Raw genomic sequence first — 222,186 nt, forward strand, 5'->3', positions numbered from 1 at the left:
GGACCACCGACCGGACCACCGACCAGCCCGCCAACGGGTCCCATCCGCATCCTCATGCCGGCCACCTTGGCCCAGCGAGCGACCGCGAACCGGTCCACCCCGACCTGCCGAGCCACCTGCAGCCCCGACATGCCCGCCTCGAGCAACCCCAACGCCTGCTCCCGCTGCCCCACCGAATACCGCCTCAGCCCTGCAGCCATCGTCCCGCCTCACACGACATCCGTGTTGCGCAGACGATCTGAGACCGCCGTGGTTGCGCGCTCACTCGACGGCGCGGCGTGGGGAGTCGCGACGCGCGGAGGGCCGGGTCCTTGCGGACCCGGCCCTGCGGCATACGTGCGCTGGCGCGTCAGGCGGACGGCGTCAGCTCGTGGGGTCCGACGGGCAGCTTCTCGACGCGGGGGTCACCGGCCTCGGCGAAGTAGTCGGCCGGGATCGTCGCGTCCTTGCCCTCCGGCGCCTTGGCGGCCCGGAGCACCAGCGTGAGGATCGCGGCGACGACGACGTTGATCGCGAAGGCGGTCACCGCGATGTAGCCGAGCTGGCCGATGAGCGGCATGTTCGCGACCGAGCCCGCGAACGGTGCACCGGTGGCCTTGTTCGTCACGTTGTACGCGGCCACCGTGCCGTAGACCATCCCCACCGCCCAGCCGGCGAGCAGTGCCCACCGGTGGAACCACCGCGTGTAGAGGTAGAACACGAGGGCGGGGAACGTCTGGAGGATCCAGATGCCGCCGAGGAGCTGGAAGTTGATCGCGTTGCTCTTGTCGAGGGTGAGCACGAAGATCAGCGCGAACGCCTTGACGACGAGCGAGGTGAGCTTGCTGACCTTGGCTTCCTGCTGCACGGTCGCGTCGGGCTTGATCCACGCCTTGTAGATGTTGCGCGTGAAGGTGTTGGCCGCCGCGATCGACATGATCGCCGCCGGGACGAGCGCGCCGATGGCGATCGCCGCGAACGCCACGCCCGCGAACCACGACGGGAACATGTCCTCGAAGAGCTGGGGGATGACCAGCTGCCCGTTGACCTTGCCATCGAGGCCGACGGGCTTCGTGCCGGCTGCGATGGCCACCCAGCCGAGCAGGGCCAGCAGGCCGAGCAGGAAGGAGTAGGCCGGCAGGATCGAGGCGTTCTTGCGGATCGTGTTGCGGCTCTTGGCCGACAGCGTCGCCGTGATCGAGTGGGGATACATGAACAGCGCCAGTGCCGAGCCGAGGGCGAGCGTGCCGTAGGCCCAGTAGGCCTTGGGGCCCGGGATGAAGACGTTGGGGTTGCCCGTCGCCGGGTTGGTGGTCGTCGTCATCTTCTCCTTGGCGGAGTCGAACACGTGGCCCCAGCCGCCGACCTTCGAGGGAAGGTAGATGACCGCGACGATGATGACGAGGTAGATGAGGATGTCCTTGACGAACGCGATGATCGCCGGTGCGCGCAGCCCCGAGGTGTAGGTGTAGAGCGCGAGGACGAGGAACGCGATGAAGAGCGGCAGGTCCTTGGCGACCCAGTTGTTGCCGCCGCCGACGCCCGCGACCTCGAGGACGGCCTGGATGCCGACGAGCTGGAGGGCGATGTAGGGCATCGTCGCGAGGAACCCGGTGACGGCGACCGCGAGGGACAGGACCCTGGAGCCGGAGCGGCCCTCGACGAAGTCGGCGGGCGTCACGTAGCCGTGACGGTGCGACACCGACCAGAGGCGCGACATGAAGACGAAGATGATGGGGTAGAGGATGATCGTGTACGGCACGGCGAAGAACCCGTTGACGGCGCCGAAGGCCCACATCGCGGCCGGGACGGCGACGAACGTGTAGGCCGTGTAGAGGTCGCCGCCGAGCAGGAACCACGTGATCCAGGTGCCGAACGAGCGACCGCCCAGGCCCCACTCCTCGAGGCTCTCCATGCTCTCCGGGCGACGCCAGCGGGCGGCCCAGAAGCCGGCCCCGGCGACGATGACGAAGAAGAAGATGAGGACGGTGAGGGCGACGCCGTTGACACCACCGGTGTCAGCCGCGGGCGCGACGGCCGGGGCGAGGGAGGGTGCGATGGCGGTCATCGGAGGCCGTCCTCTCGGGTGATGTCGTCGTCGAAGGAGTCGCCCTCGCGGCTCATCGGCACGTGCGGGCGTGCCTTGAGCACGATGCGGTAGGCGGTGTAGGTCAGCGCCGAGCAGAGGACCACCCAGACGAACTGGTACCAGATGAAGAAGGGGAACCCGAACACGCGCGGCTCGTCCTTGGCGTAGGTGCCGACGAGGAGCAGGGCGACGATGGGGATGGCGAGGAGCACGCCGGCGAGGGCCAGCAGACCCTTGTTCGCCGGTGGCGCCTCGTGACGGTGCGGAGTGGTGCTCACGCGGGTGACCTCCGTTGGTCGGGCCGGACGAGTGCGGCCGTGCGTCGCGGAAACTTACTCTCGCCACGGCGGCCCATGTGCTCTGCGACACAGTGAATTGCGCAGTTCTGTGCAGATCGTGATGTGCGGGCGGACGCCGTCTCGTTGCGCTCTCGCTCACGGATAGGCTGTGGCCATGGCTGATTTCGATGTCGTTGTGCTCGGTGCCGGTCCTGGTGGCTACGTCGCGGCGATCCGCGCGTCCCAGCTCGGCAAGAAGGTCGCCGTCGTGGAGAAGCAGTACTGGGGCGGCGTCTGCCTCAACGTCGGCTGCATCCCGAGCAAGGCCCTGCTCAAGAACGCCGAGCTCGCGCACACGCTGACCCATGACAAGGCGAAGTACGGCATCGAGGGCGACGCCACGATGAGCTTCGGCCCGACGCACGCCCGCAGCCGCAAGGTCTCGGAGGGCATCGTCAGGGGCGTCCACTTCCTCATGAAGAAGAACAAGATCGAGGAGATCGACGGGTGGGGCACCCTGACGTCGGCGTCCTCGATGGACGTCGCCCTCAACTCCGGCGAGAAGCGCTCGATCACGTTCGACAACCTCGTCCTCGCGACCGGATCGGTCACTCGCATGATCCCCGGCGTCGAGGTCAGCAAGAACGTCGTCACCTACGAGGAGCAGATCCTCGACCCCGAGCTGCCCGGCTCGATCATCATCGCCGGGTCCGGCGCCATCGGCGTCGAGTTCGCCTACGTCATGAAGAACTTCGGCGTCGACGTGACGATCGTCGAGTTCCTCGACCGCATGGTCCCCACCGAGGACGCCGACGTGTCCAAGGAGCTGCTCAAGCACTACAAGAAGCTCGGCGTGAAGGTCATGCTCGGCACCAAGGTCGAGTCCGTCGAGGACACCGGCTCCGGCGTCAGGGTCACGGTCAGCCCGGCGGCCGGCGGCGACCAGCAGGTCCTCGAGGCCGACCGCCTGCTGTCGGCCATCGGCTTCGCGCCGCGCACCGAGGGCTTCGGCCTCGAGGCCACGGGCGTGGAGCTCACCGAGCGCGGCGCCATCGCCATCGACGAGTACGGTCGCACCAACGTCCCCAACGTCTACGCGATCGGTGACGTGACGGCCAAGCTCATGCTCGCCCACGTCGCCGAGGCCATGGGCATCGTCGCCGCCGAGACGATCGCCGGCGTCGAGACCATGGCCATCGACTTCGCCTTCATCCCGCGCGCGACCTTCTGCCAGCCGCAGATCGGCTCGATGGGTCTGTCGGAGGCGCAGGCCAAGGAGGCCGGCCACGACGTCAAGACGGCGACGTTCCCCTTCTCGGCCAACGGCAAGGCGATGGGCCTCGGTGAGCCCGTCGGCTTCGTCAAGGTCATCGCCGACGCGGAGCACAACGAGATCCTCGGCGCGGCGATGATCGGTCCCGACGTCACCGAGCTGCTCCCGGTCCTCAACCTCGCGCAGACGTGGGACCTCACCGCCGACGAGGTGTCGCGCACGGTCTTCGCGCACCCGACGCTCGGCGAGGCCGTCAAGGAGGCCGTCCACGGCATCGCCGGACACATGATCAACTTCTGAGCATCGTCCGGACAGGCGTGCGTATGCCGTCCGGCCGGCTCGCGAGGGCACTCCCGTTCGTGGGGGGTGCCCTCGCGCTCTGTCTCGGGACGACCGCCTGCACGACGGATCCGACACAGGCGCAACGCGGCCCGACCGGCGCGTGGTTCGGCACCCCACCGGGGGTCCAGCAGGGCGACCCTGCGGTGGGAACACCGACGCTCGGCGACGACATGACCGCCGTCCCGGAGGACTCGGCCTGCGCTGCCGGGACCGACCGCGGCGCCAGCCTGGCGGTGCGGGCCGCCGACCTGTGGCCGGGAGCCTCCGTGACGGGCGGGCGAGCGACCGAGGTGCGGGCTCGCCCCGGCGAGCCCTGCCCCGCGGTGCCTGCGCCGGAACCCGACTGCGGCCTGCCGGTCTTCGCGTGGTCGAGCTCGACGAACGAGGAGCTGCTCGGGTGGACCGGTGCCGACCGCGTGCTGTCGGGTTTCGCCGGTGCCCGGGTGGCTGCATCCTCCGACGCCGGCAAGGGCTCGCTCTCGGTCGGCTACGTCAGTCTGCGCTTCCGCCAGGGTGACTCACGCCTCGCCGTGACCCGGGCGCACCTCGAGGACGCAATGCGCCGGTGCGGTGGCGGCAGGTCCGGCACGCTCGGCGGCGTCACCGGTTTCGTCGCGAGCCAGGAGAGCCTCGTCGGCGCCGATCCCGTGCGCACCCTGCTCGTCTCGGAGCCGGACCGGCTCGTCTGGGTGGCTCTCGACGGGGGTGCGTGGTCGGCCACGAGCACCGAGCGGGCGGTCCGCGTCACCCTCGGGCGGCTGCGGACGTCCTGAACGCCCGCCGGACGGGTGGGTCGTGGGGCGCGGCCGGGGCGGACGGCATACGACCGTGGCCGCAGGGCACGCGACCCGGGCTGCACGGCATACGCCCGGTGCCGGCCGGGGATGCAAGACGCCCCCGCGGAAGTCCGCGGGGGCGTCTGGTTCCAGCTGGTGGTGCGACCGATCAGTACCAGTGCTTCCGGCCACCGATGGCGCGACCCGACGCGCCGAGGATGAAGAGCACCGCGCCCACGACGACAAGAATGATGCCGATCGTGGTCAGGATGCTGATCTTGGCGAAGATGCCAATGAGCAGCAGGATGAGTCCGAGAACGATCATGGTGTCGCTTGTCTCCTTCAAGAGGTTTTCCCCGAGCAATCTCTGTCGTACCCGCGGGCCGGGCCCACCCAACACGGGGACGGTCACGAAACGGTCACGCGCTCCGGAGGGTCGTGCGGCCCGCTCTCCGAGGCTCGATTAGGGCGGTAGGTACCCCGCTGTTACGCTTGGAGACGCCGTCGAACGGCCGCGGATTCGATAGCGCCCAGGTGGATATGCCCTGGAGCACCGCGCAACGAGATGAGAAGGAGTCGGTTCATCCATGCCTTTGGACGCTGACGTGAAGAAGCAGATCATGACCGAGTACGCCACGGTCGAGGGCGACACCGGCTCTCCCGAGGTCCAGATCGCGATGCTGACGCAGCGCATCAAGGACCTGACCGAGCACGCTCGGGCCCACAAGCACGACCACCACAGCCGTCGTGGTCTCCTCCTGCTGGTCGGCCGCCGCAAGCGCATGCTGCGCTACCTCGAGGCGACCGACATCGAGCGCTACCGTTCGCTGATCAAGCGACTCGGCCTGCGTCGATGAGTTCGTGACGAAAGGCGGTCACCGCGTCCTGCGGAGACCGCCTTTCGTCGTAGGTGCAGGCGGGCGACGCCCGTCGTCCGCCGCACCAGGGCCAGCCGGCCCGAAGAAGGAAACCACGCACACAACGACGATGTGCGCGGGCACATGAGAAAAAGAAAGCGAGGGCCCACATGGAGGGTCCAGACATCACCTTCGCCGAGGCCGTCATCGACAACGGCAGCTTCGGCACCCGCACGGTCCGGTTCGAGACCGGCCGCCTGGCCCGTCAGGCCGGCGGCGCCGTCACGGCCTACCTCGACGACGACACGATGCTCCTGTCGACGACGTCGGCCGGCAAGCAGCCGAAGGACCAGTTCGACTTCTTCCCGCTGACCGTCGACGTCGAAGAGCGCATGTACGCCATCGGCAAGATCCCGGGCAGCTTCTTCCGTCGTGAGGGCCGTCCCTCGACCGAGGCCATCCTCACCTGCCGCCTCATCGACCGCCCGCTGCGCCCGACCTTCAAGAAGGGTCTGCGCAACGAGGTCCAGGTCGTCATCTCGGTGTTCTCGCTGAACCCCGACCACCAGTACGACGTGCTCGCCATCAACGCGGCCAGCGCCTCGACGCAGATCTCCGGCCTCCCGTTCTCGGGTCCGATCGGTGGCGTGCGCGTCTCGCTCATCGACGGCCAGTGGGTCGCCTTCCCGAACTTCTCCGACATCGAGCGCTCGGTCTTCGACATGGTCGTCGCCGGTCGTGTCGTCGGTGACGACGTCGCTATCATGATGGTCGAGGCCGAGTCCACCGAGTCGACGTGGGACCTCGTCAAGAACCAGGGCAAGCAGGCGCCGACCGAGGAGGTCGTGGCCGAGGGCCTCGAGGCCTCCAAGAAGTTCATCAAGGTCCTGTGCGACGCCCAGGCCGAGCTCGCTGCCGCGGCCGCCAAGCCGGTCCAGGACTTCCCGATCTTCCTCGACTACGAGGACGACGTGTACGCCGCCGTCGAGTCCGCCATCGAGGCCGACACGACCGCTGCCCTCACCATCGCGGGCAAGCAGGAGCGCGAGGAGCGCCTCGACGAGATCAAGGCCGCCGTCAAGGCGCAGCTCGCCGAGCAGTTCGAGGGGCGTGACAAGGAGGTCTCGGCCGCCTTCCGCTCCGTGCAGAAGAAGCTCATCCGCCAGCGCATCCTGCGCGACAAGGTCCGCATCGACGGCCGTGGCCTCGCCGACATCCGCGCCCTGGGCGCCGAGGTCGAGGTCCTGCCGCGCGTGCACGGCTCGGCGATCTTCGAGCGTGGCGAGACCCAGATCATGGGTGTCACGACGCTCAACATGCTCAAGATGGAGCAGATGGTCGACACCCTGTCGCCCGTCACGCGCCGTCGCTACATGCACAACTACAACTTCCCGCCCTACAGCACCGGTGAGACCGGCCGCGTCGGTTCGCCGAAGCGCCGCGAGATCGGTCACGGCGCCCTCGCCGAGCGTGCGCTCATGCCGGTCCTGCCGACCCGCGAGGAGTTCCCGTACGCCATCCGCCAGGTCTCCGAGGCGCTGAGCTCCAACGGCTCGACCTCGATGGGCTCGGTCTGTGCCTCGACCCTGTCGCTGCTCAACGCCGGTGTGCCGCTGCGCGCCCCGGTCGCCGGCATCGCGATGGGCCTCGTGTCCGACACCGTCGACGGTGAGACGCAGTACGCCGCGCTCACCGACATCCTCGGTGCCGAGGACGCCTTCGGCGACATGGACTTCAAGGTCGCCGGCACCAAGGAGTTCGTCACGGCCATCCAGCTCGACACGAAGCTCGACGGCATCCCCGCGTCGGTCCTCGCCGGCGCGCTGACCCAGGCCCGCGACGCGCGTCTGCACATCCTCGACGTCATGGCCGAGGCCATCGACGTGCCCGACGAGATGAGCCCGTACGCCCCGCGCATCATCACGGTGAAGGTCCCCGTCGACAAGATCGGTGAGGTCATCGGCCCGAAGGGCAAGATGATCAACCAGATCCAGGACGACACGGGCGCCGACATCTCGATCGAGGACGACGGCACCGTGTTCATCGGTGCGGTCGACGGCCCCTCGGCCGAGGCGGCTCGCGCGGCGATCAACGCCATCGCGAACCCGCAGATGCCCGAGGTCGGCGAGCGCTTCCTCGGCACCGTCGTCAAGACGACGACGTTCGGCGCGTTCGTCTCGCTGCTGCCCGGCAAGGACGGTCTGCTGCACATCTCCGAGGTGCGCAAGCTCGTCGGCGGCAAGCGGATCGACAGCGTCGACGACGTCGTCAAGGTCGGCCAGAAGGTCCAGGTCGAGCTCAAGGAGATCGACCCGCGCGGCAAGCTCAGCCTCGCTGCGGTCCTCGCCGAGGGCGACAACGGTGACTCGGCCGCCGAGGCCGACGCGCCGGCCACGGAGTCCGCTGACGCCTGACCGAACCGGTCGACCGTTCCTGGTCACGAAGCGGCCCGTCACCCCTCAGGGGGTGGCGGGCCGCTCCGTCGTCTCGGCGACGGGTCGAGCAACAGGATGCAGGCGCCGGTCGGGGTCAAGAGCCCCGGTCCGGAGCGCAGCGTCCTGTCGGTTGACCCGTCGGGTCAGAAGATCGCGTTGACGATGTTCCAGCCGGTGCTGACGAGCACACGCGGGCTCCAGCCACCCGCGGCGGTCCGCGGGTAGAGCCACAGCCGCCCGCTCGTGTCGCGGGCCAGCACGTCAGGCACACGGTCGCCGTTCAGGTCGCCGGGGCTCATGATCGCCGTCATGCCGTTCCAGCCCGTGCCGACCCGCACGCGGGTGCCCAGCGTGCCGGCGCCGGCCCCGGGCATGAGCCAGAGGATGCCGGTCGACGGCTCCCGGGCCAGGAGGTCGGGTCGGCCGTCTCCGGTGAGGTCACCCGGACCGACGAGGACGTTGTAGCGGTTCCAGCCGGTGCCGAGGCTCGACCGGGCCTTCCAGCCGCTGCTACCGGTGCCGGGGTAGAGGTAGAGCTCGCCGGTCGTGGCCCGCCGGGCCACGATGTCCATCCGGCCGTCGCCGGTGAGGTCACCGACCCCGACGATGGCGTTCATCACCTGCCAGCCGGTCCCGACGCGCACGCGGGGGAGACGCCAACCGCCCGACCCGTTGCCCTTGTACGTCCAGAGGTCGCCGGTCGACGTCTCCCGGGCGAGCACGTCCTGCGCGCCGTCCCCGCTGAGGTCGCCCGGGGTCTCCAGCGCGGACATGCCACCCCAGCCGGTGCCGACCTGGGCGCCGAGGCCCAGGCTCCCCGTGCCCGTGCCGGCGTAGAGCTTGAGAGCCGCGGTCGCGGTCCAGCGCGCCAGCACGTCGTTGTTCCAGTCGCCGTTGAAGTCACCGGTGCCACCCGACAGCGACGCCGGCGCCACGGGAAGGCGCGTGAAGGCATACGGATCGCACGTGCGGTCGTAGTCCCACGTGGCGTCCCACCACTGGGCGAGGTAGACCTTGCCGCCCGAGAAGCTCGGCTGGGTGCACCGCTCGAGCGCCTCGGTCGGGTGGTCGAGGGTGCCGGCCGTCGCCCACACGGGGACGCCGGGCAGCCACCACGAGCCAGTGATCGACTGCCACCCCGAGGCGTTGGAGTAGACGCCGTAGGAGAAGCCCGCGGCCCGCAGACCACGCATGATGCCCTCGACGACGTAGCGGTTCTCGAGGCGCTGCACGGTGGTCGACGTGGGCCAGGGCTGGGCGGCCCTCGGCTCGACGTCGACCCAGACCATCCGCGGTGCCCAGCCGGGCACGTCGCGCACGGTCGCGACGGCATACGTCGCCTCGGCGTAGCCGACGTTGCTGAGGCGCCCGGCGCGCGTCGAGGACGACCACGGGCCGCTGCCGCCGTAGGTCGTCAGCTGCGCGGCCGTCGGGAAGCCCGCCATGGTGTATGCGTGGGTCGGCTTCGCGTGGTCCCTTGCCCAGGCGGCTTGCGTTGCGACGCAAGGGTTCTCCGTGAACGGCAGGCCGTTCGTCAGGCCGATGACGAGGAACTGCGTGGACGTCGGCGGGAACGTCGAGGGGCACTGCGGCCACGAGATGTCGTGCCCGAGGAGGACCGCTGCCTGGGCGCTGGGCGCGACGAGAAGACCGATGATGAGCCCGATGGCCGCGAGAGGGGCCAGGGCCAGGCGACGGAGCCGGCCCACGACGGTGCTGCTGCGCGGACGGACGGACATGCGACCACTTCCTCGATCCCTTCCAGTGTGCGCCGCACAGCCGACTCCCAGCACGGCTTCGTGACGCACGAGTCCGTATGCCGTGTGCCGCGTCGCGCGCCTCCGTGGGCTCGTTAGGCTGGCCGCGTGAGCGACACGACAGGCCAGCCGTCCCGCGACACCAAGGTCGCCGTCATCGGTGCGAGCGGCCGGATGGGGTCGGAGGCGGTGCGTGCCGTCGAGGGCGCCGCCGGTCTGACCCTCGTCGGTGCCTACGGCTCGGGCGACGACCTCGGTGACCTCGGTGGGGCCGAGGTCGCCATCGAGCTGACCGTCCCCGCGGCCTCACCCGCCAACGTCGCCCACTGCGTCGAGCGCGGGGTCCACGTCGTCGTCGGCACGACCGGCTGGGACGACGCACGCCTCGAGGCGCTCCGCGGCCAGCTCGCCGACGCACCCCCGGCCTCGTCGGGTGCCGGGGTCGGCGTCCTCATCGCGCCGAACTTCGCCATCGGCGCGCTGCTCATGATGTCGTTCTCCGCCAAGGCTGCTCCCTTCTTCGAGTCCGTCGAGGTCATCGAGCTGCACCACCCGGCGAAGGTCGATGCGCCGTCCGGCACCGCCGCGCGCACCGCGGTGATGATCGGTCGGGCGCGGTCCGATGCCGACTGCTCGCCGGTGCCCGACGCGACGACCCACGACCCCGACGGTGCCCGCGGCGCCCGGGTGGACGGCATACCCGTGCACTCCGTGCGGCTGCGCGGTCTCACGGCGCACCAGGAGGTGCTGCTCGGCAATGCGGGGGAGATGCTGACGCTGCGACACGACTCCTTCGACCGCGGCAGCTTCATGCCGGGTGTCATCGCAGCGGTGCGCGCGGTCGCCGACCACCCCGGCCTGACGGTCGGGCTCGAGCACTACCTCGGTCTCGACTGAGCCGCCGCGCAGCCGACGAGACCGACATGGCCATCCCCAAGGTCGTCCTCTTCTACGCGTTCCGGCCGCTCGCCGACCCCGACGCGGTCCGCCTCTGGCAGCGTGACCTCTGCGAGGGACTCGGCCTGCGCGGGCGGATCCTGCTCTCGCGCCACGGGATCAACGCGACGGTGGGTGGCGACGTCTCCGTGCTCAAGACGTACGTCCGCAAGACGAGGGAGTATGCGCCCTTCCATGACGTCGACGTCCGGTGGAGCGACGGCACCGGGCTCGACGCCGAGGGCCGCAGCCTCGACTTCCCGCGGCTCGTCGTCAAGGCGCGCGAGGAGATCGTGGCGTTCGGCGTGCCCGACGAGGTCGTCGTCGACGAGCAGGGCGTCGTCGGCGGAGGCACGCGACTGCGCCCGGCCGAGCTCGACGCCCTCGTGGCCGAGCGCGGCGACGACGTCGTGCTCTTCGACGGGCGCAACGCCGTGGAGGCAGAGGTGGGGCGCTTCCGTGGAGCCGTCGTGCCCGGCATCCGCCACACGAGCGACTTCGTGCGCGAGCTCGACGCCGGCCGGTGGGACGAGCTCAAGGGCCGCCCCGTCGTCACCTACTGCACGGGCGGCATCCGCTGCGAGGTGCTGACCAGCCTCATGCGCTCGCGGGGCTTCGAGGAGGTCTACCAGCTCGACGGCGGGATCGTGCGCTACGGCGAGGAGCGGGGTGACCGCGGCCTCTGGGAGGGCCACCTCTACGTCTTCGACGAGCGGATGAGCGTCGGGTTCAGCGACGAGGCCGTCCACCTCGCCGCGTGCCACGTCTGCGGGACGCCGACGAGCCGGATGCACAACCGCGAGGACCTGCCGGGTCGTCCGCTCCAGCCGGTCTGCGACGCCCACGCCTGAGCGTCCTGCGGGACATGGCAACCCGGCCGGTCCCGGCACCGCCGTGCGGGGGTGCTGCGCCCGGCCTCGGATCAGGCGTTCTGATGGCCCGTGCCGTCATTGCCGAGGTCGGCCTCGGCGACCAGGTCCGAGGGTGCTCGCATGCGCCACGCGTCCGTCACGAGCTCGTCGAGCCGGTCGGTGTCCACGCGCTCGAGCCGGACCATGACGAGCGGAGAGCCGTCGTAGGCGGGCGTCGTGAAGAAGAGGTCCGGCTCGCCGAGGACCAGGGCCTGCTTCTCGGCCTCGTCGCCGACGTAGAGCACGGCGACGTCGGTGCGGATGACGCGCCGCTGTCCGGGGACGCGCTCGGGATAGGACCAGACGAAGCCGTGGCCGCCCACCCGGAAGTCGAAGCCCGCGCTGGCGATCTCCTCGACGCCGGGCAGCGCGAGGGCCAGTCGTCGCACGTCGTCCGCGTCGGCCACGGGTCAGGCCCAGCCGACGGCGCGCAGGAGGGCGGCGGTGGCAGCGCCGAGCACGACGACGACGATGAACGGCGCGCGCAGCAGGAGCGCGACGACGGCGACCCCGACGGCAGCGGCCCTGGCGTCGAGGACGAACGACCCGTCGGAACGGGTGAACGCCTGCGTCGCGACGAGGGCGGCGAGCAGCGCGATCGGCAGGGCGGCCGTGATGCGGCGGACCCGTGGCGCGTCGAGCAGGTGCGCGGGCACGAGGTGCCCGGCGAGCTTGAGCCCGAAGGCGATCGCGGCCGAGACGAGGACGGCGGTCCAGAGGCTCACTCCTGCTCCCTCCTCGGGGTGCGCCACGCGAGCAGTGAGGCCGCGGCTGCCGCCACGACGGGTATGCCGGGTGGCATGGTCGGCGACAGCAGCACCGCAACGACGGCGCCGACGACGGCGACGGCCACCGCGTCGCGGTCCCGCAGCCGCGGCCAGAGCAGGGCGGTGAACGCGGCGCACGCCGCGGCGTCGAGGCCGTACGTGCGCGGGTCGCCGACGTGACCGCCGACGAGGGCCCCGGCGAGGGTGCTGAGGTTCCAGAGGGCGAAGACCGTGAGGCCGGTGAGCCAGAAGCCCAGCCGCGACGTGCGCTCGTCGTCCTGCGCCACGGCGACCGCGGTCGACTCGTCGATGGTCAGGTGGGCGGCCGCGACCCGGCGGGTGCCACGGACACCGAGCACGTGCGTCAGCTCGAGGGCGTAGAGGCCGTTGCGGACGCCGAGCATCGACGAGGCAGCAATCGCCGCGGGTGCGGCGTGGAGACCGTTCGCGATGATGCCGACGAAGGCGAACTGTGAGCCGCCGGTGAACATCAGCAGGGAGAGCGCCATCGCCTGCCACGTGTCGAGGCCGGCCGCGACGGCGAGGGCGCCGAAGCTGATGCCGTAGGCGCCGGTGGCGACCCCGACCGACAGGCTCTGGCGCACGACGTCCCGTCGTGGGCCCGGGTCGGCCGTCGCGGTCACGGGCCCTCCGGGGCCCTGACGTCGTCGGCGGCCGGTGCTCTGTCGTCGGCGGAGGTTGCTGCGGAGTCCTCGGCGGGCGCGGGCGCGGGGGCGGCGTCGGCGGCGTCGGCCGCGTCGGCCGCGTCGGCCGCGTCGGCGGCGTCGGAGTCGTCGGCGAGGAGCGCGGACAGGCGGACCTCACCCGCCGTGTCGCCGTCCGGTGAGACGACGCGCTGGCGGTGCGCCCCGTCGGCCACCATCCCGGCAGCCGTGAGGAACCCGCGGGTCGCGTCGTCCGAGGCGAGCAGCCACGCGGCGAGCGCGGAGCGGCCACGTGCCCGGGCCGTGTCGACGACCGCGTGCAGCAGGCGCGAGCCGTGCCCCTGACGACGTGCGTCGGGGTGGACCCCGAGCACGATCAGCTCGGCGGTGCCGGCATCGGTGTCGGCGTCGTCGGACGCGCCGACGGCGGCGAAGCCGACGACCTGCTCGCCCGCACACGCCACGAGCAGCACGCCGTCCCCGGACCGCTCGCCCTCGAGCGTGGCACGCCAGGCGTTCGCGAACGCCCGGGGCTCGAACGTGGCGAGCACCTCGGGAGCGAGCGCGGCGGCATACGCCTCCCGGAACACGACGTCCTGCACGAGGCCCACCGCGGGGGCGTCGGAGCCGCGAGCGACCCGGACCGACGCGTCGGCGACGGGTCCGCGGTCGTGCGCGTGGTCGTGTCCGTCGTCGGGTCCGTGGTCGTGCCCGTGCTGATGTGCGTTCGCGTCCTCGTGTGCCACCCCGGCATCCTCTCAGGCGTGGACGCGCCCGATGTCCACCCCGGTGCACCCCGGCTTTGGACGCCCTCGGCTGCATCTCGCATACTGGACTCATGTATGGCAATGACGTCATCGACCCGAACGAACCGCTGAACGCGGCCGAGACCGGCGCCTACGACGCGGCGGCCGAGCACGAGGACCAGCGGGGCGGGCGGGACACCGTCGGTGGCGACTTCGACGCGCTGCTCGCGGCCGACCAGCGCATCGAGCCCCGCGACGCGATGCCGGACGAGTACCGCGAGACGCTGATCCGCCAGATCGCCCAGCACGCGCACTCCGAGATCATCGGCATGCAGCCCGAGGGCAACTGGATCACGCGCGCCCCGTCGCTGCGCCGCAAGGCCATCCTCATCGCCAAGGTGCAGGACGAGGCCGGCCACGGGCTCTACCTCTACTCCGCGGCCGAGACGCTCGGCATCGACCGGCAGGAGCTGCTCGAGCGGCTCCACGACGGCAAGCAGAAGTACTCCTCGATCTTCAACTACCCGACGCTGACGTGGGCCGACTGCGGCGCCATCGGCTGGCTCGTCGACGGTGCGGCGATCATGAACCAGGTGCCGCTGTGCCGGTGCTCCTACGGCCCGTACGCCCGCGCCATGATCCGCGTGTGCAAGGAGGAGTCCTTCCACCAGCGGCAGGGCTTCGAGATCCTCTGGAACCTCATGCGCGGCACCGAGTCCCAGAAGGCGATGGCCCAGGACGCCGCCGACCGCTGGTGGTGGCCGGCGCTCGCGATGTTCGGTCCGCCCGACACCGGTGACGCTGCCAAGGGTGGCCACACCGAGCAGTCGATGGCCTGGGGCATCAAGCGGTTCAGCAACGACGACCTCCGCCAGAAGTTCGTCGACATGACCGTCCCGCAGGCCCAGAAGCTCGGCCTCACCCTGCCCGACCCCGACCTGCGCTGGAACGAGGAGCGCGGCCACTGGGACTTCGGCCAGATCGACTGGGACGAGTTCTGGCAGGTGCTGCGCGGCGACGGCCCGTGCAACGCCGAGCGCATCGAGCACCGCCGCCGGGCCCACGACGAAGGTGCCTGGGTGCGCGAGGCCGCCAACGCGTACGCCACCAAGCAGGCCGCCCGCGAGCGGGAGCAGCAGCAGAAGGAGAGTGCCGCGTGAGCGGAGCCACCACCCCGACCACCGGTGCCGGGGCCCCGTCGGAGCCTGCCCAGGGGGAGCGCAGCTGGCCCCTCTGGGAGGTGTTCGTTCGCGGCAAGCGCGGACTGTCGCACGTGCACGTCGGCTCGCTCCACGCGCCCGACGCCGAGCTCGCGCTGCGCAACGCCCGCGACGTCTACACCCGCCGCCAGGAGGGTGTCTCGATCTGGGTCGTCAAGGCCGACGACGTCACCGCGAGCAGCCCGTCCGAGAAGGACTCCTTCTTCGACCCGGCCGGCGACAAGATCTACCGGCACCCGACCTTCTACGACGTGCCCGAGGATGTCGAGTACCTGTGAGCACCTCAGCCAGCTCGCCCTCGACCGACACCGGCACCACGCCGGTCACCGAGCCGGTCACCGGCGCCGTGAGCTCTGCCTCGGAGTCCGCGCACCGTGAGTCCCTGCCCGGCGCCGCCGAGAACACCGGCGCCGCCCCCGGGGCCAAGCCGTACGCCGCCTACCTCCTCGGGCTCGCCGACGACGCCATGGTCTACGCCCAGCGCCTCGGCGAGTGGATGACGAACGCGCCGCAGATCGAGGAGGACATGGCGCTCGGGAACATCGCGCTCGATCTCCTCGGTCAGGCGCGTGGGCTCTACCCCTACATCGGCTCCATCGACGGCACCGGTCGCGGCGAGGACGACTATGCCATGCAGCGCGACGAGCGGGAGTGGCACAACGTCCACCTCGTCGAGCAGGAGTGTGGTGACTTCGCCGACGAGATGGCCCGGCTGCTCTGGTTCTCCGCCTACCAGGTCGAGCTGCACACGGCCCTGACCGGCTCGGGCGACGACGTCGTGGCGGGCGTCGCGGGCAAGGCCCTCAAGGAGGTCCGCTACCACCTCGACCACGCCTCGCTCTGGGTCGTGCGCCTCGGCGACGGCACCGCAGAGTCCCACCGACGCATGCAGACGGCGCTCGAGCGCGTGCTGCCGCATCTCGCCGAGCTCTTCGACGACGACGAGGCCTCGGTGCTCGCGGCCGACCTCGAGGTCGGCGTGCTGCCCTCGACCCTCCATGACGCCGTCGTGGCCCGGGTCGCGCACGTCGTCGAGCAGGGGACCCTGACGCTGCCCGACGGCTCGCGGTGGCGCTCGCGCGGAGGTCGTGCCGGCATCCACTCGCGTCCCATGGGCTCGCTCCTGGCCGAGATGCAACACATCGCACGGTCGCATCCCGGCGCGACGTGGTGAACGCCGTGGCCGTGGAGTCCGCTGTCGCAGAGGCGATCTCGCGCATCCCGGACCCCGAGGTGCCCGTCATCAGCATCGCCGACCTCGGCATCCTGCGAGACGTGGACGTCGACGAGCAGGCGCACACGGTCGCCGTGACGATCACCCCGACCTACAGCGGGTGCCCCGCCATGGAGGCGATCGCGTCACGCATCGTCTTCGAGGCCGCACGTCAGGGGTATGCCGCCGACGTCCGCACGCAGCTGTCGCCGGCGTGGACGACCGACTGGATGAGCGACGCCGGGCGAGCGGCACTGCTGCGCTTCGGGATCGCGCCCCCCGGCGCGGTGCCGGTGGGGGAGCCGCACGGTCCCGTGGCCGTGACCCTGAGCCGCCACGTCGTCGCCTGCCCCCGCTGCGGCTCCGCCGACACGACCGAGATCGCCCACTTCGGCTCGACCGCGTGCAAGGCCCTGCGCCGCTGCAACGCGTGCCTCGAGCCCTTCGACGAGTTCAAGGCCATCTGAATGACCGACGTCTCCACCCCGACCGCAGCCGATCCCGCCGCGGACACGGCCCCTGCCCAGGCCACGAGCGCCCGACACCGCGCGCGTTTCCACCCGCTGACCGTCTCGTCGGTCGAGCGCCTCACCGACGAGGCCGTCGCCGTCACCTTCGCCGTGCCCGAGGACCTCGTCGACGAGTTCGTCTTCGATGCCGGCCAGCACCTGACGCTCCGCGCCGAGATCCGCGGTGAGGACGTGCGCCAGTCCTACTCGATCTGCCAGTCACGTCGGACCGACCCGGCCGGGCGCAGCCTGCGGGTCGCGGCCGCGCGCGTGCCCGAGGGTCGTATGTCGAACTGGCTCAACGACGGCGTCTCGCCCGGCGCCGTCGTCGAGGTCATGACCCCGCAGGGGTCCTTCACGTGCCCGACCCGGCCGGACGGCATACGCCATCACGTCGCGATCGCGGCCGGCTCGGGCATCACGCCCGTCATCTCGCTGCTGACCACGGCGCTGGAGGAGGAGCCCGGGTCGCGCGCGACGCTGCTCTTCGGCAACCGGCGCACCAGCTCGATCATGTTCCTCGAGGAGCTCGAGGACCTCAAGAACAGCTTCCCGGGGCGCTTCCACCTCGTCAACGTCCTGTCCCGGGAGGCCCAGGACGTCGAGCTCTTCCACGGGCGGCTCGACAGCGAGCGGCTCGAGGCGATCTTCGGCACGCTGCTGCCGGTCGGATCCGTCGACGAGTGGTATCTCTGCGGGCCGTTCGGCATGGTCACCGGCGCCGAGGCGCTGCTCACCGGGCGCGGCGTCGACCCGCGGCACATCCACCACGAGATCTTCCACGTCGACGACGGCACGGAGCCGAGGCGCAAGGTCGTCGTCGACGCCGGCGCACCGCCCGAGGCCACGGTCACGGTGAACCTCGACGGACGCACGACGGTCATCCCGATGCCGAGCCGCGAGGAGACGATCCTCGACGCGACCCTGCGCGCCCGGCCCGACGCGCCCTACTCGTGCACGGGCGGCGTGTGCGGCACCTGTCGTGCCCGGCTCGTCTCGGGCGAGGTCCGGATGGACCGCAACTACGCGCTCGAACCCGAGGAGGTGGCGGCCGGCATCGTGCTCGCCTGCCAGAGCCACCCGGTCACCGACGAGGTCAGCCTCGACTACGACGCCTGACCGCGGCGGGGTCGCCTGCCAGCGCAGGTCCGTGTGCATTCGCTGCCCTTCTGAGGGCTGCATCTGCACACGGAGTCGGGTTGACGACCGTCATCCGAGCCTTTGCCGGGTGACGAGGCACGCTGGGAGGTGGCAGGGCTCGGCCCTGCCGGCCCACCCGCGGTCCCTGAAGATCGCGTCGAGGTCGGCCGCGAGCCCGCACGGTGCATGAGCGACCTCGAGCCATGTGGGGCGGACGGTCAGCCAGCCCGCGACCGCGCCGTCGAGGTCTCGCCGCCGGTCGACGGACTGGGCGGCCCAGCCCTCGTGCCCGAGTCGACCGTCCACCTCCACGACGACCTTCACCTCGTCGTAGGCGCTGTCCCGGTGTCGTTGTCCGGCAGCGGGTGCCTGCCGCCGTCCGACGAGGAGCCGGTGCGCACGCTCGACGTCGCGAACGTAGCGATACTCCGCTGCACTCTCGACGCCGTCTCGGACCTTACCCAGGGCCTCGAGCAACATCCTCCGCCGCGGCTGCCGCGGCCGTGCTGCGAGGGCACGGAGGAGCTGCTCCGGTGTGCAGAGGCGCAGCTGCTGCGCCTTGGCCATCACGGCCACCGAACGATCGAGGGTCTGGCCGGCGCAGAGGTCGAAGACGGTGTGCGCGGCCGCGACCCGATGCGGCCACGCAGCGGGGTCCAGGCGTTCGTCGAAGTGCCGGCTCCGCACCATCGTGATCCCGTCGCGCGCGCGTCCCGACCGCCCGAGCGGAACGACGACCTCGATCGGGTCATCCGGGCGGTTGAGCAGCGTCCAGGCGTGGCCTGCGCTGACGCCGTGCAGCGCCGCCGGCCGACCCACGTGCAGCAGGGCGGCGATGGCCCTCAGGTCCCAACCAGACCGGCCCGGCTCGGTGAGGAACACGCGCGGGTGCACCACGGTCCACCGACCTGAGTGAACCCTCCAGCGGATCGCCTTCTCGGTCAGTCCCGCCGCCAGAGCCTGTTCGCGCGTCACGAGGCCCGACTGTCCCCGGATGCGGGCCGCGAGCAGAGGATCCATGACATGAGCCTGTCGGCGCAGGAGCCTCCGGTGCGTAGCCCATCCACAGCCTCAGCCGACGCCCTGCAGGCAAGGGCTTCGTGTGCGCCGGCGGCCCTGCGCGGGGCGCCTCCTGCACACGAACGCGCTCGACATGGCGCGGCGGCACGGCGTCCGGCCGCTGCAGGGCCTGCGGGTTAGGCTGCGGATCGTGCGGCAGTACCTCGATCTCCTCGACCACGTCCTGACCCACGGTCAGGAGAAGTCCGACCGGACGGGCACGGGCACGCTCAGCGTGTTCGGCCACCAGATGCGCTTCGACCTCGCCGACGGCTTCCCGGCCGTGACGACCAAGAAGCTGCACCTGCGCTCGATCATCGGCGAGCTGCTGTGGTTCCTGCGCGGCGACACCAACGTGCGCTGGCTCCAGGAGCGGGGGATCTCGATCTGGGACGAGTGGGCCGACCCCGCCACAGGCGACCTCGGCCCGATCTACGGCTACCAGTGGCGATCGTGGCCCACGCCCGACGGCCGACGCGTCGACCAGATCGCCAAGGTCATCGAGCAGATCCGCACCAACCCCGACAGCCGCCGCCTCATCGTCTCGGCCTGGAACGTCGCCGACGTCGACGACATGGCCCTGCCGCCGTGCCACACGATGTTCCAGTTCTACGTCTCGCCGCCCGGACCCGACGGCCGCCGGCGCCTCTCGTGCCAGCTCTACCAGCGCAGCGCCGACATCTTCCTCGGCGTGCCGTTCAACATCGCGAGCTACGCCCTGCTGACGCAGATGGTCGCCCAGCTGACCGACCTCGAGCCGGGGGAGTTCGTGCACACGCTCGGCGACGCGCACCTCTACCTCAACCACCTCGACCAGGCCCGCCTGCAGCTGACCCGCACCCCGCACGCGCTCCCGACGATGCGCATCACGCCGGGCAAGACGAACATCGACGACTTCGACCTCGACGACTTCGAGCTCGTCGACTACGTCGCCGATCCGGGCATCAGGGCCCCCATCGCCGTCTGAGCGGCCCGAGTCTGGGAGCCTTGGCGCCATGACCACCGCGCTGCCGAACGTGACGATGATCGCCGCCGTCGGACGCAACGGCGTCATCGGTGACGGGCTGACGATGCCGTGGCACCTGTCCGAGGACCTCAAGTTCTTCAAGCGCACGACGATGGGCCACCCGATGGTCATGGGCCGCCGCACGTTCGACTCGATGGGCGCGCTCCCCGGCCGGCGCAGCGTCGTCGTCACCCGCCAGCGCGACTGGAGCGCTCCCGGCGTCGAGGTCGCGCACTCCCTCCCCGAGGCGCTCGCGCTCGTGGCCGAGGCCGAGCAGGTCTTCGTCGTCGGCGGGGGAGAGATCTACCGACAGGCGATGGCGTATGCCGTCCGCCTCCTCGTGACGGACGTCGACCAGTCCCCGGAGGGCTCGGTCACCTTCCCGGCCATCGACCCGGACATCTGGACCGAGACCGCCCGCGACGAGCAGCCCGGCTTCGCCTGGGTCACCTACGAGCGGCGCGGCTGACACGGCATACGCGATCACGCGAAAGAAAGCCCGGATCGGGCTGTAACGCCCGGGCGAACCCGCCGATATAGGAGGTGGCGAGGCACTACTCGGACCCCCGAGCGAGTAGTGCCTCGCCTCTTTCGTGCCCCCGGCGAACCGGCCCGGGTCTCCGGCGTGGGCGTGGCGTCGTGAGCGAGGGCCCGGGCGCTAACCTTGGCCTCATGGCTGACGCACCCGCCCTCGGACGTGTTCTCTCGGCGATGGTCACGCCCATGCGGCCCGATGGCTCGATCGACCTCGACGCCGCGCAGCGGGTCGCGGCCCACCTCGTCGACGCTGGTCACGACGGCCTCGTCGTCTCGGGCACGACCGGCGAGTCGCCCACCACCTCGTCCGACGAGAAGGACGAGCTGCTCCGCGCCGTCATCGAGGCCGTCGGCGACCGCTGCGTCGTCATCGCGGGCGCCGGCAGCAACGACACCGCCAAGAGCGTCGAGGCGGTGCGCCACGCGCAGAAGGCCGGCGCCGACGCGGTGCTCGCCGTGACGCCGTACTACAACAAGCCACCGCAGGCCGGCCTCGTCGCCCACTTCACGGCCCTCGCCGACGCGAGCGACCTGCCCGTCATGGTCTACGACATCCCCGGCCGCTCGGGCATCGCCATCGCGCGCGAGACCTACCTGCGCATCGCCGAGCACGACCGCATCGCCGCCGTGAAGGACGCCCGCGGCGACCTCTGGTTCGCGAGCGAGATGATGCAGGAGACGGGCCTCGACTGGTATTCCGGCGACGACGCCATGAACCTCGGCCACTTCCTCAACGGGGCCGTCGGCTTCGTCGGCGTCACGTCCCAGGTGGCCCCGGCGGCCTACCGGGAGATGGCCGACGCCGTCGTCGACGGGCGCTGGGACGACGCCCGAGCCGTGCACCGACGCCTCACCCCGATCGTCAACGCCGTCATGAACGTCACCCAGGGCGCCATCATGGCCAAGGCCGGCCTCGCCGAGCAGGGCATCATCGAGTCGACGGCCGTGCGGCTGCCGCTCGTGCCCGCCGACGAGGAGCAGACCGCCCTCGTCCGGGCCGCTCTCGCCGCTCTCGCCGCTCTCGCCGCCACCGCGGCCCACCCGGCGGTCGGATGACCGCCCCGCTGACCTCTGACCGGAGCCCTCGACGGCCCGGCAGCACCACCGAATGACAGGACACCTGTGAGCCACCCCCACCCCGAGCTGACCACGCCGCCAGCCCTCCCCGACAACGGCCTGAGGGTCGTCGCGCTCGGAGGGCTCGGCGAGGTCGGCCGCAACATGGCCGTGCTGGAGACGAAGGGCAAGCTGCTCGTCATCGACTGCGGCGTGCTCTTCCCCGAGGACCACCACCCCGGAGTCGACCTCATCCTGCCGGACTTCACCTACATCGCCGACCGGCTCGACGACATCGAGGCCATCGTCCTCACCCACGGCCACGAGGACCACATCGGCGCCGTGCCCTACCTGCTCAAGCTCAAGGGCGACATCCCGATCATCGGCTCGACCCTGACCCTGGCGCTCGTCGAGGCCAAGCTCAAGGAGCACCGGATCCGTCCGTACTCCATGGCCGTCAAGGAGGGCCAGCGCGAGAAGCTCGGCGTCTTCGACCTCGAGTTCGTCGCGGTCAACCACTCGATCCCCGATGCGCTCGCCGTCTTCGTGCGCACCGAGGCCGGCACGCTGCTGCACACCGGCGACTTCAAGATGGACCAGCTGCCGCTCGACGGTCGCCTCACCGACCTGCGTGCTTTCGCCCGGCTCGGCGAGGAGGGCGTCGACCTCTTCCTCACCGACTCGACGAACGCCGACGTCCCCGGCTTCACGACGCCCGAGCTCGAGATCGCTCCGGCCATCGACAAGGTCTTCCGTCACGCCCAGCGCCGCGTCATCGTCGCCTGCTTCAGCAGCCACGTGCACCGCGTGCAGCAGGTGCTCGACGCCGCGGAGAAGGCCGGCCGCAAGGTCGCCATGGTCGGGCGCTCGATGGTGCGCAACATGGGCATCGCCGCCGAGCTCGGCTACCTCCGCGTGCCCGACGGCATCCTCATCGACATCAAGAAGATCGACAGCCTGCGTGACGACGAGCTCGTCCTCATCTGCACCGGCTCCCAGGGCGAGCCGATGGCGGCCCTCTCGCGGATGGCGAACCGCGAGCACCGCATCGACGTCGGCCCCGGCGACACGGTGCTGCTCGCGAGCAGCCTCATCCCCGGCAACGAGAACGCCGTCTACCGCATCATCAACGGCCTCATGCGCCTCGGCGCCAACGTCGTGCACAAGGGCAATGCCAAGGTGCACGTCTCGGGCCACGCCAGCGCGGGCGAGCTGCTCTACTGCTACAACATCGTCAAGCCGCGCAACGTCCTTCCCGTGCACGGCGAGTGGCGGCACATGTATGCCAACGCCCAGCTCGCCATCGCCTCCGGCGTCCACGAGGACAACGTCGTGCTCGCCGAGGACGGCGTCGTCGTCGACCTCGTCAACGGGGTCGCCGAGGTGACCGGTGTCGTCGAGTGCGGCTACGTCTACGTCGACGGCAGCAGCGTGGGCGGCGCCGACGAGGCGCTGCTCAAGGACCGTCGGATCCTGCGCGACGAGGGTTTCATCACCTGCGTCGTCGTGCTCGACGCGGCCACCGGCAAGATCGCGAGCGGCCCGGAGATCACGGCCCGCGGGTTCGTCGAGGACGACGAGATCTTCCAGCAGGTCATCCCCAAGGTCGAGCGGGCCATCGAGGAGGCCGTCGCCAAGGGTGTCCGCGACGACCAGCAGCTCCAGCAGGTCATCCGGCGCGCCGTCGGCTCGTGGGTCGGTGGCAAGATCCGCCGCCGGCCGATGATCATCCCGGTCGTGCTGCAGGCCTGACGTGACGGTGCAGGAGGCCGACCGGGGGCACCTCGACAGCGACGACGGCCACGACGGGCCCTCCGGTCGTCCGGGGGAGCCCGCCGAGTCGTCGACGCGGGAGCCGGCCGGGCGTCGTCCCCGCCGGCGCTGGGTCGACGTCGTCATCGGCGTCGTCCTGCTCGGGCTCGTCGCCGTCGGGGCGCTGCGCTGGTACGACTCGACGGCATACGTCGTCGTCGTGCTCCAGACGGCTGGGCCCTTCGTCGTCATCGGCCTGGGCCTGCTCGCCGTGGCGACGCTCGTGCTACGGCGGTGGTGGATGCTCGTCCCCGTCGTCGTCGCGCTCGTCGTGGCGGCGACGGTCGCGGCGCCGGCCTTCCGGGCCACCTCCTCGCCGAAGGCCGACCGCGACCTCACGGTCATGTCGGCCAACGTCTGGATCGGGTCGGCCAACGCCGGCCAGCTCATGGACGCCGTGCGCTTTCACTCCGTCGACGTCCTCGTGCTCACCGAGGCGACGCCCGCGATCCTGCGGCGGCTCGACGCCGAAGGGGCGGCCGACTACTTCAGCCAGCGGGAGGGCGTCGCCCGGGCCAGCACCTACACGGGGACGATGGTCCTGTCGCGCTACCCGCTCTCGGTGCGCAGCCTCGGCACCGACCCGGCGCTCGAGGGCACCCGGAGCGTCCAGCCCGAGGTCGACGTGACCGTGCCCAACGGCACGGTGCGTCTCAAGGTCGCCCATCCCACGGCGCCCTTGCGCGGTGACACCGTCGAGTGGCGCGCGGGCCTGCGGGCGCTCCAGTCGTGGAAGCAGCGTCTCGACGGCGACGAGCTCCTCGTCATGGCCGGCGACTTCAACGCCGGCTTCGGCCACCCCGGCTTCCGCGACCTCGCCGCGGGCCTCGACGACGCGCAGCGCACCGACGGGCAGGGGTGGGTGCGCACCTGGCCCTTCGCGGGCAACCGGCTTCCGGCCTTCGTCCAGCTCGACCACCTGTTGAGCCGCGGCCTCACGGTCGTCGAGGCCGGGCAGGTGGCTCTCAATCGCGCCGACCACGCCGCGGTCTGGGCGAGCTACGCCCTGCCGGCGCGCTGACCCGACCCTGAGCGTTCGAGCGCACCGACCGCGCGCCCGCGCTCGGGCACGGACCCGCTCAGCGGCGTACGTCCGCGGTCACCAGGGTCGCTCGACCTCGACGTCGCGCGGGTCGGTGCCCTCGAGCGCCCATCCGGTCTCCGTGAGCGACCACTCCGCGTCGGTGCCCTGCTCGACGAGCCGCGCGACGGCGGCGAGGAGCCGCTCGACGCCCTCGAGCGTGCTGCCGAGGCCGATGCTGGCGCGGACCGCGGTGGCGGAACGCTCGCCCCACGGGTCCTCGAGGAGCTCGTCGACGAGCAGGTGGGCGCAGAACTTGCCGTCCCGCACGCCGATGCCGTGCTCGACGGAGAGGACCTGCGACACGAGCGAGGAGTCCCAGCCGTCGATGGTGAAGGCGACGACGCCGACCCGGTCGCTGTCGTCACCGAAGATCGACAGGACCTCGACGCCCGCGACGTCGTCGAGTCCGGCGCGGAGCCGCTCGAGGAGGCGGGTCTCGTGCTCCTCGATGGCGTCGCGGTGCCGGCTGATCGTCGAGCAGGCCGCGGCGAGGGCGATGGCTCCGATGACGTTGGGGCTGCCGCCCTCGTGGCGCGCCGGCCCGGTCGCCCACGTGGTGCCGTCCTCGGTCACCGAGCGCGTCGCGCCGCCACCGAGCAGGTAGGGGTTGCCGGCGTCGAGCCAGTCGGAGCGCCCGGCGAGGACGCCCGCGCCGTAGGGGGCGTACGTCTTGTGCCCCGAGAACGCGACGTAGTCGGCGTCCCACGCGGCGAGGTCGATGGTGCGGTGCGCCGAGAGCTGGGCCGCGTCGACGGCGATCCGGGCGCCGTGCTCGTGCGCCAGGGTGGCGAAGCGCTCGACCGGCCAGACCTCTCCCGTCACGTTCGAGGCGGCCGCGACGACGACGAGGCGGTGGCGCGACGGGTGGTCGGTCAGCGCCTCCTCGAGCAGGGCGTGCGCGTCCTCGACGGTCTGCGGGACGGGGAGGCGCACGGTGCGGAAGCGGCCCCAGGGCAGCAGGGTCGAGTGGTGCTCGGTGCCGAAGACGAAGACCGTCGTGCGGCTCGGCAGCGCCTTGCTCAGCAGGGCCCACGAGTCGGTCGTCGTCCGGGTGAAGATGACGGAGTCGCCCTCACGCGCGCCGACGAAGGCGGCGACCTCGGCGCGGGCCTGCTCGTACCACGCGCTCGTCAGCCGCGAGGCGAACCCGGCGCCGCGGTGCACGGAGGAATAGGTCTCGAGGGCGCGGTCGACGGCCGCCTGGACCGTCTCGAGCGCCGGCGTCGAGGCCGCGTGGTCGAGGTTGGCGTATGCCGTGTCGCCGTGGAGCGTGGGCACGCGCAGTCCCGCGCCGACGACGGTGGGCAGGGTGCGCGCCTCGGGCACGACGTGCAGGGCGCGGGTGCGCACGACGGGTGCGGGGGAGCCGCCACAGAGGGAGGCCGCTGGGTGCGTCGAGGGAAGGACCGACATGGGAGTGCTCCTGGGTCATGGGACCCACCCGGTGCAGGTCCGCGCTTGCCGACCTCGATCACACGTTCAGACCGAGGGTGGCCTGGTCGTCACCCGGAGCACCCCACCGCGGAGGAGGGTTGCTGGCCAGCGAGCCGGGGCTTGTCACTGGCACTCATGACCTGCGCACGACGATAAAGGGGTCGGTCACCGGCTGTCCACCGGTCGGTCCCCGGGTGTCGCGATCTGAGACGCCGACCCCGCCGGGGACCTCGCGGGACGGTGGCGGGCGCGCCCACGGCATACGGCAGCCGCGTCCGACTGGTCAGCCCTGTTGCGCGTGTGACGCGTGAGTTCAGCGGTGCGTTGACGTACGGTGCGAGCATGGCGTCACGTCCGTCCACCAGCCAGCGCTCGAGCTCCGCCGCGGCCACCCGCGCCAAGGGGTCCGCGGGCAGCGCCTCGTCACGCCCTCCCGCAGCCCGGGGCGGCCGGCCCGCGCAGCGCAAGCCCGCGGCCCGCAAGCCCGCCGCCAAGACCGCGTCCAAGACGCGGGGCGGAGGCCTCCCCTTCCCGTTCGGCGCGATGCGCAACACCTGGATGGGCGTCTCGCACATGGCCGGGGGAGCGGTGCGCCGCGTCGGGCACAGCGCCGCCGACCTCGAGCCGGAGCACCGCCGCGACGGCATCGGCTTCGCGCTCATCGCGCTCGCCGTGGTCGTCGCCGCGCGTGAGTGGTGGGGCGTCTCCGGCACCTTCGGCCAGGTGGTGCACGCCGTCTTCGCCGGCACCTTCGGCCGCGTCGCCTACGCCGTCCCGCTCGTGCTGCTCGCCCTCGGCCTGCGCATGCTTCGCGCTCCCCAGGACGACGCGGCGACCAACCGCGTCGTCGTCGGCACCATCGCCCTGACCTTCGCCGCGTGCGGTCTGTCGCACCTTGCCGACGGCATCCCCAACCCGCCCGACGGCGCCGACGGCATGCGTGCCGCCGGCGGCATCCTCGGCTTCCTCGCCTCGAGCCCGCTCGCGGCGGCCGTCTCGACCTACGGGGCGCTCGTCCTGCTCGTCCTGCTCGGGCTCTTCGGCCTGCTCGTCATCACGGCGACGCCGGTCAACATGATCCCGACCCGCCTGCGCCAGCTGCGCGCCCTCGTCATCGACCGCGACCACGTCGACGAGCAGCCCGACGAGGCGCTCGACGCCCCTGCCGCAGCGGTGAAGCGCGCGCGCCGCAAGGCCGTCGACCTCGCCGACCGCGACGGCGACGAGGCGTTCCGCCAGGCCGCGCAGAAGGCCCTCGAGGACGAGGCGACGACGCAGCTGCGACCGGGCGAGAAGCGCCCCACGCCTCCCGGGCTGCTGGCTCCCCGTCCCGGCGGCGAGAAGGGCGGCGAGAAGGTCATCGACGCCACCGACCCCAAGACCCTCGGGGCTCCCGACACGAGCAAGGTCGGCCCCAAGGCCGAGCTCATCCCGCCGCCCATGTCCGACCTGCCGGCTCGCGTCGAGCAGCTCAGCCTCGGCGGCGACATCACCTACCAGCTGCCCGACCACGCGATGCTGACGCCGGGGCCGCCGCACAAGACGCGCAGCGAGACCAACGACCGCGTCGTCGAGTCGCTGACCAACGTCTTCGACCAGTTCGACATCGACGCCGCCGTCACGGGGTTCACCCGCGGCCCGACGGTCACGCGCTACGAGGTCGAGCTCGGCTCGGGCACCAAGGTCGAGCGCGTCACCGCGCTCTCCAAGAACATCGCGTATGCCGTCGCCTCGGCCGACGTGCGCATCCTCAGCCCCATCCCGGGCAAGTCCGCCATCGGCATCGAGATCCCGAACCTCGACCGCGAGAACGTGTCCCTCGGCGACGTGCTGCGCAGCAACACGGCCCGCACCAACGAGCACCCGATGGTCATGGGTGTCGGCAAGGACGTCGAGGGCGCCTACGTCATCGCCAACCTCGCGAAGATGCCGCACCTGCTCGTCGCGGGCGCCACCGGATCGGGCAAGTCGAGCTTCGTCAACTCGATGATCACCTCGATCCTCATGCGCTCGACGCCCGAGGAGGTCCGGATGATCCTGGTCGACCCGAAGCGCGTCGAGCTGACGGCCTACGAAGGCATCCCGCACCTCATCACGCCGATCATCACCAACCCCAAGAAGGCCGCCGAGGCCCTCGCGTGGGTCGTCAAGGAGATGGACCAGCGCTACGACGACCTCGCGGCGTTCGGCTTCAAGCACGTCGACGACTTCAACAAGGCGGTCCGCGCCGGCAAGGTCAAGCCGCTGCCGGGCTCGGAGCGCCAGATCACGACCTACCCGTACCTCCTCGTCGTCGTCGACGAGCTCGCCGACCTCATGATGGTCGCCCCGCGCGACGTCGAGGAGTCGGTGGTGCGCATCACCCAGCTCGCCCGTGCCGCCGGCATCCACCTCGTCCTCGCGACGCAGCGTCCGTCGGTCGACGTCGTCACGGGCCTCATCAAGGCCAACGTCCCCTCGCGCATGGCGTTCGCGACGTCCTCGCTCGCGGACTCCCGCGTCGTGCTCGACCAGCCCGGCGCCGAGAAGCTCATCGGCCAGGGTGACGCGCTCTTCCTGCCGATGGGCGCGAGCAAGCCGATGCGTGTCCAGGGCGCGTGGGTCAACGAGTCCGAGATCCACGAGGTCGTCAAGTTCGTCACGACCCAGCTCAAGCCCAACTACGTCGAGAACGTCACCGTCGCGGCGCCCAAGAAGCAGATCGACGACGACATCGGCGACGACCTCGACGTGCTGCTCCAGGCCACCGAGCTCGTCGTCACGACCCAGTTCGGCTCGACGTCGATGCTCCAGCGCAAGCTGCGCGTCGGCTTCGCCAAGGCCGGACGGCTCATGGACCTGCTCGAGTCGCGCGGCGTCGTCGGCCCGAGCGAGGGCTCCAAGGCCCGCGACGTGCTCGTGCGCCCGGACGACCTCGAGCAGACGCTCGCGCTGCTGCGCGGCGAGGACGTGCCGCACCCCAACGAGCCCGTCGACGCCGATGACCTCGCCGAGATCATCGAGCCCGCCGAGCCGTATGCCGCCCCGCCCGTCGACGTGGAGCCTGCCGAAGCGTCGGCCGGCTACGCCGAGGAGCCCGACGAGGAGGTCGCGCCGCAGCGCACGGCCTCGCTCGTCGCCGAGCGCGGTGAGCAGCGTGCCCACGAGGACGAGACCACCGCGGTCCCGATGGCGCGGTGGACGCCCGGCGACATGACGCGCACGGTCGACGAGGACGACGAGGAGTCCGAGGACGCCTGGAACCTCACCGACCGCGGCGGCCGAGAGCGCTACTGACCCCCGAGGGCCCGACACCCGACAGCCGCGAGTCCCGCCCGCCCCCGCGGTTCAGGGGTTGAAGCGGTAGCCGAGACCGGGCTCGGTGACGAGGTGGCGCGGGTTCGCCGGGTCGGGCTCGAGCTTGCGGCGCAGCTGGTTGGCGTAGACGCGCAGGTAGTTCGACTCGCGCCCGTACGAAGGGCCCCAGACGGCTCGGAGCAGGTCCTGCTGCTGGACGAGGTGACCGGGCTCGCGGCACAACGCCTCGAGCACCCGCCACTCGGTCGGCGTGAGACGGACGTCCTCGCCCTCGACGGTCGCCCTCCGCTCGGCGAAGTCGAGGACGAAGTGGTCGGTCACGACCGGCCCGAGGTGCCGGCCGAGGTCGCCGCCGCGGCGCACGGCCGCGCGCACCCGAGCGAGGAGCTCCTCGACGCCGAAGGGCTTCGTGACGTAGTCGTCGGCACCGAGGTCGAGCGCCTCGATCTTGTCGTCGGACTCGTGACGTGCCGACAGGACGATGACCGGGACGACCGAGGCGGCGCGGATGCGGCGGAGCACCTCGGTGCCGTCGAGGTCGGGCAGTCCGAGGTCGAGGATGACGACGTCGGGTGCGTCCTCGAGCACCGACTGAACCGCGGTGCGACCGTCGGCGGCTGTGACGACCTCGTTGCCGTGGGCCCGCAGCGCGATCGTCAGGGTGCGCTGCAGCCGCGGGTCGTCGTCGACGACGAGCACTCGGGTCACGCGTCCTCCTTCGTCTCGGCAGGCTCGGCAGGCTCGGCAGGCTCGGCAGGCTCGGCAGGCTCGGCAGGCTCGGCAGGCCCGGCCGGCTCGGTCGAGGTGATGCGGTCAGCCACGTCGGTGCCGTCATCACCTCGAACCGAGGGGACCGTCGGGGTGAGGGGCAGCTCGACGACCATCGTGAGGCCACCGCCGGGGGTGTCCTCCGGGACGAGCGAGCCGCCCAGCACGGTCATCAGTCCCCGGGCGACGGCCAGGCCGAGGCCGAGGCCGTCGCCCTGCGGGGCGTCTCCTGCCCGCTGGAACGCAGCGAAGATGCGCTCCTTGTCGGCATCGGACACGCCCGGTCCGCGGTCGATGACCCTCAGCTGCACGGTGTCTCCGATCCGGCCTGCCGTGAGGCGCACCTCTGCGTCGCCGCTGTGCCTCAGGGCGTTCTCGACGACGTTGGCGAGCACGCGGTCGAGCAGTCCCAGGTCGGTCCGCACGAGGGGGAGGTCCGGCTCGAGGTCGACCTCGACGCGCTGGGGGGCGGAGGTGGTGCGCACCGTCGACACGACGGCGTCGAGCAGGTCGATCGAGTGGTGGTGCGCGCGCACGGCACCGGTCTCGAGCCGGGACAGGTCGAGGAGGTTGCCGATGAGGGCGTCGAGGCGGTCCGCGCTCTCCTCGATCGACTCGAGCAGCTCTGCCTCGTCGTCGGCCGTCAGGTCGAGACCGGACTGGCGCAGCGTGGAGACCCCCGCCTTGATGCTCGCGAGGGGCGTGCGCAGATCGTGCGAGACGGCGGCGAGCAGGGTCGTGCGCGCGGCGTTGTCGCGGGCGAGCCCGGCGGCCTCGCGCGCGGCCCGGACGAGCTGCTCGCGTCCGTGCAGGATCGCGGCGTGGGTGGCGTACGCGTTGACGACGCGCTGGTCCTCTGCCGCCACGGGCGGTCCGTCGAGCAGCAGGTGGACACCGTCGTCGACGGTGATGTCCAGAGCCCACACGGCGCCGGCCGGGAGCACGGTGCCCGCGGGCAGCTGGGGGTCGGTCGAGGCGACGACGGTCGATGGCTGGTCCGGGTGCGACTCGGTGAGCACGGCAGCGCGCATGCCGAGGTCGTCGCGCGCACGGTCGAGCAGGGCCGGCAGGGGTCGCGGCTCGGCGAGCAGGTCGCGACTCATCGCGGCGAGCGCCGACGACTCGCGCTCGGCCGAGACCGCCTGCTCGGTGCGCCGGGCTGCGACGTTGACGACCGACGAGACCGCCATGGCCACGAGCACGAAGACGGCGAGAGCCAGGGCGTTGGGTGGGTCACTGATGGTGAGCGTGCCCCGTGGCTCGGTGAAGAACCAGTTGACGACGAGCGAGCCGACGACGGCGCAGAAGAGCGCCGGCCAGATGCCACCCACGAGGGCGCACACGACGGTCAGCGCGAGGTAGAGGAGCAGGTCGAGCGAGAGCGTGTGCCCCTCCCGGGTGGCGACGAGCACGGCGGTCAGCCCGACGAGGGCGACGACGGCGAACAGCATCCCGCCGACGACCCGGCGGGCGGGCAGGCCAGTGGCGTTCCGGCGACGGCTGGCGACCTTCGACCCCTCGTGAGGGACCAGGTGGACGTCGATGTCGCCCGAGCCGTCGGCCACCTCGGAGGCGATGCTCGGACGCAGGATCTGCTGCCACCGGCCTCGCCGGCTGACGCCGACGACGATCTGCGTCGCGTTGACGCCGCGGGCGTGGTCGAGGATCGCCTCTGCGACGTCCTGGCCGGAGACGTCCTGGAACTCCGCCCCGAGGTCGCGAGCCAGTTGCCGCAGCCGAACCAGCACGGCAGGGTCGGTCGACGTGAGGCCCTCGGACGACCGGACGTGACAGGCGATGAGGTCACCGCCGGCCGCGCGGGTGGCGATGCGGGCACCTCGCCGGAGCAGCGTCTCGCTGCCGGCGCCGCCGGTCAGGGCCACGACGACGCGCTCGCGAGTGGGCCACTGCTCGCTGATGCCCTGGTCGGCCCGGTAACGTTCGAGCGCCTCGTCGACCCGGTCCGCGAGCCACAGCAGCGCGATCTCGCGCAACGCGGAGAGGTTCCCCGTCCGGAAGTAGTTGGCGAGGGCGGCATCGACCTTGTCGGGTCCGTAGATGTTTCCGTGCGCCATCCGACGGCGCAGCGCCTCGGGTGACATGTCCACGAGCTCCACCTGGTCGGCCCGGCGTACGACCTCGTCGGGGACGGTCTCCTGCTGTCGGATGCCCGTGATCGACTCGACGACGTCGTTGAGCGACTCGAGGTGCTGGATGTTGACGGTCGAGATGACGTCGATGCCGGCCTCGAGGATCTCCTCGACGTCCTGCCAGCGCTTCTCGTGCCCGCCACGCGACGCGTCCCCGGCCCCGCCGCCCGACGGGGCGCCCGAGCCGGGGACGTTGGTGTGGGCGAGCTCGTCGACGAGGACCACGTGAGGGTGTCGGGCGAGGACCGCGGCGACGTCGAGCTCGGTGAGCCGGTTGCCGCGGTACTCGACCGTGCGACGAGGGAGGACCTCGAGGCCCTCGAGCATGGCCGCCGTGTGGGACCGCCCGTGCGTCTCGACGTAGCCGACGACGACGTCCGTGCCCCGCGAGAGGCGCCGGTGCGCCTCGTCGAGCATCGCGACCGTCTTGCCGACTCCGGGCGCGGCCCCGAGGTAGATCCGAAGCGACCCTCGACCCATGCGCTGATCCTCTCAGGTCACCCGGCGCTCGGCGCCGAGAGACGCGCAAGGGCGAGGTTGAGCTCGAGGACGTCGACCCGCGGCTGGCCCAGGAAGCCGGCGATGCGGTCCTGTGAATGCTCCTCGACGAGGGCCCGGACCCGGGTGACGTCGAGGCCGCGGGCTGCGGCGACGCGCTCGACCTGGGCGACGGCATACGCCGGCGTGATGTGGGGGTCCAGCCCGCTGCCCGATGCGGTGAGCGCGTCGGCGGGAGCGGTCGAAGGGTCGAGACCCGCTGCCCCCACGCGCTTGGCGACCTCGGCCTCGAGGTCAGCACCGGGCCCGAGGTTGGTTCCACCGCTCGTGTCGCCGGCGTAGTCGCTGGCCGAGGGGCGACCGTGGAACCACTCGTCGCCCTGCCACTGCTGGCCGATGAGGCTCGAGCCGACGACCCTGGTTCCGGACCAGACGAGCGAGCCGGCCGCCTGGTCGCGTCCGGCAACCTGGCCGACGCCCCACACTGCGGCGGGGTAGAGCACGCCGAACAGCACGGTGAGGACGAGCATGGCCCGAAGGCCCGCGAGGGACTGCTTGATGACGTTGTCCACGTGTCTCACATCATTCCTGGGAGGTGGCTCACGACGAGGTCGATCAGCTTGATGCCGATGAACGGGGCGATGACGCCGCCGACTCCGTAGATGAGGATGTTGCGCCGCAGCAGGGCAGTGCTTCCGGAGGGCCGGTAGCGAACCCCCCTCAGCGACAAGGGGATCAGCGCGACGATGACGAGGGCGTTGAAGATCACGGCCGAGAGCATTGCCGACTTCGGGGTCGAGAGGCCCATGATGTTGAGGGCCTCGAGGCCGGGGAAGAGCACGACGAACATCGCCGGGATGATCGCGAAGTACTTCGCGATGTCGTTGGCGATCGAGAAGGTCGTCAACGCCCCGCGGGTGATGAGCAGCTGCTTGCCGATGGAGACGATGTCGATGAGCTTCGTCGGGTCGGAGTCGAGGTCGACCATGTTGGCCGCCTCCTTGGCCGCCGAGGTTCCGGTGTTCATCGCCACGCCGACGTCCGACTGGGCCAGTGCGGGGGCGTCGTTCGTGCCGTCGCCGGTCATCGCCACGAGACGGCCGCCCTGCTGCTCCTTCCGGATCAGGGCCATCTTGTCCTCGGGTGTGGCCTCGGCGAGGAAGTCGTCGACCCCGGCCTCCTCCGCGATGGACTTCGCCGTGAGCGGGTTGTCGCCCGTGATCATGACGGTGCGGATGCCCATCGCGCGCAGCTGGGCGAAGCGCTCCTTCATGCCGGGCTTGACGACGTCCTTGAGGTGGATGACGCCGAGCACCCGGGCCGGCCCGCCCGGCTGCTTCGACGCGACGACCAGAGGGGTCCCGCCGGAGCTGGCGATCCCGGCGACCTCGGTGAGCACCCCGGACGGAACGCCACCTCCGTGGTCGGAAGCCCAGCGGCACACGGCATCGGACGCGCCCTTGCGCACGGCCGTGCCGTCGGGCAGGTCGATCCCCGACATGCGGGTCTGCGCGGTGAACTCCACGAACGTGGCACCCTCGCGCCGGACTCCGTCGAAGCGCGTACGCGTCTCGTCGGCGAGGCCCCGCGCGGACAGCTCGACGATCGAGCGCCCCTCGGGCGTCTCGTCGGCCAGTGAGGAGAGGTATGCCGCCTCGGTGACCTCCACGTCCGGAAGGCCGGGGGCCGCGAGCAGCTCGGTTGCACGGCGGTTGCCGAACGTGATGGTGCCGGTCTTGTCGAGCAGCAGCGTCGACACGTCGCCCGCTGCCTCGACGGCACGGCCCGACATCGCGAGGACGTTGTGCTGCACGAGCCGGTCCATGCCGGCGATGCCGATCGCGGAGAGCAGCGCCCCGATCGTCGTGGGGATGAGGCAGACGAGCAGGGCCACGAGCACGACCACAGACTGCTCCTGGCCGGAGTAGACGGCGAGCGGCTGGATCGCCATGACGGCGAGGACGAAGATGATCGTCAGCGTCGTGAGCAGGATGGTCAGCGCGATCTCGTTGGGCGTCTTCTGCCGTGCCGCGCCCTCGACGAGGGCGATCATCCGGTCGATGAAGGTCTCACCGGGCTTGGTCGTGATGCGCACCGTGATGCCGTCGGAGAGCACGGTCGTGCCGCCCGTGACGGCGCACCGGTCACCACCGGACTCACGGATGACGGGAGCGGACTCGCCGGTGATCGCCGACTCGTCCACGGTGGCCATGCCCTCGACGACGTCCCCGTCACCGGGGATGACCTGGCCGGGACGCACGACGACGACGTCGCCGATCGTGAGGTCGGAGGCAGCCACGGTCTCGACGGAGCCGTCGGTGCTCCGGCGCTGCGCCGTCGTCGTGGTCCGGGTGGCGCGCAGCGTGGCCGCCTGCGCCTTGCCGCGGCCCTCGGCGACGGCCTCGGCCATGTTGGCGAAGAGGACGGTGGCCCACAGCCACAGGGTGATGCTCCACGCGAACCACGAGGGGTCGACGACGGCGACGACGGTGGTCAGGAGCGAGCCGATCCACACGACGAAGACGACGGGACTGTGCCACACGTGACGCGGGTCGAGCTTGCGCACGGCCTCGGGGAAGGTCGCGACCAGCTGGCGCGCGAGCGTGCCGAGCGACAGTGGGGCCTTCCCCGCCCTGATGAGAGGCATCTCGCTGCCGGAGCCGCCGCGCCGGTGGGCCGAGCCGCCGTGGGCGCCGGGGCCGCGCGGGTCGGTGGTGTCGGGGGACGACGGGGTCGTCGTCGGGGACGGGGTCATGACAGTGCCTCCGCGAGGGGACCGAGGGCCAGGGCAGGGAAGAACGTGAGTCCGGTGACGATGATCGCCACCCCGACGAAGAGGCCCGCGAACGTGGGTGTGTGGGTGGGAAGGGTGCCAGCGTTGGCTGGCCGACGTCGTTGCGCCACCAGGGAACCGGCAAGAGCCAGCACGAGGACGATCGGCACGAAGCGGCCGAGGAACATGCACAGGGCGAGGGTGAGGTTCGTGTACGGCGTGTCGGCCGAGAAGCCGGCGAACGCGCTGCCGTTGTTATTGGCGGCCGAGGCGTAGGCGTACATCACCTCAGTGAGCCCGTGCGGGCCGCTCGCGAGCATCTGCGACGACACCAGGGGCGCCACCATGCCGATCCCCGTGAAGACGAGCACGAGGGCCGGCATGACGAGCAGGGCCAGCGCGACCAGCGTGATCTCGCGCCGACCGATCTGCTTGCCGAGCAGCTCGGGCGTGCGCCCGACCATGAGCCCGGCGATGAACACGGTCAGCATCGCGAGGAGCAAGGCGCCGTAGAGTCCCGACCCGACACCGCCGGGGGAGACCTCGCCGAGGAGCATGTGGACGAGCGCACCGCCTCCACCGAGGGGGCTGTAGCTCTCGTGCATCGAGTTGACGGCGCCGGTCGAGGTGCCGGTGGTGCTCGCCGCGAAGAGGGCGGACGGCCAGACGCCGAAACGCACCTCCTTGCCCTCGAGGCCGCCGAGCGGGCCGCTCGCCGCGCTCACCTCGGCCCACGTCACGGCCGCGACCATGAGGCCCCAGAGCGTCGCCATGAAGCCGAGCACTGCCCAGCCCTGCCGCCGGTCGCCGACGAGGATGCCGTAGGTCCGCGGCAGGGAGAACGGGATGACGAGCAGCAGGAAGATCTCCAGGAGGTTGGTGACGGCGTTCGGGTTCTCGAAGGGGTGGGCGGAGTTGGCGTTGAAGTAGCCGCCGCCGTTCGTGCCGAGCTCCTTGATCGCCTCCTGCGACGCGACGAGGCCGCCCTGGACGACCTGCGACCCGCCGGAGAGCGTCGTGACCTCCGTCGGCGCCGTGAGGTTCTGGATGACGCCGCCGAGCAGCAGGACGACGGCCCCGACGACGGCGAGGGGCAGCAGGACACGCAGCGACCCACGCACGAGGTCGACCCAGAAGTTGCCGATCTCGGCCCCGCTCGAACGGGCGAGGCCGCGCACGAGCGCCACGGCGACCGCCAGCCCCACCGCCGGCGAGACGAAGTTCTGGACGGTCAGCCCGAGCGTCTGGACGAGCGGCGACGTGCCCGACTCCCCGGCATACGACTGCCAGTTGGTGTTCGTCACGAACGAGACGGCCGTGTTGAGAGCGGTGTCGAGGTTCATCGACGCACCGCGGGCGAACGGCAGGACGCCCTGCAGGGCGATGAGCGCGAAGAGCAGGACGACGCCGACGACGGAGAAGCCGAGGACGGCGACGGCATACGTGCTCCAGCGCTGCTCGGACGCGGGGTCGACGCGGCACAGGCGGTAGACGAGGCGCTCCACGCGCCAGTCCCGGGTGTCGGTGAAGACGCGTGCCATCCACGACCCGAGCGGCACGTGGACGGCGGCGAGCGCGGCGACGAGGACGGCGATCGTGAGCAGCCCGCTGACGGTGTCGCTCATCAGAACCGGTCCGCGTGGAGCAGGACGTGGACGAGGTACACCAGCACGGCGACGCCGACCACGAGGAGGAGGATGGAGGTGAACATGACTCCTTCCTAGGGTCGCCCGCCGGACGCCCTGCAGCCGTTGACCGCGCGCTGACGGCTCTTGACGCGTTCTTGACGGGCCCGCCACTAGAGTCCGAGTCGTGAGTGCGTCGCTGGAGCTCTGGCCGTCATCGCCCCGTCGCGCCGGGCCGCCTTCACGGCTCGACCAGCTGCGGCGCAAGGTCAACGAGCTGCCGTGCGCCCTGCTCCTCTTCGTCCAGCTGGGTGCGCTGTTGGCCTACCCCTTCGTCGAGACCGCGACCCTCGGTGACTACCGCGAGGCGGGACGCGCGGTCTTCGGCCTCATCGGCCTGCTCGTGCTCTTCCTCGCCGTGCGCGCGGTGCGGGCGACCCCGGCGCTGACGTGGGTCGCCGTCGTGCTGGGCGGGCCGGTGGTCCTGCTCACCGTGGCCGAGGCCGTGTGGCCCGACAACAGCCCGATCGCCTTCTGGAGCGCCCTGCTGCACGCGCTCTTCTACTTCTACACGGGCTACGGCCTGCTGCGGTACATGTTCGCCGACAACTGGGTGACCCGTGACGAGCTCTACGCCACGGGCGCGACGTTCACCGTCGTCGCCTGGGGCTTCGCCTACCTCTACGTCGCCGTGCAGTTCATCTGGCCGAACTCGTTCACCATCTACGGCGAAACCCTGCCGGGGGTGCGCACCTGGTACGAGCTGCTCTACCTCTCGATCACGACGATGACCTCGACCGGCCTCTCCGACATCTACGCCGTGACCCCGCACGCCCGCTCGTTCGTGCTGCTCCAGCAGATCGCCGGCATGCTCTACGTCGCGCTCGTCGTCGCCCGCCTCGTCGGGCTCACCATCGCCCGTTTCCGTCAGTAGCGGGCTGCGCCCACCGAGGGCGTATGCCGTGTGCCCGGGTCGGGTCAGCTGCTCAGCGGGTGCCGTCGAGCTCGGCGAACGTCCTGAGGCTCGGGGTGCGTGTTGTCTGGAGGTCGCGGGCCACGGCCTCGACGTCGCGCATGACGCGCAGCGTGTTGCCGCGGACGAGCTGCGCGACCTCGGCCTCGGACCACGACCGTGCGAGCAGGGCCGCGACGAGCCGCGGGTAGCCGCTGACGTCCTCGAGCCCGACCGGGAAGGTGTCGGTGCCGTCGTAGTCTCCGCCGATGCCGATGTGGTCGATGCCGGCAACCTCGCGGACGTGCTCGAGGTGGGCGACGACCTGCTCGACCGTCGCGTCGGGCTTGGGGTGCTCACGCTGCCACCCGGCGGTGAACCGGCCGAACGCCTCCCAGTCACGCGCCTCGACGCCGACCTCCGCCGCGGCGGCGGCGGCCTCGACGCGCCAGGCGGCGGTCGCGGGCGAGACGAACTCGGGGACGAAGGTCACCATGCACACGCCGCCGTTGGCGGGCAGCGCGCCGAGCACGTCGTCAGGCACGTTGCGGGGGGTGTCGCACAGGGCCAGCGCCGAGGAGTGGCTGAAGATGACCGGTGCGTCGGTGGTCTCGAGCGCGTCCCGCATCGTCGTCGCGGCGACGTGGCTGAGGTCGACCATCATCCCGAGGCGGTTCATCTCGCGCACGACCTCGCGGCCGAACTCGCTGAGGCCGCCGACGACGGGCACGTCAGTGGCCGAGTCGGCCCACGGCGTGTTGTCGTTGTGCGTCAGCGTCAGGTAGCGCACGCCGAGGACGTGGAGCATCCGCAGGGTCCCGAGCGAGCAGCCGATGGAGTGTCCGCCCTCGGCGCCGAGGAGCGACGCGACGCGGCCCGTCGCGGTGGCAGCCTCCACCTCGTCCGCGGTGCGGGCGAGCGCCAGCCGGTCGGCATACGACCCGATCATCCGGTGCACGCCGTCGACCTGCTCGAGCGTCGCCGTGACGGCCGAGTCGCCCTGGAGGGTGCTCGGCACGAAGACCGACCAGAACTGCGCGCCGACCCCGCCCTCGGTGAGGCGGGGCAGGTCGGTCTGCGTCGTCGTGAGGCGGCCGGAGATGTCGAGGGCCTCGAAGTCGTAGCCGGTCTGCTCGCGCGCCTCCCAGGGGAGGTCGTTGTGGCCGTCGACGAGGGGGTGCGCCCGCAGCAGGTCGCGTGCCCTCGCGAGCAGGTCGTCGTGGCCGTGGGGGGCGGTTCCGAGCATGTCGGCCATTGAACACCCCGGCATCTAGAGTGGACGCATGACCCCTCCCCACCCGAGCGCCGACAAGAGCGTCGCACTCGTCACCCTCGGGTGCACGCGCAACGAGGTCGACTCCGAGGAGCTGGCCGGTCGGCTGCTCGCGGAGGGATGGCGTCTCGTCGACGACGCGTCCGAGGCCGATGTCGCCGTCGTCAACACGTGCGGCTTCGTCGAGCAGGCCAAGAAGGACTCCATCGACGCGCTGCTCGAGGCGTCCGACCTCAAGGGCGAGGGCAGCCGCACGCAGAAGGTCGTCGCCGTCGGCTGCCTCGCCGAGCGCTACGGCAAGGAGCTCGCCGACCAGCTGCCCGAGGCCGACGCCGTGCTCGGCTTCGACTCCTACCGCGACATGAGCGCACACCTGCAGACGATCCTCGCGGGCGGCCACGTCGAGAGCCACACGCCGGGCGACCGTCGCACGCTGCTCCCGCTCACCCCGGTCGAGCGCCAGCAGGGCTCCGCGTCCGTCGCGCTGCCGGGCCACGGTGACCCCCGCCCCGACCTCGCCGACGACGACGTGCCGACCCCCGCCTCCGGTCCCCGGGTCATCCGCGCGCGCCTCGACGGCCGTCCGTGGGCGCCGCTCAAGATCGCCTCGGGCTGTGACCGTCGCTGCTCGTTCTGCGCCATCCCGATGTTCCGTGGCGCGTTCCTGTCGCGCCGTCCCGCCGACATCGTCGCCGAGGGCCGCTGGCTCGCCGAGCAGGGCGTCAAGGAGCTCTTCCTCGTCTCCGAGAACTCCACGAGCTACGGCAAGGATCTCGGCGACCTCGCCCTGCTCGAGAAGCTGCTGCCCGAGCTGACCGCGATCGAGGGCATCGAGCGCGTCCGCGTCTCCTACCTCCAGCCGGCCGAGATCCGCCCCGGCCTGCTGCGCGCCATGGCCGACACCCCCGGCGTCGTGCCCTACTACGACATCTCGTTCCAGCATGCGTCCGAGCCGCTCCTGCGCTCGATGCGCCGGTTCGGCTCGCGCGAGGCCTTCCTCGAGCTCCTCGGACGGGTGCGTGCCGACGCTCCCGAGGCCGGCATCCGCTGCAATGTCATCGTCGGCTTCCCGGGCGAGACCGAGGCCGACCTCGACGAGCTCGAGGCCTTCCTCACGGAGGCCCGTCTCGACGTCGTCGGCGTCTTCGGCTACTCCGACGAGGACGGCACCGAGGCCGAGGGGTATGCAGGCAAGCTGGCTCCCGAGGTCGTCGCCGAGCGTCTCGACCGCTTCACCCGCCTCGTCGAGGAGCTCAACGCCCAGCGGGCCGAGGAGCGCGTCGGCGAGCGGGTCCTCGTCCTCGTCGAGGAGATCGACGACGAGGAGGGCACCGTCGTCGGGCGCGCCGACTTCCAGGGCCCCGACGTCGACGGCGTCACCATCGTGCACGTCCCCGAGGGTGCCCCGGCCCCTCAGGTCGGCGACCTCGTGCCGGCTGTCGTCGTCGGCACCGAGGGGATCGACCTCGTCGCGGAGCCGCGATGACGCCACAGACCTTCCACCGGGGGGAGGGGCCGGCGCCCCGACCCACCGACTGGAACCTGCCCAACGCCCTGACGGTCCTGCGCTTCCTGCTCGTCCCGGTCTACGCCGTGCTGCTCTTCCAGGACGGCGGCAACGAGCCGTGGTGGCGCTTCTGGGCCTGGGTGGTCTTCGCGCTCGCCGCCGTCACCGACGGCGTCGACGGCAAGATCGCCCGGCGACGCGGGGAGATCACCAACTTCGGCAAGGTCGCCGACCCGATCGCCGACAAGGCGCTGACCGGCACGGCCTTCATCGGGCTGTCGCTGCTCGGGGTCGTCTGGTGGTGGGTGACCGTCGTCATCCTCGTCCGGGAGATCGGCATCACCGTGCTGCGCTTCGTCGTCATCCGGCACGGCGTCATGCCGGCCGGCCGTGGCGGCAAGCTCAAGACGATGCTCCAGACGCTGTCGCTCGGGGCCCTGACCTTCCCGCTCTGGGTGCTCCCGTTCGGCAGCGCGTGGTTGCTCGTGGCCTACGTCGTGCTCGGCGCGGCGCTCGTCATGACCGTGGTCAGCGGCATCGACTACGTCTTCAAGGCGGCACGGCTGCGCGAGACGAGTGAGCGCACGCTGGCTCGGCGGGCCGCCCGCGCCGCCGCCCGGGAGGCGAGGTCCGAGACGCCGGACGGCTCCACCGGCGACCCGGCGCCACCCCGGACGGCGAAGCGGGACTGACGGGGACGACGTGTCCGAGGCGCCGGGGGCACGTCTCGTGGCCCGGCTGACCGAGGCACGCGAGACCGTGGCCTGTGCCGAGTCGCTGACCGCGGGGCTCGTCGCCGCCACCGTGGCCGACACCCCCGGCGCGTCCGTGGTGCTGCTCGGTGGGGTCGTCGCGTATGCCGCCGCGGTGAAGACGGCGCTGCTCGACGTGCCTGCCGAGCTCATCGCACGGGTGGGCACCGTCGACCCCGAGGTGGCCGCCCTCATGGCCGAGGGCGTACGCCGTCGGCTCGGCTCCACGTGGGGCCTCGCGACGACCGGTGTGGCCGGCCCGGGACCGTCGGAGGGCAAGCCCGCGGGCACCGTCCACGTGGCAGTCTCCGGCCCGTCGGGAACAGTGACGCGTGCCCTGGAGTTGAACGGGACCAGGGCCCAGATCCGGTCGGCCACCGTCGACGCGGTGCTCCGGCTCGCGGTGGAGGAGACGGGCGCCACGCGCCAAACACCTGCGCCGCCGTGGGGCCCTCGGGGTACGGTAGGGCTGTCGGGTCACCCCGACGACGGCACGGCACCCGAACGCACGACACCAGCGACCTGAAGGAGGACGACATGACGACACTGCTGCGGCGCGAGCTCGGCGACGTCCTCCGTGAGCGCCGACGCGCCCAGGGCCGCACCCTCCGTGAGGTCTCCGCGACGGCCTCCGTCTCCCTCGGCTACCTCAGCGAGGTCGAGCGCGGCGAGAAGGAAGCCTCGTCCGAGCTGCTCGCCTCGATCTGCGGGGCGCTGGCCCTGCCGTTGTCGCAGGTCCTCATCGACGTGTCCAACCGGATGGCCGAGAGCGAGGGCCTCGCCCCGACGGTCTCGCTGCCCGTCCCGTCGGGCGACGTGGTGTCCGCCTCCGCTGCCTGATCGTCTACCGTGCTGGGGTGCCCAGCCCCTTCTCGGACCTCGACTCACGACTGGACCGGGCCGTCTCGGCCTCGGACCCCTCGGAAGCCACGAACCCCTCGGACCCCTCGGACCCTGACGCGACGGTGTCGGTGTGGCTGGGAGACCTCGACGGACGGCCCCGCTACGAGCACGACGCGTTCGCGCCGCACTACGCCGCGTCCACGATGAAGCTCCCGCTCGTCATCGCGGCCTTCCGCCGCGTCGTGCGCGGCGAGCTCGACCTCGAGGCGCCGGTCGCGGTGACCGGCACCTTCGCCTCGGTGCTCGACGGCTCCCCGTTCGACCTCGACGAGGCCGAGGACCAGGACCCGCAGACCTGGGCGGCGCTCGGCGGCACCCGCACGCTGGGAGAGCTGGCGGAGCAGGCCATCACCCACTCGAGCAACATCGCGACCAACCTGCTCGTCGACGTCGTCGGTCTCGACGAGGTCGCCGAGGTGCTGCGCATCGTCGGCTGCTCGCCGGCCACCGTGGTCGGGCGCGGCATCGAGGACGCCGTGGCCCGTCGAGCCGGCATCACCAACACCGTGACCGCCGCCGACCTCGGGCTCGTCATGGCCGCGGTCGGGCGCCGCGAGCCCGCGCTCGGTGGCGACGAGGTGCTGGCGCCCGTCGAGGCGATGCTGGCCCGGCAGGAGCACGTCGACCAGGTGCCGGCGGGCCTGCCGCCGGGCACCCCGACTGCGAGCAAGTCAGGCTGGATCCCGGGCGTCTCCCACGACGTCGCGCTCGTGCGGCCGGTGGGCGAGGAGCCGTTCGTCATCGCCGTCTGCACGACGATCGACCTCGACGAGACGGAGGCCGCCGTCTTCGTTGCCGGCATCGCCCGGGACGTCTGGCGTGCCGAGCACCAGACCGACGACCCGACCGACGTCCCGACCGAGCCCGTGACCGAGTCCGTGACCGAGTCCGTGACCGACCTCGCGGCGCAGCCGGGGTCCGAGGGGGAGCAGGCATGACGACCGTCGCGCGGGTCACGACGACGACCTCGTCCGTGCGGCTCCACACGCCGTTCGTCACGGCCCTGCGCCGCACCGAGACCACCGACACCGTCGTCGTGACGGTCACCGACAGCGACGGCCGCACGGGTTGGGGCGAGGCGCCCCAGGTGTGGCAGGTGACGGGGGAGTCGCTCGCGAGCGCCACGGCGTGCATCGAGCAGATGCTCGCGCCTGCCGTCACGGGTCACCGGCTCGACGACCGCAGCGACCTCGCCGCTGCCGCTGCCGTCGTCCAGCGGGCCGTCGCCCGCAACTTCGGTGCCAAGGCCGCGGTCGACGCGGCCCTGCACGACCTCGTCGCCCAGGCGGAGGGCACGTCGGTGGCGGCGCTGCTCGCGACCCGGCCCGACGGCATACGCGAGGTGCTGACGACCGACGTCACCCTGTCGGCAGGTGCGGCTGACGCCCTCGCCGACACGGCGCGCGCGCGCGTCTCCGACGGCTTCCGCACCCTGAAGATGAAGGTGGGCACCGACGCGAGCACCGATGTGCAGCGCGTCGCAGCGGTGCGCGACGCCGTCGGACCCGACGTCGGCATCCGGCTCGACGCCAACCAGGGGTGGACGCGCGAGGAGGCCGTCCAGGTCATCCGCGCACTCGAGGTCGCCGACCTCGGGGTCGAGTTCGTCGAGCAGCCGGTCGTGGCCGACGACGTCGAGGGCCTGGCCTGGGTGCGGGAGCGGGTCGGGCTGCCGGTCATGGCCGACGAGTCGTGCTACGGACCCTACGACCTCGAACGGATCATCCGGCTCGGCGCGGCTGACCTCGTCAACGTCAAGCTCGCCAAGTGCGGATCGCTCACCGTGGGCCGCGACATGCTGCGCCGCGCCCACGACGTCGGCCTGCGCACCATCGTGGGCTCGATGATGGAGAGCCACGTCGGGGTCGGGGCCGCGGCAGCGCTCGTGGCTGCCGAACCGACGACCGAGGTGAGTGACCTCGACGCCGCATGGTGGTCGGTCACGTCACCCGTCGTGGGTGGAATCGCCTACTCGGGCAACCAGATCCGTGTGCCGATGACCGGCGGTCTCGGGATCAGCGGGTTCGTCCACCACGACTGACCCACCGCACACCGCACGCACGAAGGGCCCCGCCGGAGCGGGGCCCTTCGCGCGTTGCAGGTGGTTTCAGTCGCCCAGGACGCGCAACGTGAACGAGCCTTCACCGTTGCCGGTGTTGGTGGCGGTGAAGCCCACGGCACGCAGCGACTCGAGGAAGGACTTGGCCTCGCCGTGGACGTCGCCCTTGACGATGGCGTCGACCTTGTCGAGGTCGACGAAGAGCGTCGCCGTCGCGTTGCTGACGTCACCGACCGCGACCTTGAAGGTGTCGCTGTCGCCGAGCTTGCCGCCCGACTTGAGGTCGTCGGCGTAGTCGGGCGTCGTCGCCACGAAGACCTTGTCTCCCTCGACCTTGTGGGTCAGCACGTCGCCGCCGACGCCGACCGACTCCATGAGTCGGCCGACGAGCTCGTCGGCGCGCTTGGCGTCGCTCGAGACGACCTTGGCCCCGAGGACCGGAACGTCGCTCTTGAGGTCCTGCTCGGGCATGGCCAGGGTGAAGGAGCGGCCGAGCAGCACCTTGAGGTCGTCGGGCAGCTTGATGCCGAGCTGCTGCTCGACCATGCCGATCGGGTCGGACTCACCGTCGGCGGCGGCGAGGCTCTCGATCTGCTTCTTCAGCTGGGGCCACGCCGAGTCGAGCATCTGGTCGGCGCCGGAGACGTTGAAGGCAGCCATCGTGTTGGCCGGCAGCGAGGCCACCTCGCTGCCGTCGCCCTTGACGGACTTCGTCGCGTCGGCGCCGCGCACGACGCCGGCCATCTCGACGTAGTCGGCGTCGAAGCGCACCGCCGTCGCGAAGCGTCCCTTGGCCGAGGCCAGGGCCGTCGCGTCCATGCCGGTCGTGCCGCTGAACTTCTGGATCTCCTTCAGCCCCGTGCCCATGTCGAACCAGGCCGACAGGATGCCCTGCTCGCCGAGGGCCGCCATGTCGGCGGTGAAGTCGGCGTTCTGCGCGAGCGTGCCCTTGGCGGCAGCCGCGAGGGTGGCGTCGCCCACGCCGGGCGGCGTGACGATGGCGTAGCCGTCCTTCATCCGCAGCTCGGTGTCGGACCCGCCCTTGTCGCAGGCGAACAGCTTGGTCAGGGTGTCCTTGGCCGCGGACTCGTCCTTGACCTGGATCGCGATGGCGACGTTGGGCGCGTCCGCGGTGCCACCGGGACGGATCGCGGCGCCGACCCGGTCACCGAGCCAGGGCGCGATGTCCGTGTCGTAGCTGAACTTGGCGACGCAGTCGTTGCTCGCGTCCTTCGAGGCGAGCTGCCACAGCTGCTTGCGGGGGTCGTCGGCACCGAGCGTATCCTTGACCTGGGGCAGCTTGCCCAGGAAGCGCACGGCGGCGATCTTCTGGCCGGCGGACGGGTCGATGTCGAGACGGACGTAGGCGTAGGCGTCGCCGGGCAGCACGTCAGCGGGCTGCGAACCGCCGCCGCTCAGCGTCTGGAAGGCGAAGGCGCCGGCGCCACCGAGGACGAGGGCGGTGACGACGCCACCGACGAGCAGACCCGTGCGCTTGCGGCCCCCGGACGTCGGCGGCTGCGGGTCGTCGGAGAGGGTGACCTCGCCGGGAACGGTCTGGGCCGCTCCGGCGGGCGTCGGGTAGGTGTAGGGCTGGCTCGCCCCGTGCGTGGGCTCGGTGGGCTCGGTGGGCTCGGTGGGCTCGGTCATGGTGTGCTCCCCTGAAGAGTTCGGTGCGTCCTGCGGTTGCGCGCGGGACGAGAGGACGATACCGGCAGCGCCGGACGTCCGCGGCCGGTTGCGATAACGCTCCGACGACGGATTCGCGCGGAACGGTTCCGGTGCTCCGGGTGGCACACTGCAGTGGTGCGGATCAGCCACTTCTGGACCTTGATGGACGACGAGTTCGGCGCGGCGTATGCCGGGTCGCTCGCCCGTGACCACGTGCTGGGTGCGCTCGGCAACCGCACCGTCGTGCAGGCCCTCGCCGATGGCGAGGCGCCGCGTGCGGTGTGGGAAGCGCTGTGCGTCGACATGGACGTGCCACCGGAGCGACGTCTCGGACGTGACACCCGTGTCGCCCGGGGAGCCCAGGGCGGTCAGGCCGGTCGCTGATGCCGGCGTCGCTCGACCCCGGTCTGTCGCGGATCACGCTGCGGCACGGCGACATCACGAGCGACGCCTCGGCCGACGCCATCGTCAATGCCGCGAACCGGTCCCTGCTGGGCGGCGGCGGTGTCGACGGGGCGATCCACCGGGCAGCGGGGCCGGCTCTGCTCGCCGAGTGCCGGCTGCTCGGCGGGTGCGACACCGGCGACGCGAAGATCACCGGCGCCGGTCGGCTGCCCGTGCGGCACGTCATCCACACGGTCGGCCCGGTCTGGCGCGGGGGAGGTGACGGTGAGCCGGAGCTCCTGGCGAGCTGCTACGTGCGGTCGGTCGAGGTCGCCGACGCCGCCGGCTGCGCGGTGCTCGCCTTCCCCGCCGTGTCGTGCGGGGTCTACGGCTACCCGCTCGACGCGGCGGCGGTGGTGTCGCTCGAGGCGCTGGCGGGAGCGCTCACGGTGCACGGCGGGGTGCGCGAGGCGCGGTTCTGGCTCTTCTCCGACACGGCCTACGCCGCGTTCGACCGGGCGCTGACGCGGCTGAGAGCGACACGCTGACCCGGGATCGGCGTGTCGTACGGACTTCGAACACCTGTTCGGTAGTGTTCTCCACAGGTCCTGCGCCACCACCCGCATCGTCCACAGGCCGTCTCGTGGATCCTCCCGATGTCGGCGCCGGCACCTAGCGTCTGACCCGACAGCGGACCTCGCAGCACGAGGCCGTGGCCCGGGTCGAAGGTAGACGACCGCAACGCAGACGGCAGATAGGTGACCGACATGGCTTCGGTGCAGGAAAAGGACAAGGACAAGGCCCTCTCCTCGGTGATGGGCCAGATCGAGAAGAGCTACGGCAAGGGTGCGGTGATGCGCCTCGGCGACGACATCCGTCCGCCCATCGAGGTGATCCCCACCGGATCGATCGCCCTCGACGTCGCTCTCGGCATCGGCGGTCTGCCGCGCGGACGCGTCGTCGAGATCTACGGCCCGGAGTCCTCGGGCAAGACGACCGTCGCGCTCCACGCGGTCGCCAACGCGCAGAAGGCCGGTGGCATCGCGGCGTTCATCGACGCCGAGCACGCGCTCGACCCGGACTACGCGAAGAAGCTCGGTGTCGACACCGACGCCCTGCTCGTGTCGCAGCCCGACACGGGCGAGCAGGCGCTCGAGATCGCCGACATGCTGATCCGCTCGGGTGCCATCGACATCATCGTCATCGACTCCGTGGCGGCCCTCGTGCCGCGCGCCGAGATCGAGGGTGAGATGGGCGACAGCCACGTGGGCCTGCAGGCGCGACTCATGAGCCAGGCGCTGCGCAAGCTCACCGGCGCCCTCAACAACACCGGCACCACGGCGATCTTCATCAACCAGCTCCGCGAGAAGATCGGCGTCATGTTCGGCTCGCCCGAGACGACGACCGGTGGCAAGGCGCTGAAGTTCTACGCCTCGGTCCGCCTCGACGTGCGTCGCATCGAGACCCTCAAGGACGGCACCGAGCCGGTCGGCAACCGCACCCGCGTCAAGGTCGTCAAGAACAAGGTCTCCCCGCCGTTCAAGCAGGCCGAGTTCGACATCCTCTACGGCCACGGCATCTCGCGTGAGGGCGGCCTCATCGACATGGGCGTCGAGCACGGCTTCGTCCGCAAGGCCGGTGCCTGGTACACCTATGACGGCGACCAGCTCGGCCAGGGCAAGGAGAACGCCCGCAACTTCCTCAAGGACAACCCCGACCTCGCCGACGAGATCGAGAAGAAGGTCAAGGAGAAGCTCGGCGTCGGGCCGCGCGTCGACCAGCCCGCCGAGGTCTCGGACGTGCCTGTCGACTTCTGATCATGGGTCTCTCCGAACAGGAGACCGCACGGGACCGTCTGGCTCGCGCCGCGGCCGCCCTGGCTGAGGCCGAGGGGGTGGCCGGGGTGCGAGCCGGCGGTGCGTCGGCGGAAGGCTCGGATGCAGGTTCGGGGGAGTCGGCGGCCGAGGCCGGTGCGAGCCGGTCCGTACTTCCGTGGTCCGTGCCCGTCCGCGCCGAGCCGACCGGGCATGAGAGCGGGCGGCCCGCGAGCACACGCATGGCCCGATCCGACGGGTCGAGCCCGTCGGGAGGGTCCCGCGGCGGCGGGCGTTCGGGCCGGTCGGGCGGTGCCAGCGGCTCCGGCCGTCAGGGGCGCCGGTCTGCCAAGCCGCGCTCCGGCTGGGGTTCCGCTGACGTGGGGGAGCGACCCGACTGGGCGCCCCCGCCGGAGGACGTCGAGACGGCCGTGCCCGAGGCCGATGCCGAGTCGGTGGCACGCGCGATCGTCCTGCGACAGCTGAGCATGGCGCCGCGCAGCCGTGCCCAGCTCGAGAAGAAGCTGCGCCAGCGCGGCTGCGAGGACGACGTGGCGGCAAAGGTCCTCGACCGGATGGCCGAGGTCGGTCTCATCGACGACGAGGCGTACGCCCAGATGCTCGTCCGCTCGAAGCAGTCGGACAAGGGCCTGGCCCGGCGCGCGCTCGCGCACGAGCTGCGCAAGCAGGGCATCGACCAGGAGATCGCCGACGAGGCGCTCGGTCAGGTGGGTGCCGGGGACGAGAGGCTTCGGGCCGAGCAGCTCGTGGCCAAGAAGCTGCGCTCGATGCGCGGGTTGGCTCCCGAGGTCCAGACCCGACGTCTGGCCGGGCTGCTCGCTCGCAAGGGCTACTCGGGGGAGGTCGCGTGGCCGATCATCCGCGACGCGGTCGACGGGCTGCCCGAGCACCGTCGTGACTGAGGAGCGTCGCGGTGCTCACGGCATGCCCTCCGGACACCACGAGGGGGTGAGGACCGTGTGGTCCTCACCCCCTTGGGTGTGCTGTGGTGCGGTGCTGCTCAGACCTCGGCGGGCACGTTGGCGATCGCGGAGACGTCGAACTCGAGCTTGACCTTCTCGCTGACGAGAACGCCACCGGTCTCGAGGGCCGCGTTGAAGGAGAGGTTCCACTCGGTGCGGTCGATGGTGACGTCACCCTCGAAGCCGACGCGCGTGTTGCCGAACGGGTCCTTGGCCGAGCCGGTCTCCTCGAAGGGGATCGTCACGGACTTGGTGACACCGTTGATGGTCAGGTCGCCGGTGATGTCCCACTCGGCGCCGTCGCGCTCGACGTTCGTCGAGACGAACGTGATCTGCGGGTAGGTGGCGATGTCGAAGAAGTCGGGGGTCTTGAGGTGACCGTCGCGCTGCTCGTTGCCCGTGGTGACGCTGGCGGCCTGGATCGTCACCGTGACCGAGGAGTTCGCCGGCGTCACGGTGTCGACGTGGGCCGAGCCCTCGAACTCGTCGAAGTGGCCGCGGACCTTCGTGACCATCGCGTGGCGTGCGGAGAAGCCGATGCGCGTGTGGCTCGGGTCGATGGTGTAGTCGCCGGAGATGTTCTCGACAGCGACCGAGGGGGTCTCGGAGACGGTCTCGTCCTTGGTGCGGTTGAACAGGCCCATGATTTGTCCTTCGGAGTAGGTTATTGAATCTTCAACAACTATGATGCACCCAAGTTGTTGAACTGTCAAGCAATGGGGTCAACAGGTCCACCGTCGCCCCTATTCCTTCGTCTCGCGCGCTGGGATCGAGGCCGGACCAGAGCGTCGACGGCGCCCGGCCGTGGGAGCGCGCTGCACGACGTACCCTTGTCGGTGCCATGACAATGCAGAACTTCGCGCCCACGCCCGAGGCCGCCACGACCGCGCCCGCCGGCTCGCCCCGCACCTACGACGTCCGCACCCACGGGTGCCAGATGAACGTCCACGACAGCGAGCGACTCGCGGGGCTGCTCGAGACGGCGGGCTACGTCGACCTCGCGAGCCTGCCGACGGGGGAGCGGCCGGAGGTCGCCGACGTCGTCGTCTTCAACACGTGCGCCGTGCGCGAGAACGCCGACAACAAGCTGTACGGCAACCTCGGTCAGCTGCGCCCGGCAAAGCAGAAGAACCCCGACATGCAGATCGCGGTCGGCGGCTGCATGGCCCAGAAGGACCGCAGCACCATCGTCCAGCGCGCACCGTGGGTCGACGTCGTCTTCGGCACCCACAACATCGGCTCGTTGCCCGCCCTGCTCGACCGGGCGGCCCACAACAAGCGCGCCGAGGTCGAGATCCTCGAGAGCCTCGAGGTCTTCCCCTCGACCCTGCCGACCCGTCGGGACTCGGCCTACAGCGCCTGGGTCTCCATCTCGGTCGGCTGCAACAACACGTGCACCTTCTGCATCGTGCCGAGCCTGCGCGGCAAGGAGCAGGACCGTCGCCCCGGCGAGATCCTCGCCGAGATCGAGGCGCTGGTGGCCCAGGGCGTCGTCGAGGTGACCCTGCTCGGCCAGAACGTCAACACCTACGGCGTGGAGTTCGGCGACCGCCTCGCCTTCGGCAAGCTGCTGCGCGCCTGCGGCGAGATCGAGGGCCTCGAGCGCGTCCGCTTCACGAGCCCGCACCCGGCTGCTTTCACCGAGGACGTCATCCTCGCGATGGCCGAGACGCCCAACGTGATGCCCAGCCTGCACATGCCGCTCCAGTCCGGCTCGGACAAGGTGCTCAAGGACATGCGCCGCTCCTACCGGAGCACGAAGTTCCTCGGGATCATCGAGACCGTCCGCCAGCACATCCCGGACGCGGCGATCACGACCGACATCATCGTCGGCTTCCCCGGCGAGAGCGAGGAGGACTTCCAGGGCACGCTCGACGTCGTCCGCGAGTCACGCTTCTCCAGCGCCTTCACCTTCCAGTACTCCATCCGGCCCGGCACCCCCGCTGCGACGATGGATGACCAGGTCCCCAAGGCCGTCGTGCAGGAGCGCTTCGAGCGACTCATCGCCCTGCAGGAGGAGGTCAGCTGGGCCGGCAACCGCGCCGTCGAGGGCCGTGAGGTCGAGGTGCTCGTCGCGCCGTCGGAGGGTCGCAAGGACGTCGAGACGAAGCGGCTGTCAGGGCGGGCCCGCGACAACCGGCTCGTCCACTTCGCCGTTCCCGAGGGCGCTGAGGTGCCCCGCCCCGGCGACATGGTCACCGTGAAGGTCACGTACGGCGCGCCGCACCACCTCGTGGCCGACTCGGGCCTCGAGGGCGGGACGTATGCCGTCCGGCGCACCCCCGGGGGTGACGCCTGGGCGGCGCTCCAGGACGCGCCGCAAGGCACGGGCAAGCCGGCCGTGAGCCTCGGCATGCCGTCCATCGGTCGACCGGCCGTCACCCCGGTGGCGTCGGGCTGCTCTGTCGTCTGAGCCGATTCGGGTCAGCGCGTCCCCACGTGCTTGACTTGGTGCATGAGTGTGCGCCCCATCGTCATCACCGGTGAGCCCGTCCTGCACCGGGCCGCCGCCCTCGTCACGGACTTCGACGACGAGCTGCGCACCCTCGTCGAGGACATGTACGAGACGAACGTCGCGGCCAACGGCGTCGGGCTCGCGGCCCCCCAGATCGGCGTCGGGCTGCGGGTGTTCATCTGGAAGATGGCCAACGAGGACGGCGTCCCGGAGCAGGGACACGTCATCAACCCGACGGTGACCACCTCGAAGATCCCGCAGGAGCGCCCGAACCCCGACGAGGAGACCGAGGGCTGCCTCTCCGTGCCCGGTGAGGCCTTCCCGCTCAAGCGCGCCGACCGCGCCCACGTCATCGGTTACGACATCGACGGCAACCGCGTCGAGTTCGACGCCTCCGGCTGGTTCGCCCGGTGCATGCAGCACGAGTACGACCACCTCAACGGCACGCTCTACGTCGACCGTCTCGACGACCGCCAGTCCAAGAAGGCCCGCAAGGCCGTCAAGCGCAACGGGTGGGGCAAGCCCGGCAGCTCGTGGCACCCGGGCGTCGACAAGGACCCCTTCGGTCACGACGAGGACGAGGTCGACGAGTACGCCGACGACCTCATCGGCTGAGCGCGCGCCCCTCGTGACGGACCCGCCCGGCCTCCGGTCCCGTACGCCGTGACGCCCGAGAACGCGCCGACGCTCGGTGCGCCCGTGGTCGCGGTCGTCGGGCCGACGGCGACGGGCAAGTCCGACCTGGCCCTCGACCTCGCCGCGCGGCTCGGTGGTGAGATCGTCAACGCCGACGCCATGCAGTTCTACCGCGGCATGGACATCGGCACGGCCAAGCTCCCCGCCGCCGAGCGGCGCGGCATCGCCCACCACCAGCTCGACGTCCTCGACGTGACCGAGGAGGCCAGCGTCGCCGGCTACCAGGCGGCGGCCCGCGTCGACATCGCCGCGATCCGCGGGCGGGGCCACCGGCCGCTCCTCGTCGGCGGTTCGGGGCTCTACGTCCGAGCCGCCCTCGACCGGCTCGAGATCCCGCCCACCGACGCCGCCGTGCGCGGGCGCCTCGAGGCCGAGGCCGAGGTGGTCGGTGGTGACGCGATGCACGCGCGGCTGCTAGCTCTCGACCCACGGGCCGCCGCCGCGATCCTGCCCGGCAACCGCCGACGGGTCATCCGGGCCCTCGAGGTCATCGAGCTCACCGGCCGCCCGTTCAGTGCGTCGATGCCCACGCGTGAGTTCGTCTCTCCGGCAGTGGTCCTGGGCCTCCGCGTCGACCGTGACGTCCTCGTGGAACGCATCGAGCGGCGTGTCGAGCGCATGTGGGAGGCGGGGCTGCGTGATGAGACCGAGGCCCTGCTCGCCGTGGGTCTGCGCGACGGCGTCACCGCGAGTCGGGCCATCGGCTACAGCCAGGCCATCGCCGTCGTCGACGGCGCCCTCGACGAGGCCACGGCGCGCAGCGACACGGCCCAGGCGACGCGCCGCTACGCCCGCCGGCAGGAGTCGTGGTTCCGGCCCGACCCCCGAATCGTGTGGCTCGATGCCACCGACCCGGACCTGCTCGACCGGGCCCTCGCGGCGGTTCGTGAGGCGGATGCGCGGGTGCGCGACGGCATACCGGAGAATGACTGACATGACGCGCTTCACCAAGGGCCACGGCACCGAGAACGACTTCGTCCTCGTCCCCGACCTCGAGGGCTCGCTCGAGCTCACCCCCGCCCAGGTGCAGCGTATCGCCGACCGGCACGCCGGCCTCGGGGCCGACGGCGTCATCAGGGTCGTGCGCACGGCGCTGTCGACCGACGAGGCCGTCCGCGCCCAGTCGCGCGAGGCCGAGTGGTTCATGGACTACCGCAACGCCGACGGTTCGCTGGCGGAGATGTGCGGCAACGGCACGCGCGTCTTCGCCGAGTACCTCCGCCGGGAGGGGCTCGCCTTCGGCTCGACGTTCAGCATCGCCACGCGTGCCGGTGTCAAGACGGTGCGCGTCGTCGAGCAGGGGTATGCCGTCGACCTTGGTCCGTGGCGTCTCGGCGACGAGGAGGGTGCCCGCCGCGACGGCTTCGACGTCATGGTGAAGCCGCGCCACGGCAAGCCCGTGCCGGCGCTGACCCTCGACCTCGGCAACCCGCACGCGGTCGTCATGCTGCCCGAGGGCATCGCCCTCGAGAACCTCGACCTCGGTGAGGCGCCCGAGCTGCATCCGGAGCCGGCCGACGGGTCCAACGTCGAGTTCGTCCGGGCCGTCGGACCCGGTCACATCGCCATGCGCGTCCACGAGCGTGGGGTCGGCGAGACCCGGTCGTGCGGCACGGGCGCTGCTGCGGCCGCCCTTGCGACGCGCTTCTGGTCCGGGGTGGAGGACCTGAGCCCGTGGACGGTCGACGTGCCGGGTGGGCGCCTCACCGTCACGCCCCTGGCCGGCCAGCGGGTCGAGCTCGCAGGACCCGCGGTGCTCGTCGCCGACGGGGACTTCCCGCTCTGACGACCGTCGGCTCCCGTTCGGGTGGTGGCGGCAGCCACCCGGGGCTCGGGATCAGGTCGAACCGGGAGCCGGTGGCGCAGCAGGGTCGGTGCCGGAGAGCCTGAAGCCCTCGAACAGGGGACCGCCATGGCGGGCCAGCACGTCGTCGGCGAAGGCGAGCAGCAGCGACACGTCGCCGGCAGCCGCCGTGACGAGCGCCTTCTCGTGCCTCTCCCGCCAAGAGGTGTTCTCGCGCTCGTCCAGGTCGGCCAGCTCGCGCGCCACCCACTTGCCGCGGCCCCACCAGTGAGCCGATCCGTGCAGGAGCAGGTGGGCGGCCTCGTCGGCGAGCAGCACGGCGCAGACGAGTCGCTCGTGGGCGTCGTGCGCGTGGGTCACGTCGTCGAGCAGGTCGGTGACGGCATACCTCATCGTGGCGAGGTCGTCGCCGGTGAGTCGGGGAGGTCCCGCGGCGAGCAGCTGCTGCGCCGTCCGCTGCCACTGGGCACCGGACCCGTCGCTGTCGAGGAGGACGACCGAGCGTCCGAGCAGCCGCACCATGGTGGGCCGCCCGCCGGCGACGTCGCGCCGCACGTAGTGGCCGAGCGACGTCTCGGTGTGCACGAAGAGCTCGACCGGCCAGTCGCGGAAGTGCCGCGCATCGCGGTACGGCGCTGGTGGCCCGGGCAGGAGCACGGTCACGTCGAGGTCGGAGCCCGGGGTGGCGGAGCCGAGGACGACGCTCCCGCCGAGCCACGCAGCCCGCGCCTCGGGGAACCAGTGCGCCACGAGGGCACGCGCGTCGTCGACGGCCCCGTCCATGTCAGGAACGGCGCACCTCGAGGATCCGGAACGCCTTGGCGGACGACAGGCGGGTGCACCTGAGGCCCCAGTCCTGCTCGGTGATCCACCGCTGGAGCGAGTCGGAGCCGAGGTGCTTCTGGACGACGAGGTGCGCGACGCCGTCGTCGGCCAGGCGTGGGAGCCACCGCTCGAGCAGGGCGTGGAGGGCGGCCTTGCCGACGTGGATCGGCGGGTTGGACCAGATCGTCGTGAAGCGCACGTCGTCGGGCACGTCGTCCGGCTCGCAGAAGGTCGTGTTGTCGACCCCCACCGCCGCGGCGTTGGTCCGCGCCAGGTCGAGCGACCGGCGGTTGACGTCGACACCCCAGACCCTGGAGCCGGGGGAGCGGAGCGCGAGGGTCAGGGAGATCGGGCCCCAGCCGCAGCCGACGTCGAGCAGGTCGCCGGTCGGGCTCGGGTCGGGAGCGCCCTGGAGCAGCACGGCCGTGCCCGGGTCGAGGCGGTCGGGGGAGTAGACGCCGCGGGCCGTCGTCAGCGTGTACCGGTGCCCGTCGAGGGTGACCTCGATGGTGCGACGCTCCTCCGGGGTGGCCGGCTCGGCGGTGAAGTAGTGGTCGGTCGGCTCGCTCATCACGGTCACCGTATCGGCCCCGGCCCGTCGTCCGCGGCACCCAACCCGCCGTGCCCTGCACGCCGGTTCGGGCACAAACGAGTGGCTCGTGGCGTTCTAGGGGTGGGACCATAGGGAGAACATGACGAGCAACCACACGAACCACCCCAGCGACACCGACCGCGCCGTGCAGCGGGAGCGCACCCTCTTCGCCACCCGCGCCGACGCGCTGGCCGAGGAGCTCCACGAGACCGACGAGACGGCATACCCGCTCTACGACGGCGACCAGCTCGACCGTGAGGAGCGCGCCGCGCTCCGCCGCGTCCAGGGCCTCTCGACCGAGCTCGAGGACATCACCGAGGTCGAGTACCGCCAGCTGCGCCTCGAGCGGGTCGTGCTGGCCGGTGTCTGGACCGAGGGCACCGCCGACGACGCCGAGAACTCCATCCGTGAGCTCGCGGCGCTCGCCGAGACCGCCGGCTCCACCGTGCTCGAGGGCGTCGTCCAGCGTCGTCAGAAGCCCGACCCGGCGACCTGGCTCGGCAAGGGCAAGGCGATCGAGCTGCGCGACATCGTCGTCGAGGAGGGCGCCGACACGGTCATCTGCGACGGCGAGCTGGCGCCCAGCCAGCGGCGCGCCCTCGAGGACGTCGTCAAGGTCAAGGTCATCGACCGCACGGCGCTCATCCTCGACATCTTCGCCCAGCACGCCAAGAGCCGTGAGGGCCGCGCCCAGGTCGAGCTGGCCCAGCTCCAGTACCTCCTGCCGCGCCTGCGTGGCTGGGGCGAGTCGATGTCCCGTCAGGCCGGTGGCCGGGTCGCCGGCGGTGAGGGCATCGGCTCACGTGGACCCGGTGAGACGAAGATCGAGCTCGACCGCCGTCGCATCAACACGAAGATCGCCAAGCTGCGCCGCGACATCAAGGGCATGAAGACGAGCCGAGACACCCGTCGCCACTCGCGCCGCGCCGGCGGCGTCCCGTCCGTCGCGATCGCCGGCTACACCAACGCCGGCAAGAGCTCGCTGCTCAACCGCCTCACCGGCGCCGGCGTCCTCGTCGAGAACCAGCTCTTCGCGACCCTCGACCCGACGGTGCGCCGCACCGAGACCGAGGACGGTCGCGTCTACACGCTCGCCGACACGGTCGGCTTCGTGCGCAGCCTGCCCCACCAGCTCGTCGAGGCGTTCCGCTCGACGCTCGAGGAGGTCGGCGACTCCGACCTGCTCCTGCACGTCGTCGACGGCTCGCACCCCGACCCCGAGGGCCAGATCTCGGCCGTGCGCGAGGTGCTCGCGGACGTCGGAGGCGACCAGATCAAGGAGATCATCGTCGTCAACAAGGCCGACATCGCCGACCCGGAGGTGCTCGACCGGCTGCGCCGCCACGAGAAGCACTGCATCACGGTGTCGGCGCGCACCGGCGCCGGGCTCGACGAGCTGCGCGCGCTCATCGACCACGAGCTGCCCAAGCCCGACATCGAGGTCGAGGTGCTCGTGCCCTACGAGCGCGGCGACCTCATCTCGCGCCTCCACGAGGAGGGCGAGATCCTCGAGAGCGAGCACGTGGCCGAAGGGACCCGGCTGCGCGCGAAGGTCACGCCCAGCATGGAGCCCGACCTCGCGGCCTACGCCGTCGTCGCCAGCTGACGGACACCGCCGAAGGGCCCCTCACCGGGCCCTTCGGCATGTCGGTGCCCGGCCGTCGGGGGTGTCGGGGAGGATGAGGAGCATGGCCCTCGAGATCCCGTGCCCCTACTGCGGCACCCAGATGTATGCCGAGCAGGCGCACAACCGCTGCCCGAAGTGCCTCTACATCGAGCCCTGCTGCGACGGCGCGCCTCTGGCCGCCTGCGAGACGCGCGCGCCCGAGCGACAGGCGCCGTGACCGCTGCTGCCGACGACGGGGGAGCTTGGCTGACGACCGAGCGGCTCGTCCTGCGCCGTCCGCGGGCCGACGACCTCGACGACTACGTCCGCCTCCACAGCGACCCGCGCACGTATGCCCACTCGCCCTCGAGCATGCCGAGCCCCGAGCGGTGCCGTGAGCGTCTCGCGGACGACGTCGCCGACTGGGAGCGGGACGAGCTGGGGTATGCCGCCGTCGTCGACCGCGCGACCGGCGAGGTCATCGGGTGGGCAGGCTTGCGGCACAAGGACTCCGACGCCTCGAGCCTCAACCTCTACTACCGACTCGCGCACGACCGCCTGGGTGCAGGTCTCGGGCGGGAGATCTCGCGCGCGGTCGTCGCGTGGGGCGTCGAGCACCGCCCGGACGCGCTCGTGACGGCGATGGTCGACGCCGTCAATGCGGCGTCGATGCGCACGGCGGTGTCGGCGGGACTCGTCCAGGTCGGCACCCGGCGGATGAAGGGCGAGCCGGACAGCGAGCCGATGCCCTACTTCGAGGCGCCGAAGGTCGCGTCCGTGCCTCGAGAGGCGGTCGGCGCCGAGTTCCGGGAGGCCGTCGTGGACCTCTGGGTGCGCGTCAACGACGCCGGTGGCTCCGTCGGCTTCCTGCCCGGCGCGACCCGGCACGACGTGGCGGCCGCGCTCGACGGGCACCTCGACGACGTCCGGGCGCGGCGCTCGCTGCTCTGTGTGCTCAGGGAGCCCGGCGGTTCCTTGCTCGGCATCGGCTTCTGGGAGCACTCGAGAGGCTTCCCCTACGACCACGTCGCCGGGCTGAAGCGGCTCATGGTCGACCCGGCCGCCCAGGGGCGCAACCTCGGCCGCATCCTCCTCGGCGGCATGGTCGGCATCGCCCGACGCGAGCTGCCGTGGGTCGAGCTGCTGCGCCTCGACTACCGCGACGGCCTCGGTCTGGGGGAGTTCTACGAGCGGTCGGGCTGGACCGAGGTGGGCCGGGTGCCACGCGGGCTCCGCCTCACCGCCACCGACTACCGCGACGACGTCGCGATGGCCCGTCGCGTCGACGGCCTGCCCCTGGACTGACCGGTGACGAGCTCGGCCGAGCTCCGACGAGACGGTGCCGTGGCGGTCTGAGCGGTCGTGAGGAGGCCTACCGGGGTCAGGACAGGCCGGTGACGGAACCGTTCTCGTCGATGTCGATGCGTTCGGCGTTGGGGGAGGTCGGCAGGCCCGGCATGGTCCGCATGTCTCCGCAGATCGCGTAGACGTAGCCCGCCCCGACCGCCGCCCGGACCTCGCGCACCGGCATCCGCCAGCCGCGTGGGGCTCCGCGCAGCGAGGGGTCGGACGAGATCGACAGGTGCGTCTTGGCGATGACCACGGGCAGGCCGCCGTAGCCGAGCCGTTCGTAGTCCTTGAGCGCCTTGGCCGCCGCCGGGCTGACGTCGATCCCGTCGGCGCCGTAGATCTGTGTGGCGATGGCCTCGATCTTCTGCTCGAGCGGCAGGTCGAGGGGATAGAGGAACTCGAAGCTCGTCGGCTCGTGCGCGGCCTCGATGACGACCTGGGCGAGCTCCAGCGCTCCCGCCCCGCCCTCGGCGACGTGACGGGTCACCGCTGAGCGGACCCCGAGGCTGTTGCAGAAGCGGCGGATGACGGCGTGCTCGGAGTCGTGGTCGTCGGGGAACGCGTTGATCGCGATGACGGGCTGCACGCCGAAGCGACGCACGATCTCGACGTGCTTGCGAAGGTTGGCCAACCCGGCCTCGACGTCCTTGGGACTCTCCTTGAGCAGGCCCGCGGGCAGGGGCTTTCCGGCCTTGACGGCATACCTCCCCGAATGGGTCTTGAGCGCGCGGACCGTCGCCACGATCACGGCGACGTCGGGCCTGAGCCCGCTGACCCGGCACTTGACGTCGAAGAAGCGCTCGGCTCCCATGTCGGCCCCGAAGCCGGCCTCGGTGATGGCGTAGTCGCTGCCGCGCATGGCGATGAGGTCGGCCGTGACGGACGACGTGCCCGTCGCGATGTTGCCGAACGGCCCGCAGTGGATGATGGCCGGCCCGCCCTCGAGCGTCTGGAGCAGGTTGGGCTTGAGGGCGTCCGCGAGGATCGCCGTCATCGCTCCGGCGGCGTGCAGGTCCTCGGCGCTGACGCCCTTCCCCTCGGTCGTGTAGCCGACGACGATCCGGCCGAGGCGCTCGCGCAGGTCGCGCAGCGAGGTCGCGAGGGTGAGCAGCACCATGACCTCGCTCGCGGCCGTGATGTCGAACCCCGTCTCGCGGGCCACGCCGTCCTGACGTGCACCGAGCCCGATGACGACGTTGCGCAGGGCCCGGTCGTTGACGTCGAGCACCCGGCGCCACGTGATGTTGCGGACGTCGAGGCCGAGCGCGTTGCCGTGGTGCAGGTGGTTGTCGATCATCGCGGCGAGCAGGTTGTGGGCCGACGTGACGGCGTGGAAGTCACCCGTCAGGTGCAGGTTGAGCCGCTCCATGGGGACGACCTGGCTGTAGCCGCCGCCGGCCGCACCGCCCTTGATCCCGAACGTCGGACCCATCGAGGGCTGGCGCAGCGCGACGACGGCACGCTTGTCGAGCCGCTGCAGCGCCTGGGCGAGCCCGACGGAGGTCGTCGTCTTGCCCTCGCCGAGCGGCGTCGGCGTGATCGCGGTGACGACGACGTACTTCGCGTCGGGCTGGTGGGTTGGCTCGTCGAGGACGGCGAGGTCGATCTTCGCGACGTCACGCCCCCACGGCTCGAGGTGGTCGGACGTGACGCCGAGGTCGGTGGCGACGTCGGCGAGCGGACGCAGGGTCGCCGCGTTCGCGATGTCGAGGTCGGTGGGCAGGGGTGCGCTCATACCTCGATACAACCCCCGGACCTGCCTCGGCACAACGAGATCGGCGCAGTCGGTGGCGTGACGTCCGTCCCAGGCCGGCACGTCCGGGCGGACGGTCGGAGACGGACGGGTGCGGCTCAGCGCGTCGGGGACCAGCTGGGGTCTCGTCCGAGGTAGCGCAGCAGCCGGTCGACGGCATCACCCTGGACGCCGGGCAGTGCTGCGGCATAGGCGAATCCGCGCAGGGGCTCGACGATCTCGATAGCCACGGCGTTCAGCTGCGCGGCGAGCCCGGCGTCCATGGGGGACGGCTGGCCGGTCGCGACCGCGATGTCCCAGGCGTGCACCGCTGCGTCCAGCGCCGCCGCGCCCACGGCGACCGGAGCGACCAGCCGTGCCTGCGGGAGCGGCACGGCGACCGCGGGGTCGTCCGCGCCGACGCGCGAGAAGGCAAGGCGGGATGCCGTGAGCGGCGGGTCGAGCAGCTCGAGCGCGCTCGTCTCCAGCGTGCCCGTGGGGGAGAAGGGGTCGTATGCCGGGAAGTCGCCCTCGCCGAGCATCGCGGCGTAGGCCTGCTGGTCGCCGGCTGCGTGCTGGAGCACCTGCGCCACGGTCCAGTCGGAGCACGGCGTGGGGCCGTCCCACTCGTCGGTGCGCACCGCGGTCACGGTGTCGCGCAGGGCCGCGTGCGCCGCGTCGAGGATCGTCCAGGCGGTCTGCGTCGTGTCCATCGGGGTGCCTCTCTATCGGAATGGTTCGTTCCGTATAGACATTAACGGAATGGTGCGTTCCGTTCAAGTGGTACGGTCGGTCCATGCCGAGCCGCACGCCAGGGGAGCCCGACGCCGACGCCGCACGGGACCGCCCGCGACGCGGTCGCCAGGCGGAGGCGGCGCGCAACGACGCTGCGATCGTCGAGGCGGCGCGGGAGGTGCTGCTGCGCGACCCCGAGGCCTCGATGGCCGCGGTCGCGCAGGCGGCCGGAGTCGGTGTCGGTGGTCTCTACCGTCGCTATGCCGGCCGGGACGAGCTGCTGCAGCGGGTGTGCGGCGACGGGCTACGCCGTTTCGTCGAGCTGGCCGAGCGGGCGCTCGCCGACGACCGTGACGCGTGGTCAGCCTTCGAGGCCTTCCTCGCCGACGTGGTCGAGGCCGACGTCCACGCCCTGACCGTCCGGCTGGCCGGCACGTTCCGGTCGACGGTCGAGCTGCGCGACCTCGCCGTCCGCGGCGGCGACCTCGTCGACACTCTCGTGCAGCGGGCGCAGGCCACCGGTCGCCTGCGCCGCGACGTCGAGGCAGCTGACGTCCCCATGCTGCTCGAGCAGCTGACCGCCGTACGCGTCGACGACCCCGAGCGGACCGTCGCCCTCCGGCGCCGCTACCTCGGCCTGCAGCTCGACGCCTTGTGCACGCCAGAGCCCTCGATCCTCGACGCCACCGCGCCGACGGGCACCGAGCTCGGCGAACGCTGGGCACGGAGTCACTGAGCCTCCGAGCCTCCGAGCCCCGAGCCTCCGAGCCTCCGCGCCACAGCCCCTGCGCGCGGACCGGACCGCGGGTCACGCGACGCGGGGGACGGGTGGCACGGCGAGTCGGCCCTGCGGCATACGCTGATCCAATGCCTCAGCGACCCGCGCTCGACGACCTCCTCCACGCAGCGGTGTCGGGGGTCGGCGGTGCCGAGCGCCCCGGGCAGGTCGAGATGGCCAAGGCCGTCGCTCACGCCATCGACGGCGGCGAGCACCTGCTCGTGCAGGCCGGGACCGGCACCGGCAAGTCGCTCGCCTACCTCGTGCCCGCCGTCGCGCACGCCTTCGAGGCGGGCAAGCCGGCAGTCGTCGCGACCGCGACCCTGGCGCTGCAGGCACAGATCGTCGACCGCGACATGCCGCGGGTCGCCGATGCGCTCGCGCCCGTGCTCGGGCGACGACCGACCTACGCCCTCGTCAAGGGGCGGCGCAACTACGTGTGCCTCAACAAGCTCGAGGGTGGCTTCCCCGACGACGAGGACGGACTGCTGTCGGTCGGGCAGGTCGACGCCGCCGTCGGCCGTCTCGGCCAGGAGGTCGTCCGGCTGCGCGAGTGGGCGAGCACGACCGACTCCGGTGACCGCGACGAGCTCGTGCCCGGCGTCTCGGAGCGCGCGTGGCGGCAGGTCTCGGTGTCGGCGCACGAGTGCATGGGTGGCAAGTGCCCGCTCGTCGCCGAGTGCTTCGTCGAGCGCGCCCGCGAGGCCGCCAAGGACGTCGACGTCATCGTCACCAACCACTCCTTCATGGCCATCGACTCCTTCGAGGGCCGGCAGATGCTGCCCGAGCACGACGTGCTCGTCGTCGACGAGGCCCACGAGCTCGTCGACCGCGTCACGGCGACGATCACCGACGAGCTGACCGGCACCATGGTCATGACGGCTGCGAAGAAGGCCGGTCGCATGTCCGAGAACACCGCCGCCATGGACGAGGCGGGGGAGATGCTCGCCCAGGCGCTCGAGCCGCTCGAGGAGGGGCGGATGCTCGGCATCCCCGACTCCGTCGGCCTCGCGCTCGCCCGGGTGCGTGACACGGCCCGCACCGTCCAGAGCGACCTCAAGCCACCGCCCGGCCAGGAGGCCGACGGCGCCCGCCAGGTGGCCCGTGCCGCCGTGGACGAGATCCACGAGAACGCCGAGCGGATCCTCGAGGAGCGCGAGCTCGACGTCGTCTGGCTCAATCGCGACCAGCGCCGCGGGCCGGTCCTGCGCGTCGCGCCGATGAGCGTCGCGATGCTCGTGCGCGACAAGGTCTTCGAGGCGCGCACCGTCGTCCTCACGTCCGCGACGCTCGAGCTCGGCGGCACGTTCGACGCGGTGGCCGGCACGATCGGGCTGCGCGGCGAGGGCGCTCCCACGTGGCAGGGCCTCGACGTCGGTAGCCCCTTCGACTACCCGAAGCAGGCCATCGCCTACGTCGCCGCCCACCTGCCGCCGCCCGGCCGTGACGGCGCCGGCGACGACACGCTGGACGAGATCGAGGAGCTCGTGCGTGCTGCCGGAGGCCGCACCCTCGGTCTCTTCTCGTCGATGCGGGCGGCCCAGACGGCCGCCGAGGTCATGCGCGCGCGGTTCGGCGACGACATCCCGGTCCTCTGCCAGGGCGAGGACCAGATCACGACCCTCGTGCGCCAGTTCGCGCGCGACCCTCGCACCTGTCTCTTCGGCACGCTCACCCTGTGGCAGGGCGTCGACGTGCCGGGCTCGTCGTGCCAGCTCGTCATCATCGACCGCATCCCGTTCCCGCGACCCGACGACCCGCTCGCCTCCGCCCGGTCGCAGGCGATCGCGCGGATGGGCGGCAACGGCTTCATGGCCGTCTCGGCGACCCACGCCGCGCTGCGCCTGGCCCAGGGCGCCGGACGTCTCGTGCGCCGTGCCGACGACCGCGGCGTCGTGGCCTTCCTCGACTCCCGGATGATGACGGCGAGGTATGCCGGCTTCCTCCAGCGTTCGCTGCCCCCCTTCTACCCGACGACCGACAGGAAGATGGTGCTCTCCGCGCTGGCCCGGCTCGACGCCATGGCGCCGCCGCCCGTCGCCGTCGAGGAGCCGGCCCTGCGGTCGCTCACCGGGGCCCGGTCCGACGCCGACGGCACGGAGCACCCGAGGCCGGTCGCGGTGGCCCCGCCGGCTCCGGTCTCCTCGCGCAGTGCGGTGACGTCCGGGCACGCGTGGACCGACGAGCAGGACGAGGAGCTGCGCGACGCAGCAGAGACCGGCATGCAGCTCGACGAGCTCGTCGACCACTTCGAGCTGCCCGAGGAGACGATCGCCGCTCGCGTCGAGCAGCTCGGGCTGACCATCGCGTCGGGCGCCCTCTTCGACTGACACGCGTCAGCGGGCTTGCCGGGATCCCGGGCGTCCCGCGGTGTCGCCGTCGCATGGCAGAGTTGCGGCCATGACCGACCCGGCCATCCTTCCCTTCGTGCTCGTGACCGGCCCCGAGGGCGTCCTCGTCGAGCGGGCCGTCGCCGGGGTCCTCGCCGGCGCCAAGGAGGCCGACGTCGAGGTCATCCGCATCGAGGCCGCGACCTACGAGTCCGGCGCCCTCCAGATGCACGCCAGCCCCTCGCTCTTCGGCGGCGCCAAGACGATCGTCGTGCGCGACCTCCATGAGTCGCCCGACGAGCTCCAGCTCGACCTGCTCGCGCTCCTCGCGGCGCCCGACCCCGACGTCGGCCTCGTCGTCGCGCACGGGGGAGGGATGAAGGGCAAGAAGGTCCTCGACACGATGAAGAAGGCCGGGGCCCGCGTCATCGAGTGCCCGGCCATCAAGACCGACCGGGACAAGACCGACTTCGTCATGAAGGAGTTCTCGGCGGCCCGGCGCAAGATCACGAGCGAGGGCGTGCGGGCCCTCATCGAGGCCGTGGGCAAGGACGTCCGCGAGCTCGCCGCGGCCTGCTCCCAGCTCGTCTCCGACACCGAGGGCACGATCGACGACGCCGTCGTCGACACCTACCACGGGGGCAAGGTCGAGGCCACGGGCTTCCGGGTCGCCGACGCGACGATCGCCGGGCACTCCGGGGAGGCGCTGCGCCTGCTCCGACACGCCATCGCCACCGGGGTCGACCCGGTCCCGATCGTCGCCGTCATCGCCTCGCAGCTGCGTCAGCTCATCAAGGTCGGCGCGGCCGGCCGGGGCAGCTCGGCCCAGCTCGCCAAGAGCCTCGGCATGGCCCCGTGGCAGATCGACAAGGCCCGCCGCGCCGTCGGCCACTGGACCGCGGACGGGCTCGCCGTCGCCGTGCAGGCGGTGGCAGCCGCGGACTTCGAGGTCAAGGGCGGCGGCCGCGACCCCGTGTACGCCGTCGAGCGGGCGATCCTGACCATCTCCCGGGCGCGAGCGGCCCGCTGAGGTCGAGCTCACCGGACGACCGCGCGGACAGCGCCGGACGGCATACCTCCGGTTTGGTCGAGCGCCCCGCCCGCTGGTAACTTTGACCCTTGCGTGCGCGCTCAGGTCGTGCGCGCATGCATGCACCATCCAGAGCCGCTCACGCAGGGTGTCCCCACGCCCGGTCCCGAGCAGCTTTGCCGCCCTCTAACGGCAACCATCCGACCGAACGAAAGAAACCATCAACGTGGCAAACATCAAGTCGCAGCTCAAGCGCATCAAGACGAACGCGACGCGCACCGAGCGCAACAAGGCCGTCAAGAGCGAGCTTCGCACGTGGGTCCGCAAGGTCCGCGAGGCCACGGCCTCCGGCGACAAGGACGCTGCTGCCGAGGCCCTCAAGACCGCCTCGAAGAAGCTCGACAAGGCTGTCAGCAAGGGTGTCATCCACCAGAACCAGGCTGCCAACAAGAAGTCGGCGCTGGCGAAGAAGGTCGCGTCGCTCTGACGCACCACCCTCTCGTCTGAACGGGCCCGTCACCTCGTGGTGACGGGCCCGATCTGCGTCTCAGCCGTGGTGGGCGCGCGCAGCGGCCACCACCTCGTCGTAGCGGTCGCGGGGGAGCACGGCACCCTCGCGGCGCACGCCGTCGGGATCGACCCGGACGAGCCGGTTGACCCGGACCTCGCTCGGGCGCCCTCGGCCGTCCCACGCGCCGGTGCCGACGTCGACCCACTCGCGGCCCGAGCGCCGTTCCTGCTGCTCGTCGCGGTCGTGGTCCTTGCTCGTCAGGGGCAGTGCGACGAGCCAGTCGCCCTCGCGCCCGATGACGAGCACCGGCCGGTCCTTGCCCTGCCTGTGGTCCTCCTCGTAGGGCACCCAGGTCCAGACGATCTCGCCGGGATCGGGGCGGCCGTCCGGTCGCGGCGCATACGTGGTGTCCGGCAAGGTCGTCGCGTCGCCGGGGTAGGGCCTCGCGGTGGCGGACGGAGTCGAGGTGGCAGCCGGACGCTGCGGCGCGCTGGGCGCGGACGAACGGGTGCGCGTCGTTGAGGGCGAGGCTCGCACGAGGCCGCGCAGGCGACCGACCAGGCGTTCGAAGGTGCTGGGCATGGGAATCACCGTAGCCGCGGCACCGTTACCGTTGGGGTCCGAGACCGGGTCGACGGCGATCCGCACCACTCATGCCCGCCGCCACCATCGTGGATGCCGACGAACGACCGAACCCGGAGAGCCCTGTGAGTCCCGCAGCACGCCGCACGACCCTCGCCATCCTCGCCATCGCCGTCGGTGGGTTCGCCATCGGCACGACGGAGTTCGTGACGATGGGCCTGCTGCCGCAGATCGCCGACGGGACGGGGGTCGGCATCGCCACCGCCGGGCACTACGTCTCCGCCTACGCCCTCGGCGTCGTGGTCGGTGCGCCGCTCATCGCCATCGCGTTCGCCAAGGCACCGCGCAAGGGTCTGCTCATGGGGCTCATGGCCTTCTTCGCCGTCGCGCACCTCGCCGTCCTCGCGGCGAACACGTACCCGACCGTCATGGCTGCCCGCTTCCTCGCGGGTATGCCGCACGGTGCCTTCTTCGGCATCGGCTCGGTCGTCGCCGCGTCCCTCGTGTCGCACCGGCGCCGCACGGCGGCCGTAGCCGCCATCCTCGGTGGCCTCGGTGTCGCCAACGTCGTCGGCGTGCCGCTCGCGACCCTGCTCGGGCAGCGCTTCTCGTGGCACCTGCCCTACGTCCTCGTCGGCGTCATCGCCGCCCTGACCGTCGCGGCCATCGCGGTCTTCCTGCCGCACCAGCCGCCGAGCGGTGAGGAGTCGATGCGGGCCGAGATGCAGGCGCTGCGCCGGCCCCAGGTCTGGCTCGCGCTCCTCATCGGCGTCGTCGGCTTCGGCGGCATGTTCGCGATGTACTCCTTCATCACCCCGACCATGACCGAGCTCGCCGGGCTCGACGAGCGCTACATCGCGTGGGTCCTCGCGGCCTACGGCGTCGGCATGGTCGTCGGCATGGTGCTCAGCGGCCGGGTCGCCAACCGGGTCGGCGTGCTCAAGGGGATCATCGGGGCGCTCGCGGCCATCGCCGTGCTCCTCGCCCTCTTCGGGTGGGCCGCCCAGATCCTCTGGCTCGCGGTCGTCATGGTCTTCGTCCTGGGTCTGCTGCCCTCGATCGTCGTGCCGCTGCTCCAGACGCGCCTCATGGACGTCGCGCACGAGGGGCAGTCGCTCGCGGCCGCGCTCAACCACTCGACGCTCAACACCGCGAACGCCCTCGGCGCCTGGCTCGGCTCGATCGTGCTCGCGGCGGGCTGGGGCTACGGCGCGCCGAGCCTCGTCGGTGCCGGTCTCGCCGTGCTCGGTGTCGGCGTGGCGGTGCTGTCAGCGGTGCTCGAGCGCCGCGCGAGTGCTGCTGCCACCGGCTCCGGGCGTCAGGTCGAGCACGCTGCCGCCGTCTCGGCCACGACGAACGCCTGACGGCGGGACGGGGCGCTCACTCGACTGGGACGGTGCGCTCACTCGACTGGGGCGAAGCGCCCAGCTCGACTGCGGCGGGGCGCTCGCCCGACGGGTCAGGGGCGCCAGCGGTCGTCACGGACCGGCTCCGGCTGGCCGGTCGGGTCGCGACGAGGTTCCGGGGCCGCGTCCGCGCCCTCAGTCACCACGGCGGGCACGGCATACGGCACGGCGCTGGACAGGGCCCCCGACGCGGTGTTGGCCACGGCGTCGACGGGGACGCGATCGGCAACCTGCCGGGTGGACAGCACCTCGGGCTGCGGCGTCGGCGAGAAGCCGACCATGGCGGGCAGGGCGTAGGCGCCGGGCGCCGCGGGAGTGCCCCACAGCCACGGCTCCCTCGGGCGCCAGAGCAGCCGCCCCGGACGGCGTCGGTCGCGCAGGGCGTGCATGCGCCACAGCAGCACCGGGTGGCTCGCAGCGGCGTTGGTCACCCACACGAAGAAGCCGGGCTCGGTGACGGCGCGGTCGGCCATCGCGTCGACGTCGACCGACCGGCCGAGGTACTTGCCTCCGGCGAGCGTCGCCATCGCCGACCGGGCACCCTGCGGTGCGAGAGCGTGGCCGTAGTTGTCCGCGGTGTACTCCTGGGCCCGGCTCAGCGTCGACCCGACGAGCGGGATCCACTGGGAGGCGAACGTGCCGAGGATGCGCCAGTAGCTGACGTGACCCGCGGCGATGTGCCCGACCTCGTGGGCGATGACGAACCGGAGCGCGTCGGGCTCGCGTGCTGCTCCACCGACCTCGAGGAGGTCGCTGTTGACGAACACGAACCGTCGGAAGCCGTGGCCGGACGCCGCCGCGTTGATGACACCGTTGCCGAGCACGACGTACGCGTCGGGTACGTAGGAGAGGCCAGAGCGGCTCGCGGCGTCGACGAGCATCGCGTACGCCTCGGGGAACTGCTCGGGGGTCAGCTTGATGCCGGTGAGCCGCTGCTGCGCCCACAGCTGCCCGCGCGCGAACCAGACGAGCAGCGGGGCGAACACGAGCGCCAGCGCGTAGACGTCCGGCGTGCGCTGCTCGTCGATGGCGGCCGACACCTCTGCGAAGGCGGCCAGGAGCAGGAGCAGCGAGGCGATGATCGCGACGACGAGCGTCAGGATCTCCCGCGGGTGCCGCACGTGACGGCGCAGCGGCACGTGCGACCCGGGGGCCACGGGCAGGACCTGCATGGGTTGGGCGCGCATGGCCGCCATTGTGCGTCACGTCTCGGGTCGGTGGTCGGCGCGGGCCACGAGGGCGTGAGCGGCAGATCCCCAAAGCATGGGAGACTGTGGGGGCTGCGGGGGCACTCCGAGCGGCTCGATTGACTCGAGCGCCGCCCGCCCACCGACCAGCACCATCCCCGTCACCCTGACTCTGCGAGGTTCGTCCCACGTGTCGCCCATGGCCCGATCCGCGTTGGCACCCAACGCAACGCCGCCGGACCTGATCCGCAACTTCTGCATCATCGCGCACATCGACCACGGCAAGTCCACGCTGGCCGACCGCATGCTGCAGCTGACCGGCGTCGTCGACGCGCGCGCGATGCGCGCGCAGTACCTCGACCGGATGGACATCGAGCGCGAGCGCGGCATCACGATCAAGAGTCAGGCCGTGCGCATGCCGTGGGAGCTCGACGGCACGACGTACGCCCTCAACATGATCGACACCCCGGGGCACGTCGACTTCACCTACGAGGTGTCACGGTCGCTGGCCGCCTGCGAGGGTGCGGTGCTCCTCGTGGACGCCGCCCAGGGCATCGAGGCACAGACCCTCGCGAACCTCTACCTCGCGATGGAGAACGACCTCTCGATCATCCCGGTCCTCAACAAGATCGACCTGCCGGCGGCCCAGCCAGAGAAGTACGCCGAGGAGCTGGCCAAGCTCATCGGCTGTGAGCCCGAGGACTGCCTCAGGGTCTCGGGCAAGACCGGCGAGGGCGTCGAGCCACTCCTCGACAAGATCGTCCGCACGCTTCCTGCCCCCGTCGGCGACCCCGACGCCCCGGCGCGCGCCATGATCTTCGACTCGGTCTACGACACCTACCGCGGTGTCGTGACCTACGTCCGCGTCGTCGACGGCAACCTCAGCCCGCGCGAGAAGATCGTCATGATGTCGACCCGGGCGACCCACGAGCTGCTCGAGATCGGCGTCATCAGCCCCGAGCCGGTGCCCGGCAAGGGTCTCGGCGTCGGCGAGGTCGGCTACCTCATCACCGGCGTCAAGGACGTGCGACAGTCGCGCGTCGGCGACACGGTGACCAACGCGAGCAAGCCGGCCTCCAAGGACCTCGGCGGCTACCGCGACCCGAAGCCGATGGTCTTCTCCGGCCTCTATCCCATCGACGGCTCGGACTATCCCGACCTGCGCGACGCCCTCGACAAGCTGAAGCTCAACGACGCCGCGCTCGTCTACGAGCCCGAGACGTCCGCGGCTCTCGGGTTCGGCTTCCGCGTCGGCTTCCTCGGGCTGCTGCACCTCGAGATCGTCCGCGAGCGGCTCGAGCGCGAGTTCGACCTCGACCTCATCTCGACCCAGCCCAACGTCGTCTACGACGTCACGATGGACGACGGCAAGGCCGTGCACGTGACCAACCCGAGCGAGTACCCCGACGGCAAGATCCGCGAGGTGAGCGAGCCGGTCGTGCGCGCCACGATCCTCGCGCCGTCGGAGTTCGTCGGCGCGATCATGGAGCTGTGCCAGCAGAAGCGCGGCAACCTGCGCGGCATGGACTACCTCTCCGAGGACCGCGTCGAGATGCGCTACACGCTGCCGCTCGCCGAGATCGTCTTCGACTTCTTCGACCAGCTGAAGTCGCGCACCCGCGGCTACGCCTCGCTCGACTACGAGCCCGACGGCGAGCAGGTCGCCGACCTCGTCAAGGTCGAGATCCTGCTCCAGGGCGAGACCGTCGACGCCTTCTCGGCCATCGTCCACAAGGACAAGGCCTACGCGTACGGCGTCATGATGGCGAGCAAGCTCAAGGACCTCATTCCCCGCCAGCAGTTCGAGGTCCCGATCCAGGCCGCCATCGGCTCGCGGATCATCGCCCGCGAGAACATCCGCGCCATCCGCAAGGACGTGCTCGCCAAGTGCTACGGCGGCGACATCAGCCGCAAGCGCAAGCTCCTCGAGAAGCAGAAGGAGGGCAAGAAGCGCATGAAGATGGTCGGACGGGTCGAGGTGCCGCAGGAGGCCTTCGTCGCTGCGCTGTCGAGCGACGGCGACAAGGGCGACAAGAAGAAGTAGCCACAGCCGCAGCCTCTGTGGTGCCGTCGGGCTGTCGCCCCAACGCCATGGGCCGTGGCGGCTCAGGCCTCGAGGAGCTTGCGGCGCAGGCGCTCCGTGTCGGCCGCCGTCCAGCCCTGGGAGTCGAGCCAGCCCAGCGGGCCGCCGTAGCGCTCGTCGAGCGTGGCGAGCAGCAGGCGCATCGTGTCGGTGGTCGGCGACTGCTGCGCCACCGTCTTGTCCTTGAGGTTCGCGGCGTACGCCTCCTTGGCGCGCAGCCGGTCCATGATCGCGGCGACGCGCTCGGCCGACGCCGCGTAGTCGGCCACGACGAGGTCGTCGGGCACGCCCACGACCTTGAGCGCGAGTCCCACGACCGTGCCGGTGCGGTCCTTGCCGGCGGCGCAGTGCACGATGGCCGCGCCCTGGCTGGAGGCGATGGCATGCAGCGCCGCGACCACCGAGTCGGGGCGGCTCGCGAGGTAGCTGAGGTAGTGCTCCGACCAGAACTGGTCGTGGCTCGGGCGGTGGCCGCCGTTGCGCTCGGCGGCGTCGGCCGCCGCGGCGTCGCGGCGCTCGTCGGTCTCCCAGGGGAGAGCGCGCTCCGCGGCCGGGATGCCCGACTCGGTCGTGTCCTCGCGGTAGAGCGTGTGGTGGTGGTGTCGTATGCCGTCCAGCGCGCGGAGCGGGCCGTCGCCCTCCTTGGCGACCTCGACGTCGGTGCGCAGGTCCACGACGTCACTGACGCCGTAGCGGTTGACGAGGGCGTCGACGGAGCCGGGGGTGAGGTCCTGGAGGTTGTCGGAGCGCAGCAGCCGGCGTGGTCGGACGGTGTCGCCACCGGCTGTCACCATGCCTCCCAGGTCACGCATGTTGACGACGCCGTCGAGCTCGATCCAGTTGGGGCTGTACACCCCAGCACCATATGCGACGGTCGATAACGACTTGCACCGATGTGCCCACCGCCAGATATCTTGACGTCGAGAGAAATGTGGGACGAGGAGAGTGTCATGACGTCGACGACGACCCAACCGCTGACCCGGCGGGGCATCCCGGTGGACCGCGACCTGCGCATCCTCGCGCTGGGGTCGTTCGCCAACCGGTTCGGCGCCGGCGCCGTCCTCACGACGAGCGCCCTCTACTTCACCCGCCAGGTCGGCTTCAGCGCCACCGAGGTGGCGCTCGCGATGTCGGTGTCGGCGGTGGTCGGCATCGTCGTCCAGGTGCCGGCCGGGCACCTCGGCGACACGCGCGGCCCGCGCCGGGTGCTCACGGCGTTCATGGTCGGCGCGGCCGTCTTCAGCGCGCCGCCGGTCCTGGCCACGACCCCGTGGATGCTGGCGCTCCTGCTCGGCGTCCTCGCGTTCTTCGAACGGGGTGCGGGCGCGGTCAACCAGGGCGTCATCGCCCAGCTCGCCACCGGTGGTCGGGGAGTGCTCTTCAAGGCCTACCTCCGGGCCGTCACGAACACGGCGCTCGGCCTAGGGTCGGTCTTCGGTGGTGCGGCGCTCATCATCGACGAGCGGTGGGCCTACGTCACCGTCTTCGTCCTCAACGCCGTCTTCACGGCGTTCGCCGCCTGGAACTCGACGCGGCTGCCCGACATCGCCCCGCACGCGCGTGCCGTCGGCGAGCCGCGGCTCGCGGTCATCCGCGACTGGCCCTACGTCGTCATCACCGTCATCACCGGGCTCTTCTCCCTCCACTTCTTCGTCATGGAGCTCAGCCTCGCGCTCTACGTCTCGGCCCACACGGCCGCGCCCACGGTCATGGTGGCCGTCCTGCTTGTCATCAACACCGCAGCCGTCGCGCTCTTCCAGGTCCGGCTGTCACGTCGCGCCGACTCCGTCGTGGCCGGCGCCCGGGCGCTCGTGCGTGGGGCGTGGTGGATCGCCGGAGGCTTCGCGATCGTCGCCCTCGCCGACAGGGGGTCGACGTGGCTCGCCGTCGCCGCCCTGGTCGCCGGCTCCCTCGTGCACGTCGTCGGCGAGATGATCGGCTCGGGTGGGCAGTGGGGACTGCAGATGGGCCTCGCGCCGCACGAGCGGCAGGGTCAGTACCAAGGCTTCGCCGGCCTCGGGTTCAGCGTCCTCGCGGTCGTTGCTCCGCCGGTCGTCACCTACCTCTGTGTCGACCTCGGCGAGACCGGCTGGCTGGTCCTCGCGGCCTTCATGGTCGTCATCGCGCTCGTGTCGGTGCCCGCGGCCCGCTGGGCGCTGGCCTCCCGGGGCCGCTACGGCGTCACGACGCACTCGGGCTGAGCGCGGCCTGTGAGCTCTCCGGCAACCGTCCCGTCCTGACGCTCCCGGTGGCGAGGGCGTGCTTGGATGTCCCCTGTGCCAGCCACGCGACCCACGGACGGTGATGCCGCAGACCCCGCCGTGGGGGAGCCGGCGGTGCACCCGGCGAGCGAGCTGGTCCGGCGCGCCGACCAGCAGCGGTGGGCCGACGTGCGGCCGCACCTCGCCGCCATGGAGGTCGTCGTCGACGCCCTGCAGGGGCGCACGGACGGCGCCGTGCTCGTCGTGGGCGGCCCTGACGCCGCACCGTGGTCGACCATCCTCGCGGGCCAGTGGCCGGGCCTGCGCGTGTCGACGGTGCAGCTGCCCGACGACGCCTCGACGACGCATGCGCGGCTCACCGTCGAAGGACCCTTCGACCTCGTCGTCGACGCGTCCGACGAGGACGGCAACGACCAGGCACTGCTCTTCCAGCGGGTCTTCATGCACCTGCGCCGGGGCGGCGAGTACGTCGCCCGCCGGCTCGTCCCGCACCCGGTCGAGGACTCCGCCGCCACCCCGGGCCCGGAGGCTCTGCTCCTGCAGCGTCTCTCCGCGTCGCTGACGGCATCGGACGGCGGCACCCGGATCGCGGTCGACGATGCCCTGCCCAACGAGAACCTGCCGCCCGAGGCTGCCTATGCCGGCGACCTGTGGGGCCTCGTGGCCGCAGCGCTGGAGGCACGCACCCGCGACTTCCACGACGACCGGGCCGAGGCGCCTTCCTACCGGGACGTCGAGGGGCTCGGGCGCTCGCTCGAGCAGGTCCACGTCCACAGCAAGGTGCTCCGGGTCGTCAACGGCGTGCGCGTCGCCCCGAAGCTGCGCGAGGAGGAGGTCGACGCCGTCCTCGCAGGGCGGCCGGAGCTCGGGGAGCGGCTCGATGCCCTGCCGCCGGTGACGTGGACCGCGACGTGCGCCTACGACGTCAACCGGGAGGCCGACCCCTACGTCCAGTCCCGCCTCGCCGTACCCGAGATGGTCCTGCGGCGCTACGACGCGCCGACGTGCTCACGCGGGCAGATCGTGACGCGAGACGACATCCTCTTTCCCGAGACGTTCCGCCAGAGCTGGATGGAACGGATCGCCAACGTCTACGTCGTCGAGCGCGCGCCCCGGTTCGGGACGGTGCGGCGAGACATCAGCGCCCCCGACGAGCTGCCCGGTGCCTGGTTCCACCTCGACTCCGAGTGGCCGGGGCACTTCGGTCACCTCATGACCGAGCAGCTGAGCCGGATGTGGGCCTGGGCGCGGGTCCGCGAGCTCGAACCCGACGTCAAGGTGCTCCTGACGCTCCAGCACGACCGGGAGCCGGCCGTCCTCGCGCCCTTCGAGATCGACATCCTCGGTGCGTTCGGGATCACGCCCGACGACATCCACGTCTTCACGGCCCCCTGCCGACCCGAGCGGCTCTACACCTCGACGGGCATGTTCTCGCTGCCGCGCTTCGTCCACCCCTCCATGGCGGCCATCTGGGACCGCGTCGGGGACCACGTCGTCGCCTCGGCCGAAAAGCGCGAGCGCCCTCGCCGGATCTTCGTCTCCCGTCGGCCCTCCCTCAAGCGCTCGTGCCACAACGTCGCCGAGGTGGAGGCGTTCTTCGTCGATCGAGGCTTCGAGGTCGTCCACCCCGAGGACCACCCGCTCGCCGAGCAGGTGGCCCTCTTCCGCGCCGCCGGGACGATCGCAGGCTTCGCCGGCAGCGGCCTCTTCTCGCTGGCCTTCTGCCGGACGCCCAAGCGCGTCTTCGCGCTCGGACCCGATGCCTACACGGCCCGCAACGAGTACCTCATCTCGGCCCTGCGCGGTCACGACCTCACGGCGGTGCGCAGCCGGTCGGCCCTCGAGCACCCCGAGGGCTCATGGACCCAGCAGGCGTTCGCGTCGAGCTTCACCTTCGACCTCGACGACGAGGGTCGCTTCCTCGCCGAGCGGCTCGACCGCGCAGACTCCCTCGGGCCGCTGTCCCGACGGCGCGGCTGAGGGCGTTCAACCGGCGTGCACTCCGACGGAGAGCACGCTGATCGAGGTGAAGGGGGGCCCGTCCGACCGGAAGTCCTCGCCGCCGAGCCCCGCGATGTGCTGCACGACCTCCTGCCCCGACGTCACCCTGCCGATGAGGGAGTAGACCGGTGCCCCGGCCGGCACCGTGAAGTCGCGGTGGACGACGAAGAACTCACCGGCGGTCCCGGGGAAGCCGTCCCCCCGGGCCAGCCCGACGTCGCCGACCCGGTAGGTCCGATCCGCGGGCACGTTCTCGAGAGGCAGGTCGTAGCCGGGCTCGGCCGTGCTGCGTCCTGACGGGTCACCGCACTGGAGAAAGGCGGTCGGCGCCGGGTCCGTGGTGAGCCGGTGGCAGACGCTGTCGGTCCAGTAGCCCGCCCGGGCCAGCGTGACGAACGATGCGACGCTCCTGGGGGCGCGCCTCCCGTCGAGGCGGAACGTCAGGTCGCCACACGTCGAGCGGACGTCGGCGACCCAGCTCGAGCCCGCTGCCACGGACGCGTCCGGAGCTGCCGTGAAGGTCGGGAACGCCGAGGGCGGTAGCGGGGGAGCCGTGCACGAGACGCCGTCCGCGGCGGGCGCGGATGCCGGCTCCCCGCCGCGCAGTGCGACGACGGCGACGTACAGCGCGACCGCCAGTGCGGCGACGACCAGCGCGACCGTCGCGAGGAACCGCACGTTCCTGCGTCGCGACGACGGCGCCTCGGGCATGGGGGCAGCGTACGACCGGCGGAGTGGACGGGACATGCCTTCCGGGCTGGGACAATGGACGTATGCCGCCCTCAGCCCTCCCCGACGGCGACCCCGCTCCCAGCACGGGTGAGCTGCCCGCCGCGGCCCTGGCCGACCTCCCGGGCACCGACCTCGGCATCTACGTGCACGTGCCGTTCTGCACCGTCCGCTGCGGCTACTGCGACTTCAACACCTACACGCTGACCGAGCTCGGCGGCCCGGGCGCGAGCATCGGCATCGACACGTACGCCGACGCGGCCCTGCACGAGCTCGACCTCGCCCGTTCGGTCCTGGGCGACGAAGCGCCCGCGGTGTCAACGGTGTTCGTCGGTGGTGGCACTCCCACGATGCTGAGGTCCGCCGACCTCGTGACGGTGCTGGACGGCATACGCACGCGGTTCGGACTGGCCCCCGACGCGGAGGTCACGACCGAGGCCAACCCCGACTCCGTGACGCCCGACTCGCTCCGGGAGCTCGCCGAGGGCGGCTTCACGCGCGTCTCCGTCGGGATGCAGTCGGCGGTGCCCCACGTGCTCCGCACGCTCGAGCGCACCCATGACCCCGACAACGTCGCGCGAGCCGTCGCCGCCACGAAGGCGGCCGGGATGCAGGTCAGCGTCGATCTCATCTACGGTACGCCGGGGGAGTCGCTCGAGGACTGGCGACGCAGCCTCGAGACCGCCGTCGCCCTCGAGCCCGACCACATCTCGGCCTACGCGCTCGTCGTCGAGGACGGCACCAAGCTCGCGGCCCAGGTGCGCCGCGGGCTCGTGCCCGCGCCGGAGGACGACGACGAGGCCGACAAGTACGAGCTCGCCGACGAGCTGCTCTCCGCCGCCGGGTTCGGGTGGTACGAGGTGAGCAACTGGGCGCGCTCGGAGCGGACCCGGTGCCGCCACAACGTCGCCTACTGGTCGGGGACGAACTGGTGGGGCGTCGGGCCGGGCGCCCACAGCCACGTCGGCGGCCTCCGCTGGTGGAACGTCAAGCACCCCAGTGCGTATGCCGCCCGGCTGGGTGCGGGGGAGTCGCCCGCCCAAGCGCGCGAGATGCTCACCGACGACCAGCGCTACGACGAGCGTGTGCTGCTCGGCACACGCCTCGTCGAGGGACTGCCGGTCTCCGATCTGCGAGGATCGGGTCGCACCGCCGTGGCCGGCCTCATCGCCGACGGACTGCTCGACGGCACGGCCGTCCTGCGGGACTCGCGTCTCGTCCTGACCCGGCGCGGGCGCCTGCTCGCGGACACGGTGGTGCACCGGCTCCTCGCCTCCTGAGGAGCCCTCGACGAGGAAGGCCCCCGATGAGCGAGACCCTGTCGACGACCACCGGTGACGCGGCGGACTCCCACGCGAGCCGCGGAGCGGTGTCCCACGCCGCGGAGGTCGTCGCCGCGGCCCGACGCGCCTTCGACGACGGGGTCACCAAGCCCCGGGAGTGGCGCGTCGCCCAGCTGCGGGCCCTGCGCTCGCTGCTCGTCGACCACGAGGACGAGCTCGCCGAGGCGCTGCACGCCGACCTCGGCAAGAGCGCCACCGAGGCCTGGGTCACCGAGACCGGCTTCGTCGTGCGCGAGATCGACCACACGCTGCGCCACCTTCGGTCGTGGACCGCCCCGCGCCGCGTGCCGGTGCCGCTCTCGCTCGCACCCGGCCGGGCCAAGGTCGTGCGGGAGCCGCTCGGTGTCGTCCTCGTCATCGCGCCGTGGAACTACCCGGTCCAGCTGTGCCTCGCCCCGCTCGTGGGCGCGCTCGCCGCCGGCAACGCCGTCGTCCTCAAGCCGAGCGAGGTCGCCCCCGCCACCTCGCGGGTGCTCGCACGCCTGTTGCCCCTGAAGCTCGACGCCGCGGCAGTCCACGTCGTCGAGGGTGCGGTCCCGGAGACGACCGCGCTGCTCGCCGAGCGTTTCGACCACATCTTCTACACCGGCAACGGAGTCGTCGGCCGGGTCGTCCTCGAGGCAGCCGCCCGTCACCTGACGCCGGTGACGCTCGAGCTCGGGGGCAAGTCCCCGGCCTACGTGGCCGACGATGCCGACCTCGAGGTGACCGCCCGGCGGCTCGTCTGGGGCAAGTTCACCAATGCTGGCCAGACGTGCGTGGCGCCCGACTACGTGCTCGCGAGCCGCTCGACGCTCGATGCCCTCAAACCCCTTCTCAGGCAAGCGATCCGAGAGGCGTTCGGTGACGACCCGTCGGCATCGGCCGACTACGGCCGGATCGTCAACGCGCGCCACTTCGAGCGGCTCACCGCTCTCGTCGACCCGGCCAGGGTCGTTGCCGGCGGTCGGTCCGACGTGTCCACGCGCTACCTCGAGCCGACTCTGGTCGAGGTCGACGACGCGGACGACCCGCGTGAGCTCGTCATGCGTGAGGAGATCTTCGGGCCCGTCCTGCCTCTCGTCGCCGTCGACGGGCTCGACGCGGCGATCGACGTCGTCAACCGACGTGACAAGCCGCTGGCGCTCTACGTCTTCACGAGCTCCGACGAGGTGCGTCAGCGCTTCGTGCGCGACACCTCGTCCGGCGCGCTCGGCTTCAACATCCCCCTCGCGCACCTCGCCGTCCCCGGCCTGCCCTTCGGTGGGGTGGGGCCCAGCGGCATGGGCGCGTACCACGGCGAGCGGTCCGTCGCGCTCTTCTCGCACGACAAGGCCGTGCTCACGCTGCCCACCAGGCCCGACACCACGGTCTGGGTGCGACCGCCCTTCACCTCGCTCAAGGAGCAGGTCATCGCCCGCCTCGCCGTCCCCGGCCGCCGGCGACGCGAGGACCGCTCGGAGCCGCAGCAGCACAAATGACAGCCGTGTCACTAACACAGGAGTGGTCCGAGGTCACGTAGATCTCTCGCGTGTCGCATGGGATTTCTGGGAAACCAGTGATCGTGTGGCCCGATTGTCCTAGATTGCCGAGAGCACCCACGGCGACCACGGGAGACACCGATGCCACTCGAGCGCGACCCCATGGCCGAGCCACGTCTCTCCGGGCCCGGCACCGCCGCCGCTCGGGGGCGCCGTCCCGCACGGACGCGCACCGGCGCCGTGCTCCTCGCGCTGGTCGCGCTCCTGCTCGGCGCCGTCGGGACGGTCGGTCGGGCGGGACCGGCCCGCTCCGCCGAGTGGATCGTGCTGTGCACCGGCTACGACCCGTGCCAGGCGGCCGGCTACCCGAACTCGGGCTACAAGGACAACAGCGCCACGAGCTACTGGCGCCAGTCGACGGGGCACAACTGCACGAACTACGTCGCCTACCGCCTTGTCAAGAACGGCCTGCCCAACACCAAGCCCGCCACCTTGTCCGGCAACGCCTACAACTGGGGTCCGGCCTTCCCGAGCCAGACCAACGACGACCCTGCCGTCGGCTCGGTCGCCTGGTGGAACACCTCCTTCTCCTCGACGGGACACGTCGCCTACGTCGAGAAGGTGGTGTCGGCCGACGAGATCCTCGTGTCCGAGGACAACTGGGGTGGCGACTTCAAGTGGCGCAAGGTCACCCGGGCCGGCGGCAAGTGGCCCAACGGCTTCATCCACCTCAAGGACCAGGGCGCGACGGTCGTCGACACCGATGTCTACCGCCCCGTGACCCCCACCCGGCTGCTCGACACCCGCACCGGCCTCGGGGCTCCGGCCGCCAAGGTCGCGGCCGGCACGTCGATCGGCCTGCAGGTCAGCGGCCGAGGCGGCGTCCCGAGCGGCGGGGTCGGCACCGCGTTCCTCAACGTGACGGTCACCGCGCCCGCCGCGGCCGGCTACCTCACGAGCTACCCGTCCGGTGTGACCCGGCCCGGCTCCCGCAGCGTCACCTACCCGGCCGCCGGCACGATCAGCGAGCTCGTCCCGGCCCGGCTCGGCACCGACGGCAAGGTCCGGCTCTACACCTCGGCGGCGGCGCACCTCGTCGCGGAGGTCGTCGGGTGGTACCCCACGACGGGGCACCTCGTCTCCGTCACGCCGGCCCGTGTCCTCGACACGCGCACCGGTCTCGGCACCGCCCAGGTGCGCGTGCCCGCGAACGGCAGCGTCGACCTGCCGGTGGCCGGCGCCGGCATCGTCCCGAGCACGGGGGCGTCGGCCGTCGTCCTCGCCGTCTCGGCGGCCGCGCCCAGCGCGGGCGGCTGGCTGACGGCATACCCGACGGGGACGACCCGGCCGACGACCGCGCACGTGCGCTACGACGCGGACGCCGCCATGACGGGCGTCGTCGTGTCGCGGATCGGCACCGGCGGCAAGGTGACCATCCAGTCCACGGCCGAGACCGACCTGCTCGTCGACGTGGTCGGCTGGTTCAGGACGGGCGGTGACCACGTCGCGCTCGCCCCGTCACGAGTGCTCGACACGCGCATCGGGCTCGGTGCCCCGACGGGGCGCGTCGCGGCGGGCTCGACCGTCTCGGTGCCCGTCCTCGGCCGGGCCGGGGTGCCCACCGTCGGGGTGGCGGCCGTGTCGATCACCCTGACGCCCATCGCGCCGACGGCGACGACCGCCGTGACGGCGTACGCCTCGGGCACGACCCGACCGACCCCCGCGAACGTCACCGTGGCCTCGGGCCGCGCCCGGGTCAACGCCGTCGTCGTCCCCGTCGGCGCCGACGGGGCGATCACGGTGCACACGAGCGCGGCGTCCTACCTCGTCGTCGACGTCCAGGGCTACCTCAAGAAGTGACCTGGGGGACCTGGGCGACCTGGGCGACCTGGGCGCCCTGCCCGCCACGGCGTCCCGGGCGCCCGTCGCCGCTCAGGCGCCGGGCTCGGTGACGAAGTCGATGAGCTCCTCGACGCTCGCGAGCAGCGTCGGCTCGAGGTCGGCGTAGGTGCGCACCGTGCCGAGGATCCGCTTCCACGCGTTGGCGATGTCGGCCTGGCTCGCGTGGGCCCAGCCGAGCTCGGCGCAGATGCCGTGCTTCCACGACGTCCCGCGCGGGATGACCGGCCACTGCTGCCAGCCGAGCCGTTCCGGGCGCACGGACTGCCAGACGTCGACGTAGGGGTGGCCGAGGATGCGCACGTGCTGGGACAGGCCCGGGAGCGCCTGGGCCTGCGCGACGATGCGGGCCTCCTTGGTGCCGGGGACGAGGTGGTCGACGAGCACGCCGAGGCGCCGACCGGGTCCCGGCTGGAACTCGGAGATGATGCCGGCGAGGTCGTCGACGCCGTCCATGAGTTCGACGACGACGCCCTCGACGCGCAGGTCGTCGCCCCAGACCTTCTCCACGAGCTCGGCGTCGTGACGACCCTCGACGTAGATCCGCGACCCGCTCGCGACGCGCGCTCGCGCTCCCTCGACGGCGACCGAGCCGCTCGCGGTCCGGGACGCGGCCCGGCGGGCGTCGGCGAGGGCAGCGCCGGCGGCGGCCTGCGGGGGAGTGAGTGTCACCGGGGCGCCGTCGACGAGGAAGCCCGGGCCGAGGGGGAAGGCCTTGGTGCGCCCGCGGCGGTCCTCGAGGTGGACGACGTGCATGCCGCCGGCCTTCTCGACCCGCACGACGGCGCCGACCCAGCCGGTCTCGACCTCCTCGACGACGAGGTCGGGCTCGGCCGGGGTCGGGGTCGACCGGCCGCGGCGCGGGGCACGCCAGTCGCCGCTGAGCACGTCGGATCCGTAGCGATCGTTGGGGGACACGACTAGGGAGGGTATGCCGCTTGGTGGACCCGGACGCAGCCGCCACGCGGGCGGGGTCGGAGCTGCCCCGACGGCATACGGTTGGATGAAATCGGAGATCCGCGAGGCACGACGTAGACTTGGCACTCGTCGATCGAGAGTGCCAGACCCGTGAAGGAGGGGACGCGATGAGCGAGGACCGCAGGCTGATGGTGCTGCGCGCGATCGTGCAGGACTACGTCCAGACCTCCGAGCCCGTGGGGAGCCGGGCCCTCGTCGAGCGCCACCACCTCGGCGTCAGCGCCGCGACCGTGCGCAACGACATGGCCCTGCTCGAGGAGGAGGGCCTCATCCACGCGCCGCACACGTCGGCCGGGCGCGTGCCCACCGATGCCGGCTACCGCGTCTTCGTCGACCGGCTGAGCGCCGTCAAGCCCCTCGGGTCGGGCGAGCGCCGGGCCATCGGCCAGTTCCTCGAGGGCGCCGTCGACCTCGACGACGTCGTCGACCGCACCGTGCGCCTGCTCGCGAGCCTGACCCGTCAGGTCGCCGTCGTGCAGTACCCCTCGCTCACGCGGTCGACGGTGCGCCACATCGAGCTCGTGCCGATGGGGTCCTCGCACCTGATGATCGTGCTCATCGTCAACACCGGGCGCGTCGAGCAGCGCGTCGTCGACACGGGCCGCGTGCTCTCCGACGGCACGGGCGAGGCGCTGGTCGCCTCGATCCGCGCGCGCATCAACGAGGTGGCGGCCGGCGTGCCGTTCACCGTGGCCGCGACCCGCCTTCGGCGCCTCGTCGACGAGGCCGACGAGGCCGACCGTGCCGCCATGGAGGCCGTGGTGTCCGCCCTCGGCGACGCCCTCGTCGAGGAGCGTGAGGAGCGCGTCGTCCTCGCCGGTCAGGCCAACCTCGCACGCGCCGGCACCGACTTCCCCCGCACCATCGGCCCGATCCTCGAGGCCCTCGAGGAGCACGTGACGCTGCTGCGCCTGCTCGGCCAGCTCGGCGACGACCCCGACCTCGTCTCCGTGCGCATCGGGTCCGAGAACCCCGTGACCGGGCTCCAGTCGACGTCCCTCGTGTCGATGGGCTACGGCTCCGGTGCCGAGCGCGTCGCGAGCCTCGGAGTGCTGGGCCCGACCCGCATGGACTACCCCACGACGATGGCCTCGGTCCGCGCCGTCGCGCGCTACGTCTCCGAGATCCTCGACGAGAACCAGGCCACCTGACCCACCTGCAGCACAGCGGCCAGTCCGCCGGCGCAGCGCCGCGCCGGAACCGAAAGCACCACGTACCAAAAGGAATCTCAGCTTGAACGACTACTACGCCGTCCTCGGGGTCTCGCGCGACGCGAGCCAGGAGGAGATCAAGAAGGCCTACCGTCGGCTCGCCCGCAAGCTGCACCCGGACGTGAATCCCGGCGCCGAGGCCGAGGAGGAGTTCAAGCGGGTCTCGCAGGCCTACGACGTGCTCTCCGACCCGCAGAAGCGCCAGTCCTTCGACATGGGCGCCGACCCCTTCGCCTCGGGCGGTGGCGCCGGTTTCGGTGCGGGACAGGGTTTCTCGTTCAGCGACGTCATGGACGCCTTCTTCGGCGCGGGCGCCCAGGCCGGCACGCGCGGACCCCGGGCCCGCGTGCAGCGCGGCCAGGACGCCCTCGTGCGCCTCGACATCGACCTGTCGAAGGCCGTCTTCGGCTCCGAGGAGGAGCTGACGCTCGACACCGCGGTCGGCTGCAAGCGCTGCGACGGCGACGGAGCCGAGCCCGGGACCGGTCGCCAGACCTGCCAGATCTGCAAGGGCGCCGGTGAGGTGCAGCAGATCCAGCGGAGCTTCCTCGGCCAGGTCATGACCTCGCGCCCGTGCGTCAACTGCCAGGGCTACGGCTCGACCCTCACCGACCCGTGCCACGACTGCTCGGGTGACGGCCGCGTGCGCACCCGTCGCTCGCTCAAGCTCAAGGTGCCCGCGGGCGTCGACACCGGCACCCGCATCCAGCTGACCGGAGAGGGCGAGGTCGGCCCCGGCAACGGGCCCAAGGCCGACCTCTACGTCGAGATCCGCGTCGTCAACCACGACACCTACACCCGTCGCGGTGACGACCTGCACTGCAACGTCGAGCTGCCCATGGCCGCGGCCGCGCTCGGCACGAGCTTCAAGCTGTCCACCTTCGACGGCATGCAGGACCTCGAGATCAAGCCCGGCACGCAGAGCGGCGACGTGCTGACCCTGCGCGGCCTCGGCGTCACCCACCTGCGCCACGGGGGTCGCGGCGACCTGCTCGTGCACGCCACGGTGCAGACGCCGACCCGCCTGACCGAGGAGCAGCGGGAGCTGCTGCACCAGTTCGCGACCCTGCGCGGCGAGGAGCGGCACGAGGGTCGCCTCACCCCCGCCAACAAGGGGCTGTTCGGCAAGCTGCGCGACGCCTTCAAGGAGAAGTGACCCCCACGTGAGCGCCCGGTGACCCACCAGCTCTTCCTCGGCGAGCCGTCCGAGGTCGCCGGCGCCGTGGTCGGGGCGTCCCTGCTCCTCGACGGTGCCGAGGGGCGCCACGCCGCGACGGTCGTGCGCATCCGACCGGGTGAGCGCTACTTCGTCGCCGACGGTGCGGGCCGGCGCGCCCTGCTCGAGGCCACCGACGTCGACCGGGCGTGGGTGCGGGGCCGCGTGATCGAGGTCAGCGACGAGGCCGAGCCGGCCCCACGCCTCGTCCTCGTCCAGGCCCTCGCCAAGGGCGACCGCGACGAGCAGGCCGTCGAGGCCGCCACCGAGCTCGGTGTCGACGAGGTCGTGCCGTGGCAGGCGGAGCGCTCCGTCGTCGTCTGGCGCGGAGACCGCGCCGCCAAGTCACTGGCCAAGTGGGCCGCGGTGGTGGCCCGGGCGACCAAGCAGTCACGCCGGTCGCGTGTGCCGGTGACGTCCCCCGCGATCGGGCTCGCTCCGCTCGTGGCCCGTGTCGGGGAGGCCGCCCTCACGCTCGTGCTCCACGAGGACGCCACCGAGCCGCTCGCGTCCGTCGAGCTGCCCGCATCGGGCGACGTGCTCGTGGTCGTCGGTCCGGAGGGTGGCATCACCGACCGCGAGATCGAGGCCCTCAGCGCCGCGGGAGCGCGACCGGTCCGGCTCGGGTCGACGATCCTGCGGGCGTCGTCCGCCGGTCCCGCCGCCCTCGCCGTCCTCAGCGCACGCACCCGCTGGACCTGACGGCATACGCCCTCTGGTTCGAGGTGATCCCGTCAGGGGTCTGGGTGCCGCGATCACCTCGAACGGGGCGGAGCGGGTCCGGTCAGCGAGCGGTCACGGGGACGAGCTGCTCCGCGATCGGCGACCCGTCCTTCGCGCTGCTGGCGAAGACGCGGACGACGTAGGCGCCGGGCGCCAGCGACGTCTTCGTGGTGAACCGGTACGTGCCGCGGTCCGGGGCACCCACCGAAGCCGTCGTGAAGCCGTGGTCGACGCGCTGGCCGTCGCGGAGGAGCTCCCACTCGACGGTGGCCTCGAACGTGCTGGCGACGCCCTTGACGGTGAGCCGTGCGCCGGCCTTGACGGCGGAGCCCCGGGCCGGCTCGTCGACCCAGACGGGTGCGACCTGGTCGAGGACCGTCATCGGGTCGGTGGGCCGCGTGAAGGACGCCGAGACCGGGTGGCCCGGTGAGACCTCGTTGCCGCCGTCGGCGAGCTCGAAGCGGACGGGCCGTGCCGTGCCCGCCGCGGCCTGTGCGGTCCAGCCGAGCTGCTCCGCGGCGAGGGAGTCCGTGCTGGTCGTGCCCGACGAGAGGCGGACGGTGATCGCGCCCGGACCGATCGTCACCGACTGCACGGTCACCCCCGACCACGCGAACGCGTAGGAGGAGCCCTTCGGCGGGGTGCCCGTCGCGAGGCGGAGCGCGGCCAGGGCCCTGGCCTCACCGGTCACGGGCGTCGTGACACCGGTCGACACGAACTCGCGGAAGAGACGGAGCTGGTCGCTGCCGGCCACGACCGGGCCGAGGTAGTAGACCGGCACGCTCGCGGTCATCGTGGCCGGAGGCGGGAGCGCGGTCGTCGCCGGGGAGGTCGGCCGCTGCGCGGTCCGGGTCGGGGTCGACGCCCGCGCGGTCGAGGTCGGGGTCGACGCCCGCGCGGTCGAGGTGGCCACGGCGGTCGGAGTCCCGGCGACCGGCGGTGTCGGCGCGGACGGCCGGTTCACGGCCCAGACGGTGCCGGCGACGAGGACGGCGGCGGCCGCCGCCACCGCAGGCACGAGCCACCGGTTGCGCCGGGACCGGGGGCCAGCGCCGGCCCCCCAGGACGACTCGTCCGACGCATGGGCGTCGGCGAGGATCGCGCCGAGTCGGTCGGTCGGGGTGATCGACCGCGCCTCGGCATCGAGGGCGCGGCGCACCCGGTCCTCGACGGGGCGCAGGCCGGCACCGATGAGGGTCGGCTCCTCGCCGGGCGTCTCGCCCGGTCGCGTCGGCTCGGTGTTCATGACAGCTCCAGGGGGTCGATGGTGCGGCGCAGGGCCGTCAGGCCGCGGTGGGCGTGGGTCTTCACGGCGCCGGGGGAGATCTCGAGGGTGTGGGCGATCTGGGCCTCGGAGAGGTCGGAGTAGTAGCGCAGCACGAGCACCTCCCGCTGCCGGGAGGGCAGGGTGCGCAGCGCGTCCAGGACGGCGTCGCGGTCGGCCGTGTGGAGCACCTGGGTCTCGGCGCTGCCGTGGGTGCCTCGACCCGGGGCGTCGGCGGCGCCCGCGTCGCGGACGTTCTGGCGGTCGACGACGACGGTGTGCCGCTGCACCGACCGGCACCCGTTGACGACGGCGGTCTGGAGGTAGCCGACGACGCGGCCGCCGTCCCGGATGGCCGACCAGCTGCGGTGCGTCGCGACGAACGCGTCCTGCACGACGTCCTCCGCTGCCAGCTGGTCGCGCAGCAGCAACCAGGCCAGGCGGACGAGCCGGTGCCAGTGCGCGTGGTAGAGCTCGGTGATGGCGACGTCGGGGTCGGTCGGCAGCTCGGACCCGCCGGGGGTGACCACTCCCGCGGCGTCCGGGGCGGGAGCCCCACCACCGCCCGTGGCGGGACGACCAGCGGCCCCGGAGGCCGCGGGGTCGCTGAGCTGGCCGGCCGGCATACCCAACGTTCTCACGGACAGATGACGCGCAACGGGAGCACAGGGTTGACACGTCGGAGGCGTGAGGGTCCGGAATGCGCCGCAGGTCCACGGCTGCCCGGGGGCTGCCGTGGACCTGCGGTTCGAGCGACCGGTCGGGTCAGCCGGCCGCCTTGGCCAGGACCTCGACCTCGCTGACGGTCATGTAGCTCGCCGCCGTCATGACGACCCGCACTGCCGAGGTACGTGTGGGGGTGATCGGCACCGTCACCACCGGTGCGGCTGGTCCGCTCGCAGCCACCGTCACCTCGCTCGACACGGGGGTCCAGGTGCTGCCGACGAGCGCCTCGACGTGGAGCGTCCGGGCGTAGCTGACGTTCCCGCCGTCCTGGTAGAAGCGGGTCGTCACCCGGGTGACGTCCCGAGCGCCGGGCAGTGTGACCGTCAGGGTGTCGCCGGGACGCTGGGTGCCCGAGCGCCAGTTCGACCAGGCCTTGTCGGTCAGCACGCCGTTGACGATGCCCTGCACGGAGTAGCCCGGCTCCGTGAAGGTGGCCGAGGCCGTCGTGCCCGGGGCGAGGGCCGCATTGGCCTCGACCGGCTCGGTCACCGTGACGACCGCCGTGGCCGGTGCGGTGGACCCGTCGGGCAGGGTGGCTCGGCCGGGCAGCGTGACCGTGCCGAGCGAGTCGTACGCCGCGCCGGTCGTGTCCCACGCCACCGGCAGGGTGACCATTACGTCGTAGCGGTCCGACGTCGCCGTGACGGTTGCCGGCAGGTCCGGCGTGCCGCCGACGTACGTGCGTGCCGCGGCCGGCGTGGTCGACGAGATGGCGTCAACGGTGACGACGGCCCGCGCCGCGTACTCCCGCCCGGTGGCGGGGTCGGTGGCCGTGCCGAAGACGAAGACCTGGCCCGGGCGGGCCCACCGCACCGCGGGCACGGGGCGCCACGTCACGGGCAGGGCGGCCGTCGCGGCGCCGACGCGGTCGGGCGTCACCGCCGTGGGAAGGGTCGGAGCAACTCCGGGCATCGTGAAGACCGCGACGTCGGCGACGCCGCGCACGGTCTCGTCGACGAGTCGCCACCGCTGGTTCGCGGCGGCGTTCGGCTGCCAGACCCCCACGGACGAGCCGTCGGCCGTGGCCTGTCCGCCCACCTCGACGTTGCCGGGACCGGTCGCGCTCGAGATCGTCCACGTGCCGTCGCCCGTGGTCGAGAGGTACCACTGTGCCGTTGCGTCCGGCGTGGTCTGCGCCGCCTCGAGGACGAGAGCGCCGGATCGCAGGGCGACCTGACGACCGTCGAGTGCTCGCAGCTGGTAGCGCTCACGGTTCGTGTCGCCGCCCGTGACCTTCGTCGCGGTCCAGCGCTGGTCGGCGCTCGCGGTGTCCGTCGTGCGGATCGCGATACCGGTCTGCTCGGCATCGAGGGAGCGCCCGCTCTGGACGCCGACGAAGCGGTACACGTGGCCCTCCTGGAAGGTCGGCGCGTCCGTGGCGACGCCACGGACGTCGGAGACGACGAGGGTCGTGACGGACTGGGCCGGCACCCGCACCGTGGCCGAGGTGCCGTCGACCGCCACCGGGGTCTGCGACCGGAGTGCGCCGTCGGCGTCGGTGACGACGGCGGTCACGCTGGCCTTGGGGCCGATCTTGCCGAACTTCGAGAGGTCGATCGCGAGGTCCTGCGCTGTCGTCGAGCCGTTCGTGTGCACGAGGGTCGCGGTGCGCGCGTCCGGACGGATCGCGGCGATCGTGCTCGTGTCGTCGACCTTGACGACGTGGTCGCCGGGACGGATGTAGTGCGTGAAGTTGCGCACGGTGTTGAACTTCTGGTTCGTGTAGATGGGGCAGGTGGCCAGCGTGTCCTTGGCCGTGCAGTCGAAGCGCATCTGGATGCTGCCCCAGTTGGCGCCCGCCGCGCTCTCCCCGCCGGGCTTCATGTTGTCGTAGTCCTCGACGGGCTGCCAGAAGACCCACGCCGACGGCTCGAGCTCGCGCAGGTCGTCGGTCATCCGCTGCGCCATGCCGATACCGGGCTCCATGGAGGTGAAGCTCTGGCCGTTGCCCCAGCTGCCCTCGACCTCGGACATCCACAGAGGCTTGTCGTCGGACTTGCTGAGGTCACGCACGGCCGTCCGCTGGGCGGTGCCGTAGGTGTGGACGTTCATCCGCGACACGGCGGCCTTGACGTCGGCCGGGTAGCTCATCCAGTTGGTGACGAAGGTCCCGGGGTTGGTCTCGTCCATCGCCGCGATCTTCGCGTCTGTCCCTGAGCCCGCGAGGCGCTGGTCGAGCGAGCGCACGACGTCCTGCTGCAGCAGTGGTCCGATGTGGGCGCCCTCCTGGCGGCCGCCCGTGGGCCGGCCGTCGGCGCCGAGCTGGGTGCCCCAGTAGCTCGTGTTCGGCTCGTTGAAGGGGTCGATGGTGTCGACCTTGATGCCGTGCGCCGCCTCCAGGTGCTCGGTCACCTTGACGAGGTATGCCGTGAAGTCGCCGATGCTCGTGCGCTTGAGCTGGTCCTGGCCGGCGTTGTAGTTCCCCGAGACGTAGCCGCTCTCGGTCATGAACCATGGCGGGGAGTTGCTGAAGGTCTCCCACTTCGTGATGCCGCCCTTGATGCGGTCGACCCACCAGCGCTGGGTCTGGTCGGCATCCCAGTTCCAGTCGGCCGCGTCGTCCGGCGACCACCAGTCGACGTCGGTCCGCGTCGTGCCCTCCGGTGCCTTCCACCAGCCCTGCACGGCGCCGCCGGGACGCAGGTAGTCCTCGACGTCCGGCGCGTTGCCGCCGCCGATGTTGTAGCGCGCGATGTTGAGCGCGAGCCCGTCCTTGCCGAAGACGAGGTCGGCGAGCTTGTTGCGGACGGCGTCGGGGTAGTCGCCTGTCGCGTTGGCGAACCACACGAGGCTCGTGCCCCAGCCCTCGAAGGCGGGCTGCTGGTAGGACGGGTCGGGGGTGAGGCGCACGACAGTGACACCGTCGCCGCTGGGGGAGGCGGCCGTGGCGGAGGTCGTGGAAGCAGCGGCCGGTGCGGGCGCCGCAACGGCGACGGAACCGGCGAGCAGCGAGCCGACGGCGACCGTGACGGTCGCCAGGGCGCCCGAGGCGACGCGGGTGGGACGGGTCTCATGGGTTGGTGCCTTCCTGGAGCGACGGCGGTGGCGGTCCGGGGTGAAGGCGCACCCCACGCCCGGAATGAGCGTATGTTTGCGCAAACATCGGCCGCCGACACGGTCCCAGCCGGGCTGTACGGGTGTCAAGGGGCCGTCTCGCGGCGGCTGGCAGGATGGCGTCGGAAGCGGACGGCATACGCGAGCAGGACGAATGGGACGAGCAGGAGGAACGGTGGGGGAGCGACGAGCGGTGTCGATGGCCGACGTGGCGCGCCTCGCCAACGTCTCGTCTCAGACGGTGTCCCGCGTGGCGAACGGCGAGACGAGCGTCGTCGAGAGCACGCGCCAGACGGTGCTCCGCGCCATGGAGGAGCTCGGCTACCGTCCCAACAGCGCGGCGCGAGCCCTCAAGCGTGGGGCGTTCCGCGCCATCGGGGTCATGACGTTCACCCTGTCGACGACCGGAAACGTGCGCACGCTGGAGGGCATCGTCGCGGCGGCCGCCGTGCACGACTACGCGGTGACCCTCATCCCGGTCAACGCCCCCTCCCAGGACGCCGTCCGCGGAGCCTTCACGCGGGCCGGTGAGCTCGCCGTCGACGCCGTGGTCGCCATCATGGAGACCCACCTCGCGAGCGACGCCCCCGCGCCCTACCCGCCCGGTTTCAAGGTCGTCGTCGCCGACTCCGACGACGCCGGCGACCGTCACCCCGTCGTCGACACCGACCAGGCGGCGGGCGCCGCCTCGGCGACCGACCACCTGCTCGACCTGGGGCACCGCACCGTGTGGCACGTGGCCGGCCCCGAGAGCTCGTATGCCGCCCAGCGGCGTCGCGATGCCTGGCGGGCGCGGCTCGTGGCCAGGGGGCTCGAGGTGCCTCGGGTGCTGCACGGTGACTGGACGCCCGAGTCCGGCTATGAGATCGGTCTTCGGCTGGCCGACGAGCCTTCCTGCACAGCGGTTTTCGCCGCCAATGACCAGATGGCACTCGGGCTCCTCCGAGCCCTCCACGACCGCGGCCTGCGGGTCCCTGAGCAGGTGAGCGTCGTCGGGTTCGACGACGTGCCCGAGGCGGCGTCATACATCCCCCCGCTCACCACGGTGCGCCAGGACTTCGAGCAGATCGGCCGGCTCTGCGTCGAGCAGGTGCTCGGCCAGGTGCGGGGCACGGGGCCGACCACCGGCACGACCCTCGTGCCGACGCAGCTCGTCGTGCGGGCGAGCAGCGCCGCGCCGGGCCGCACGGGTGCGCGCCGACCACGTCGTGCCTAGGGTGCAGTCATGACCTCGCAGACCCCCAGTGACTGCCTCTTCTGCAAGATCGTCGCCGGTGAGATCCCGTCCGACCGGGTCGCCGAGAGCGAGCGGTCGATCGCCTTCCGCGACATCAGCCCCGCCGCGCCGATCCACGTCCTCGTCGTGCCGAGGCGCCACGAGCCGACGGTGGGTGCCCTGGCGGCGGCGTCCGGTGACGACCTCACCGACGTCTTCCGGCTCGCGGCCCGCGTCGCGGAGCAGGAGGGCGTGACCGACGCCCACCGGATGATCGTCAACACCGGCAGCGGCGCCGGCCAGACCGTCTTCCACGCACACGTCCACCTGCTCGCCGGCGCGGCCTTCACCGAGGGGAGGATGGTGTGAGCGACGAGACCTCCGCCATCGACGAGAAGCCCGACGCGACAACGGGATCGGCGGCCGAGAAGCCCAAGACCGATGCCGCCGAGGCGAAGCCGGTCGACCCCGTCGACGACCTCGTGACGACCCACCACACGCTCAAGATCGGCCGGCGTCGGCTGCGCTACACCGCGACGACAGGGCGGGTCGTGCTCCGCGAGGAGGAGCACAAGGACGGCACCTTCGGCGGCCACAAGGCGCGCGCGGAGCTGTCGATGACGAGCTACGTCCTCGACGACGCCGATGCGCGCACGCGTCCGGTCACCTTCGCCTTCAACGGTGGTCCCGGCAGCTCGAGCGTCTGGCTGCACCTCGGCCTGCTCGGTCCGCGCCGCGTCGTCAGCGGCGACGTGGGCGCCCTCCAGCCGCCCCCGTACGACCTCGTCGACAACCCCGAGTCGCTCCTCGCGGTCAGCGACCTCGTCTTCATCGACCCCATGTCGACCGGCTACTCACGCGCGGTCGAGGGCGGCAAGCCGGGGGACTACCACGGCTACCAGAAGGACATCGAGTCCGTCGGCGAGCTGATCCGGCTCTGGACCTCGCGCAACGGCCGCTGGATGTCGCCCAAGTTCGTCGCGGGGGAGTCCTACGGCACCCTCCGCGGCGCGGCGCTCGCCGAGCACCTCCAGTCCCGCTACGGCATGTACCTCAACGGGCTCGTCCTCATCAGCAGCGTCCTCGACCTCAGCTCGGTCGACTTCGAGAACCAGCGCAACGACCGCGCGCACGCGCTCTACCTGCCGACGTATGCCGCCGTGGCCCACTTCCACGGCAAGCACGGCCGCCGCTCGCTGCGGTCCGTCCTCGAGGAGGCGGAGGCGTATGCCGCCCGCGACTACCCGTGGGTGCTCTCTCGTGGCCACCGGCTGACGAAGGCCGAGCGCGCCGAGGCGGTCTCGACCCTGGCCCGGCTCTCGGGGCTGACCGAGGACTACGTCGACCGCGCCGACCTGCGCATCGAGCACTGGCGCTACTTCACCGAGCTGCTGCGCGACGAGCGCCTCTCCGTGGGTCGGCTCGACGCCCGGTTCACGGGACCGGCCGCCGCCGCCATCGCCGAGAACATGGACGCCGACCCGTCTCACGACGCCATCGCCGGCCCCTACGCCGCGGCCTGGAACCACTACGTCCGCGACGAGCTCGGCTACGTCAGCGACCTGCACTACGAGCAGATCTCGCGTCTCGTGCACCCGTGGTCGTTCAAGGACTTCGAGGGGCGGCCCATCGACGTGTCCCCGAAGCTCGAGCGCGCGATGCGCCAGAACCCGCACCTCAAGGTCCACATCGCCTACGGCTACTACGACGGCGCCACGCCGCACTTCGCCGCGGAGGACGTGGTGGCCCACCTGCATCTTCCTGCCGACCGGCTCGCGAACGTCGAGCACGCCTACTACGAGGCCGGCCACATGATGTACGTCCACGAGCCGTCACGCGTGCAGCAGAGCAAGGACCTTGCGGAATTCGTGGTGAGGAGCTCGGGCCGCGACACGTAGACTCGTGACCACGATGAATGACGCGCAACCTCGACCATCCGACAGCGACGGCCCTGACGCCCCTGACGGCACGCAGCTCCCCGTGGGAGCCGAGAGCGGCAGTGACACGCCGGTGCTGACCCGGCAGATCCCGCCGCCGATCGACATGGTGACTCTTCTCGGTCCCCGCGACGAGCTGCTGCGCACCATGGAGCGCCAGTTCCCGCTCGTCGACACCCACGTGCGCGGCAACGAGATGACCTTCGCGGGACCCGCCGGTGAGCTCGAGATCATCGACACCCTCGTCGACGAGCTGCTGACGATCGTCTCGACCGGCCAGCCGCTCAACCGCGACGCCGTCGAGCGGTCGATCTCGATGCTGCGCGGGCAGACGGCCGAGCGCCCGGCCGACGTGCTGACGATGAACATCGTCAGCAGCCGCGGTCGCACGATCCGTCCGAAGACGCTGAACCAGAAGCGCTACGTCGACGCGATCGACGAGCACACCGTCGTCTTCGGCATCGGCCCCGCCGGCACCGGCAAGACCTACCTCGCGATGGCCAAGGCGGTCGCGGCGCTGCAGGCCAAGCAGGTCAACCGCATCATCCTGACCCGCCCCGCCGTCGAGGCCGGCGAGCGTCTCGGCTTCCTGCCCGGCACGCTCAACGACAAGATCGACCCCTACCTGCGCCCGCTCTACGACGCGCTGCACGACATGGTCTCGCCCGAGACGATCCCGCGGCTGATGGCGTCCGGCACGATCGAGGTGGCCCCGCTCGCGTACATGCGCGGTCGCACGCTCAACGACGCGTTCATCATCCTCGACGAGGCCCAGAACACCTCGAGCGAGCAGATGAAGATGTTCCTCACGCGTCTCGGCTTCGGCTCGAAGATGGTCGTGACGGGCGACATCACCCAGGTCGACCTCCCGGGTGGCACCCGGTCGGGTCTGCGGGTCGTGCGCGACATCCTCGAGGGCGTCGAGGACGTCCATTTCGCCGAGCTGACCTCGCACGACGTCGTGCGCCACCGCCTCGTCAGCGCCATCGTCGACGCCTACGAGCGCGACGAGGTGCGTGCCGAGCGTCGGGCCCGGTCCCGGGCCGCATCGGGCGACCACCGTGACCACCGTGGGTCGCGGCGGAACTCCGACCGTTCCCCGGACCGGGGAGCCGAGCGCGACGACCACGGGCGCGACCACCGCGACGACCGCGACGACCACGGCGGACGCCGTGACGCCACGGAGGCCGGCGCGTGAGCATCGACGTCCTCAACGAGACCGACCACGATGTCGACGAGCTCGAGCTGCTGGCCTGCGCCGCCTACGTCATGGAGCAGATGCGGGTCCACGCGCAGGCCGACCTCTGCATCAAGCTCGTCGACGAGGACGCCATGGAGGTCCTCCACGTGCAGTGGATGGACCTGCCCGGGCCCACCGATGTCATGAGCTTCCCGATGGACGAGCTGCGACCGGGTCGCGAGGGCCAGGAGCCCGAGGAGGGCACCCTCGGCGACATCGTGCTCTGCCCGTCCGTGGCGACGAAGCAGGCGCTCGATGCCGGTCACGCGCCGATGGAGGAGATGCTGCTGCTCACGACGCACGGCATCCTCCACCTGCTCGGCTACGACCACGCCGAGCCGGACGAGGAACGCGAGATGTTCGAGCTGCAACGTCAGCTGCTGCTCACTTTCCTCGCCACGCGCAACCGCCCGAGCGCCTGACCGCGGACGAGAGACCGAGATGTTCCCGCAGTTCGCGCTCCCGGCCCTCATCAGCATCGTCGTGGCGTTCCTGCTGTCGGCCGCCGAGGCCGCCATCTTCCGCATGTCCCGCGTGCGCGCCCAGGAGCTGTTCGACGAAGGTCGGTCGGGCGCCAAGTCGCTGATGACCGTGGTCGGCGACTCACCGGCATACCTCTCGGTCATCGCGTTCCTGCGCGTCGTCGCCGAGGCCACCGCGGCGGTGCTCGTCACCCTGGCCGTCGCCGGGCGCTTCGAGTCGACGTGGAGCCGCGCCCTCATCAGCATCACGATCATGGCCGTCGTGTCGTTCGTCGTCGTCGGCGTCTCGCCGCGCACCCTCGGACGGCAGAACTACGACACCGTCGCGCTGTGGAGCGCCCCCTTCGCCGTCGGCCTGCGCCGCGTGCTCGGGCCGGTGGCCAAGCTCCTCGTCGTCCTCGGCAACGCGGTCACGCCCGGCAAGGGCTACACCGACGGCCCCTTCCAGACCGAGTCCGAGCTGCGCGACCTCGTCGACATGGCCGGTGACTCCGACGTCATCGAGGCCGACGAGCGCGAGATGATCCATTCGGTCTTCGAGCTCGGCGACACCCTCGCCCGCGCGGTGATGGTGCCGCGCACCGACATGGTCGTCCTCGACGCGGACAAGACGCTGCGCAGCGCGATGTCGCTCTTCCTCCGCTCGGGCTTCTCCCGGATCCCGGTCGTCGGCGAGGACAGCGACGACGTCCGGGGCCTGCTCTACTTCAAGGACGTCGCCCGCCGGCTCAACGCCGCCCCCGAGGACGGCCGCCACCCCGCCACCGAGGTCATGCGGCCCATGCACTTCGTGCCCGAGAGCAAGCCGGTCGACGACCTGCTGCGCGAGATGCAGCGCGACCAGAACCACTTCGCCATCGTCGTCGACGAGTACGGCGGCACCGCCGGCCTCATCACGATCGAGGACATCATCGAGGAGATCGTCGGCGAGATCGCCGACGAGCACGACCGCGAGGCGCCCGGCATCGAGCAGCTCGAGGACGGCACCCTGCGGGTGCCGGCGTCGATGGACATCGACGATCTCGCCGAGCTCTTCGACGTCAGCATCGACGAGGAGGACGTCGACACCGTCGGCGGACTCCTCACCAAGGTGATCGGCCGGGTCCCGATCGTCGGGTCGTCCGGTACGGTCGCTGGGCTGGAGCTGACGGCCGAACGCATGGCCGGACGCCGCCACCGCGTCGCGTCGGTCATCGTGCACCGGGCCTCGGTGCCGGAGGACGACGCCGCGTACACCGAGACGGAGGACGCCCATGGGCACCCAGGACGCTGACCCGACGCACGGCGACACCGCGGCCTCGGGGACGACCGACCGGTCCGCCGACTACCGGGCGGGCTTCGCCTGCCTCGTGGGGCGGCCCAACGCGGGCAAGTCGACGCTGACCAACGCGCTCGTGGGCCAGAAGGTCGCGATCACGAGCTCGAAACCGCAGACGACCCGTCACACGATCCGGGGCGTCACGACGACCGCGACGGCCCAGCTGATCCTCGTCGACACCCCGGGTCTCCACAAGCCGCGGACCCTCCTCGGCCAGCGCCTCAACGACCTCGTCCGCGAGACGCTCCTCGAGGTCGACGTCATCGGCTTCTGCCTGCCGGCCGACCAGCGCATCGGCCCCGGCGACACCTTCATCGCCCACGAGCTCGCCGAGCTGCGTTCGGTCCGGCGCCGTCCGGTCGTCGCCATCGCCACGAAGGCCGACGCCGTCGACCGCGAGCGGCTCGCGGAGCACCTCATCGCCATCGACCAGCTGGGGGAGTGGGACGCGATCATCCCGTGCTCGGCCGTCTCCGGGAGCCAGGTCGAGGAGGTGCGCGACGTCCTCGCGTCCTTCCTGCCGCGCTCGCCGCAGCTCTACCCCGACGGAATGCTCACGGACGAGCCCGAGATGGTCATGATCGCCGAGCTCGTGCGCGAGGCTGCGCTCGAGGGCGTGCGCGACGAGCTGCCGCACTCGCTCGCCGTCGTCGTCGAGGAGATGGTGCAGCGCGAGGGGCGGCCCGACGACAAGCCGCTGCTCGACGTGCGCGTCAACGTCTTCGTCGAGCGCCCCAGCCAGAAGGCCATCGTCATCGGACGCGGCGGCTCCCGGCTGCGCGAGGTCGGCACGAACGCCCGCAAGGGCATCGAGGCGCTCCTCGGGCAGAAGGTCTACCTCGACCTCCACGTCAAGGTGGCCAAGGACTGGCAACGCGACCCCAAGCAGCTCCAGCGCCTCGGCTTCTGACCTGCGACGGGCACTGCAACGCAACGGGTTTCTCGTTCGTGGCCCGGTCCTCCAGCCTGCCGCGATGAGCAGCCCCATCCAGCGCCGCGTCGGTCAGGTCTTCGTCCCGGTCCGCGACATGGCCGCTGCCATCCGGTGGTATGCCGCCGTGCTCGGTTTCGAGACCGACGTGGCCTCCCACGACGGCACGATCTACGACATCCCGACGGACGGGCAGACCCCGAAGGCGCTCGGCGTGAGGATCACCTCGGACGTCGAGGACGTCGGCAGCGTCGTCTTCGTGCAGTTCGAGGACCCTGACGGCAACGCGCTCATGGTCTGCCAGGGCGCCTGAGGTCAGCGTCTCGCCCTACACTCCGGGCAAGGAGGCAGACATGTCCGAGCAGCCAGCGCACGACCACGAGCTCGAGGTCCTCGAGGAGGACCAGACGGTGCCGCCGCGTCCGGAGGAGCAGATCGCCGACGCCCGCGAGGACTCGACCGAGGCGGACACCACCGGCTCTGGGGCGACAGCGTGAGGGACGACCCGTGGGGTCGAGCCGAGGCACCAGCGGTGGCCGAGGCTGATCTCGAGCCGCTGCCTCCTGCCCTGGCTGACATCGAGGCCATGCTCGAGATCGGTGAGGACCGGGTGCTCGCCCCGGGCGAACGGCTCACGCTTCCAGGGCTGGTCGATCTGCCAGAGATCGCGAGCCTCGCTGCGGAGGGCTGGGAGCCGTTGCCCACCGGGTTCATGGGCTTCGAGTGGGCCCTGCTCCCGGCGATCTGGCCGAGAGAACACCGTCGGTGGGTCCGTGACCGCATGCCGTGCTTCGGACTCATGTCCTACGACGACGAGGAGACCCGGCTCGGCCCCGAGACGGGACGTGACACCCACCAGCGGTGGATGCTTGCGCGGATGGCCCGGTCCGTCGACCTCCCGCCCCCGCCCCCGGACCGTATCTGGCTGCTGCGCTCGCCCTGGGCGACCATCCCGCTGTCGAGCCTGCTGCTCGTCATCGGCCAGCACCGTGACCGGAACGGGTTCGGCTGGGACTCCCTCGCGAACATGCGGGCTGCTCAGGACCTCCTGTCGCGTACCGAGGACGAGGTCTGGGCCATGTGGACCGGACGGCAGGCTGACGCCGCGCGCAGCTGGATCGGGACGGAGCGTGGACCGCGGGGCGCTGAGCACTGGATCAGGCTGGGGCTGGGTCCCCGTCACGTGGAGACCCTGCTGGCACCTCTCGAGGGCGATGGCGCGGGGCTCGACCTGGAGCAGGCCCGGGCCTGGGCCGAGGTGATCGCGATGCGCGAGGAGCCGGGTGCCCACGTGGTCCGGCACATCATCGACTGGCGGCGGGCCGGGCTGCCTGCAGATGCCGATGTCGAACGGCTCGGCATGGTCCTGCTCGAGCGAGACCCGGGCGACGTGGCGCACTGGCTCGATTCCGGTCTCACCGTCGACGACGTCGCTGTGTGGCAGGGAGATGACCTCGAGCGGGCCCGGCGGTGGAGCGATGCGGGTTTCGGCGCGCGCGAGGCGCGGGAGCTGGTTCTCGCCGATCCCACCCTCACCCCGGCTGAGGCACGTGCCTTCGATGCCTCCGGCATCGACCCGTCGGTCCGGCACCGTTGGGTCGCTGCAGGATTCACGCCGGAGCAGGCTGACGCATGGACCGATCTCGACATCGTCGCGTCCGAGGCGCGCGTCTGGCGGTCGCTCGGCAAGGGACCCAGCGAGGCTCGGGACCAACGGGCCTCGGGAGGAGGCGCCCTTCCGCTCGGAGTGGAGGTCGGATGGGCGGCGATGGGCTCTGACCGCGACGACGTCAGCTATGGCGTCACCGATCCGCCGGGCACGCGCGGAACCGTGGCGAACACCGGTCCGGACGGCATGCCGCTTCCCTGACCAGCCCCGGGTCTCACGATCCGGGCAGCGGTCCCGAGGGGTGGACGCGAGCGGAGCGACCGGCATACGGTGAACAGGTGCGAGCGGTGAGCCTCCTTCTTCTCTGCCGCGACGAGGCCTGACCCCGGCCCTCCTCGTCGCGGAGTTTCCCGTGTCCGGCCGGACACCGAGCGAAACGCAGACGAGAGAGTGACGCGATGATCCACCCCCAGCAGACGTCGGGAATGCCGTTCCAGAAGTACGTCCCCTTCCACGAGCAGATCCCGTTCGAGCTCCCGGACCGCACGTGGCCGACGAAGCGCATCGCGTCGGCCCCGCGCTGGTGCGCCGTGGACCTGCGCGACGGCAACCAGGCGCTCATCGACCCGATGAACTCCGAGCGGAAGCTCCGGATGTTCCAGCTGCTCGTGAAGATGGGCTACAAGGAGATCGAGGTCGGCTTCCCGTCGGCGAGCCAGACCGACTTCGACTTCTGCCGTGAGCTCATCGAGGGCGGACACATCCCCGACGACGTGACGATCCAGGTGCTCACGCAGTGTCGCGACCACCTCATCGAGCGCACCTACGACGCGATCCGGGGCAGCAAGCAGGCCATCGTCCACTTCTACAACTCGACGTCGGCGCTGCAGCGCAAGGTCGTCTTCGGCCTCGACCAGGACGGCATCATCGACATCGCCGTCCAGGCCGCGCGCCTGTGCAAGAAGCTCGAGGAGACGATCCCCGACACGACGATCTACTACGAGTACTCACCGGAGTCCTACACCGGCACCGAGCTCGACTTCGCGATGCGGATCTGCAACGCCGTCGTCGACGTCATCGACCCGACGCCCGACCACAAGATCATCGTCAACCTGCCGGCGACCGTCGAGATGGCGACGCCCAACGTCTACGCCGACTCGATCGAGTGGATGGTCCGCCACCTCGAGCGCCGAGAGTCGATCGTCGTGAGCCTGCACCCCCACAACGACCGCGGCACCGGCGTGGCCGCGGCCGAGCTCGGCTACCTCGCCGGCGCCGACCGCATCGAGGGCTGCCTGTTCGGCAACGGTGAGCGCACGGGCAACGTCTGCCTCGTCACCCTCGGGATGAACCTCTTCAGCCAAGGCGTCGATCCGCAGATCGACTTCAGCGACATCGACGAGGTGCGCCGCACCGTCGAGTACTGCAACCAGCTGCCCGTGGGCGAGCGCCACCCCTACGGCGGCGACCTCGTCTTCACGGCCTTCTCGGGCTCGCACCAGGACGCCATCAAGAAGGGCTTCGAGGCCATGGCGTCCGAGGCCGAGGCGAAGGGCACGGGGATCGACGACCTCGTCTGGGGCGTCCCCTACCTCCCCATCGACCCGCACGACCTCGGCCGCTCCTACGAGGCCGTCGTCCGCGTCAACAGCCAGTCCGGCAAGGGCGGCGTCGCGTACATCATGAAGACCGAGCACCAGATGGACCTGCCGCGTCGGCTGCAGATCGAGTTCTCCGGTGTCGTCCAGCGCGGTGTCGACCAGGACGGCGGCGAGGTCGCTCCAGCCGACCTGTGGGCGAAGTTCCAGGACGAGTACCTCCCCGACCCGAGCCGGGCCTGGGGCCGCTTCGAGCTCGTCAACGTCGTCACCGACTCGACCGTCGACGGGGCGAGCACGATCGAGGCGACCGTCCGCGACGGTGGCGAGTCCCTGACCGTCACCGGCACGGGCAACGGCCCCATCGCGGCCTTCGTCGATGCGCTCTCGACCGTAGAGGGCACCCCGGACGTCCGGGTCCTCGACTACGCCGAGCACGCCCTCTCCGCGGGTGGCGACGCCCGCGCCGCGGCCTACGTCGAGTGCGCCGTCGGCGACCGCGTCCTCTGGGGTGTCGGCGTCGACCCGTCGATCGTCACGGCGTCCATCAAGGCGATCGTCTCGGCGGTCAACCGCGCCCACCGCGACGCCGTTCCGAGCCCCTCGTCGGACGCCTGATCTGACGCCCACCCGCGTGGGGTAGCGTCTGGCGCCATGGAGTCCCCGGTCGGTCGAGCGCTGCTTCGACTGGCCGGGGTCTCGCTCGTCGCGGTCGCGGTCGTCGGACTCGTCGCGCCCCGACCGGTCAACGTCGAGCACCGCTGGCAGGTGGTCGTGCCCGTCACCCTCGGGCTGGTGCTGCTCGCTGCGGTCGTCCGCGTCCCTGCGTGGGCGAAGCGGCGCTGGGTGCCGGTGGTGATCGCGATCGGCGGAGGCCTCGTCGCGACGCTCGTCGGTCTCATGACGCGCTACCGCTACGGCTGGGACGCGCGGATCGTCATGGACATGGCACGCAGCCTCCAAGCAGGGCGACGGCTCAGCCAGGGCGAGTACGACTACCTCTCCCTCTACCCCAACAACCTGCCGCTGCTCGCCATCGACAGAATGGGCGTCGCTGTGGGACAGGCGTTCTCGCTCGCACCCGACGCCGTCCTCATCCCGCTCAACGGGATCTGCGTGGGCCTGACGCTGTATGCCGTCCACGACCTCGTCGGGCGCGTGGCAGGTCGCGGTCCTTCCCTCGGCGCCCAGCTCGCGACCCTCGTCCTCGTCGGCACGAGCCCGTGGCTGGCGGTGCCCTACACCGACTTCTACGCGATGCCGTTCGTCGTCGGGGGAGTGGCCCTGGCCGTCCGGGCCATGACCCCGCGGCCGCGCACGGGACGAGTCGTCCTGTGGCTGCTCGCGATCGTGTCGGTCACGGTGGCCTACTCCATCAAGACCACCCCGGTCGTCATCGCCATCGCGGCGGTCCTGACGGCGGTCGTGGCGATCTTCGACCACGACCTCCTCCCGGCCCGGCGCGCGGGCGTCATCGCCGCCTGCGCGGCCTCCGCCCTCGCGTTCGTCGTCCTCGGCGTGGGCCTCGGCGCCGCGGCCACCGCGGCCTCCGGGGTCGACTCCGCGCGCATCGACACCGCGGTCTCGCCCCCGATCCTCTGGTGGGTCGCGCTCGGCGCCGACGAGCAGCGCTCGCCCACCGGCGTGGTCAGCTACGGCGCGTTCTCACGGGAGATGGTCGACGCGGTGACCGGCCGCAGCCAGGCCGAGATGAAGACGTATGCCGCAGGCGCCTTCGCAGACCGGTGGGCCGAGCGAGGTCTCGGCGGCACGCTCGCCTTCTACGGCAGCAAGGCGGCCTGGAACTGGGGCGACGGGATGTTCTGGGCGTGGGGGGAGGGCCCCGACTCGCTGCCCGGCACGCTCGCGCCGGCGACCGGCGTGACCGGGATCGTGCACGACCTCAACGGCTTCCACGGGTCGGGCTACCAGCTGCGCGCCGACGTGACCCAGGCAGTGTGGCTGGCCGTGCTGCTCGTGGCCGGCGTCGGGCTGCTGCGCGCGCCCTACCGGCGGGAGACGCTGCTCGTCGCTGGCTCGGTGCTTGGCATCGCGGCCTTCACGCTCGTGCTCCAGGGACGCTCGCGCTACCTCTTCGCGTTCGTCCCTCTCGTCGTCGTCCTGGCCGCGATGGTCCACGCCTGGCTCCCTCGCCCGAGGCGAGCAGGTCGCCTCGGGCGCCGCACCGGCTGAGCCGTCCGGGTCAGTCGATCGAGTCGGTGAGCACGGCGTCGACCGCGGCCAGCGCCGCCGTGTCGCCGTCGCGCGTGATCTCGCCCTCGACCGGACGGTTCCAGAGCCAGCAGTCGATGTCGGCTGCGGACCCGCTGATCTCGGCCGCCGCGGCGTCGTCCGGTCCGTCGCTGACGAGGAAGCGCTGCACGTCGATCTCGTCGCCGTTCCACGTGCCGGTGACGCGCACGGGGGTGACCGTCCACGCGTGCATGGCATCGACCGTCGCGATCGTCACCGGCGCCGAGACCGGTACGTGCGTCAGGTCGGGCTCGGGCTCGTGGCCGCGCATGATCCGCAGGGCCTCGTCGATGCCGTCGGCGGCCAGCCGGCAGTCGAGCGGGCTCCGCTCACCGACCGTGAGCTCGGCGTCGACGCGGTGCACCATCGCCTCGTGGGCCTGGCGCCGACGGATGTAGCCGGCGGTCTTGTCGTCGGACCACATCCAGAGCGGCGTCTCGGGCGGAAGGCCGCTGAGCACCCGGTGCAGCCGCTCGCTCGAGCGGTCGAAGAAGGCGAGCAGCCCGGCGCGGTCGCCCGGACGCTGCTCACGGGTCGCGTTCATCGCATCGAGGTCGGCCGGGTCGGTGAGCCCGCGCTCGGCGATCTCGCCCCAGAACCACTGCACCTCACCGAGGTGCCACAGCAGGTCGTCGGCGTCCCAGTCGGGACACGTCGGCACCCGGGCGTCGGCTGGTGCCGTCGCGAGCACCGTCCGGAAGCGGGCCGAGTCGGCCGCGAGGTGGTCGAGGAAGGGAAGGGGGCCACCTGAGCGGCTGGACGGCATACGTGGGTCTCCTGTCAGCGAACGCCGGCTACACGGAACTGCACCGAGATGCGCGGTCCCATCGGCTCGGACGTCTTGGGGACCGAGTGGTCCCACGTCCGCTGGCACGAGCCGCCCATCACGACGAGGTCACCATGTCCGAGGGGATAGCGCAAGCTCTTTGTCGTCGAGCCGGGGATCGGTCCGCCGTCACGGGGACGGAGGGCGAGTGTGCGTGCGGAACCGAGCGAGAGGATCGCGATCATCGTGTCGCTGTCGCGCGAGCGCCCGATGCGGTCGCCGTGCCAGGCGACGCTGTCGCGACCGTCGCGGTAGAGGCACAGGCCGGCCGTGACGAACGGTTCGCCGAGCTCGGGCGCGTAGTGACGGCTCAGGGCGTCGCGGGCCTCGACGAGCATCGGGTGGGGCAGCCTCTCGTCGCCGGCGTAGAACTTCGTCAGCCGGGGGACGTCGACGACGGAGTCGTACATCTGCCGGCGCTCGGCGTGCCACGGCACGTCACGCAGCAGGGCCGTGAAGAGCTCGTCGCCGGCCGCGAGCCAGCCGGGACGGACGTCGACCCACGCGCCGTGGGCCAGGTGGTGGCGGGTCTTCCCGGTGCCGACGTCGCGCAGCGTCATCGCGTCGGTGAGGTCGAGGAGCGAACCCTGGAGAGAGAGGTCCATGGCCCCACGATAGCCCACGGGTCGAACGGGTGTTCGACTCCCGGCGGTGTTTCGCGTCGACCTCGTGGACACCGGCGCGTGCGGTGCCGCCGACGCCTCGGCGGGGGAGACAATGGACCCATGCCCCTCTACCGTGACGAGGCGATCGTCCTGCGCACCCACAAGCTGGGCGAGGCCGACCGCATCATCACGATGCTGACCCGCACGCGGGGTCGGGTCCGCGCCGTCGCCAAGGGGGTGCGCCGCACGAAGTCCCGCTTCGGGTCGCGCCTCGAGCCCGGCATGGTCATCGACGTGCAGTGCTACGAGGGTCGCAACCTCGACACCGTCACGCAGGTCGAGACCCTGGCGCCCTACGGCGACGCGATCGCCCGCGACTACATCGCGTACACGTGCGCCACCTCGATGCTCGAGACGGCGCTCCAGCTCACCGAGGAGCACGAGCCGCAGACGCAGCAGTACCTCCTGCTCGCCGGCGCGCTGCGCTCCCTCGCCGAGCACAGCCACGACGCCGGGCTCGTCCTCGACGCCTACCTGCTGCGCTCGCTCGCCGTCGCCGGCTGGGCACCGAGCTTCGTCGACTGCGCGAAGTGCGGGGCCCCGGGCCCGCACCGGGCCTTCAACGTGCAGGCCGGCGGCGCCGTGTGCTCCGTATGCCGTCCGCCCGGCTCGAGCGCCCCTGCCCCCGAGACCTTCGAGCTGCTCGCGTCACTGCTGACCGGCGACTGGGACGTCGCCGACGCGAGCGACGAGCGGTGCCGCAGGCAGGGCAACGGCCTCGTCTCCGCCTTCCTCCAGTGGCACATCGAGCGAGGGCTGCGGTCGCTGCGCCTCGTCGAGCGCGCCTGAGCCAGCAGCGAACCCGATCCCGACCGACCGGAGCCCCATGTACGCCAAGCCCTTCCCGCACCCGTCCGGCGCCACCCCGCCCGTCATCGCGCCTGCCCTGCTGCCCAAGCACGTCGCGATCGTCATGGACGGCAACGGCCGGTGGGCCAACGCGCGAGGGCTCCCGCGGACCAAGGGCCACGAGGCCGGGGAGGCGTCGCTGCTCGACGTCGTGGCCGGAGCCATCGACGTCGGCGTGACCCACCTGTCCGCCTACGCCTTCTCGACCGAGAACTGGCGGCGGTCTCCCGACGAGGTGCGCTTCCTCATGGGCTTCAACCGCGACGTCATCCGCCGACGACGCGACCAGCTCCACGAGTGGGGCGTGCGGATGCGCTGGGTGGGTCGGGCGCCGCGCCTGTGGCGCTCGGTCATCAAGGAGCTGGAGATCGCCCAGGAGCTGACGCAGCACAACACCGGGCTCACCCTCTACTTCTGCGTCAACTACGGCGGGCGTGCCGAGATCGCCGATGCCGTGCAACGGATCGCCCACGACGTCAAGGACGGTCGGCTCCGACCGGGCTCGGTCGACGAGAAGACGATCAAGCGCTACCTCGACGAGCCGACGATGCCGGACGTCGATCTCTTCGTGCGCAGCTCCGGAGAGCAGCGCACGAGCAACTTCCTGCTGTGGCAGTCGGCCTACGCCGAGATGGTCTTCCAGAACCGGCTGTGGCCCGACTACGACCGTCGCGATCTCTGGGCCGCGATCGAGGAGTACGTCGACCGCGACCGCCGCTACGGCGGAGCCGTCGACGCCCCGACAGCCAGCTCCTGACGGCAGCGGCACGCAGCCTTCTCGATCGAACGCCGCGTTCGGTGTCGAAAACCTCGGTAGAACACGGCTTTCGAGACCGAACGCGGCGTTCGGTGCGGAGAGCTGCTGGGGTCAGTCGGCGGTGGCGGTGCAGTCGGCGCAGGTGCCGAAGATCTCGAGGGTGTGCGTCACACCGCTGAAGCCGTGGTCGCTCGCGATCTTGTCGGCCCACTTCTCGACGGCCGGGCCCTCCACCTCGACGGTGCGACCGCAGGCCCGGCACACGAGATGGTGGTGGTGGTGGGTCGAGCAGGCCCGGTAGACGGCCTCGCCGTCGTCGGTGCGCAGCACGTCGACGGTGCCGGCCTCGACCATCGACTGGAGCGTCCGGTAGACCGTCGCCAGCCCGACGCCGGCTCCCGCGTCGCGGAGCCGGGCGTGCACCGTCTGGGCGGAGGTGAAGTCGTCGGAGCGCTCGAGCAGCTCGGCGACGGCCACCTGCTGCCGGGTCGGCTTGCGTGAGGTCGCCGCGGAGCCCGAGGTGTTGGTGCTGCTCGTCATGATCTCGATCCTGTCGTCGGGCCGGAGGTCGTGCCGGAGGTAGTGCCGGCCGGGCCGGCGCCCGCCGTCCCCGGGCCGGGCGGGGCGGGGTGGTCGTGATGGACGCCGTGCTCGTCGTAGTGGCCCTCGTGGGCGGCGTGCAGGTGCCCGTCGTGGACGTAGTCGACGTGGTCGCCGTGCGTCACCGCAGGGTGACCGCACTCGGCGCCGTGCTCGTGCGCGTGGGTCTCCGCGACGTCGTGCCTCCTCCTGCCGACCCTGGCCAGCACGCTGGTGACGACGGCGGTGACGACGAAGAGCGCGACGGCGAGCAGGACGATGGTGCCACCGGACGGTGTGTCGAGCGGGTAGGAGAGCGCCACGCCGCCGACCGAGGAGACGAGACCGAAGGCGATGGCCCACCGGACGCCGCCGCTGAAGGACCGTGCGACGAGCTGGCTCGCGGCGTTGGGCACGATCATGAGCGCGCTGATGAGCAGGAGCCCGACGACGCGCATGGCGACGACCACCGTGGTCGCGGTGAGCACGGCCAGCACGATGTTGAGCGGCAGCACGGGCAGGCCGACGGCGCGGGCGTACTCCTCGTCGTTGGCCACCGCGAAGAGGCGCGGCCGCAGCGCCCACGTCGTGACGGAGATGAGCAGCGCGAGCCCGGCGAAGACGTAGAGGTCGGTGCGCTGGGTCGTGAGGATCGACCCGAAGAGGTACTTCATGAGGTTCGCGGGAGTGCCGCTGGGAGACTTGCTGATGATGACGACGCCGCCGGCGATGCCGCCGTAGAAGATGACCGCGAGGGCCACGTCACCGTTGGTGCGGCCGCGGGCGCGGAGCAGCTCGATGACGACGGCGGCGATGACCGCGGCCAGGAGCGCCGTCAGCACCGGCGCGGCCCCGGACACGAGGCCGATCGCGACCCCGGCGAGGGCGACGTGGCCCATGCCGTCGCCGATGAGCGAGAGCCGGCGCTGGACGAGGAAGATCCCCACCATCGGCGCGACGGTGCCCACGAGCAGGGCGGCGATGAGCGCCCGCTGCATGAAGTCGACGGAGAGCAGGTCGATCACGGTCGGCTCCTGTCGGTGCGGTCGACGTCGAGCGGGCCGTGGGACAGCGACGGGTGGTGGCCCTCGAGCTCGAGGTCGTGGTGGTGGCTGTCGTGGTCGTGGTGGACGCTGTCGCGCGCCGTGGCATACGCGCGGGGTGTCCCGTCGAAGCGGATGCGTCCGCCGTCGATGACGACGATGCGGGTCAGCAGGCGCTCGAGCGCTCCGAGCTCGTGCGTGACGATGACCATGGTGACGTCGCGCTCGACGAGGCGGTCGAGGACGTCGGCGAGCACGTGCTGGTTCGCGGCGTCGACCCCGGCGGTCGGCTCGTCCATGATGAGGACGTCGGGCTGCCCGGCGAGGGCGCGGGCGATGAGGACCCGGCGTTGCTGGCCGCCCGAGAGCGTGCTCACCTCGGTCGCGGCGCGGTCGGCGAGACCGACGACGTCGAGCGAACGGGCCACGATCTGCCGGTCGGTGGCGCGGAGCCGGCCGAGCCAGCCGATGCGGGGGAGTCGCCCCGTGGCGACGATCTCCTCGGCGGTGGCCCGGACGGACGCCGAGAGCGTATGCCGTTGGGGCACGTAGCCGAGGCGGGCGCGGTCGTGGAACTCGGTGCTGTCGATGCCGAAGAGCGTCACCGTGCCGGCGACCTTCTCGTTGAGGCCGAGCACGCCCTTCATGAGCGTCGACTTGCCCGACCCGTTCGGTCCGACGATCGCCACGATCTCACCCTTGCGGATGGACAGGTCGACGTCGCTGAGGACGGTGCCGTCGCCGTAGCCGAAGCTCGCGCCGCGCAGGGTGACGACCGCGTCCGACGGTGCGGCATCCCGGGGGACGAGCGGTGCCGACCTCATGAGCACTCCTGACCGTCGCGCAGGGCCACGAGGTTGCTCCGCATGACCTCGAAGTAGTCGGTGCCGACCGACGCGCTCGTGATCCCCTCGATGGGGTCGAGCGTCGCGACCTTCGCACCCGTCGACTCCGCGACGGTCTGGGCGAAGTGCGGCTCGACGAGCGTCTCCTGGTAGATCGTGGTCACGCCGGCAGACCTCACGAGGTCACCGACGGCCTTGAGGGCTGCCGCGCTCGGCTCGGCCTCGGGCGAGACGCCCGTGATGCCGCGCTGGTGGAAGCCGTAGCGCGCCGCGAGGTAGCCGAAGGCGGCGTGGCTCGTGACGAGCTCCTTGACCGTGCACTGGCGCAGGCCTGTCCGCATCTCGTCGTCGAGCTCGGATAGCTTCTCGACGAAGACCGCGGTGTTCTTCGCGTAGGTCGCGGCGTTCTCCGGGTCGTCCTGCGACAGGCGCGCGCTGACGGCCTCGGCCACGGCGGCGTAGCGCGACGGGTCGAGCCAGAAGTGGGGGTCGTCCGCCCCGTGGTCGTGGCCGTCGTGCCCGTCACCGGCGTCGGTGGTGTCGTGCGGCTCGGTCTCGGTGCCGGACTCGTCAGCGTGGTCGCTGCCGTCGGTCGACGCGGGTACGAGCTTCGCGACATCAGCGACGTCGAGCACCTTCGCGGCGTCGACGAGCCCGACGGCCTCGTCGACCGCCGGCTGGAAGCCGTCGGCGTAGACGACGAGGCGTGCCTTCGTCATGCCACCGATGTCCTGCGGCGCCAGCTCGAGGTCGTGCGGCTCTGCGCCGGGCTTCGTCAGGACGGTCACCGAGAGCCGGCCGCCGGTGATCTGCTGCGTCGCGAACTGGATGGGGTAGAAGGACGTGACGATCGAGCCGTCCGCGGAGCCGGCGCCGGATCCGGTGTCAGGACCGCTCTGGCAGGCGGCCGTCGTGAGCGCCAGTGCCGTCGCGGCGACGATCGCGGACAGGGCGCGGCGTGGGGGAGCGGGGGGCATGACACCCATCATCACTCAAAGTGAGAATGATTGTCAAAACCGTTCTCGCGAACGGTGCGGCTGTCAGCCGGCCGGGACGATCCTCACCACGGCGACGGCCACGGCGAGCACGAGCACCGCCGTGCGCATCAGCCGCTCGGGCAGGGTCAGTCGCTGCCAGGTGAGGAAGAGCAGCCAGCCGACGAAGGCCGCGACGACGAGGAAGGCGATGCCACCCCACGGGCGTGGCGCGAGGATGCCGACCGCCAGCAGGACGACGAGGCCGCCGAGCGCGACGGGACGCGGGACGGCGTTGAGGCGCTCCACCCACGGGTAGGAGGCGTGCTCGAGACGGGAACGGAAGCTCAGGGCCACGCGACGAGCCTAGGGGACGCGACGGCATACCCCGGACGCGTGGCAAAGCAGTGGCGGCGGCCCGATAACCTGTCCCGCATGGCCAAGCAGACTTCCATCGTGGACACCGTCGTCAGCCTCTGCAAGCGCAGGGGCTTCGTCTTCCCGAGCGGTGACATCTACGGAGGCACCCGGTCTGCCTGGGACTACGGCCCCCTCGGCGTCGAGCTCAAGGAGAACATCCGCCGTCAGTGGTGGAAGTCGATGGTGACGAGCCGCGACGACGTCGTCGGCCTCGACTCCTCGATCATCCTCCCGCGCGAGACGTGGGTCGCCTCGGGCCACGTCGGCACGTTCACCGACCCCCTCGTCGAGTGCCTCAGCTGCCACAAGCGCCGCCGCCAGGACCACCTCCAGGAGGCGCTCGCCGAGAAGAAGGGCATCGAGGACCCCGACTCGATCCCGATGTCCGACATCGTGTGCCCCGACTGCGGCACCAAGGGCCAGTGGACCGCGCCCCGCGAGTTCAACATGATGCTCAAGACCTACCTCGGCGTCATCGAGGACGAGTCGGGCCTGCACTACCTGCGCCCCGAGACCGCCCAGGGCATCTTCGTCAACTTCAACAACGTCATGCAGGCCTCGCGCAAGAAGCCGCCGTTCGGCATCGCCCAGACCGGCAAGAGCTTCCGGAACGAGATCACGCCGGGCAACTTCATCTTCCGCACCCGCGAGTTCGAGCAGATGGAGATGGAGTTCTTCGTCAAGCCGGGCGAGGACGACGAGTGGCTCCAGTACTGGCTCGAGGAGCGCACCCGCTGGTACGTCGACCTGGGCATCAACCCCGACAACCTGCGCCACTACGAGCACGCACCCGAGAAGCTCTCGCACTACTCGAAGCGCACCGTCGACATCGAGTACCGCTTCAACTTCGCCGGCTCGGAGTGGGGCGAGCTCGAGGGCATCGCCAACCGCACCGACTTCGACCTGTCGACGCACAGCAGGCACTCGGGCACCGACCTCGTCTACTTCGACCAGCAGACGGGCGAGAAGTACACCCCCTACGTCATCGAGCCCGCAGCAGGTCTGTCGCGCTCGCTCATGACCTTCCTCGTCGACGCGTACCACGAGGACGAGGCCCCCAACACCAAGGGCGGCGTCGACAAGCGCGTCGTGCTGCGCCTCGACCCGCGCCTGGCGCCGGTCAAGGCCGCGGTGCTGCCGCTCTCGCGCAACGCCGACCTCTCGCCCAAGGCGCGTGACCTCGCGGCCACCCTCCGCAAGCACTGGAACATCGACTTCGACGACGCCGGCGCCATCGGCAAGCGCTACCGCCGCCACGACGAGATCGGCACGCCGTTCTGCATCACCGTCGACTTCGACACGCTCGAGGACCACGCCGTGACGATCCGCGAGCGTGACTCGATGGCCCAGGAGCGCGTCGCCCTCGACCAGGTCGAGGGCTACCTCGCGCAGCGCCTCATCGGCTGCTGACGCGACGCCACCGCACCGCTGACGTATGCCGTCCGCCCACCCGGGTGGGCGGCATACGTGCGCCTGTGGTGCCGTGCCTGCGGCGGGGTCGGTCGGCGAGGTCGCCGTGGTCCGGCCCGTCCCGGGCGCAGGACGTCCGGGATCGGCGGCATACTGCCGGCATGGTCGAGCACGAGGTGCTGCGCGCGACGCCCGGTGACCGGGCGCGAGCGGCCGCCGATGCGCTCGGCGACGAGGTGCTGACGTCATGGTGCGCCGACCTGCTCGCCGGGCGGGCGGCGTGGGGCGACCCCGACCTGCCCGACATCGGCTGGGTCGGCGGCCAGGTCGCGTCCGGTTGGGGTTCGCCGGACCACCTCGACGACGCCACCCGCTACTGGTCCCGGGTGTGGGCCGCCCGCACCCTGCTCTACGTCTGGACCGAGCGGTCCGGACCGGATGTCGTTGCAGGACTGGGTGATCCGGCCTGGCGTGTCCGCGAGATGTGCGCGAAGGTGGCGGCCCGCTGGGAGGTGGGTCCCGCGGCAGAGGCCTGCGCCGACCTCGTCGCGACGGATGCCGTACCCAGGGTCAGGGCTGCCGCTGCACGAGTCCTCGCGGTCACCGGCGAGGGAGAGCACGCCGCCGCCCTGCACGAGGCCTTGGACGACCCGGACGAGACCGTCTGCGCCGCGGCCGCGCGAGCACTCAGCAGGCTCGAGCGACGCCTCGACCGCGACCTCTGAACCACCAGAGGGCAAGCGCCATGCCCGTCACCCGTCGCATCCTGCTCCGGAGAGCGGAGCAGGTTTCGACAGGCGAGGAGCTCAGCCGGGGGAGTGGCCGGTCGCGACCGGCCGCGCAGGATCGCGGATCCATTCGCTCCACGAGCCGGGGTAGAGCACGGCGTCGACGCCGAGCTCGGCCAGCGCGAGCATCTCGTGGGCCGCGGTCACCCCCGACCCGCAGTAGACGCCGACGGCGCCGCCTCCGACGTCGTGACCGGCGCGCACCCGCTCCCAGTGCTCGGCGAGGTCCCGGCGGAAGGTGCCGTCGGCGGCGATCCACGCGGCCGTGGGGCTGTTGAGCGCTCCCGGGACGTGTCCGGCCACGGGGTCGATCGGCTCGGTCTCGCCGGCGTAGCGCTCAGCCGCCCGAGCGTCGAGGAGCAGCCCGTCGCGGGCCAGGGCGGCCGCACCGGCGGCGTCGAGCGTCGGCAGGTGACCGGGCCGCACCTCGACGTCGCCGTGCCGGTCGGCGGGCTCCTCGGTCGAGACGGGAAGTCCGGCCGCCAGCCACGCGGCATACCCCCCGTCGAGCACCCGGACGTCGGCGATGCCCACCCAGCGCAGCACCCACCAGGCCCGCGCGGCGGCATACGACTCCTTGCCGTCGTACGTGACGACACGGGTGTGCGCGCTGATGCCGGCGCGGCGGAGCATCGCCTCGACGACGGCGGGGTCCGGGAGGGGGTGGCGCCCGCCGTCGCCCGGGCGTGCGGCGAGCTCGGCGTCGAGGTCGACGAAGTAGGCACCGGGCACGTGGCCCGCGTCGTAGTCGGTCCGCCCCGCAGACGTGTTGGCCGTCGTCAGTGCCCAGCGGACGTCGAGCACGACGACGTCCTCGATCTCGTGGGCGAGCTCGGTGGCGGTGATGAGGTGGGTCACCGGGCCATCGTGGCATCCTCGCCGTGTGCGTGCTCACCTGGTCCTCGTGCACGGGTCGCGCCTGTCGAGCACCCAGTGGGCGCCCCAGGTGCCGCTCCTGCGCGACCACGTCGACCTGACTCTCGTCGACCTGCCCGGGCACGGCGCCCGCGCGGACGAGGACTTCACGCTCGCGCGGTGCGCGGACGTCATCGGCGAAGCGGTGGGGGCCGTCCCCGCCGGCAGCCCCGTCGTGCTCGTCGGTCACTCGCTCGGCGGCTACGCCGCGATGGCGTATGCCGCCGCCCGCCACGACACGCTCGACGGGCTCGTCCTCGCCGGGTCCAGCGCGGTCCCGACCGGTCCGGGGGCCGCCGTCTACCGGGGTGTCGCGGCGCTGACGGACCGACTCGGCCCCGAGCGGATGACGCGGGTCAACGACCGTGTCCTGCACCGGCTCTACCCGCCCGAGCGCATCGACCCGGTCATCGCCGGTGGCTACTTCTTCGCCCCGACGGCGACAGCCTGGCGGGAGGTCATGGCGCTCTGCCGACCGTCGATGCTCGAGCACGTGCAGTGCCCGGTGCTGCTCCTCAACGGCCAGTTCGACCAGCTGCGGATCGGGGCCCGGGCCTACCTGCGCGCGTGCCCCAGCGCGCGCGAGGAGATCGTCGGCCGGGCCGGGCACCTGTCCGGCCTCGACCAGCCCGAGGCCTTCGCCGATGCCCTGCTGCGCTTCGCGCGCAGGGTCACCGATTCGGCCGAGCGCGCCTGATCGGGGACAATCGAGCCCGTGACCGACGTGATGACCCCCGTGACGCAGGCCGGTGAGGCCGCCCCCGCAGACGCGACGGGTGCCGTGCTGCCCCCGCTGCGCATCGGCCGCCACGTCATCGAGTCACCCGTCGTGCTCGCGCCGATGGCCGGCATCACGAACCGTGCCTTCCGCCGGCTGTGCCGCGAGTACGGCAATGAGGGCCGCGCGATCGGCGGTGCCAGCGGCGCGACGAGCCTCTACGTCAGCGAGATGATCACCTCCCGCGCCCTCGTCGAGCGCACCCCCGAGTCGATGCGCCTCATCGAGCACGACCCCGATGAGAACCCCCGCTCCATCCAGCTCTACAGCGTCGACCCCGCCACCGCGCGCGCCGCCGCCCGGATGCTCGTCAGCGAGGACCGGGCCGACCACATCGACCTCAACTTCGGCTGCCCCGTCCCGAAGGTCACCCGCAAGGGCGGCGGCTCCGCGCTGCCGTGGAAGAAGGACCTCTTCAAGGCCATCGTCGGCGCCGTCGTCGAGGAGGGCGCCAAGCGCGACATCCCGGTGACCGTCAAGATGCGCAAGGGCATCGACGACGTCCACCTCACCTTCCTCGACGCGGGCCTGACCGCCGAGGCCGAGGGCGTCGCGGCCGTCGCCCTGCACGGCCGCACTGCCGCACAGGCCTACTCGGGCACTGCCGACTGGAGCGCCATCCGGATGCTCAAGGAGACCGTGACGAGCATCCCCGTCCTCGGCAACGGCGACATCTGGTCGGCCGAGGACGCCCTGCGCATGGTCCGCGAGACCGGCTGCGACGGCGTCGTCGTCGGGCGCGGCTGCCTCGGGCGCCCGTGGCTCTTCACCGATCTCGCGGCCGCCTTCGCCGGCACCTCGGCGCGGGTGACCCCGACGCTCGGGGAGGTCGCCGAGACGCTCCGGACGCACACGGCCTACCTGTGCGACTTCTACGGCGAGGAGGAGCGCGCCTGCCGCGACATCCGCAAGCACATCGCCTGGTACCTCAAGGGATTTCCGGCCGGCTCGACGATCCGCAACTCGCTCGCGCTCGTCGACTCGATGGCGGCGCTCGACCGCCTGCTCGCGACGCTCGACCCCGACGTGCCGTGGCCGGGCCAGGCCGCCGAGGGCCAGCGCGGGCGGGCCGGGTCGTCGCGCACCGTCGCGCTGCCCGATCGCTGGCTCGAGTCGCGCGAGCTCTCCGAGGAGCACCGGCGCACCATCGCCGAGGCCGAGCTGTCGGTCAGCGGCGGCTGAGCCTCACTTCAGCCACACGCTGAGCGGGCCGATCCGCTCACAGCCGGCCGCGACCGCCGCGTCGACGCTCGCGCCGGCCTCCCACCCGACGAGGGGTGTGCCGCCCACGACGTCGCGTGCGGCGGCAGCGGCAGCGCCCCAGGCCCGCTCCACGTCGCCGTCGAGCGCGAAGACGTTGCCGAGGCCGGCGACGGCGCCCGTCACGTTGACGATCGCACCCGCGACGACAGGGGCCTGCGGGTCGTCGGACGCGCGCTGCGCGATGAACGTGACGCCGGGCTCCGCGAGGAGTGACGGGCGCAGGATCGCCTCGGCGTCGGGGTCGCTCGCCCACGCACGCACCCAGGCCGCCATCGCGTCGGGCGTCGTGACGCGCTGCCAGCGGCCGGGAGGAGCAGGCCGCGCGGGTCCGGCGGGGTCGAGCCAGACCCACTCGCCGACGACGAGCCGGGCGAAGTCCTCCATCGACAGGTCCAGACGCGACCACGAGTCCTTGACCGAGCAGCCGTCCGAGTCGTCGACGCGCGCGAGGACGTCGTACTCGCCGGCGTCCGGCGACAGCGTCACGGCGTCGGGGTAGTAGGGCGGCGTGCGCGTGGACGCCGTCCACGCCACGTCGTCGAGGGTGCACGCCACACCGTGCGAGCGAGCGACGGCGTCGCACCAGAGGGCGTTGTTGCGGGCGGCGAGCAGGATCCGGTCGGTCACGCCGACGATCCTCCCAGCGTCGGTGGCCGGTGGCAGGATCGGGGCATGCGACAGGGCGGATCGGGCGAGCGGCCCGCGACCTTCTTCGACGACGCCGAGGACTTCCGGGCCTGGCTCGAGGCGCACCACGAGAGCGCCAGCGAGCTGTGGATGGGCCTCAACAAGAAGCACGTCGAGCCCCGCGGGCTGCAGTGGGCCGACGCCGTGCGCGAGGCGCTCTGCTTCGGCTGGATCGACTCGATGGCCCAGCGCATCGACGAGGACGCGGTGCGCCAGCGGTGGACCCCGCGCAAGTCGGGCAGCAACTGGAGCGCCATCAACATCAACGCCGTCGCCGAGCTCACCGCCGCCGGGCGCATGCGTCCGGCCGGGCTCGCCGCCTTCGCGAAGCGACGCGAGGACCGCTCCGGCGTCTACGCCTACGAGAACCGCGAGCTCACCTGGTCCGACGACTACGAGGCGATGCTGCGCGCCGACCCCCGCGCGTCGGCCTTCTGGGACGGCGCGACACCGTCCTACCGCAAGCTCGCCACGAACTGGGTGCTCACGGCGAAGCAGGAGGCCACCCGCGACAAGCGCATGGCCGAGCTCGTCGACGACTGCTCCCACCTGCGCCTCATCAAGACGCAGCGCTACGGCACCGAGCCGGCCTGGGTGCGACGCATGCAGGCCGAGCTCGGTTGAGCCGCGCCGAGGCGGGACCGGGTCCGTGCCCGCGTCAGACCGTGGTCAGCGCTTGGCCTTGGGCGGGATGATCTCGGTGTGGTCCTTGGCGGCGGACTTCGCGTGCTTGTCGGCACGCTTCTCCTTGAGCGATCTGGCCTTCGTGGACATGTGGGACTTCGGTGACTTGTCGCCCATGGCGCGCTCCTGAGTTTGGAAGCCTGAGCGGCTCCATCCCTGAAGTATGCGCCCCGGGAGCGGCGCCGTGGTCGGCCGCGCCGTGCCGCATAGAGTTCCGGTGTGGGCTACGAGGGTCGGGACCGGGAGCGTTGGGTCGCGGAGGACCCTGCCCAGAAGCGCGCCGACCGTGACGACTTCGCCCGCGACCGGGCGCGGGTCGTGCACTCGTCGTCGCTGCGGCGGCTCGCCGCCAAGACCCAGGTGCTGGCCCCCGGCCACGACGACTTCGTCCGCAACCGGCTGACCCACTCGCTCGAGGTCGCGCAGATCGGCCGCGAGTTCGGGGCAGCCCTCGGCTGCAACGCCGACGTCGTCGACACCGCATGCCTGGCCCACGACCTCGGCCACCCGCCCTTCGGGCACAACGGAGAGACGGTCCTCGACGAGATCGCCTCGGGGATCGGCGGGTTCGAGGGCAACGCACAGACGCTGCGCCTGCTGACGAGGCTCGAGGCCAAACGGGCGCACCCCGACGGCACGTCCGCCGGGCTCAACCTGACGCGGGCGAGCCTCGACGCGACGACGAAGTACCCGTGGGTGCGCGGTGACGGCCCCTACGAGACCCACAAGTTCGGCGTCTACCCGTCCGACCTGCCCGTCTTCGAGTGGATCCGCGACGGCGCGCAGCCGCAGCGTCGATGTCTCGAGGCCGAGGTCATGGACTGGTCCGACGACGTCGCCTACTCCGTCCACGACGTCGAGGACGCGATCGCCTCGGGCTGGATCGACCCCCGGCTGCTCCACTCGCGCGACATGGGCGACGTCATCGACGTCGCGGGCAGCACCTACGCTCCCGACCTCGGCGCCGACGCGCTCGGGGACGCGCTGGAACGCATCCTCGCCTCGGGAGCGGTGCCCACGGCATACGACGGCTCGCGCGGTGACCTCGCGCGCCTCAAGGACATGACCAGCCGGCTCATCGGGCACTTCGTGCTCGTCGTCGAGCAGGCCACGCGCGAGCGGCACGGGCCGGGCGAGCTGTGTCGCTTCGAGGCCGACCTCGTCGTGCCGGACGACACCCGAGCCGAGTGCTCCGTGCTCAAGGCGATCGCCAACCACTTCGTCATGACCACCGACGAGCGCCTGGCGATCATGTCGGGGCAGCGCGACGTCGTGCGTGCCGTCGTCGAGGCGTATGCCGCCGCGCCCGAGGAGCGCCTCGACGTGGCCTTCCGGCTCGACCACGAGGCCGCCGTCGACGACGGGGAGCGGCTGCGCGTCGTCGTCGACCAGGTGGCCTCGCTCACCGACGTCCGGGCGCTCTCCCTCCACAGCCGGTGGTGCCCGTGACGGGTCGCACCCGGGCGAGCACCTAGAATCACGGATGGCGACAGGAGGCAGATGGCGGGGCTGATCAACAGCGAGGACATCGCGGCGGTCAAGGCGCGGTCGTCCATCGAGGACGTCGTGCGCGAGCACGTGACGCTCCGCTCCGCCGGTCCGGGGTCGCTCAAGGGCCTGTGTCCCTTCCACGACGAGAAGTCGCCGTCGTTCAACATCCGCCCGGCCGTCGGTGCGTGGCACTGCTTCGGCTGCGGCGAGGGCGGCGACGTCATCTCCTTCATCCAGAAGGTCGACCACCTCAGCTTCTCCGAGGCCGTCGAGCGGCTCGCGCAGAAGCTCGGCATGGAGCTGCGCTACGAGAACGGCGACCGGCCGCGCGAGGAGGGGCTCGGCCGCCGCAGCCGGCTCGTCGAGGCCCACCGCGTCGCCGAGGAGTACTACACCGAGCTGCTCCTCGCGCCCGGTGGCCAGGCTCGGCAGGCCCGTGACTTCCTCCGCGCCCGCGACTTCAACAGCGAGCACGTCAAGCAGTTCGGCATCGGCTTCGCGCCGCGCGGGGGAGAGGACCTCGTGCGCCACCTGCGTGCCAAGGGCTTCACCGACGACGAGCTCGTCACCGGCGGCATCGCCGGACGCGGTGCGCGCGGGCTCTACGACCGCTTCCGCGGGCGTCTCGTCTGGCCGATCCGCGACATCACGGGCGACACCGTCGGCTTCGGCGCGCGCCGGATCTTCGACGACGACCGCATCGAGGCGAAGTACCTCAACACGTCCGAGACGCCGATCTACAAGAAGTCGACCGTGCTCTACGGCCTCGACCTCGCCAAGAAGAAGATCTCGCAGGGCCGTCAGGCCGTCGTCGTCGAGGGCTACACCGACGTCATGGCCTGCCACGTCGCCGGCGTCGAGACGGCCGTCGCGACGTGTGGCACGGCCTTCGGCGCGGACCACATCAAGACCCTGCGTCGCCTCATGCGTGACGAGGCCGGCCTCGCGCCCGCCAAGGTGATCTTCACCTTCGACGGCGACGCCGCCGGCCAGAAGGCGGCCATGCGGGCCTTCGCCGACGACGAGAAGTGGACCTCGCAGTCGTTCGTCGCCGTCGAGAAGTCGGGCAAGGACCCTTGTGAGCTGCGCCAGGCCGGAGGAGACCCCGCCGTGCAGGCGCTCATCGAGGACGCCGTCCCGATGTTCGAGTTCGCGGTGCGCACGACGATCAAGCGCTTCGACGTCGCGACGGCGGAGGGCCGCATCCAGGCCGTCCGCGCGGTGGCGCCGATCATCGCCTCGATCCGTGACCAGTCGCTGCGGCCCGAATACACCCGCGAGGTGTCCGGGATGCTCGGGCTCGACGTCGAGCAGGTCGCCACCGAGGTCTCGCGCGCGGGCAAGATCAAGGTCGACGAGGACGCGCGGACCGAACGGAGCGAGCGGAACGGCCCCGATCGTGGCGACAGCCGCGACGACGCCGAACCGCACGTGGCCGACGGTGGAGGCATGCCGGTGCCCGACCGTCGCGACCCCGTCGTCCACGCCGAGCGGCAGCTGCTCCAGGTCCTGCTCCAGTTCCCCACGGTCTTCAAGCCGGGGGCCATCGACCTGCTGACCCCCGACGCCTTCTCGGCGCCGGCACACCGGGCAGTCTTCGACGGCATCCGCATCGCCCACCACAGCGGCGACAAGGGCAACGCCCGCGCCTGGACCTCGGCCGTCACCGAGGCCGCCCCGTCGCCCGTCGCCGGACTCGTCAGCGAGCTCGCCGTCGACACCCTGCCGACGCGGATGGACGCCTCGACCGGACTGCCCACGTCGCGCTACGTCGACGAGCTCTTCGACCGGGTGCGCACCATCGCCCTGACGCGCCAGATCGCCGACTCGATGAGCGAGATGCGCCGGCTCGACCACGCCGAGACACCGTCGCCCGAGCGCACCCGTGAGCTCGGCATCCAGCTGCAGACGCTCCAGCGCGAGCTCGCGGCGATCAAGGCGGGGATGGGCTGATGGCACTCTTCGAACGGCGGCGTCGACCGGCGCTGCCCGCGGACGTCCGCGCGGTCGTCCCGCTCGACCCGGGCGAGCTGGTGCTCGCCTGGTCCCGTGACGAGACGAGCGGCTCGCACGTCGTCGCGACGACCTACCACCTGGTCCTCGTCGACGCCGACGGCGGGCTCGTCTGGCGCCGCGCCTGGCACGAGGCCGAGTCCGGCACGTGGCAGGGCGAGTCGTCCCGACTCACGGTCACGTGGGTCGACCAGGGCGTCCCGGCGCGCTGGCACCTGACGGAGCCCTCGCTCCTCCAGCAGACCCTGCGTGAGCGGCTGCAGGCGAGCGTGGTGCTCGCCGACGAGTTCCGCACCGCCGGGCGCCGCACGGTGCGCGTCGTGATCCGCCAGGACCTGGCCAGCGGCGCCCTGCTCGAGCAGACGATCCCGGGCAAGGGCGCCGACCTCAGCGACCCGAAGGTGGCTCGTGAAGCCGCCGAGCGGATGGCCCGGCTGCGCTCCGAGGTGGGGCTCTGACGGGTGCCCGCACGGCGTCCCGCAGGCTCGTCCGGACGTCGTCGGCGACCCGCCGAACCCGATTTCTCGACGGCGCTGATGCTTTGCTATGGTTGCGCAGCAGCATTCCCCTGTAGCTCAATTGGCAGAGCAGCCGGCTGTTAACCGGCAGGTTATTGGTTCGAGTCCAATCGGGGGAGCGCCCAGCAGAAGGGCCCCGACACCGCTGGTGTCGGGGCCCTTCTCGTATGCCGTGTCGTCGGCTCGCGTCAGCGGCTCGGGGTCCCCGCCGCGTCGGCACCGACCACGCCTGTTGCCTGTGCGCCCTTGCGGGGCCCGCGTCCGCGGCGGCTGAGGCGGCGCTCCACCCGGCCGGCAACCACCGTCAGGCTGTAGTTGATCAGGATGAAGATGATCGCGACGAAGATGTAGGCCGGGATCGTGTTGCTGTATCCGGTGCCGATGTCGCGGGCCGCTTGGAGCAGCTCGGGGTAGAGCACCGCCGTGCCCAGCGCGGTGTCCTTGAGGATCACGACGAGCTGCCCGACGAGGGCCGGCAGCATCGCGGTGAGGGCTTGCGGCAGCTGGATCGACCGCATCACCTGGGGAGGCGTGAGGCCGATCGATACGCCGGCTTCGGCCTGGCCCTTCGGCAGGCTGAACACACCCGACCGGACCAGCTCGGCGATCACCGAGCCGTTGTAGAGCGTCAGGGCGGTCACGACGGCAGCGAGCGGGTTGATCTCGCTCGTGAAGACGCCGTTGCTCGAGAAGTACGAGTACGTGAAGTACATCATCAGCAGCACAGGCACGGACCGGAAGAACTCCACGATGACGCCGCACACCCAGCGCAGCGCCCGGTGCTGCGACAGCCGGCCCATGCCGAAGATGAGCCCGAAGGCCAGGGCGAGGACGATGGAGATCGCGGCGGCCTCGAGCGTCTTGATCAGTCCCGGGACGATGTACTGCGTCCACACGTCGGCGCTGAACAGCACGGTCCACATCTCGGGTTCCAGCTGGCCCTGGGCCTTGAACTTCCACAGCACGGCGCCGATGGTGGCGACGGCGAGCACCACGCCGAAGACGGTGAGGATCGCGTGCCGCCGCCGGGCCCGGGGCCCGGGGGCGTCGAACAGAACGGACTCGGCACTCATCGCTTCACCGCCAGACGACGCGAGAGCGAGGTGAAGAACACGCCGACGGGAAGCGTGAGGACGACGAAGCCGAGCGCGAAGACGAGGAAGACCGTGACGCTCGCCGTCTCGTTCTCGATGATCTCGCTCATGAGCAGCGAGGCCTCCGCGACGCCGATGACGGAGGCGACGGTCGTGTTCTTGGTCAGCGCGATGAGCACCGAGCCCAGCGGGGCGACTGCCCCGCGGAAGGCCTGCGGGAGGATGACCTCGCGCAGGCTCTGGCCGAAGGTGAGACCGATCGAGCGGGCGGCCTCGGCCTGACCGAGCGGAACGGTGTTGACGCCGCTGCGCAGTGCCTCGCAGACGAAGGCCGCGTGGTAGACCGCGAGCGCGACGATGGCCCACCGGATGCCGTTGTCCACGAGCGCTGTCGGTGAGTTCTTGTCGGTGAGGCTGATCTGCAGGATGTAGTACGGGCCGGCGATGGAGAAGAAGATGAGCAACGTCAGCGGGGTGTTGCGCACCGTGTTGACGTAGAACGCGCCCAGACGGCGCAGGATCGCCACCGGCGACACCCGCATCACCGCGAGCACGGTGCCGATCACGAGAGCGCCGATCGCCGAGAAGAAGGCGAGCCTGATGGTCATCCAGAACGCGCCGAGGATGTCGTACTTCTCGAGGATGTCGAGCACGACGCTCCTTTCCGCTGTCGAGTCAGTGGGTCAGGGGTTCACGGGTCGGAGTCCCGGCCCCCGCCGAGGACGGGCCGCGCACCGTGTGGTGAGCGACCCGCCCTCGAGGTGGGAGTCGGTCAGGAGCACGCAGCCGGCGTGGGCGGGTTGCCCGGGCCGGGCTTGTAGTTGGCCGGGCCGAGGTTGGCGTCGATGGCCTTCTGCAGGGAGCCGTCGCTCTGCATCTTCTTGATCGCGTCCGTGATCTTCTGGCAGAGGGCCGTGTCGCCCTTCTTCAGGCCGATCCCGTAGTTCTCCGTCGAGAACGGCTTGCCGACGAGCTTGAACTTGCCCTTGTTCTCGGGCTGGGCCGCGAAGCCGGCGAGAATGGCGTCGTCGGTCGTCAGGGCGTCGACGCCGCCGGTGGCGAGAGCGGGCAGACACTCGGAGTACGTCCCGAACTCCTGCAGCTGCACCGTCTGGGCGAACTTGTCCTTGACCTTCTGGGCCGAGGTCGAGCCCTTGACCGAGCAGAGCTTCTTGCCGTTGAGGCTGTCCGGACCGGTGATCGACGTGTCGTCGGCGCGGACGAGGAGGTCCTGTCCTGCGACGAAGTAGGGGCCGGCGAAGGAGACCTTCTCCTTGCGCGCGTCGGTGATGGAGTACGTCGCCACGATGAACTTCACCTGACCGGTGGAGATGAGGTCCTCGCGCTGGGCGCTGGGCGCCTGCACCCAGGTGATCTTGTCCTCGGAGGTGCCGAGCTCCTTGGCGACGTACTTGGCGACGTCGATGTCCATGCCGGTGTACTCGGTGCCCTTCTTGAGGCCGAGGCCGGGCTGGTCGAACTTGATGCCGATCTTGAGCGCGTCGCCGCTGCCGGCGTCGCCCCCGCTGGTGCCGGAGCCACACGCGGCGAGCGTGAGAGCGAGTGTCGCAGCCGCAGCTACCGCTCCGATTCGTCGTGCCTTCATCTGGGTTCCTCCCTGAGTGGTTGCTCGCGGCACGCGGTGCTGCGTGCCGCTCCCTGTCGCTAGGTCCCGTGGGGTGAGTGGGTTCGGTGGGTGGGTCAGTGGGTGAGGATCTTGCCGAGGAAGTCCTTGGCACGGTCGCTCTTCGGGTGGGTGAAGAACTCCTGCGGCGTGCCGGTCTCGACGATCTGGCCGTCGGCCATGAAGACGACCCGGTCGGCAGCCTTGCGGGCGAAGCCCATCTCGTGGGTGACGACGATCATCGTCATGCCCTCCTTGGCGAGGCCGACCATGACGTCGAGGACCTCGTTGACCATCTCCGGGTCGAGGGCCGAGGTGGGCTCGTCGAAGAGCATGACCTTGGGCCCCATGGCGAGGGAGCGCGCGATGGCGACACGTTGCTGCTGTCCGCCGGAGAGCTGCGCGGGGTACTTGTCGGCCTGGGCCTCGACGCCGACGCGCTTGAGCAGGTCGGTCGCCTGCTGGTCCGCGTCGGACTTGGACTTCTTGCGGACCTTGATCGGTCCGAGCGTCACGTTGTCGCGGATCGTCTTGTGCGCGAAGAGGTTGAAGGACTGGAAGACCATCCCGACGTCGGCGCGCAGCTGCGCGAGCGGCTTGCCCTCCTCGGGCAGGGCCTTGCCGTCGATCGAGATGGTGCCCGACTCGATGGTCTCGAGGCGGTTGATGGCGCGGCACAGCGTCGACTTGCCCGAGCCGGACGGTCCGAGGACGACGACCACCTCGCCCTTGCCGACGGTGAGGTTGATGTCGCGCAGCACGTGCAGGTCGCCGAAGTGCTTGTTGACGCCGTCGATGACGACCATGGGGTCACGAGGCGTGTCCGGGGTGCGATCGCTCGGCGCCGCGGTGTCGGGGTTCACGTCGTCCATTCCGGAAACCTATCGGCTCCGGGGACCGTCGAGCACCCTCCGCGCCGAGCGTGCTCGAATCGTGAGGAGTGCCGTCGAAGCACGCGTACCCGGTCCTAGACCGAAAACGGACCGGTCAGCCGCCACCCGGCCCGCGGGCCGGGGCCACTGGGCGTCCCGCTCAGGGACCGACCGCGGCCGTCGTCGACGAGTCGGTGGGCTGGCTCGTCGAGGTGTCGATGGCCGTGGCGATCGCGGTCGCGATCTCCGTGGCGGTCTTCAGGACCTGGGTCGCCGTCTCCGTCACGGTGGCCGTCGGCGTGGGGTCTGCCGCGACCGGGGCGGCCGCAGGAGCACTCGGAGCCACCGACGACGACGGCGGCGGGGGCGGCGGCGGGTCGCTCGTGGTCACGGGAGGCGGGTCGGCCGTGGTCGTCGTCGTGCTCGGCGGGGCGGTCGTCGTCGTGCTCGTGGCCGGAGCGGAGGTCGTCGGCGGCGGGACCGTCGTGGACGGCGCGCTCGTCGTCGTGGTGGGCGATGGCTTGGTGGTCGTGGGCTTCGACGTGGTCGTCGGGCTCGGGGCGCTCGTCGTCGTCGAGGGACGCGTCGTCGGAATGACCGTCGTCGGAATGACCGTCGTGGTCCCGGGCTGCGACGTGGTCGGGGTCGAGGTCGGCGGCCGACCGCCTGTGCTCGTCATGTCGCTCGGGGCCTGCGTCGCCTGGGGGATCGGCACGTCGCCGTCGGCGACGGTCCGGATGACGCGGCCGCCCGGGTCGAGCACGAGGTGCGGGACGACGGCATACGGCACGGAGGCCGTGGCTGACGGCGCGAAGCCGAGGTACGGCGCAGGGTCGACGTAGCGGTCGTTGACGATGACGTCGAAGTGCAGGTGGCACCCGGTCGACCATCCGGTGGTGCCGCTCAGGCCGATGACCTGGCCCTGCTTGACGTGCTGACCCTCGGTGACGAGGAACTTCGACTGGTGGCCATAGGCCGTCTTGAGCGTCGGGGTGTGCTCGATGATCGTGCGTCCACCCCAGGACGCGGAGACGCGGGCGTAGATGACCGTGCCGTCGGCGGCTGCGTGGATCGGGGTCCCGCAGGCGGCGGCGAGGTCGATGCCCGTGTGGAACATCGGGCGGCCGAGGAGCGGGTGGATGCGCGGCCCGAAGGGCGAGGTCTCGCCGCCGGGGACCGGGTGGATGAACAGCGGGCGGCCGATGATCGGGGCCGCGATGGCCTGGGCCGTGGCGGGTGCCAGGCTGATCGCCGGGAACATGAAGAGGCCGCCCCCGATGGCGGCGCTGAACGCGGAGTCGACCGGGGCGAGGGCGACCGTCGGCGAGCCGGTGACCGACCCGGTCAGCTCCTTGCGGGCCTGTCCCACGGCGGATACGGCGTCCTGGACCGCGGCCGGCGAGCCGGCCGCGAGCACGACCGAGGCGGTCGGGGTCTGGGGGGTGCTGCCCCCGAGGAACGGCAGCAGGGCGAAGAGGAGCAGCATCGTCGCGAAAGGCACGAGTCGACCGCTCATCCTGATGTTCAGGACGAACGGACCGCTGCGCTCATTGGCATCTGTCACCGTCAAGCCACCCCCTCGAGGCACACCCACTGTCACCATCGACACTCTCCCGGCGGTCGCGCCGCCGCAACCGGAAGGCCCCCACGAACGCCCCCACGTCCTGACCGGCCGGTCACGACCACCATAGGTCGGGCCGATGTGCAGGGGGCGGTTCCCGCGAAAATGCGTCGGGAATCGGTGACGTATGTGACTGATGGGGACAATGTCCGTCTCTCGGCCGGTCGGGAATCGGGGACGCCGTCGGGCGGTTGGCGCATGAGACCGTATCCCGTAGAGCAGATGGAGCCAGCAATGACCCCGCAGGCAGCCTGGATCGACGCCGTCCGCACGTCTCACGAAAGGCTCCGGGGCGTCCTCGACCGCGTCGAGCCGCAGCAGTACGAGAGCAGGGCCTACCCCGCCGACTGGAGCATCGCCCAGGTCGCGTCCCACCTCGGCAGCCAGGCCGAGATCTTCGGCCTCTTCCTCGACGCGGGTCTCGCCGACGGCGCCGCCCCGGACGGCGACGCCTTCAAGGCCGTGTGGGCGCGGTGGGACGCCATGGCGCCGGCCGACCAGGTCAGCGAGAGCGTCGTGGCCAACGACCGCTTCGTCGAGCGGCTCGAGGAGGTCGCGTCGTCCGGAGCGCCGTTCGAGGTCGAGCTCTTCGGCGGCCCGTCCGACCTCTCAGGGGTCGCCGCCGCCCGGCTGGCCGAGCACGCGGTGCACACGTGGGACGTCGAGGTGGTCATCGACCCCGCCGCCGCCGTGGGGCCCGAGGCCGTGGACCTGCTCGTCGACCGGCTGCCGGGCACGGTCGCCTTCGCCGGCCGGCCGTCGGCGGACGTCGGCCCCACCTCGGTCGTCGTCGGCACGCAGGGGACCGAGCGGCGCTTCCGGCTCGACGTCGACGCGGACGCGATCCGCCTCGAGCCCGTCGACGAGGCCGCCGCGACGACGGCCGGCGGAGAGCCCTCGGCCGACACCACCGACGTGGTGCTGCCCGCGGAGTCGCTCGTTCGCCTCGTCTACGGCCGCCTCGACGCCGAGCACACGCCCGACGACGTCACCGGCGCCGAGCACCTGCCGGCGCTGCGGGCGGTCTTCCCGGGCTTCTGACCCGACCCGAACGCGTCGGAGCCCGCCGGCCACGAGGCCGGCGGGCTCCGACGTCCGCAGCACCCGGCATACGCCAGCAGCTGCGTGGGCGCTGACCGTCAGCTCGTCGGGACCCTGCGGAAGGCGACCCAGGCGTCGTTCATCCGCTCGACCTGGCCCCGGGTGAACATGTTCATGCACGAGTCCTGCGTGTAGTCCATGAAGTTGTGGATCGGGTCGAGCCCGGGCGCGCTGCACGTGTCGGCCCCCGTGGGGCAGTCGAACTGCGGGACGGCCTCCCGCGGGGTGTCGGCCACGAAGTCGCCGCTGGCGGAGCAGGCACCCTTGAAGGTGTGCTCGAGCATGAGCCAGTGGCCGACCTCGTGGGTCAGCGTGTCACCTTCGGCGTACTTGCCGGCCGTGCCGCCGGGCATCGACTCGTCGAGCATGACGACGCCGTCGATGAAGTCGCGGCCGTTGTTGTAGCCCTTGGGGAAATAGGCCCAGCCGAGCAGACCCCCGCCGATGTTCGCGGAGTAGACGTTGAGCGTCTCGGAGTTGCCCGTGTAGAGCGCCTTCTTCATGTCGCGCTCGGTCTTGCCCGGCGTGACGGTGTACCACTGCGCGTTGACGGTGTAGTCGATCTTCGCCAGCGAGAAGCGGAACGGTGAGTCGGCCGCGCCCGGGGCGGTCCTGCCGCTGTACGAGTTGTTGAGCACCGTCATCTGCGCGGTGATGAGTCGCTGCCAGCGTGCCTTCTCGGTGACCGAGAGCGCGTGGTCGGAGACGACGTGGAAGACCGTCGGGATGTTGACGCTGCCGTTGGGCATCCGTGGCGCGTCCTTGACGACGCCGTATGCGTTCGCCTCGTTCGTGGAGTACAGCTCCGGCTCCTTGGCGGTGCTGCCGGCACGGACGCGCGCGACGTCGGGCGCCGTCTCGCACGCGGCCGCACCGGGCGAGGCCTCCGTGAGGGCGTGGGTGGCACCGGTCGGAGCGGCGCTGACTGTCGCGCCGGAGGACCCGGCGGCGACGACGCTGAACGCGGCGGCCGTGACGGCCATCCAGCGGAGGGCGGGCTTGCGTGGCATACGTGATCTCCCCTGTGGTGGCGCCGGCGTGCAGTTCTCGGAACCTACTCGGCGCCGGGGTCGCCGCGGGGCCTTGGCGGGTCACGAAGTTTGACCGGCGGAACGGTCGGCCCGGGCCGTGTGACACGACGGATCCCGTCGCCCCGCTTGCGGCAATCTTGCGGAAACCACGGCATTTGGGGGGTTTCGATCTTGCAGTCCGCACGGCACAGTGGTCGTTGTGGGGGAGGAAGCCCGACCAGGACCGTGGGGGGACGGGTCGGGGTAGGACCGGCGGGGGAGCCGGCTGGGGGTGAGGACGGGGCGGGTTCTGCCGGGGGAGTCGGCGGGACCCGCCCCGACCGCTGTCCGGCGACGTCGTGGCCCGTGGTGGGTGGGTGTCCTGACTGCCCCGATCTGTGCGGTTTCCTCACGGGACGTGCGGGCGCGGGTGGACACTGGGGGCAGGGCCCGCAGGCCCCTTCTCGGGAGAAGGGTCGGCGCGGCCCGGCGGACGGCGCGGCCCTCGTGGTCGACGAGCACCGGGCCCGACTCCCACCCCCGGGGTCCGTGCTCTCCCCTCAACACCGTCCGGGTACCGACCGGTCCGCGAGCGGGCCACTCGGTGCAGGACTGGCCGGCGGTGGTCGCACCCCGCCGGCCAGCCCCACGGTGGCGGCGGGCCGGCGCCACCGGTATCCGGTGGGGCTGTAGGCCTTCGGGTGATGGTTGACAGTGGTGTGTCGGTTGATCCTTGACACTCTGTGTCGTCATTTTGCCCTGTGGGTTTGGGTGGGTGCACCTCCTAGGGGTCGTTTGTTGCGGACCGGGCCGGTGCTCTGGCGTTGAACGGTGCGGAGGAGCTCGTTGCCGATCCAGAACTGGAGCAGGTCTGATCCGACGTGGACGTCGCAGCGTTCCCCGGCGCGGTGCCTGCCGACGGACACCTGCTGCCAGGACACGCACACGACCCCGACGGTGGAGACCTTCCGGGCGACCCATTCCGGACCGTTCCGGTCCGGTTCGGCGGTGACGGGCCGGGGTGTCGTGACGGTGTAGCGGTGGGCCGGTGTGTCCATGTCCAGGCCTTGGTGGGGTCGGTCGGTGTTGTACGTCGCGACCCAGGCGTCGAGCCGGGTCTGGGCATCGGCGAGCGAGTCGAACACGGTCCCGGTGAGGAGCTCGGCCCGCAGCGACCGGTGGAAGCGTTCGATCTTGCCGGTCGTGGTGGGCGAGCGGGGCTTGGTCAACAGGTGCTCGATGCCGTTGCGTCGGCAGATCGCGTCGAAGAGCACCTCGACCGGTGGGGTGTTGAACCGGCCGGTGAACACCTTCCCCGTTGTCGGTCAGGACCTGTTCGGGGACCCCGTGGGTGTCCAGGGCCAAGGTGAACGCGTCACAGACCGGCTGGGTCCGTTCCCGCGGCATCAACCGGGCGCTCACACAGAACCGTGAATGGTCATCGACCCCGGTGAGACATTTCAGGGTGGTGCCGTCGCGCAACAGGATCCCGCCGACGAGGTCGAGCTGCCACAGCTCGTTCGGGCGTGAGCGTTCCCACCGACGCCACTCACGCTGACGCCCACGCCGGCTCGAAGGATCGATCAGACCGGCCCGGCGCAGCGCCCGGTACACCCCTGACTCGCTCGCCGACAGGCCTTGGCGTTTCAGCTCGTAGACCAGCCGTCGCGGACCCCAGCCCGGATGCCGGCGTCGCGCTTCCAGGACCGCGACCTGCACCGCCGGGTCCATCTGGTGCGGACACCGAGCCGGGCGATGGGACCGATCGACCAACCCATCGAGGCCGTCCTGTTCGTACCGGGCCAGCCATGCGTGGAGCGTCTGCCTCGAGACACCCCACGCTGCGGCGACCTCGGATACCTGGCGGCCACCGCCGATCACGGCCAGCACCGCCTTGTACCGCTGTTCAGCCACGCTCATCTCCTTCATGAAGAGAGCGTCAAGGATCAGCCGAAGTGGCTGTCAAGCATCACCCGAAACACTGACAAGCATCAGGTGAAGCCCGAACGTCAAGCATCAGGCGAAGTCATACAGGTATCCGGTGGGGCAGCAGGGGCTTGAACCCTGGACCGACGGATTATGAGTCCGCTGCTCTGACCGGCTGAGCTACTGCCCCGGGACCGTCAGCGGCTCGGCCGCTGAGATCGGTCGGAGTCTAGCGACCGGTCGGCGACCGTCGTGGAGGCGGGCGTTGGGCAGGCGCGGGGCGGGCACGGGGCGGGCGCGGTCGCCGGGCACCCAACCTCTAGGCTCGCCGTTGACCACCGACCCCGGCACGTGAGGAAACGACGAGCATGAGTGACGGCATCCGCGTGGCAGCGGTCGACGACGTCGAGCCCGGTGAGGCGCTCGTCCTCGACACGGCGGTCACCGGCACGGACGAACCGATCTCGCTCTTCCGTGACGACGACGGCACGTACTACGCCCTTGACGACACGTGCTCGCACGAGGACGCCTCCCTGGCCGACGGGTGGATCGAGGCCGGCGAGGTCGAGTGCCCGCTCCATGCCACCCGCTTCTGCCTGAGCGACGGCAAGCCGATGTGCCTTCCGGCGACGAAGCCGGTGCGCACCCACAAGGTGGAGGTCCGGGGCGACGAGGTCCACCTCTTCCCGGGCGTGGCCGCCGGTAGCTGAGCGGAGCGAAAGCCACATATCGGTTCCTGAGACTGCTGGTGCCGATGTGTCTCGTGGTGCACAATGGGGCGAGTGCTCGCCGTCGAGCACGTTCATCCGGCACCACCGAGTCAGTCCACCGGCACGTGAAGCAGCAGGCGTTGGGGAAGACGTCCCTGCAACTTCAGGAGGTTCGGATGGCTGTCGCGATGCCGCGCGCCACGACACGCGGGGTTCTGTTCGTACACGGAGCCCCGGCCGCGCTCTGCCCGCACATCACCTGGGCGATCGAGGCCGTCCTAGACCAGCCGTTGACGTTCGACTGGATCCCCCAGCCGGCCGCGCCGCGCATGGTGCGGACCGAGCTGTCCTGGACCGGCGCCCCGGGCACCGGGGCCGAGCTGGCCAGCGCGCTGCGCGGCTGGGACGGGCTGCGCTACGAGGTGACGGAGGAGCCGTCGCCCGGCTGCGACGGCGCTCGATGGTCCTACACGCCGCGGCTCGGCATCCACCACGCCATGACGTCGGCGTCCGGAGACGCCGTCGTCCAGGAGGACCGCCTGCGGGAGGCGATCCTGCGCACGCGCGGCGACGTCGAGGCGCTCCAGGACGAGATCGACCTGTTGCTCGGAGTCCCGTGGGACGAGGAGCTCGAGGTCTTCCGCTACGCCGGTGACGGCGCCGCCGTGCGCTGGCTGCACCAGGTGGGCTGACCACCAGACGTCTCGCCCGCCGCGGCTCCAGCGCGGTGCACGAGGTGACGAGGGCCCGGGCGGTTCGTGCTCCCGGGCCCTCGTCATGTCTGGTGCAGCGAACGGTCCTCGAAAAACCACTGGCCGACGCGTGCTGCGGCCTGTCATCATCGACCGTGGCGCGGCGACCGCTGTGCCCCAATACTTCTCACCGTCCGCAGACGAAAGGCCTGTCATGGCAACGGGACTCACCATGAAAGCGAAGCGCAGCCTGTGCCTCGCCGATGTGGCCTACCCGTTCGTCGGGGAGTGCGGCATCCGGCACCCCCAGTCACGGCATCCCCGCCTGCGACCTCGCTGACGCGACGAGCCTCACCCGCTCCCATCGTCGAGCCGCCCCCGGGATGACCCGGACGGGGCGGCTCTTCTCGTGCCGCCTGTCGACCTGACGACCCACGACGACCCGACGAGACCACGGAGAGGAGGACCGACCATGACCCAGGTCGAGGTGTGGAACGCCGACGAGACGCTGCTGCACCGCGTCTCGGTGCGGCACGCCGTGCGGATGATCTGGCGTGGCGTCGCAACCCCCGTCGAGGTCCACGCCACGGAGCGTTTCGGCCCCTACCAGGTGCCGGTCGTCGTGCGGCTGGTGCGGTACGTCGAGCAGAAGTGGCTCTACTCGCGCACCCGGGCCGCCTACTCGCGTGAGGGTGTGCTGCTTCGCGACCGGCACCAGTGCGCCTACTGCGGCCGCTTCACGGCCACGACCATGGACCACGTCCTGCCGCGATCGCGCGGCGGTGCGACGTCGTGGACCAACGCAGTGGCGGCCTGCGAGCCGTGCAACCTCCGCAAGGGTGACCGCACCCCGGACGAGGCGCGGATGCCGATTCGCTGGGAGCCCTACGTCCCGACCCGGGTGCACCTGCACTTCGCCCGGACGACCACATCGACCGCGACGCACGTCACCGAGCTCGGGAAGGAGCCCGCCAGATGACGAGGAACCGTACGACCCTTCGGACCCAGTCCCTCGGACAGGTCGGTCTCCGCCCGGCTACCCGGGGCGGCCCGGCGCTCGACGCGTGGATCTTCCGCGCGGCGTCGGAGCATCCCTTCGAGCTGGGCGGCGCCCTGCCGCTCTGCGCGGCGGAGGATCCGGACCTCTTCTGGCCGGCCACCGAGGCCGAGGCCGATCAGGCCAGGACGGTGTGCCGGGCGTGCCCGCTCGCCGAGGCCTGCCTGGCCGTGGCGCAGCAGCGCCTCGAGTGGGGCGTCTGGGGCGGGCAGCTGCTCGCCAAGGGGTGCCCGACGACCGAGCTCCCCGGCAACGTGCGCCCGTCGGCGCACGACACGGCGCGCAGCGCCTGACACCGAGGACGTATGCCGGGTGGCGCGCTCCCGACGGACGCCGCCACCCGGCCGAGACCTGCCAGCGCGAAGGCTGTGTCGGTGGCACCGCCTAGCGTCTGATCATGTTGCTAGATCCGTCCCGACCCGAGGTTTCCGACCTGCTCGGACTCCTGCACACGGACGGATGGCACTCGGGGTGTGTTGACCACAAGGCAAGGTTGGCATCGAGCTACATGAGCGCGACGTGGCTCCACCGAGAGAATGTGGGCTGGTGTCGAGGGCGTACCTGCGGGGGGTGCTCGATGGGGATGGATCGGTGGGGTTCACGCGGACGGGTGCGCCGTTCGTGAGCCTGGTGACCGCTTCAGAGCCCATGGCGCGGTTCTTCGAGGACCAGGTCTGGGAGGTCTGCGGTGTACGACGCTCCACACGGCGGAACACCCGTGACCGAGTGTTCAACGTGATGGTGACCAACACGTCTGCAGCGCTGATGGCAGGGCATTGCTGGTAGGCGGGGGACTGGCCGGTCATGGCTCGAAAGGCGAGCGCCGCGGCCGAGGTCGCGGCGTGGCAGCCACTGCCGGAGAAGGCCGGTCGCTACGGCGTCAAGCGAGAGAAGTGGACGGCGGCGCAGGACGAGCTGCTGCTGTCGCACTCACTCGCCGAGACCGCGGAGATCCTCGGGCGCACCATGAAGTCGGTATCCGTGCGCCGATGGAGGCTCCGGCATGGCATCACGAACGGACACCAGAGCCCTGACCACTCTTGAGCAGTCAGGGCTCTGGTTCCGGCGTGGCGATGAGTCAGATGCTGCGGATCGCCAGGGCGACGTTGTGGCCGCCGAAGCCGAACGAGTTGTTCAGGGCGGCGAGGTCGCCGTCGGGCAGCTTCTGGTGCTCACCCGTGACGACGTTGAGGGGGATCTCGGGGTCCTGGTCGTCGAGGTTGATCGTCGCCGGCACGAGGCGGTGGTAGATCGACTGGATCGTGATGACCGCCTCGAGCGCACCCGCCGCGCCGAGCAGGTGCCCGGTCATCGACTTCGTGGCCGTCACCGACATGTTCTCGGTGTGGTCGCCGAAGGCCCGCTTGATGGCGTTGTACTCGGCCACGTCACCGACGGGGGTCGAGGTGGCGTGCGCGTTGATGTGGATGATGTCGGTCGGTGACAGGTCGGCCCGCTCGACCGCAAACAGCATCGCCCGTGCCGCACCGGAGCCGTTGGGCTCGGGGGCGGTGATGTGGTGGGCGTCGGCCGACATGCCGACGCTCGCGAGCTCGGCGTAGATGCGGGCGCCGCGGGCGCGGGCGTGCTCCTCCGACTCGAGGACGATGACGGCGGCGCCCTCACCGAGGACGAAGCCGTCACGGCCGGTGTCGTAGGGACGCGAGGCCCGGGCCGGGTCGTCGTTGCGCGTCGAGAGCGCCTGCATCGCGGCGAACCCCGAGATGGGCAGCGGGTGGACGGCGGCTTCCGTGCCGCCGGCGACGACGACGTCGGCGCGGCCCGTGCGGATCATGTCGATGGCGTAGCCCATGCTCTCGGCGCCGGACGCGCACGCGCTGACCGTCGTGTGGGCCCCGGCGCGGGCGCCGAGGTCGAGCGACACGGCTGCGGCAGGCCCGTTGGGCATGAGCATCGGGACCGCGAGCGGGTAGACGCGGCGCGGGCCCTTCTCCTTGAGCACGTCCCACTGGTCGAGGAGGGTCCACACGCCGCCGATGCCGGAGCCGATCGCGGCTCCGAGTCGCTCGGGGTCGACCTCAGGGGCGCCGGCGTCGGCCCACGCCTCACGTGCGGCGATGAGGGCGTACTGGCTCGACGGGTCGAGACGGCGCGTCTCGACCTTGGCGAGCACGTCGATCGGCGGGGTCGCTATCGTCGCGGCGAAGGTGACGGGGAGCTCGTACTTGGCGACCCAGTCGAAGTCCATCGTACGGGCGCCGGACCGGCCGGCGAGCAGGGCCTCCCACGTCTCCGTGGCGGTACCGCCCAGGGGCGTGGTGGCTCCGAGACCGGTGACCACGACGCGTCGGTCGCGATTGGACGTCATGGTGACGTGCTCCTCTGAGTCGAGTGGGGTGGGGTGGTGCGAGTGGTGCTGGGTCTGACGAGGCTGCTGCGGTGCTGCGTGGGTGGCGAGAGCCGCTGGTGCGGCTCGGTCGGCGCCCGGTGGTGCCGGGCGCCGACCGGGTGCATCAGGACTGCGCGCCGGCGATGAAGGTGACGGCGTCGCGGACGGTCTTGAGGTTCTTGACCTCGCTGTCCGGGATGCGCACGCCGAACTTCTCCTCGGCGTTGACGACGATCGTCATCATCGAGAGGGAGTCGATGTCGAGGTCCTCGGTGAAGGACTTGTCCATCTCGACGGACGCGGTGTCGAGGCCGGTCTCCTCGTTGACGATCTCGGCAAGACCCTCGAGGATCTCCTGCTCGGACTGAGCCATCTGTCTGCTCCTTGTTCGTGTTGGCGGTGCGTGCTTGCGGTGGTGCTCGGGGCTGTCATCCGTGGTGGATGGCAATCCGTGGCCCGAATGACCCGTCGGGACCGGCGGGAGTGCTGTGACTGCCCGTGCTGGGAGTGCTCAGGGCAGCACGACGACCTGCGCGGCATACACCAGACCGGCACCGAAGCCGATCTGGAGCGCGAGGCCGCCGCTGGGGATCTCCTTCTCGGCGAGCATGCGGGTCATCGCGAGCGGCACCGAGGCGGCGGACGTGTTGGCCGTGGTGACGATGTCGCGGGCCACGGGGATGTCGGCCGGCAGCTTGAGCTGCTTGACCATGGCGTCGATGATGCGGATGTTCGCCTGGTGCGGGATGAAGGCGTCGAGGTCGTCGGCCTTGATGCCCGCCTTGTCGATGGCCTGCTGCGCCACCGGGGCCATGCCCCAGACGGCCCAGCGGAAGACGGTCTGACCGGCCATGCCGATCGCGGGCCAGACGTTCTTGTCGGCCTGCGCGGACTGCCACGACTCGCGGACGTCGGTCCAGGCCTGCCTCTGGGTGATGGCGTCACGCTGGGTGCCGTCGGAGCCCCAGACCGTCGGGCCGATGCCCGGGGTGTCGCTCGGGCCGATGACGCACGCGCCGGCGCCGTCGCCGAAGATGAACGCGCTTCCGCGGTCGTAGGGGTCGGTGAAGTCGCTGAGCTTCTCGACGCCGACGACGAGGACGTAGTCGGCCGAGCCGCCCTTGACCATGTCGCTCGCCATCGCGACGCCGTAGCAGTAGCCGGCGCACGCGGCCGAGATGTCGAGGGCCGGGGCCGTCGAGCCGAGCCGAGAGGCGAGCTCGGGCGCCGCGGCCGGCGTCTGGTAGGGGTGCGTGACGGTGGCGACGAGGACGAAGCCGATCTGCTCCGGCGTGACGCCGGCGTGCTCGAGTGCCTGGCGGGAGGCGGCCTCGGCCATGTCGATGACGCTCTCGTCGTGGGCGGCGTAGTGGCGGCTGATGATGCCGGACCGCTCCCGGATCCACTCGTCGCTCGAGTCGATCTTGTCGACGATCTCGGAGTTCATGACGACGCGGGCGGGGCGGTAGGCGCCCACACCCAGGATCCGCGAGTGGCGCGCGGCGCCGGTGTCGACGAGGGTGCCGGTGCCCTTGGGCGTCGGCGCGGTGGCGCTGGTGGATGTCACGTGAGGCCTTCTCGAGGGTGAGGGTTCAGGTGGGTCGTGGTGCGGCGCGGGGGAGGTCCTGGTGAGACGGGGTCGCCGCCGGACGGGGACCTCTCCACGAGCGTGCCCCTGTCGGGGTCGGTGCGCCAGTCATGGGACGTCGGTGTCGTCAGGTGGACGCGTGAGCGGCGACGAGGGTGCGCGCCGCCTCGAGGTCGTCGGGCGTCTTGACGGCCAGGGTCTCCACTCCGGGCATGGCCCTCTTGGCGAGACCGACGAGGGTGCCGGCCGGGGCGAGCTCGAGCAGGCCCGTGACGCCGAGCGCGAGCATCGTCTCCATGCAGCGGTCCCAGCGCACGGGGTTGCTGACCTGGTGCACGAGCCGGTCGAGGGCGTCGGGTCCGTCGGCCACGGTGGCGCCGTCGGCGTTCGACAGCAGGCGGACGGTCGGCGCCGACGGCGTCACGTCAGCCGCAGCGGCGGCCAGTGCGTCGACAGCAGGGGACATGTGGTGGGTGTGGAACGCCCCGGCGACCTGGAGCGGGATGACCCGAGCCTTGGCCGGCGCCGCCCCGCGGAGCGCCTCGACCTGCTCGAGGGTGCCCGCGGCGACGACCTGGCCGGCGCCGTTGATGTTGGCCGGCGTCAGACCATGGGTCTCGAGGGCCGCGAGGACCTCCTCGGGGTCGCCGCCGAGCACGGCCGCCATGCCGGTCGGGGTGACCGCACTGGCCTCGGCCATGGCGCGGCCGCGGGTCGCGACGAAGGCGATCGCCTGGTCGTCGGTGATGACGCCCGCGAGTGCGGTGGCGGTGAGCTCCCCGACGGAGTGTCCGGCGAGGACGGCGCCCGTGGCGGCGAGCTCGGCGCGTGACGGGAAGAGCGCCGAGGCGGTCACGAGGCCGGCCGCGACGATGAGCGGCTGCGCGACGGCGGTGTCCTTGATCGTCTCGGCGTCGGACTCGGTGCCGTGGGCCACGAGGTCGTGCCCGGCGGCGCGGCCGAGGGAGGACAGCTGCTCGCGCACGCCGTCGAGCTCGAGCCACGGGGCGAGGAAGCCGGGGGTCTGGGAGCCCTGTCCAGGGCAGACGATCGCTAGCACGTGCTCAACCTTTCCGGGTTACCGGTGAGGACCTCGCCACCGAATGTCACGAAGTCGTCGGGGATAGTTTGGAGGTTTCCTCCAAGGGAGAACGATCGGTCGTGCGCGGCCGCAGCCGGGGCACCCGCGACGCCGCGGCCGCGACGCCGTCGCCCGCGCTGCCGGCAGCACCGACGAGGGCCGACCCGGCAGACCCTGCGGATCCGGCGGATCCGGCGGATCCGGCTGCGCCAGTGGCCGGGGTCGTCGTGAGGCGCCCGAGGGCGAGCGCGATGCGCACCGCCCAGCCCTCGCGCGGAGTCGTGAGGTCGTAGCCCGTGACGTCGGAGATGCGCCCCAGCCGGTAGCGCACGGTGTTGGGGTGCACGAAGAGGACCCGCGCCGTCGCCTCGAGCGACCCACCGTGCTCGAGGTAGGCGGTCGCCGTCTGGAGGAGTGGTGCGTGACCGGCCGCGGAGAGCGGTCGGTGGATGCGGTCGACGAGGATGCGGCGGGCCGGGGGGTCGCCGGCGAGGGCTCGTTCGGGCAGCACGGCGTCCGACTCGAGCACGCGCGGCGCATCGGGCCATGCGGGCGCGGCCGCGAGCCCGCTCAGGGCGGCGCGTGCCGAGCGTCCGGCCGCGAAGAGGTGCGGGACGGTCGGCCCGAGCACGATCGGTCCGGGCCCGAAGCAGTCCGCGACGGCCTCGACGACCCGCGGCGCCTCACGGGTGCCGCCGAGGATCGCGATGAGCCGCGAGCGCTGGACGATGGCGAGCGCCTCGACCCCGTGCTGCCGGACCGCCCGGCGCAGGTCGTCGACGGCGGGTACCGCTCCGCCGCTCGCGGTGGGGGTGCTGCCGACGACGAACGTCACGTCTGCGAGCTCCCCCCACCCGAGCGCGCTGGCCCGCGACTGCATGGAGTCGTCGGCCTCGCCGCGCAGGACGGCGTCGACGACGAGCGCCTCGAGCCGGGCGTCCCACGCGCCACGGGCCTCGGCCGCGCCGGCATAGACCTCCGCGGCGGCGAAGGCGATCTCACGGGAGAAGCGCAGCACCGACTCGCGCAGCAGCTGCTCGTCGCCGGGGGCGGCGAGGCCCTCGACCCGCGACTCGACGACGTCGACGACGGTCCGCACGAGGTCGAGCGTCTGGCGCAGGCTGACCGATCGGGTCAGCTCCTGCGGCGCGTTCGCGAAGATCGAGATGGCCGACGGTGGGTGGCTCTCCTCCTGGTGGAACCACGCGATGAACTGCGAGATGCCGGCCTGGGCGACGAGCCCGACCTGCGAGCGCTCCTCGGCCGAGAGGTCGCGGTACCACCGCAGGTGCTCCTCCATGCGCTGGGCAGCCAGCGTCGAGAGCTCGCCGGCGCTTCGCTCGACGGCGCGCGACGTCGCCTCGCTCGGGTGCTGCCGCGGTCCGCTCACGGGCCCAGCCTAGGTGTCCGGCTGCCCCGACTTTGTATGCCGCTCACAAACGGTGGGTGCGCACCTGACGGTCGTGGCCGGGGGCGGGCCACCGGCGGGAGCGGGTCAGCGGGCCGACAGGACGGCGGTGTGGCCGGCATACGTCCGCGGACCCTCGAAGTGGGGGAGGGAGGCCGCGAGGTCGGGGGAGAAGGTGGCGAGGTAGGCGCTCGCGGTCGCGTGGTCGGCGAAGGTCGCGCGGGTCTCGACGTCGCGCTGGACGACGTGTTCGAAGTGTCGACCGAGCACCTCGGCGGCATTCTCCGACATGAACTGGGTGACGAGCGCGTCACCGCCCGCCTCGCGCAGCAGCCCGGCGAGGTGCTCGCGGCCGTTCGTCGCGACGTAGAGCGTGCCCCCGTCGCGCAGGACGCGGCGCACCTCGCGGAGGGTGCCGTCGAGGTCGGGCACGTGGTAGAGCATCCAGGCCGCGACGGCGGCGTCGCACGAGCCGTCACCGAAGGGCAGGACGTCGGAGGACGCCACCTCCGCGGTGACGCCCAAGGCTCGGGTCGCCTCGACCATCGCGGGGGAGAGGTCGGTCGCGACGTAGTCGACGTCCGGGGCCTCGTCGAGGACGGAGCGAGCGAACGCTCCTGTGCCGCAGCCGATCTCGATCACACGCCTGGGCTGGGACGAGACGACGAGCGTCCGCAGCACGTCCACGGGGGACACGCCCTCGGGGCCCGGGCGCCACACGTCACGCCGCGTGCGGAGGTTGTCCGTGGAGGCGTACTGGCGGGCGACGTGGTCGCTCTCGGTGAGATGGGTGCTCGAGTCCATGACCGGCCACCCTAGCGGCGGCCACGGGGAGACCCCCGGACCGCCGACGGGTGCGTCGGTCAGCTCGAGACGGCTGACGCGAGGTTGCCGAGGCTGTCCTCGAGCTGGCTCTTCGCGACGAGCGGGAAGCTGACCTTGGACAGGATCTCCTTGTCGGTGACGTGGCTCCAGTCGTAGGTCAGCGTCACGAGGGTGGCGTTCGGGCCCTCCGGCGACAGCTCCCACATCCACTCCCACCCGGGCGGCGGCGTGTCGGCCGGCGCCGTCTTCCACGCGAGCAGGGAGTTGTGCGAGTAGCCCGAGACCGTGTTGTCGGTCTGGTACTCGCCCCCCATGTGGTCACCGGCCATGTTCATCCGGAACACGTCGCCGACCTTCTGGAGGCGCTCGGCCTTCTCGTCGGACCGCACGAAGCCGGACCCGTCGAGCTGGGGGTGGCGCTTCGGGTTGCTGAGCACGTCGAAGATCTCGGCGGCCGGGGCGTCGATGGTGCGCTGGACGGTGATTCTTCCGTTGTCGCTCATACAGGGCCCCTACCCGATCGGAGTGCTCGCAGGACCGCCTCCTCACCGGGTCGAGGGGTTGCCCGCGGCCCGGCCTCCATGGCGGCGCGGTCGAGCGCGTCGTCCTCGTTGTCGACGCCCACGGCAGCCGGGTTGGCCGAGATCGCGGCCGCGCCACCCGGCGTCAGCTCGCCCACGAGCTCGCGGGCGTCGGCGCCGAGAAGGCCCTGGGCGGCATACAGCTCGAGCTTGGCGCGGGAGTCGGCGATGTCGAGGTTGCGCATCGTCAGCTGGCCGATGCGGTCGACGGGACCGAAGGCGGCGTCCTCGGTGCGCTCCATCGAGAGCTTCTCGGGGTGATAGCTGAAGGCCGGCCCGGCGGTGCCCACGATCGACCAGTCGTCACCACGGCGGAGGCGGATCGTGACCTCACCCGTGACGGCCGAGGCGATCCAGCGCTGGATGGACTCACGGACCATGAGCGCCTGCGGGTCGAGCCAGCGGCCTTCGTAGAGAAGGCGGCCCAGCTTGCGGCCCTCGGCGTGGTAGTTGGCGATCGTGTCCTCGTTGTGGATCGCCGCGACGAGGCGCTCGTAGGTGATGTGGAGCAGCGCCATGGCGGGGGCCTCGTAGATGCCGCGCGACTTCGCCTCGATGATGCGGTTCTCGATCTGGTCGCTCATGCCGAGGCCGTGGCGGCCGCCGATGCGGTTGGCCGCGTCGACGAGGGCGACGGGGTCGGCATACTCCGTGCCGTTGACGGCGACGGGGCGACCGCGCTCCCAGCGCACCGTGACGTCCTCGGTCTCGATGGCGACCGAAGGGTCCCAGAACTTGACGCCCATGATCGGCTCGACGACCTCGATCGACTCGTCGAGGAACTCGAGGGTCTTGGCCTCGTGCGTGGCACCCCAGATGTTCGCGTCGGTGGAGTACGCCTTCTCGGCGGACGCCCGGTAGGGCAGCTCGCGTGCGGTCAGCCACTCGGACATCTCGTGCCGGCCGCCGAGCTCGGTGACGAAGTCGGCGTCGAGCCACGGCTTGTAGATGCGCAGGCTGGGGTTGGCCATGAGGCCGTAGCGGTAGAACCGCTCGATGTCGTTGCCCTTGAAGGTCGAGCCGTCGCCCCAGATCGAGACGCCGTCGTCCTGCATGGCGCGCACGAGCAGGGTGCCGGTGACGACCCGGCCGAGCGGGGTCGTGTTGAAGTACGTCTTGCCGCCGCTGCGGATGTGGAAGGCGCCGCACGCGATGGCGGACAGCCCCTCCTCGACGAGCGCGGCCTTGCAGTCCACGAGGCGGCTGATCTCGGCGCCGTACTGGCCGGCGCGGCCGGGGACGGAGTCGATGTCGGGCTCGTCGTGCTGCCCGAGGTCGGCCGTGTAGGTGCACGGGACCGCGCCCTTCTCACGCATCCAGGCAACAGCCACAGAGGTGTCGAGGCCGCCGGAGAAGGCGATGCCGACACGTTCACCGACGGGGAGCGAGGTCAGGACCTTGGACATGGATGTAAGTATATGCACAGCAGCGCATACCTATCCAATCGCGCGGATCGCCCCGACGGCGTATGCCGTGGGACGGGTGGGCGGGTGTGCGTGTGGCCCGGTCCTTGGGCAGGGACCGGGCCACACGGCATACGTCAGCCGGGGAGCGTCAGCTCTCGCCACCCGCGTTGCCGGAGGTGCCGGCGGTGACGTCGTCGAGCTGGTACTTCTCGGCGGCGCGACGGGGGACGTCGGCGTCGACCTTGCCCTCCTTGGCGAGCAGCTGCAGCGTCCGCACGGCGACCGACGGGCCGTCGATGTGGAAGAAGCGGCGGGCCGCGGCACGGGTGTCGGAGAAGCCGAAGCCGTCGGCGCCCAGGGTGGCGTACGTGCCCGGGACCCACTCGCGGATCTGGTCCTGGACGGCCCGCATGTAGTCGGAGACGCCCACGACCGGGCCCTCGGTGCCCTCGAGGCACTGGGTGACCCACGGCTTGATCGGCGGGCCGTCGGGGGAGAGGAATTCCTGCTCGTCGGCCGCGAGGCCGTCACGACGGAGCTCGTTCCACGAGGTGACCGACCAGACGTCGGCGGCCACACCCCAGTCGTCGGCGAGCAGCTGCTGCGCCTCGAGCGCCCACGGCACGCCGACGCCGGACCCGAGCAGCTGCGCCCGCGGCGCCTCGTGCGTCCAGCCCTCGGTGTCGGCGACCGAGATGCGGTGCATGCCGCGCAGGATGCCCTCGACGTCGACGGCCTCGGGCTCCTTCGGCTGCTGGATCGGCTCGTTGTAGACCGTGAGGTAGTAGATGACGTTCGACTCCTCGGGCGTGTTGCCCTCGCCGTACATCCGCTTGAGGCCGGCCTGCATGATGTGCGCGATCTCGTAGGCGTAGGCCGGGTCGTAGTGCACGACGGCCGGGTTGGTCGCGGCGAGGAGCGGGCTGTGGCCGTCGGCGTGCTGGAGGCCCTCACCCGTCAGGGTGGTGCGGCCGGCCGTCGCGCCGATGAGGAAGCCGCGCGTCATCTGGTCGGCGGCCGCCCAGATCGAGTCACCCGTGCGCTGGAAGCCGAACATCGAGTAGAAGACGTAGATCGGGATCATCGGCTTGCCGTGCGTCGCGTAGGACGTGCCGGCCGCCGTGAACGCGGCGAGCGAGCCCGCCTCGTTGATGCCGAGGTGCAGGATCTGGCCGCTGACGTTCTCGCGGTAGGCGAGCATCAGCTCGGCGTCGACCGGCGTGTAGTTCTGCCCGTTGGGGTTGTAGATCTTGATCGTCGGGAAGAACGCGTCCATGCCGAACGTGCGCGCCTCGTCGGGGATGATCGGCACGATGCGCGGGCCGAACTCCTTGTCGCGCAACAGGTCCTTGAGCAGGCGGACGAACGCCATCGTCGTGGCGACCTCCTGCTTGCCCGAGCCCTTCTTGACCTGGGCGTACGCCTCGTCGCCGGGCAGCTTGACCGGCTCGAAGTCGACGCGCCGGCTCGGCAGCGTGCCACCGAGCTTCTGGCGACGGTCGATCGAGTACTTGATGACCTCGCTGTCGGCACCGGGGTGGTAGTACGGCGGCTGGTAGGGGTTGGCCTCGAGCTGCTCGTCGGTGATCGGGATGCGGAGGCTGTCGCGGAAGGCCTTGAGGTCGTCCAGCGTCATCTTCTTCATCTGGTGCGTGGCGTTGCGGCCGGCGAAGTGCGAGCCGAGGCCGTAGCCCTTGATCGTCTTGGCGAGGATGACCGTCGGCTGGCCGGTGTGCTGGCGCGCCGCCTGGTAGGCCGCGAAGACCTTGCGGTAGTCGTGGCCGCCGCGCTTCAGGTCCCACCACACCTGGTCATCGGACCAGTCCTCGACCATCTTGGCCGTGCGCGGGTCGCGACCGAAGAAGTGGTCACGGACGTACTTGCCGTCGTTGGCGCGGAAGGTCTGGTAGTCGCCGTCGCTCGTCTGGTTCATGATGTGCACGAGTGCGCCGTCGCGGTCGGCGGCGAGCAGCGGGTCCCACCCGCGGCCCCAGACGACCTTGATGACGTTCCAGCCGGCGCCGCGGAAGAACGCCTCGAGCTCCTGGATGATCTTGCCGTTGCCGCGGACCGGTCCGTCGAGGCGCTGCAGGTTGCAGTTGATGACGAAGTTGAGGTTGTCGAGCTCCTCGTTGGCCGCGAGCTGGAGCAGGCCACGCGACTCGGGCTCGTCCATCTCGCCGTCACCGAGGAAGGCCCAGACGTCCTGCTGGCTGGTGTCCTTGATGCCGCGGTTGTGGAGGTACTTGTTGAACTGCGCCTGGTAGATCGCGTTCATCGGGCCGATGCCCATCGACACCGTCGGGAACTCCCAGTAGTTGGGGAGCAGCCGCGGGTGCGGGTAGGACGGGACGGCCTCGACGGTGCCGTCGACGCGGTGGCTCTTCTCCTGGCGGAAGCCGTCGAGCTGAGCCTCGGTGAGGTGGCCCTCGAGGAAGCTGCGGGCGTACATGCCGGGGGAGGCGTGGCCCTGGAAGTAGATCTGGTCGCCGCCGCCGGGGTGGTCCTTGCCGCGGAAGAAGTGGTTCATGCCCACCTCGTAGAGCGTCGCGGCGGACGCGTACGTCGAGATGTGCCCGCCGACGCCGATGCCGGGGCGCTGGGCGCGGTGCACCATGATCGCGGCGTTCCAGCGGATGTAGCGGCGCATCTCGCGCTCGACGTCCTCGTCGCCGGGGAACCACGGCTCGCGCTCCGGCGGGATCGTGTTGATGTAGTCGGTCGCCGTCAGGGAGGGGACGCCGACCTGCTGCTGGCGCGCGCGCTCGATGAGCTTGAGCATGATGTAGCGCGCCCGCGTCCGGCCCTTCTCGTCGAGGACGGCGTCGAGCGAGTCGATCCACTCCTGCGTCTCGTCCGGGTCGATGTCCGGGAGCTGACTGGGGATGCCGTTGAGGATCGGTCCGGCCTCGGATGCCACGTCGTGGGTCCTTTCTCGTCGCGAGGCGGCGCCCGCGGCCGGTCGGCCACGGCGCTGCACCCACCCATCCTCTACCAAACCGTGGTGGCCGTCACACTCGGGTCCAGCCCCGGGACGGCCACTGCGGCGTCTCCGCCGTCCCACCCGCTGGTATGCCGTGTGCTCCCTCTGGCGCGGCGTGCGCGTTGCGCACCCACCGGGTCGGGCTTGCGCGATAGCGTCGGAGCCAGTGCACTGATGTCGTGGCACCACGCCATGACACGACGCGCCAACGATCGAGAGGACCGGTGACAGTGAGCGAGACCGCGGGAGCGGCGTCCTTGAGCAAGCTCGGATTTGCCAAGGGGCAGATCGTCCAGGAGTTCGGCTATGACGACGACGTCGACGACGACCTGCGGTTCGAGCTCGAGGACGCCATCGGGACCGAGCTCGAGGACGAGGACTTCAACGACGGCGCGGACGGGGTGCTGCTCTGGTACCGCGACGGCGACGACGACCTCGTCGACCTCATGGTCGACGGGCTGACGAAGCTCTTCGACCAGGGCTTCATCGTGCTGCTGACGCCGAAGGCCGGACGGCCGGGCCACGTCGACGCGAGCGAGGTCGAGGAGGCCGCGTCCACGGCGGGGCTCACGACCGGTGGGCAGGTCAACGTCGCCGCCGACTGGGCGGCCACCCGGCTCATGCCCCCGAAGGGTCCGCGCCGCTGACCCACGCCTGACGTCCGGCCCGGGACCGGCCCGACGGGCCGGGGCCCCGGCCCGCTGTCGAGGGTGGCGGCGACACCCGGGCAGTGGTGTCACACTTGCCGCCATGACGAACGCGCACCCGACCGAGTCCCCGGTCCAGGCGTCCGCCCCGCTGGGCGTCGGCGCGCTGGCGCCCGACTTCACCCTCGTCGACCAGTACGGCGTCGACGTCAGCCTGTCGGCCGTGCGCGACGTCAAGAACGCCGTCGTCGTCTTCTACCCGGCTGCGTTCTCGGGCATCTGCCGCGGCGAGCTGCGCGAGATCCGCGACGGGCTCGAGGACTTCCAGGACGACGACATCCAGGTCTTCGCCATCTCGTGCGACTCGATGTACACGCTGCGTGCGTGGGCCGACGCCGAGGGGCACTTCTTCCCGCTCCTGTCCGACTTCTGGCCGCACGGCGAGGTGGCGCGGCGCTACGGCATCCTCAACGACGAGGACGGCTTCGCGCTGCGCGGCACCTTTCTCGTCGACCGCACGGGACACATCGTCTGGACCGAGGTCCGCGGCATCGGTCAGGGACGCGACTTCGTGGCCTACCGCGAGGCGCTCGCGACGCTCCGCGCGACTGGGCGCGATGCCGTAGGCTGACCGCCGCCTGCCGGTGAGCCCCGCGTGTCACCTGTCGGCGCGTGAGGGCCTGTAGCTCAGTTGGTAGAGCACCGCGTTTACACCGCGGGTGTCGTCGGTTCGAGCCCGGCCGGGCCCACGTGGACGACCTCGCCCCGACCCTAGGCCTCCGTGACGTCGTCGCGGCGCTCGAGTCGCTCTACCCCCTCGAGAACGCGGCCGACTGGGACCGCGTCGGCCTCGTGGTCGGCGACCTCTACCAGCCGGTACGCCGCGTCCTCTTCGCCCTCGACCCGACTCTCGCGGTCATCAACGAGGCACGGGAGTGGGGCGCCGACCTGCTCGTGACGCACCACCCGCTGCTGCTGCGCGGAGTGCACTCCGTGGCGACGTCGTCGGCCAAGGGCGCCTCGGTCACGGCGCTGGTCCGCGCCGGTGTCGCGCTCTGGGTGGGTCACACGAACGCCGACGTCGCCGACCCCGGCGTCTCGACGGTCCTCGCCGACGCTGTCGGCCTCGCCGACCAGCGCCCCCTGTCGACCGAGGGCGCGAACGCGATCGGTCGGGTGGGCGTGCTCGCGTCGCCAATGACGCTGGTCGAGTTCGCCGAGATCGTTGCTGCCGCCCTGCCCGACACGGCCGGGGGCATGCGCGTCAGCGGCGACCCCGACGGGGTCGTGAGGACCGTTGCGGTGATGGGCGGCTCGGGCGACGACCGCTTCGACGAGGTGCGTGCGAGCGGCGCCGACGTCTACGTCACGGCCGACCTGCGCCACCACCCGGTGCTCGAGGCGCGCGAGGAGGCGCGGGGCGGCACGCCCTACCTCATCGATGCGGGCCACTGGGCGACGGAGTCGCTGTGGCTCGCCAGCGGCCGCGAGCGGCTGATGACGGCGCTGGAACAGGTCCCCGGAGCGACTAGGGTCGAGTCCAGAGTCTCAGCCATCCGCACCGAGCCGTGGACGTTCGTCGTCGGTGCGAACGCCGCCCGGGTCGACCGGGCGGCTCCCGAAACCGGAGGTGTGTCCTGAAAGCCGACCCGTCCCGCCAGTGGCGCCTGCTCGACCTGCAGGCCATCGACACGCGTCTCGACCAGATCACCCACGCGAAGGCGACGCTGCCGCAGACCCCTGCGGTCGAGGCGGCCCGGGGCGAGCTCGCTGCGCTGGAGACGGAGATCGTCAACGCCCGCACGGCTGCCGGGGACGTGCAGCGCGAGCTGACGAAGTCCGACCAGGACGTCCAGCTCGTGCGTGACCGCGCCGCACGCAACCAGGCGCGGCTCGACGCCGGCCAGGGCAGCGCCAAGGACCTGCAGGCGCTCCAGCACGAGCTGACGTCGCTGGCGCGCCGTCAGGCCGAGCTCGAGGACGTCGAGCTCGAGGTCATGGAGCGGTCCGAGTCGCTCAGCGCACGGGTGACCGAGCTCGAGGCCGCCCGGGTCGAGCTCGCCGCGCGCGTCGAGACCCTCGAGTCCGAGCGCACCGCTGCCCTGACGACGCTCGACGCCGAGGCCGAGAAGGTCGGCTCCGGACGAGCCGACATCGTCGCGGGTGTCGGTGACGAGCTCATCGCCCTCTACGAGAAGATCCGCGCCAGCAGCGGTGGCATGGCCGCCGCAGAGCTGCGCCACCGCCGGTGCGGCGGGTGCCGGCTCGAGCTCGGCAACGTCGACCTCTCCCGCATCCGCAACGCCCCGGAGGACGAGGTCGTGCGCTGCGAGGAGTGCCGTCGCATCATGATCCGCACGGGCGAGTCCGGTCTGTGACCGCTGCGTCTCGCGGGTCGGGACGCCGGCTCGTCATCGAGGCCGACGGTGGGTCCCGGGGCAACCCGGGGGTGGCCGGCTACGGCGCCCTCGTCCGTGACCCCGCGACCGGCCGGGTCCTCGTCGAGCTCGCCGAGCCGCTCGGCAAGGCGAGCAACAACGTCGCCGAGTACTCCGGCCTGCTCGCCGGCCTGCGTGCCGTGCTCGACCTCGACCCCGGTGCGTCGGTCCGCGTCAAGATGGACTCCAAGCTCGTCGTCGAGCAGATGTCGGGACGGTGGAAGATCAAGCACGAGGACATGCGACGTCTCGCGCTCGAGGCCCGGGACCTGTGCGCCGAGATCTCCGACGCCGGCGGCAGCGTCGACTTCGAGTGGATCCCGCGGGAGAAGAACAAGGACGCCGACGCCCTGAGCAACGACGCGATGGACGGCAAGAGCGTCCACCGGGTCCTCGCCGCCGAGGGTGACGGCGAGACTGACTCGATGACCGACGCGGAATCGCTTGCGGCTCAGGGCATCTCCGACGTGTCCACTCCTCAGCCAGGAGTCCGCCCGCTGCGCCTCCTGCTCGTCCAGGAGCCGCACGACGCAGGCGCCGCGCCTCGCATCGTCGCGGCGGTGCGTCGCCTCGTCGGCCCCGGCACGCGGGTCGTCGGCGCCGACGACGACCTCGCGACGCGCGTGGCGGCCGACCTCGCCCTGGCGCTCGACGTCGAGGCGGACACGTCGGGGGACTGGTCCGGCCAGACGCCCGGCGAGGGTGCCGACGAGAGGGTGCGGACGGCCTACCACTCGCTCGCCGCGACCGGTGGCACCGTCGTCGCGGTGACGAGCAGGCGAGGCGTGCTCTCGGTGCTCAGCGACGTGCTCGGCACGCCCGTCGGACGCTTCTGGGCCCTGGCCACGGCGGCCGGCAGCCTCACCGCCGTGGAGGTCTGGGAGGACGGGTCGGCGTCGGTGGCTTTCACCAATCGGACCGACCATCTCGCCTGACGGACGCTGTGCGATATTCGGGGCATGAGCTATGCCGGTGACGTGACCCCCGAGCAGGCCTGGACGGTCCTGCGCGACGAGCCCGGTGCGGCGCTCGTCGACGTGCGCACGAGGGCGGAGTGGTCCTACGTCGGACTGCCCGACCTCGGCGGGATCGGCAAGGACGTCGTCCTCGTCGAGTGGCAGACCTATCCCGAGGGCGCGGTCAACGAGCGGTTCACCGCCGACCTCGAGGCCGCCGGGGTGCCCAAGGACGCTCCCGTCTACTTCCTCTGCCGCTCCGGGGTGCGCTCCGTCGCCGCGGCCGAGGCGGCCACCCGCAACGGGTGGTCCCGGTCGCACAACGTCCTCGAGGGGTTCGAGGGACCGCACGACGAGCAGCGCCACCGCGCGGTCTCCGGGTGGAAGGTCGCGGGCCTGCCGTGGGTGCAGGGATGAGCGACGCGAGCCAGCAGTGGCGCCCCGACACCCTCGCCGTGCGGGGAGGCCTGTCCCGCAGTGGTTTCGAGGAGACCTCGGAGGCTCTCTACCTGACGTCCGGCTTCGTCTACGACACCGCGGAGGACGCCGAGGCGGCTTTCAAGGGTGACGTCGACCGCTTCGTCTACTCCCGCTACGGCAACCCGACGGTGGCGATGTTCGAGGAGCGGCTGCGCCAGATCGAGGGCGCGGAGGCGTGCTTCGCCACCGGGTCGGGCATGTCCGCCGTCTTCGTCGCGCTCGCGGCGCTCCTCGGCCAGGGCGACCGCGTCGTCTCGTCGCGGGCCCTCTTCGGATCGTGCTTCGTCATCCTCGACGAGATCCTGCCGCGCTGGGGCGTCGAGACGGTCTTCGTCGACGGCGCCGACCTCGACGAGTGGCGCGAGGCTCTCGCCGAGCCCACGACCGCCGTCTTCTTCGAGACGCCGAGCAACCCGATGCAGGAGCTCGTCGACATCGCCGCCGTGACCGAGCTGGCCCATGCCGCCGGCGCGAAGGTCGTCGTCGACAACGTCTTCGGCACGCCGGTCTTCTCCAAGCCGCTCGACCTCGGGGCCGACATCATCGTCTACTCCGCCACGAAGCACATCGACGGCCAGGGCCGCACCCTGGGCGGCGCGGTGCTCGGGCCCAAGGAGTTCATCGACGGGCCGGTCCAGAACCTCATGCGGCACACGGGGCCGTCGATGTCGCCCTTCAACGCGTGGGTCCTCGTCAAGGGGCTCGAGACGATGTCGCTGCGCGTCGAGCGGATGGCCGACAGCGCCCTCGAGGTGGCGCGTTTCCTCGAGGCGCACCCGAGCGTCCGCCGCGTCGTGCACCCGTTCCTCGAGTCGCACCCCCAGCACGACCTGGCCAAGCGCCAGATGCTCGCCGGTGGCACCGTCGTCACCTTCGAGCTCGACGGGGGCAAGGACGAGGCGTTCGCCCTCATGAACGCCCTGCAGGTCATCGACATCTCCAACAACCTCGGTGACTCCAAGTCGCTCATCACGCACCCCGCGACGACGACGCACCGCCGCCTGACGCCCGAGGCGCGGGCCGCGGTCGGCATCACGGACGGCGTGCTGCGGGTCTCGGTCGGCCTCGAGGACGTCCGCGACCTCGTCGACGACCTCCGTCGCGCCCTCGGCTGACGCGAGCGTCTGCACCCCTCGCGGTCAGCCGCACACCGCCCAAGGCGTGCGCCTGGCCCGAGGGTGTGGGGTCGACGGCATGGCGTATGCCGTCGGCCCGGTCGGCCGGTCAGGTGGTGGCGGCGAGGGCCAGGGTGGCGGCGGTCACGACCGTGACGGCGCACAGGGCGCCCGTGCGCGCGATGCGACCGACGTCGACCGCAAGCTCGGCGGACCGGCAGCGCGAGGCCCAGAGCAGCGTCGCGACGGAGCCCCACATCGTGACGATCGGCCCGGCGTTGACCCCGATGAGCAGGGCGGCCAGGCGGGCGGGGGCGTCCGCCACCGTGGGCTCGAGCGCGAGGTACGCCGGCAGGTTGTTGATGCCGTTGGAGGTCAGCACGCCGAGACCGCTGACCCTGAAAAGGTCGCCGAGGCCGGTGCCGTACCCGACGATGGTGCGCAGCCACGCCTCGAGCCCCAGGCGCAGGGCAGCGTCGATGATGAGGAAGAGGATGCAGATGCCCATCACCGTGAGCCACGGCATCTTGATCCGCCGCAGCAGCTCGGGCGCACGCCAGTAGGTCGCGGCAAGCAGGACGAGGGCGGCCGGCACGGACGCCAGGGCCGGCTGGACGCCGACGACGAACGCCGGGGCGAGCAGCACGCAGACCCCACCGGCGACCTGCATGAGCACCCGGTCGTGAGGCTCGGCCGGCGGTGGCGTGTCGTAGGTGCTGCGGAGGTCGCGCCGGTGCAGCAGCCAGAGCACGGCGACGGTCGCGACGATCGCGACGACGGCCGGCACGGCCATCAGCTTGATGTAGCCCAGGGTCCCGACCCCGAGCGCCGCGAACGGGTGCAGGGCCAGCAGGTTGGTGAGGTTGGAGACCGGCAGGAGCAGGGAGGCCGTGTTGGCCAGCCAGAGCGTCGTCATGGCGAACGGCAGGGGTGGGGCGCCGACCTGACGGGCCACCGTGATGGCCACCGGGGTCAGCAGCACCGCGGTCGTGTCGAGGCTGAGCACGACGGTGCACACCACCGCGAGCCCGACGATGAGCAGCCAGAGCACGAGCACGCGTCCCTTGGCGACGCGCGCGGCGTGGTGCGCCAGGACGTCGAAGAGCCCCGACAGGTCGCAGATCTCGGCGACGAGGGTGATCGCGACGAGGAAGACGAGGATCGGCGCCACGCGCTCGACGAGCAGGCTGAGGTCGAGCACGTCAGGCCTTCGGGGTCGTGGCGAGCTGCCACGGCCGGCCCGGACGCGGCGGGGGCGTCAGCTCGACGTCGAAGCGCTCCGAGAGCCGCTCGGCCAGGGCCTGCGGCGTGCGCGGCGCCTCGGCCTGCACGAGCTCGCGCGTCACGAGGCCGCGGGTGTGCTTGGCCATGTGCGAGGCGCCGGGGACGGTGACGTGCACCCAGCGCTCCGCGCGCTCGCCCGTGGGACGCCACACTGCGGCATACGTGCTCGACCGGCAGTCGACGACGAGCTCGCGCGGCTTCACCGCGGCGTCGAGCGCCGACGGCAGCTCCTTGCGCCACTCGTGCGACAGGTAGCCGACGCCGGGGAGGGTGCTGCAGATGTTGACGCGGTAGGCCGGCACGCGGTCACCGAGCCGCAGCGCGCCGAAGAGGGCCGACACGACGACGACCCAGCGGTTGGCGCGGCGCTTGGAGGCCGCGTCGAGCGAGTCGACGTCGAGCGCCTGGTAGAGCACGCCGGTGTAGACGTGCGAGGCGGTCGCCGTGGGAGCGCTGCGCAGGACCGTGTTGCGCTCGAGCTCGGCGACGAGGTTCGGGTTGATCTCGAGGACGCGCGCTGCGTCGGGCTCGCCGCTCAGCCGCTCCACCGTCTCGACGACCGACTCGCGCAGGGGCGTCAGCTCGGGGAACGAGAGGCTGCCGAGGTCGAGCGACCGCCCCCGCCGGGGTGAGGTCTTGCCCTCGGACGGGGGGAGCAGGATGAGCACGGGGGTCAGCCTAGGCAAACGGGACAGTGATGTCTCATCCCCGCGCGTGTCGCGGGCGACGAACGATCGCCCGGCCCGCCGCGGAGTGGCGCGGGTGCTCAACCTCCGGCGAGCACGTCGTGGTGCGTAGGGTGACGCCATGGCCCAGCGACACATCGTCTTCCGCCCGGCGACGAAGCCCGGCGACGTGGCACGGCAGCTCACGGCGCGCTTCGAGGCGGTGCGTCGCGAGTTCGAGGTGCCGGGCCGGTTCCCGCCGGAGGTGCTGGCCGAGGCCGCCGCAGCCGCCGGCGCCGCGACCCTGCCGGAGCGGGACGAGACGGCCGTCCCGTTCATCACCATCGACCCGCCGACGTCGATGGACCTCGACCAGGCCATGTCGATCGAGCGCAGCGGCGACGGCTACCGGGTGCGCTACGCCATCGCCGACGTGCCTGCCTTCGTCCGCGCCGGTGGCGCCGTCGACGCAGAGGCGCGCGGCCGCGGCCAGACGGTCTACTGCCCCGACGAGCGCGTCCAGCTGCACCCCTCGGAGCTGAGCGAGGGCGCCGCGAGCCTGCTGCCCGACCAGGTGCGTCCTGCCTTCGTCTGGGACATGACCCTCGCCGCCGACGGCGAGGGCACGGCGGTCGAGGTCTACCGCGCGATGGTGCGCAGCGTCCGTCGCTACGACTACGAGCAGGTGCAGAAGGAGGTGGACGCCGGCACCGCCGAGGAGTGTCTCGTGCTGCTCAAGGAGGTCGGCGAGAAGCGCGTCCTGCTCGAGCGCCAGCGGGGCGGGGCGACCCTGCCGATGCCCGAGCAGGAGGTCGAGGAGGACGAGGACGGCGGCTTCCGGATCTCGTTCCGGCCGCTGCTCGCCGCGGAGGACTGGAACGCCCAGATCTCGCTGCTCACCGGCATGGGCGGGGCCGACCTCATGCTCCGGGGCAAGATCGGCATCCTGCGCACCATGCCGCCGCCGGACCCGCGCGACCTGGCACGCTTCCGCCGGCAGGCCAGGGCCGCCGGTGTCGAGTGGCCGAAGGACCTGTCGTACGGCGAGCTGCTGCGCACGCTGGACCGCAGCAACCCGCGGCACCTCGCGCTCATCCACGAGGCGACGTCACTCTTCCGCGGCGCCGGCTACACCCCCTTCGACGGCGAGGTGCCAGCGCAGCCGACGCACGCGGCCGTCGCCAACCCGTACGCGCACGTGACGGCTCCGCTGCGGCGCCTCGTCGACCGCTTCGGGCTCGTCGTGTGCGAGGCGCTCTCGGCGGGGGAGGAGGTGCCGGGCTGGGTCCGTGAGGCGCTGCCCACCCTCCCCGAGATCATGGCGACCTCCGACCGGCGTACCAACGGGGTCGAGCGGGCCTGCACCGACGCGGTCGAGGCCGCCGAGCTGCACCCGCTCGTCGGGAGCACCGTGCAGGGCGTCGTCGTCGACGAGAACGACAAGGGCGTCATCGTCCAGCTCATCGACCTCGCCGTCGTGGCCAAGGCGAGCGGGTCGGCGAAGGCCGGTGAGACGGTGACCCTGCGGGTCGACGCCGCCGACGTCGGGACCGGCACGATAACGCTCTCGGTCGCCTGAGGACACCCCGTCGGCGCGACGGAGCCGGCCGAAATCCATTGGCTCGGGGCTGCTCAGCGCTCCTAGCATCGTCGGCATGCGGGTGCGCTTCGTGAGGACCGGTGAACGGCGCTACGAGGTGTGCGTGGAGCGTGACCTCGCGACGGACCTCGTCATGAGCCCGGCGCCGGGGTGGAGCGACCTCGCGCCGCACGACCTCGTCCACCTCGTCGTCGAGCACCGGTTCGGCCTGCGCGACGGCATCTTCGGCCAGCTCGCCGCAGGCGGCAATGCGGGCACCTTCGTGCCCACCCAGGAGACGCGCACGAAGGCGTGGGCGCGCCGGGTCGAACGACGGAACAAGGCGCGCGGCACGCAGATCGGCCGGTCGGAGCAGCTCGCGGCCGCCGTCTACCCGGCGTGGCTCCGGCAGCGCGGGATGACGCCCGACCTCCACCACGAGCGGGCCGAGGCAGCAGCCACCGACCTCGGCGCCCGCGAGCTCGCCGCGGTGTTCGCCGACCTCGACCGGCTCTCGGAGCAGTGGTCCGGGCTCGCGGTCGGCGGGTCCGTCGACGTCGACTGGCCCTGGCCCGAGCGACGCTGAACGGCGGGGCCGCCTCGTGTGCAGCCAGCGGCGTCAGGACCCCACTGTCTGCACACGCCGACCGGCCAGAGACGACGTATGCCGTCACGCCCGGTGGGGCGGACGGCATACGTCAGCAGGTGGCTCGGATGCTCAGGGAGCGGTGACGGGGGCGCTCGGGGTGCTCGCGCCCGGGTCGGGCGTGGCCGGGGTCGTGGGCGCGGCCGGGTCGGTCGATCCTGTCGCCCCACCGGGAGTGGCCGGGGTGGCCGGCGTCGCGGGGGTCGTCGCGGACGGTGTACCCGTGGAGGTCGCCGGACCCGCCGTGGACCCGGCGGGCGCAGTCGCCGCGCCGGTCGGCGTCGCGGGTGCGGTGGGCGTCGTGTCGAGCGCGCCGGTGTCGGTGCGGGTGCCGTCGCCCGCGGCGTCGCCCGTGGTGCCGGCGGGGCTGTCGACCACGGCGCCCGCGCTGGTGCGGCCTCCGAGGTCCGTCCCGGTCACCTGGGCCCCCGTGGCGAGCTGGAGGCCGGTGAGGAAGGCCGCGGCGAGGGCGAAGACGGCCCCGGTCGTGACGAGGACCCGTCGCGTGGTCACGCGATCGGGACGGCGCCACCACGTCTCCCGCACGACCTCGAGGTCCACGCCGTCGGGCCCCCGGCGCGAGCGCACGAGCACGACGGCCTCCTTGGCTCGCGCCATGGAGTTCGTGTAGAGGCTGGCCGCGATCGCCGAGATGATGCTGAGCACCGCGGCCCCGGCGATGGTGCCGACGACGCCAAGTCGCGAGCCGAGGGCTGCTGCCGTGGCCGCCGCCATCGAGCCGCCGAGCAGCTGGGTCAGGGAGAGATCGAGCAGCTTCGCTCTGGGCCGTGCGTCGGGCTCCGCGTCTGCGGAGGCGCCGGGTCGGGTGTCGGGCAGGTCGTCGGTCAGCGGTTCCGTCATGGTCCTGGGGTCGGTTGCGATCGTCATCTCCCATGCACGACGAACGACGGCCGTGGATCGTTGACGGGATCGGCGAGGTGTGACTCGGGTCACCTCAGGCCGGCGGTCCGGCGGGCGGTGCCGATTCGGGCGATCGGGCCCGACGGTGACAGACTCGGGGCGATCACTGGAGGACCATGGACGCCACCGCCCTGCACGACCGCGAGCTCGCGGACCGCCGAGACCCCGACGGCGCGGACCACCACGGGGGAGCCGTCGCCGAGGAGGCGGCCCGACGCCGCACCTTCGCCGTCATCTCGCACCCCGATGCCGGCAAGTCGACCCTGACCGAGGCCCTCGCGCTGCACGCGCGCGCCATCGGCGAGGCCGGCGCGGTGCACGGCAAGGGCAACCGGCGCGGCGTCGTCTCCGACTGGATGGAGATGGAGAAGGACCGAGGCATCTCGATCACCTCCGCCGTGCTCCAGTTCGCCTACGACGGCACGGTCATCAACCTGCTCGACACCCCCGGTCACGCGGACTTCTCCGAGGACACCTACCGCGTGCTCGCAGCGGTCGACGCCGCCGTCATGCTCGTCGACGCCGCCAAGGGCATCGAGCCCCAGACGTTCAAGCTCTTCGAGGTCTGCCGGGCCCGTGGCGTGCCCGTCATCACGGTCGTCAACAAGTGGGACCGGCCCGGCCTCGACGCGCTCGCGATCATGGACGAGCTGACGAACCGGATCGACCTGCACCCGATGCCGCTCACCTGGCCGGTCGGCGTCGCGGGCGACTTCCACGGCGTGCTCGACTGCGCGACGGGCGACTTCGTCCAGTTCACGCGTACGCCCGGCGGCGCCACCGAGGCCATCACGACGCGGATGCCCGCCGAGGAGGCCGAGCAGCTGCTGGGCTCGGTCTGGACCGACGCGGTCGAGGAGTACGACCTGCTCCGCTCCTCGGGCCACGACCTCGACCTCGAGCTGTTCCTCTCGGGCGCGGCCTCGCCCGTGCTCTTCGGCTCGGCCGTCCTCAACTTCGGCGTACGCCAGCTGCTCGACACGCTCGTGACGCTCGCCCCCGCCCCGGGGGCCCGACCCGACCGTTCCGGCGACCCCCGGGCGGTGTCGGCTCCCTTCTCGGGCTTCGTCTTCAAGATCCAGGCGGGCATGGACAAGGCGCACCGGGACCGGCTCGCGTTCGTCCGGGTGTGCTCGGGCCGCTTCACGCGCGGAATGGTCGTGATGCACGCTGACACGGGCCGTCCCTTCGCGACGAAGTACGCGCAGAGCGTCTTCGGCCGCGACCGGTCGACGCTCGACGAGGCCTTCCCGGGCGACGTCATCGGCCTCGTCAACGCCAACGCCCTCCGGGTCGGCGACACCCTGTTCGCCGACGAGAAGGTCGCCTTCCCCCGCATCCCGCTCTTCGCTCCGGAGCACTTCGCCGTCGCCCGCGCGGCGGTCACCGGCAAGCAGAAGCAGTTCCGCAAGGGCATCGAGCAGCTGGGCGAGGAGGGCGTCGTCCAGGTGCTGCACTCAGACCGGCGCGGTGCGCAGGCGCCGGTGCTCGCGGCCGTCGGTCCGATGCAGTTCGACGTCGCCAAGCACCGGATGGAGCACGAGTTCGGCTCGCCGATCCGCCTCGAGCCGCTCGGCTACTCCGTGGCGCGTGCCGTCACGGCGGCCGCGATGCCGATCGTCGACAGCCGGCCCGGGGCCGAGTCGCTGACGCGCGAGGACGGGCTGCACGTGGCCGTCTTCGCCGACAAGTGGCGCCTCGCGTCCGTCGAGAAGGACCTGCCGGCCGGCTCACTCACCCCGATCTTCGGCTGACGTCGTGAGCCGGCGCTTCGAGGAGATCGACTGGCAGCAGACGCCGATGGGCGAGATCAGCCTCCGTCGCCGGCTCGAGCCGTCGCTGCTCGTCGACGTCTACGAGGTGAAGCTCGGCGAGGAGTTCCTCATGTCGAGCCTCTTCACGGTCGCGGAGGTCGAGCTGGCCCGCCTCGGGCTCGCCGCCGTGGGGGAGGGCGGTGGCGACGACGAGAGCCTCGACGTCGTCGTCGGCGGGCTCGGTCTCGGCTACACGGCCGTGGCGGCGCTCGAGGACGCCCGGGTGCGTTCCCTGACCGTCGTCGAGGCGCTCGGACCCGTCATCTCGTGGCACGAGCGGCAGCTGCTCCCCGACACCGCCTCCCTCACCGTCGACCCGAGGACCACGCTGCTCGAGGGCGACTTCTTCGCCCTGGCGCGTCGGGGCCAGGGCTTCGGGGACGCGCCGGCCCTGCTGCACGCCGTGCTGCTCGACGTCGACCACACGCCCCACCACGTGCTCCACCCCAGCCACGCGGACCTCTACACCCGGGACGGCCTCTCGCGTCTGGCGGCGACGCTGCACCCCGGTGGGGTCTTCGCGCTGTGGTCCGACGACCCGCCCGAGGACGCCTTCACGGCTCTGCTGTCAGAGGTCTTCGCCGACGTCGCCGCGCACGAGGTGTCCTTCGCGAACCCCCTCACGGGAGGCACCTCGTCCAACAGCGTCTACGTGGCGACCACTGCGGTCGAGCGCCAGACCACCGGCTGAGCCACATCTGCTCCCACACCAGCCGAAGTCGTCCTAACGTAAGGGCGAGGACACCGACGTCCACAGGAGGTTCGATGAGCGTCACGGTCTCGGTCAACGGCGCCGTCACCACAGCCCGGCTCGCGGGCGAGATCGACACGTACACCGTGCCGGACGTGCGGGCAGCGTTCGAGGAGATCGCCGTGGCACCGGGCGCCGCGGTGGTCGTCGACCTGCGCGCCGTCACCTTTCTCGACTCCTCGGGCCTCGGGGCGATCATCGGGCTCTACCACCGCGTCGTGGCGGCGGACGCCCGGCTCCAGCTCGTCTGCGGCGAGATCACCCTGCGGCTCGTCAGGCTGATGCACCTCGACCAGGTCATCGACGTCGTCGAGGCGCCCGACGTCGACGTCGCGCCTGTCGAGGTTGCTCCCGCAGAGACAGCGGACGGCGTGGACCCGGACCGGGTCGACGCGGACCGATCCTGACCTGACGGTCCGCCCTCCCGGGACCCCGTCGGCTCAGGACGCCAGTCTCAGGTGCACGCGGATGCGCGTACGCGTGGGGAGGGCCTCGATGGTCAGCCGGTCGCTCAGCCGCTGCGCGATCCACAGCCCGCGGCCGCTCGTCGACTGGTCGTCGAGCGCGAGGACCTCCGGCACCGACCCGGTGCCGTCGTCGTCCTCGACCGTGAAGACGAGCGAGTCGGCCGTCTCGTCGATGAGCAGGACGCCGTGACCGCCTCCGTGGACGATGCTGTTGACCGCGATCTCGTGCACGGCCAGCACGGCGTTGTCGGCCCGGTCCGGGATGCGTTCGCCCGCGATCGCCCGCACGATCTCACGCACGCGACGCAGGTCGTCAGGGCCGAACTCGACACGACGGAGCTCGCGTCCCCTGGCCACCCCTTGACCCCTCACCTCTGCATGCTCCCACTTCTGCGGCATCCGTGGTTGCCCAAGCCCTTCGGCTGTCAGGATGACCCCATGAACGCGCCATGGCAGAGCCCGGCGGCGAGCCGTGCGTCGGTCGCCCCGAGGCTGGCGGCGTTGGCGGGCATCGCGGCCCAGGTCGCGGCTGCCACGACGCTGGAGGAGCTCACCGAGACCATCACCGAGCGTGCGTCGACCGTCATGGGCGCCTCGCGGGCCGTCCTGGCGGTCCAGGACGGCCCGACGCGTCTGCGCACCATCGCCACCCACGGCCTCACCGCGTCCGAGGCCCGGCAGTGGGCCAGCCTCGAGCTCGACGCCCGCTCGCCGCTCACCGACGCCGTCCGGACCACCCAGATCGTGTCGGTCACGGGCCGGGCCGAGCTCCTCGAGCGCTACCCGGAGCTCGATGACGGCACGGAGCGGTCGTCGGTGACGCTGCCGCTCATCTCCCGAGCCGACGGCTCGCCCATCGGGGCCGTCGGTTTCCGCTTCGACGGGCTCGTCGGACCGGTCGACCCGGATCTGGTGTGGGTGCTGGGCGTGCTGGCGGACATGTGCGCGCAGACGATGCTGCGCCTGCGCGCCGAGGCGCAGAGCGCCACCCGAGCCGCCCAGCTGGAGTTCCTGGCCGATGCGTCGCAGGCGCTTGCCACCACCCTCGACTACCGGCAGACGCTGCGCCAGGTCGCGTCGCTCGCCGTGCCGACGCACGCGGACTGGTGCTCGGTCCAGATGGTCGACGACGGTGTCCTGCGGACCCTCGCCGTCGCGCACGTCGACCCCGACAAGGTGCAGCTCGCCAAGGAGCTCGAGACCCGATGGCCCTCTGACCCCGAGCGGCCCGGAGGGGCGGCCCAGGTGGCGCGCACCGGGAAGAGCCTGCTCATCGACAACGTCACCGACGAGATGCTCGTCGCCGCGGCCCGCGACGAGGAGCACCTCCGGGTGGCGCGTGAGCTCGGACTGCGAAGCGCCATGACGGTGCCGCTCATGGCCAAGGACCGGGTGCTCGGGGTGCTGACCTTCGTGGCGGCCGAGTCCGGTCGCCGCTACACGCGCGACGACGTCGCCTTCGCCGAGGACCTCGCCCGACGGGCCGGCCTGGCCATCGACAACGCCGACCTCTACTCCCAGACGCGCCGTGTCGCGTCGGTGCTCCAGGCGACGCTGCTGCCCCAGGACCTGCCCGAGATCCCCGGCTGGCAGATCGGGACGGTCTACCGACAGGCGGGGCGCACCGACGTGGGTGGTGACTACTACGACGTCAGCGGGCTCGACGACGGCCGGGTCACGGTGGTCCTCGGTGACGTCATGGGCCGAGGGGTCGACGCGGCTGTCGCTGGCTCGCGGATGCGTTCTGCTGCAAGGGTGCTGGCGACCCAGGATCCGGAGCCCCAGGCGCTCGCCGGTGCGATGGACCGCTTCATGGCGACCGAGCCGCCGACCCAGATGGCGTCGTCCGTCTACCTGCTGTTCGAGCCGGAGCGGGACGACCTCGCCCTCGTCGTCGCCGGGCACCCGCCGCCGCTGCTCGTCCAGGGCGGTCTCACCCGGTTCGTCAGCGAGGACGGCTCGCCGGTCCACGGCCTCGGTGAGGTCCCCCGAGCCTCGGCCCGGGTGCCCTTCGAGGTCGGTGACCTGCTCCTGCTCTACACCGACGGCCTCGTCGAGCGCCGCGGAGAGAGCATCGACATCGGGCTCAAGCGCCTGCAGGCTGCCGCCGAGGAGCTTTTCACCGGCGCCGACGACGACACCGACCTCGACGAGGTCCTCGACCAGCTGACCGAGGCGGTCTCCGACCCGGACCGGCACGACGACGTCGCCGTCCTGGCGTTCCGCCGCGTCGTCTGAGCGGACGTCCGGTCCCCCTCGGCGCCGGGGGGGTGGCCGGTTCGAGCTGCCGGCCGGGGGAGTGGCTCGCCGGTGGGCGCGGACGCAGCGGACGGCATACGCCCCTATGCTGGTGCGCGGATGAGTCGGCCAGACGGTCGCGTCAGGGCCTCGGCCCTGCCGAGGAACGTCCGGGCTCCACAGGGCAGGGTGGTGGCCAACAGCCACCCGGGGTGACCCGCGGGACAGTGCCACAGAGAACAGACCGCCGGCCGCTTCGGCAGCCGGTAAGGGTGAAACGGTGGTGTAAGAGACCACCAGCGCTCCAGGTGACTGGAGCGGCTCGGTAAACCCCACCCGGAGCAAGTCCAGACAGCGTATGCATGGCGCCCTCGGGCGCCGAGGAGACCGGCCCGGTCGAGTGCGCGGGTAGGACGCTCGAGCCGGCCAGCAATGGTCGGCCTAGATGGATGGCCGTCGCCACGTCACCGGTAACGGGGACGCGGAACAGAACCCGGCGTATCGGCCGACTCATCCACTTTTAGGCCTCTGACCTGCGGTGATGTGTTTAGTCATCCCCGTTGGTCCGCAATAAGTCCGCAAGATTTCACGCCGCCCCTCCGTCGGGCCGTGGCCTTGGGCCCGCGGTGAGCGTCCTGCTTCGCCACATGAGATCCCGCCTCTGGCTGCTCACGGTGAGGCACTGCCCAGGTGCTCGACGTTCGTAATCCCGACGGGCAACTGCCGGGTGCCTCTTGGAGTGATTTGCGCACCAGCACAGCAGCTTGACGGCGTCGCCACCACGCACCCCACCGCGGCGGATAACGCCCGTCTGAACTGGTCCTGGCCAGCCCCGAACTGATAGCCAGAACCCCGACGTGGTCGACCACCGATCCTAAGAAGCCGGCATGGCTGCGAGGCCAGCTTTTGGAAGCGCGGCGTTCAGCTCTCTTCGGGAACTCACGCCGATCTTCGCGAAGACCTTGCTCAGATGCCACTCGACGGTGCGTGCGCTGAGGAAGAGACGTGCCGCGATCTCCGTGTTTGTCAGGCCGCCACCCGCGAGCTGGGCGACCTGTGCCTCCTGCGCTGTCAGGCGCTCAGCGGCCTCGTTGGCACGGCTACGCACCTTCTCGCCAGTCGCCAGAAGTTCAGTTCGGGCTCGCTCAGCAAAGGCTTCCATTCCTATCGTGGTCAGCATGTCGTGGGCGGTGCGAAGTTGGTCTCGTGAGTCCAGGCGTCGCCCTTGGCGCCGCAGCCACTCACCAAAGAGCAAGTGGGCTCGTGCTAGTTCAGGGCGGACCGGCGTCAGGCTCAGCCGGTCGATCGCCTCACGATAGAGGGACTCGGCGCCCTCACCCTCGCTGACCAAGGCGCGGGCTCGTGCATGCATCCCATGTGCCCACTCAGATTCGCAGGCCTCAATGTGTTCGCCGAGTCGATCCAAGGCATCTCGCGCGAGGTCAGGGTGATCGGTTCGCGTGGCGGCCTCGATCAGCTCGCTCAGAGCCCATGAGGCTATGAACAGCTCAGGTGTGTGCTCGGTGGCTTCCACGGCTGCGGCGAGCGCCTCCTCGTACCGGCCGAGACCGTTCATGAGCACGGAGTTCGCCCACCAGGCGTACTGCACTGCTGTGCCTTGGCCACCGACCGTGGAGTGGGCGATCACCTCAGTGATCAACTGCGAGGCGCCGGCCTCGCCGCCGCGAAGTCCCGCGAGGGCAAGCGCAGCATGCGGAGCGATGCGGGTCTTGGTGGACTCTTTGAGCGCCGCTACTTCCGCCATCAGCAGCGCGGCCGTCGTGAAGTCACCGCCGACTGCGGCTGCCTGCCCACAGGCGTTGTCAACGACGGCGAGAGCCTCCAAAGCTCCTGACGCGCGCGCGAGCCGAACCGCGCGCATGCCGATCCTGAGGCTTTGCTCGTGGTCCCAGATCATGTTGGCTGCTCGAGAGGCGAGCCAGCCCCAGCGCAGGATCTCCTGGTCGGAGACCTCGGTACTCGCAAACGCCGCGACGGCGCGCGCCAGGGCGGGTGCGGCTGCGGGACGCCCGGCCGTGAACACCAGCGACAAGGCCTCAAGGAGGAGATCACAAGGGAGGCGGGTCTCTGGCTCGGGCGCTGTCCGCACCGCCTGGGAGACGTCCAGCAGACTGCCGCCGTGACCTGCCAGCCGGCCCGAGAACAGCGCCGCTGCCCACGCGTCGAGGTAGGTGTTCCGGGACTGACGGACGTCGAGCCCCTCTAGTCTTCGGGCGGCCGCGAGCAGCAGGACCGGGGCTTCACCGCCTCGGTTCTGGGCAAATGCGATCTCCGCACGCAGTCGATCTACGCGAGCTCGACCGAGATCGTCGAGCGGCCCGTCCTCGGCTGAAGCCACTAGCGAAAGGGCCATGTCAAAAGCGCCGGCCTCGAGGCTGGCCTGACCGGCGTCCAGCGCACGTTCGACTCGTTTGCCAGGATCCTGGGTCAACGCCATGGCGCGTTGCATGAACGCGGCGGCCGCGGCGATACCGCCCCTGGCCTGCGCCCGACCGGCTGACCGGTCGAGCTCAGCGGCCACAAGGTCATTGGGACCAAGCACGGCCTGAGCGCGGTGCCAGGCACGTCTATCCGGGTCGATCTCAGGATCGGTAGCTGCCGCAAGGGCCCTGTGGACGTTCCGGCGCTCGGCTGGCGAGGCCGCTTGGTACACGGCCGAGCGCAGCAGAGGGTGTCGAAATGCCACTCGTGTATCGATGTGAAGAAGCTCGGCGGCCTCAGCGGGGGCCGCCGCGGCCAAAGGGATTCCGAGCTCAGACGCAGCACGCCAGAGCAAGTTGGGATCTCCAACTGGGTCCGCGGCCGCCAAGAGCAACAGACTCTGGGTCTCGATGGGTAACAGCGACACTCGGCCGCCGTAGCTGGCTTGTATGCGACTGGGCAGCGGCAGCATGTCGGGTACGGCAAAGCCGCCGGCAATGGCTGCCGACGTGTGCCCGCGCGGCAGTTCGAGCAGAGCCAGCGGATTGCCACGGGCCTCGGCGATGATCCGCCCGCGAACCGACTCATCAAGCGGTCCCAAGTTCGTCGACGAAATCAGCTCGGAGGCGTCTCCCTCCGTCAGCCCGCGCAGGCGCAGCTCCGGAAGCCCCTCGAACTCACTGGGGACATCCCCGTCGCGCTCGGCTAGAACGATGACGACCGACTCGACTTGAAGTCGCCGCGCCACGAAGGACAGCACTTGCGCGGAGGATCGATCGAGCCACTGGGCGTCGTCGATGAGGCACACGAGCGGGTTTGCTTCGGCGAGGTCCGAAAGATGGCTCAGCAGAGCGAGTCCGACGAAGAAGCGGTCTGGTGGTGGCCCTGAGGTGAGACCGAAGGCGGTTTCGAGGGCGAGACGTTGCGGTGTCGGTAGGCGCTCAAGATCGTCAAGAAGGGGACGAGAGAGTTGGTGTACCGCCGCGAATGGAAGCTCCATTTCTGACTCGACCCCAACGGCGCGGACGATCCGGCAACCGTTGCTGTGAGCTGCGACGTACTCCAGAAGTGCGGTCTTGCCGATGCCGGCCTCACCGCGAAGCACCACCGTGCGGCTGTGGCCTGACCGAGCCGCTTCCACGTGCGCCTCGAGAAGGGCGCACTCGCTCGTTCGACCCCGCAGCGTGGTGCTTGGGTCCCTGTGAAACGACATCCGCCACCTCCAGGCAGCGCCGTGGAGTACGCGGCGCCGTGGCCCAAATCATAGACCTCGCACTACGCGCGGCCTAAGGGCTGTACGGCCTTGCCTCACGGCCGGCCGTACGTCTCCAGGAGCCGGAGCCAGACCTCGCTGAGGGTGGGATAGGCGGGGACGGCATGCCACAGCCGCTCGAGGGGGACCTGGGCGACGACGGCGACGGTTGCGGCCTGAATCAGGTCTGAGACGTCCTGACCGACGAACGTGACCCCTAAGACGACCTGCCGATCCTCGTCGACGACCATGCGCGCCTTACCGACGTATCCGTTGGCGTGGACGCCGGCCCCTGCGACGCCACCAAGGTCGTAGTCCACCACCCGGGCTCGGAACCCGGCTTCCGAGGCTTGGTGCGAAGTCAGCCCGACGGAGGCGACCTCGGGGATGGTGAAGGTGACCTGCGGGACGGATGCGTGGTCGGCCGTGGCGACGTGCTGCCCCCACGGCTCGTCAAGCAGGCGCTTGCCCGCCGCACGAGCGGCGATGACGTCCCCCGCAGCCCTGGCTTGGTACTTACCCTGGTGGGTGAGCAGCGCGCGGTGGTTGACGTCCCCGACGGCGTACAGCCAGTCGTAGCCGCGGACGCGCAGAGTGTCGTCGGTGGGAAGCCAGTGGCCGGGGATGCCACCGATGGTTTCGATACCGATGTCGGTGGTGCGTGGTGTGCGCCCCGTCGCGATGAGCACTTCGTCAGCGACGATCAGCCCGGCCGTGGTCTCGACCTCGACGCCGCAATCGGTGCGGTGGATGCCTGTGGTCGCGGTCTCGAGGAGCACCTCGACTCCCATGGCCCGCAGAGAGGTGGTGACTCTCTCGCCGGCGAACGGTTCCATGGACTCCAGCAGCCCGTGCCGAGCGATGACGTGCACCTGGCAGCCCAGGCTCGCGAACACGGTAGCCATCTCCGCGGCGACCACGCCCCCGCCGACGATGGCCAAGGACGTCGGCACGTCCTTCACGCTGGTGGCATCCCGGCTGGTCCACGGGTCGGCGTCTGCGAGACCCTCGATGTCAGGCAGGAAGGGGTCTGAGCCCGTGGCGACTGCCACTGCGTGACGGGCGTTGATAAGCACCAGGCCGTCCTTCCTGGTCACCGTGACTTGCTTGTACCCCGTGAACCGGCCATGGCCGCGGACCAGATCGATGCCCGCGCGGGCCACCCATCGCACCTGTCCGCGGTCGTCCCAGTTGCTGGTGAAGTAGTCGCGGTGCGCGAGCACTGCCTCCACATCAACGGCCCCGACGACAGCCTGGGCAGCACCAGGGACCTGGCGTGCTGCATGCAGCACTTGCGCGGGGCGCACCAACACTTTCGACGGCATGCATGCCCAGTACGAGCACTCCCCGCCGACCAGTTCGCGCTCGACCAGCGCAACCGAAAGACCGCCCTGGACTGCTCGGTCCGCGACATTCTCACCGACAGCGCCGGCGCCCAGAACGACCAGATCATAAGTCAACGTCTCCATGCTCAAGCCCTCCACTGTGCCCGTGCGCTCATGCTCAATGTCGACGCTGCCGCGGCGAAGTTTGTGGGCCGCGAGAAGCGCTGCACCCCACGATCGCCCTGAGCGCTACTGCTCGCGCCCGTAAGAACGCCCGGCTGGGGCACCGGCCGAACGCCCGTAGACCAGCCCGTGGTGTTTGCGGGCGCGCACAGGCAGGGGCACCGGGCAGGGTTGTGGCATGCCCGGGCCAGACATCAATGCAAGCCACGAGGCAAGGGACGTCACCCGGGCGGGAGGCCTTATCCGTATCCGGTTTCAAGCTCGTGACGCCCATCTGGTCCTGTCTTCTCAACCCGGATCTGGCTCTGTCGCGTTCCGAGTACTGCTTGACGATCGACCTCCCGGCGCCTCCCACGGTCTCGACGTGGATGTGGACGGTCGCGGTGTGCTGCGCGATGGGCGGCTCTATCAGCTGGTGCGATCCGCCGGCCCGGTGCGCGCTCGGACACTGTCCATCACGTTCGACGGATCTGGTGCCGAGGCGTACGCGTTCACGTTCGGTTAGGCAATCACTCGCAGGCAGATGACGACGAGTTGGTGGCGGCGCCCTCCGACCAGTGCTGCAACCCGTAGCTTCTCGGGCGCGAGCGTTTTGGCTGTGTCGGAACATTGGGTGTTGCCGGCGCAGCTGCGGTGTCCACCATCGGAGACCCGCACAGAGGCTGCGATGAGCCACATGAGAAGGGATGAACATCATGGACGTGTCAGTTCTCGCGGTGCTCCTGCGTGAGGCCGAGGAGCACCACGGCCCGTACGAGGCGGCAGCGCCCAAACATCACTGGTCCGACTGGTACGCGGCGTACATCACAGCTCGGCAAGGCGGCCGGACGACCGACCAAGCCGTCGACGAAGCAAGTCGGGCGCTGGAGCGGCTGCTCGGCGGCCGGTAACACCACCGCGTAGGGCGGCGTCGTCACGAGTGGGCGACGCCGTCGGCGTACTGCGCGATCAACGAGGAGGCCACCCGATCCGCCCACCCGAGATCGATGGCCGGTGAACCTTCCGAGGCGCTGGCCGCTACGCGCGCCAGCGCCTGGGACAGAACGTGGGCTGATGCGAACGTGACCACACCGACGGAGACTCTGCCGGGAAGGCGGGTCGTGATCTCCTGGACAATCCAGGTGTTGCCGTCAGGGTCGGGGAAGCTGAAGAACGACCCGTACGTGGCGCGGTCTGGGTGCGGCCCGGGGAGCTGTTCGTCGTTGCCGGGAAACCGGCAGGCGAAACCGCTGGCGCAGTGGAACACCGGTCCCACGTCTACTCCGCGTCGAACCAGATCATTCCGCACCGCAGGAACGTCGGACACGACCAGGTGCAGGCCCTGCGCGGACCCAGGGGCGGCTCCGGTGAGCCCGGTCCCGAACTGGACGGAGCAACACGACCCCGGGGGAGTGAACTGGACGAGACGAAACGTGTGCCCGCTGGTCTTGTCTGCGTCCAGCCTCCAGCCCAGCCGCGCGTAGAACGCCTTGGCTGCATCGACGTCCGCGACGGGGATGACCACGACCTCCAGCTTCATCGCGTAGGAAGGTGCAGATTCGGAGCTCACCTCGCCGGCCGGCGGGTGATCAGGTTGTTCCATACTGGTCTCCAGTGCCTCTAAGTTGCGTTCGTTACCTCGACGTCTGGCGGTCCGGACTGAGTCCGCCTACGGGCTGCGCCGTCGGTGGCGGATCATCATCTCCGCACCAACGTTCGTCGGTGGCGCACAAGGCGAATGCCCGCCGCCCGTCGCGATGCCGGCGTGGTGGGTGCGGAAGCAGTCCGTGTTTCCTCTTTTCACACCAGTGAGCGGAACGCACGAAGTCGGGCGGTGCCATTCGCATAGCAACCGCCCGACCCCGCTCCTCCACGACCGCCCAGAGCGTTGCTGCGCACGCATGAATAGGGGGACGCCTGCTCCTAGCCCACGGCCGCCCGGTACGGGGCGAAGAACGCCTTGAACTCCGTCACCAGCGTGGACGGGGCCTGTTCGGCGACCCAGTGCCCAGCGCCGGGAACGGCAACGGTCTGGATACTGGTCGCGAGACCATCCAGGTGCTCGCCCACTGCAGTGCCCCACCCTTCGACCCCACCGACGGCCAGGACGGGCATGGGTAGCGGCGTCTTGGCGCGCTCGTCGTTCTGGTCCAGGGTTCCATCGAAGTCCCGGTAGAAGCCGAGGCTGCCAGACAGGGACACCGGGTCGGAGACCAGGCCGATGTAGTAGCTGACGAGGTCGGCGGGCAGGGTGCCGCCCTGAATCTTGAACTCGTAGCCGAAGAAGATGTCTTCGCGGCCGGTGATGAGCTGCTCGGCGGTCTTGCCGATGCGGTTGAAGGGGATGTGCCACAGCTTGTTGTTGGCGGGCCCAGGCAGGAACGCCGGCGGCGACGCCACGCGCGAAGGCGGCCCGGGGACCTCCATCAGGGCGACCCGCGCCACCCGGTCGGGATAGTCGGCGGCCAAGGCGTAGCTGGCGACCATGCCGGTGTCGTGGCCGGCGACGGCGAACTTGGCGTACCCCAACGAAGTCATGAGACTGGCCAGGTCCATGGCGATGTTGCCGTTGTCGTACCCGCCTGCCGGCTTGTCACTGAGCCCGATCCCGCGCTGGTCGACGGCGATCACTGTGTAGCTCTTGGCAAGCTCCGGCATCACGAAGCGCCAGGCGTACCAGGTCTCCGGCCAGCCGTGGACGAGCAGCAGGGGCGGCCCGTCGCCGCCGATGACGACATGCTGACGCACCCCGTTCGCGGTCACGAACCGGCTCTTGAAGGTCTTGGCGAAACCCGTTGGAAGACCGGGTGCGTTCGCGGCAGTGCCCAGTCGTGCAGTCGGGCGCCGACCGCTCACTGAGGCGACGGCCTGCGAAACGCCAACCGCGGTCAGGACCGACGCAGCTGCAGCGCCGCCGGCGAAGGTACGGCGCGACAGACCACGCCGGGTCGAGGGCTTGGCAGCGCGCTGGTCACTGTCACCGGTGGGTGTGGGGTTCATGTTCGTGCCTTTCAAGGGCCCGACCCTCGATGCGGATTCGGGATACGTACGACCTTGCTCGTGGCGTGGGGATACCGCGCCCGTGGAAGCACTGGTCCGCATCACGGGCTGATGTCGCACGGGCCAGATGACGCGACGACGAGAAACCGGCGAAGGGACGGGTTTCGGCAGATCTGCCCCACCTGCTGGTGCCTTCGGTCCGTGGATGCGGAACCCCGTTCGTGCCCTGCTCGACGTCCGTCCGGGACGCGTCCCCGGGGGCGAGACGTGCTTGACCCGTGTCACTCAAGGGGAGTTCACGGGGGCGCCCGCCGCACGCGAAGACGAACACTCGAGTTGCCGATTCCGGCCCCACACCCAAACCAGGAGGGCAAGACCATGACCAGCACTGAAGTGGAACCGGGCACAAACGCTACGTGCCCGGGGCCGAGCGGAACAACGTTCCGCATCGAGGTCGTCATCATCCCGGTCGCCGATTTCGACCGCGCCAAGGCCTTCTACACCGGACTCGGCTGGCGTGTGGACGCGGAAGCGAACTCGCCGACCGGATACCGCCTGTTGCAGGTGACTCCTCCTGGGTCGCCCGCATCGGTCATCTTCGGCACGGAGGTCACCACTGCACAGCCTGGGTCGTCAGACGTCCTGATGGCAGTGGCGGACATCGACGCCGCTCGCAGCGAGCTCGTTGCCCGCGGTGTCGACGTCAGCGAGGTGTTCCATGACGCCAAGGGCGGCGTCGGTGGCGGCTTCCACCGAGGCACCGAAGGACGCGCCAGCGGTCCCGATCCCGACCGACGTTCCTATGCCTCGTACGCCTCGTTCCACGACAGCGAAGGCAACCGCTGGATCCTGCAGGAGCTCACCACCCGCCTGCCCGGTCGAGTCTGAGGGGACGGGCCGATGTCCACAGCAGTCGCCAGCACCGACACCGCCTCATCGTCGTACTTCGCCGACGAGGCAAAGCGCCGCAGGGAGGCGCCGACCTACCCGGTGCCCGACATCGCCCAGGGCCCACAGATCCCGGACGCCGGATACGCCCTTGAGGAAATCGCCGATGGGATCTTCTGGATCGGCGATGGTAGCTACCAGACGATGTTCGTCGTCAGCGACGAGGGCGTCATCGCCGTCGACGCGCCTCCGACCTTGGGGCACAACATCCTTCGCGCCATCAGCACGGTCACCAGGAAGCCCATCACGGAGGTGGTGTACAGCCATCACCACTCCGACCACTGCGGGGCCATGTCCATCTATCCCGAAGGCGTGCCCAGGTACGCCCACCGCGCCACGGCGCAACGTCTGGAACTGCTCGGCGACCCGCACCGGCCCCGTGCCACCCACGTGTTCGACCACACGGCGACCATCGAGGCGGGCGACCACACCTTGGAGATGCGGTACCCCGGACCGAACCACAGCGAGGGCAACAGCTTCATCCACGCTCCGGGGCAACGGGTGCTCATGCTGGTCGACGTCATCTTCCCCGGATGGGTGCCGTTCTCCAACCTGGCCCTTTCGGCCTTCGTGCCCGGGTTCGTCTCGGTCACCGAGCAAGCCCTGAGCTACGACTTCGAGCATCTGGTCGGTGGTCACGTCACCCGCCCCGGAACGCGCCACGACGTCCACGTACAGGTGGAGTACCTGGCCGACCTGAAGGCGACTACCGAGTCGGCGCTCAGCGCGGTCGACCTCGCCGCCACCATGTCCAGCATCGACACGGGCAACAACTGGGCGGTGTTCCGCGCGTACCTGGACGCCGTCGCGGCTCAGGCCACTGACGAGCTAGTGCCCCGCTGGAAGGACCGTCTCGGGGGCGCCGACGTCTTCACCCTCCCCAACGCCTGGGCGATGGCCGAGACGCTGCGACTCGACCTCAACTCTCTCGGTCCGTTCGGCACCGTCCCCTGATCCGACACCGAGCAGGTCACGGCCCTCGCCCCGTGCACAGAGCGCGGACGGGCGAGGGCCGCGGCCCTCGGATCGCGCATGCCTGCCTCTTTCCCATCACGCACCGGAGCCCGTCATGAGCCACGCCACCCGCATCAGCTCTCGCCGCGTTGGTAGCCCTAGCATCACCCTGTTCGCGATGTGCCTGACAGCAGGAATGACGTTCCTGGAGATCACAGCCACCATCGGCACCTTGACCGCCATCGGCAACGACCTGCACGTCTTGCCCAGCACCCTGGTGTGGGTGGCTAGCTCGTACACCCTCCCGGTGGCAGCACTGATCCTGAGCGCCTCAACCCTGGGTAGCCTCTATGGGCGCAAGCGCCTCTTGGTGTGCGGTGTGGTCGTGCTGGCTCTCGGCAGCCTGACCGTCGCGACGGCACAAGACGTCTCCCTTCTCCTGACCGGGCAGGGAATCGCCGGGCTCGGCGCCGCCCTCATCCTGCCCAACAGCATCGCCCTGATCACCGTGACGTTCACCGACCCGCATCGCCGCACTGAAGCCATCGGTCTGTGGGCCGCAGCGTCAGGCATCGGATTGGCCGCCGGCCCCGTCATCGCTGGTGTGCTACTCGAGCACTACAGCTGGCACTCGGTGTTTCTCACGAATGTTGTCTTGGGAGCAGTAGCCCTAGCGGTCACGCTCCCGTGGGTTGTGGAGTCTCGCCAACCCGGCCAACGGCTCGACCCGGCCGGACTGGTCCTCGGGACCTTGGCCGTCTCGTGCGGGGTATTCGGGATCATCGAGGGCGGAAGTCGTGGTTACGGAGATCCTCGGGTCGTCGTGTCCTTCGCCGTGGCCGCCGTGGCTGCAGCAGCGTTCGTGGGTGTCGAGCTGCGCGCGCGAGACCCCATGGTCGACGTCCGACTGTTCCGCTCGCGGTCATTCTCGGTAGTGATGGTTGTCTCCGCCGTCGGCCTGTTTGGCTTCACCGGCGTCACGTTGTTGGTCGTCTTGTTCTTCCAGCGCGTACTGGGCCTCACGCAGCTCGCCACAGGGCTGAGGTTGCTGCCAGAGATGCTCGCGTTCATCCTCGCCTCGGCTGTCACCGCGAAGCTCGTCCGCAAGATCGGGTTCACCATTCCGATGGTCGCCGGGCTCAGCCTCAGCGCGGCGGCGAGCATCGTCATGCTCTCTGCTGACGCCACCACCTACCACCTGTCTTTGGAACTCTCGTTGGCCTTGTTCGGCGCCGGCCTCGGCTTCGTCGTGGCCGCCAGCACCGCCGCAGCGCTGACCAGCGTCGCGCCCGTACACGCGGCGATGGCATCCGGGCTCGTCAACACCTTCCGGCAGGTCGGCGCCGTCATGGGCACGGCCGTGCTAGGCACCATCCTGACCAGCGGCGCCACCAGTCGCCTCCCGGCGGCACTGACCACCTCGGGGGTGACCGGTCCGCTCCAGGACGACATCGTCCTCGCGTTCTCCAAGGGCACGCTGAACCCTCGTTCGCTACCTGCGCCGGCGCGGACCGCGCTGCAGAACGCCCTGACCTCCGGCGTGCATGCGGGACTGATCGTCAACGCCGGACTGTTCGCCATCGCTGCCCTCATGGCCGCAGCCCTCGTTCGCCATCAGCATCTCGGGGGAAGGCCAGTGTCGGCCCAAGCTCCTCCGGTACGGACCCCGTAGATGCCAGGACCTGAAGCGTCCGCGCTGACGCCAGCGGTCCTGCCCCGCGACTACTAGGCCAGCGACGTGCGTCGTCCAGCTGCATACCCGAGACAGGAGTTCTCATGCCCAGAACAGCAACTGCCAGCGGCCGCCGCGTCGGGGTCCCCGGGCTAGGTCAGGACACCCGTCGTCCGCTCGGGGCGCAAGTGCAGACGTTCGATCCAAAGGGTGTGTCTTGGGAGCAGATCGTGCTAGACCACCATGCTTTCGTTCTTCGCCAAGCGCGGGGTCTGACCCGCAACCAGCATGACGCTGAGGACCTCACGTCGGACGTATTCGTCCGTGCCTTCGGTGCACTGCACTGTTACGTTCCGGGGGGCAGCTTTCGCGGGTGGCTGGCCCGGATCACCAAGAACCTGTACATCGACCAGGTGCGGCGTCGTAACCGGCTCCGTTTCAGCCCAATGTCCGAGTCTCAGGAACGCCTGTTGCGCAGCAGCGAGCTGGACCCGGCCGACGCTGTCACCGCCACCCTTCTCGAGCCCCGACTGCAACGAGCCCTGGACACCTTGCCGCCGGCTTTTCGAGAGGTCATCGTTCTGCGCGACCTTCGCGGGCTGAGCAACGAAGAGGTCGCCACCGAGCTCGGCCTCAAGCAGGCCACCGTGCGAACCCGCATTCACCGAGGCAGGGCCCGGCTGCGCACCGCTCTTGCCTCGCCGGGGTCAGCAGTGCAGAGGCCGTTGGCCGTCACACCCGCTAACAGATGAGTCCGGCATGTCTCCCCAGCAAGGACCAGTGCCTGACCCGTCGTGGCGTCACGGCCAGGCTGCCCTGTTGCCGGTACCGCCGAGAGAACTGATCGTCGGCGTGGCTCACGACGCCCGCAGTGGCGCCGCCTTGGAGTGGGCGGCCGCGGAGGCGGCGGCCCGCAACGTTCCGCTGCGCATCGTGCACGCGTTCCGCCTTCCGACGCTGACTGACGCGTGGGCGGCGTTGAGCGTGCCAGCTCAGAGCGCCGTGGCGTTGGAGGCTGCGCAGCACGTCCTACACGATTCAATGTGCCACGCCTTGAAGGTTGTCCCGGACCTCGAGGTCTCGACCCACCCTCATAACGGGTCGGGGATCGACGCCTTGCTCACCCAAGGGACCACGGACGCACTCCTGGTAGTAGGGGCCGGCGCGCAGCAGACAGCGTGGGCACGGTTGAGAGGCTCGACCGCGACCAGGATCGCCGAGAAGGCGCGCACCCCCCTCGTAGCAGTGACTTTGGCCGAGCGGCCGTCACCGGGATCATCCCAAGGCCGGGTCGTTGTGGGTGTCAGTCAAGTGGGCAGTCCCCTTGACGCGTTGGGGTTCGCGTTCGATGCGGCCCGGCGCCGCAGCACCGGTCTCACCGCGGTGCGCGCCTGGTCACCGCTCACGCCTGATCTACGGCGCGGCAAGAATGCCATTGCTGAGCGCGAACAACGTGAGCACCTCAGGCGCCTGCTGCGCCCGTACGAAGAAGCGTTTCCGGACGTTGAAGTGCGCCATCGCGTGCTGCCAGTCGGAGCAGTAGAGGCCCTGATGAACGAGGCCGGCGGCGCCAGCCTGCTTGTTCTAGGTTCTAGGGGCCACCGGGGACTGCTGGGCGGAAGCTCTGGGCATGTTCGCCGTGCCCTGCTGAGTCAGGTACACACACCGGTGGCCATAGTGCCCGCCCGTCGCGCAAGAGGTACACGACCTGGCTTGGTGGGGTCGCGCAATCACTAGGCGATCAACATCTCGCAACGCGAGTCATCACCTCCACCTGGCGCTAGGGCACCTTGATGCACCTCTTCAGCCGGTCAACCATTCGCGCGCGCCCTGCCGCCGTCTGTGGTGATGAGATCGTCCGGTTCATAGGGGCATCGCACGCCGCTGACCTAATCGCATACCGACGGGCTACAGCTCCAAGGACGTCCACTTCACGTCCATACGTGAGCGGGCGTCGAAAACGCAGTCGCCGCCGAAGCGGCCGACCCAGGATTGCTTCTCGCCCCCGAAGGCGGCGTGGACGTCGGCAGGAACCGTCGCGTCATTGACGTGCGTCATTCCTGCCTCCACGCCGTGAGCGAAGCGGACACCACGTTCGATGTCGCCGGTGAAGACCGCGCTGGACAAGCCGTAGCTTGTGTCGTTGGCGATGCGAAGGGCGTCCAGTTCGTCGTCGGCCGCGCTGATAGCTGCCACTGGGCCGAAGATCTTCTCGGCTGGTCCTGTGACTCGGGACGAGCAGCCGGGCTTCTCGCGTGAGGTGGTCCGAGCGGTGCTGGCGGTGCCCGACCGCTTCGAGCGTCGGCAGCGCTGACGACTGCCGGGGGGGCGAAGGGCAAAGCTCCCTTCCCGCGGTGAGGTGACGGAATCGGGTCGCCCTGGCCGGCCTACGGGTGTCCGTGAGGCGTCACGTCCACAGCGCCGGTGTCGATGACGTCGAGGGCCACGTCGTGCAGCTTGCGGTTCGTGTTCTGGCTGGCGATGCGCAGCAGGTCGAATGCCTGGTCGCGGGTCAGCCTGTGCTGAGCAACGAGGACGCCCACGGCAGTCCCGATGTCCCGGTTCGAGTTCAGGGCTCGCTCAAGGTTCGCAACCCTGTCGCGTAGGTGCGCCGCCGCGACGGCTTGTGCTCCGTGGGTGGTGAGCAGGAGCCCCTCAGCGAGATCGTGGTCGTTGAATGCATCTGGCTCGTCGGCATAGAAGTTGAGCCCAGCGACAATCCCGGCCATCTCGAGGTTCATCCGGAAGGACAGCATGCTGCGGAGACCCAGCTCGGAGGACACGCGCCGACCGTAGGCAGGCCACCGTTCGTCCGTCGCGAGGTCTCGAGGCTGGTAGATGGTGTGCTCGACGATGGCGTCCACGCACGGTCCCGAGTTGAGCTCGTACTGGATTGCGTCCGCTTGTCTCGCCACATCGTCGGATGCGGCAGCCGTGACGAACCGGTCATGGCTGAGCGTGGTGATGCTCACTGCTCGCGCTCCGGACACCCGCTCGGCCGCGAGTCGGGTCAGTGCGGCAAAGGCGTTCTTGGCGTCGGTTCGGCCGAGCTGTTGTCCAAGGCGTTCGAAGTCCTCGGCCACGGCGCGCAAGCGCTGGGGGAGGTTCTGGTCGGTAGGGGTGTCACTCATGAGTAGCTCCGGTCTCGACCGCGTTGAGCGCGAGCGAGAGACGTAGGGACGGGATCGCCGGAGAGCCACTGACGACAGTGGCCACCGGGATGGAACGGCAGCTGCCGAACCAAGACGTCTATACCCATCAGCGTGCGAGAACTACGCCGGGACCTCCAGGCTTGACCCATGAAGCCCTACGACAACCTCTATGGGTCTGACCGATTCCTCTCACGTCGGGGCTGGACTTCTCGACCTCTTCGGTGCCCGGGCGGCGGAAAGGTGGCCAGTACCGATCTCGTTCCGGATTCCTCAGGCACTCCTTGCCCACTCGACCACCGTGTTGTTCGGTGAACAGCCGTCGAGGGACCAGGTCGGACGGGCCGATGAACGGCTCGAGGCGGGCGCCAGGGGGAAGGGCGACAGCCATGGGTACGTCGACTGCATGACGGACACGGTGATCCTCGACGTCGACGGCACACTCGTCGACAGCAACTACCACCATGCGCTCGCATGGACACGGGCGTTCGCGCACTTCGAGCTGTTCCCGCCTGTGTGGCGGATCCACCGTGCGGTGGGGATGGGGGGCGACAAGCTCGTCGCACACGTTGCCGGTGCCGAAGCCGAGCAGCGCCTCGGTGACGCGTTGCGTGATCGGTGGACACAGGAGTTCGACAGGCTCATCGGGGAGGTCCGGCCCTTCGATGGGACGCGCGCGCTCCTCGAGGCGGTGAAGAATCGCGGCCACCATCTCGTCCTGGCCAGCTCTGGACAGCAGCAGCACGTCGAGACGCTCCTGCGTCTTTTTGACGGCCAGTCCCTGGCGGACGCATGGACGACCGCGGATGACGCCGACGAGAGCAAGCCGGCCGCCGACCTGCTGCAGGTGGCACTGTCGAGGGTCGGCGGTTCGGCCGGTCTCATGGTCGGTGACGCCACGTGGGATGCTCAGGCTGCGCAATCCGCGGGCATGCCGTCGGTCGGCCTCCTCACGGGTGGCTTCAGTGAGGCTGAGCTGCTCGATGCCGGAGCGGCCCACGTATTCGAGGGTCCGGCGCAGCTGGCGCAGGCCGTCGCGGATGGGCTGATCGAGCGCCTCCCGTCCCAGTCTGCGCAAGACCTCTGATCAGGCGGGTCGCCGACTCAGGCCTCCAACGCGGGGTGAGCGACGGCCGAAAATGGCTGGGGTGCACAAACAGCTCTCGGTCTCGCAGGCAATGCCCGGGATCGACTTTGCACAGTCCGGACGGCTCGTCTACGCCGTCATCCTCCAACGCATGTTCATGGCCCAGCGGCCCCCGGAGCGTTTGGGATCCTTTGTGCCGCCGTCATTCTCGCGACAGCGCTAGGTCGCTCGCATGACGCGGCAGACGTCGAATCTGTGGTCGGGGGTACTGCCAGTGAACCGGCTGACATACCCGTTCCAGACCAGTTCGCACCCACGTGTCCGAACGTGCTTGGGAGGCCTTGGGCTGGGTATCCGGTGACTAGCAACACCGGCTCGACCGGGCAGCTCGAGCAAGGGGCCTGCCCAGTCGCGCGACCATGGAAGGAAACCAGACCCATGACTGAACGACCGTACGAGACGACCGTGCCGGACGACCTGACCGTCGGCACCACGTCGCCCTCCACCGCTGATGGCGGCCAACACTCCGGCGCGACGTCAGCGTCCGGGGGTTTCACCGGCGGAGACACGAGTGTCAAGACCGAGGCCAAGTCCGTGGCCGCAGACGCTGCGGACAGCAGCCGTCACGTCGCCGACACCGCGGCATCGGGCGCCAAGGACGTCGCATCGGAGGCGGCCACACAGCTGCGCCAGCTCTTCACCCAGCTTCGCGGCGAGCTCGACGACCAGGCCTCCGTGCAGGGCGAGCGAGCGGCGAGCGGGCTGCGTTCCCTCGCGGACGAGCTGCGGGAGATGGCCTCTAGCTCCTCGCAGAAGGGGGTGGCGGGGGAGGCGGCCGGGCAAGCCGCGGACCGTGCTGCGTCGGCCGCCGACTGGCTCGAGAACCGCCAGCCGGGTGACATGTTGGAGGAGTTGCGTTCCCTGGCGCGTCGGCGCCCTGGCGCCTTCCTGCTCGGTGCCGCTGTCCTTGGAGTCGTTGGCGGACGTCTGACGCGGGGGCTCACCGCCGAGAGCGGTGGCGGATCCGGCACCGAGACCCCGACGCGGTCGACGACTGGCGCGAGCCCCGCGACTCCGCCGCTCTCGTCTGGTGTGTCCCCGACGGCGGCGGCCTCGCTTTCCGAATCGCCAGTGCGGCGCGAGCCCTACACCGTTGGTGTACGCGACAGCGACACGCACGCGGTGACCTCTGTGACGGGGGGCGTGACGTCCGACCCGCTCGATGAGAGCTACACCGAAGGCCAGAGCGGGGTGCGCTGATGAGCACGTGGCCGGAAGGCGGCTCGGGGAGGGATGCGGGCCCGTCCGGCGCGTCCGCAGCGGCCCCGTACGCCGGCGCGGACCCCTCGGTGACCACGACGGACCCGTCGTTCACCCGTGCCCCCGGCGACACCGCATACGCGACCTCCGGCGCCGCCTACGAGAGCTCGCACGAGAAGGCCGAGCACGCCTCCATCGGCGAGCTCGTGGCTGACATCAGCCAAGGGCTCAGCACGCTCCTCCGCCAGGAGGTGGAGTTGGCCAAGGCCGAGGTGCGCGAGTCCACCTCGCGAGCAGGCAAGGCCGCCGGCATGTTCGGTGGCGCTGCCCTCTCCGGCTGGATGGCGCTCCTCTTCCTGTCGCTGGCCGTGTGGGAGTGGCTCTCGAGGGCCCTCGACCACCGAGGCTGGGCTGCGGTCATCGTCATGGCCGTTTGGGCCGTCGTCGGCGCGGTCCTCGCGGCGATGGGCAGGCGCACGACCAAGGAGATCCAAGGACTACCGCGCACGACGGAGACCGCCAAGCGGGTGCCGGACGCGCTGAAGGGAAACGAGGAACGATGAGCACGAACTACCCGATCAACAACGACCCGGACGCGATCCGGGCGGACATCGAGCGCACGCGCGAGAACCTGAGCCGCGACGTCAACGCTCTGGGTGAGTCCGTCAGCCCGGGACAGGTCGCCCACCGCCAGGCCGAGAAGGTCAAGGGAAGTGCCGCGGCCCTGCGAGAGCGGGTCATGGGGACCGCGACCGACGCCGGGGACAGGACTTCGGGTCTGGCCCACGGTGTCGGTGAGGCAGCGAGCGATGCTGGCAATACCGTGCAGCGCAAGGCGCGGGGCAACCCCCTCGCAGCCGGGGTCATCGCGCTCGGCGCCGGATGGCTCCTGGGGTCCCTGCTCCCGGCGTCCGAGAAGGAGCGCCGCCTCTCTGAGACGGTCAAGGAGAAGGCCGAGCCGGTGGTGCAGCAGGCACAGACGGTGGCCAAGGACGTGGCGAGCGAGTCGGCCGAGCACCTCAAGCAGCCGGCACAGGACGCCGTGCAGTCGGTCAAGGAGACGGCTCAATCGGCCGCCCAGGACGTCAAGGACGAGGGCGCGCACGCCGCCGCCGACGTGCGGGAGAGCGCCTCCGAGTCCGCCGACGCCGTCAAGAACCAACCGCAGGGCTGATCTCCAGAACTGTCAGCGTGCAGGGGGCGGCCGGTGACCATCGGTCGCCCCCTGCACCTGTGCAGCAAGGCGAGCGGCGGCTCCGGCTCGCCCACGCACGGACCCCATGATGAATGCGTTCGCAGACCCCATCGCGTACGTCTCTACCGAGGCGTGCGGTGCAGGTCGACTATCCACCGGCAATGCAAGGAGGCGTCGTCGCACCGCGGGAGATCACACCCCGGCATCAGCGCGGCTTGCCTGCGCCCCTCACCCACCGCAGCGTCGATCGCTGCGCTTGGACCGACGGGGGTCTAGTCCACGTCGGCTCGGTGGGTCAGGACCGTGTGCTCGCGTGGACGACCTGTGTGTACGCCTACTCGTCGGCCGGCGATTGCGCGCCCGGTCCGGTCGCTGACGGGCTACCCGCATGTGAACGTTGGGAGCCGACTGTGGTCGGCGTGCAGGCTCGTCGCCTGCGGCCTTCCCGTGTCGACCTTCAAGGGGCGGGGACCGCACTTCGGGAGATCTCATGCTGGGCGCCGAGCCACCCCTTACTGTGTCGCGGATCCGTGGACGTCGGCGGCTACTGGAGCCACAACCTCGCCCTGCCCGGCCGTCTGGGCGGTGCGACCGCTGCGGCGGACTCTCAGCTCTGCGAGCAACGCACGCTCACGCCGCCTGAGAGCGGCCTCGCGGCTTACTTGGCCCGGAAGGGGGTTTGGCCCAGCGTGATGCGCCTGATCCCGGAGCCTGTCCTCAACGCGGGCCAGCTCGGCTGCAAGCTCCCGAATGGTGAGTTCATTCACGGGGCGGTACTCGTCAGAAACCACATGGCTTCGATACCCGATCTCACCATCGTCAAACACCCTCGCCCGAGGTCGTGCGAAGCGCAGCCGAGCCAGTGCCTCACGCGCGGGACCGTGGGTAGTTCTCGGTGCTCCCACGTCGACATCACGTCGAGGCCGCACGTCTCGCCGAGGTCCGGCAGGACCTGGTGAGCCTTGCATCGCTCTTCTGCCGGAGGGCTACGAGCGCACTCGAACGTACCCAGCGTCCTCCAGAAATGCTGCGGCGGCCGGTAGCCGCCTGGATTCCGTTGCGGCGCCAGGCGGTCACGATCGCGGCCGGTGCGGGTTTGGATGGGCGGCCGATGGGCACGTGACGGACAGGTGCGCGTGAGGCGCGCCGCGGGCGATGACGTCGAGGACGCAGGAGGTGACGGACGGCGATGGAGCCGATACCCGAAACGGATGAAGCCCTGTCGGAGCTGGAACGGTTCGGAGACAGTGACCTTCGTGGGGACCTGGCGGAGGTGGCCGCGACGGCGAAGGAGAAGATCCCGACGCTGGTCGGTCTGAGTCTGACACTGGTGGCCGAGCAGCTCGTACTGACGTATGTCGCCACGGGTCTGGAGGTCGCCGTGATGGACGCGGTCCAGTACGTCGACGGGGGGCCATGCGTCAAGGCCGTCGCCGACGACGAGATCGTGGGGACCGATGTCGAAGACCTCCTCGACGAGGGGCGCTGGCAGCTTTTCGCTCAGGCGACCGCGGCGGCAGGTGTCCGCAGCACCCTGTCAATCCCCTTCGGGGAGGAGGGGATAGTGACGGGAGGTGTCAATCTCTATGGCGGCCACGCCTCATCCTTCCAAGGACAGGAGAGTGAGCTCGCGAGGCTTTTTGGCGGTTGGGCTCCGGGCGTGGTGTCCAACGCCGACCTGTCGTTCTCGACCCGACTCGAAGCAGTCCGGAGTCCGGAGAGGCTGAAGGGCCAGGCGTACGTCGACCAGGCCGTGGGCCTGCTCGTCAGTTCGCGCGGGATCGAGGCCCACGTCGCAGAGGAACGCCTGTACCGGGCTGCCGCGCAAGCGGGTACGAGCGTGGTGGCATTGGCTCGGGCGATCGTCAGTGCGTTCACCGGTGAGGCATGAGCCACGACGGCGGCTCGTCCGCATCACGACCGGGGCTTCGCAGGTGATGAGCCTGCACAGGCAGCCCTTGGATTGCATTCCTGGAGTAGTAGGTCTGGAGCCGCGACATCGATGCCACGCCGGACGGTCTGGGTCAATGACGGCACCTTCAAGGCGCGAGGGAAGCCACCCGTCACGGACGACTCCGGTCATCTGTATGTCCATTTTCCCGAGTTGAACACCGCTAGCGACCGCGCGATGCCCCCGCATGACAACCTCGTGAGGGGCCTGAAGTCGCTGCACGGTCGGGCAAGCGATCGGGATCCTCATGGAGCGCTACCAGATGGCTCCTGACGCGGCATTTGCCTACCTTCGACGGCTCTCACAGGACGGCAACATCAAGTTGCACGACATCGCCGAGGTCCTGCGCGTCACCGGGCGACTCCCCGTGGAGTGCGGGCGGCGTCGCGAGCAGCCTGCGGGTGCGGACCAGCCGGAAACGAAGGCGCCGGGCGGGAACTGACGCGTTGTCAGCCGGCCCGACAGATCGTCATGCGGCGTGGCTACATGTTGAGCACGTGCAGTCCTCACATGAGCACGAGTCACACGTGCAGTCCGCAGGGCAGTTGTCGCAGTCGCAGGGACTGCTGGGTTCGGTCTCGATGGGGACCGGGGGGATCTGGCCGCTCATGGACTCTCCTCAAAGGCGGACTTCTCCGACGTTCGCTCAGGTTGCGTCAGGAGACGACCGCGTCGATGGCCTTCTTCATCGCGCTGGGCTGCTCGGGACGGCGCGGCGCCTTCTTCCGCGCTGCGAGCAGCTCCTCACCGAGCTCCTGCAGCTGCTTGCGCCCGAGGCCCTCGCGGACCTTCGGGAACCAGTCCTGCTCCTCCTCGGCCATGTGGTGCTCGACGTTCTCGATGAGCACCGTCGTCTTGGCGTCGAACCGCTCGTCCGTCGCGTCCATCGCCGCGAGCTCCATGCAGAGCACGTCCGCGACGTGGTGCTCCTCGTACGACTCGAGCACGTCGTCCTCGAGGTCGGGCAGCAGGTCCCGCACGCGGGGGTACATGACCTCGTTCTCGATGTAGGTGTGCACGGTCAGCAGCTCGAGGATCGTGTCGACGATCTTCTGCTTCTGGACCGGGGTCTGGTCGGGCTTGCGGAAGTCGCGGAACTGCTCGCGCACGTCCTTGTGGTCCTGCTTGAGCAGGACGATGGCATCGGTGGACACAGGCGCTCCTTCGAGCAGCGGGGGCGGGGGACGACCGGCAAACTGTGCCGTCCAGCCGTTTCGTACCCATCGCACACTGCCCGAACCACACGGGTGCGCGTTATGTCCTGTGCCACACCCACCGGCGCTTGGAACGCCCTCGGGACGGGCAGGCCGACGCGTCTCATGCCTAGGCGCCCAGTGAAGATCTGCGAGTCACCTGTCAGGTCTGGCGGATTGGCCGGCTCACGGGAGTTCGGCCAATCCGACCCTGGGTACGTCCTGGTTGGCGGCGCCGTCTCCTCGACCTCCCCTGTGGTCTGGGAGGCGGCGTCGTCCGAGCGATTCCTTGCTCGAGTCCCTCGGACGCTGCGGGGCGCAGCCTCGAGGGCGCACCGCCGTAGGCCAACGGCTCGCCCTTGGCCGCGAGATCAGTCAGCCCAGAAGCCGGACCGGTGTTGACGACGTGCACGCGTAACGGCATAGAGCGGAGCCGAGGTGTCTCGGGGTGGGAAACGGGTACGGCCAAGTCCCCACCGAACACCGCGCCGCGTGCGCCAGATGCACCAGGACTTCGCATGACGGCATACAGCACCTTCGTTCGTGCCACGCACGTGCTCACCAACGCAGCATGGTTCGGCGGCTCCTTGGCGGGCGCTGTCGCGCTGCAACCAGCCCGCCGCAAGAGTGACGACGCCCGCGACCCAGCCGAGATCGCGGACGAGGGGTGGCGCCGTTGGGGTCCAGTTCAGGGTGCGGCTATCGGCCTGCACCTCCTGAGCGGCCTCGCGATCTTGGCCGATAACCGGCGCCGCGTCGTCGGTCACCCTCCTACGGCGGCGGCCGTCATCCTCAAGACGGCGCTGACAGGGACGGCGATCATGGTCAGCGCCGAGGCTTACCGATCCAGTGCCGAGCTCGACGATGCGCTCGAGCACGCTCAGGGGGATCCTGCGGTGGAGGACAAGGCCCACCGACTCACACAACGCATGAGCTGGCTGCGATGGGCCACCCCCGTGGCCACCGCGGGGCTCCTCGTGCTCGATGCCTACCTCGGCGAGCAGCAACGCGGCGTCGCAGGGCTCCTCGACCCGCCGTCCAGCTTGCGGCGCACGACGTGACTCGCGAATTCGAGTTCGCATTCGAGGGTCGCTACCGACTGCCCGCGCTCGCGTTCGGGATCACTCCGGCCACCGCCCAGGTCGTCGTCACCGCGCATGAGCTGCTTGTGAGGTTCGGGCCCTGGCGACTGCGGACGGCGCTCGCCAACGTCGCCGGCACCGAGGTCAGCACGCCTCTGACACACAACCGTCTGGTGCGCCCTGGTGATCCGGGCGCGGCTTGCGTGAGGGGAGACGGTGCATCCCATCTCGGGTCTGGCACGGCGGTGCCGCCCGATGCATGGCTGAGACGGCGAACGCTGACCAGCTTGGCGGTGACGAACGGCTGTTGGGTTCCTGTCGCGCGGAGACAGGTGGGTGCGCGGCTGGGAGATCTCTGGCAACCCGGCGCCGGTGCCTCACGTGGACGCGTCAAGACCGTAGGGTCGCGCCATGACTCGTCTTCGCGTGCCTACCGTGTTGGCGGTGTGCGCCTGTTTGGCGTTGGCAGCCTGTTCCGGCGACAGCTCGCCCGCGGCGACGGATGCCGCTCGGGCCGCCACCAGCTTCACCGCGTCCGTCGACGCGCAGCCAGAGGCAGCCTGTGCGCTGCTGGCTCCACAGACCCGTCAAGAACTCGAAGACTCCTCGGGTCCGTGTGCCCAGGGGATCAAGGATGCCAACTTGCCGAGCGCTGGGAGGGTGATTTCCGTGGACGTGTTTGGCCAGGACGCCATGGTGCGGCTCGAGCACGACACGCTGTTCTTGGCACGGTTCGGCTCCGGCTGGCGTGTGACTGCTGCTGGTTGCACCCCCCAGGAACAAGATCGTCCCTTCTCGTGTGAGCTCAAGGGAGCTTGACCGTGCGCGCTGCATTCATCGCCATCCTCGTGTTCATTGGGGTCGTGCTGGCTGCTTGCATCTTCGTCGGGCTGGCGCAGCGATGAAGCGGGTACGTGAGCAGGGCTTGACCTTGGCGTTCACGGCCCTCTTGGTCGCGGCGCTTGTCGGGCAAGCGCTGACGGGACTGGCTTCCTACAACCGGCAGGCGGCCGACGCCGGCCTTCCGTTGATGACGCTTCTCCGGTACGTGACCTCCTCGCAGTTCGCCGTCGACGTGGCCGAGAACTGGCAGTCGGAGTACCTGCAGTTCCTCCTCTTCATCCTGCTCACCGTCTGGCTGGCCCAGAAGGGCTCTCCCGAATCGAAGCCGCTGGACACGCTGGGTCGGGAGTCGGACAAGGACCAGAAAGTCGGCCGGTACGCCCAAAGGGACTCGCCAACCTGGGCGAAGGCCGGCGGGTGGCGCCTGCGGCTGTTCTCGCGGTCGCTCGGACTGACGATGGCGGCCATCTTCTTGCTCTCATGGCTGGCCCAGTTCATCGCCGGACGCTCGGCATACAACGCAGATCAGATCCAGGACCTCAAGGCCCCTCTCGACTGGGCTCAGTACGCGGCTGCCCCGGATTTTTGGAACCGCACGTTTCAGAACTGGCAGTCCGAGTTCCTGGCCGTCGCGAGCATGGTCGTGCTGAGCATCTACCTGCGAGAGCGGGGCTCGCCCGAGTCGAAACCCGTGGGGCAGCCGCACGGCTCGACCGGCGTCGACGGCTGAGCGGTCCGCGGGCCCACAGGATGAGCCCGGCGAAGGTGACGATGCCGCACGTGGCGTGTACGACGGGCCGCGTGTGGAGTGTCGTCGAGTGACCTGGATCCTGGGCTCAGCGACGCTCTGAAGGGACGATGTGGTCCTCGATGCGTTGCATGACGAGCATCAGCGCCAGGCCGACCAGCGGAGAGGTGAGGGAGAGGGCGAGCATGAGTGCCTTTCAATGGTGCCGGGTTCCGGCAGACACGGCCCCGACCGTGTCGTCGTTCAGACCTGATCCCCACAAGCGCACTCCGTCACACTGCTTGTCGTGACGGACCGCGTCCGGGGCGCCGGAGGGGCTCCGGTCCCTCGCCGGACCGGAGCCCTCCTTCCCGAGCGAGATCAGACCCGGGAGTGCAGCGGGGCGAGCTGAACCGCGTCAGAGACCAAGGAGGCGGTTGAGCAGGTTGGCGAGCCCATTGATGCCGTTGCCGTCGAGGAGTCCAGCCACTGCACACAGGAGGTTGCCGAGCAGGTTGCCGGCGCCCGACTGGGCCGTGATGTTGAGGACCACCTGGTTGAGATCGACGGCGAGGCCGAGCACGTTGAGGTGCAGCGGTCCGAGCACGAGGTTGAGGATGTCGCACGTGCCCGCAGCGGTGGCGTTCGCCACCGTCGTGGTGACCGTCCGGGTCACCGGGATCGTGGCACCGGCGAGGGTTGTCAGGGTGCCAGTGACGATTCCGGTCACGGCTAGCTGACCGTTCTGGTTGCTGAACGACGTCGGGGCGAACGAGCCGGTGAACGTGCCCACGCCGGCGACGACCTGGTTGATCGTCGACGAAGCCGTCGTCCTCGGTGTGGCGGCCGCGGGCGCGGCTGCGGCAGCGGCAGGCGCCGCGGAGGCGCTGGCAACCGGCGCGAGGCCCAAGGCCGCGGTGGTGGCGAGGGTGACTCCGGCGGCGCAGAGCTTGTAGGTGAGCTTCATGGGTGTGACTCCTTCATCGGCGTACGGGCGGCCTCGTGGGCCGTCGGTCACCTCTGAAGAGCACGCCTCACGCATCACATGATGCGAGCTGACAGGACCTATGGGAGATGCCCTGCGCAAAGTTCGAGCACGAACTGGTCCGATCAGTCCGGATATCGGCTATGGATCCCGCGTCATGCGATCGCCGTCAAGGCGTCCGGTCGTCGTGTCGAGGCTCCAGGACGCTGCGGTGGCTCATGTCGTATGCGGCCAGCACCTCCAGCAGGAGCTCGCCCGAACGCTCGGCTACGTCCACTCGATCGTCCGGGCCGGTCTCGCGCAGGACCTCGATGGCGACGTTCTGATGGATGCGCGTCATGACCAGCAGGCTGATACCGCCCGTGAAGGCGTGCCGCCCCAGCTCGTATGCCGACTCCCGGGCGGCCTCGTCGCGGCGGGGCAGGAAGCGCCGCAGCGTCGCGCGGTAGTCCTGGGTGAGGTCGTCGACGACGAGCCGCGCCGGCCGATGGGGGCTCACGTGCGTTTCTGGGGCTGGGAGCCAGAAGAGGGGAAGTTCCGTGTCGCGGCAACCTCCGCGAGGAGCTGCACCCCTTCCTCGAGATCGAGGGCAGTAGGGATCTGACCCGTGCCCATGCCGAGCCGGACCATCGCGAAGGCTACCTCCGGCTGGATCCCGACAAGCACGGTCAGCGCGCCGCGCAGTCGTGCCATGTCAGCGATCCGGCGCAACGTCAGCGCGGCGAAGGAGTCGATGACGTCGAGAGCTGCGACGTCGATGATGACTCCGCGCGAGCGGTGCTCCCCGATCTGTTTGACGAGGTCGTGCTCGAAGCGGACCAGCTCGGAGTCGTCCAGGGCAGTGTGGATCGACGCGATCAGGGTCGATCCCTGCCGCATGATGGACACGAGCGCTGGTCCGCCGTTCACGAGGTCGAGTCGACCTCCTTCCGAGTCACGGCGTATCCGAGGAGCCTCTCGGCCTCTTCGAGCCCACCTTGCAGGTCGCCGATGGTGTTCATCTTGCTCAGGTCGACCCCGATCGTCACGAGGGTCTGCGCGATCTTGGGGGAGAGCCCGGTAATGATGACGCTCGCACCCATCAGGCGTGACGCGTCGACCGTCTGCACGAGGTGGTTGGCGACCGCCTCGTCGACGTCCGGGGAGCCGGTGATGTCGATGACGACCACCTTGGCGCGGTGCTTGCGGATCCCTGAGAGCAGCTGCTCGGTGAGCTGTTTCGCGCGCTCGCTGTCCAGCACCCCGATGATGGGCAGGATGAGGAGCCGCTCGCGCACCGGTAGCACGGGGGTCGAAAGCTCACGGATGGCGTCCTGCTGCTGGCGGATGACGCGTTCCCGCTCATCGACGAAGCTGACGGCGACGGTGTTGGCGATGCGGTTCGCCGCCGGTTCGTAAGCGTCGAGCACCTCGTTGAGCATCGAGAAGTCACGCTGGTACTTCTCGAAGAGCGAACGCGCCAGGACGTCGCGTAGCAGCAGCACGATCCCGACGACCTCGTGGGTTTCGACGCCGCGCGGAATGATCCGCTCAGAAAGGTCCCTCGCGTAGTGCTGCAGCGCCTCGACATTCCCCGTCTCGAGCACCTCGACGTAGTTGTCGTAGACCGACGTGGTCTCGGCGGCCATCTCCTGAGGAGTCATCGCCGTCAGCAGGTGGGCCTGCTGGATGCGTTGTGACCACTCCTCCTGGAGCCGGGTCCGGTGCTCTCGCAGATGCGCCACGAGCTGCGACAGAAGGTGGCCGCTCGGTCCGGACCTGGCGGAGTCGTGCTCGGGTGCGGCGTGCACCGGCTGGTGGTCGGTGGTGCGGTCATTCATGGTCTGCCTTCTCCCATTTCGTCATGGTCACTGTGGTGCCGTGGCCGGGCTCGCTCGCGATGGCGAACTCGTCCATGAGGCGACGGACGCCCGGGAGGCCCAGGCCGAGTCCGCCGTACGTGCTGAACCCGTCGTCGAGCGCGCGTTCGACATCGGGGATCCCGGGTCCGCCGTCGCGGGCGACGATCTGGATGCCGCGGCGCGGGACCTCGAGCAGGTTGACCACGACCTCGCCGGTGCCGGCGAAACGGACGATGTTGCGGCATACCTCCGACACGGCGGTGGCGATGACCGTGAGGTCGGTGGGCCCGAAGGCCAGGCGCGACGCGAGCTCGCGCGGCCCCACGGGCCGTGACGATGTCGGGGTCGGTGGTGACCGGGATGGTCAGACGGTCGTCGCGTGGCTGGCCCCGCTCGAGCAGCGGCTGGCTCAACCCGGCACAGGGCTCGCACTCGAGCAGGTGCTGCGCCGCGTGAACCTCCCGCTGACGTCGCTGGTCGCCGCTGCTGAGCGCCATGAGGACCGCCCGGCACTGCTCGGTCGGAGGATCGATCTGCGCCGCAGCCAAGAGGTACTCGACACGAAGCCGAGCGCGCGTGCGGTTCAGCTGGGCTGCCACAGCGCCTGCCGTGCTGCCCTCGCGCGCGGCGAGAGTGCGCGTGTCCGTTCCCTTGACCTCGTGGTCCAGCAGGGTGCGGCGCTCGCGCTCGGTCAGGCGGGCCAGCGCGGTAGCCATCGCGGACTGCTCCTCGTCGAGCAGGACCTGCGTCTCCGGAGGATCGGGGGTGCTCAGGTCGACGACGCGGTGCTGGTTTCGATGCTTGCGGTCCACGTCGCGCCACATTGACGCCACGACGTTGCGGGCTGTCACGATCGCGTACGGCTCGAGCATGCCCGGTTCGATGGTGGGGCTGGCCGCCAGGACGCGGGTGAGCGTCTCCTGGACCAGGTCCTCCGCGGCCGGGTGAGAACCGACGCGGGCGTGGACGATCCGGCGGACCATGGGTATCAGGTCCGCGACGTCCTCAGCGCTGTGACCGGAGCGGCTCCCTGCGCGTTCGGTGGCGCTCACGCGCTCTACGTACCCAACCTGTGCCTTCCACCCGACCCATGCGTGGGGAGCGGGCGTCCGGGCGTGGGTGGGACCATGCCTGCGCCTGCCGGGCGTTCGCGACGCTGTACGCAGCGCTGATGGTCGGACGGTGTTGCCGGGCTGGAGTGAGCGTGTCTGTGGAGCATCCGCCCGCCCCGACGGACCCCACCGGTCTGGCGCTGCCAGGCTCGGTGAGGCCCGGCGTGCTGCGTCCCATCCGTCGAGGGCGCTTGGTTGGTGATGTCTGGCGAGGCCCCGGGAGCCGTCAGGCCGGCCCGGGGCCCCCGACGACGGTGTAAGGGGGAGGGGGATCGCCGTCGTCACCCTCGTAGACGCTCGAAGGCTGAAAGCATGACGCGGTCCAGGCTCCAGGCGGTCGACGTGCTCGGTGCGGCGACTACCCGTGCCGGACCGTGGTGGATCTCCGCGGACGGTTCGAGGGCGGCGGGTTGATGCCCGCTACCGCCACTGTTCGTCCCGGACGCATTCGTACCGCCGCCAAGTTCCCTGTGGTGGCTACGCCTGAAGGCGTTTACAGGAACGGGATAGCGGGCACATGGAAGCTATGCGTCTACGCGACCACGACAAAGGAGACCTGGCCCTTACGGCTCTGACCCTGGCGGTCGCCGCGGCGGCAGCCGCGAGTGGAGCCGCTCGGTGGGCCAGCCGCCGCCATCGCCGACGCCGCGACTGCGTGCACGGGCAGCATTGCGAAGTCGTCTCAGCGCCTCATCTCAGGATGAGCCGCTCGTAGCGGCTGGCCAGTTCGCGTTCCTTGTCTCGCCCGACGCGGAGCCGGCGGTTGGGGCCTTGCCGTGGCCCACGGCAGTGGGGTCGTCAGCTCGGAAGACTTCGAGCGCGCGTCGAGTTCAGGTACTGAACCAGCCGGCGAGACCGCGTGAGTGGGACCACGCGCATCGCGGCAGATGTGCATATGACTCACGGTCGGTGCCGGCTCGGGCGCTGCGTGGCATGGCAACATCGTGGTGTGCCATTGGAGGGGATGCACCAGGACCGAGGCCGCGCGGAGTCGTTCGGCTCGGCAGCGGAGGCCTATGACAGGTTTCGCTCCGGCTATCCCGACGCGCTCATCGACGATCTCCTCGTCGGCCGCCCCTCAATCACACTGGATGTCGGGTGTGGCACCGGCAAGGTGGCGGCGGCTATCGCCGCCCGCGGTTTCCGCGTCGTGGGGGTGGAGCCGGACCAGCGGATGGCCGAGGTGGCGCGCGCGCGTGGGTTGGAAGTGGATGTCGTCTCGTTCGAGAACTGGGACAGCCGTCGTCAAATGTTCGATCTGGTCACCTGCGGTCATGCGTGGCAGTGGATCGATCCGCTCGTCGGGGGGAGCAAGGCAGCGTCGGTTCTTCGCCCGGGCGGAGTCATCGCGTTGTTCTGGAACTACCACGTGCTCGACGACGCCCTGCTGGCGGAGGTTCGAACCGCCTACGAGACGTATGCGCCTGACCTGTCCGTCGTCGGTCAGGATCCCAGCGGGCTCCAGGACGCGGACCCCTTCAGTGGCCTCCCATCGTTGTCGCCGGGAGAGACGCACACCTACCGATGGGTCCGCGAGTTCGAGGGCACGGACTGGACTGGGATGTTGGGCACGTTCAGCGACCATCAACGGCTGGGGGAAGAACGCCTGACCGCCTTGCAGCACGCCGTGCGCCGCATCATCAATCGGCACGGCGGACTGATTGCGGCGCAGGGTGGCACCTACGTGTGGTCCGCGAGAAAGGTGTCGAGCTGAGCTGGGTGACCCCCACTCAGTGTGCGGTCGAGGAGATCCCTCGCGATCACGGAGTCCTCGTCCCCTGCGCGACGATGATCGGTGTTCCGTCGGGGCCGTGTGCGGTCACGGGTACTCCAGCCTCGAAGGGCAGCGTCCTGAGGAGGATCACTGCCCTCGGCGTCCCGGCGCGGATCGGAGAGGACGAGACCGCCGGCGAAGGCGGCCCCGCGGCAGAACCCGACGAGGACGACCGGGCGGCCTTCCGGCGCGACGGAGTCGAGCCACTCGGTGAACGAGATGAGGGTCTCGGAAAGTCACTCCGCCACGGGCCGGCCGATCCCAGGGTTGGCGAACCACGCGAAGCCCCTGCCCTCCACGATCGGTGCCCGGACCGCGGCAGGCACCGGTGCGCCCCAGCCGACCCGCGCCGAGGCGGCCGCCGCGAAGGCCGTCGTCGAGCAGGCCACCAAGGCCGTCGAGATGTTCACCGCGCCCGGCAGCCCACTGAAGGGAGTCGGAGGCCTCAAGGGCCGGATCGTCTACTACGTGCCGGCCACAGGCACTGCGGATGATGACCGGGCGCTGCGGCCACCACGAACGTCGCCTTCCCCTACCGGCGCATGGTCACGGCGGGGAACGTCGGCGGTCTCGAGCTCACCGCCCAGGGGGAGAAGTCCGGTGCCTGGTACGGCTCGACCGACTACCGGGACGGGTTCCGCAAGCACTGGGGTCTCGCCGGCTGACCGGCCGTCCCGAGACGTCCGTACGCGCGCACGCACACGACCCCTCCACGTCGGCACGTGCAGGGGTCGTGAGCGTGTTCGGCCCGTGTCATCGACGAAGCGGCGTCACCAGAGGTAGGAGGTGCCGTGGGCGATGTTGTAGTACATGCCGATGTGTGTGTAGAAGTTCATCGCGCCGAAGAGGAGGAACACCGTGCCACCGACGAACCAGGCGCGAGCGGCCCACAGGAGCAAGGCGGCTCGGTCGGTCAGCTGAGCCACGGCGAAGAGCAGGGCTCCGAGCGCGACGATGCCCCAGAGGCCGCCGAGGAACAGGGCCTCGAGCAGTGGCAGGTGGCCGAAGCGTCCGCTGATCGGCTCCTCGGGCGGAGCGGCGCCGAGCTGGAAGCGGACGAACGAGATGGCCAGGACCCCCATGGCCAGGCCGAGGGCGCCGACGAAGACCGACACCGGCTTCAGGGCGCGTAGGGCGGTTTCGGCGGCCGTGTCGGCGTCGGCGGCGAACAGTGCCCGATGACGCCACAGGTAGACGGCGGCGAACAGCAGGAGTGCGCCGAAGCCGGCCGCCGGCTGGCCGAAGGCGATGTTGGCGTACTCGAAACCCTTGCCGCCGAAGGGCCAGGTCACCGTGGTGTGCAGGCCGAGCACGAGCAGGATCAGGCCGGTCACGCCGAAGAAGCCGGCCCACCCTTCGCTGTCGATGTGTCTGCCGCGGATGAGGTGGACGAGGAACCAGGCGAAGCCCAGCAGTCCTGCCCCTGCAGTGATGGCGACCAGCTCGTTGTAGACGACCACGTCGTCTGCCCTCCTTCTTCGACGGGCTCGGGGTGGCCGGGCCGTCAAGTGTGTGTCTGTTCGTGGTGATGGGTGGGACGCCACGGTGCTGCCGGGGCGTCAGGGTCCATGCCGCTGCTGTGTCAGCGGCGCTCGGGGAGCCGCTGCTCCGAGGTCTCTCGCGAGGTCGGGTCTGCTGGGCGGGTCGACGGATCGTCCCGGGTGCTGTCGACGATGCCGAAGACGAACCACGCGACCACGAAGAGGATGGCGATGGCCGCTGGGACGAGTGCGTCGCCGGGCGTCATGATGGGTTCCTTTCCAAAGAGGCTGTACCTGCTGATTATCGCTACATTGTGTGTAGCGATAATCACCGTCGTTTTGTTCCCGGAAGGAGCGACATGACACCTGAGCGAGGTCGACCCCGTGACCCCCGGACCGACGACCGGATCGCCGGCGCGGCCATGGAGCTGTTGCGCGAGCACGGGCCAGGTGGTGTCCACATCGACGCGGTGTCGTCCCGGTCCGGTGTGGCGCGCACGACGATCTACCGCCGCTACCGGGACCGGGGGGCCCTCCTGGCCGCGACCCTCGAGAAGCTGGGGGACGAGCCCTTCCCCGCACCCGAGCTGCCCTTGGAGGACAAGCTGCGCTGGGTGCTCGAGCAGGCCCGCACGCTCATCGAGGAGCAGGTCGGCCGTGGAGGTGTCGCGACCGTCCTCGCGGGCACCGACCCCGACTTCAGCGCGGCCCTGCAAGCCCGGATCGTGAGTCGACTGAAGGCTCTGCAGGGGCAGATCGACGCGGACATCCGCTCGGGCCGCATCCGTAGCGGTACCGACGCCGAGACCCTCGCCGGACTCGCCTTCGGTGCCTGTCTCGGCGAGCTGCTCCAGCACGGCCGTGTGCGACGGCGATGGGCCGACTCCCTCGTCCCTCTGCTGCTGCACGGCACGAAGCCCCGCGCCTGAGCCTCGAGCACGCCCCGACGCCGCCCGATGTCGGACGGGGCGTCGGTCCCGGGCTCAGACGCCGGACGGAACGGTGACCCGGGCGACGAGCGGCTCGAACATCGGCGGCTCGCCCTCGGGCACGAGGGCGGTCGCGCCGTAGAGCCAGTCGACGAAGGCGTAGTCCCGCACGTCGCGCGTCCGCATGACGTCGTTGCGCCACAGCCGCTCGTCGCCGGTCAGGTGCCAGAGCGCGCCCCAGGCGCGTGCCGTCGTCAGGACGCGCCGGCAGTGCTCGGGGCGCACCGCCTGATAGGCCGCGAGGGCGGCGTCCCAGTCGAGGGTGACGCCTTCGGCGCCGGTCGACAGCTGTGCACCCACGTGCTCCGAGAGCACCCAGGCGTCCTCGATGGCCATGACGGCACCTTGAGCAAGGTATTGCAGGGGCGGGTGCGCGGAGTCGCCGGTGAGGGCGACGCGTCCGACGACCCACTGGTCGATCGGGTCCCGGTCGTACATCCGCCACCACTTGTCCCGCCACATGAGCGGCAGTCCGGCCCGGACGTTCTCGCACGTCTGGTCGAAGGCGGCGTCCAGCTCGTCAGGGGTGCCCCAGTCCTCCTCGCAGGCGAGAGCCTTGGCGGACTCGAAGACCGCGACCTGGTTGAACATCTCGCCACCCCGCAGGGGGTACTGCACGAAGTGGCACTTCGGCCCGACGTAGACGACGACGTCGTCGAGCGCGATGTCGAGCTGCTCGACCTGGCCCATCGGGACGGCGCCGCGGTAGGCGACGTACGCCGACGACACGGGCTGGTCGTCGGAGACGAGCCGCCGTGCGACGGAGTGCAGCCCGTCGGCCGCGATGACGACGCGGGCCGTCTCCCGGCCGTTGCCGTGGACGACGGTCGCACCGTCGACCTCCTGCTCGTAGGCGGTGACGGCCACGTCGGTGACAAGGTCGACACCGGCACGCTCGCACGCCCGCAACAGCGTGCCGTGCAGGTCGCTGCGGTGGATGACGACGTACGGGAATCCGTAGCGAGCGCGTGCGTCGGCCAGGTCGAGCCGGGTCAGCTCGGAGCCGTCCACGGCATCGCGCATGACCAGGTTCTCGGGTACGACGCCGAGGGACACGACCTCGTCGAGCAGGTCCCACTGGTCGAGGATCCGCGTGCAGTTCGGCGCGATCTGCAGGCCGGCTCCGACCTCCCCGAACTCGGCGGCGCGCTCAAGCACCCGAACGCGAAGGCCCTTGCGGGACAGGGCGAGCGCGTTCGCGAGGCCGCCGATCCCGCCGCCAACGACGATGACGTCAGGGTGGCCGGCGAGGGGCGTGAGGTCGGCGACCTCGGCGACGTCCTTGCGGTGAGCGGTCATGACGAGTCCTTTCGAGAGCTTCCGCGGTCAGAGCCAGCGGGGGAGGGTGGGGACGGTGCCGCCGTCGGCGTGCAGTCGGGTGGCCGGTCGGCCGGAGAGGTATGCCGTGAGCTGCGCGAGCGGCCCCCGGATGGTGGTCGGATGACCCGCCCCCATGGCGGCCCAAGTTCGGTCGTCGTCGGTGGGTGCCAGCTCGAGGGCCGGGCCGTCGGCTCCCGCGGAACGCCTGGCGGTGGTGTCGTCCAGCAGCGCAGCGATGAAGCCCGTGGGCAGGTCGTCGAACGTCACGACCCCGCCGAGGTCGACGGCGTGAACCATGACCTCGCGCGACCGCATCCACGGGATCTCGCTCGCGGGGACGGTGCGACCCTGGGCGGTGCGCACGTGCCTGGCCCACTGCTCGGGGCTGAGGGCGTCGAGCGAGCCCGCCAGTCGGGCTGCCGACGAGGCCATCCCGTGCCGCAGCTCGGTCGCGGGACGCTGCGACCCGGTCTCGATGTCGGCGTCGCGCTGCTCAAGGGAGGAGTACATCGTGGTCTCCTCGCCCGTGCGTGCCCAGTGGACGAGGTTGCCGAGCGCGTCGGCGTTCGCGGCGACGTGGGCGACGACGTGCCTGCCCGTCCAGCCGGGCAGGGTGCCCGGGGCGGCGAGGGTCTCGTCGTCGAGGCTCTCCAGCGCCTTGAGGAAGAGGTCGGTGCCCTCCCGCATCCACGCGAGGGTCTGCTCGGGGGCGGTGGACATCAGCCGCGCCCGTCGTCCACGACGACGTTCTCACATCGGCCGAGGCCCTCGACCTCGGTGACGACCTTCTGCCCTGCCATGAGGTAGCGAGCCGGGGTGCGGGCGTGTCCAACGCCGCCGGGGGTCCCCGAGGCGATGAGGTCGCCGGGCTGGAGCGTGATGATCGTCGAGACGTACTCGACGAGGGCGACCGGGTCGAAGAGCAGGTCACCGGTGTTGTTCTCCTGCACGACCTCCCCGTCGACCTCGGTGCGGATCGCGAGGGTCGGACGCACCCCACCGGGCAGCTCGTCGGGCGTGACGAGCCACGGGCCGACGGGGGTCGTGGCCTCCCAGTTCTTGCCCTGGAGCCACTCCTTGGTGCGGAACTGCCAGTCGCGGGCGGTGATGTCGTTGAGCGTCGCGAAGCCGGCGATCGCGGCCTCTGCCTCCGCAGTCGTCGCCCGCCGCACGGGCGCACCGATGACGATCGCGAGCTCGCACTCCCAGTCGAGCTGCTCGGTCTCGGCGGGCCGCTGGATGTCGTCGTGCGCGCCGATGAGGGTCTCGGCGTACTTGCTGAAGAGCGTCGGATAGTGGGGCAGGTCGCGCCCCATCTCGAGGATGTGGTTGCGGTAGTTGAGCCCGACGCAGACGACCTTCCCCGGTCGGGTCACGACGGGGGCGTATGCCGCCGCGCCGAGGTCCACGGTCGCGCCGGCTGCCGCTTCGGCCGCCTCGCGCCAGTCGGGCTGTGCGAGAAACGAACCCACGTCTGGGGCGCCCAGCCGCGTCGCGGTCGTGCCGTCGATGCGGACCGCCTCGGTCGTGCCGTCGGCGTGGCGGAGGGTGGCGAGCTTCATCGGGGAAGTCCTTCTGTGACGGGGGCGGAGACGGAGGTGCGGGCGAGGTTGAGGGCTTCGAAGATCGGGCTGTCGCTGAAACGGAAGAGATCGAGCGCGCCTGAGTCGGAGTCGGCGGCGGAGGCCTCGGAGCGGATCGACAGGGGCTGCCACGACGGCACGACGAAGAGGTCGCCACGGGTGACGCTCCAGCTCGTGTCGCCGACGGTCACGGTGCCGGCGCCGTCGAAGACCTGGAAGACGGACGAGCCGACCTCCTGGCGGGGGGCGGTCTCGGCGCCGCTCCGCACCCGGTGGAACTCGGTGCGGATCGTCGGCAGCACGTCACCGCCGTTCGTGGGGTTGGTGAAGCGGACGGCGGCGTGCCCCGGCTCGACCGTGGCGGCATACCCCTCGTCCTCGAGGTCGAGCTGGTCCTGGAGGGCGAGGTTCGTGTCGGCCCAGCGGTAGGCGAGGAGCGGGCTGGCCGGCGTCGGGCCGGGGACGGAGACGGGGCGCAGGCCCGGGTGACCCCAGAGCCGCTGCGAGCGCGAGCGCTCAGGCGTGGCGCGCTCGGCGTCGGAGATCTCGTCGCGTCCGAACTCGAAGAACTGGGACTCGGTGTAGTACTGGAACGGGATGTCGAGCCCGTCGATCCACGCCATCGGCTTCGCGGCTGCGTTGTGGTGGGCGTGGAGGTTCCATCCGGCTTGGGGGAGGAAGTCGCCGCGACTCATCGGCACGGGGTCCTGGCCGACGACGGTCCAGACCCCCTCACCCTCGACGACGAAGCGGAAGGCGTTCTGGGTGTGGCGGTGCTCGGGGGCGTCCTCTCCCGGCATGAGGTACTGGATCGCGGCCCAGAGCGTCGGGGTCGCGAAAGGGCGACCGCGGAGCGAGGGGTTGGCGAGGGCGATCGCCCGGCGCTCGCCGCCGCGACCGACGGGGACGAGGTGGCCGGCGCGGTCGGCGAGCTCGAGAAGGGTCTGCCACTGCCAGCGGTGCGGCGTCGCCTTGCTCTGGGGGTGGGCCGGCATGAGGTCACCGATCTCGGTCCACAGCGGCACGAGGAGCTCGTCCTCGAAGCCGCGGTAGAGGGCCTCGAGCTCGGGCGAGGGGGTCGGCTGGTCGGGGGAGTCGACCGCCTCGATCTGCACAGGGGAGGTGGCTGCCTGGGTCATGGTCGTTCCTTTCATCAGTGGACGAGGACGTCGGCGACGGAGCGTGCCCGGACGGCGGGCTTCGTGACGACGGCGGTCACGGCGAGGAGGACCGCGGCGAGTCCGGCCGCGACGGAGAAGGCGAGGAAGTTGCTGCCGACGCCGAGACCGGCGTCGAGGAGGAGGCCGCCGACCTGCGGGGCGAGCACGGCACCGAGGCGGCCGACGCCGAGCGCGAAGCCGAGCGACGTGCCGCGCAGGGTGGGCGGGTAGTGACTCGCGACCGCCGCGATGATGAGGCACTGAGTGCCGTGGGTGCCGACACCGGCGAGGATGAGGGCGGCGTAGATCGGGGTGGCGTCGCTCGGGTAGGTGAGCAGGAACGCGAGGGCGGCGGCAGCCACCGCCGCGGCGACGACCGCGCTCCGGAGCGGCCCGAACCGCACTCCGGCCCAGGCTGTGACGACCGAGCCGAGCACGGCGCCGAGGTTGAGGGCCAGCAGGAACGTCAGGGGCTGACCCATCTCGAAGCGGGGGTCGGAGCCCATCAGCTTGGGCAGCCACGTGCCGAGGCCGTACCAGGCGAAGAGGGTGGCGACCGTGGCGGCGGCGAAGAGCACCGTCGGTCGGAGGAACCGCCCGCGCAGGATCGTGCGGAAGCCGGGGGCGTGCGTCTCGGTGGTGTGTTCGCTCTCGTCGTGGACGAGGCCGAACTGCGCCTCGACGGCCTTGCCCTGGGCTACCCGGCCGTGGGCTCGCAGCCACGTAGGCGACTCGGGGAGCAGGAGGTAGCAGAGCGGCAGGAGCACGAGCACGGCAGCGAAGGCGACGGCATACATGGAGCGCCAGCCGTGGGCGGGCAGAAGCCAGAGGCCGAGGACCGCGGCGACGGAGCCGCCGATCGGTACTCCCGACATCATCATCGTCGAGACGGTCGAACGGTGCTTGCGCGAGACGAACTCCGCCGTCAGCGCGTTGGCCGACGGCACGAGGCCGCCGAGGCCGAGACCCGCCAGGAAACGGAAGCCACCGAACACCTCGGCATTCGGTGCGAGGGCACAGAGGGCGGTGAAGAGCGAGAACCACAGGGTGGCCCAGAGGATCGTGCGTCGTCGTCCGAGCTTGTCGGAGAGCAGTCCCGCGCCCAGGGCACCGACGAGCATGCCGGTGAAGGCGAGGCTCCCGATGAAGCCGGCGGAGGTCGGAGTGAGATCCCAGCCCTTCTCCTCGAGGAGGCTGGGGAGGGTCGTCCCGTAGACGATGAGGTCATAGCCGTCGAAGACGACGATGAGCCAGCAGAGGAGCGTCACGAGCCACGCGGGCCGACGGGCGGCCAGGGGCCGGTTCTGGGTGGGGGGCGTCATTGCCATAGGCACGACTGTGGACTAGGTTCGCCATGACGGAACAGATAATTCTTCTATGAGGAATCAATGGCCCCGGATCGCGCCCAGAAGAACCGCCCCCAGTACGCCCTGACGAGCGTCGACCACGCTCTCCGGCTCGCCGTCATGCTGCAGGTCGAAGGCCCGGTCACCGTCTCCGACGCCGCCGAGCGGTTGGGCGTCGCCCGGTCGACGGCCCACCGGCTGCTCTCGATGCTCGTCTACCGCGACTTCGCGCGGCAGGCTGAGGACCGCCGTTACCACGCCGGACCCGTGATCTCGTTGACGGCGGACTCGCAGTCACGCACCGCGCTGCTGCGCACCATCGCGATGCCCCACCTGCACGCCCTCGTGGGCCGCCTCGGCGAGTCGGCCAACTTGCTCGTCCTCGCGGGCGACTACGCCCGCTTCATCGGGTCGGTCGAGAGCAGCCAGGCCCTGCGGGTCGGCAACCGCGAGGGCATGGTCTTTCCTGCCCACCTGACATCCGGCGGCAAGCTCATGCTCGCCGATCTCACCGTCGAGGAGCGGGCCGAGCTGTACGCCGCCGACCGCTGGGACGGACGCACCGACGAGCGGCCCGACCTGAGCGCGCTGGGCCAGGAGCTCGACGTGGTGCGCGAGCGCGGTTTCGCCATCAACAAGGACCGCACGGAGAGCGGGGTCACCGCGGTCGGCCGGGGCGTCCGCGTCGGCGACCGGGTCACCGCAGCCGTCACCGTCTCGATGCCGACGGTCCGCTTCGACGAGTCCCGGCTCGTCGACGTCGTCAGCGCGCTGGCGCTCGCTGCCCGCGATATCGAGCATGACCTGAACGCGGCCCTGCGCGTCGAGAGCATGGCCGCCGTCGTAGCGCCACATCCGGAAATGGCGTGAGCTTCGGAACCCGTAATGGTCTCTGAGTTCCTCATTGTGGGCATGGCGAAACGGTAAGGACCCCCGCCACGACCTGTGCAGACCCGGCGGCGCAACGCGGGATGGTCGGGCGTCATGCCCTCAACGCGGCACGAGGGACATATGGGGGTGAAGTGACCCACTCTCGGCCGTTGTGCTGCGCAGCGACCCGATGAGGAGTACGCCGGGACCTTGGGCTTTCGAACGCACAGAGTCCCAAGTGCTTAGTCAGCCCGTCTGCAAAGCTCGTACTCGGAGGAGGGCAAGCCATGATCAAACGCTTATCTGCCACAGCCATCGCCGGAGCATTCGCGATGATCGCCTTTGCGCCCGCAGCGTCAGCGGATCCCAAGACCACGACGATCCCGTTGACCTGCAACAACGGTCAGACGCTTGAGGCAGCCTTCAACGGGAACGGGGACTTCACTCCCGGGCACGTGGTCGGCAGCACGCAAACGTTCGTCATTCAATCCCTTCAGGCGACAGCGACGTTCACGCCCACCGGTGGCGACCCCGTCGTCGTGCAGCAGCTCGACACGTCCAAGCCGCACGTGCACGGAGATCTCGTGACCTGCCATTTCGACTTCGTGCGGGAGACCGCAACAGGGTCCTTCCACGGGGTCGGGACCTCAGTCGTCTTCATCACGCCGGCTTCGTAGCGGACATACGAGGGTGCGCATCGGTCGAGCTCCGAGCTTGACTTGATGCACTACAGCGCGGACTCCGCGCTGCCCCATGAGGAGGGGCGACGAAGCTCGCGGTCTACGGCATGAGCGCGTATCCCACTGGTCGCAGGAGGCTGGGTCTGGACGATGTCCCGTGATCTGGCCGGCGTCATGGGCGTCATGTCGCTGGCCGAGTCAGACCGGAGTCCGGCGCCGCGATCAGGTGGCGGGCTCTCAGGGCAGCGGACCCTTGGGTCCGTGGTCCCTCTGGAACTGCACGGCCTCCTCGATGGCGTCGTCCGTGGCCTCCCGCGACGACGGGGCGGAGCCGTCGTCTGAGCCCGAGTCCGATGATCCGGACACGGCCGAGGTGACCTTTGAGGTCGCCGTCCTCGCGGCATCGGCCACCTTGTCCGCGACGACCGGCGCCTGTTCGCGCACCAGCTGTGCACCCTGGTGTGCCTTCTCCTGCACGCGGGGGTCGTCCTTCAGCTGGCCGATCGCGCGCATGAACTGCTCGTAGGGCTCCCGCCCGGCCCGCGAGCCGAGCAGGAAGCCGACCGCGCCGGCGGTGACGATGAGCAGTCTCTTCATGAGGGGCCTCCGTTTGTCGGGTCGTCGCCCTAGGTCGGGCGCCGACGGTCTCCATGACGCATACCCACCACCGCCTGGTTCGGCATCAACGCACGGCCGGTCGCGGGTCCCGTTCCACCTAGGGTTCGGCTCTCGTTGGTGGATGCATGAGCCCCCAGATGAAGCGATCTGCGTCGCTTGAAGCGGCTGAACAAACTGGCCCACCCTGGTGACAAAGCGCCTTACATTGGCCCGACCGCGCGGCGGCATGGTCTGACGCCCCGTCCTCAAAGCGGCTACTCAGGGCGAGTCCCGGTGGGGGGTCGCGTTCTTGAGCCCGGACCTCTCAGAGGTGGTCGCAGCCGTCGCTCTTGTCGGGCAGCCTCCGGAGTCATAGGTCGTTGCATCCGCTCGTCAGCGCGACCGATCTGCGGCAAATCCGGTAGTCGTCTCAGCCGCTGGCGTGGCCTGCGCGGGAGTGTCATTGGCAACTGGCAGGCTGCGCGGATGAAGATCTACGTCTCTGGCCCGCTCAGCGATACGGTCACGGTCCAGCAGGTCCAGGACACCGCCCTTGCCGCGGGCCACGAGCTGACTTTGGACTGGAGCGCGGATGTGTCCTTCGCTGAGGGCTACGCCACTCAAGCGGAGCGGTCGGCCCGGATGGCGCAAGACGAACTCGAAGCGGTGATCGCGGCGGACGCCGTTCTTGTCGTGGCCTCTCAGCACGACGGCAGGGGCATGTTCGTCGAGCTCGGCGCAGCACTCACGCGAGCCAGCCGCGGTGAGCTGAACCACGTCGTACTTATCGGCGAGATCCATCACGAGAGCGTCTTCTACTTCCATCCGCTCGTGCAGCGCGTACCCACCGTTGAGCACTGGCTCGCCCAACTGCCGTGAACTACTGGCGGCAGGAGCGGATGACTCCTCAGTCGTAGTGGAAGCGGGCCTGAAGGACGACCAGGTCGTCGCCGTCGATGAGGTAAACGAGCCGGTGCTCTTCAGTGATCCGACGTGACCAGGCGCCGGCCAGCATGTGCCGCAGCGGCTCGGGCTTACCGATGCCAGCCACTGGGTCGCGAAGTGCGTCATCGATGAGCCGGTTGATCCGTTTGAGCATCTGCCGGTCAGCAGCAAGCCAGTACGTGTAGTCCGCCCATCCGTTCGGTGTGAAGACCAGCCTCATCGCGCCAGGTCGTGCTCGTCCCGCTGCCCGGACCGTGCCTGCTGCAGGCTCTCAAGCAGGTGTCGGGCATTGGCTGGGACCCGCAACAGATGAGCTGTCTCCTCGAGCGCGTCGTAGTCTGCGCGGGACATCAGCACCGCGTCGCCGCGGCGGGAGGTTATCTCGATCGGTGTGCGGTCCTCGTTGACCTGCTCGATCAGCGGAAACAAGTTCTTCCGGGCCTCGCTTGCAGTGACAGCCATGACATCTCCTACTGGTACAGGTTCTTGTACCAGTGTGTCACGATCGGCGTCCGCCGACAAACGTCCGCCATTCTCGTGACGGCGCTGGGTTTAGGTGCCTGAGGCCATGTAGGCGGCGAGGATGTAGTTGGGGTGGCGGTCGAGGTTCTTCCGGGCCCGGTCGTAACGCATGGTCGTGCGCGGGTCGGCGTGCCGGGCGGCGATCTGGACGTCGCGCAGGTCAACGCCGGCGTCGAGCATGGTCGTGACGAACGTGTGGCGCAGCATGTGTGGGTGCATCCGGGCGACGTGCACGCCGCCGACTTCGGCGAGGTGGTGCAGGCGTCGAGTGGCACAGTGTCGGTCCATCCGGGTGCCGCGGCCGGTTCGCAGAGTCGGTCCCGAGGTGCGGGCGTCGACGGCGCGGTCGATGGCGCGGGCTACCGCCGGTGGCAGGGTGTCAGGACTACCTTGCCGCCTTTGCCGGTCACGCGTAGGACGCGGTGGCCGTGTTCTTCGCCAAGGTCGGAGATGTCGGCGCCGCAGGCTTCGAAGATCCGCAGCCCGAGCAGGCCGAGCATCGCGACGAGGGCGAAGTCGTTTACGTTGGTGGAGGTGCGGGCGGTGGCGAGCATCGCTTCGAACTGCAGATGGGTCAGTCCGAGGGTGGGTGACTCGGCGGGCACGTTCGGGCGCCGAACGTGCTCGGCCGGTGACTGCGCCAGGACGGCGTCGATGACGCAGGTCCGGTAGAACCCGGCGACGACCGCGACGCGGCGGCTCACGGTCGAAGGCTTGTAGCGCCGGGTCTCCTGCATCCACCGGATGTAGAGCTCGATGTGCGGTCGTTGCGCGGTCAGCGGGTCCAGGCCGTGTCCGCGTCACCAGGTCAGGAATGCGCGCAGGTCGGACTCGGTGTGAACCCGGGACTGTCCTTCGAACCGGGCCAGGTAGGCGGCGACCGCGCGTCTGAGCGTTTCCGATTCTGGAGGCAGAGGGATCGGGACCAAGACGTTCTCGTAGGTAGTCATCTTTGCAGGGTGAACGGAGTCGGCCGACCCACGAAAGCGCCGCCATCATCCCGCAGCAGCGCGCGCAACCTGCAGGACGGCACGATCGGGGGACTCGAACGGTCACCGTCGGCGGCCGGTTCCGCGCTCCCACCACTGACTCGGTGCCCGCTCCCGAATGTCTTGTGCCACCCACTCGACATCCACGCCATTGCAGAACTTCCACAGCTCCTTGGCGGCACGTGAGTACTGGAACAACGCTTGGTCCGCCTCGAACGCATCCAGCTCACCGGCGCGGAACCGGTCGATCTCGAGCCCGACCCGCTCCACGAGCTGGGCCAGCTGCGCCTCGTGGAAGGCACTCACGGTCGCCGCGGCCGCACGACGCTCAGCACTCGGGGACATGAGTCTCAGGCTAATCCGGGGACCGATGTCATGTGTCTGTCACTGCCGCCCCTAACCGCGGCCGCGTCGACGGCTGGCCCGCATGCGGCATGTCCGGAAGCGTTCAGGGCTCGTACTCTCCCTCGACGTAGAGGAAGCGGCAGGCCCCAAACTGGAGCTCGTCGCCGTGTCGAAGAAGGCCCTGGTCCACCAGTCGGTGATTCACCCAGCAGCCATTGAGGGAGCCTTCATCGACAAGTTCGTAGCCCTCTTCGCGCCGCATGAGCGTCGCGTGATGGCGTGAGACGTTCGCAGGAGATAGCCACACGAGGCACTCGTCACCCCGGCCAACGCGAACCTCCTGACGCCACAAGAGAAAGCGCGAGCCAACCACTGGACCGCCAATCCCCACGAGCATCGCGGTGCCGTGACGCAAATCTGCTATGGCCTGTAGGTCCACAGCGGAGAGATGGTGCACGCCGGCGAGCGCTCCAGTAAGCCAGGACTGCGTGGAGTCTTCACCGTTACCACTCGTGTCGTCCATGCGTGACCTCCCGGCACTCGCTTCGGCGCCGCCAGTGTGCTGACCATTGTCGCCCGACCTGTAGGCGGGCGACAGGAACGCACCTGCTTCGCTCACTCCCTTGTCGCCGCGATCGCCCGGAGAGCGGCATGTGCGGAGTTCAACAGTCTCAGCAAACTCCCAACGGACATACAGGCAACACGGAGGCTTCGTCAAACTTCTGCGCAGCATCTGGATGGGGAGTATGCCGGAAAGAGGGCCATCGCCGAATGGCCCAAGACATCCACCCCAGGAGGTGGCCTCATGACCCGAACTCGCGGCATGACCCTCGCAGCAGCACTGATGGCCGGATTGGCCGTTCCAGCGTTCTCGCTGGCGGCGCCGGCTTCCGCGGCCCCCGCCGGAAACGGCCCATGGCACACCGAGTTTGACGAGCCGTTCACCGACGTTCAACAAGACTTCTGCGACGTTCCTGGCCTGACGGTGGGGTACACGTTTGGCGGAGTCAACCAGGTCCGGACGGCTCGCACCCTCGGCCCCGACGGCTTCCCCTACTCCATGGGCTACTACACCGCCAAGGAGCTCTACACCAACGTCGCCACCGGGCAGACAGTCACTGATGAGATCTCAGCCAAGAGCCAAGACGTCCGACTCGTAGACAATGGCGACGGCACGTTCACGCGCTACGTCCACAACCCTGGCACCCACGTCCTGCGTTCCGACGACGGCGTCGTGCTCGCCCGCGGAGCCGGCCTTTTCAGCTACAACGTGGTCTACAACTACGCGGGCACCCCCTCCGATCCGTCTGACGACTTCAAGGTAGGACGCCCCTTCAACATCAGGCAGGTGGGTCTCACCATCGACTTCTGCGCCGTCATCGTCGGCGCGATCGGCTAGCCGAGCGTCATGGCCACGGCGTGGGCCCACGTCGGCTCTCCGCGCGGTGCCCAGCCAAAGGTTGAGGCCGGCGTGTCTCCACCGCCGGGGCTCGTGGCGACGAAAATGCCGTTCTCGAACCCCCGGACATCGGCATGTGAGTGCGCCACACCAATCCGTACCTGTCCTGAGTCTTCGCCGGCGAGGGGGGGTACCGCCTCCGGATGGTGGTGGTCGGCGCGCAACTACCGTTCCGGGCCGCTCGAGCCATTGACCGAAGGGGTCGCCTTGCGGACCCTCTGTCCGGGTCCACTGGTCGGCAACCGCTTGAAGACCGAGTGCCACGACTCCGGTCTCGGCTGGAATGATGTCCCACCTTTCACGGCACCACGAGCGATAGGCAGCCAACCCCGGGTCGTCATCCTCCGGAGGACTGGCCCAGTCCTCGTTCCAACACGGCTCTGGGTAGCCGACCGCCAATAGGCGTAGGACGTGCAGGGCGGAGGGCAGCACCGCGAAGAGGATTGACCCCGAACCCGACCCGTGGTGGACCACCTGTTGCTGCCCCTGGTCATCCAGCCACAGGCACACTGAAGACCCATCTCCGCCCGTTCGGAGGACGAACCACAGTCGGTCCGGGTCGGTCAGATACCCGCTCCAGCCGACGCGTGCAGGGTCGCCGATCTCGACGAGCGAACGCCCGTCCTGGCCGGGGTCGACCAAGGAGCCGTAGCCGTTGCGCACGTACCTGACCCGCTCCGCCCACTCGGCGAGCTCCAGGAACTCCATCGGCATCTCGAAGTGCGCTGGCATTCCGGCCACGAGGTCCAATGCGGGCTGAGTCATGAGCACATCTTGGTGGTTCGAGTATGCCGATTGTCCGGTATTGACGACTGTCTGGCTGCAGGGTGGGACGTCCGTCCTCAACGCGGCTACATGAGCGTGCACCTGTTGAGCCCGGACTCAGCGAGTGTGAACCGGCTCGGAGGAGGGCTGCCAGTCCCGCCTGAGCAATCCGAAGACCCAGGAATCAGAGACCTCGCCATTCACGACGCAGTCTTCACGCAACCGCCCTTCGCGCACGAACCCAAGCTTCTCAAGCACACGGGCGGATGCGATATTGCGCGTATCTGCCTCAGCCTGGACACGATTCAGGTCCAGCGTGTCGAACGCCCACCCGAGCAGAGCACGCGCGGCCTCCGTCGCGTAGCCGTGGCCCCACGACGCCTCGGTGAAGCAATAGCCCAGTGAGGCGCTCCGGTAGTCCGGATCCCACTTGCTCAGGTGGCACCACCCGATGAACGCTCCGTCGGAGTCGCGGTCCACGGCTACTCGCGCCCCTGTGCCCTCTTCGGCCATCTGCCGGCAAGCCTCGATGAAACGCTCGGAGCGCCCGCGATCGCTCCAGGGCGGCGAGTCCCAGTAGCGCAGCACAAACGCATTGCTCTGCAACTCGAAGAGGTCGTTGGCATCCGTGTCGTCGAAGGGACGCAGTCGAAGGTGACGAGTCAGCAGTGTGGGGGTCGGCAACATTTGCGTCAGGTCCCTCTCCGGTCGTTGGGCCAGTCCACCCAACATCTCGGTATGCCCGTTCGCAACGCATTTTCCCGGCCCAAGACAACGAGAGCGCTCATCGGCACGACCGATCGGCGGCATAAGCGCGTGTCTCGCCGTTGCAAGCAGATTTGCGTTGGCTGCGGGGCGTCCGGAGGCGTTCATGTATGGACTCGTTTGAGGCACATCGACACTACATCGGCATCTGAGAGGTGTCTGCATTACTCATGCGGGCGAAGACGCTGGCCCTGTGCACCTCACGACTGCATGCAAACGTGTCCGCGTTGATGCGTTCGTTCTGAGCGAGAACGAGCATCCCGATGCCAAGGTCTGCAGCACGCCGGATCGTGGATCCTCGAAGTTCGCGCAAGGTCGTTCGCCGCGTGCCATCCTGAGATAGGACCGGTTCCGAGGGATCATCAAATGGCCGAGGACAACCGCACGTGGCTTGTGCGAGCGATCGTGCAAGGGGTATTCATCACGCTCCTTGCCACCGCATTGGGCGCCGTCTTCAGCGCCAGAGTGACGGAGGCCATCGCTCCACCGACCTGCGATGCGACCAAGGACCTCGCTAGCCTCCGCCCAGCTGACCAAGAAGCGAGCTCGTCGCGCGACCCCGAACATGACTCGCAGGGACGAGAACTCACCTACGGAGCCGACCGGGTTGTCGATGGTGACACTGCGACCGGTTGGGCTGAGGGTGCCCCAGGGCTCGGGCTGAACGAGTCTCTAACCTTTCATTTCGACCATCCTGTGGCCTTGTCTCTGCTGTGCATCGTCAACGGATACGGGCAGTCCTGGCCCCTCTACACCCGCAATCCACGAGTTCGCGCCCTCGCCGTCACCGCGTCACAGGACGAGGATGTCCTTGCGGCCGCACCGGGACAGCAACGCGTGCTCCGAAACGTCCCAACCCAGGCTGGCGACACGACACCGGACGGCGCGGCGAACCGTCTGCTGACGCTCACCGATGCTGGGACTCAAGATCACGTCGCCGTATTCCAGACGGCGGAAGTCGACTTCACAGACGTGCGGACACTCACGCTGCGGATCGTGAGTGTCTACTCGGGCGTGACCGTGGACCGCTTTCCTGACACCTCGATCTCCGAGATCGAGTTCTGGGGATCGCCATGAAGGGGCCCCTGCCGGCAGACCGGGTGATTCTCAGAGTAGGACGGTCAGCAACATCGAGAGCGCCATCACGCGGTGACGTGCGACCTGAGGTCAGCAAGAGCGGCTGGGTTCGACTCCATGCCTCGGTCGAGGCGAATACTTCGAATCTGTTGCTCCAATGAGCGAGGGTAAGGCCTGAGGGCTTCCTTCCGTGCGCGCACCTTCTGGAACTCTTCGATAGCGCCGTCCACCTCCGCCGCCAGTTCCTTCGGAAGCACATTGGTGCGGTGGCTCGCGTGCATATGGTCCATCGCTCGACGCAGTCTCACCAAGACCTGCCCGTAGTCGCTGGCCAAGGCCGCGGACTGCTTCGAGCATTCTGCGTAGCCTGCCGTGCTGGGCCACATGGCCAGCCCGGCCGAGGCGACGGCCATCGCCGTGACGACGAGCTGGGCCACCACTCCTTGCGACTCGCTCAACGTCGTCCACACAGCGGCGCCGGTCAGCGCACTCAGCAGTGCTGCCGCGAGCGCGAAACGGTTCGCGCGTCGCGCCATCTCACTGCCGTAGCCGCCGAGTCGCTCGCTCCAGAACAAAGCGCTGTGAATCTCGTACTCGATCGTCGTTGAGATCTGGCTCATCAGGATTCCTCCTGCCTTCCATCTCCATTCTCTCGCGGTAACAGTTCGTGGACCCTGTCTCGTTGGTCACGACACCTCCGTGAGCATGTCGCTGCTCCAGCGGTCATGACAGCGTCAGAGGCGGGGCGATCCTCGTCGACGCACGGCATGGTCGGAAGGGCGTCCTCAACTCGGCATCACAGGAAGACTTCCATCCGCGACGAGAAGTGGGCGAGCGGGCCTGGGTCGTGTGAGTGGCGGGGGAGTGCGCGACCCCGTCCCGTCCCGTCCGAATCTAGTCCGCAAAAGTCCGCAACGTCTCCGAGCAGGGCCCTGTCGAGCCATCGCACCCAACAGTGCCAAAAGCGCGTTTGCGCAGGTCAGAGGCTTGGGACACCACCCGCAGCACGTAGCGACTGGGCCGTTTCAATCACCGGCGTATCGGCCGACTCATCCACTTTCGGCCTCTGACCTGCGGTGACGTCTCCGCAAGTGGCGGAGGACTCCGGCCGTGGCTTTCGCCTCCCGACAGGGGCAAGAGGCATCCGGCCCCGGACTGCGGCCGCTACGTTGGCGTATGGCCACCTTCTACAGGTACAGCGACCGCATCGGCGAGATCACCGGCTACGCCATCTGGGCCCCGGCCTACCGACCCGAATTCGAGGTCGACGCCGGGGCCGCCGCCCAAGCACTGGACGTCGTCATCGGATCAGATCCGAGCGGTCTCTGCGCCATCTCCCCGGGCACGTTCCCTGGCTCGGCGCACGGCGAATGGGGCATCTGGGTGCCCGAGCAACTGCACCCAGCGTTCGAGACCGAGCTGGCGAAACACGGGCACGACGTCGTGGACGGCTGACACTGAGGGAGCCCATCTGCGGTTGGGCGTCCAGGGGCACGCCAGCCGCGCCTCGACGTGGAGGGTGGGCGCGCCGCCGTGGCTCACTCCGAAGGGGCTTCGGAGGGGTCATCCATCAGGGTGACCAGCCAGTCACCCAGGGCCGCCAGCGTCTCCTGGGTGATGGTGTGGCCCCCCGCGTCACGCCGGGAGACGACCACAGCGCCGGACTCGCCGTGGAGGTAGGCCCACGTGCGGTGGAGGAGGTCCCTCGGGATCACGAAGTCCTGGTCACCCTGCGCGACGAAGATCTGTGTCCCGTCGAGGCCGTGTGCGGTCACGGGTACCCCGGCCTCGAAGGGCAGCGTCCCGAGGAGGATCGCTGCCCCCGCGTACCGGCGCGGATCGGACAGGACGAGACCGCCGGCGAAGGCGGCCCCGCCGCTGAACCCGACGAGGACGACCGGGCGGCCTTCCGGCGCGACGGAGTCCAGCCACGCGGTGAACCAGGTGAGGGTCTCGGAAAGCGACTCCGCCACGGGCCGGCCGATCCCGCGGTTGGCGAACCAGGCGAAGCCTCCGCCCTCCACGATCGGTGCCCGGACCGCGGCGTAGGTGGGACCGGTGGGTAGGTAGGGCACCAGCGAGAGGATCGAGGACTCGTCCGAGCCTCGTCCGTGCAGGAGCACGACGAGCGGTGCGTCCGGGTCTGCGGAGCCTGTGGTCACCGCGACGGGACGGCCGAACTGGGTGGAAGGCATCGTCTGTCGGAGGTGGGTCAGGCGATGACGGCGAAGCCGGCCGACCAGGAGACCTTCTCGCTCGCTGCGAGGGAGATCTGGAGGAAGCCGAGGGCCTCGAGCTCGCGGGCGCGGGCCAGTGAGCCGGCGTCGATCGCCTTGAGGCCACCAGCGGCGATCGCGTCGGAGAGCTCGGACTTCGCGTCGGCGTCATCCCCGGCGATGAGAACGGTCGTCGTGTTCGGCCCGACGACACCCGAGGCCAACGTGCCAGCGAAGGTCGTGTTGAACGCCTTGAGCACCGTTGACCGGGGGAGTGCCCGTGCGATCTCGGCGGTCGCGGAGCTGTCTGCCGGGACGACGAGGGAGTCGAACGTCTCGAAGTTCACCGGGTTGGTGATGTCCACGACCGTCTTGCCCGCGAGGCTCTCGCCACGCTCGGCGACGATGGCCGGCACCGCGGCGTAGGGCACCGCGAGGACGACGATGTCGCCGGTGACGGTCGTGGAGCCGTCGCTCTGGCCGAGCAGCTGTACGGAGTGGCCGCCCTTGCCGAACACGCCGGCGATGGCCTGACCCATGTTGCCGGTCCCGATGATGCTGATGTGCGCCATGGCTGTCTCCTGAAGTGATTGGTTGATGCTTCAACCAAGATGACAGTGATTACTTGATGTGTCAAGTAATCGGCTATGCTCGGTTCATGCGATCCCCATCGAGCTCCGAGGCCCAAAGCAGCCTCCTGCCCTCCGAGGGGCCCCTCTCGACGGGTTCATGGCTCGACCCCGAACAGCTCGTGGCCTGGAAGCGCCTCGTCGCCATGGTCGAGCTGATTCCGGGAGTGCTAGATGCTCAGCTGCGGCGTGACTCGGGGCTCACGCACTTCGAGTACTTCGTCCTCGCCATGCTGTCCGAGGCGCCCAGCTGGACCCTGCGCATGACCGCCCTGGCCCAGCAGACCAACGCGTCCCTCACGCGTCTGTCGCACGTCGTACGACGACTTGAGGAACGTGGGCTCGTGACGCGGTTTCCCTGCCCCGAGGACGGCCGCGCCACGAACGCGCGGCTCACCGACGACGGCCACCAGGTGCTCGTCGCTGCGGCGCCGGGGCACGTCTCCACCGTGCGTGAGCACGTCATCGATGCCCTGACTCCCGAGCAGGTCTCGGAGCTGTCCGAGATCGCTGGTGCGATCCTTCGTCGCCTCGACCCTGCCGGCCGGCTGGCCATCGCGGCCGGTTGAAGAGCCTGGACCACGCGCCATCTCGTGGAGAGCGACTGAGCCAGGGGGCTCTGCGTCAGGCGCTGCTCTCGACGACGGGAGCCGGCTCACTCGGTGTACGGCTGCTCCCTCTGGGCCGCGGAAGCCTTGGTTCAGCCGGGCTACTTCGCGAGATAGGTCAGGGCCGCGACGACGAGCGCAGACGTGCCCGTGTCGAGCGTGGGCTGGATCAAGGGTGCGAAGTAGGGGGAGTGGTTCGGTGGCGCTGCGGAGGCGTCGGCGAACCCACCGACGCCCCAGTAGGCATACGGCGTCCCGAAGGCGTCCGGGATCCGGCTGAAGTCCTCACTGGCCGTCACCCGGCCGAGGTCGACCACCCGGTCGGCGAAGTGCTGCTCGAAGGCGCTGCGCACCCTCGCACCGACCCGGTCGTCGTTGCTCGTGAGGGGGTACTGGTCGTAGTAGTCGAACGTCGGTGCCTGCGGGGATCCGGCAGCGTCGCACTCCGCCCGCACGATGCGTTCGATCGCCGCAAGCACCTGAGCGCGGACGTCGTCGTCGTACGTGCGGACGTTGAGCAGCAGCACGGCTCGGTCGGCGATGACGTTGCTCTTCGTGCCGGCGACGCTGCTTCCGACCGTCACGACGGCGAACTCTCCGGGTCTGGTCTCACGGGCCACGATGGTCTGCAGCCTGACCACGATGGATGCTGCGAGCACGACGGGGTCGACGCTCAGGTGTGGCATCGAGCCGTGTGAGCCGACCCCGGAGACGGTGATCCTGATGCTGTCGCCTGCTGACATCACGGGACCGATGGTCGTTGCGACGGTCCCGGCCGGGAGGTCCAGGACGTGCTGGGCGAAAGCGACGTCGGGTCGTGGGACACGTCCGGTCAAGCCGGCATCGAGCATTCCTTGCGCGCCCGAGGCCGTCTCCTCGGCCGGCTGGAACAGGGCGATGAAAGTGCCGTGCCACAGGTCGCGTCGACTCGCGAGCAACTGGGCAGCACCGAGGAGGCAGGTGACGTGGACGTCGTGTCCGCAGGCGTGTGAGACCCCGACCGTTGCTCCGGTCTCGTCCGTGGCTTTGGCCGTGGACGCATACGGCAGGCCGGTCAGCTCGGTGACCGGCAGCGCGTCCATGTCGGCCCGGCACAGCACCGTCTGTCCGGACCCGTTCGGCAGCACGCCGACCACGCCACCACCGAGCTCGTGGATCTCGAAGCCCCACCCGGTGAGCCGCTGGGCGACGGCCGCGGCTGTCTCGGACTCGCGTCCGCTGAGCTCCGGATGGGCATGCAGGTCGCGGTAGAAGTCCTCCTGCCAGGCACGCGTGTGGTGCAGCCCGGCCAGCACCTCGTCGGCGGATGTCATTCGGCGTCACCCCTCGTGGAGTTCGAAGTGCCGGTCCCACGGCGAGGTGACCGTACCCACCCATGCTGTGAGATGGCTCCGAGGGCCATCCGCCCGCTGAGAGCGGCCGGCCGTCTCCGACGGTTCCACAGACCACCTGGGCGCGGGTACGTCCTCGGTCCGGCCATGACTCTCAACCCTCCGCGGAAGGCGACTGATCGTCCTCGGGGCATGACCAGCGCGACGCGCAACCGACCGCTAAACCCCTTGACCCATAGGGGAATCCACGGGCGGAAGTCCCGTGCGGGCGGCTCCGACCGCCTCGCCGCCTACGTGCTCGGAATAGCCGAAAACAGAGCTTCCCGAGTCATTGACAGCCGACTATGCCGTCGAAAGGATGACCTCGTCGCCGCGCCCGGTCAGGGCGTCGGGACAACAAGACGGGGAGAATCTGTGGACGTTATCAGTGGTTCACGCAAGGGCCTGATGGCCAAGGGGCTCACCCTGCTGCTCGCGGTTCCCGCGGCAGCCGTGGTGACGGCTCCGTCCAGCTACGCCGCCTGTGCGGAGGTCGGCAATGTCTACTACACGACGACTCAGTCGCCCACCTACCGCGGCGACTCCGACACCCGGACGTACGGGCGGAGTGGCGGCACCCTGACCATCGCTCTCGGCGAGTCGGTGACCACAGGGGGATCCATCACCGGAACCACGTCGGCAGAGGCGGGCGTCATCTTCGCGAAGGCAAGCGTGTCGGTGGGCGTCACCATCAAGAAGGACTGGACGAGTTCGGTGACCCGTTCGTACTCCTGGAAGGTCCCCTCGACGCAGTCGACCGGCTGGATCGAGGCGGGGCACCACGCATACAAGGTCAGCTACACGAAGAAGACCCTCATCGCTCCGTGCACCCTCCGCACCGACAAGACCGGGACGATCGTGGGCAACACCAGCGCCATCGAGTTCACCCACTCCTGAGTCGTCTCGGTGGTCCAGACACACATCATCACTGCAGCCCCGGCCGGACCGACCGGGGCTGCAGTGCCATCGTCACGACCCGAGCGAGGACGGTCACGGCGCGGGGGATACCTCTCGGTTCTCGTGGCTGTCCTCGTCGCCTCTACCGCGGCGTGCTCGACCAGCCCGACGCCGGCCACGGGCAACGGACCGGCTCGCGCTTCCGTCGGGGCAACGAGCGTTGCCCCGAGTTCGAGCGGTGCGTCGACCCCCGGCACGCCGGCCGTCGCTGCGGCGCCTACTGACCCGATGAATGATCTGAGGGACAAACATGGGCCCGCGGTGGGCCCCAGTCCGCTGTTGTCCGAGCGCGGGACGACGACGGCGACGTACTCGTTGAAGGCGCCACCGGGCTCCGAAGCCTTCGTCTCAGTGAGCTGTCCGGGTCCGGGTCGATACACCGTCACCGGTGACGATGAGGTCCTCATCAGCAGCGTGTGTGCAGGAGCAGCCGCAGCAGACATCAGACTGCCGCTCGCGAGCATCGGCACAACGCTCTCTGTGCAAGCTCCGGGACCCTTCTGGCTGGTCATCGCACCTGTCGCCTGATGTGCCTCGGACGCACTTTCGCTGCTCGGCAAGGACCCACACCCTGCGTGAGGGTCCGTCGGCCGACACTACGAACGCGGCTGCACCGACACCGGACCGGCGTCGGCGGACATGACGCGCTCCTCGAACCATTGCAGGGTCAGCAGAAGACCGAAACCCAGGACGGGCGCAGTCAGGGCCAGGGCAATCACGGCGAGCTCCTCGCGTAGGAAAGTCGTGCCGACACGCCGCCCCGCCGACGCATCACACTGGTCTGTCACCTACCCGGAACAGCCCCGTCTGCGACACACGTTCTCGTGACCCGCCCTCCTGGTGCGCCGGGTAGGCGTGGACCACTGCCGTCGTGAGCCTGGCCGTGGTGCGCACGAGCTCGGCCTCGGCGCGGTGGGCGACGGCGTGGGCAGCGACCAGGCTCGTCGTCGCCTCGACGTCGAGCTCGGCCTCCGCGTGGATCTCGTGGCCGATCCAGCGCATCCGCACGCTGCGCACTGCGGTCACGCCCGGTACGCGGGAGAGGGTGTGCTCGGCCGACTCGACGAGCGAGGGGTCGATCCCGTCCATGAGCCGACGGAGGACGTCTCGGGCCGCGGTGCGCAGCACCAGGACGATGGCGACGGTGATGACCAGGCCGATGACGGGGTCGGCCCAGTTCCAGCCGACCGCGACCCCGCCTGCTCCCACGAGCACCGCGAGGGAGGTGAAGCCGTCGGTCCGCGCGTGGTGGCCGTCGGCCACGAGGGCCGCTGAGCCGATGGCCCGGCCCTCGCGGATGCGGAAGAGCGCGACGGTCTCGTTGCCGATGAAGCCGACGAGTCCCGCCACGGCGACCCATCCCACGTTGTCGACCGGCGCCGGGTGCAGGAGGCGGCCGACGGCCTCCCATCCGGCGAGCACGGCCGACAGGGCGATCATGGCGATGACGAAGAGTCCGGCGAGGTCCTCGGCGCGGCCGTAGCCGTACGTGTAACGGCGGGTGGCGGCGCGCCGGCCGAGCACGAAGGCGATCCAGAGCGGCACCGCGGTGAGCGCGTCGCTGAAGTTGTGGATCGTGTCGGCGAGCAGCGCCACCGACCCGGAGACATAGACGACGCCCAGCTGCGCGAACGCGGTGACGCCGAGGACGACGAGGCTGATCTTCACCGCGCGGATGCCGCGGGCGCTCGACTCCAGGGCCGAGTCGATGGAGTCCGCGGCGTCGTGCGAGTGCGGGGTGACCGCGTGGCGCAGCCGAGCCCACGGGCTCGCGTGCCCATGGGAGTGCCCAGGGTGCGGTCGGGCGCCGTGCCGGTCGTGCGGGTGGTCATGCTCGTGGTCATGCTCGTGGTCCTGAGGAAAGGCGTTCACCGGGACTGCTCGTTCCTGCCGATCGGGGTGATGCTCGAGCCGGCCGACCGGTGGTGTGCGGGGACGCCGTCCGACGCGTGCTCGGCGTGGTGGATCGCGTCACGGACGAGGCTCGCCACGTGGTCGTTCTCGACCCGGTAGAAGACCTGGTTCCCCTCGCGCCGGGTGCGCACCATGTGGGCCATCCTCAGCTTGGCGAGATGCTGCGAGACCGAGGGCGCCGCCTTGCCGAGGGCCTCGGCGAGCTCGTTCACCGGACGCTCGACGTCGCGCAGCGCCCAGAGCAGCCGGATCCGCGTGCCATCGGCGAGCATCCGGAAGACCTCGACGGCCAGCTCGACCTGGTCGTCGGGTAGCCCATCAGTCTGCCTATCTGCATCCATACGCAGATTGTAACGCTGCCTCCCCGGACCGGGACGGGTGAGGGCCGACAGGTGCGCTGGGGTCGACCCACCGGTCACCTCGGGGGTCTGGTGAGCGTGGGGTGCCGCTCGGGCTCGTTGACGACGTCGGTCGCGACGGCGCTCAGACCGAGGCCCGCGCCTCGTGCGTACGAGCGCAGGAGGGAGAAGGCGTCGTCGACGCCGATGCCGTGGATGCGCGAGAGGATGCCCTTGGCCTGCTCGATGCTGATCCGGCTGACCAGGGCGTACTGCAGCTGCTCGGTGAGGACGCCGCTGGCCCGGATGGAGCGCTCCTGCAGGATGCCGATCGTGGCGATGTCGGCGACGGCCTGGACGACGCGTACGTCCGCGTCCTCGAGGGGATGCGCGTGGACGCTGAGCAGCGTCAGTGCACCGATCGCGGTGCCCTGGTGCCGCAGAGGCAGCGCGTGCACCGACTGGTAGCCCAGGGAGGTGGCGAGCCTCGCGAACGCCGGCCACCGGCGGTGTGCCTCGGTGTCACGCAGGTCGGTGTTGACCACGGGCCCACCGGTGTGGAAGCAGTCCTGGCACGGACCGCTCTCGCTCTGGACGGCAAGCGCCTCGAGCAGCCGGACCGACTGCTCGGAGGCCGCCACGAACTGGAGTCGCCCGGTCGGGTCGCCCAGGACGATCCCGGCCGCGCTGGCCGCGCTGATCGTCGCTGCCTTCTCGGCGACGAGCTCGAGGAACTCGATGATGTCGAAGTCGGCGACGAGGGTGTCGGCGACGGCCACGAAGACGTCGGTGAGCTTGTCAAGGGCGATCACGGGCGGTCAGCTCCTTTCGGCAGGTGCGCGTGTGGGCACATGGTCCGCAGACGCTGTCGAGGCGTCATGGGTGCTCCCCGGGATCGTGAGGAGGATGGTCCCGCTGCAGATGGAGTATGCCGTCGATGACGTCCCGGGCCACGGCAGCGATGTCCTGGCCGGCCGCGAAGGCGTGTCCGCGCAGGCGTGCCATCGCCTCGGCGGGCTTCACCCCCAGGTCGACCATGACCATCCCCTGCGCCTGGTAGACCTCCATGCGGTGGGCGAGGACGTCGTCCAGCCCCTCCGGAGCCCGGCCCTCGGAGGCCCCAGCCTGCTCCTGGAGCAGCAGCCGGAGGGCGACCTCGGCGAAGCCGTGGCCCGACGCCAGCGCCTCGGCGGAGAGCGGACCGGCCTGCCTGCGGTAGATGTCGAGCACCCCCACCCGCGCCGAGCCGATCTGCAGGGGGAAGGCGAACACCGCGCCGACCCCGAGCTCGGCCGCCCGAGGCCCGTAGATCGGCCAGCGGTGCGACCCGGCTCCCACGAGGTCGGGCTCGAGCATCGGCCGGCGCGAGGCATGGGCGTCCAGACAGGGACCCTCGCCCAAGGTGAACTGCAGCTCCTCGAGACTGCGGCTACGAGGACCCGCCGCGGCGGCGATCCCGGCCGACCCGTGTCCCTCACCGACCAGGCTGATGCCTGATCCCGACGCCGGGAGGTGACGCACCAAGGCGGCGCACAGCCGGGTCAAGGTGCTCACGAGTCCGTCGGCTCCCGCCGGGAGAGGCTCGTCGGCGAGCTGCAGCAGGATCCGAGCCACTGTTGGGTCCGGCCGGGACGTCGTCACGGGCAACCTCGGTTCTGGGGCATGAACCACAAGCCCGCCGCCGAGGTCCGGGGTCGACCGGCCTGGGATGGCTCCACCCTACGCCTCGTCCGCCGGACGACCGCCGTCCTGACGAGGTAGGAAGGCGCAGCCCGCTCGGGTGGGGTGAGCGGGCCGCGCCGGGTGCACCAGCAGCAGGGGGGTTGCTGCTGGGGCGTGGGCGCGCCCGCCGAGACAGGGGAGCATCGACGGGCGCGCGAGAGTGAGAGTGCCACAGCAGGCTGAGCGAATCCTGCACGCCACGCCGACGGGAAAAGCGCGTCATGATCCGGGCTCTCGATCGTCTTCCTGATGCCGACGGTTCACCCCGCGTTGCCGACGTCAGGGGTCCCGGGTCTGCTCATGGAGGGGTGCATGGGACCCCATCCCTCGCAGGGGCCGGGCCATCGCGACGTCAGGTGCGCAGCTCCATCCGGCGCTCCGGCGGCTCATCGATCGGCCACCCCTCTGGGACTCCGGTGTCGACGAACCCGGCCCGTTCGTACGCCGTCCGCGCCCGGACGTTGTCGTTGCGGACCATGAGATAGGTCGACATCCCCTGGGCCGTAGCCCAGTCCGCCACCGCGCGGATGAGGTGACCCGCCAGTCCGGGGCATCGACCCAGTCGGCGTACCGCGAGCCGAAGGCTTCCGGTGACTCGGACAACGACGCGAGCCGCGCCGATCGGAACCGCTCCAAGTCGTCAGCTCCGATGCGCGTGATCTCCACGCGGCGAACCTAGCAAGTGCGCCGGCGCCCACGCGGTCATGGCGTATGCGTGGCGCTGGCTCCGGGGTGACGGCCCGTCACCTCGTCGCTCGGGCCCATCGCAGAAGCCTGTTCCGGTCTTGCGCCCGAGTCCTCGGGACTGGCGACTCCCTCCTCCACCATGCGCATGGCCTCGAGGTTTCCAACTGGTGGCCACGTGAGCCCGACCAGAGCATGCGTGACACCATCGGGTCGGTCGACCCCGGTGTGGCAGGCGCGCTCGAGCCGCAGCCCACCGACCCGCTAGCACCACAAACCGTCCTGCCCGGACAAGGAGGCGCCCGTGAAGGTCCTGCTGCTGGAGAACGTGCACCCCGTCGCCGTCGAAGCCTTTCGAAGCAACGGCCACGACGTCGAGGTCCGATCCGGGTCCCTCACCGAGGGCGAGCTCATCGACGCTCTGGTCGGAGTCTCGCTGCTGGGGATCCGGTCCAACACGAAGGTCACCCAGCGGGTGCTCGCAGCGGCCGACGACCTCCTCGCCGTCGGGTGCTTCTGCATCGGGACCAACCAGGTCGACCTCACCGCGGCAGCCGCGCACGGTGTCCCGGTCTTCAACGCCCCCTTCTCGAACACGAGGAGCGTCGTCGAGCTGGTCATCGGCGAGATGCTCGCCCTCGCCCGTCGTCTGCCCGAGAAGACCCAGCGCATGCACGACGGGATCTGGGACAAGTCCGCGCGCGGGAGCCACGAGACGCGTGGTCAGACCCTCGGGATCGTCGGCTACGGCAACATCGGCACCCAGCTGTCCAACGTCGCCGAGGCCATCGGCCTCCACGTCGTCTTCTACGACACCGCGGACCGGCTGGCGCACGGGAACGCCCGGCGCCTGGGCTCGCTGGAGCAGCTGCTCGCCGAGTCCGACATCGTCAGCCTCCACGTCGACGGTCGACCCGGCAACGCAGGCCTCTTCGGCGACGAGCAGTTCTCGCTCATGAAGCCCGGCTCGGTGTTCATCAACGCCTCGCGCGGCATGGTGGTCGACGACCAGGCGCTGCGCGCGCACATCCTCTCCGGTCACCTCTCCGGTGCGGCCATCGACGTGTTCCCGTCCGAGCCCAAGGCCCAGGGCGACCCGTTCGAGTCGCCGCTGCGAGGCCTCGACAACGTCATCCTCACCCCGCACGTGGGTGGCTCGACCCAGGAGGCGCAGGAGGAGATCGGGTCCTTCGTCGCGGCCAAGCTGCTCGGGTTCGTGCAGTCGGGTGTCACCTCCCTGTCGGTGAACCTGCCCGAGGTGTCGGCGCCGCCGGCCGACGGCGGCGGCTTCCGGGCCGGCTACCTCCACCACAACGTGCGCGGGGTGCTGGCGTCGATCAACCAGACGCTCTCCGAGGCAGGTGCCAACATCACCGGGCAGTCGCTCTCGACCCGCGGTGAGCTCGGCTACGTCATCACCGACACCGACGTGGCCCTGTCGGACGAGACCCTGGAGCGGCTGCGGCAGCTCGAGGAGACCGTCTGGCTCCGGACCTGGGCGACCTGACGGACGGCTCCGCGCCGGGGCCACAGAGCTCGGTGACTCCGGCATCCGCAGAGACAGAACGAACTACCGTCCCAAGTGCCCGAATCGTCCCGGTCTGAGCCTCTGACCTGCGGATTCGTGAGACGCGGGGCCCCGCCGTCCGCATAATTTCTCAGTGAGGGGCTCGGGGGAGCCCGGAACGTGGGGGGTGGGGACGATGAGCGTGACACTGGGAGTGGGGCCCCGGGTGGGGGTACTCGAGGACTACGTCCGCGTGCTCGTGGTGGACGACCACCAGGCCGTGGCGTCGGCGATGGCGCTGGCGATCGGCCTGCAGGCCGGGCTCGAGTGCATCGGATCGGCGAACTGCGCTTCAGAGGCGCGCGCGTCCGTCGCCGCGCTGCGTCCCGACGTCATCGTCATGGACGTCAACCTCGGTGACGGGGACGGCATCGAGCTCTCTGCCGAGCTCATCCGTGAGGACCCGCGACTGCGTGTCGTCGTGCTCACGGCCGACGTCGACCAGACCCTGCTGCGCCGCGCGGCCGATGCGGGCGCGAGTGCCCTGCTGCTCAAGGACGGCACGCTCACCGAGCTCTTCGAGGCGTTGCGCGGTTGCAAGGGAGACGGGTTCGTCGTGCATCCGCGGGTCCTGCGTGACCTCCTGCGCTGCCCACCTGTCTCGAACCACACGCCGCTGACGGTCCGGGAGACCGAGGTGCTGATGCACCTCTCGGAAGGACACAACGTCGCGACGATCTCCGGACGTCTGGGGATCACGCGCCTCACGTGCCGTGGCTACGTGAAGAACATCATGGTCAAGCTCAACGCGCACTCGCAGCTCGAGGCGGTCGTGACTGCTCGACGGTTCGGACTGATCGGCTCCTGACCGTGCGCCTGCGACCCCGAGGGTGGTCGATGGGGGACTCTCGCACCGTCCGCGGCCGAGCCGTTCGACGCTTCCTGCTGTGGAGCCTCATCGCGTTGACGGCGTGCGCCGGCGGCGTGAGTCTGGCCGTCAAGGCGGCAGCCCGCGACATCGCGGTCCGCGACGCCAGCACGCACGGGATCTCCTTCGCGCGCGACGTCGTCGCGCCGCTCATCAGTGCAGCCGTCCGCCGAGGTGACCCCGGCTCCGACCGCATCCTCGACGCCGTCGTGGGCAGCCCACTGCGTGACGACTCCCTGGTGCGGATCAAGGTCTGGGGCGTGGGCGGTCAGGTCATCTGGTCCGATGTGCACGAGCTGCACGGCGAGACCTTCACCCTCGAGCCCGAGGAGGTCGCCCTCTTCGGGACCACCTCGTCGGTGGCGACCCTCTCAGACCTCTCGAAGGAGGAGAACCAGCACGAGCAGGGGTACGACGAGCTCCTCGAGGTGTATGCCGGGGCCGTCGACTCCGAGGGCAAGCCGATCCTCGTCGAGTCGTACTGGAACAGCGACCGGATCGTCCGCGACGAGATCGTCATCTCGACCCGCATCCTGCCGCTGGCGATCGGCGCCCTCGTCCTGTTCATCCTGACGGTGATCCCGTTGGCCCTCTCGCTCGCCCGGCGCGTCGACCAGGCCCAGGCAGAACGGTCGTCACTGCTGCGCCACGCGCTGGCCGCCTCTGACGTGGAGCGCCGCAAGATCTCGCGCGAGCTGCACGACGGGCTCATCCAGGACCTGACGAGCCTCGGCTACTCGCTGCCCGCTGTCGCGGCGGAGCTCCCGGCCCAGTCGACCTCGGCCCGCGGGGTGCTCGAGTCGGTGGGCCGTCGGCTCCAGAGTGACATCGCCTCGCTGCGAGGGCTGCTCACCGACCTCTACCCGGTCGGTCTGGCCCGCGAGGGGCTCGAGGCCGCCGTCGAGCAGCTCGCGCAGCCCGTCCGTGCCGAGGGGGTCGACGTCACGATCGACGTCGACGGACGCCTCAAGGAGATCTCGGCCGAGTCCACCCAGTTCGCCTACCACGTCGTGCGGGAAGGCCTGCGCAACGTCGTGAAGCACGCCCACGCCCGGACCGTGTCCGTCGTCGCCACGGTCGACGGCAGCGACGTCGTGGTGACGGTCGACGACGACGGGGTGGGTGCCCCCTTCCCGGCGCCGGCGAAAGGCCACCTCGGACTGCGCCTGCTGCAGGACGACGTCGCCGACATCGGCGGCGAGGTCAGCCTGAGCACCCTGCCGGGTGGGGGAACGCGTCTGCGAGCCCGTTTTCCCCAGAGGTTCGCCTGGTCCTGGGCACCCTGAGGGCGTACGCCCCCGGGTCGCGGGCTGCCGGTCAAGGTGCACCCCCCAAATAGGGGGTTGACGGCACCCCCAAGGAGGGTCGCGCGCAGCCCCCTCTTCGGCACTGTTGTGGCACAAGGGTGCTCAGCACCATGGATGCATGGGGAAAGAGCAGTTCGGGTGGGGGCACCGACAGGGGAGCGGACGACGTCGACGTGTCGCGGACGACACGTCGCCGATCCGGCGGCGGTGCGCGTGCCGACCCGATCTCGCGAGGAAGTGCCCAACCATCACCGAGGAGTCGGTGCCGTCGTCGGCGGTCGCCGTTCTCCTGTTCGTGACCGCGGGCGCGCCCGCGGTCAGAGTCGTGACTCTCACGGCAGACGGCGTTGCGACGACAGACGGCTCGAACTCCCCCGTCCGTCCCGGGCGTGCCGGTCACGTCACGCACTGCGCCGATGCAACCCCCTCGTGGGAGTCCCGCGGCGGCCGGTCAGGTCGGCGGTGTGGCCGTCGGCCTGACCGTGCCGCTGTCACCGTCGGCAAGGCGCGGACATGAGCATCCACGTGGCGCGCACGGTCACGGTGGCGTCCACCGGCCGACGTCCCGGCACGGCCGCGGTGCAGGTCAACCTGCTCGGCGGCCTGCACGTGCGCGTCGGGACCGCGGTCCTCGGACCGCGTCAGCTCGGCGGCGTCAAGCCCCGCCACCTGCTCATCGCGCTCGCGGTCGCCCGCGGCGTCCCGGTGTCGAAGGAGGCGCTGGTCTCGATCCTGTGGGGCGACGACCGGCCCGCGGCGGCGACGGCGACCCTCGAGTCCTACGTGTGCGTGCTGCGCAAGCACCTCCAGGTCCCGGGCGCACCCCGGCAGGGGACGATCATGACCCGCGCCGGGTGCTACTCGCTGGACCTGGACCAGGTCGACCTCGACGTCGCGACGCTCGCCCGTGACGTCGGACGGGTCCTGCACCCGAGCGTCCGACCCGAGGTGGCGCTGCCCCTGCTGCGCCGGACCCTTGCCGTCGCCAGGACCCCGCTGCTGCCGGACGAGGCAAGCGCCCTCTGGCTGGACGCGGCGCGCGCGGAGCACGAGCGGATGACGAGCGAGTGGCTCGTCGCCGCGGCCGAGAAGGTCGTGGACCTCGCGCCCGGCGACGCGACCCGCTGGGCCCGTCAGGCCATCGAGGCCGACTCGCTCGACGAGGGTGCCTGGTACGCCTACCTGCACAGCAAGGACGTGTCCGGGCACCATGCAGAGGGCCTCCGGGCGTATGCCCGGTGCCGCAGGGTGTTCGCCGACGAGCTCGGGTGTGCGCCCGGGCCGCGGCTGCAGGAGATGTACGGGCGGTTGCTCGGAGGTCC

General features: G+C 70.6%; 219 protein-coding genes, 3 tRNA genes, 1 other RNA gene, 4 pseudogenes and 1 riboswitch (1 of these 228 only partly in view). Of the genes and pseudogenes, 125 read left to right on the forward strand and 102 right to left on the reverse strand.

All coding sequences use genetic code 11. The features are described 5' to 3' along the window. The 3 genes and pseudogenes from AC1DW8_RS12405 to AC1DW8_RS12415 form a co-directional block, all read right to left on the reverse strand. Positions 1–200: pseudogene (locus AC1DW8_RS12405) on the reverse strand (hypothetical protein); the annotation flags it as partial. Between the two features lie 149 nt (positions 201–349). Continuing rightward, entirely contained in the window at positions 350–2,047 is a 1,698-nt protein-coding gene (mctP, locus tag AC1DW8_RS12410; protein WP_056780294.1) for a monocarboxylate uptake permease MctP, read from the reverse strand. Beyond that, positions 2,044–2,346 (reverse strand): DUF3311 domain-containing protein, encoded by a 303-nt coding sequence (locus AC1DW8_RS12415; RefSeq protein WP_200959030.1) that lies wholly within the window; start codon positions 2,344–2,346, stop codon positions 2,044–2,046. The genes mctP and AC1DW8_RS12415 overlap by 4 nt, the downstream gene beginning before the upstream one ends. A 175-nt stretch (positions 2,347–2,521) precedes the next feature. Between AC1DW8_RS12415 and lpdA the strand changes: the two genes are divergently transcribed. Both lpdA and AC1DW8_RS12425 read left to right on the forward strand, forming a co-directional pair. Continuing rightward, positions 2,522–3,919 (forward strand): dihydrolipoyl dehydrogenase, encoded by a 1,398-nt coding sequence (gene lpdA / locus AC1DW8_RS12420; protein ID WP_056780291.1) that lies wholly within the window; start codon positions 2,522–2,524, stop codon positions 3,917–3,919. Positions 3,920–4,104: 185 nt separating this feature from the next. Next, positions 4,105–4,734: a hypothetical protein gene (locus tag AC1DW8_RS12425; protein WP_478094336.1), complete on the forward strand. Its 630-nt coding sequence runs from the start codon at positions 4,105–4,107 to the stop codon at positions 4,732–4,734. 172 nt (positions 4,735–4,906) lie between these two features. On the opposite strand, the gene AC1DW8_RS12430 is transcribed toward AC1DW8_RS12425, so the two are convergent. After that, positions 4,907–5,062, reverse strand: coding sequence for a DUF6131 family protein (locus AC1DW8_RS12430; protein WP_196805932.1), 156 nt, complete (start codon positions 5,060–5,062; stop codon positions 4,907–4,909). A gap of 262 nt (positions 5,063–5,324) precedes the next feature. Between AC1DW8_RS12430 and rpsO the strand changes: the two genes are divergently transcribed. Both rpsO and AC1DW8_RS12440 read left to right on the forward strand, forming a co-directional pair. Continuing rightward, positions 5,325–5,594 carry a 30S ribosomal protein S15 gene (gene rpsO / locus AC1DW8_RS12435; RefSeq protein ID WP_020142650.1) on the forward strand — a complete coding sequence of 90 codons (270 nt, stop codon included), beginning with the start codon at positions 5,325–5,327 and terminating at the stop codon, positions 5,592–5,594. 170 nt (positions 5,595–5,764) lie between these two features. Then, positions 5,765–8,008, forward strand: a complete 2,244-nt coding sequence (locus tag AC1DW8_RS12440) for a polyribonucleotide nucleotidyltransferase (protein WP_056780285.1) — start codon at positions 5,765–5,767, stop codon at positions 8,006–8,008. A 164-nt stretch (positions 8,009–8,172) separates the two neighbouring features. On the opposite strand, the gene AC1DW8_RS12445 is transcribed toward AC1DW8_RS12440, so the two are convergent. Then, on the reverse strand, positions 8,173–9,768 hold the full coding sequence (locus AC1DW8_RS12445) for an FG-GAP repeat domain-containing protein (RefSeq protein ID WP_478094340.1): 1,596 nt from the start codon (positions 9,766–9,768) through the stop codon (positions 8,173–8,175). 126 nt (positions 9,769–9,894) lie between these two features. On the opposite strand from AC1DW8_RS12445, the gene dapB reads away from it, so the two are divergent. Both dapB and trhO read left to right on the forward strand, forming a co-directional pair. Further along, on the forward strand, positions 9,895–10,683 hold the full coding sequence (dapB, locus tag AC1DW8_RS12450; protein WP_478094342.1) for a 4-hydroxy-tetrahydrodipicolinate reductase: 789 nt from the start codon (positions 9,895–9,897) through the stop codon (positions 10,681–10,683). A 26-nt stretch (positions 10,684–10,709) separates the two neighbouring features. Beyond that, entirely contained in the window at positions 10,710–11,573 is an 864-nt protein-coding gene (gene trhO / locus AC1DW8_RS12455) for an oxygen-dependent tRNA uridine(34) hydroxylase TrhO (RefSeq protein WP_478094344.1), read from the forward strand. Positions 11,574–11,644: 71 nt separating this feature from the next. Here the strand turns inward: trhO and AC1DW8_RS12460 are convergent, their stop codons facing one another. From AC1DW8_RS12460 to AC1DW8_RS12475, 4 genes are read right to left on the reverse strand one after another with little or no spacing between them, the layout of a single operon-like run. Further along, complete coding sequence (locus tag AC1DW8_RS12460) at positions 11,645–12,040, reverse strand: MmcQ/YjbR family DNA-binding protein (protein WP_478094346.1); 396 nt, start codon at positions 12,038–12,040, stop codon at positions 11,645–11,647. 3 nt (positions 12,041–12,043) lie between these two features. Beyond that, positions 12,044–12,358 carry an AzlD domain-containing protein gene (locus tag AC1DW8_RS12465; protein WP_056824793.1) on the reverse strand — a complete coding sequence of 105 codons (315 nt, stop codon included), beginning with the start codon at positions 12,356–12,358 and terminating at the stop codon, positions 12,044–12,046. Beyond that, a complete protein-coding gene (locus AC1DW8_RS12470) occupies positions 12,355–13,044 on the reverse strand; it encodes an AzlC family ABC transporter permease (RefSeq protein WP_478094348.1) in 690 nt (229 codons plus the stop codon). Before AC1DW8_RS12470 ends, AC1DW8_RS12465 begins: the two co-directional genes overlap by 4 nt. After that, positions 13,041–13,811 carry an N-acetyltransferase family protein gene (locus AC1DW8_RS12475; protein ID WP_478094350.1) on the reverse strand — a complete coding sequence of 257 codons (771 nt, stop codon included), beginning with the start codon at positions 13,809–13,811 and terminating at the stop codon, positions 13,041–13,043. Before AC1DW8_RS12475 ends, AC1DW8_RS12470 begins: the two co-directional genes overlap by 4 nt. Positions 13,812–13,903: 92 nt before the next feature. Here AC1DW8_RS12475 and paaA point away from each other — a divergent pair, with 92 nt between their 5' ends. Genes paaA through paaE form a run of 5 tightly spaced genes read left to right on the forward strand, consistent with a single transcriptional unit; the run spans position 13,904 to position 17,872 of the window. Next, on the forward strand, positions 13,904–14,971 hold the full coding sequence (gene paaA, locus AC1DW8_RS12480; protein WP_056780268.1) for a 1,2-phenylacetyl-CoA epoxidase subunit PaaA: 1,068 nt from the start codon (positions 13,904–13,906) through the stop codon (positions 14,969–14,971). Next, complete coding sequence (gene paaB / locus AC1DW8_RS12485) at positions 14,968–15,309, forward strand: 1,2-phenylacetyl-CoA epoxidase subunit PaaB (protein WP_056780265.1); 342 nt, start codon at positions 14,968–14,970, stop codon at positions 15,307–15,309. The genes paaA and paaB overlap by 4 nt, the downstream gene beginning before the upstream one ends. Further along, positions 15,306–16,205, forward strand: coding sequence for a 1,2-phenylacetyl-CoA epoxidase subunit PaaC (paaC, locus tag AC1DW8_RS12490; RefSeq protein WP_478094353.1), 900 nt, complete (start codon positions 15,306–15,308; stop codon positions 16,203–16,205). The genes paaB and paaC overlap by 4 nt, the downstream gene beginning before the upstream one ends. Further along, positions 16,202–16,711 carry a 1,2-phenylacetyl-CoA epoxidase subunit PaaD gene (gene paaD / locus AC1DW8_RS12495; protein ID WP_478094937.1) on the forward strand — a complete coding sequence of 170 codons (510 nt, stop codon included), beginning with the start codon at positions 16,202–16,204 and terminating at the stop codon, positions 16,709–16,711. Before paaC ends, paaD begins: the two co-directional genes overlap by 4 nt. Continuing rightward, entirely contained in the window at positions 16,712–17,872 is a 1,161-nt protein-coding gene (gene paaE, locus AC1DW8_RS12500) for a 1,2-phenylacetyl-CoA epoxidase subunit PaaE (protein ID WP_478094355.1), read from the forward strand. A 90-nt stretch (positions 17,873–17,962) separates the two neighbouring features. On the opposite strand, the gene AC1DW8_RS12505 is transcribed toward paaE, so the two are convergent. Next, the gene (locus tag AC1DW8_RS12505) at positions 17,963–18,913 is read right to left on the reverse strand and encodes a type IV toxin-antitoxin system AbiEi family antitoxin domain-containing protein (protein ID WP_478094357.1); all 951 of its coding nucleotides are present in this window, start codon (positions 18,911–18,913) and stop codon (positions 17,963–17,965) included. Between the two features lie 190 nt (positions 18,914–19,103). Between AC1DW8_RS12505 and AC1DW8_RS12510 the strand changes: the two genes are divergently transcribed. The 5 genes from AC1DW8_RS12510 to AC1DW8_RS12530 all read left to right on the forward strand — a co-directional run bounded on the left by AC1DW8_RS12510 (position 19,104) and on the right by AC1DW8_RS12530 (position 24,384). Beyond that, positions 19,104–19,919 carry a thymidylate synthase gene (locus tag AC1DW8_RS12510; RefSeq protein ID WP_056780260.1) on the forward strand — a complete coding sequence of 272 codons (816 nt, stop codon included), beginning with the start codon at positions 19,104–19,106 and terminating at the stop codon, positions 19,917–19,919. A gap of 28 nt (positions 19,920–19,947) precedes the next feature. Next, complete coding sequence (locus tag AC1DW8_RS12515; RefSeq protein WP_478094359.1) at positions 19,948–20,427, forward strand: dihydrofolate reductase; 480 nt, start codon at positions 19,948–19,950, stop codon at positions 20,425–20,427. A gap of 203 nt (positions 20,428–20,630) precedes the next feature. Then, complete coding sequence (dapA, locus tag AC1DW8_RS12520; RefSeq protein WP_478094361.1) at positions 20,631–21,551, forward strand: 4-hydroxy-tetrahydrodipicolinate synthase; 921 nt, start codon at positions 20,631–20,633, stop codon at positions 21,549–21,551. A gap of 66 nt (positions 21,552–21,617) precedes the next feature. Further along, positions 21,618–23,303: a ribonuclease J gene (locus AC1DW8_RS12525; RefSeq protein ID WP_056824824.1), complete on the forward strand. Its 1,686-nt coding sequence runs from the start codon at positions 21,618–21,620 to the stop codon at positions 23,301–23,303. 1 nt (position 23,304) lies between these two features. Then, positions 23,305–24,384: an endonuclease/exonuclease/phosphatase family protein gene (locus tag AC1DW8_RS12530; protein ID WP_056780246.1), complete on the forward strand. Its 1,080-nt coding sequence runs from the start codon at positions 23,305–23,307 to the stop codon at positions 24,382–24,384. Between the two features lie 78 nt (positions 24,385–24,462). Here the strand turns inward: AC1DW8_RS12530 and AC1DW8_RS12535 are convergent, their stop codons facing one another. Beyond that, positions 24,463–25,860, reverse strand: a complete 1,398-nt coding sequence (locus AC1DW8_RS12535) for an aminotransferase class V-fold PLP-dependent enzyme (RefSeq protein ID WP_478094363.1) — start codon at positions 25,858–25,860, stop codon at positions 24,463–24,465. Between the two features lie 36 nt (positions 25,861–25,896). Continuing rightward, positions 25,897–26,022, reverse strand: a riboswitch (SAM riboswitch). Between the two features lie 201 nt (positions 26,023–26,223). Here AC1DW8_RS12535 and AC1DW8_RS12540 point away from each other — a divergent pair. After that, the gene (locus AC1DW8_RS12540) at positions 26,224–29,157 is read left to right on the forward strand and encodes an FtsK/SpoIIIE family DNA translocase (protein ID WP_478094365.1); all 2,934 of its coding nucleotides are present in this window, start codon (positions 26,224–26,226) and stop codon (positions 29,155–29,157) included. A gap of 51 nt (positions 29,158–29,208) precedes the next feature. Here AC1DW8_RS12540 and AC1DW8_RS12545 read toward each other — a convergent pair whose 3' ends face one another. The 6 genes from AC1DW8_RS12545 to AC1DW8_RS12570 form a co-directional block, all read right to left on the reverse strand. Beyond that, the gene (locus tag AC1DW8_RS12545; protein WP_020142628.1) at positions 29,209–29,886 is read right to left on the reverse strand and encodes a response regulator transcription factor; all 678 of its coding nucleotides are present in this window, start codon (positions 29,884–29,886) and stop codon (positions 29,209–29,211) included. Beyond that, a complete protein-coding gene (locus AC1DW8_RS12550; protein WP_478094368.1) occupies positions 29,883–32,576 on the reverse strand; it encodes a DUF4118 domain-containing protein in 2,694 nt (897 codons plus the stop codon). The genes AC1DW8_RS12545 and AC1DW8_RS12550 overlap by 4 nt, the downstream gene beginning before the upstream one ends. A gap of 17 nt (positions 32,577–32,593) precedes the next feature. After that, on the reverse strand, positions 32,594–33,166 hold the full coding sequence (gene kdpC, locus AC1DW8_RS12555; protein WP_478094370.1) for a potassium-transporting ATPase subunit KdpC: 573 nt from the start codon (positions 33,164–33,166) through the stop codon (positions 32,594–32,596). Positions 33,167–33,171: 5 nt separating this feature from the next. Then, positions 33,172–35,241: a potassium-transporting ATPase subunit KdpB gene (kdpB, locus tag AC1DW8_RS12560; protein WP_478094939.1), complete on the reverse strand. Its 2,070-nt coding sequence runs from the start codon at positions 35,239–35,241 to the stop codon at positions 33,172–33,174. Positions 35,242–35,345: 104 nt separating this feature from the next. Continuing rightward, positions 35,346–36,992 (reverse strand): potassium-transporting ATPase subunit KdpA, encoded by a 1,647-nt coding sequence (gene kdpA / locus AC1DW8_RS12565; protein ID WP_478094372.1) that lies wholly within the window; start codon positions 36,990–36,992, stop codon positions 35,346–35,348. Then, entirely contained in the window at positions 36,992–37,078 is an 87-nt protein-coding gene (locus tag AC1DW8_RS12570; protein ID WP_082588788.1) for a potassium-transporting ATPase subunit F, read from the reverse strand. The genes kdpA and AC1DW8_RS12570 overlap by 1 nt, the downstream gene beginning before the upstream one ends. Positions 37,079–37,179: 101 nt before the next feature. Here AC1DW8_RS12570 and AC1DW8_RS12575 point away from each other — a divergent pair, with 101 nt between their 5' ends. Continuing rightward, a complete protein-coding gene (locus AC1DW8_RS12575) occupies positions 37,180–37,926 on the forward strand; it encodes an ion channel (RefSeq protein ID WP_056780235.1) in 747 nt (248 codons plus the stop codon). Between the two features lie 52 nt (positions 37,927–37,978). Here AC1DW8_RS12575 and AC1DW8_RS12580 read toward each other — a convergent pair whose 3' ends face one another. Next, a complete protein-coding gene (locus AC1DW8_RS12580; protein ID WP_478094375.1) occupies positions 37,979–39,199 on the reverse strand; it encodes a dipeptidase in 1,221 nt (406 codons plus the stop codon). Positions 39,200–39,227: 28 nt separating this feature from the next. Here AC1DW8_RS12580 and rimO point away from each other — a divergent pair, with 28 nt between their 5' ends. From rimO to AC1DW8_RS12610, 6 genes are read left to right on the forward strand one after another with little or no spacing between them, the layout of a single operon-like run. Beyond that, positions 39,228–40,703 (forward strand): 30S ribosomal protein S12 methylthiotransferase RimO, encoded by a 1,476-nt coding sequence (gene rimO / locus AC1DW8_RS12585; RefSeq protein WP_478094377.1) that lies wholly within the window; start codon positions 39,228–39,230, stop codon positions 40,701–40,703. Then, positions 40,700–41,416 (forward strand): CDP-diacylglycerol--glycerol-3-phosphate 3-phosphatidyltransferase, encoded by a 717-nt coding sequence (pgsA, locus tag AC1DW8_RS12590; RefSeq protein WP_056824838.1) that lies wholly within the window; start codon positions 40,700–40,702, stop codon positions 41,414–41,416. Before rimO ends, pgsA begins: the two co-directional genes overlap by 4 nt. 10 nt (positions 41,417–41,426) lie before the next feature. Next, positions 41,427–42,002, forward strand: a complete 576-nt coding sequence (locus AC1DW8_RS12595; RefSeq protein WP_478094379.1) for a CinA family protein — start codon at positions 41,427–41,429, stop codon at positions 42,000–42,002. 11 nt (positions 42,003–42,013) lie between these two features. Further along, the gene (locus tag AC1DW8_RS12600) at positions 42,014–42,316 is read left to right on the forward strand and encodes a helix-turn-helix domain-containing protein (RefSeq protein WP_056780226.1); all 303 of its coding nucleotides are present in this window, start codon (positions 42,014–42,016) and stop codon (positions 42,314–42,316) included. A gap of 17 nt (positions 42,317–42,333) precedes the next feature. Further along, positions 42,334–43,317 (forward strand): serine hydrolase, encoded by a 984-nt coding sequence (locus tag AC1DW8_RS12605; RefSeq protein ID WP_478094383.1) that lies wholly within the window; start codon positions 42,334–42,336, stop codon positions 43,315–43,317. Further along, positions 43,314–44,420, forward strand: a complete 1,107-nt coding sequence (locus AC1DW8_RS12610; RefSeq protein WP_478094385.1) for a dipeptide epimerase — start codon at positions 43,314–43,316, stop codon at positions 44,418–44,420. Before AC1DW8_RS12605 ends, AC1DW8_RS12610 begins: the two co-directional genes overlap by 4 nt. Positions 44,421–44,486: 66 nt before the next feature. Here the strand turns inward: AC1DW8_RS12610 and AC1DW8_RS12615 are convergent, their stop codons facing one another. Further along, positions 44,487–46,088 carry a DUF3352 domain-containing protein gene (locus AC1DW8_RS12615; RefSeq protein ID WP_478094387.1) on the reverse strand — a complete coding sequence of 534 codons (1,602 nt, stop codon included), beginning with the start codon at positions 46,086–46,088 and terminating at the stop codon, positions 44,487–44,489. Positions 46,089–46,244: 156 nt separating this feature from the next. Between AC1DW8_RS12615 and AC1DW8_RS12620 the strand changes: the two genes are divergently transcribed. The 4 genes from AC1DW8_RS12620 to AC1DW8_RS12635 all read left to right on the forward strand — a co-directional run bounded on the left by AC1DW8_RS12620 (position 46,245) and on the right by AC1DW8_RS12635 (position 49,230). Beyond that, a complete protein-coding gene (locus tag AC1DW8_RS12620; protein ID WP_082620036.1) occupies positions 46,245–46,493 on the forward strand; it encodes a DUF3046 domain-containing protein in 249 nt (82 codons plus the stop codon). Then, a complete protein-coding gene (locus tag AC1DW8_RS12625) occupies positions 46,493–47,041 on the forward strand; it encodes an O-acetyl-ADP-ribose deacetylase (RefSeq protein WP_056824853.1) in 549 nt (182 codons plus the stop codon). The genes AC1DW8_RS12620 and AC1DW8_RS12625 overlap by 1 nt, the downstream gene beginning before the upstream one ends. Before the next feature lie 219 nt (positions 47,042–47,260). Then, a complete protein-coding gene (gene recA, locus AC1DW8_RS12630; protein WP_028785358.1) occupies positions 47,261–48,310 on the forward strand; it encodes a recombinase RecA in 1,050 nt (349 codons plus the stop codon). A gap of 377 nt (positions 48,311–48,687) precedes the next feature. Next, a complete protein-coding gene (locus tag AC1DW8_RS12635; protein ID WP_056780209.1) occupies positions 48,688–49,230 on the forward strand; it encodes a regulatory protein RecX in 543 nt (180 codons plus the stop codon). A 98-nt stretch (positions 49,231–49,328) separates the two neighbouring features. On the opposite strand, the gene AC1DW8_RS12640 is transcribed toward AC1DW8_RS12635, so the two are convergent. After that, complete coding sequence (locus AC1DW8_RS12640; RefSeq protein ID WP_056780206.1) at positions 49,329–49,934, reverse strand: YceI family protein; 606 nt, start codon at positions 49,932–49,934, stop codon at positions 49,329–49,331. A 203-nt stretch (positions 49,935–50,137) separates the two neighbouring features. Here AC1DW8_RS12640 and miaB point away from each other — a divergent pair, with 203 nt between their 5' ends. Genes miaB through dapF form a run of 4 tightly spaced genes read left to right on the forward strand, consistent with a single transcriptional unit; the run spans position 50,138 to position 54,227 of the window. Further along, positions 50,138–51,703, forward strand: a complete 1,566-nt coding sequence (gene miaB, locus AC1DW8_RS12645) for a tRNA (N6-isopentenyl adenosine(37)-C2)-methylthiotransferase MiaB (protein WP_478094942.1) — start codon at positions 50,138–50,140, stop codon at positions 51,701–51,703. A 42-nt stretch (positions 51,704–51,745) separates the two neighbouring features. Beyond that, positions 51,746–52,360, forward strand: a complete 615-nt coding sequence (gene def, locus AC1DW8_RS12650) for a peptide deformylase (RefSeq protein WP_478094391.1) — start codon at positions 51,746–51,748, stop codon at positions 52,358–52,360. Positions 52,361–52,408: 48 nt separating this feature from the next. Next, the gene (miaA, locus tag AC1DW8_RS12655) at positions 52,409–53,374 is read left to right on the forward strand and encodes a tRNA (adenosine(37)-N6)-dimethylallyltransferase MiaA (protein ID WP_478094393.1); all 966 of its coding nucleotides are present in this window, start codon (positions 52,409–52,411) and stop codon (positions 53,372–53,374) included. A gap of 1 nt (position 53,375) precedes the next feature. Continuing rightward, positions 53,376–54,227 carry a diaminopimelate epimerase gene (gene dapF / locus AC1DW8_RS12660; RefSeq protein WP_056780194.1) on the forward strand — a complete coding sequence of 284 codons (852 nt, stop codon included), beginning with the start codon at positions 53,376–53,378 and terminating at the stop codon, positions 54,225–54,227. Between the two features lie 51 nt (positions 54,228–54,278). Here the strand turns inward: dapF and AC1DW8_RS12665 are convergent, their stop codons facing one another. After that, positions 54,279–55,028, reverse strand: a complete 750-nt coding sequence (locus AC1DW8_RS12665; protein ID WP_478094395.1) for a nucleotidyltransferase domain-containing protein — start codon at positions 55,026–55,028, stop codon at positions 54,279–54,281. 1 nt (position 55,029) lies between these two features. Beyond that, positions 55,030–55,641, reverse strand: coding sequence for a class I SAM-dependent methyltransferase (locus AC1DW8_RS12670; protein WP_056780187.1), 612 nt, complete (start codon positions 55,639–55,641; stop codon positions 55,030–55,032). 121 nt (positions 55,642–55,762) lie between these two features. On the opposite strand from AC1DW8_RS12670, the gene hflX reads away from it, so the two are divergent. From hflX to AC1DW8_RS12685, 3 genes are all read left to right on the forward strand, one after another. After that, positions 55,763–57,268, forward strand: coding sequence for a GTPase HflX (gene hflX / locus AC1DW8_RS12675; RefSeq protein WP_478094398.1), 1,506 nt, complete (start codon positions 55,763–55,765; stop codon positions 57,266–57,268). An 82-nt stretch (positions 57,269–57,350) separates the two neighbouring features. Then, on the forward strand, positions 57,351–57,506 hold the full coding sequence (locus AC1DW8_RS12680; RefSeq protein WP_020142601.1) for a hypothetical protein: 156 nt from the start codon (positions 57,351–57,353) through the stop codon (positions 57,504–57,506). Beyond that, positions 57,503–58,573 (forward strand): GNAT family N-acetyltransferase, encoded by a 1,071-nt coding sequence (locus tag AC1DW8_RS12685; protein ID WP_478094400.1) that lies wholly within the window; start codon positions 57,503–57,505, stop codon positions 58,571–58,573. The genes AC1DW8_RS12680 and AC1DW8_RS12685 overlap by 4 nt, the downstream gene beginning before the upstream one ends. Before the next feature lie 76 nt (positions 58,574–58,649). Here AC1DW8_RS12685 and AC1DW8_RS12690 read toward each other — a convergent pair whose 3' ends face one another. Together AC1DW8_RS12690 and AC1DW8_RS12695 are read right to left on the reverse strand one after the other, a co-directional pair. Further along, positions 58,650–60,353 (reverse strand): formate--tetrahydrofolate ligase, encoded by a 1,704-nt coding sequence (locus tag AC1DW8_RS12690; RefSeq protein WP_478094402.1) that lies wholly within the window; start codon positions 60,351–60,353, stop codon positions 58,650–58,652. Positions 60,354–60,469: 116 nt separating this feature from the next. After that, positions 60,470–61,063, reverse strand: a complete 594-nt coding sequence (locus AC1DW8_RS12695) for a TIGR03086 family metal-binding protein (RefSeq protein WP_478094404.1) — start codon at positions 61,061–61,063, stop codon at positions 60,470–60,472. A gap of 83 nt (positions 61,064–61,146) precedes the next feature. Here AC1DW8_RS12695 and AC1DW8_RS12700 point away from each other — a divergent pair, with 83 nt between their 5' ends. The 4 genes from AC1DW8_RS12700 to rpsT all read left to right on the forward strand — a co-directional run bounded on the left by AC1DW8_RS12700 (position 61,147) and on the right by rpsT (position 65,710). Beyond that, complete coding sequence (locus tag AC1DW8_RS12700; RefSeq protein ID WP_478094406.1) at positions 61,147–61,821, forward strand: TetR family transcriptional regulator; 675 nt, start codon at positions 61,147–61,149, stop codon at positions 61,819–61,821. 131 nt (positions 61,822–61,952) lie between these two features. Beyond that, on the forward strand, positions 61,953–64,193 hold the full coding sequence (locus AC1DW8_RS12705) for an ATP-dependent DNA helicase (protein WP_478094409.1): 2,241 nt from the start codon (positions 61,953–61,955) through the stop codon (positions 64,191–64,193). A gap of 70 nt (positions 64,194–64,263) precedes the next feature. Continuing rightward, a complete protein-coding gene (gene holA / locus AC1DW8_RS12710; RefSeq protein WP_442297423.1) occupies positions 64,264–65,223 on the forward strand; it encodes a DNA polymerase III subunit delta in 960 nt (319 codons plus the stop codon). Positions 65,224–65,449: 226 nt separating this feature from the next. Beyond that, positions 65,450–65,710 carry a 30S ribosomal protein S20 gene (rpsT, locus tag AC1DW8_RS12715; protein WP_020142594.1) on the forward strand — a complete coding sequence of 87 codons (261 nt, stop codon included), beginning with the start codon at positions 65,450–65,452 and terminating at the stop codon, positions 65,708–65,710. 60 nt (positions 65,711–65,770) lie between these two features. Here the strand turns inward: rpsT and AC1DW8_RS12720 are convergent, their stop codons facing one another. After that, positions 65,771–66,316 carry a type II toxin-antitoxin system PemK/MazF family toxin gene (locus AC1DW8_RS12720; RefSeq protein ID WP_056780361.1) on the reverse strand — a complete coding sequence of 182 codons (546 nt, stop codon included), beginning with the start codon at positions 66,314–66,316 and terminating at the stop codon, positions 65,771–65,773. A 125-nt stretch (positions 66,317–66,441) separates the two neighbouring features. On the opposite strand from AC1DW8_RS12720, the gene AC1DW8_RS12725 reads away from it, so the two are divergent. Continuing rightward, positions 66,442–67,680: an MFS transporter gene (locus AC1DW8_RS12725; protein WP_478094413.1), complete on the forward strand. Its 1,239-nt coding sequence runs from the start codon at positions 66,442–66,444 to the stop codon at positions 67,678–67,680. Between the two features lie 95 nt (positions 67,681–67,775). Here the strand turns inward: AC1DW8_RS12725 and AC1DW8_RS12730 are convergent, their stop codons facing one another. Continuing rightward, complete coding sequence (locus tag AC1DW8_RS12730; RefSeq protein ID WP_478094415.1) at positions 67,776–68,909, reverse strand: M48 family metallopeptidase; 1,134 nt, start codon at positions 68,907–68,909, stop codon at positions 67,776–67,778. Positions 68,910–69,108: 199 nt separating this feature from the next. On the opposite strand from AC1DW8_RS12730, the gene lepA reads away from it, so the two are divergent. After that, positions 69,109–70,953: a translation elongation factor 4 gene (gene lepA / locus AC1DW8_RS12735; protein WP_056780165.1), complete on the forward strand. Its 1,845-nt coding sequence runs from the start codon at positions 69,109–69,111 to the stop codon at positions 70,951–70,953. 62 nt (positions 70,954–71,015) lie between these two features. Here lepA and AC1DW8_RS12740 read toward each other — a convergent pair whose 3' ends face one another. Next, positions 71,016–71,846, reverse strand: a complete 831-nt coding sequence (locus AC1DW8_RS12740) for a tyrosine-protein phosphatase (RefSeq protein WP_056824885.1) — start codon at positions 71,844–71,846, stop codon at positions 71,016–71,018. Between the two features lie 96 nt (positions 71,847–71,942). Here AC1DW8_RS12740 and AC1DW8_RS12745 point away from each other — a divergent pair, with 96 nt between their 5' ends. Both AC1DW8_RS12745 and AC1DW8_RS12750 read left to right on the forward strand, forming a co-directional pair. Beyond that, positions 71,943–73,193 (forward strand): MFS transporter, encoded by a 1,251-nt coding sequence (locus tag AC1DW8_RS12745; RefSeq protein ID WP_478094418.1) that lies wholly within the window; start codon positions 71,943–71,945, stop codon positions 73,191–73,193. A gap of 66 nt (positions 73,194–73,259) precedes the next feature. Beyond that, complete coding sequence (locus AC1DW8_RS12750) at positions 73,260–75,194, forward strand: glycosyltransferase family 61 protein (protein ID WP_478094420.1); 1,935 nt, start codon at positions 73,260–73,262, stop codon at positions 75,192–75,194. A 6-nt stretch (positions 75,195–75,200) separates the two neighbouring features. On the opposite strand, the gene AC1DW8_RS12755 is transcribed toward AC1DW8_RS12750, so the two are convergent. Then, positions 75,201–75,926, reverse strand: coding sequence for a peptidylprolyl isomerase (locus tag AC1DW8_RS12755; protein WP_478094422.1), 726 nt, complete (start codon positions 75,924–75,926; stop codon positions 75,201–75,203). A gap of 62 nt (positions 75,927–75,988) precedes the next feature. Between AC1DW8_RS12755 and hemW the strand changes: the two genes are divergently transcribed. The 3 genes from hemW (at position 75,989) to AC1DW8_RS12770 (ending at position 80,607) form a co-directional block, all read left to right on the forward strand. Beyond that, on the forward strand, positions 75,989–77,224 hold the full coding sequence (hemW, locus tag AC1DW8_RS12760; RefSeq protein ID WP_478094424.1) for a radical SAM family heme chaperone HemW: 1,236 nt from the start codon (positions 75,989–75,991) through the stop codon (positions 77,222–77,224). Between the two features lie 26 nt (positions 77,225–77,250). After that, on the forward strand, positions 77,251–78,747 hold the full coding sequence (locus AC1DW8_RS12765; RefSeq protein ID WP_478094426.1) for an aldehyde dehydrogenase family protein: 1,497 nt from the start codon (positions 77,251–77,253) through the stop codon (positions 78,745–78,747). Between the two features lie 141 nt (positions 78,748–78,888). Next, positions 78,889–80,607, forward strand: coding sequence for a CHAP domain-containing protein (locus tag AC1DW8_RS12770; RefSeq protein ID WP_478094428.1), 1,719 nt, complete (start codon positions 78,889–78,891; stop codon positions 80,605–80,607). A gap of 72 nt (positions 80,608–80,679) precedes the next feature. Here the strand turns inward: AC1DW8_RS12770 and AC1DW8_RS12775 are convergent, their stop codons facing one another. Next, complete coding sequence (locus AC1DW8_RS12775) at positions 80,680–81,564, reverse strand: DUF3097 domain-containing protein (RefSeq protein WP_235508610.1); 885 nt, start codon at positions 81,562–81,564, stop codon at positions 80,680–80,682. A gap of 167 nt (positions 81,565–81,731) precedes the next feature. Between AC1DW8_RS12775 and hrcA the strand changes: the two genes are divergently transcribed. The 3 genes from hrcA (at position 81,732) to AC1DW8_RS12790 (ending at position 84,753) form a co-directional block, all read left to right on the forward strand. Beyond that, entirely contained in the window at positions 81,732–82,775 is a 1,044-nt protein-coding gene (gene hrcA / locus AC1DW8_RS12780) for a heat-inducible transcriptional repressor HrcA (RefSeq protein ID WP_056780141.1), read from the forward strand. Between the two features lie 82 nt (positions 82,776–82,857). Then, the gene (gene dnaJ, locus AC1DW8_RS12785) at positions 82,858–83,991 is read left to right on the forward strand and encodes a molecular chaperone DnaJ (RefSeq protein ID WP_020142578.1); all 1,134 of its coding nucleotides are present in this window, start codon (positions 82,858–82,860) and stop codon (positions 83,989–83,991) included. An 18-nt stretch (positions 83,992–84,009) separates the two neighbouring features. Next, positions 84,010–84,753 (forward strand): 16S rRNA (uracil(1498)-N(3))-methyltransferase, encoded by a 744-nt coding sequence (locus AC1DW8_RS12790; protein WP_056780136.1) that lies wholly within the window; start codon positions 84,010–84,012, stop codon positions 84,751–84,753. An 82-nt stretch (positions 84,754–84,835) separates the two neighbouring features. On the opposite strand, the gene AC1DW8_RS12795 is transcribed toward AC1DW8_RS12790, so the two are convergent. From AC1DW8_RS12795 to AC1DW8_RS12805, 3 genes are all read right to left on the reverse strand, one after another. Beyond that, positions 84,836–86,020: a Gmad2 immunoglobulin-like domain-containing protein gene (locus AC1DW8_RS12795; RefSeq protein ID WP_478094432.1), complete on the reverse strand. Its 1,185-nt coding sequence runs from the start codon at positions 86,018–86,020 to the stop codon at positions 84,836–84,838. Beyond that, the gene (locus AC1DW8_RS12800) at positions 86,017–86,664 is read right to left on the reverse strand and encodes an RNA polymerase sigma factor (RefSeq protein ID WP_235509679.1); all 648 of its coding nucleotides are present in this window, start codon (positions 86,662–86,664) and stop codon (positions 86,017–86,019) included. Before AC1DW8_RS12800 ends, AC1DW8_RS12795 begins: the two co-directional genes overlap by 4 nt. A 139-nt stretch (positions 86,665–86,803) precedes the next feature. Continuing rightward, the gene (locus tag AC1DW8_RS12805) at positions 86,804–89,836 is read right to left on the reverse strand and encodes a glycoside hydrolase (RefSeq protein ID WP_478094434.1); all 3,033 of its coding nucleotides are present in this window, start codon (positions 89,834–89,836) and stop codon (positions 86,804–86,806) included. 157 nt (positions 89,837–89,993) lie between these two features. On the opposite strand from AC1DW8_RS12805, the gene AC1DW8_RS12810 reads away from it, so the two are divergent. From AC1DW8_RS12810 to AC1DW8_RS12865, 12 genes are all read left to right on the forward strand, one after another. Beyond that, positions 89,994–91,034, forward strand: a complete 1,041-nt coding sequence (locus AC1DW8_RS12810; RefSeq protein ID WP_478094436.1) for a LacI family DNA-binding transcriptional regulator — start codon at positions 89,994–89,996, stop codon at positions 91,032–91,034. Positions 91,035–91,043: 9 nt separating this feature from the next. Continuing rightward, entirely contained in the window at positions 91,044–91,403 is a 360-nt protein-coding gene (locus AC1DW8_RS12815; RefSeq protein WP_056780126.1) for a histidine triad nucleotide-binding protein, read from the forward strand. Beyond that, positions 91,400–92,932, forward strand: coding sequence for a S10 family peptidase (locus AC1DW8_RS12820; RefSeq protein ID WP_478094438.1), 1,533 nt, complete (start codon positions 91,400–91,402; stop codon positions 92,930–92,932). Before AC1DW8_RS12815 ends, AC1DW8_RS12820 begins: the two co-directional genes overlap by 4 nt. A gap of 13 nt (positions 92,933–92,945) precedes the next feature. Next, positions 92,946–94,169, forward strand: coding sequence for a PhoH family protein (locus AC1DW8_RS12825; protein ID WP_056825696.1), 1,224 nt, complete (start codon positions 92,946–92,948; stop codon positions 94,167–94,169). Continuing rightward, complete coding sequence (ybeY, locus tag AC1DW8_RS12830; RefSeq protein ID WP_056824909.1) at positions 94,166–94,633, forward strand: rRNA maturation RNase YbeY; 468 nt, start codon at positions 94,166–94,168, stop codon at positions 94,631–94,633. The genes AC1DW8_RS12825 and ybeY overlap by 4 nt, the downstream gene beginning before the upstream one ends. 19 nt (positions 94,634–94,652) lie before the next feature. Then, positions 94,653–95,966, forward strand: a complete 1,314-nt coding sequence (locus AC1DW8_RS12835) for a hemolysin family protein (RefSeq protein WP_056780121.1) — start codon at positions 94,653–94,655, stop codon at positions 95,964–95,966. Then, complete coding sequence (gene era / locus AC1DW8_RS12840; protein ID WP_056780119.1) at positions 95,947–96,921, forward strand: GTPase Era; 975 nt, start codon at positions 95,947–95,949, stop codon at positions 96,919–96,921. Before AC1DW8_RS12835 ends, era begins: the two co-directional genes overlap by 20 nt. 64 nt (positions 96,922–96,985) lie before the next feature. After that, on the forward strand, positions 96,986–97,255 hold the full coding sequence (locus AC1DW8_RS12845) for a VOC family protein (RefSeq protein ID WP_478094442.1): 270 nt from the start codon (positions 96,986–96,988) through the stop codon (positions 97,253–97,255). Positions 97,256–97,295: 40 nt separating this feature from the next. Beyond that, a complete protein-coding gene (locus AC1DW8_RS12850) occupies positions 97,296–97,439 on the forward strand; it encodes a hypothetical protein (protein WP_478094444.1) in 144 nt (47 codons plus the stop codon). A 35-nt stretch (positions 97,440–97,474) separates the two neighbouring features. Continuing rightward, entirely contained in the window at positions 97,475–98,812 is a 1,338-nt protein-coding gene (locus AC1DW8_RS12855; RefSeq protein ID WP_478094446.1) for a hypothetical protein, read from the forward strand. 197 nt (positions 98,813–99,009) lie between these two features. Further along, entirely contained in the window at positions 99,010–100,767 is a 1,758-nt protein-coding gene (leuA, locus tag AC1DW8_RS12860) for a 2-isopropylmalate synthase (RefSeq protein ID WP_056780111.1), read from the forward strand. Between the two features lie 36 nt (positions 100,768–100,803). After that, complete coding sequence (locus tag AC1DW8_RS12865; protein ID WP_478094448.1) at positions 100,804–102,342, forward strand: glycosyltransferase family protein; 1,539 nt, start codon at positions 100,804–100,806, stop codon at positions 102,340–102,342. A gap of 10 nt (positions 102,343–102,352) precedes the next feature. On the opposite strand, the gene AC1DW8_RS12870 is transcribed toward AC1DW8_RS12865, so the two are convergent. Both AC1DW8_RS12870 and AC1DW8_RS12875 read right to left on the reverse strand, forming a co-directional pair. Continuing rightward, positions 102,353–103,168 (reverse strand): maleylpyruvate isomerase family mycothiol-dependent enzyme, encoded by an 816-nt coding sequence (locus tag AC1DW8_RS12870; RefSeq protein ID WP_478094450.1) that lies wholly within the window; start codon positions 103,166–103,168, stop codon positions 102,353–102,355. 14 nt (positions 103,169–103,182) lie between these two features. Continuing rightward, on the reverse strand, positions 103,183–103,833 hold the full coding sequence (locus tag AC1DW8_RS12875; protein WP_056780102.1) for an alpha-ketoglutarate-dependent dioxygenase AlkB: 651 nt from the start codon (positions 103,831–103,833) through the stop codon (positions 103,183–103,185). A 120-nt stretch (positions 103,834–103,953) separates the two neighbouring features. Between AC1DW8_RS12875 and recO the strand changes: the two genes are divergently transcribed. Both recO and AC1DW8_RS12885 read left to right on the forward strand, forming a co-directional pair. Next, a complete protein-coding gene (gene recO, locus AC1DW8_RS12880; protein ID WP_020142562.1) occupies positions 103,954–104,682 on the forward strand; it encodes a DNA repair protein RecO in 729 nt (242 codons plus the stop codon). A gap of 37 nt (positions 104,683–104,719) precedes the next feature. After that, on the forward strand, positions 104,720–105,499 hold the full coding sequence (locus AC1DW8_RS12885) for an isoprenyl transferase (protein ID WP_478094453.1): 780 nt from the start codon (positions 104,720–104,722) through the stop codon (positions 105,497–105,499). A gap of 111 nt (positions 105,500–105,610) precedes the next feature. Here the strand turns inward: AC1DW8_RS12885 and AC1DW8_RS12890 are convergent, their stop codons facing one another. The 5 genes from AC1DW8_RS12890 to AC1DW8_RS12910 form a co-directional block, all read right to left on the reverse strand. Then, the gene (locus tag AC1DW8_RS12890; protein ID WP_056780097.1) at positions 105,611–106,039 is read right to left on the reverse strand and encodes a Fur family transcriptional regulator; all 429 of its coding nucleotides are present in this window, start codon (positions 106,037–106,039) and stop codon (positions 105,611–105,613) included. Next, on the reverse strand, positions 106,036–107,103 hold the full coding sequence (locus AC1DW8_RS12895; protein ID WP_478094455.1) for a metal ABC transporter permease: 1,068 nt from the start codon (positions 107,101–107,103) through the stop codon (positions 106,036–106,038). The genes AC1DW8_RS12890 and AC1DW8_RS12895 overlap by 4 nt, the downstream gene beginning before the upstream one ends. Further along, on the reverse strand, positions 107,100–107,945 hold the full coding sequence (locus AC1DW8_RS12900; RefSeq protein ID WP_478094457.1) for a metal ABC transporter ATP-binding protein: 846 nt from the start codon (positions 107,943–107,945) through the stop codon (positions 107,100–107,102). The genes AC1DW8_RS12895 and AC1DW8_RS12900 overlap by 4 nt, the downstream gene beginning before the upstream one ends. Continuing rightward, positions 107,942–108,943: a metal ABC transporter substrate-binding protein gene (locus tag AC1DW8_RS12905; RefSeq protein ID WP_478094459.1), complete on the reverse strand. Its 1,002-nt coding sequence runs from the start codon at positions 108,941–108,943 to the stop codon at positions 107,942–107,944. Before AC1DW8_RS12905 ends, AC1DW8_RS12900 begins: the two co-directional genes overlap by 4 nt. A 63-nt stretch (positions 108,944–109,006) precedes the next feature. Continuing rightward, complete coding sequence (locus AC1DW8_RS12910) at positions 109,007–109,297, reverse strand: DUF6703 family protein (RefSeq protein WP_020142556.1); 291 nt, start codon at positions 109,295–109,297, stop codon at positions 109,007–109,009. Positions 109,298–109,375: 78 nt separating this feature from the next. Between AC1DW8_RS12910 and AC1DW8_RS12915 the strand changes: the two genes are divergently transcribed. Next, on the forward strand, positions 109,376–110,770 hold the full coding sequence (locus tag AC1DW8_RS12915; RefSeq protein ID WP_056780093.1) for a glycine--tRNA ligase: 1,395 nt from the start codon (positions 109,376–109,378) through the stop codon (positions 110,768–110,770). A gap of 161 nt (positions 110,771–110,931) precedes the next feature. Further along, positions 110,932–111,495: a HEAT repeat domain-containing protein gene (locus tag AC1DW8_RS12920; RefSeq protein ID WP_478094462.1), complete on the forward strand. Its 564-nt coding sequence runs from the start codon at positions 110,932–110,934 to the stop codon at positions 111,493–111,495. An 81-nt stretch (positions 111,496–111,576) separates the two neighbouring features. Here AC1DW8_RS12920 and AC1DW8_RS12925 read toward each other — a convergent pair whose 3' ends face one another. Continuing rightward, on the reverse strand, positions 111,577–112,416 hold the full coding sequence (locus AC1DW8_RS12925; RefSeq protein ID WP_478094464.1) for a sulfurtransferase: 840 nt from the start codon (positions 112,414–112,416) through the stop codon (positions 111,577–111,579). Positions 112,417–112,441: 25 nt separating this feature from the next. On the opposite strand from AC1DW8_RS12925, the gene AC1DW8_RS12930 reads away from it, so the two are divergent. Further along, on the forward strand, positions 112,442–113,170 hold the full coding sequence (locus AC1DW8_RS12930) for an alpha/beta fold hydrolase (RefSeq protein WP_478094466.1): 729 nt from the start codon (positions 112,442–112,444) through the stop codon (positions 113,168–113,170). A gap of 30 nt (positions 113,171–113,200) precedes the next feature. Then, on the forward strand, positions 113,201–114,433 hold the full coding sequence (gene dusB / locus AC1DW8_RS12935) for a tRNA dihydrouridine synthase DusB (protein ID WP_478094944.1): 1,233 nt from the start codon (positions 113,201–113,203) through the stop codon (positions 114,431–114,433). A 3-nt stretch (positions 114,434–114,436) separates the two neighbouring features. Here dusB and AC1DW8_RS12940 read toward each other — a convergent pair whose 3' ends face one another. Beyond that, the gene (locus AC1DW8_RS12940) at positions 114,437–115,141 is read right to left on the reverse strand and encodes a hypothetical protein (RefSeq protein ID WP_478094468.1); all 705 of its coding nucleotides are present in this window, start codon (positions 115,139–115,141) and stop codon (positions 114,437–114,439) included. 45 nt (positions 115,142–115,186) lie between these two features. Here AC1DW8_RS12940 and AC1DW8_RS12945 point away from each other — a divergent pair, with 45 nt between their 5' ends. Next, complete coding sequence (locus AC1DW8_RS12945) at positions 115,187–115,825, forward strand: YdeI/OmpD-associated family protein (RefSeq protein ID WP_056780075.1); 639 nt, start codon at positions 115,187–115,189, stop codon at positions 115,823–115,825. A gap of 45 nt (positions 115,826–115,870) precedes the next feature. On the opposite strand, the gene AC1DW8_RS12950 is transcribed toward AC1DW8_RS12945, so the two are convergent. Beyond that, positions 115,871–116,002, reverse strand: a complete 132-nt coding sequence (locus AC1DW8_RS12950) for a hypothetical protein (RefSeq protein WP_020142547.1) — start codon at positions 116,000–116,002, stop codon at positions 115,871–115,873. A 102-nt stretch (positions 116,003–116,104) separates the two neighbouring features. Between AC1DW8_RS12950 and AC1DW8_RS12955 the strand changes: the two genes are divergently transcribed. From AC1DW8_RS12955 to AC1DW8_RS12970, 4 genes are all read left to right on the forward strand, one after another. Continuing rightward, positions 116,105–117,334, forward strand: coding sequence for a deoxyguanosinetriphosphate triphosphohydrolase (locus tag AC1DW8_RS12955; RefSeq protein WP_478094470.1), 1,230 nt, complete (start codon positions 116,105–116,107; stop codon positions 117,332–117,334). Positions 117,335–117,385: 51 nt separating this feature from the next. Then, positions 117,386–119,329 (forward strand): DNA primase, encoded by a 1,944-nt coding sequence (gene dnaG / locus AC1DW8_RS12960; protein ID WP_478094472.1) that lies wholly within the window; start codon positions 117,386–117,388, stop codon positions 119,327–119,329. Continuing rightward, complete coding sequence (locus AC1DW8_RS12965; protein ID WP_056780065.1) at positions 119,329–119,847, forward strand: hypothetical protein; 519 nt, start codon at positions 119,329–119,331, stop codon at positions 119,845–119,847. Before dnaG ends, AC1DW8_RS12965 begins: the two co-directional genes overlap by 1 nt. Positions 119,848–119,953: 106 nt before the next feature. After that, positions 119,954–120,026 (forward strand) — tRNA-Asn (locus tag AC1DW8_RS12970). 69 nt (positions 120,027–120,095) lie between these two features. On the opposite strand, the gene AC1DW8_RS12975 is transcribed toward AC1DW8_RS12970, so the two are convergent. From AC1DW8_RS12975 to AC1DW8_RS12995, 5 genes are all read right to left on the reverse strand, one after another. Next, a complete protein-coding gene (locus tag AC1DW8_RS12975) occupies positions 120,096–120,980 on the reverse strand; it encodes an amino acid ABC transporter permease (protein WP_056780062.1) in 885 nt (294 codons plus the stop codon). Then, positions 120,977–121,654, reverse strand: coding sequence for an amino acid ABC transporter permease (locus tag AC1DW8_RS12980; RefSeq protein WP_056780058.1), 678 nt, complete (start codon positions 121,652–121,654; stop codon positions 120,977–120,979). Before AC1DW8_RS12980 ends, AC1DW8_RS12975 begins: the two co-directional genes overlap by 4 nt. 119 nt (positions 121,655–121,773) lie before the next feature. Then, positions 121,774–122,607, reverse strand: coding sequence for a glutamate ABC transporter substrate-binding protein (locus AC1DW8_RS12985; protein WP_056780055.1), 834 nt, complete (start codon positions 122,605–122,607; stop codon positions 121,774–121,776). Positions 122,608–122,702: 95 nt separating this feature from the next. Next, positions 122,703–123,431 (reverse strand): amino acid ABC transporter ATP-binding protein, encoded by a 729-nt coding sequence (locus AC1DW8_RS12990; RefSeq protein ID WP_156415683.1) that lies wholly within the window; start codon positions 123,429–123,431, stop codon positions 122,703–122,705. 226 nt (positions 123,432–123,657) lie between these two features. Beyond that, positions 123,658–125,013, reverse strand: coding sequence for a M23 family metallopeptidase (locus tag AC1DW8_RS12995; RefSeq protein ID WP_478094475.1), 1,356 nt, complete (start codon positions 125,011–125,013; stop codon positions 123,658–123,660). Positions 125,014–125,352: 339 nt separating this feature from the next. On the opposite strand from AC1DW8_RS12995, the gene AC1DW8_RS13000 reads away from it, so the two are divergent. Further along, on the forward strand, positions 125,353–126,159 hold the full coding sequence (locus tag AC1DW8_RS13000; protein ID WP_478094477.1) for a maleylpyruvate isomerase family mycothiol-dependent enzyme: 807 nt from the start codon (positions 125,353–125,355) through the stop codon (positions 126,157–126,159). 98 nt (positions 126,160–126,257) lie between these two features. Here AC1DW8_RS13000 and AC1DW8_RS13005 read toward each other — a convergent pair whose 3' ends face one another. The 3 genes and pseudogenes from AC1DW8_RS13005 to AC1DW8_RS13015 all read right to left on the reverse strand — a co-directional run bounded on the left by AC1DW8_RS13005 (position 126,258) and on the right by AC1DW8_RS13015 (position 129,345). Then, a complete protein-coding gene (locus AC1DW8_RS13005) occupies positions 126,258–127,229 on the reverse strand; it encodes a zinc metalloprotease (RefSeq protein ID WP_478094478.1) in 972 nt (323 codons plus the stop codon). Between the two features lie 749 nt (positions 127,230–127,978). Next, positions 127,979–129,158, reverse strand: a pseudogene (locus tag AC1DW8_RS13010) (IS481 family transposase). 113 nt (positions 129,159–129,271) lie between these two features. Beyond that, a tRNA-Ile gene (locus AC1DW8_RS13015) sits at positions 129,272–129,345 on the reverse strand. 178 nt (positions 129,346–129,523) lie between these two features. Between AC1DW8_RS13015 and AC1DW8_RS13020 the strand changes: the two genes are divergently transcribed. The 6 genes from AC1DW8_RS13020 (at position 129,524) to AC1DW8_RS13045 (ending at position 132,658) form a co-directional block, all read left to right on the forward strand. After that, complete coding sequence (locus AC1DW8_RS13020; RefSeq protein ID WP_056780041.1) at positions 129,524–129,865, forward strand: bifunctional 3-phenylpropionate/cinnamic acid dioxygenase ferredoxin subunit; 342 nt, start codon at positions 129,524–129,526, stop codon at positions 129,863–129,865. Positions 129,866–130,041: 176 nt separating this feature from the next. Then, positions 130,042–130,557 (forward strand): DUF3145 domain-containing protein, encoded by a 516-nt coding sequence (locus AC1DW8_RS13025; RefSeq protein ID WP_478094480.1) that lies wholly within the window; start codon positions 130,042–130,044, stop codon positions 130,555–130,557. Positions 130,558–131,029: 472 nt separating this feature from the next. Continuing rightward, on the forward strand, positions 131,030–131,536 hold the full coding sequence (locus AC1DW8_RS13030) for an HNH endonuclease (protein ID WP_056780039.1): 507 nt from the start codon (positions 131,030–131,032) through the stop codon (positions 131,534–131,536). Further along, positions 131,533–131,907: a WhiB family transcriptional regulator gene (locus AC1DW8_RS13035; protein ID WP_478094482.1), complete on the forward strand. Its 375-nt coding sequence runs from the start codon at positions 131,533–131,535 to the stop codon at positions 131,905–131,907. Before AC1DW8_RS13030 ends, AC1DW8_RS13035 begins: the two co-directional genes overlap by 4 nt. 253 nt (positions 131,908–132,160) lie before the next feature. Further along, entirely contained in the window at positions 132,161–132,400 is a 240-nt protein-coding gene (locus AC1DW8_RS13040) for an LAGLIDADG family homing endonuclease (RefSeq protein WP_056824942.1), read from the forward strand. Between the two features lie 18 nt (positions 132,401–132,418). After that, positions 132,419–132,658: a hypothetical protein gene (locus AC1DW8_RS13045; protein ID WP_478094484.1), complete on the forward strand. Its 240-nt coding sequence runs from the start codon at positions 132,419–132,421 to the stop codon at positions 132,656–132,658. Positions 132,659–132,692: 34 nt separating this feature from the next. Here the strand turns inward: AC1DW8_RS13045 and fabF are convergent, their stop codons facing one another. The 9 genes from fabF to aceE all read right to left on the reverse strand — a co-directional run bounded on the left by fabF (position 132,693) and on the right by aceE (position 143,773). Then, complete coding sequence (gene fabF, locus AC1DW8_RS13050; RefSeq protein WP_056780027.1) at positions 132,693–133,943, reverse strand: beta-ketoacyl-ACP synthase II; 1,251 nt, start codon at positions 133,941–133,943, stop codon at positions 132,693–132,695. Positions 133,944–134,088: 145 nt separating this feature from the next. After that, entirely contained in the window at positions 134,089–134,337 is a 249-nt protein-coding gene (locus tag AC1DW8_RS13055) for an acyl carrier protein (protein WP_020145270.1), read from the reverse strand. 138 nt (positions 134,338–134,475) lie between these two features. After that, positions 134,476–135,531 carry a beta-ketoacyl-ACP synthase III gene (locus AC1DW8_RS13060; protein ID WP_200959039.1) on the reverse strand — a complete coding sequence of 352 codons (1,056 nt, stop codon included), beginning with the start codon at positions 135,529–135,531 and terminating at the stop codon, positions 134,476–134,478. A gap of 148 nt (positions 135,532–135,679) precedes the next feature. Then, positions 135,680–136,612 (reverse strand): ACP S-malonyltransferase, encoded by a 933-nt coding sequence (locus tag AC1DW8_RS13065; RefSeq protein WP_478094487.1) that lies wholly within the window; start codon positions 136,610–136,612, stop codon positions 135,680–135,682. Between the two features lie 46 nt (positions 136,613–136,658). Beyond that, the gene (locus tag AC1DW8_RS13070) at positions 136,659–138,023 is read right to left on the reverse strand and encodes a PucR family transcriptional regulator (RefSeq protein WP_478094489.1); all 1,365 of its coding nucleotides are present in this window, start codon (positions 138,021–138,023) and stop codon (positions 136,659–136,661) included. Between the two features lie 105 nt (positions 138,024–138,128). Further along, positions 138,129–138,845 carry a class I SAM-dependent methyltransferase gene (locus AC1DW8_RS13075; protein ID WP_478094491.1) on the reverse strand — a complete coding sequence of 239 codons (717 nt, stop codon included), beginning with the start codon at positions 138,843–138,845 and terminating at the stop codon, positions 138,129–138,131. Between the two features lie 59 nt (positions 138,846–138,904). After that, positions 138,905–139,369, reverse strand: a complete 465-nt coding sequence (locus AC1DW8_RS13080) for an SRPBCC family protein (protein ID WP_478094493.1) — start codon at positions 139,367–139,369, stop codon at positions 138,905–138,907. Then, a complete protein-coding gene (gene argG, locus AC1DW8_RS13085) occupies positions 139,366–140,853 on the reverse strand; it encodes an argininosuccinate synthase (RefSeq protein ID WP_478094495.1) in 1,488 nt (495 codons plus the stop codon). The genes AC1DW8_RS13080 and argG overlap by 4 nt, the downstream gene beginning before the upstream one ends. Before the next feature lie 148 nt (positions 140,854–141,001). Next, complete coding sequence (gene aceE / locus AC1DW8_RS13090) at positions 141,002–143,773, reverse strand: pyruvate dehydrogenase (acetyl-transferring), homodimeric type (RefSeq protein ID WP_056780010.1); 2,772 nt, start codon at positions 143,771–143,773, stop codon at positions 141,002–141,004. Positions 143,774–144,066: 293 nt separating this feature from the next. Between aceE and AC1DW8_RS13095 the strand changes: the two genes are divergently transcribed. The 8 genes from AC1DW8_RS13095 to AC1DW8_RS13130 all read left to right on the forward strand — a co-directional run bounded on the left by AC1DW8_RS13095 (position 144,067) and on the right by AC1DW8_RS13130 (position 149,472). Continuing rightward, a complete protein-coding gene (locus AC1DW8_RS13095; RefSeq protein ID WP_056780006.1) occupies positions 144,067–144,483 on the forward strand; it encodes a DUF3052 domain-containing protein in 417 nt (138 codons plus the stop codon). A 103-nt stretch (positions 144,484–144,586) separates the two neighbouring features. Further along, the gene (locus tag AC1DW8_RS13100; protein ID WP_478094498.1) at positions 144,587–145,114 is read left to right on the forward strand and encodes a peroxiredoxin; all 528 of its coding nucleotides are present in this window, start codon (positions 144,587–144,589) and stop codon (positions 145,112–145,114) included. Between the two features lie 45 nt (positions 145,115–145,159). After that, positions 145,160–145,232: transfer RNA gene (locus tag AC1DW8_RS13105), tRNA-Val, on the forward strand. 1 nt (position 145,233) lies between these two features. Continuing rightward, complete coding sequence (locus AC1DW8_RS13110) at positions 145,234–146,124, forward strand: Nif3-like dinuclear metal center hexameric protein (RefSeq protein ID WP_478094500.1); 891 nt, start codon at positions 145,234–145,236, stop codon at positions 146,122–146,124. Further along, positions 146,052–146,861 carry a zinc ribbon domain-containing protein gene (locus tag AC1DW8_RS13115; RefSeq protein ID WP_082620012.1) on the forward strand — a complete coding sequence of 270 codons (810 nt, stop codon included), beginning with the start codon at positions 146,052–146,054 and terminating at the stop codon, positions 146,859–146,861. The genes AC1DW8_RS13110 and AC1DW8_RS13115 overlap by 73 nt, the downstream gene beginning before the upstream one ends. Further along, the gene (locus tag AC1DW8_RS13120; RefSeq protein WP_478094502.1) at positions 146,858–147,856 is read left to right on the forward strand and encodes a reverse transcriptase-like protein; all 999 of its coding nucleotides are present in this window, start codon (positions 146,858–146,860) and stop codon (positions 147,854–147,856) included. Before AC1DW8_RS13115 ends, AC1DW8_RS13120 begins: the two co-directional genes overlap by 4 nt. A gap of 24 nt (positions 147,857–147,880) precedes the next feature. Beyond that, positions 147,881–148,294, forward strand: coding sequence for a rhodanese-like domain-containing protein (locus AC1DW8_RS13125; RefSeq protein WP_056780000.1), 414 nt, complete (start codon positions 147,881–147,883; stop codon positions 148,292–148,294). Next, positions 148,291–149,472, forward strand: coding sequence for an O-succinylhomoserine sulfhydrylase (locus tag AC1DW8_RS13130; RefSeq protein WP_478094504.1), 1,182 nt, complete (start codon positions 148,291–148,293; stop codon positions 149,470–149,472). The genes AC1DW8_RS13125 and AC1DW8_RS13130 overlap by 4 nt, the downstream gene beginning before the upstream one ends. Positions 149,473–149,581: 109 nt before the next feature. Here AC1DW8_RS13130 and AC1DW8_RS13135 read toward each other — a convergent pair whose 3' ends face one another. Both AC1DW8_RS13135 and AC1DW8_RS13140 read right to left on the reverse strand, forming a co-directional pair. Further along, positions 149,582–150,673, reverse strand: coding sequence for an SLC13 family permease (locus AC1DW8_RS13135; RefSeq protein WP_478094506.1), 1,092 nt, complete (start codon positions 150,671–150,673; stop codon positions 149,582–149,584). A 1-nt stretch (position 150,674) separates the two neighbouring features. Further along, positions 150,675–151,424, reverse strand: a complete 750-nt coding sequence (locus tag AC1DW8_RS13140; protein ID WP_478094508.1) for a YaaA family protein — start codon at positions 151,422–151,424, stop codon at positions 150,675–150,677. Positions 151,425–151,563: 139 nt separating this feature from the next. On the opposite strand from AC1DW8_RS13140, the gene AC1DW8_RS13145 reads away from it, so the two are divergent. Beyond that, positions 151,564–153,000 carry an RNB domain-containing ribonuclease gene (locus tag AC1DW8_RS13145; RefSeq protein WP_478094510.1) on the forward strand — a complete coding sequence of 479 codons (1,437 nt, stop codon included), beginning with the start codon at positions 151,564–151,566 and terminating at the stop codon, positions 152,998–153,000. A gap of 91 nt (positions 153,001–153,091) precedes the next feature. Next, on the forward strand, positions 153,092–153,586 hold the full coding sequence (locus tag AC1DW8_RS13150) for a hypothetical protein (protein WP_478094512.1): 495 nt from the start codon (positions 153,092–153,094) through the stop codon (positions 153,584–153,586). A gap of 132 nt (positions 153,587–153,718) precedes the next feature. Here the strand turns inward: AC1DW8_RS13150 and AC1DW8_RS13155 are convergent, their stop codons facing one another. Next, on the reverse strand, positions 153,719–154,507 hold the full coding sequence (locus AC1DW8_RS13155; protein WP_157623370.1) for a hypothetical protein: 789 nt from the start codon (positions 154,505–154,507) through the stop codon (positions 153,719–153,721). A 176-nt stretch (positions 154,508–154,683) separates the two neighbouring features. On the opposite strand from AC1DW8_RS13155, the gene AC1DW8_RS13160 reads away from it, so the two are divergent. The 3 genes from AC1DW8_RS13160 (at position 154,684) to AC1DW8_RS13170 (ending at position 157,539) form a co-directional block, all read left to right on the forward strand. Continuing rightward, positions 154,684–156,321, forward strand: a complete 1,638-nt coding sequence (locus AC1DW8_RS13160; protein WP_478094515.1) for a peptide chain release factor 3 — start codon at positions 154,684–154,686, stop codon at positions 156,319–156,321. A gap of 4 nt (positions 156,322–156,325) precedes the next feature. Further along, positions 156,326–157,072 (forward strand): polyamine aminopropyltransferase, encoded by a 747-nt coding sequence (locus tag AC1DW8_RS13165; RefSeq protein WP_478094517.1) that lies wholly within the window; start codon positions 156,326–156,328, stop codon positions 157,070–157,072. A 74-nt stretch (positions 157,073–157,146) separates the two neighbouring features. After that, on the forward strand, positions 157,147–157,539 hold the full coding sequence (locus AC1DW8_RS13170) for an STAS domain-containing protein (protein ID WP_056779976.1): 393 nt from the start codon (positions 157,147–157,149) through the stop codon (positions 157,537–157,539). 33 nt (positions 157,540–157,572) lie between these two features. Here the strand turns inward: AC1DW8_RS13170 and AC1DW8_RS13175 are convergent, their stop codons facing one another. Continuing rightward, complete coding sequence (locus AC1DW8_RS13175; protein WP_478094519.1) at positions 157,573–157,956, reverse strand: ATP-binding protein; 384 nt, start codon at positions 157,954–157,956, stop codon at positions 157,573–157,575. Between the two features lie 81 nt (positions 157,957–158,037). Between AC1DW8_RS13175 and AC1DW8_RS13180 the strand changes: the two genes are divergently transcribed. Then, positions 158,038–159,837: a PP2C family protein-serine/threonine phosphatase gene (locus AC1DW8_RS13180; protein ID WP_478094521.1), complete on the forward strand. Its 1,800-nt coding sequence runs from the start codon at positions 158,038–158,040 to the stop codon at positions 159,835–159,837. A 121-nt stretch (positions 159,838–159,958) separates the two neighbouring features. Continuing rightward, positions 159,959–160,354, forward strand: an RNA gene (gene rnpB / locus AC1DW8_RS13185) — RNase P RNA component class A. A gap of 357 nt (positions 160,355–160,711) precedes the next feature. On the opposite strand, the gene AC1DW8_RS13190 is transcribed toward rnpB, so the two are convergent. Together AC1DW8_RS13190 and AC1DW8_RS13195 are read right to left on the reverse strand one after the other, a co-directional pair. Continuing rightward, positions 160,712–163,492: an ATP-binding protein gene (locus tag AC1DW8_RS13190; RefSeq protein WP_478094523.1), complete on the reverse strand. Its 2,781-nt coding sequence runs from the start codon at positions 163,490–163,492 to the stop codon at positions 160,712–160,714. Between the two features lie 95 nt (positions 163,493–163,587). After that, on the reverse strand, positions 163,588–165,000 hold the full coding sequence (locus AC1DW8_RS13195) for a dihydrolipoyl dehydrogenase family protein (RefSeq protein WP_478094946.1): 1,413 nt from the start codon (positions 164,998–165,000) through the stop codon (positions 163,588–163,590). A 217-nt stretch (positions 165,001–165,217) separates the two neighbouring features. On the opposite strand from AC1DW8_RS13195, the gene AC1DW8_RS13200 reads away from it, so the two are divergent. Together AC1DW8_RS13200 and AC1DW8_RS13205 are read left to right on the forward strand one after the other, a co-directional pair. Further along, positions 165,218–165,544, forward strand: coding sequence for a hypothetical protein (locus tag AC1DW8_RS13200; protein WP_478094525.1), 327 nt, complete (start codon positions 165,218–165,220; stop codon positions 165,542–165,544). Positions 165,545–165,725: 181 nt separating this feature from the next. Further along, on the forward strand, positions 165,726–165,929 hold the full coding sequence (locus AC1DW8_RS13205; RefSeq protein ID WP_235509677.1) for a hypothetical protein: 204 nt from the start codon (positions 165,726–165,728) through the stop codon (positions 165,927–165,929). A gap of 23 nt (positions 165,930–165,952) precedes the next feature. On the opposite strand, the gene AC1DW8_RS13210 is transcribed toward AC1DW8_RS13205, so the two are convergent. Further along, positions 165,953–166,558, reverse strand: a complete 606-nt coding sequence (locus AC1DW8_RS13210; protein ID WP_056779961.1) for a VOC family protein — start codon at positions 166,556–166,558, stop codon at positions 165,953–165,955. Positions 166,559–166,941: 383 nt separating this feature from the next. After that, positions 166,942–168,033: an alpha/beta fold hydrolase gene (locus AC1DW8_RS13215; protein WP_478094528.1), complete on the reverse strand. Its 1,092-nt coding sequence runs from the start codon at positions 168,031–168,033 to the stop codon at positions 166,942–166,944. Positions 168,034–168,396: 363 nt separating this feature from the next. On the opposite strand from AC1DW8_RS13215, the gene AC1DW8_RS13220 reads away from it, so the two are divergent. From AC1DW8_RS13220 to AC1DW8_RS13240, 5 genes are all read left to right on the forward strand, one after another. Continuing rightward, positions 168,397–168,906: a VOC family protein gene (locus AC1DW8_RS13220; RefSeq protein ID WP_478094530.1), complete on the forward strand. Its 510-nt coding sequence runs from the start codon at positions 168,397–168,399 to the stop codon at positions 168,904–168,906. Positions 168,907–168,918: 12 nt separating this feature from the next. Further along, positions 168,919–169,920 (forward strand): MBL fold metallo-hydrolase, encoded by a 1,002-nt coding sequence (locus AC1DW8_RS13225; protein ID WP_056779952.1) that lies wholly within the window; start codon positions 168,919–168,921, stop codon positions 169,918–169,920. A 115-nt stretch (positions 169,921–170,035) separates the two neighbouring features. Further along, on the forward strand, positions 170,036–171,592 hold the full coding sequence (locus AC1DW8_RS13230; RefSeq protein WP_478094532.1) for an MFS transporter: 1,557 nt from the start codon (positions 170,036–170,038) through the stop codon (positions 171,590–171,592). A 188-nt stretch (positions 171,593–171,780) separates the two neighbouring features. After that, positions 171,781–172,344, forward strand: a complete 564-nt coding sequence (locus AC1DW8_RS13235; RefSeq protein WP_056779946.1) for a sigma-70 family RNA polymerase sigma factor — start codon at positions 171,781–171,783, stop codon at positions 172,342–172,344. Positions 172,345–172,351: 7 nt separating this feature from the next. Beyond that, positions 172,352–173,329 (forward strand): universal stress protein, encoded by a 978-nt coding sequence (locus AC1DW8_RS13240; RefSeq protein ID WP_478094534.1) that lies wholly within the window; start codon positions 172,352–172,354, stop codon positions 173,327–173,329. Positions 173,330–173,500: 171 nt separating this feature from the next. Here AC1DW8_RS13240 and AC1DW8_RS13245 read toward each other — a convergent pair whose 3' ends face one another. After that, positions 173,501–174,091 carry an aldehyde dehydrogenase family protein gene (locus tag AC1DW8_RS13245; protein ID WP_478094948.1) on the reverse strand — a complete coding sequence of 197 codons (591 nt, stop codon included), beginning with the start codon at positions 174,089–174,091 and terminating at the stop codon, positions 173,501–173,503. Beyond that, complete coding sequence (locus AC1DW8_RS13250) at positions 173,980–174,723, reverse strand: GAF and ANTAR domain-containing protein (protein WP_056824970.1); 744 nt, start codon at positions 174,721–174,723, stop codon at positions 173,980–173,982. The genes AC1DW8_RS13245 and AC1DW8_RS13250 overlap by 112 nt, the downstream gene beginning before the upstream one ends. Positions 174,724–174,913: 190 nt before the next feature. Here AC1DW8_RS13250 and AC1DW8_RS13255 point away from each other — a divergent pair, with 190 nt between their 5' ends. From AC1DW8_RS13255 to AC1DW8_RS13280, 6 genes and pseudogenes are all read left to right on the forward strand, one after another. Next, positions 174,914–175,828, forward strand: a complete 915-nt coding sequence (locus AC1DW8_RS13255) for an HAD family hydrolase (RefSeq protein ID WP_235508613.1) — start codon at positions 174,914–174,916, stop codon at positions 175,826–175,828. A 465-nt stretch (positions 175,829–176,293) separates the two neighbouring features. Next, positions 176,294–177,088, forward strand: coding sequence for a hypothetical protein (locus AC1DW8_RS13260; protein WP_056824972.1), 795 nt, complete (start codon positions 176,294–176,296; stop codon positions 177,086–177,088). Next, a complete protein-coding gene (locus AC1DW8_RS13265; protein ID WP_478094537.1) occupies positions 177,088–177,651 on the forward strand; it encodes a phage holin family protein in 564 nt (187 codons plus the stop codon). The genes AC1DW8_RS13260 and AC1DW8_RS13265 overlap by 1 nt, the downstream gene beginning before the upstream one ends. Then, positions 177,648–178,262, forward strand: coding sequence for a DUF3618 domain-containing protein (locus AC1DW8_RS13270; RefSeq protein WP_056824974.1), 615 nt, complete (start codon positions 177,648–177,650; stop codon positions 178,260–178,262). The genes AC1DW8_RS13265 and AC1DW8_RS13270 overlap by 4 nt, the downstream gene beginning before the upstream one ends. A 1,210-nt stretch (positions 178,263–179,472) precedes the next feature. Then, positions 179,473–180,174 (forward strand): GAF and ANTAR domain-containing protein, encoded by a 702-nt coding sequence (locus AC1DW8_RS13275; protein WP_056824977.1) that lies wholly within the window; start codon positions 179,473–179,475, stop codon positions 180,172–180,174. 283 nt (positions 180,175–180,457) lie between these two features. Next, positions 180,458–180,676: pseudogene (locus AC1DW8_RS13280) on the forward strand (ANTAR domain-containing protein); the annotation flags it as partial. Between the two features lie 214 nt (positions 180,677–180,890). Here AC1DW8_RS13280 and AC1DW8_RS13285 read toward each other — a convergent pair. Then, the gene (locus AC1DW8_RS13285; RefSeq protein WP_478094540.1) at positions 180,891–181,388 is read right to left on the reverse strand and encodes a hemerythrin domain-containing protein; all 498 of its coding nucleotides are present in this window, start codon (positions 181,386–181,388) and stop codon (positions 180,891–180,893) included. A gap of 557 nt (positions 181,389–181,945) precedes the next feature. Here AC1DW8_RS13285 and AC1DW8_RS13290 point away from each other — a divergent pair. From AC1DW8_RS13290 to AC1DW8_RS13300, 3 genes are all read left to right on the forward strand, one after another. Next, a complete protein-coding gene (locus AC1DW8_RS13290; RefSeq protein ID WP_056824981.1) occupies positions 181,946–182,488 on the forward strand; it encodes a hypothetical protein in 543 nt (180 codons plus the stop codon). A 432-nt stretch (positions 182,489–182,920) separates the two neighbouring features. Beyond that, positions 182,921–183,328 (forward strand): hypothetical protein, encoded by a 408-nt coding sequence (locus AC1DW8_RS13295; RefSeq protein WP_478094542.1) that lies wholly within the window; start codon positions 182,921–182,923, stop codon positions 183,326–183,328. Positions 183,329–183,410: 82 nt separating this feature from the next. Next, a complete protein-coding gene (locus tag AC1DW8_RS13300) occupies positions 183,411–184,082 on the forward strand; it encodes a DUF6766 family protein (RefSeq protein WP_056779857.1) in 672 nt (223 codons plus the stop codon). A gap of 415 nt (positions 184,083–184,497) precedes the next feature. Here the strand turns inward: AC1DW8_RS13300 and AC1DW8_RS13305 are convergent, their stop codons facing one another. From AC1DW8_RS13305 to AC1DW8_RS13330, 6 genes and pseudogenes are all read right to left on the reverse strand, one after another. Further along, positions 184,498–185,046: an ABC transporter substrate-binding protein gene (locus AC1DW8_RS13305; RefSeq protein ID WP_478094545.1), complete on the reverse strand. Its 549-nt coding sequence runs from the start codon at positions 185,044–185,046 to the stop codon at positions 184,498–184,500. Positions 185,047–185,233: 187 nt separating this feature from the next. Next, entirely contained in the window at positions 185,234–185,563 is a 330-nt protein-coding gene (locus AC1DW8_RS13310) for a phosphatase RsbU N-terminal domain-containing protein (protein WP_056779853.1), read from the reverse strand. Further along, positions 185,560–185,943 carry an STAS domain-containing protein gene (locus AC1DW8_RS13315; protein WP_056780304.1) on the reverse strand — a complete coding sequence of 128 codons (384 nt, stop codon included), beginning with the start codon at positions 185,941–185,943 and terminating at the stop codon, positions 185,560–185,562. Before AC1DW8_RS13315 ends, AC1DW8_RS13310 begins: the two co-directional genes overlap by 4 nt. Positions 185,944–185,969: 26 nt before the next feature. After that, positions 185,970–186,884: an STAS domain-containing protein gene (locus tag AC1DW8_RS13320; protein WP_156415672.1), complete on the reverse strand. Its 915-nt coding sequence runs from the start codon at positions 186,882–186,884 to the stop codon at positions 185,970–185,972. Further along, complete coding sequence (locus AC1DW8_RS13325; protein ID WP_478094548.1) at positions 186,877–187,230, reverse strand: ATP-binding protein; 354 nt, start codon at positions 187,228–187,230, stop codon at positions 186,877–186,879. The genes AC1DW8_RS13320 and AC1DW8_RS13325 overlap by 8 nt, the downstream gene beginning before the upstream one ends. 289 nt (positions 187,231–187,519) lie before the next feature. Next, a pseudogene (locus AC1DW8_RS13330) lies at positions 187,520–187,888 on the reverse strand (sigma-70 family RNA polymerase sigma factor); the annotation flags it as partial. Positions 187,889–188,981: 1,093 nt separating this feature from the next. Here AC1DW8_RS13330 and AC1DW8_RS13335 point away from each other — a divergent pair. Next, positions 188,982–189,731 carry a class I SAM-dependent methyltransferase gene (locus tag AC1DW8_RS13335; RefSeq protein WP_478094550.1) on the forward strand — a complete coding sequence of 250 codons (750 nt, stop codon included), beginning with the start codon at positions 188,982–188,984 and terminating at the stop codon, positions 189,729–189,731. A 296-nt stretch (positions 189,732–190,027) separates the two neighbouring features. Here the strand turns inward: AC1DW8_RS13335 and AC1DW8_RS13340 are convergent, their stop codons facing one another. Continuing rightward, positions 190,028–190,240 (reverse strand): hypothetical protein, encoded by a 213-nt coding sequence (locus AC1DW8_RS13340; protein WP_157623372.1) that lies wholly within the window; start codon positions 190,238–190,240, stop codon positions 190,028–190,030. A gap of 93 nt (positions 190,241–190,333) precedes the next feature. On the opposite strand from AC1DW8_RS13340, the gene AC1DW8_RS13345 reads away from it, so the two are divergent. After that, the gene (locus AC1DW8_RS13345) at positions 190,334–190,456 is read left to right on the forward strand and encodes a hypothetical protein (protein ID WP_478094553.1); all 123 of its coding nucleotides are present in this window, start codon (positions 190,334–190,336) and stop codon (positions 190,454–190,456) included. A gap of 105 nt (positions 190,457–190,561) precedes the next feature. Here AC1DW8_RS13345 and AC1DW8_RS13350 read toward each other — a convergent pair whose 3' ends face one another. Together AC1DW8_RS13350 and AC1DW8_RS13355 are read right to left on the reverse strand one after the other, a co-directional pair. Beyond that, on the reverse strand, positions 190,562–191,251 hold the full coding sequence (locus AC1DW8_RS13350; RefSeq protein WP_478094555.1) for a DUF981 family protein: 690 nt from the start codon (positions 191,249–191,251) through the stop codon (positions 190,562–190,564). A 122-nt stretch (positions 191,252–191,373) separates the two neighbouring features. Continuing rightward, positions 191,374–191,538, reverse strand: coding sequence for a hypothetical protein (locus tag AC1DW8_RS13355; RefSeq protein ID WP_162260598.1), 165 nt, complete (start codon positions 191,536–191,538; stop codon positions 191,374–191,376). 93 nt (positions 191,539–191,631) lie between these two features. On the opposite strand from AC1DW8_RS13355, the gene AC1DW8_RS13360 reads away from it, so the two are divergent. After that, positions 191,632–192,201 (forward strand): TetR/AcrR family transcriptional regulator, encoded by a 570-nt coding sequence (locus AC1DW8_RS13360; RefSeq protein WP_478094558.1) that lies wholly within the window; start codon positions 191,632–191,634, stop codon positions 192,199–192,201. Positions 192,202–192,255: 54 nt separating this feature from the next. Here the strand turns inward: AC1DW8_RS13360 and AC1DW8_RS13365 are convergent, their stop codons facing one another. The 5 genes from AC1DW8_RS13365 to AC1DW8_RS13385 are packed head-to-tail and all read right to left on the reverse strand — an operon-like array spanning position 192,256 to position 197,652. After that, positions 192,256–193,560, reverse strand: a complete 1,305-nt coding sequence (locus AC1DW8_RS13365) for an FAD-dependent monooxygenase (RefSeq protein ID WP_478094560.1) — start codon at positions 193,558–193,560, stop codon at positions 192,256–192,258. A gap of 27 nt (positions 193,561–193,587) precedes the next feature. Beyond that, entirely contained in the window at positions 193,588–194,301 is a 714-nt protein-coding gene (locus AC1DW8_RS13370) for a maleylpyruvate isomerase family mycothiol-dependent enzyme (RefSeq protein WP_478094563.1), read from the reverse strand. Further along, positions 194,301–195,143: a fumarylacetoacetate hydrolase family protein gene (locus tag AC1DW8_RS13375; RefSeq protein WP_478094565.1), complete on the reverse strand. Its 843-nt coding sequence runs from the start codon at positions 195,141–195,143 to the stop codon at positions 194,301–194,303. Before AC1DW8_RS13375 ends, AC1DW8_RS13370 begins: the two co-directional genes overlap by 1 nt. Next, positions 195,140–196,303 (reverse strand): cupin domain-containing protein, encoded by a 1,164-nt coding sequence (locus AC1DW8_RS13380; RefSeq protein ID WP_478094567.1) that lies wholly within the window; start codon positions 196,301–196,303, stop codon positions 195,140–195,142. Before AC1DW8_RS13380 ends, AC1DW8_RS13375 begins: the two co-directional genes overlap by 4 nt. 14 nt (positions 196,304–196,317) lie before the next feature. Next, a complete protein-coding gene (locus AC1DW8_RS13385) occupies positions 196,318–197,652 on the reverse strand; it encodes an MFS transporter (protein ID WP_478094569.1) in 1,335 nt (444 codons plus the stop codon). A gap of 60 nt (positions 197,653–197,712) precedes the next feature. Between AC1DW8_RS13385 and AC1DW8_RS13390 the strand changes: the two genes are divergently transcribed. Further along, positions 197,713–198,540, forward strand: a complete 828-nt coding sequence (locus tag AC1DW8_RS13390; protein ID WP_478094571.1) for an IclR family transcriptional regulator — start codon at positions 197,713–197,715, stop codon at positions 198,538–198,540. Between the two features lie 287 nt (positions 198,541–198,827). Next, positions 198,828–199,217, forward strand: a complete 390-nt coding sequence (locus AC1DW8_RS13395) for a hypothetical protein (RefSeq protein ID WP_056779821.1) — start codon at positions 198,828–198,830, stop codon at positions 199,215–199,217. A gap of 240 nt (positions 199,218–199,457) precedes the next feature. On the opposite strand, the gene AC1DW8_RS13400 is transcribed toward AC1DW8_RS13395, so the two are convergent. After that, a complete protein-coding gene (locus tag AC1DW8_RS13400; protein WP_478094573.1) occupies positions 199,458–199,817 on the reverse strand; it encodes a YtxH domain-containing protein in 360 nt (119 codons plus the stop codon). Positions 199,818–200,303: 486 nt separating this feature from the next. Here AC1DW8_RS13400 and AC1DW8_RS13405 point away from each other — a divergent pair, with 486 nt between their 5' ends. Then, the gene (locus tag AC1DW8_RS13405; protein WP_056779816.1) at positions 200,304–200,696 is read left to right on the forward strand and encodes a hypothetical protein; all 393 of its coding nucleotides are present in this window, start codon (positions 200,304–200,306) and stop codon (positions 200,694–200,696) included. A gap of 28 nt (positions 200,697–200,724) precedes the next feature. Here the strand turns inward: AC1DW8_RS13405 and AC1DW8_RS13410 are convergent, their stop codons facing one another. From AC1DW8_RS13410 to AC1DW8_RS13435, 6 genes are all read right to left on the reverse strand, one after another. Then, a complete protein-coding gene (locus AC1DW8_RS13410; protein ID WP_442273742.1) occupies positions 200,725–200,982 on the reverse strand; it encodes a Txe/YoeB family addiction module toxin in 258 nt (85 codons plus the stop codon). Continuing rightward, positions 200,979–201,224: a type II toxin-antitoxin system Phd/YefM family antitoxin gene (locus tag AC1DW8_RS13415; protein ID WP_056779810.1), complete on the reverse strand. Its 246-nt coding sequence runs from the start codon at positions 201,222–201,224 to the stop codon at positions 200,979–200,981. The genes AC1DW8_RS13410 and AC1DW8_RS13415 overlap by 4 nt, the downstream gene beginning before the upstream one ends. Before the next feature lie 90 nt (positions 201,225–201,314). Then, a complete protein-coding gene (locus AC1DW8_RS13420; protein ID WP_478094576.1) occupies positions 201,315–201,572 on the reverse strand; it encodes a tyrosine-type recombinase/integrase in 258 nt (85 codons plus the stop codon). 71 nt (positions 201,573–201,643) lie between these two features. Next, positions 201,644–202,021, reverse strand: a complete 378-nt coding sequence (locus AC1DW8_RS13425) for a hypothetical protein (RefSeq protein WP_478094578.1) — start codon at positions 202,019–202,021, stop codon at positions 201,644–201,646. 315 nt (positions 202,022–202,336) lie between these two features. Beyond that, complete coding sequence (locus tag AC1DW8_RS13430) at positions 202,337–202,618, reverse strand: hypothetical protein (protein ID WP_442273743.1); 282 nt, start codon at positions 202,616–202,618, stop codon at positions 202,337–202,339. Positions 202,619–202,721: 103 nt separating this feature from the next. After that, positions 202,722–203,141: an FHA domain-containing protein gene (locus tag AC1DW8_RS13435; protein WP_056825008.1), complete on the reverse strand. Its 420-nt coding sequence runs from the start codon at positions 203,139–203,141 to the stop codon at positions 202,722–202,724. Between the two features lie 282 nt (positions 203,142–203,423). On the opposite strand from AC1DW8_RS13435, the gene AC1DW8_RS13440 reads away from it, so the two are divergent. Continuing rightward, complete coding sequence (locus AC1DW8_RS13440) at positions 203,424–204,017, forward strand: hypothetical protein (protein WP_478094581.1); 594 nt, start codon at positions 203,424–203,426, stop codon at positions 204,015–204,017. A 942-nt stretch (positions 204,018–204,959) separates the two neighbouring features. On the opposite strand, the gene AC1DW8_RS13445 is transcribed toward AC1DW8_RS13440, so the two are convergent. Then, positions 204,960–205,529 (reverse strand): GNAT family N-acetyltransferase, encoded by a 570-nt coding sequence (locus AC1DW8_RS13445; RefSeq protein ID WP_478094583.1) that lies wholly within the window; start codon positions 205,527–205,529, stop codon positions 204,960–204,962. A gap of 444 nt (positions 205,530–205,973) precedes the next feature. On the opposite strand from AC1DW8_RS13445, the gene AC1DW8_RS13450 reads away from it, so the two are divergent. Next, positions 205,974–206,684 (forward strand): NADase-type glycan-binding domain-containing protein, encoded by a 711-nt coding sequence (locus AC1DW8_RS13450; RefSeq protein ID WP_478094585.1) that lies wholly within the window; start codon positions 205,974–205,976, stop codon positions 206,682–206,684. 65 nt (positions 206,685–206,749) lie between these two features. On the opposite strand, the gene AC1DW8_RS13455 is transcribed toward AC1DW8_RS13450, so the two are convergent. Beyond that, entirely contained in the window at positions 206,750–207,304 is a 555-nt protein-coding gene (locus AC1DW8_RS13455; protein ID WP_056772801.1) for a hypothetical protein, read from the reverse strand. Between the two features lie 556 nt (positions 207,305–207,860). Here AC1DW8_RS13455 and AC1DW8_RS13460 point away from each other — a divergent pair. Further along, a complete protein-coding gene (locus tag AC1DW8_RS13460; RefSeq protein WP_478094588.1) occupies positions 207,861–208,139 on the forward strand; it encodes a hypothetical protein in 279 nt (92 codons plus the stop codon). An 83-nt stretch (positions 208,140–208,222) separates the two neighbouring features. Here AC1DW8_RS13460 and AC1DW8_RS13465 read toward each other — a convergent pair whose 3' ends face one another. Both AC1DW8_RS13465 and AC1DW8_RS13470 read right to left on the reverse strand, forming a co-directional pair. After that, positions 208,223–208,879, reverse strand: coding sequence for an alpha/beta hydrolase (locus tag AC1DW8_RS13465; protein WP_478094591.1), 657 nt, complete (start codon positions 208,877–208,879; stop codon positions 208,223–208,225). Positions 208,880–208,896: 17 nt separating this feature from the next. After that, on the reverse strand, positions 208,897–209,472 hold the full coding sequence (locus AC1DW8_RS13470; protein WP_056772809.1) for an NADPH-dependent F420 reductase: 576 nt from the start codon (positions 209,470–209,472) through the stop codon (positions 208,897–208,899). Between the two features lie 203 nt (positions 209,473–209,675). Here AC1DW8_RS13470 and AC1DW8_RS13475 point away from each other — a divergent pair, with 203 nt between their 5' ends. Next, positions 209,676–210,098, forward strand: coding sequence for a MarR family winged helix-turn-helix transcriptional regulator (locus AC1DW8_RS13475; protein WP_056773028.1), 423 nt, complete (start codon positions 209,676–209,678; stop codon positions 210,096–210,098). Between the two features lie 140 nt (positions 210,099–210,238). Here the strand turns inward: AC1DW8_RS13475 and AC1DW8_RS13480 are convergent, their stop codons facing one another. Then, the gene (locus tag AC1DW8_RS13480) at positions 210,239–211,450 is read right to left on the reverse strand and encodes an amidohydrolase (protein WP_478094593.1); all 1,212 of its coding nucleotides are present in this window, start codon (positions 211,448–211,450) and stop codon (positions 210,239–210,241) included. Between the two features lie 432 nt (positions 211,451–211,882). On the opposite strand from AC1DW8_RS13480, the gene AC1DW8_RS13485 reads away from it, so the two are divergent. After that, positions 211,883–212,404 carry a hypothetical protein gene (locus AC1DW8_RS13485; RefSeq protein ID WP_156415459.1) on the forward strand — a complete coding sequence of 174 codons (522 nt, stop codon included), beginning with the start codon at positions 211,883–211,885 and terminating at the stop codon, positions 212,402–212,404. 656 nt (positions 212,405–213,060) lie between these two features. Here the strand turns inward: AC1DW8_RS13485 and AC1DW8_RS13490 are convergent. From AC1DW8_RS13490 to AC1DW8_RS13515, 6 genes are all read right to left on the reverse strand, one after another. Continuing rightward, positions 213,061–213,183 (reverse strand): hypothetical protein, encoded by a 123-nt coding sequence (locus AC1DW8_RS13490; protein ID WP_255358395.1) that lies wholly within the window; start codon positions 213,181–213,183, stop codon positions 213,061–213,063. A gap of 52 nt (positions 213,184–213,235) precedes the next feature. Continuing rightward, entirely contained in the window at positions 213,236–214,336 is a 1,101-nt protein-coding gene (locus AC1DW8_RS13495; RefSeq protein ID WP_478094595.1) for a cation diffusion facilitator family transporter, read from the reverse strand. After that, positions 214,333–214,719: an ArsR/SmtB family transcription factor gene (locus AC1DW8_RS13500; RefSeq protein WP_478094598.1), complete on the reverse strand. Its 387-nt coding sequence runs from the start codon at positions 214,717–214,719 to the stop codon at positions 214,333–214,335. The genes AC1DW8_RS13495 and AC1DW8_RS13500 overlap by 4 nt, the downstream gene beginning before the upstream one ends. 74 nt (positions 214,720–214,793) lie before the next feature. After that, positions 214,794–215,528 carry a GAF and ANTAR domain-containing protein gene (locus tag AC1DW8_RS13505; protein ID WP_478094600.1) on the reverse strand — a complete coding sequence of 245 codons (735 nt, stop codon included), beginning with the start codon at positions 215,526–215,528 and terminating at the stop codon, positions 214,794–214,796. A 64-nt stretch (positions 215,529–215,592) separates the two neighbouring features. Beyond that, on the reverse strand, positions 215,593–216,270 hold the full coding sequence (locus AC1DW8_RS13510; RefSeq protein WP_478094602.1) for a GAF and ANTAR domain-containing protein: 678 nt from the start codon (positions 216,268–216,270) through the stop codon (positions 215,593–215,595). A gap of 520 nt (positions 216,271–216,790) precedes the next feature. Continuing rightward, positions 216,791–217,060, reverse strand: a complete 270-nt coding sequence (locus AC1DW8_RS13515; protein WP_478094951.1) for a GNAT family N-acetyltransferase — start codon at positions 217,058–217,060, stop codon at positions 216,791–216,793. Positions 217,061–217,426: 366 nt separating this feature from the next. Between AC1DW8_RS13515 and serA the strand changes: the two genes are divergently transcribed. The 4 genes from serA to AC1DW8_RS13535 all read left to right on the forward strand — a co-directional run. Further along, entirely contained in the window at positions 217,427–218,629 is a 1,203-nt protein-coding gene (serA, locus tag AC1DW8_RS13520) for a phosphoglycerate dehydrogenase (RefSeq protein ID WP_478094604.1), read from the forward strand. A 196-nt stretch (positions 218,630–218,825) separates the two neighbouring features. Next, complete coding sequence (locus AC1DW8_RS13525; RefSeq protein ID WP_478094606.1) at positions 218,826–219,497, forward strand: response regulator; 672 nt, start codon at positions 218,826–218,828, stop codon at positions 219,495–219,497. Positions 219,498–219,526: 29 nt separating this feature from the next. After that, positions 219,527–220,843 carry a sensor histidine kinase gene (locus AC1DW8_RS13530; protein WP_478094608.1) on the forward strand — a complete coding sequence of 439 codons (1,317 nt, stop codon included), beginning with the start codon at positions 219,527–219,529 and terminating at the stop codon, positions 220,841–220,843. A 534-nt stretch (positions 220,844–221,377) separates the two neighbouring features. Beyond that, positions 221,378–222,186: the 5' portion of an AfsR/SARP family transcriptional regulator gene (locus AC1DW8_RS13535; RefSeq protein WP_478094610.1), read on the forward strand. It continues 223 nt past the right edge of the window; only the first 809 of its 1,032 coding nucleotides appear in the window; its start codon is at positions 221,378–221,380; its stop codon lies beyond the right edge, outside the window.

This window comes from Terrabacter sp. P2_E3, from assembly GCF_056403915.1.

What these genes read in the sequence shown, in the direction of transcription:
- mctP (WP_056780294.1), bottom strand. Translation starts at nt 2,047, where the DNA reads ATGACCGCCATCGCACCCTCCCTCGCCCCGGCCGTCGCGCCCGCGGCT.
- lpdA (WP_056780291.1), top strand. Translation starts at nt 2,522, where the DNA reads ATGGCTGATTTCGATGTCGTTGTGCTCGGTGCCGGTCCTGGTGGCTAC.
- AC1DW8_RS12430 (WP_196805932.1), bottom strand. Translation starts at nt 5,062, where the DNA reads ATGATCGTTCTCGGACTCATCCTGCTGCTCATTGGCATCTTCGCCAAG.
- rpsO (WP_020142650.1), top strand. Translation starts at nt 5,325, where the DNA reads ATGCCTTTGGACGCTGACGTGAAGAAGCAGATCATGACCGAGTACGCC.
- AC1DW8_RS12440 (WP_056780285.1), top strand. Translation starts at nt 5,765, where the DNA reads ATGGAGGGTCCAGACATCACCTTCGCCGAGGCCGTCATCGACAACGGC.
- AC1DW8_RS12445 (WP_478094340.1), bottom strand. Translation starts at nt 9,768, where the DNA reads ATGTCCGTCCGTCCGCGCAGCAGCACCGTCGTGGGCCGGCTCCGTCGC.
- trhO (WP_478094344.1), top strand. Translation starts at nt 10,710, where the DNA reads ATGGCCATCCCCAAGGTCGTCCTCTTCTACGCGTTCCGGCCGCTCGCC.
- paaA (WP_056780268.1), top strand. Translation starts at nt 13,904, where the DNA reads ATGTATGGCAATGACGTCATCGACCCGAACGAACCGCTGAACGCGGCC.
- paaE (WP_478094355.1), top strand. Translation starts at nt 16,712, where the DNA reads ATGACCGACGTCTCCACCCCGACCGCAGCCGATCCCGCCGCGGACACG.
- AC1DW8_RS12505 (WP_478094357.1), bottom strand. Translation starts at nt 18,913, where the DNA reads ATGGATCCTCTGCTCGCGGCCCGCATCCGGGGACAGTCGGGCCTCGTG.
- AC1DW8_RS12515 (WP_478094359.1), top strand. Translation starts at nt 19,948, where the DNA reads ATGACCACCGCGCTGCCGAACGTGACGATGATCGCCGCCGTCGGACGC.
- dapA (WP_478094361.1), top strand. Translation starts at nt 20,631, where the DNA reads ATGGCTGACGCACCCGCCCTCGGACGTGTTCTCTCGGCGATGGTCACG.
- AC1DW8_RS12535 (WP_478094363.1), bottom strand. Translation starts at nt 25,860, where the DNA reads ATGTCGGTCCTTCCCTCGACGCACCCAGCGGCCTCCCTCTGTGGCGGC.
- AC1DW8_RS12540 (WP_478094365.1), top strand. Translation starts at nt 26,224, where the DNA reads ATGGCGTCACGTCCGTCCACCAGCCAGCGCTCGAGCTCCGCCGCGGCC.
- AC1DW8_RS12550 (WP_478094368.1), bottom strand. Translation starts at nt 32,576, where the DNA reads ATGGGTCGAGGGTCGCTTCGGATCTACCTCGGGGCCGCGCCCGGAGTC.
- kdpB (WP_478094939.1), bottom strand. Translation starts at nt 35,241, where the DNA reads ATGCCTCTCATCAGGGCGGGGAAGGCCCCACTGTCGCTCGGCACGCTC.
- kdpA (WP_478094372.1), bottom strand. Translation starts at nt 36,992, where the DNA reads ATGAGCGACACCGTCAGCGGGCTGCTCACGATCGCCGTCCTCGTCGCC.
- AC1DW8_RS12570 (WP_082588788.1), bottom strand. Translation starts at nt 37,078, where the DNA reads ATGTTCACCTCCATCCTCCTCCTCGTGGTCGGCGTCGCCGTGCTGGTG.
- AC1DW8_RS12580 (WP_478094375.1), bottom strand. Translation starts at nt 39,199, where the DNA reads ATGGCCGACATGCTCGGAACCGCCCCCCACGGCCACGACGACCTGCTC.
- rimO (WP_478094377.1), top strand. Translation starts at nt 39,228, where the DNA reads ATGACCCCTCCCCACCCGAGCGCCGACAAGAGCGTCGCACTCGTCACC.
- pgsA (WP_056824838.1), top strand. Translation starts at nt 40,700, where the DNA reads ATGACGCCACAGACCTTCCACCGGGGGGAGGGGCCGGCGCCCCGACCC.
- AC1DW8_RS12600 (WP_056780226.1), top strand. Translation starts at nt 42,014, where the DNA reads ATGACGACACTGCTGCGGCGCGAGCTCGGCGACGTCCTCCGTGAGCGC.
- AC1DW8_RS12610 (WP_478094385.1), top strand. Translation starts at nt 43,314, where the DNA reads ATGACGACCGTCGCGCGGGTCACGACGACGACCTCGTCCGTGCGGCTC.
- AC1DW8_RS12615 (WP_478094387.1), bottom strand. Translation starts at nt 46,088, where the DNA reads ATGACCGAGCCCACCGAGCCCACCGAGCCCACCGAGCCCACGCACGGG.
- AC1DW8_RS12625 (WP_056824853.1), top strand. Translation starts at nt 46,493, where the DNA reads ATGCCGGCGTCGCTCGACCCCGGTCTGTCGCGGATCACGCTGCGGCAC.
- recA (WP_028785358.1), top strand. Translation starts at nt 47,261, where the DNA reads ATGGCTTCGGTGCAGGAAAAGGACAAGGACAAGGCCCTCTCCTCGGTG.
- AC1DW8_RS12640 (WP_056780206.1), bottom strand. Translation starts at nt 49,934, where the DNA reads ATGGGCCTGTTCAACCGCACCAAGGACGAGACCGTCTCCGAGACCCCC.
- miaB (WP_478094942.1), top strand. Translation starts at nt 50,138, where the DNA reads ATGCAGAACTTCGCGCCCACGCCCGAGGCCGCCACGACCGCGCCCGCC.
- def (WP_478094391.1), top strand. Translation starts at nt 51,746, where the DNA reads ATGAGTGTGCGCCCCATCGTCATCACCGGTGAGCCCGTCCTGCACCGG.
- dapF (WP_056780194.1), top strand. Translation starts at nt 53,376, where the DNA reads ATGACGCGCTTCACCAAGGGCCACGGCACCGAGAACGACTTCGTCCTC.
- AC1DW8_RS12665 (WP_478094395.1), bottom strand. Translation starts at nt 55,028, where the DNA reads ATGGACGGGGCCGTCGACGACGCGCGTGCCCTCGTGGCGCACTGGTTC.
- AC1DW8_RS12670 (WP_056780187.1), bottom strand. Translation starts at nt 55,641, where the DNA reads ATGAGCGAGCCGACCGACCACTACTTCACCGCCGAGCCGGCCACCCCG.
- hflX (WP_478094398.1), top strand. Translation starts at nt 55,763, where the DNA reads ATGACGAGCAACCACACGAACCACCCCAGCGACACCGACCGCGCCGTG.
- AC1DW8_RS12680 (WP_020142601.1), top strand. Translation starts at nt 57,351, where the DNA reads ATGGCCCTCGAGATCCCGTGCCCCTACTGCGGCACCCAGATGTATGCC.
- AC1DW8_RS12690 (WP_478094402.1), bottom strand. Translation starts at nt 60,353, where the DNA reads ATGAGCGCACCCCTGCCCACCGACCTCGACATCGCGAACGCGGCGACC.
- AC1DW8_RS12695 (WP_478094404.1), bottom strand. Translation starts at nt 61,063, where the DNA reads ATGGACACGACGCAGACCGCCTGGACGATCCTCGACGCGGCGCACGCG.
- AC1DW8_RS12700 (WP_478094406.1), top strand. Translation starts at nt 61,147, where the DNA reads ATGCCGAGCCGCACGCCAGGGGAGCCCGACGCCGACGCCGCACGGGAC.
- AC1DW8_RS12705 (WP_478094409.1), top strand. Translation starts at nt 61,953, where the DNA reads ATGCCTCAGCGACCCGCGCTCGACGACCTCCTCCACGCAGCGGTGTCG.
- holA (WP_442297423.1), top strand. Translation starts at nt 64,264, where the DNA reads ATGACCGACCCGGCCATCCTTCCCTTCGTGCTCGTGACCGGCCCCGAG.
- AC1DW8_RS12720 (WP_056780361.1), bottom strand. Translation starts at nt 66,316, where the DNA reads ATGCCCAGCACCTTCGAACGCCTGGTCGGTCGCCTGCGCGGCCTCGTG.
- AC1DW8_RS12730 (WP_478094415.1), bottom strand. Translation starts at nt 68,909, where the DNA reads ATGCGCGCCCAACCCATGCAGGTCCTGCCCGTGGCCCCCGGGTCGCAC.
- lepA (WP_056780165.1), top strand. Translation starts at nt 69,109, where the DNA reads ATGGCCCGATCCGCGTTGGCACCCAACGCAACGCCGCCGGACCTGATC.
- AC1DW8_RS12745 (WP_478094418.1), top strand. Translation starts at nt 71,943, where the DNA reads ATGACGTCGACGACGACCCAACCGCTGACCCGGCGGGGCATCCCGGTG.
- AC1DW8_RS12750 (WP_478094420.1), top strand. Translation starts at nt 73,260, where the DNA reads ATGTCCCCTGTGCCAGCCACGCGACCCACGGACGGTGATGCCGCAGAC.
- AC1DW8_RS12755 (WP_478094422.1), bottom strand. Translation starts at nt 75,926, where the DNA reads ATGCCCGAGGCGCCGTCGTCGCGACGCAGGAACGTGCGGTTCCTCGCG.
- hemW (WP_478094424.1), top strand. Translation starts at nt 75,989, where the DNA reads ATGCCGCCCTCAGCCCTCCCCGACGGCGACCCCGCTCCCAGCACGGGT.
- AC1DW8_RS12765 (WP_478094426.1), top strand. Translation starts at nt 77,251, where the DNA reads ATGAGCGAGACCCTGTCGACGACCACCGGTGACGCGGCGGACTCCCAC.
- AC1DW8_RS12770 (WP_478094428.1), top strand. Translation starts at nt 78,889, where the DNA reads ATGCCACTCGAGCGCGACCCCATGGCCGAGCCACGTCTCTCCGGGCCC.
- hrcA (WP_056780141.1), top strand. Translation starts at nt 81,732, where the DNA reads ATGAGCGAGGACCGCAGGCTGATGGTGCTGCGCGCGATCGTGCAGGAC.
- AC1DW8_RS12795 (WP_478094432.1), bottom strand. Translation starts at nt 86,020, where the DNA reads ATGAACACCGAGCCGACGCGACCGGGCGAGACGCCCGGCGAGGAGCCG.
- AC1DW8_RS12800 (WP_235509679.1), bottom strand. Translation starts at nt 86,664, where the DNA reads ATGCCGGCCGGCCAGCTCAGCGACCCCGCGGCCTCCGGGGCCGCTGGT.
- AC1DW8_RS12815 (WP_056780126.1), top strand. Translation starts at nt 91,044, where the DNA reads ATGACCTCGCAGACCCCCAGTGACTGCCTCTTCTGCAAGATCGTCGCC.
- AC1DW8_RS12825 (WP_056825696.1), top strand. Translation starts at nt 92,946, where the DNA reads ATGAATGACGCGCAACCTCGACCATCCGACAGCGACGGCCCTGACGCC.
- AC1DW8_RS12835 (WP_056780121.1), top strand. Translation starts at nt 94,653, where the DNA reads ATGTTCCCGCAGTTCGCGCTCCCGGCCCTCATCAGCATCGTCGTGGCG.
- era (WP_056780119.1), top strand. Translation starts at nt 95,947, where the DNA reads ATGGGCACCCAGGACGCTGACCCGACGCACGGCGACACCGCGGCCTCG.
- AC1DW8_RS12845 (WP_478094442.1), top strand. Translation starts at nt 96,986, where the DNA reads ATGAGCAGCCCCATCCAGCGCCGCGTCGGTCAGGTCTTCGTCCCGGTC.
- AC1DW8_RS12850 (WP_478094444.1), top strand. Translation starts at nt 97,296, where the DNA reads ATGTCCGAGCAGCCAGCGCACGACCACGAGCTCGAGGTCCTCGAGGAG.
- leuA (WP_056780111.1), top strand. Translation starts at nt 99,010, where the DNA reads ATGATCCACCCCCAGCAGACGTCGGGAATGCCGTTCCAGAAGTACGTC.
- AC1DW8_RS12865 (WP_478094448.1), top strand. Translation starts at nt 100,804, where the DNA reads ATGGAGTCCCCGGTCGGTCGAGCGCTGCTTCGACTGGCCGGGGTCTCG.
- AC1DW8_RS12870 (WP_478094450.1), bottom strand. Translation starts at nt 103,168, where the DNA reads ATGCCGTCCAGCCGCTCAGGTGGCCCCCTTCCCTTCCTCGACCACCTC.
- AC1DW8_RS12875 (WP_056780102.1), bottom strand. Translation starts at nt 103,833, where the DNA reads ATGGACCTCTCTCTCCAGGGTTCGCTCCTCGACCTCACCGACGCGATG.
- recO (WP_020142562.1), top strand. Translation starts at nt 103,954, where the DNA reads ATGCCCCTCTACCGTGACGAGGCGATCGTCCTGCGCACCCACAAGCTG.
- AC1DW8_RS12885 (WP_478094453.1), top strand. Translation starts at nt 104,720, where the DNA reads ATGTACGCCAAGCCCTTCCCGCACCCGTCCGGCGCCACCCCGCCCGTC.
- AC1DW8_RS12890 (WP_056780097.1), bottom strand. Translation starts at nt 106,039, where the DNA reads ATGACGAGCAGCACCAACACCTCGGGCTCCGCGGCGACCTCACGCAAG.
- AC1DW8_RS12900 (WP_478094457.1), bottom strand. Translation starts at nt 107,945, where the DNA reads ATGAGGTCGGCACCGCTCGTCCCCCGGGATGCCGCACCGTCGGACGCG.
- AC1DW8_RS12905 (WP_478094459.1), bottom strand. Translation starts at nt 108,943, where the DNA reads ATGCCCCCCGCTCCCCCACGCCGCGCCCTGTCCGCGATCGTCGCCGCG.
- AC1DW8_RS12915 (WP_056780093.1), top strand. Translation starts at nt 109,376, where the DNA reads ATGGCCAAGCAGACTTCCATCGTGGACACCGTCGTCAGCCTCTGCAAG.
- AC1DW8_RS12920 (WP_478094462.1), top strand. Translation starts at nt 110,932, where the DNA reads ATGGTCGAGCACGAGGTGCTGCGCGCGACGCCCGGTGACCGGGCGCGA.
- dusB (WP_478094944.1), top strand. Translation starts at nt 113,201, where the DNA reads ATGACCCCCGTGACGCAGGCCGGTGAGGCCGCCCCCGCAGACGCGACG.
- AC1DW8_RS12945 (WP_056780075.1), top strand. Translation starts at nt 115,187, where the DNA reads ATGCGACAGGGCGGATCGGGCGAGCGGCCCGCGACCTTCTTCGACGAC.
- AC1DW8_RS12950 (WP_020142547.1), bottom strand. Translation starts at nt 116,002, where the DNA reads ATGGGCGACAAGTCACCGAAGTCCCACATGTCCACGAAGGCCAGATCG.
- dnaG (WP_478094472.1), top strand. Translation starts at nt 117,386, where the DNA reads ATGGCGGGGCTGATCAACAGCGAGGACATCGCGGCGGTCAAGGCGCGG.
- AC1DW8_RS12965 (WP_056780065.1), top strand. Translation starts at nt 119,329, where the DNA reads ATGGCACTCTTCGAACGGCGGCGTCGACCGGCGCTGCCCGCGGACGTC.
- AC1DW8_RS12975 (WP_056780062.1), bottom strand. Translation starts at nt 120,980, where the DNA reads ATGAGTGCCGAGTCCGTTCTGTTCGACGCCCCCGGGCCCCGGGCCCGG.
- AC1DW8_RS12985 (WP_056780055.1), bottom strand. Translation starts at nt 122,607, where the DNA reads ATGAAGGCACGACGAATCGGAGCGGTAGCTGCGGCTGCGACACTCGCT.
- AC1DW8_RS12990 (WP_156415683.1), bottom strand. Translation starts at nt 123,431, where the DNA reads ATGGTCGTCATCGACGGCGTCAACAAGCACTTCGGCGACCTGCACGTG.
- AC1DW8_RS12995 (WP_478094475.1), bottom strand. Translation starts at nt 125,013, where the DNA reads ATGAGCGGTCGACTCGTGCCTTTCGCGACGATGCTGCTCCTCTTCGCC.
- AC1DW8_RS13000 (WP_478094477.1), top strand. Translation starts at nt 125,353, where the DNA reads ATGACCCCGCAGGCAGCCTGGATCGACGCCGTCCGCACGTCTCACGAA.
- AC1DW8_RS13005 (WP_478094478.1), bottom strand. Translation starts at nt 127,229, where the DNA reads ATGCCACGCAAGCCCGCCCTCCGCTGGATGGCCGTCACGGCCGCCGCG.
- AC1DW8_RS13020 (WP_056780041.1), top strand. Translation starts at nt 129,524, where the DNA reads ATGAGTGACGGCATCCGCGTGGCAGCGGTCGACGACGTCGAGCCCGGT.
- AC1DW8_RS13025 (WP_478094480.1), top strand. Translation starts at nt 130,042, where the DNA reads ATGGCTGTCGCGATGCCGCGCGCCACGACACGCGGGGTTCTGTTCGTA.
- AC1DW8_RS13030 (WP_056780039.1), top strand. Translation starts at nt 131,030, where the DNA reads ATGACCCAGGTCGAGGTGTGGAACGCCGACGAGACGCTGCTGCACCGC.
- AC1DW8_RS13035 (WP_478094482.1), top strand. Translation starts at nt 131,533, where the DNA reads ATGACGAGGAACCGTACGACCCTTCGGACCCAGTCCCTCGGACAGGTC.
- AC1DW8_RS13045 (WP_478094484.1), top strand. Translation starts at nt 132,419, where the DNA reads ATGGCTCGAAAGGCGAGCGCCGCGGCCGAGGTCGCGGCGTGGCAGCCA.
- fabF (WP_056780027.1), bottom strand. Translation starts at nt 133,943, where the DNA reads ATGACGTCCAATCGCGACCGACGCGTCGTGGTCACCGGTCTCGGAGCC.
- AC1DW8_RS13055 (WP_020145270.1), bottom strand. Translation starts at nt 134,337, where the DNA reads ATGGCTCAGTCCGAGCAGGAGATCCTCGAGGGTCTTGCCGAGATCGTC.
- AC1DW8_RS13075 (WP_478094491.1), bottom strand. Translation starts at nt 138,845, where the DNA reads ATGGACTCGAGCACCCATCTCACCGAGAGCGACCACGTCGCCCGCCAG.
- AC1DW8_RS13080 (WP_478094493.1), bottom strand. Translation starts at nt 139,369, where the DNA reads ATGAGCGACAACGGAAGAATCACCGTCCAGCGCACCATCGACGCCCCG.
- argG (WP_478094495.1), bottom strand. Translation starts at nt 140,853, where the DNA reads ATGTCCAAGGTCCTGACCTCGCTCCCCGTCGGTGAACGTGTCGGCATC.
- AC1DW8_RS13100 (WP_478094498.1), top strand. Translation starts at nt 144,587, where the DNA reads ATGACGAACGCGCACCCGACCGAGTCCCCGGTCCAGGCGTCCGCCCCG.
- AC1DW8_RS13125 (WP_056780000.1), top strand. Translation starts at nt 147,881, where the DNA reads ATGAGCTATGCCGGTGACGTGACCCCCGAGCAGGCCTGGACGGTCCTG.
- AC1DW8_RS13130 (WP_478094504.1), top strand. Translation starts at nt 148,291, where the DNA reads ATGAGCGACGCGAGCCAGCAGTGGCGCCCCGACACCCTCGCCGTGCGG.
- AC1DW8_RS13145 (WP_478094510.1), top strand. Translation starts at nt 151,564, where the DNA reads ATGGCCCAGCGACACATCGTCTTCCGCCCGGCGACGAAGCCCGGCGAC.
- AC1DW8_RS13155 (WP_157623370.1), bottom strand. Translation starts at nt 154,507, where the DNA reads ATGACGGAACCGCTGACCGACGACCTGCCCGACACCCGACCCGGCGCC.
- AC1DW8_RS13160 (WP_478094515.1), top strand. Translation starts at nt 154,684, where the DNA reads ATGGACGCCACCGCCCTGCACGACCGCGAGCTCGCGGACCGCCGAGAC.
- AC1DW8_RS13170 (WP_056779976.1), top strand. Translation starts at nt 157,147, where the DNA reads ATGAGCGTCACGGTCTCGGTCAACGGCGCCGTCACCACAGCCCGGCTC.
- AC1DW8_RS13180 (WP_478094521.1), top strand. Translation starts at nt 158,038, where the DNA reads ATGAACGCGCCATGGCAGAGCCCGGCGGCGAGCCGTGCGTCGGTCGCC.
- AC1DW8_RS13190 (WP_478094523.1), bottom strand. Translation starts at nt 163,492, where the DNA reads ATGTCGTTTCACAGGGACCCAAGCACCACGCTGCGGGGTCGAACGAGC.
- AC1DW8_RS13195 (WP_478094946.1), bottom strand. Translation starts at nt 165,000, where the DNA reads ATGGAGACGTTGACTTATGATCTGGTCGTTCTGGGCGCCGGCGCTGTC.
- AC1DW8_RS13200 (WP_478094525.1), top strand. Translation starts at nt 165,218, where the DNA reads ATGCCCGGGCCAGACATCAATGCAAGCCACGAGGCAAGGGACGTCACC.
- AC1DW8_RS13205 (WP_235509677.1), top strand. Translation starts at nt 165,726, where the DNA reads ATGAACATCATGGACGTGTCAGTTCTCGCGGTGCTCCTGCGTGAGGCC.
- AC1DW8_RS13210 (WP_056779961.1), bottom strand. Translation starts at nt 166,558, where the DNA reads ATGAAGCTGGAGGTCGTGGTCATCCCCGTCGCGGACGTCGATGCAGCC.
- AC1DW8_RS13220 (WP_478094530.1), top strand. Translation starts at nt 168,397, where the DNA reads ATGACCAGCACTGAAGTGGAACCGGGCACAAACGCTACGTGCCCGGGG.
- AC1DW8_RS13225 (WP_056779952.1), top strand. Translation starts at nt 168,919, where the DNA reads ATGTCCACAGCAGTCGCCAGCACCGACACCGCCTCATCGTCGTACTTC.
- AC1DW8_RS13230 (WP_478094532.1), top strand. Translation starts at nt 170,036, where the DNA reads ATGAGCCACGCCACCCGCATCAGCTCTCGCCGCGTTGGTAGCCCTAGC.
- AC1DW8_RS13240 (WP_478094534.1), top strand. Translation starts at nt 172,352, where the DNA reads ATGTCTCCCCAGCAAGGACCAGTGCCTGACCCGTCGTGGCGTCACGGC.
- AC1DW8_RS13250 (WP_056824970.1), bottom strand. Translation starts at nt 174,723, where the DNA reads ATGAGTGACACCCCTACCGACCAGAACCTCCCCCAGCGCTTGCGCGCC.
- AC1DW8_RS13255 (WP_235508613.1), top strand. Translation starts at nt 174,914, where the DNA reads ATGGGTCTGACCGATTCCTCTCACGTCGGGGCTGGACTTCTCGACCTC.
- AC1DW8_RS13265 (WP_478094537.1), top strand. Translation starts at nt 177,088, where the DNA reads ATGAGCACGTGGCCGGAAGGCGGCTCGGGGAGGGATGCGGGCCCGTCC.
- AC1DW8_RS13270 (WP_056824974.1), top strand. Translation starts at nt 177,648, where the DNA reads ATGAGCACGAACTACCCGATCAACAACGACCCGGACGCGATCCGGGCG.
- AC1DW8_RS13275 (WP_056824977.1), top strand. Translation starts at nt 179,473, where the DNA reads ATGGAGCCGATACCCGAAACGGATGAAGCCCTGTCGGAGCTGGAACGG.
- AC1DW8_RS13290 (WP_056824981.1), top strand. Translation starts at nt 181,946, where the DNA reads ATGACGGCATACAGCACCTTCGTTCGTGCCACGCACGTGCTCACCAAC.
- AC1DW8_RS13295 (WP_478094542.1), top strand. Translation starts at nt 182,921, where the DNA reads ATGACTCGTCTTCGCGTGCCTACCGTGTTGGCGGTGTGCGCCTGTTTG.
- AC1DW8_RS13300 (WP_056779857.1), top strand. Translation starts at nt 183,411, where the DNA reads ATGAAGCGGGTACGTGAGCAGGGCTTGACCTTGGCGTTCACGGCCCTC.
- AC1DW8_RS13305 (WP_478094545.1), bottom strand. Translation starts at nt 185,046, where the DNA reads ATGAAGCTCACCTACAAGCTCTGCGCCGCCGGAGTCACCCTCGCCACC.
- AC1DW8_RS13315 (WP_056780304.1), bottom strand. Translation starts at nt 185,943, where the DNA reads ATGCGGCAGGGATCGACCCTGATCGCGTCGATCCACACTGCCCTGGAC.
- AC1DW8_RS13320 (WP_156415672.1), bottom strand. Translation starts at nt 186,884, where the DNA reads ATGAATGACCGCACCACCGACCACCAGCCGGTGCACGCCGCACCCGAG.
- AC1DW8_RS13335 (WP_478094550.1), top strand. Translation starts at nt 188,982, where the DNA reads ATGCACCAGGACCGAGGCCGCGCGGAGTCGTTCGGCTCGGCAGCGGAG.
- AC1DW8_RS13345 (WP_478094553.1), top strand. Translation starts at nt 190,334, where the DNA reads ATGGTCACGGCGGGGAACGTCGGCGGTCTCGAGCTCACCGCCCAGGGG.
- AC1DW8_RS13355 (WP_162260598.1), bottom strand. Translation starts at nt 191,538, where the DNA reads ATGACGCCCGGCGACGCACTCGTCCCAGCGGCCATCGCCATCCTCTTC.
- AC1DW8_RS13360 (WP_478094558.1), top strand. Translation starts at nt 191,632, where the DNA reads ATGACACCTGAGCGAGGTCGACCCCGTGACCCCCGGACCGACGACCGG.
- AC1DW8_RS13365 (WP_478094560.1), bottom strand. Translation starts at nt 193,560, where the DNA reads ATGACCGCTCACCGCAAGGACGTCGCCGAGGTCGCCGACCTCACGCCC.
- AC1DW8_RS13370 (WP_478094563.1), bottom strand. Translation starts at nt 194,301, where the DNA reads ATGTCCACCGCCCCCGAGCAGACCCTCGCGTGGATGCGGGAGGGCACC.
- AC1DW8_RS13375 (WP_478094565.1), bottom strand. Translation starts at nt 195,143, where the DNA reads ATGAAGCTCGCCACCCTCCGCCACGCCGACGGCACGACCGAGGCGGTC.
- AC1DW8_RS13380 (WP_478094567.1), bottom strand. Translation starts at nt 196,303, where the DNA reads ATGACCCAGGCAGCCACCTCCCCTGTGCAGATCGAGGCGGTCGACTCC.
- AC1DW8_RS13385 (WP_478094569.1), bottom strand. Translation starts at nt 197,652, where the DNA reads ATGGCAATGACGCCCCCCACCCAGAACCGGCCCCTGGCCGCCCGTCGG.
- AC1DW8_RS13390 (WP_478094571.1), top strand. Translation starts at nt 197,713, where the DNA reads ATGGCCCCGGATCGCGCCCAGAAGAACCGCCCCCAGTACGCCCTGACG.
- AC1DW8_RS13395 (WP_056779821.1), top strand. Translation starts at nt 198,828, where the DNA reads ATGATCAAACGCTTATCTGCCACAGCCATCGCCGGAGCATTCGCGATG.
- AC1DW8_RS13400 (WP_478094573.1), bottom strand. Translation starts at nt 199,817, where the DNA reads ATGAAGAGACTGCTCATCGTCACCGCCGGCGCGGTCGGCTTCCTGCTC.
- AC1DW8_RS13405 (WP_056779816.1), top strand. Translation starts at nt 200,304, where the DNA reads ATGAAGATCTACGTCTCTGGCCCGCTCAGCGATACGGTCACGGTCCAG.
- AC1DW8_RS13410 (WP_442273742.1), bottom strand. Translation starts at nt 200,982, where the DNA reads ATGAGGCTGGTCTTCACACCGAACGGATGGGCGGACTACACGTACTGG.
- AC1DW8_RS13415 (WP_056779810.1), bottom strand. Translation starts at nt 201,224, where the DNA reads ATGGCTGTCACTGCAAGCGAGGCCCGGAAGAACTTGTTTCCGCTGATC.
- AC1DW8_RS13420 (WP_478094576.1), bottom strand. Translation starts at nt 201,572, where the DNA reads ATGGACCGACACTGTGCCACTCGACGCCTGCACCACCTCGCCGAAGTC.
- AC1DW8_RS13425 (WP_478094578.1), bottom strand. Translation starts at nt 202,021, where the DNA reads ATGCAGGAGACCCGGCGCTACAAGCCTTCGACCGTGAGCCGCCGCGTC.
- AC1DW8_RS13430 (WP_442273743.1), bottom strand. Translation starts at nt 202,618, where the DNA reads ATGTCCCCGAGTGCTGAGCGTCGTGCGGCCGCGGCGACCGTGAGTGCC.
- AC1DW8_RS13435 (WP_056825008.1), bottom strand. Translation starts at nt 203,141, where the DNA reads ATGGACGACACGAGTGGTAACGGTGAAGACTCCACGCAGTCCTGGCTT.
- AC1DW8_RS13440 (WP_478094581.1), top strand. Translation starts at nt 203,424, where the DNA reads ATGACCCGAACTCGCGGCATGACCCTCGCAGCAGCACTGATGGCCGGA.
- AC1DW8_RS13445 (WP_478094583.1), bottom strand. Translation starts at nt 205,529, where the DNA reads ATGTTGCCGACCCCCACACTGCTGACTCGTCACCTTCGACTGCGTCCC.
- AC1DW8_RS13450 (WP_478094585.1), top strand. Translation starts at nt 205,974, where the DNA reads ATGGCCGAGGACAACCGCACGTGGCTTGTGCGAGCGATCGTGCAAGGG.
- AC1DW8_RS13455 (WP_056772801.1), bottom strand. Translation starts at nt 207,304, where the DNA reads ATGAGCCAGATCTCAACGACGATCGAGTACGAGATTCACAGCGCTTTG.
- AC1DW8_RS13460 (WP_478094588.1), top strand. Translation starts at nt 207,861, where the DNA reads ATGGCCACCTTCTACAGGTACAGCGACCGCATCGGCGAGATCACCGGC.
- AC1DW8_RS13465 (WP_478094591.1), bottom strand. Translation starts at nt 208,879, where the DNA reads ATGCCTTCCACCCAGTTCGGCCGTCCCGTCGCGGTGACCACAGGCTCC.
- AC1DW8_RS13470 (WP_056772809.1), bottom strand. Translation starts at nt 209,472, where the DNA reads ATGGCGCACATCAGCATCATCGGGACCGGCAACATGGGTCAGGCCATC.
- AC1DW8_RS13475 (WP_056773028.1), top strand. Translation starts at nt 209,676, where the DNA reads ATGGTCGAGCTGATTCCGGGAGTGCTAGATGCTCAGCTGCGGCGTGAC.
- AC1DW8_RS13480 (WP_478094593.1), bottom strand. Translation starts at nt 211,450, where the DNA reads ATGACATCCGCCGACGAGGTGCTGGCCGGGCTGCACCACACGCGTGCC.
- AC1DW8_RS13500 (WP_478094598.1), bottom strand. Translation starts at nt 214,719, where the DNA reads ATGGATGCAGATAGGCAGACTGATGGGCTACCCGACGACCAGGTCGAG.
- AC1DW8_RS13525 (WP_478094606.1), top strand. Translation starts at nt 218,826, where the DNA reads ATGAGCGTGACACTGGGAGTGGGGCCCCGGGTGGGGGTACTCGAGGAC.
- AC1DW8_RS13530 (WP_478094608.1), top strand. Translation starts at nt 219,527, where the DNA reads ATGGGGGACTCTCGCACCGTCCGCGGCCGAGCCGTTCGACGCTTCCTG.